Raw genomic sequence first — 230,686 nt, 5'->3', positions numbered from 1 at the left:
ACCGCACCACGGAGCACGGTAAGGCGGTCTGGTTCACGGTGCCGATGGTGCCCGCCCAGGCGGGTCCGACTCCTCGGAGCTGACCAGCCGCGAGCGGCTCCGGCTGTAGAAGGAGTACAGCAGGGACCCGGCGACGAGGAAGGCCGCGAACTCCGCCCACGCCTCCCATCCGGTTCCGTACATCAGGTACAGACAGAACGCGACGCCCAGGATCGGGCTGGCCGGGTAGAGCGGCACCCGGAAGGAACGCTTCAGCCCGGGGTTGTCGCGGCGCAACCGCATGACGGCGAGGTTGACGACGGCCATCGCACCCAGGGTCCCGATGGTCGTCAGGTTCACCACCGCGTCGAGCGAGGAGAAGGCGGCCGGGACGGCGAAGACGGCGGCGACGATCCAGGTGTTGGCGACCGGGGTGTGGGTCTTCGGCGAGACCCGTTCGAAGATCCTCGGCACCAGCCCGTCCCGGGCCATCGACATGAGGATGCGGGTCTGGCCGTACATCACGGCCAGCACCACGGAGGCGATGGCGACGACCGCGCCGAACGCGACGATGCCGCCGCCCACGGTCGAGTCGGTGACCTGGTTGACGACGGCCGAGAGCGCTGCGGGCGTGTCCGCCACCGCGTCCGGGCCGAGGGCCCCGATGGCGGCGATTGCGACCGCGCAGTAGAGCAGGGTGACCAGGCCGAGGCAGATCATGATCGCGACCGGGATGTTGCGCCGGGGGTTCTTGACCTCTTCGCCCGCGGTGGTGATCGCGTCGAAGCCGATGTACGAGAAGAACGCCAGCGAGGCCCCGGAGGTGATCCCGGAGATGCCGCTGCCCGCGAACGGCGACAGGTTGTCGTGGCGGAACGCCGTGAAGGCGATGGCACAGAACGCGACGAGGATGCCGATCTTGAGGACGACCATGGCGGCGGTCGCGCTCGCGCTCTCCCGGACACCGCGCACCAGGAGCGCGGCGGCCATGGCGATCACCAGAACCGCCGGCAGGTTGACGACACCACCGTCGGCGGGCCCGGCGGAGAGCGCTTCGGGCAGCTGCATGCCGAGGAGGCTGTGCAGCAGCTCGTTGACGTACTGGCTCCAGCCCACCGCGACCGCGGAGACCGAGACGCCGTACTCCAGCAGCAGACAGCCGCCGACGAGGAACGCGGTGCGCTCGCCGAAGGTGGCGTACGCGAAGGAGTACGAGCTGCCGGAGACGGGGATCGCCCCGCCCAGCTCGGCGAAGGAGAACGCCGTGAAGATGCAGGTGATCGCCGCCAGCACGAAGGAGATCACCACCGCGGGACCGGCTTCCGAGACGCTGTCCGAGAGCCCGACGAAGATGCCGGTACCGACGACGGCGCCGATGCCGAAGCAGACGAGCTGGAACAGGCCCATGGTGCGCTTGAGGCCGTGCCCCTCCAGGTCCGCCCCGGACTCGGCGACCAGCTGTTCGGGGCTCTTGCGGCGCGGACCGGAGCTGGGTGGGCCCGGCCGGACCGTGCGCTGCGCGCTCATGCGGCGTTTCTCTTCTCTGGTGGTGCGGTGGGGGGACCGGGCGCGGCGGGCCGTGGGGGGGCCGGTGCCGCACATGGCAAGGGGGCCCGAGCGTGCAAGCTCGGACCCCGACGGGACGGACCATGGTAGCCGCCGACGCGCATGTTCACCCCATTGGGCGCATGGGCATGCATACCGGGCGCGGGAGCGGAAAACCGGTCCGCTCGCCCCTGTCCTTCGGTGGCGGCGCACTACTCGGGCCTGGTGTGCGGGCGTGACGTGGCGTGAGGCCGTGGTGGGCGGCCGTGGCGTGCGGGCGGGCCGTTCAGGCGCCCGCGAGGGTCGCGACGAGAACCGCCTTGATGGTGTGCATCCGGTTCTCGGCCTCGTCGAAGACCACCGAGTGGGCGGACTCGAAGACCTCGTCGGTGACCTCCAGCTCGGTGAGCCCGTGCACGGCGTGGATGTCCCGGCCGACCGCGGTGCCCAGGTCGTGGTAGGCGGGCAGGCAGTGCAGGAACTTCACGCCGGGGTTCCCGGTGGCGCGCAGCACGTCCATCGTCACGGCGTACGGGGCGAGGGCGGCGATGCGCTCGGTCCAGACCTCCTTGGGCTCGCCCATGGAGACCCAGACGTCGGTGGCGACGAAGTCGCTGCCGGCCACGCCCTCGGCGACGTCCTCGGTGAGGGTGACCTTCGCGCCGCTGCCGGCGGCCAGCTCCCGGGCCCGCGCCACGATGTCCTGGTGCGGCCAGTACGCCTCGGGGGCCACGATCCGCACGTCCAGGCCGAGCAGCGCGCCGGTGATCAGGTAGGAGTTGCCCATGTTGAAGCGGGCGTCACCGAGGTAGGCGAAGGCGAAGCCGTCCTGGCGGATGTCCTTGGCGCTGTGCTCGACCATGGTGAGGACGTCGGCCAGCATCTGGGTGGGGTGCCAGTCGTCGGTGAGGCCGTTGAAGACCGGGACGCCCGCGTTGGCGGCGAGCTCCTCGACCGCCTGCTGGCTCTCGCCCCGGAACTCGATGCCGTCGAACATCCGCCCGAGTACCCGGGCCGTGTCCCGTACGGACTCCTTGTGCCCCATCTGCGAACCGGAGGGGTCCAGGTAGGTGGTGGAGGCGCCCTGGTCCGCGGCGGCCACCTCGAAGGCGCAGCGGGTACGGGTCGACGTCTTCTCGAAGATCAGCGCGATGTTCTTGCCGCGCAGCCGCTGGACCTCGCTCCCCGACTTCTTGGCGGCCTTGAGCTCCGCGGCCAGCTCGACCAACCCGAGGAACTCCTCGGCGGTGAAGTCGAGCTCCTTGAGGAAGTGACGACCTGCAAGGTCTATGGCCATGGTTCTTGCTCCTGGGTCGGACGGGGATCTTCGGCGTACCGTAACCCTGGAAGTGTATACGAGCCAATGCATCGCTATACAGAGCTAGGGGCCGGGATGCCCGCACGGAGACCCCGGGCGGAGAGCCCCGGCCGGAGCGCCCCGCTCAGACGGGATCGCGGACGACGGGGCAGCTCATGCAGCGGGGGCCGCCCCGGCCTCGGCCCAACTCGCTGCCCGGGATCTCCAGCACCTCGATGCCCTGCTTGCGCAGATGGGTGTTGGTGGTGGCGTTGCGCTCGTAGGCGACGACCACCCCGGGCTCGATGGCGAGGACGTTGCAACCGTCGTCCCACTGCTCCCGCTCCGCCGCGTGGACGTCCTGGGTGGCGGTGAGGACGCGGATCGCGTCGAGGCCCAGTGCGGCGGCGATCGCCCGGTGCATGTGCTCGGGCGGATGGTCGGTCACCTTGAGTTCGCGGGGTCCGTCGCCCGGTTCGATGGTGTACGAGCGGAGCATGCCGAGACCGGCGTACTGGGTGAAGGTGTCGCCGTCGACCATCGTCATCACGGTGTCCAAGTGCATGAACGCCCGCCGCTTCGGCATGTCCAGTGCCACGATCGTGTGCGCGGAGCCGGCGTCGAAGAGCCCGCGCGCCAGCATCTCCACCGCCTGCGGGGTGGTGCGTTCGCTCATCCCGACGAGGACCGCGCCCCTGCCGATCACCAGCACGTCCCCGCCCTCGATGGTCGACGGGTAGTCGTGCTGCCCCTGCGACCAGTGGTGGAAGGCGCCCGCTCCGGGACCGGTGAAGAGCGGGTGGTGGCGGTAGATCGCCTCGAAGTGGACGGTCTCGCGCTGCCGGGCCGGCCAGCGCATCGCGTTGATCGACACCCCGTCGTAGATCCAGGCGGAGGTGTCCCGGGTGAAGAGGTGGTTGGGCAGCGGGCCGAGCAGGAAGTCGTCCGGCTCCATGACGTGGAAGCGGACGGAGACCGGTTCGGTGTGCCGGTCGAGGAACTCCCGCTTGGTCATCCCGCCGACCAGCGCCTCGGCGAGTTCCGCCGGGGTCAGTTCCTCGAAGGCCGCCCGCAGGTGCTCGGTGGCGAGCGGGCCGTACTCCTTCTCGTCGAAGACCCGGTCCAGCACCAGTCTGCGGGCCACCGGGACGCTCAGGGCCTCCCGGAGCAGGTCACCGAAGAGGTGGACCTCGACGCCACGGGCGCGCAGCAGGTCCGCGAAGCCGTCGTGCTCCTGCTGGGCGCGGCGCACCCAGAGCACGTCGTCGAAGAGGAGCGCGTCCTTGTTGCTCGGTGTGAGCCGCTTCAGTTCCAGACCGGGGCGGTGCAGGATGACGCGGCGCAGCCGCCCGGCCTCGGAGTCGACATGGAATCCCATGTCCTCATCCTCACCGGGCGGCACCCGCTTCACCCCGCGAACCGGCCTCCGATCGCGGGGCGTGCGTCACAACGGCGCGTCACAGCGGCGCGTCACAACCGGGGGTCGACCGGCTCCGACTCCAGGGCGAGGACGGCGAAGACCGCCTCGTGGACCCGCCAGAGCGGCTCTCCCCCGGCCAGCCGGTCGAGCGCCTCCAGCCCGAGCGCGTACTCCCGCAGCGCCAGCGACCGCTTGTGGCCGAGGAAGCGGGAGCGCAGCCGCTCCAGATTGTCCGGGCGGGTGTACTCGGGGCCGTAGATGATCCGGAGGTACTCCCGGCCGCGCACCTTGATGCCGGGCTGCACGAGCCGTCCCTTCGCGTCCCGGACGAGAGCGCCGAGCGGTTTGACGACCATGCCCTCGCCACCGCTGCCGGTCATCTCCAGCCACCAGTCGACGCCCGCGCGGACGGACGCCTCGTCGCCGGTGTCCACGACGAGCCGCCGGGTGACCTGGAGCAGACCGGTGGGGTCGTGTTCGACCAGCCGGTCCAGCCAGCCGAGCTGCGCGTCGTGCGGTTCGGCCGCGAGCGAGCGCCCCCGCACCGCGAGGACCTGGAACGGCGCGAGCCGCACCCCGTCCAGCCCTTCGGTGTTCCAGCAGTAGCGCCGGTACGCCTCGGTGAACGCGGCGGCGTCCCCGGCGCGCTCCCGCTGGCGCCCGGCGAGAGCGGTCACCTCGATGCCCCGGTCCGCGGCGGCCTCCAGCGCGGCGAGTGCGGGCGGGAGGACGGCACCGGCGGCGGCGCCCACGGCGGCGTACTGCGAGCGCAGCAGTCCGGCCGCCTTCAGCGACCAGGGCAGCAGCTCCGCGTCGAGCAGCACCCAGTCGGTCTCCCACTCCTCCCAGAGCCCCGCGGCGGTGACGGCGGACCTGATCCGGCCGAGGAGCGTCTCGGTGAGCGCGGTGTCGTCCAGGAACGGCCGCCCGGTGCGGGTGTAGAGCGCGCCGGTCGGACCGTCCGTACCGAAGCGCTCACGGGCGGCGTCGGCGTCCCGGCAGACCAGGGCGACGGCCCGCGAACCCATGTGCTTCTCCTCGCACACGACCGCGGTGACACCGTCCGCCCGGTACTGCGCGAACGCCTCGGCCGGGTGCTCCAGGTACCCGTCCTCGTGGGAGGTGGCGGTGGGCGCCATGGTCGGCGGGAGGTACGGCAGCAGCCGCGGGTCGACCGCGAACCGGCTCATGACCTCGAGCGCGGCGGCGGCGTTCTCCTCGCGCACCGAGAGCCGGCCCATGTGCCGGGTCTCCACGATTCGCCGGCCCTGGACGTCCCCGAGGTCGAGCGGCCGGCCCTCCCTGCCTCCCGGCGCCTCGGAGGCGAGCGGCTTGACCGGCTCGTACCAGACCTTCTCGGCGGGTACGTCGACGATCTCGCGCTCCGGCCAGCGCAGCGCGGTCAGCTTGCCGCCGAAGACCGCGCCGGTGTCCAGGCAGAGGGTGTTGTTGACCCAGGAGGCGGTGGGGACCGGGGTGTGGCCGTAGACGACGGCCGCGCGGCCGCGGTAGTCCTCGGCCCACGGGTAGCGCACGGGCAGCCCGAACTCGTCGGTCTCGCCGGTGGTGTCGCCGTACAGGGCGTGCGAGCGGACCCGGCCGGAGGTGCGGCCGTGGTACTTCTCGGGGAGCCCGGCGTGGCACACCACCAGGTCGCCGCCGTCCAGGACGTAGTGGCTGACGAGTCCGGCGACGAACTCCTCGACCTGCTTGCGGAACTCGGGGGCCGTCTCGTCCTCGCGTTCGAGCTGCTCGATGGTCTCGGCCAGACCGTGGCTGTGCTGGACCTTGCGGCCCTTGAGGTAGCGGCCGAGCTTGTTCTCGTGGTTGCCGGGCACGCAGAGCGCGTCGCCCGAGGCGACCATGGACATCACGCGGCGCAGCACGCCGGGGCTGTCCGGTCCCCGGTCGACCAGGTCGCCGACGAAGACCGCCGTACGCCCCTCGGGGTGCGTGCCGTCCGCGTAACCGAGCTTGGCGAGCAGGGACTCCAGCTCGCTGCGGCACCCGTGGATGTCACCGATGATGTCGAAGGGCCCGGTGAGGTGGCGCAGGTCGTTGTACCGGCGCTCACGCTCGACGACCGCCCGGTCGGTCTCCTCCTCGGTGTGCAGCACGTGCACCTTGCGGAAGCCCTCACGCTCCAGCCCGCGCAGCGAACGGCGCAGCTCGCGCCGGTGACGCTGGACGACGTGGCGCGGCATGTCCGCACGGTCGGGCCGCTTCGCGTTGCGCGCCAGGCAGACCTCCTCGGGCAGGTCGAGTACGACGGCCACCGGCAGCACGTCGTACTCCCGGGCCAGCTGGACGAGCCTGCGTCGGGCCTCGGACTGCACGTTGGTGGCGTCCACGACGGTCAGACGGCCCGCTTCGAGGCGCTTGCCGACGATGTAGTGCAGAACGTCGAAGGCGTCGCCGCTCGCGCTCTGATCGTTCTCGTCGTCGGCGACGAGCCCGCGGCAGAAGTCCGAGGAGACGACCTCGGTGGGCTTGAAGTGGCGGCGCGCGAACGTCGACTTGCCGGAGCCGGTGGCCCCGATCAGCACGACGAGGGAGAGGTCGGGCACCGGGAGGGTCCGGGGCCGCACGGCCGACCGGTCGGTGGTGCCGATGTCGGTGCTGGTGCTGCCGCTGGTGCTGGTGCTGTCGGTGTCGTTCATGCCGCCTTCGCCTCCTTCTGGCTCTCGCTCTGCTTCTCGTTCTCGCCTTCGGCGAGGAGGGTGAACACCGCCATCTGGGTGGGCGGTCCGACCTCGGGGTCGTCCTCCCCGATGGGCGTGAACACGACCGTGTAGCCGTGGCGGCCGGCCACCTGGCCCGCCCAGTCGCGGAATTCGGCCCGGGTCCACTCGAACCGGTGGTCGCCGTGCCGGACATGCCCGGCCGGCAGGGTCTCCCAGCGCACGTTGTACTCGACGTTCGGCGTGGTGACGAGCACCGTCCGGGGCCTCGCCGAGCCGAACACCGCGTACTCCAGCGCGGGCAGCCTCGGCAGGTCCAGGTGCTCCACGACCTCGCTGAGCACGGCCGCGTCGTACCCCTTCAGCCCCTTGTCCGTGTACGTGAGCGCGCCCTGCCGCAACTCGACCCGGCGGGCCTGGCGTTCGCCCATCCGGTCGAGCTTGAGCCGGCGCGCGGCGATGGTGAGGGCGCGCATCGACACGTCGACACCGACGATCTCGGTGAACCGCACGTCCTTGAGCAGCGCCTGGACCAACTGCCCCTGTCCGCAGCCGAGGTCGAGCACGCGTGCCGCTCCGGCCGCGTGCAGCGCCGACAGGATCGCGTCGCGGCGGTGCTGCGCGAGCGGCACCGGACGCTCCGGGGTGTCGGTGGTCTCGTCCACCGCGTTGTCCACGCTCTCCACGTCGAGGTCGTCCGACTCGGCGAGGCGCACGAGTTCGAGCGCCTGCTCGGCCTGCCGGGTCAGCCCCCAGCGGCGGGAGAGGTAACGGCTGGTGATCAGCCGGTGCTCCGGGTGCGTGGCGAGCCATCCCTCACCGGCCCGCAGAAGCTTGTCCACCTCGTCCGGCGCCACCCAGTAGTGCTTGGCGTCGTCGAGCACCGGCAGCAGGACGTAGAGCTGGCGCAGCGCGTCGGAGAGCCTGAGCTCCCCCTCCAGCGTCAGCCGCACGTACCGCGACGCGCCCCACTCGGGGAACTCCTCGTCCAGCGGTACGGGCTCCGCGTCCACGCGCGCCCAGCCGAGCGGCCCGAACAGCTTCTGCACGAGCTCGGCACCGCCCCGCGCGGGCAGTACCGGTATCTCGATCCGCAGCGGCAGCGGCGCCGCGGCACGGTCGGGCAGCGCCCGGCATTCACCCCGCAGCGCGGACTTGAAGACGGTCGTCATGGCCACCGACATCAGCGAGGAGGCCGCGTAGGGGCGGTCGTTGACGTATTGCGCGAGCGCCGCGTCGGGAGCTCCGCCCCGGCCCTTTCCCTTGCCACGCCGGACCAGCGCCACCGGATCGACCTCCAGCAGCAGCGCGGCCGTGCACCGCTCGGGGGACGCCTCGGGGTAGAAGACGTGCGCCGTGCCGTGCGAGGTGGAGAACGTCTGCGCCTTGTCGGGGTGCTTGTGCAGCAGGAAGCCGAGGTCGGTCGCGGGGCGTTCCGGGATGCCGGTCGTACTGATCGTCATGAACACCTGACCGAGTATGGGCGCGACGGTCCGCCCTCACCAGGCATTTTCTCTGTGCTTCCGTGCTACCGGTCCTTTCCCCCCGGCAGGTCGCCCAGACCGGGGGCCGACAGGTGCAGCACCTCGTAGCGCTCGGTCGCGCTCTCGTCGGGCGCGGAGGCGTCCGCCCACAGCACGAACCGCAGCAGCTGCCAGTGGTGCGGATCGAAGGCCAACGCGGCGGTGTGCACGCCCTCGTGGCGGGAGAGCTGACGCAGTTGTTCGGCCTCCCGCTCGATCAGCGCGGAAAGTCCCGAGCCGGTGCCGTCCGGGTCCGCGTCCGCGGGCAGGGGTGCGAGGCGGCGCGAGGCTGCCCGGGGAGGCGCCGTACGGGCGGGGCCCGCGTGGCAGGCGATGCCTGCCCAGTGGTGGACCGCGGGGCGGCCGAAGTCCCGGACGATGTTCTGGAATCCGCCGCCACCGACGAGGAACCGGCTCATCGCGCCGGTGTCGTTCCACAGGTAGAAGGGGGCGTACTGGTTGACCGGCGAACCGCTGGTGCCGCGTTCGCGGATGACGTAGGCCTTCAGGCCCAGTCCGGCGCGGTCGTCGAGGGCGTGGCCGCCCGCTGCCACCCGCTTGCGGATGATCCCCATGTCGTAGTCGGCGGGCAGGGTGATCTCGTACTGCATGGCGTACACGAAGGGATCTGCCTCTCCTGGCGGACGGCGGACGGCGGACGGTCAGGGGGTCGGCGGGCCGGTGGGGTCCTCGGCCCCGGCGCCCTCGTGCGTGGTGGGTACGCGTGCGTTCAGCATGCCGAGCACCCCGGCGATCGCTTGGTCGAACGGCCCCACGGAGTCGGCGGCGCGCGCCAGGACGTAACCGCCCTGGAGGACCGCGACGACGGTCGTGGCGGTCGCCCGCGGGTCCAGCGCGGCATCCAGTTCGCCGCGCTCGCGCCCCTCGTCCAGGACGTCGGAGAGGCGCTCACGGAGCCAGGCCAGGGTCTCCTCGACCGGGGCCCGCAGCATCGGGTCGGTCATGACGTCCGGGTCCTGGGTGAGACGCCCGACGGGACAGCCCTTGAGGACGTCACGCTCTCGACGCAGATACGCGGTGACGCGCTCCATGGCGGTCCCCGGTACGGAGAACTGCTGCTCGGCCTTGGCGCGCATCTCCTCGGCGGTGCGGCGAATGGCGGCGAGCGCCAGATCCGGCTTGCCGGCGAAGTGGTGGTACATGCTGCCCTGCCCGGCCCCGGCCCGCTGCTGGATCGCCTTCGGACTGGTGCCGGTGTACCCGCGCTCCCACAGCAGTTCGCGGGTGCTCTCGATGAGGCGGTCGGCGGTGCTCATGCGGCGACTATACATACTAGTAGGTACAGCCGCGCCCCACTGTGCGGCACCACCGCTCCGGTGGAGGTGGAGGTGGAGCGGGAGGTGGAGCCGGGCCGCCGATCGCCGACTGCTCCATGCGGGCGCCGCCTTCGGCAGGTGGAACGGGCCGGAGTTCCGGCGCGACGGCCGGGTTCTCGGGGCCGCGGGGTTCTGCGTGCGCCTGCGCGCGCGGCGGATCGGTCAACCCTCTGGGTCTGCGCCACGCACATGGATGAATTCCGCCGTCCTGCGACCAGGGATTTCGGGGCGCATGAACAGAACCACCCCATTCGGTGGTGATTACTTTGCCGGTCTCCCGGCCGCGTGTGGAGCAGTCCCTGCCCCTTGTGCGGTAAGTAAGGGTTGTCCCGCAACTCAGGGTGGTCGGTAAGCGGCGTCGGATGCGGTGCACCGCAGAGCGGAGGGACGTCCGCGTACGGGTTGCAGCGGATACCCCGGCAACGCGGCGAGGTGCCGTGACGAGCGTCGCGCACCGCCGGGAATTGCGGGACAGCCCCTGGGTGTGCGTGGCACCGCCACCGGCTACCACTCCGCGCGCCCACCCGTAGCCATTCCGACGTTCGCGAGGATCGATGACGACGTCCACCACCGAACCGCCGACTCTCGTACCTTCCCCGACAAGAGGTCCGGGCAGTGTCGTGATCGCCTGGGCCACGACGACCGACCACAAGAAGATCGGGCATCTCTATCTCGTCGCCGCGTTCTTCTTCTTCGCCGCGGGCGGAGTGATGGCGCTCCTGCTCCGTGCGGAGCTGGCGCGGCCGGGTCTGCAGATCCTGTCGACCGAGCAATACAATCAGACGTTCACCCTGCACGGCACGATCATGCTGCTGCTCTTCGCCACTCCGACATTCGCCGGATTCGCCAACGCGATCATGCCGCTCCAGATCGGTTCGCCCGATGTGGCGTTCCCCCGCCTGAACATGCTGTCGTTCTGGCTCTTCCTCTTCGGCGGGCTCATCGTCCTCGGGAGCCTCCTCACCACCCAGGGGGCGGCGGACTTCGGCTGGACGGCCTACACGCCGCTCAGTGGCGAAGAGCGATCACCGTCCGTCGGCTCCGACCTGTGGGTCATGGGGCTGGCTCTGGCGGGCTTCGGGACCATCCTCGGAGCCGTCAACTTCATCACGACGATCATCTGCATGCGCGCCCCCGGCATGACGATGTTCCGCATGCCGATCTTCACCTGGAACATCCTGTTCACGTCGGTACTGGTCCTGCTCGCCTTTCCCGTGCTCGCAGCGAGCCTGCTCGTCCTGGAAGCCGACCGGCGGTTCAACGCGCAAGTGTTCAATCCGGAGAACGCGGGCGCCATTCTGTGGCAACACCTGTTCTGGTTCTTCGGCCACCCCGAGGTCTACATCATCGCTCTGCCCTTCTTCGGCATCATCACGGAGATCATTCCGGTATTCGCACGCAAACCGATCTTCGGTTACGTGGGGCTCGTCGCGGCGACCATCGCCATCACCGGCCTCTCCGTGACCGTATGGGCCCACCACATGTTCGCCACCGGTGCGGTGCTACTGCCGTTCTTCTCGTTCATGACGTTCCTCATCGCCGTACCGACCGGGGTGAAGTTCTTCAACTGGATCGGCACGATGTGGAGAGGTTCACTGTCGTTCGAGACACCGATGCTCTGGTCCATCGGATTTCTCGTCACGTTCCTCTTCGGCGGGCTGACCGGAATCATCCTCGCGTCTCCGCCGCTCGACTTCCACGTCACCGACAGCTATTTCGTGGTGGCACACTTCCATTACGTCGTCTTCGGGACGGTCGTCTTCGCCATGTTCGCCGGTTTCCATTTCTGGTGGCCCAAGATGACCGGAACCATGCTCGACGAGCGCCTCGGGAAAATTCACTTCTGGACGCTCTTCGTCGGATTCCACACGACCTTCCTCGTCCAGCACTGGCTGGGCGCCGAGGGAATGCCGCGGCGCTACGCGGACTACCTCGCCGCCGACGGGTTCACCGCGCTCAACACCCTGTCCACCATCGGCGCCTTCCTCCTGGGCGGCTCCACCCTCCCGTTCCTCTACAACGTGTGGAAGACGGCCAAAGCCGGCGAACGCGTCACGGTCGACGACCCGTGGGGCTACGGCCGGTCCCTGGAGTGGGCCACCTCCTGCCCGCCGCCGCGGCACAACTTCGTCACGCTGCCGCGCATCCGGTCGGAGTCGCCCGCGTTCGATCTGCACCACCCCGTGGTCGCCAAGCTGGACCACGCCCGCACCGCCGGTCGGCGCGACGCCTTCGAGCCCGGCGAGGGAGTCGCCTCACCGATGGGGGACGAGGGGAAGGGCGCATGAGCCTCCCGTCCGGCCTGGAACCCCGGCGCTTCCTCGTCAGGGAGAGCGACCGGCACCACGCCTGACGGGGAGATGACAGTGAGGCCGGTTCCCCGTGCCCTCGTACGGCACGGGGAACCGGCCTCGTTCCCGGAGATCCCAAAGGCTCAGTGCGGCGAGGCGCTCCGGCGGCTCCTGCCGCCCCTACGGGGCGTTTCCCGGCCCCTCTCGCTTCCGCAGCACCGCTCCCAGCATCAGGGAGGCCACCGCCAGCACGATCAGAACGGTCCCCGCCGCCACGTTGATGGTCTGCTGTGCGCTGTTGAACGTCTCCGCCTTCTGCAGGCCCAGGATCCAGGGTGATGCCACCAGCCATCCCCCTGCCGCCATCACGGTCCAATCGCTCCAGGGGCCCGCATGCCGGCTGAATCTGGCGAGGACGACCAGCAGCACGATGATGCCGATGGCCAGCTCATTGCGGTGGGCGTCCTTCGCCGCGTCGGGGGCATTGCCCCAGATCCACGGCGCGAAGCACAGAACGATCGCGGTCACCATCATGAGCCAGGTCACTATCTGTTCGCGCCACCCGTGCAGCAGGATCAACTGGGCCTGACGCGTTCTCTGTTCGTGCGAGGAAAGTGTGGGTACCGACATCGCGCTCCTCCGTGTCCCTGGTGCGGCCTGATCGTCGGTGCGGGCGCGGACGGTCACGCCGCTGCCCGTCGCCGCCGTCCCGCCGGGGGGCTCTGCCGGATGTTCTGCCAGGTGTTCTGCCACCTCGCGGCCGCCCCGCGCGCGGAACTGGTGACGGCGCGGCCGGAAGCGCGCCGCGTGCCCGCCCGCGGCCGGCAGGGTGGCACAGAGCCCGCTGATCCAGTATGTGACGACAGTCGCGACTCCGCGCTCTCACACGGTGGGGCCGCTCCGGGCCCGTGCGGGCCGGCTACCGGCCGAAGGAGGCATCGCGGGACACGGGGCCCACGTCGCCGTGCCGACCGGGCCGGCGAGCGGCGTGAAGCTGTCCGGGACCGGGTCCGCCCCGCGCCGCCAGCGCGTCGGCGACAAGGCCGGTGGCGAACGCGTACACGGTCTTGTGCACCACGTCCCACAGGAGTTCCCCGCGGGGCCAGGTGGCCGGTGGGGCGCCCACACCGGTGGCGTTCTCCAAAATCTGGTCGCAGGTGAGGCGGACCACGGTGAACTGGGCCGAGGCGACGGGCCCGCGCACTCCCGCGAGGGACATGGCCGAGCGCAGGACCCCGAGGAGGGCGGCCTGCCCGAAGTGCATGACCTGGTTCAACGGCAGCGACCGCCCACCGGAGCCTTCCGGCAAGCCGGTCAGGCGCTCCAGGACGCGCGCCGGGACGTGGGAATCCGGCCGCCCGGTGACGGTCTGCTCAGCCTTCTCACCGAGCGTCATCACGACGGCTCCCACACCACCGGCCACGAGTCCCTGCCACAGCGCGCGCTTCATCATGTCGGGGGCCTACCCGGTGGCGGGGCCGAATCGCCGACTGCGCCCAGCCACCACTCGCTCGCCACCGCGCTCACCCGGATGCCGGGGCCGGCCACACCCGGTCGGGGAAGACGGGCCCGCGGCGGCGCCCGCGTCCGCACGGCTACTCCCACGCACGGCTGAGGGCGGCGATCCGCGAAGGGCCGACCCTGCAGCATCCGCCGATCAGCCGTGCGCCGTCCCGTACCCAGGTGCGTACGTGTTCCGGGTCGCCGAAGGTGCTCGTCCCCGTCCACCGGCGCCCCCGCGCGTCCCACCGCTCCCCGCTGTCGGGGTAGACGACGACCGGCTTGCCGGTCGTCTCCGCCGCGCACCGGACGGCGTCCTCCGCGTCCGCCGGGTCGCAGCAGTTGATCCCGACCGCGATCACCTGGTCGTTCTCCACGGCCTCAGCGAACGCCGCCCGCAGCGGCTGCCCGGCCCGGGTCAGTCCGCCCGCGACGGTGTACGAGAGCCAGACGGGGATTCCGGTGCCCGCGACCGCCCGGAGCAGCGCCCGCGCCTCGTCCGCGTCCGGCACCGTCTCCAGCGCGAGTACGTCCGGCCCGGCCGCGGCGAGCGCCTCCACCCGAGGGCGGTGGAACCGCTCCAGCTCCGCGACGGAGAGGCCGTACCGGCCGCGGTACTCACTTCCGTCCGCGAGCATCGCCCCGTACGGCCCGACCGAGGCGGCGACCCAGGTCTCGCGTCCGGCGCGGTCGCCCGCGTGGCGGGCCAGCTCCACGCTCAGCGCCAGCAGCTCCGCCGCCCGGAGGTGTCCGATCCCCCGGCGGGCGAACCCCTCGAAGGTCGCCTGGTAGCCGGCCGTGATGAGCACCTGTGCGCCCGCCCGCGCGTACGCCGTGTGTGCGGCCTCGATCTGTTCCGGCGCGTCCGCCAGCAGACCGGCCGACCACAGTGCGTCGGACAGGTCGCACCCCTGGGCCTCCAACTGGTTGGAGAGCCCTCCGTCGAGTACCACCGGCCCCTCGGCGAGGGCGTCGGCGAGCGGTCTCGGGACGGTACGCACAGGGGCTCCTTCGCGTCACCCCGGCCGGCTCAGGCCGACAGGGACCGGATCACCGGCTCACCGGATCGCTGGATCACCTGCTCAGACCAGCTGGGTCTGGACCTGCGAGGAGATCAGCTCCAGGTGGTCCAGGTCGTCGAGATCGAGGATCTGGAGGTAGATCCTCGAGGAACCGACCGCCGCGAACTGCCCGATCCTGTCGACCACCTCGGCCGGCGAACCGGCGAGGCCGTTGGCCTTCAGCTCCTCCACCTCCCGGCCGATGGCGGCGGCCCGGCGGGCCACCTCCGCGTCGTCCTTGCCGACACAGACCACGAGGGCGTTGGAGTACACCAGGTCGTCGGGTGCGCGCCCCGCCGCCTTCGCCGCCTCCCGCACCCGGCCGAACTGCTTCTCCGTGTCCTCCAGCGAGGCGAACGGGATGTTGAACTCGTCCGCGTACCGCGCGGCCAGCCGGGGGGTACGGACCGCACCGTGGCCGCCGATCAGGACCGGCACCTTGGCCTGGGCCGGCTTGGGCAGCGCGGGCGAGTCGGTGAGCTGGTAGTAGGTGCCGTCGTAGGTGAAGGTCTTGCCGACCTCGGTGGCCCACAGACCGGTGACGATGGCGAGCTGCTCCTCCAGGCGGCCGAACTTCTCCTTCGGGAAGGGGATGCCGTACGCCTTGTGCTCCTCCTCGAACCAGCCCGCGCCCAGACCCAGCTCGACCCGTCCGCCGGACATCTGGTCGACCTGGGCGACCTGGATGGCGAGCACGCCGGGGAGGCGGAAGGTGCCCGCCGTCATGAGCGTGCCCAGGCGGATGCGCTTGGTCTCGCGGGCCAGACCGGCCAGCGTGATCCAGGCGTCGGTCGGGCCCGGCAGGCCGTCACCGGACCCCATGCGGAGATAGTGGTCCGACCGGTAGAAGGCGTCGAAGCCCAAGTCCTCGGTGGCCTTGGCGACGGTCAGCAGGGTGTCGTAGCTCGCCCCTTGCTGGGGCTCGGTGAAAATGCGCAGGTCCATGCCTCCATCCTGCCTCTTCCCGCCAGGCTCCCCTCGCACGGGCCCGCCCCCGACGGCGCTACCCCCGCCCCCGGACCGCGCCGTACGGGCCGTCCCGCTCCCTCGCTCGCTCCCGTGCCCGCTCCTGTGCCTGTTCGGCGAGACGGGCGAGCATGCCCCGCACCCGGTCCATGGACTCGTCGGCCGCGTCTATCGCCTCGATGCACAGCCAGTAGAGGGTGTCCTCGCCGGTGTCACAGGCGACCCCGACGAGAGCCATGCCGGCCTCGCCGAGCAGCAGTGCCAGCCCGGCGAGGGTGCGCGACACGTCGGCCACCTCGGTGAGGCGGGCAGCGCGCGCCTGTCCGGTCAGCAACACCGGCGAATCCGGTGCGGACCAGTCGCGTCCGCCGATCTCGCCGAGCCCGCGCGCGTCACCGCGTAACTCGGCGGGCCCGGTGGCGGCCAGCCGGTCGCCGATGGCCCGCGCCAGCGCCTGGGCCTGCCACGCCTCGGTCATGATGTCCGCCGCACCCCGGCTCTCCGCCAGCGCGCGTCGTCCGATCTCGACCAGTCGTTCCGCTTCCATTCGGTCCCCCGTCCCTACAAAAACCCGGTCACCCAGTCCATTACCCACAGTGAGGTAGGCGGTACCGAAAGGACAGAGGAATTCGGAAATCTGTGGATACACAGACGATTGTGGAAAAGCCGATCACTCCGAAGAGTGATGCTCCGGGGAACCAGAGCTCTCCGGAACCGGAAAGCGGGTCTCGTTCCGGTCGATCTTCGCCGACAGCGCCGCCAGCGCATCCACTCCGAGCACCGCGCAGAACTGGAGCAGATAGGCGAGGACATCGGCCACCTCGTCCTCCACCCGGTGCGCCGTCCCCGGGTCCGACATCACGGCCGCCGCCTCTTCCGGGGTCATCCACTGGAAGATCTCCAGCAGTTCGGAGGCTTCGACGCTCAGCGCCGCCGCCAGGTTCTTGGGCGTGTGGTACTGACCCCACTCCCTGGACTCGGCGAACGCGACGAGCCGCCGCTGGAGTTGTGTCACATCGAGTTCGGTCACCCGGACAGGTCTACCACCGTGGCGCCCTCCGTCCGGCCGGCCAGAGCGGCACCCGCCTCTCCCACCGTGCCGATCATCCGCAGGTGTCCGTCGGCGCAGATCCCGGCGGCGAGCCGGAGCAACTCCCCCGACTGGCGGCCGTCGAGTCCCCGGTCGAACCCGTCCGTCAGAACGGTGAGGGCGCGCATGGCCCAGGGAATCTCGTCCGGGGTGTTCACCTCCAGCACATGAGGGCCGGTGAGCAGTACCAGCGCGAGGGCGAGATAGCGCAGTTCACCGTCGCCGAGGCGCCCGATCGGGGTGGTGCGCCCCGCTCCGCGCCCCACCAGGGCCTCCACCGTGCCGTCCGCCAGATCCCGCGTGGTCAGCGCGGTCACGGGCCCCGCGCACCCGGCCGCCGCCGTGGCCACCAGCCGGGCGTGCCGTTGCGCACACTGCGTACGGGTCCGGGCGAGCACCGCGGCGAGGTTGTCGCAGCCGGGGCGCAGCCGCCCCGCCCCGGCGGGGACCGGTCCGCGCATCCCCCGGGGGAGCGGATCGCAGGGGAAGGCGGAGTGCAGGCCGACCACCACCTGCTCGGCGGCGGCGAGGACGCGCAACTGGCCCTCGGTGATGCCGGCGACCCGCAGCGGCAGGAGTGCTGTGGCCAGCCGTCCGTCCGGGAGGGGAGCCCGGGTCACCGGCACCTGCCCTGCCGTGTGCCAGGCGGCTTGCACCGTGGGGCGGCTCGGGTCGCGCAGCGCGGTGGTGAGCAGGGTCTGCCCGCCCGCCGTGAGCCGCTCGCCCACGATGCGCAGGGACGGCTCGGCCTGGACGGCCACATCGAGCCGGACCGGCCCGGCCGGGCCGTCCACGGTGCAGCCGACCCGGAACCCCCGCCGGCCCTCGGAGTCGGCCACCGCGCGCTCGGGCACGCAGGCGACGGGATCGGGGAACACCTCCTCCAGCGCGTCGCCCGCGCCGAGCCGGGCCAGCGCCTCGTAGGCCCGCAGGGCGGAGGACGCACCGCTGCCGCTGGGGCCGGTGAGCAGGGTCAGCGGCCCCAGCGGCAGGGTTCTGCGCCAGTGCGAGGCGAAGGCGGCCAGCCGCAGCTCGGTGACGACGGGGCGGACCGGCCGGGCCGGTGTGCCGGGAGCGGTACGGGGCGGACAGACACGGGTCGTACCCGGAGGAGGGGCGGTGGTGGTCATGACCGGACCGTACGCACGGCTCGGGTCGGCGAACCGTTACGCCCGGACAAGCTTCCTACGATTGAGGGATGCCCGCCGGGGTCACCCCCTCGACCTCCATGCCGAGGGGTGCGAGCAGGAAGACGTTCCGGTCCACCCGGTGCATGCCGCTGCCGAGCCCGAAGACGACCCCGCTGCTGAAGTCGAGAATGCGCTTGGCGACGTCGGCCTCGGCCGCCGTCAGGTCGAGCAGGACCGGGACCTGCGCGACGAGGTACTCGGCCACCTCGCGGGCGTCGGAGAAGACCTGGACCCGCAGCACCACCAATCGGCGCTGCTCCTCGGCACTCTCCTGCGGAACCGCGCCGTGATCGACCCGGGACGGCCACTCGTTGCGGCCCCGCAGCGGCACCACCTGGGCCAGGCCCTCCCACTGTGCGTCAGTGGCGTCGTACCTGTCGTACCTGCTCACAGGGTCACCTCGTCCGTGTGCCGGTCGACGGTGCGCCGGCCGCGCTCGCTGTTCATCGGGCAATCCTCTCGCCCCTCACCCGTTCGGCCCACCAGCGACACGGCCGGGAATCCGATCCTCCGGATCGGGCCCGCCCCCTGCCGGGTCGGCTCTGGACGCGGCATCAACGTAGCCCGAGACGACTCGGTCGTTCCACTCGCCCTGGGCTCCGGGGCGGGACGCCGCGCCTCCGGCCCCCCGCTGGGCGCGGCGTCAGGTGACGGCACCGGCCGACATGGACACGGTTCGCGCCCACTCCGCGTGGCTCGCGCGCCCAACCTTGCGCATGTCCGTCTCGTCAAAGGAACAGCGGTCATAGTTCAGGAATGCCGCGACATCACCGGCTGAAGCGGATAACGCCGATGATTGTCTGTTCTGGTGTGCAGCTACGCCTCGTAACGTTTTGCTCATGGCCAACCCCCATGCAAGCCCCGCGCTGCCCACACCGCCCGCGGCTCCCGCCGAAGCCGCCGCCGACTTCGCCGCACGCCTCACCTTCCAGGCGGATGTTTCCGACGTCCGCGCCTCACACGACTCCGCCGACCCGGGCTTCGTCCTGGTCGATTCACGCGGCATCGCCGGCTGGCAGCAGGGCCACGTACCGGGCGCGGTCCACCTGCCCACCGCCGACATCCCGGCACGAGCCGCAAGCCTGCTCCCGGTCGAATCCCTGGCCGGTATCGAGCAGAGCGAGGCGGACCGGTTGACCGCCCCGCTCGGCTCCATCACCTGCGCATGCTGACGGACGCCCCACGGCCGGGCGGCACGGTCCGCCGGGCCCTGTTGGCCGACCTGCCCAAGGTGGCGGAGATGTGCGCCGCGCACGCCGCGTTCGAGGGTGCTGGGCCTGTCCCTGCCGATCTCGCCACTCGCCTGGAGTCCGCCTTGCTGCCGGCGGATCCCAGGGCTTGGTGCTTCGTGGGCGATCACGAAGGAGAACTCACCGGTTATGCGACGTGCTCACTGGAATTCTCCACCTGGCAGGCGTCCGACTACATCCATCTGGATTGCCTGTTCGTCACCGAGACACACCGCGGAGAAGGCTGGGGACGCAGACTGCTCGACGCGGTGACCCGCACAGCAGCGGCCCGCAGCCTGGCTCAGGTGCAATGGCAGACGCCCGAGTGGAATGCCGATGCCATCCGCTTCTACACCCGCGCAGGAGCCCAGGCATCTCCCAAGGTCAGATTCTCACTCCCCGTACAGATTCCGTCCGGCAGACCGTGAGGGCGACCGGGTGGGCGACGGCCGGGCCGACTCCTCGCAAAAGCACCGCCGCCACGGGGTGAACGTGCAGGTCGTGACCGGCCCAGCCGCCCAGGCGCAGCGGTTCTCACCCGCGCCGCCCGGCCGGTGCCACGACGCGACCGCGGCCCGCGCGCACCGCGCCATCCGGATCTGTGCATGCCGGGGCATCCCCATCGCGGCCGACCGCGCCCGAGGGCTCCGGCCCCTTGGGTCACCACCGGACGCGGACGCCACCCGGCGGCCAGCTCTGAATGCCTCAATTACCTTCTCGCGCAATGGCGTTGACACTCTCACGAGAGTCTACCTAGGATCAAGGGAACTTCAGAGAGCGCTCTCCAGCCGCTGGCCTGCGAAATTGTCTTCTGCGAACGGGCCGCAGCGCGTGAGAAATGGGGATTCCCCGTCGACTCGGGCCAGTTCAGGTGCTCCGAGCCGATTTCCGACCGCGACAACCGCCCCGGAAGCCACGCGGAAGACAGGAATGTCCATGTCGATCACGCCGAACACGCTCATGCCGCCGGTGGGGCGTGCACCCCCGGGCCGCCCGACGACGTGGACCCCTGCCGGTCGTTCCGGCCGCTGTGCCGACGGTAACCGCCGACGGCAACTGTCGGCGGGTCCGGCGGTGGCGGCACCGCCGGCGGGGGAAGAACCAGCGTTCGGTGGCAGTGGCGCAGGGCCAGGGGATGGACGGAGATCGCCCGCGTGAAACGTGATCAGGTACGAAGCCGCGCTCTCCTCCGAGGACGCGCGGCCACGGCACTCTACTTCCTGCTCTTCGGTGCCACCCTGGGCTGCTGGACCAGCCGCATCCCCGCGATCAAGGCGGAACTCGGCCTGAGTGAAGGACTGCTCAGCCTCGCGCTCCTTGCGTTCGCCCTGGGAGCGATAGCGGGCATGCTGGGCCCGGGACGGCTCGTCGACCGTTGGGGAAGCTTCCGGGTCCTGGTGCCGACGGCGCTGCTGGAAGGCGTGCTGCTCGCTCCGGCAGCGTTCATGCCGTCGTTGGCCTGGCTCATGGCGGCACTCTTCGTCTTCGGCCTGGCGCACGGCACGTTGAACATCGCGATGAACGCGAACGCGATGGAGGTCCAGCGCGCGTGGGGCCGCCCCATCGTGACGTCGTTCCACGCCGTGTACAGCATCGGCGGCTTCCTGGGGTCCGCGGTCGGCGGCTTGTTCGCGCAGCAGGGCGTGAGTCCGGGGACGACCTTCGTCATGGTGGGTGCCGGAGTCCTGGTGCTGGCCCTCTGGGCGATCGCCTGGACTCTGCGGGGAGACGCGATCCGCCCGGCCGACGCGGAGTCCGAGCCGGCGCCCGGGAGCAAGCGCGTCGGACCGCGTTCGTTCGGTCTGCTGCTGCTCGGAGGGCTGGCCATGTGCACCCTGGTCGGGGAGGGAACGGCCGCGGACTGGAGCGCTGTCTACCTGCACGAGAGCCTCGGCAGCACGCCGGCCTTCGCCGCTGTGGCGTTCGCCGCGTTCTCGGTCGCGATGACGGCCGGACGACTGCTCGGTGACGGTCTGGCCCTGCGCCTCGGCCCCGTGCTGCTCGTCCGCGGATGCGGGGTGCTCGCCTCGGCCGGCATGATCGCCGCCCTGCTGATCGGACACCCCGTCGCCGCGGTCATCGGCTTCGCATGTCTGGGGGCCGGAATGTCGTGCATCGCTCCCCAGGTGTACGCGGCCGCGGCCCAACGCGACCCCTCCCGCGCCGGCGCGGCGCTGTCGCTCGTGGTCAGCCTCGGATACGTGGGGTTCCTCATCGGGCCCCTGGTGATCGGCGCGGTCAGCACCGTCACCGGGTTGCCGACCGCTCTCGGCGTGCCCGCAGTACTCATCCTTCTCGTCGTCCTCGGGGCCCCCATGTTGCGTCCGACGCCCCGGAGTGCCGCGGGGACCACCCCCGCAGAGCAGGTGCGGGAGACTTCCGGCAGCGGGAACGCCGGTGCTGCCGGTAGTTGACCGCCCGCCCGACAGCAGGTGTCTGCTGCCAGGGGTCGAGCCGTCTGTAGGCGGTGCGCGTTGGTGAGCACGGTTTGCTGGACCCCGCGCAAGGTTCCGGGCATGGGGGGGGGTCAGCCGACGTGGTGGATCGGGAGCTCCCCCTCGCCGTGGACGGCCTGCCCCGGGACGAAGGCGGGGACCAGCCCCTGCTCGATGTCCCGTGCCAGCGAAGCGACTTCAAACATCGCCTCGAACACACCCCCCTGTTCGGCGCCGTTCAGATGCCGGTACTCGGTGCCGACCGTCAACGCCAGTCGCTCGGGAAGGCCCAGGTCGGGGTGGCGGTTCTCGGCGACGATCCGGCGGGCCGCCTCCGGCGCGGAGATTCCGGCCTCGTGGAAGGTGTGGGCGCGCTCGCGCACGTGACCGAGGTAGTCGATGTGGTCCCGGACCCCGGACGGGCCGAGCAGCGGGCCGTGGCCCGGCACGATGGTCTCCGCCCCGGTCGCCAGGACGGTTTCGCACGCCTCGATCACCTGGGCGAGCGGTCCGGCCCAGTGGCACGGGTGGTCGCCGGGCCGCTCGGGGGTGGAGCCGAAGATCACGTCGCCGGTGAACACCGTGTCGTGGTCCGGAAGATGGACGATCAGGTCGCCGGTGGTGTGGGCGGGCGGCAACGCCGTGATCCGTACCGGGTGTCCGGCCAGAGTCAGTTCCAGCTCGCCGGTGAAGTAGGTGGTCGGTACGACGGGTTCGGTCTCCGACCAGTCGAACGGACCGAAGTGGCGTGACAGGTACGCCCCGAGTGGAGTGTCGGGATCGCCGGAGGCGATCAGGGCGTGCTGTTGCCGCGGCGTGGGCTCGAAGTGGATGTGCTCGCGGGCACCGCGTGTGACGATGATCTCGGCGTCCGGCACGACGCCGGCGCCCCAGAAGTGGTCACCGTTGGCGTGCGTGACGATCACCCGGTCGACCGAAACGCCCTCCGGCAGCAACTCCCGACTTGCCGCCAGGAACTGCCCGGCCAACGCCCGGTCGTAGGGGGTGTCGATCCACAGCGCCCCCTTCGGCGTGGCGAACAGACCGCAGTTGGCCAGCCCCCAACCCCTGTGCGGCGGCAGCCAGACGTACAGTCCCTGGCCCAGGTCGACGATGTCCCCACCCGTGATCGGCATGGGGCGATTATGCCGTGCCCGTCGGACATGGCAGGGGCCCTTGCCGGTGTCCGGCCGTTCCGGCCGATCCGACGCGCAGGGTCGGACATGGCCCAAGGGAAACCAGGCCCGCGCATGAGGGAGGGCCGGGTGGCGTCCGTGGCTTCCCGGCCCTCTTGGTGGTGGAATCAGGCGTTCCCGCGCGCGGGGCCGTGTCAGGACTCCTCGAAGTAGGCGTCCAGGACCACGTCGAGCTCCTCCGGCCACTCCTTGAGCCGCTTCCGGCTCTCCGCGACCACCTCGCCGTTGAACCAGCGGCGCGAGGAGACGTGGACGGTGAGGGTGAACCGGCGTGCCGTACGGGCCGTCTTCACCTCGACCGCGGAGACCTCGGACCAGTCGAAGTCGGCCTGCTGGTCGTCGAGGGTGAACCGGATTCCCGACTTGTCCACGCGGATGGACCCTCGCCGGTCGCTGACCTCGAAGACCGGCGCACCGGACTCGTCACCCTCACCGGACTGGTCACCGTCGTCGGATGCGTCACCTTCGTCGGATCCGCCGGCGGACTTCTCGCCGGTCCGCCCGCCTACGGCGCCCTCCGTGTCCTTCGTGTCCTCCGTCGCGACGTCGGCCGGCTTCGCAGCGTCCACCGGAACGGCGTCCTGGACGTCGTCGGCGCCTCCGGCGACACCGGCATCGCCGTCCGCCGCTTCCGCCGCTTCCACGTCTTCCGTCGGTGCTCCGGCCTTCTCGTCGTCCTCCGTCCGCGCCGGAACGGGGGCCGTGAGGCCGGGAATGTACGCCGGGTCTGTACCTGCGGCGAACTCGGGCGTCTTGTTTGAATCTATGCTCTGCTCCACGGCGGGCAGTATGGTCCACGAACCTGTACGAGAACCAGTCACGCCCGTCCCGCCCTGCTCGGAGCACCCCTTTGCCGGAGGTCGTCGGCAGAGGGAGACGTCGCTTCCGCGCGGAGGTGCGCGCGGAAGCGACGCTCGGGCACAGCCGCCGGGACTACAGGGAGCAGCTCTTCCCTCCCAGGGTGAAGGCGCTCGGCGCTCCGTTGCTCCCGGTCCAGCTGCCGGTGAACCCGAAGGACGCCGACGACCCGACCGCGAGCTTCCCGTTCCAGCCGACGTCGGTGGCCGTCACCGCCGTGCCGGACTGCTGGACGGTGGCGTTCCATGCCTGGGAGATCCGCTGCCCGCCGGGGTAGCTCCAGGCGAGTTTCCAGCCATCGATCGCCGTGGTACCGGTGTTGGTGAGGGTGACGTCGCCCTGGAAGCCGCCGGACCACTGGTTGGTGATCTTGTACGTCACCTTGCAGGCGGCGTCGGCCGGGGTGCCGGGGTCCGTGCCCGGGTCGGTGCCGGGGTCGGTGCCGGGGTCGGTGCCGGGGTCGGTGCCGGGGTCGGTGCCCGGGTCGGTGGTGCCGGTGTCACCGGACGCGGAGTCGCCGTACAGGATGCCGCGTCCGTTCGTGGCGACGTACACCCGGCCGAAGATCCGCGGGTCGCCGGTGATCGCGCCACCGGTCCACCCCCACTGGTGCGCGTCGTCGTTGATCCGGGTCCAGCTCGCGCCCGCGTCGGTGGACCGGAAGATGCCGCGCACCCCGCCGATCTTCGCGCTGGTGAACAGGGTCTGGTACGAAGCGCCCTGGGCCGCCTTGCCGAAGCCGATGGAGTCGGCCTGCGTGACGTTCGAGAGCTTGGTGAAGGTGGCGCCGGAGTCGGTGGAGTGCCAGAGCCCGTACGTGCCCGTCGCCGCGCCGCCGGCCAGCCAGACGTCGCCCTCGGTGCCGGGGACCGCCTTGAAACGGACGTTGCCCTCGGTGGGGAGGCCGGTGGAGGGCTTCGCCGTGAAGGTGGCGCCGGAGTCGGTGGAGACGTAGAAGACGCCCGACTTGTAGCCGTAGAACTTCTTCGGGTTCTTGCGGTCCGACTCGACGGTGGCGCCGGCCGGGATGCCCGTGGACGCCGTCCACGACGAGCCGAAGCCGGTGGTGCGGTAGACCCCGGTGCCCGCCGGGCTCCAGACGAACGAGCTGCCGTCCGCCGCGGCTGCGACCGTGCCGCCGCCGGTGACGCCCGAGGGGTCGGTGCCGCCGAACCAGTTGGCGCCGTTGTCGGTGGAGAAGGCGACGTGCGGGGCGGCGTCCGCGTCACCCACGCGCACCACCCTGCTGGGGGACGCCTCCGCGAAGTCGAGGCTGGTGGTGGAGGTGAAGTTGGGCGAGGTGTACATCATCGCCGGCACGGCGTCGAGGTTCGTGTGCCGGAAGCCGCCGACGTCGAGCAGACCGCTGAGCAGCGGGGCACCGGAGGGCGGGCTGGCCAGGTCGTTGACGGCCGTCTCCTCGATCCCCTTCACCATGGGCGTGATCGTGAACTTGCTGCCGCTGTCCCAGTTCTTGAGGTTCTCCGTACCGAAGAGTGTCGCGCCGGTGCCGTACATCATCCGGTTGGAGTCGAACGGGTCGATCTCCAGGGACTCCGTCATCCAGCCGAGCTTCGGACTGGTCTCGGGCGGCGAGGGGTTGGCGCCCCAGGTGAGCCAGGGAACGGAGGAGACGTCCTGGGTGTAGCGGGTGGAGCGGGTGGGGTAACTCGTGTACTCCCAGGCGGTGGTCCAGGTCGCACCGCTGTCGGTGGACCGGAAGATCTGGGTGTCCGGGAACCAGGAGCTGTAGGCGGTCGCCATCAGCGTTCCGGGCTTCTGCCGGTCCACGGTGAGTCCGCTGAAGCCGTAGTACGTGTCGGCCTCGGCGACGGGGCTGACGTCGGTCCAGGTGCCGGTGGCCGTGTCGTAGCGGGCGATCTTTCCCTTGCCCCCGTCGTACGGGCCGCCGGTGTCGCTCAGCGAGAGGTAGAGGTAGCCGGTGCCCTCGTCCAGTACGCCCTTGTGCGCCAGGTAACCGGTGGGCTGCCCGGCGATCCGGGACCAGGTGGCGCCGGCGTCGGTGGAGCGGTAGACGGTGTTCGCCTTGTCCGCCACCCCGACGTAGATGTTCTTCGTGGCCGTACCGGAACTGCCGCCGCGCCCGTCGAACGTCACCCAGGTGACGCCCTGGTTGTCGTTGCCGTAGCCGCTGGTGTCGGTCGGGTCCTGGGAGTAGTTCCCGGGGTTGGTGAAGGTGGTGACCTTCGACCAGGTGGCGCCCGAATCGGTGGAGCGCCAGAGGCCGTTGCCGCTCGGGGCGCCGAGGTAGAGGACCGAGTTCTTGTGCGGGTCGACGGCGAGCCGCTCACCCATCCCGCGCCCCGGCATGTTGCCGCCGAGCTTGAAGGGGAGCACCGAGGGCGTCCAGGTGGCACCCCGGTCCGAGGAGCGCAGCACTGCGCCGTGGGTGGGGTCCCAGTCGTTGGTGTACGTTCCGGCGGCGACGTACACGTTGTTCGGGGCGACCGGGTCGGAGGCGAGGCTGACCACGCCCGTCCAGCCCCAGTGGTCCCAGTCCACGGAGTCGAGCAGCGGCTTCCACTGCTTGCCCGACTGGTCCCAGCGGTAGGCGCCGCCGATGTCGGTACGGGCGTAGGCGAGGTTCTTCTCGCTCCGGTTGAAGACGATGCCCGGGACGAAGCCACCGCCGTCGACACGGACGTTCTTCCAGGTGTACGAGTCCGCCGCCAGGGTGGCGGCCGACGACAGATCGGATGCTTCCGCCGTGGTGGCGCCGCCTTGCGACGTCCGGGGCTGCGCCACCGAGGGGGTGGCGATGCCCGACAAGCCTGCTGCCAAGGTGAACGTCGCCAGCAGGGCGGCAAAGGGTCTGGCTCTCAAGCGCACGGAAAAGTCCTCTCCGAGCTGGACCGCCACACAGGTGGCAGTGGGCCGATGCGGGTGGTGGGAGCGCTCCCATCAGCAGCCGATGGTAGCGGCGCACGGCATCACGGAGAAGGGGTGCGACACGAGGTCATCGGATGAATTCAGGTGCGGCGTCGAGGAGTTGCCTACGGGACGGGCGCCACCCGGGGCGCAGGCGGGTGCGGCTCCCCGTATTCCGGTCCGGGGAGCCCCACCCGCCAAGCGGGCGCCTCCGGCAGCCCTCCGTCGGAGTCGCGCCGTCGGAGTCGAGCCGTCGAAGGTCGGGGATCGGGATCAGAGCGCCCGGGGCTGAGCCGCGGTCAGCCCTCCCGTGCCGGGGCGGTCTCGCGCCCGGAAGGGTCCCCCGGCCGGGCAGGCTCCCGGGGCGTGGGGGCGGCACCGGCGCGCGGCAGGCCGAGCAGGACACCCGCGACGATCAGCGCCATCCCGGCGAGCTGCCGGCCGGTGAGGCCCTCCGCGGCGAGGAGTGTGCCGAGCAGGACGCCGGTGACCGGGTTGAGGAGGCCGGCCAGGCCGACCGTGGCGGCGGGCAGCTTGCGCAGGGCCGCGAACCAGACGAGGAACGCGAGGGCGGTGGCGACCACGGCGAGGTACCCGTAAGCCAGGAGAGCACCGGTGTCCATGGGTGGCGGCGCCCCCTCGGACACGGCCGCCGCCGCCAGCAGGAGTACCCCGCCGAAGCTGAGCTGCCAGGCGGTGGTGGCGAGGACCCCGGCGCCCGAGTTCCAGCGCTGGGAGAGTACGAACCCCACGGAGGAGACGAGCATGGCGGCGACCGACGCGATCAGGCCACCGGTCCCGGTGCCGCCCGTACGGCCCCACATCATCAGCACCACCCCGGCGAGCCCGGTCACCCCTCCCGCCAGATGGGCGGCGCGGGGGCGTTGGGCGACCAGGGCCCAGGCGGTCACCGTCATGACCAGGGGGGTGAGCGCCATCACCATCGACGCGGTGCTGGTGGCCAGCCGCTGTGCGGCGATGTAGACGAGTACGAAGAACACGCTGGTGTTCAGCAGCCCCAGCACGGCGGACCGCCACCACCAGGCACCCCTGGGCCTGGTCCGGGCGAGCACGAGCAGCAGGCACCCCGCGGGCAGGGCGCGCAGTGCGGCTCCCCAGACCGGGTACCCGGCGGGAAGGTAGTGGCGGGTGACGTAGTAGGTGGTACCCCAGGCCACGGGTGCCACCGCGGCGGTCGCCACCCAACGCGCATTAGCTTCCATGGAAGGCATATTAGCTTCCCAGGAAGGGATTGGCTAGGGTGAGGTCATGCAGCAGCCCCTGGAGCACCAGGATCCGCCGCCCGACCACGTGGCCCGCATCCAGGCTGCCTGGCGCCGCGAGCGCCCCGACCTCGACGTCGGCCCGCAGGCCGTCATCGGCCGCCTGCACCGCCTCGCCGCCCTGCTCACCCGGGAGTTGTGCGTGGTGTACCAGCGGTACGGCCTCAGTGAGGGCGAGTTCGACGTCCTCGCCGCACTGCGCAGGGCGGGCGCCCCGTACGAGCGGGCCCCCGGGGAGCTGGCCGCGCACACCATGGTGACGACCGGCGCGATGACCAAGCGCATCGACCGGCTGGAGCGGTCGGGGCTGGTGAGCCGGCGCCGGGGGGACGGGGACGGCCGGAGCCGGGTCGTCGCCCTCACCGTGCCGGGGCGGGAACTCATCGACCGGGCGTTCACCGACCACATCCACAACGAGGAGCGCCTCCTCGCCGCGCTGGCACCGGTCCAGGCCGACGCGCTGGAAGGTCTCCTGACCACCTGGCTCGCCCGGCTGGAGGACCCGCGCGGCGACAGCACCGGCGCCCGGAGCTGAGACGCCGCGGGCGGACCGGGCGGACCGGCACGCTCACAACGCGCCCAGGCTGCGGACCACATGGGTCATGTGCTGGACGTTTCCGACCCGCAGCCAGGTGCCGGCGTTCCCCGTGCCGGGGCCGTCCGATCCGGCACGGACCGCGGGGTGCGTCAGGGCGCGGGCGCAGTCGCGCAGCCAGCACTCCCCCGAACTGGCCGCCGCACCGCGGAAGTCGGGCAGTCGCAGGATCTCGCGGGCGGCCCTGCGGTTGACCCTCGTCCGGTCCGGGCCGCGGTGCACCATCTTCACCAGCGCGTAGCTCCGGTCCGTGGTGTAGCGGAGATACCCCCACTCAGGCCCCCCGCCCTGGTCCGGGCGGTCCGGGCGGTAGGGGCGGGCGAGTGCGGTGACCCGCTGGACCCCGTAGTCCCCGAACCCGAGGGCCGGGAGCCGACCGTCCAGGTTCCGCCGTATCTCGTGCCAGACCTCCCAGTCCCGGCGGGGCTCCTCCCGGAGGCCCCGGTCCAGCATCGCAGCCGTGACCTGGGGGAAACCTCCGCCGATGGTGACGACGGAGCCCCAGTCGGCCAGCGGGACCAGCGCGTCGAGCGCCCGCAGCGCCTCCTTGTGGGCGCCGGGCCGGTCGCCGAGCACACTGCCGAGATCGATCAGCAGCTCGATCTCGGCGGACCGGCGGACCCGTGCCACCAGCCGGCCTACCGCCTCGGCGAGTTCGGGGTCCCACTCGCCGGGGACCTGTACCCGGATGCCGAGTGGTCGGCCGCACTGCACCGCCGTCGCCCGCGCCGCGTCCTGCTGCGCGGCGGGCCGCAGCGGTCCCGTCACCGGACGGAAGGACCCGAACTCCGCGTATTCGGCGAGCACTTCGGCGAGTACGGGCACCTGCGCACCGTCGGCGAAGGGGGCGTCGAGCCACGCCGGGCCCCGGGACTGGACCCGGCTCACCTCGGCGACCTCCCGCCGGACGGCGGCGGCCAGTCGTGCGCCCCCCGCCTCGGGGTGGGGCGGCAGGCTCCACAGGGGGGTGACGCCGTCCCGGATCGCGGGGCGCAGATCGCGGTAGGCCTCGGCCGCGTGGCGGCGTACCGGAAGCACGGGAACGTAAAGGTATTTCGGCATGGTGACCTCCCAAGGACGTCCCTGCGGTGCGGCGAGACTCCCCGGCTGTCGTCGCGCTCCCGCCGAGGAGCGGGGAAGCACCCTCGGGCGCTCCGGCGCGGTTCCCCTGCGGAGAGGGTCCTCGCGGTCCGGGAGCGCGCGAAAGGGCGCCGAATCGGACGCTCTGGCCGAATGGGTCCGGCTCCCCCCGGCCGCCGCCCCGCCCGCCTCGGGGGCGTCGTCCGGCGATGGGGTGACGAGGCGTCAGGTCCCGTGCGCGGCCCCCCGGAAAGCCGTTCCCACCAGGATCGGGGGGACCGCGCGCGAGGGGTGTGCCGGGAGGTACGGTCATGCCGTGCGGGCGACCGGTCACCTCCCGGCCAACCGCACCCGTTGACGCGCGAGTAGGAGATCCTGATGGCCCCTGACGACATTGAGTTCCGCGAGAAGATCCGTGCCGACATACCCCACTCCGCGCGGGTGTGGAACGCGTGGCTCGGCGGGAAGGACAACTACCCCGTCGACCGGGAGCTGGCGGACGCGGTCACCGAGGCATATCCGGCCATGGCCGCCATCGCGAAGGCCTCGCGCGCCTTCCAGGCCAGGGCGATCCGCCACCTCGGCGGCCTCGGTGTCCGCCAGTTCCTCGACGTCGGTACCGGCCTTCCGGTGGAGAACAGCACCCACCAGGTCGCGCAGGCCATCGATCCGGCCTCCCGGATCGTCTACGTGGACAATGACCCGATCGTGCTGGTGCACGCCGCCGCACTGCTGACCAGCTCGCCCGAGGGCGCCACGGCCTTCGTGGACGCGGACCTCACCGACACGGACGCCGTGGTGGACGAGGCGGCGAAGACCCTCGACCTCTCCCAGCCGGTGGCGGTGCTGCTGCTTTCGACCCTGGGACACCTGCTCCCGGAGGACGGGATCAAGGTCGTCCAGTCGTACATGTCCCGCATGCCGTCAGGCAGTTACCTGGTCATCTGCGACACCGTCAAGACGCCGGCGACCCTCGCGGCCCAGGACGCGTACGACTCGGGCGACAATCCGCCCTACCTGGTGCGCGAGCCGGAGGAGATCACCGGTTGTGCCGAGGGGCTGGAGCTGGTCGAGCCCGGCTTCCTCTCCATCACGTACTGGCGTCCCGAGGGCGAGCCCGAGGGCCCCGGCGTCGACCAGTGGGGCCTGGTCGCCCGTAAGCCCTGACGCACCCGGCGCCGCCCGGCCGTGACAGCGGCACACCGAGGGTCCCTCCGCACGGGCGGGGGGACCCTCGGTGCTTCCGGCCGGGGTCAGGGCCGCGGCCGGAGTCGGGGTCGGGCCGGGGTGTCGGGGTCAGGGCTGGAGGGGCATGCTCCAGCAGTTGGAGCCCGCGGACTTGCCGGCCAGCCGGTCGGTCAGCCAGGAGATGGCGTCGCCCTGGTCGGTGAGGAGCGGGACCAGGTGGTTCGTGACGATCTTGTCCCCCAGGTTGGGCAGGATGATGGCGTCGTAGGTGACGTTCGCGCCCTTCTTGCACCAGTCGACGGCGAGTTGGCGGGCCTGGGCGTGCGGCACGATGTCGTCCTGGATGCCGGTGGCGACCCGTACCGGGGTGGTGGGCTTGAGGAGCCCGATGCGCTGTGCGTCGAGCGTGGCCCGGAGGGCCGGAATGGTGTCGACGAGCTGGCTCAGGGACTTGCCGCTGGTCGTCCAGGAGCTGCTCTTCTTGAAGCCGTACCCGAAGAGCGCGTCGCCGGTGCACATCGTCGAGAGGTCGGCGAGGGCCGCCTTGCCGGCTGCGTTGATCTGGGCGTCCGCGATGGGCTGGAGGGACGGGTCGGTCTGCAGGAAGCCGTTCAGGGACCATCCCAGGGCGCCGGCCAGGGCGCTGCCGTCGATCCCCTTGATGGTGGCGGTCAGGTCGGCCGGGGGCGCTCCGACGTAGGCACCGGCCAGTTTGACGTCCGGGGCGTAGGCGGGCTGGAGTTCGGCGGCCGAGGCGCTGGCGCCACCGCCCTGGCTGTAGCCGTAGAGCCCCACCGGCGAGGCGGCGGTGACGGTCGCCCCGCTGACACCGCGTGCCGCGCGGGCGGCGTCGAGGAGCGCGTGACCGCCGTCGACCCGGCTGACGTAGGTGTGCAGCCGGTCGGTGGCGCCGAGGCCCGCGTAGTCGGTGACGACCACGGCGGTACCGGCGGCGAGGAGCCGGTAGATGGAGAGGTCCTCATAACCGACCGACACCGTGTCGCCGTTGAGCGTGATCGGGTTCTGGAGACCCAGCGAGGCCGCGCACTGGTCGCCCTGCCCCATCGTCCCGGGCGCCAGGGCGACGAGCGGACGCGGTCCGCTCCCCTTCCACGCGGCCGCCGGCTCGATGTAGGCGCCGGTCACGGCCATCGGGAGGCCGTTGGAGTCGGTGGACTTGTACATGAGCCGGGTCGCCTTGCCGGGGAGCGGACCGCCCAGGCTGGGCAGGCTCAGTGCCAGCGGGAGCGGCTCGGTACGGACGAGGGTGCCGTCCGCCGCGGGCAGGGTCTGGGGCGGGGTGTAGAAGGCCGGGATCTGAACGCCCCGGGAGACCACCGGGGTGGTGGCGGCCGACGCGGGAAGCGTCTGGGCGCCCAGGATTGCGGCTGCGGCGATCCCGGCCGCCAGCAGCCGTCCGGTGATCACCCCCGCGGTCCCGCGCCGGGTCGTACGGGCGCGGCTCGGCGCCCGGAGGGACGGACGGGGGAAGCGGGATCTTCTCGGTTGCTCCACGCGGCTCACTCCTTGGTTCGGGGGGAAGGGCGAGAGGTCGCTCGGCCCCCGGTGTCGGTGCCGCAGCCGGCGGTGTCCGCCCGTGCGGCACGGCGCACCGGGGCGCCGCGTCGAGCGGGAGTACGTGCCGGGAGGGCACCCGGAACCCTGATTCCGCACCGGGATGGGGGGTGGGTGAGGAAGAGGGACGGGGGCGGGGGGACGGGGGCGGGGGGACGGGGGTGTGCGGTGGGGGCGGGCCCGGCAGCCGACCGGGTGCGGTGCTGCTGTGCCGTGGCGTTCCCTGCCGTGCTGCCGTGCTGCCGTGCTGCCATGTCGTGCTGTGCCGTGCCGTGCTGCCGTGTCGTGCTGTGCTGTGCCGTTCCGTGCTGCCGTGCAGCCGTGCAGCCGTGCAGCACGCAGCGTGCAGCAGCCCATGATGGGACCCGACTGCCGCTGGGAAACGGTTGGTTACTGACCAGTCAGGATGGAGCGTAGGACCGGGTGTCACTCAGTGACAAGACGTCTGCGCACGCCGAATTCCGGCGCACCTCCCGCCGCACTGCCCGTCTCCCCCAGCCACTCCCGGGGCGACTCCCGGGGCCACTCCCGGCGCGACTCCCCGACCCCGGAAGCACGCCGGAAGGCGGCCGAACCGGCCGTCCCCTGGAGAGCACGTCCCGGACTCCGGCAGAACGAGTGCGACAAGTCACCCTTTCCGGAGCCTTATTGACGATCATTCTTCCGCTCTCCGCCTGGAATGGGGACCGGTTGGTCTAGGCTCTGCATGCCTTTGATCTCGCAAGGGAGTTCGACGTGTCCTGGAAGGGTCCATTCCTCGTGGCTGGCGCTGTGTTCTGCAAGGCCGTCGGGGCGAGGCCGTCGTGGTGAGCCCGCAGAATGACGGAGTGAACCGCCGCACGGGGCGGACGGGCCGCTCGGGGAAGAGGACGGCGCTCGCTCCCGCCGTGATCTGGTCGGCCTCCGTCGTCCTCGCGGCCGGATGCGCGGCGGCGGTCCTGGCCCTCACCGACGACGGCGCACAGCGCTTCGCGGCGGCCGTCGGTGTCGCGGTCGCCGTTCTGCTGCTCGCTCCCGTGGTGCTGCTCGCCCGGAAGCTCGGCGCCGAACGCGCGGACCGCGCCGAGGTGGCAGCGCTCGCGCTCGCGCGGGACGCGGAAGTGGCGCACCTCGCGCGGGTGCGCGTACCTGTCATCGCCGAACTGCTGCGCACCGGGCAGCGGGTGGACGGGGCGCCGGGTCCGCTGCGCGAGCCGCGTGAGACCGGTGAGGCGTTCGCCCGGTCGCTGGAGTCCGTGGTGGAGGTGCTCGGGTCGGACGAGGCGGTGCACCGCGAACGCGTGCTGCGCGATTCGGTGATGGCCGCCTTCGAGTCGGTCGCGCGCACCATGCACGTGATGGCCACCGTGCAGCAGCAGGTGCTGGACCAGGTCGAACGCTCGCTGGACGATCCCCGTCTCATGGCCGAGGTGATGAAGGCCGACCACGCTGCCTCCCAGATGACCCGCAAGGCACAGACCCTCCTGGTGATGTGCGGCATCTGGCCCGCACGCCGGGAGACCCGGCCGGTCTCGCTGTACGACTGTGTACGCGGCGCGCAGTCGCGGATCGTGGAGTTCGGGCGGATCGAGGTGCACGGCGGGCAGACCCTGTACGCGGCGCCGCCGGCGGCGGAGGGGCTCATGCACGCCATCGCCGAACTCCTGGAGAACGCCACGGTGTTCTCGCCCTCCCGCTCCCAGGTCATCGTCAATGTCCGGGAGGTGGGTGCCGGTGCGGTGGTGGAGATCGACGACGCCGGGCTCGGCATGCCGCCGGACGTCCTGGAGCAGGCCCGGGGTCAGCTGCACGACGATCTGGACCTGACCCGGCTCGGTGCGGTGCCCCGCCTCGGTCTGGCCTGTGTCGGCCGGTGGAGCCGTGAGCTCGGCTTCAACGTGGAGCTGAGCGGGACCTCCGCCTACGGCGGGACCCGGGCCGTGATGTTCGTCCCGTTCCGGCTGCTCACCGAGCCGGCGCCGCGGGTCCCGGCTCACCGCCGCCCGGAGGCATGGCCGGCGGAGGCCCCGCAGCGGGGCCGGCAAGGACAGCAGGAGCAGACGTGGTCGGGCGCCCCGCCGGACCAGTCGCAGCAACCGGTGCAGCCGCAGCCGGCCGGATACGCCGAACTCGCCGAGCACACACGCCCCGAGGACCGGGCCGACGACGGCCTCGGCCGGGCGGAAGCGTCCCCGGAGAGCACCCCGCAGACCGCGGGCCTTCCCCGCCGCCGCAACCGGCGGAGCCCGGCCCGCCCCCCGTACGCGACGGATGCCGCGTCAGCGCCGACGGCCCGGCACTCGGCACCCCCGGCGCGGCATTCCCCCGAGCCCGCGCCGTGGACGCCGGAGGCGGCCCGCGCGTCGATCTCCAGCGTGGTCTCCGGCACCCTGCGCGGACGTGCCGCCCTCGGCGACGAGGCGCGGTCCCGGTCGGCCACCACTCCGCCCGAGCCGGCGCCGCCCGGCGTACAGCCCCTGCCCAGTACCCCGAACCAGCAGCACGGAGGCCGGTCGTGACCGGAACCATCACTCGACTTCCCGACTTGGGCTGGATGCTCCGCCCGCTCACCGAGATACCCGGCGTCCGGCACGCCGTCGTCGTCTCGGAGGACGGGCTGCGTCTCGGTCACGCGTCGGCGGATAACCTCTCGGGCCCCGTCTCCGGCCTCAGCGTCGCCGAGGCGGAGTCGCTCTCGGCGGCCTGCGCGGCGATGACCATGACGGGCCGCTCCACCACGACGCTGCTCTTCGGCTCGGGTGTCGGGCTGCGCCAGCTGATGCTCGAGTCCGACCACGGGTTCGTCCTGTTCACCCACGCCGGGGTGGGCGCGCACCTGGGTGTCGCGACGGACCTGGAGGCGGACGTCGGCCTCGTCGCGCAGCAAATGCAGCTGCTGGTGGCGAAGATCGGCGCGCACCTGAGCAGTCTGCCGCGGGATCAGGCCACCGCGTCGTCATGACGGACCCGTCGGGGGAGCCGAGGGCCTCGGCCGTACGCCCGTACGTCATCACCCGCGGCCGTGCGGAGTCCGGCGCCGAGCCGCTGTCCTGGGAGTCGCTGGTGATGGCCACGGAGGCGGCGTTCCCCGCCTCCCTCCAGCCCGAGCACCTCGCGATCCTGACGCACTGCGAGGGCCTCATCTCGGTCGCGGAGGTCGCCGCACACCTGCACCAGCCGCCTTCGGTCGTGCAGGTGCTGCTCGCCGATCTCGTCCAGTGGGGGCTGATCGTGACCCGCCCTCCCATTCCCGCGGCCGAACGCGCCGATGTGACCATGCTCAGAAAGGTCCTCGATGGTCTCGAAAGCCGTATCTGAAGCCTTCGTCGAGGCCGGTCCGGCACCCTCCCCGGGCCGCACAGCACCCGTCGGACCCTCCTCCGGGAAGTACGTCGCGTCCAGTGTGGCGGGGGCGGCGAAGATCCTGGTCGTCGGCCCGCTGGGGGTGGGCAAGACCACGCTGATCGGTACCGTCTCGGAGATCGAACCGCTCTTCACCGAGGCCGCGATGACGCAGGCGGGGGCCAGGGTCGACACCGTCGTGGACAGCACCAAGACGACCACCACGGTCGCCCTGGACTTCGGGCGGCTGACCATCGACGGTGATCTGGTGCTCTACCTGTTCGGTACGCCCGGGCAGCAGCGGTTCCTGCCGGCCTGGCGGGATCTCGCCAAGGGCGCGCTGGGAGCGCTCGCCCTGGTGGACACCCGGGACCTGACGGCGTCGTTCGACGCCCTCGGGAACCTGGAGGATCTCGATCTGCCGTTCGCCGTCGCCGTGAACGTCTTCCCCGGCAGTCCGCTGCACGACCCGGACGAGCTGCGCGCGGCTCTCGACCTGCTCCCGGGGACGCCGCTCGTCCTGTGCGACGCGCGCGACCAGGAGTCGTCGATCCGGGCCCTGATCGCCCTCGTCAGCCACCTCATCCATGTCGCCACGGAGCCCTCATGAGCACGCCGCACCCCCCGGCCGGGTCCGCCGCCCGGTGCCCCTGGTCCGCGGGCCCGTCCGCCTCGTCGACCACCCCGCTGTACGGGCCGGAACTCGACGGCGACCGGATGACCCTGCTGTACGAGGAGATGCGCGCCGAGCACGGACCGGTGGCCCCGGTGTCCATGGCCCCGGGCATCGACGCCTGGCTGGTGATGGGCCACCGCGAGCTGCTGCGGCTGACGCGCGAGGAAGGCGACTTCTCGCACGATCCGCGTCACTGGGGTCTGCTGCGCGAGGGCCGGGTGCCCGCCGACTCGCCGATCCTTCCGATGGTCGGCTGGCGTCCCGCGCTGCTCTTCGCGGACGGACAGCAGCACCGCAGGATGCGCGCCGCCGTCTCGGACGCCCTGGCCCGGATCAACGGCCACGAGTTGCGCCGTAGCGTCCGGGCCGCCGCCGAGGGACTGATCGCCTCGTTCGCCGGGCGGGGCGAGGCGGACCTGGTCGCCGACTACGCCCGGACGCTGCCGATGCGGGTGATCTCCGGACTGCTCGGGGTGGACGACAGGACGGGGCGGGAGCTGGTGGAGGCCGTGGCGGGCACCGTGTCCGCCACCAGCGGCTCGGCGGACGCCAGCCGCCGGATGGGCGCCATCCTGTACGGCCTGATCAAGGAGAAGCGGAGTGAGCCGGGCGAGGACATCACCTCCGCACTGCTGAAGCACCCGGCGGAGCTCACCGACGAGGAAGTGCTGCACAACCTGGTGGTGATGTTCGTCGCGGGCAACCAGACCACGGTGAACTGGATCGCCACCACGCTGCGCATCCTCCTCACCGACCCGGCGTTCCGCTCCTCGCTGGCCGGCGGCCACCTGAGCGTGGACGACGCGCTCGACCTGGTCCTGTGGCGTTTCCCGCCCACCCAGAACTTCCCGGCCCGCTACGCCACCCGCGACATGCGGTTCGGCGGACAGGACGTCCGCGCCGGCGACATGCTGGTCCTGGGTCTCGCGGCGGCCAACGCGGACCCCGAGATCCTGCCGGCCGACGGGGTGCCGGTGGTCGGCAACCGCTCCCATCTGGCGTTCGGCGCCGGACCGCACACCTGCCCCGCGCAGGATCCGGCCCGGCTGATCACCCGGACCGCGGTGGACACCATCCGGCACCGGCTGCCGGACCTGGAACTCGGCGTACCCGAAACCGAGTTGGAGTGGATCAAGTCTCCCTGGAGCAAGGGCCTGGGGGCGCTCCCCGTGCGCTTCGGGAGGCCGCAACTGCCGCAGGGGGCGGTGCCGCCGCAGTCGGCGGGGGACCTCGCCCCGCCGGGAACGGCGCCCTGGAGCGCGTCCACGTTCCGGCCCTCCTCGACCGTGCCGTACTGATCCCGCCCCGGGGCCCACCGCACAGCGCCGGCCCGAGGTCTCCGCACCGCACGGAGTACCGCTCCGCGACCCCGCAACCCCGAACCTGGAGAGCCCTGTTGAACACGTCACCGGTGAACCCCGCGGCCGACGGGCCGCACCGCCTCGACCCGGCGGGCGGCTGCCCGCACGCGGCCAACGCCCGGCTGCTCGCGCGCTCCGCGGTCGCTCCGGTGATCCTGCCCGGCGAGGTCGAGGGCATGGCGGTGCTGGGACACGACGCGCTCAAGGAGTTCCTCTCGCACCCCGACGTCGCCAAGAACGCCGCGCACTTCGCGGCGCTCCAGGCCGGTGGGATCCCGGACGGCTGGCCGCTGAAGACCTTCGCCACCGTGCAGGGGATGACGACCGCCGACGGTGCCGACCACCGCAGGCTCCGGTCCCTGATGAGCAAGGCGTTCACCCCGCGCCGGGTGGAGGAACTGAGGCCGCGCATCGAGGCGTTGACCGCATCGCTGCTGGACGGCCTGGAGGCCGCCGCGGTGGCCGGGGACGGGGTCGCCGATCTGCGGACCCACTTCGCGCTGCCGCTTCCGATGGGCGTCATCTGCGAACTGCTGGGCGTGGAGGCCGAGCACCACGACCGGCTGCACCGGCTGTCCAACCAGATCGTCGCCACGGACATCGGCCCGGCGGAGGCGATGGCCGCCAACCGGGAGATGGTGGAGGTGCTGAGCGCGGTCGCCGCCGCCCGCACGGAGGAGCCGGGGGACGACCTCACCAGCGCGCTGATCGCGGCACGCGAGGAGAACGGTGACCGGCTGGGCCCGCAGGAGCTGATCGGCACCCTGATGCTCACGATCATCGCCGGGCACGAGACGACCCTCAACCTGATCACCAACGCGGTACGGGCGCTCTGCACCCACCGCGACCAGCTCGCCCTGGTCCTCGCGGGCGAGGCGAGCTGGGAGGACGTGGTGGAGGAGACGCTGCGCTGGGACAGCCCGGTGAGCTACTTCCCGTTCCGCTACCCGACGCGCGACCTGGAGCTCGACGGTACCGTGATCCCCAAGGGGACGCCGGTGCTGGCCGGTTACTCGGCGGCCGGCCGGGACACGAAGGCCCACGGCCCCGACGCCGCGCGCTTCGACATCACGCGCGACAACAAGGCCCGCCACCTCTCCCTCGGCCACGGCGCCCACTTCTGCATGGGCGCCCCCCTCGCCCGGATGGAGGGAACCGCGGCGCTGGAGCAGTTGTTCACCCGCTTCCCCGGTCTCGATCTCGCCGTTCCCGACCCCGAACTGCCGCGACACGCCTCCTTCGTGGGCAACAGCGTGCAGAAGCTGCCGGTGCGTCTGCACGGCTGACGAGGCGGGGGTGACTGATCGCTTGCGTTCTGTCACCCGCGCACGGGGTGATCTTCGCGGGTGGGACGTCCGCGAAGATCACCCACAGGAAGAGGGGCGGGCGGTCCGTCGGGCCGGGAGACCGTCGAGCCCCACCGCCCGACCGCGCCACCGCCCCACCGGAACCGATGCGGCCCGGCGCCTCACCGGTGGCCTCGGCCACCGGTGGTCAACCAGTCACCCGGCACTCTCTGCGGCAATGTCCTCGACGACTGCCTGCGCCCGGCGCTCCGGCACACCGGCCGTGATGAGGATGGCGACTGCCCCCCTGGTCCTGTCGTCCTCCATCACCCCGGTGTTGACCGCTTCCAGGATGGTGATGGTGAGCGCCTCCAGGCCGGCGCTCAGCACGGCGGGCGGCAGCTGTGTGTGGAAGACACCCTCGTGCCGGCCGCGCTCCAGGATGGCCGTGATCCTGTCGCGGGCCGGTGCCAGGATCGCGGCCACTCGCTCCTCGCCGAGATCGCGCCGGGCCAGCGCCAGCAGCATCCGGTAGCGGTCCCCCACGGGTTGCAGCGACAACCAGAAGCGCGCGAGCGCCCGCTCGGCCGGATCGGCCGCCGTCCCCCCGGCCGCCGCCACCGCGTCCCGGAGCGTCTCGGCGGCTTCCTCCGCCAGTGCCTCCAGCAGAGCGCCACGTCCGGGGAAGTGGCCGAAGAGGGTGCGACGGACGACGCCCGAAGCCCGTGCCAACTCCTCCAGCGTGATGTCGGGGTTCCGGCCGAGCTCCTTGCGGGCCGTGGCCAGGATGCGGGCCCGGTTGGACCGCGCATTGCTTCGCTGCGGCACGCGTGCTGCGGGCTTGGACACGAGGAACCTCAGGGGATCGGCGCGGGGAGCGTGGAGGAGGGCCAACAGCGCGTTCCATTCTGGCACGCGGACGTCGCGGGAGCCCGTCGCGGGACCCGTCGCGGCCCAGGGAGAGGGGTGCCGCCCGGCGGGACGAAACGGAGCCATGCGTGATCCGGCGGCCGAGGACAGTATTTGCACACACGTGAGCAATAATTTAATCTGCACATCAATGGGCAATTAATGCCCCTGAGAAGCCAGGGCCTTGGCCCGCACCGCTCCAGCCGAACAGAAGCTGCTGCGCTTCACCCCTAGGTGGTTTCCGATGCCGCTCGTCACGCGTACCCCTCTCGAAAAGAACGCCGGCCCGTATCCGAGGCGCTGGTTCGCACTGATCGTGCTGTGCCTGAGCCTGCTGATCGTGGTCATGGCCAATACCTCCCTGATCGTCGCCGCACCAGACATGACCAGGGATCTACGGCTGAGCAGCAGCGACCTGCAGTGGGTCATCGACGGTTACACCGTCCCCTACGCCGCACTGATGCTGGTGCTCGGCGCGATCGGCGACAAGTACAGCCGCCGTGGCGCGCTCATCGCGGGCCTGCTGATCTTCGCGGGCGGCTCGGTGCTGGGCAGCCAGGCCGACCAGACGAACCTGGTCATCACCGCCCGCGCCATCATGGGTCTCGGCGCCGCGGTGGTCATGCCGGCCACGCTGTCCCTGCTGGTGGCGACGTTCCCGCGGCGCGAGCGCGCCAAGGCCATCACGGCGTGGACCGCCACATCGGGTCTCGCCATCGCCGTCGGTCCCCTGGTGGCCGGCTGGCTCATGGAAGACCATGCGTGGGGTTCCACGTTCCTGATCAACATTCCCATCGCACTCCTCGCCGTCGTCGGCGCGCTCGCCCTCGTGCCGCCGTCCAGGGCGGAGGCCATGGGACGGATCGACTACGTCGGTGGGTTGTTGTCCATCGTCTCCGTGGGCTCACTCGTCTACGCCATCATCGAAGGCCCGCACTTCGGCTGGGGCGCCGGCCCCGTCGCCGCCGCCGTGGTCGCGGGCGTGGGTTTCGTCGCCTTCACCGTGTGGGAGCTCAGGCACCCGCACCCCATGCTCGACGTCCGCAAGTTCACCCTGCGCCCCTTCAGCGGCTCCATGATCGCGGTGCTGTTCTTCTTCTTCGGCGCCTTCGGCTCGATCTACTACTCCACCCAGTTCCTGCAGTTCGTCCTGGGCTACGACCCGCTGGAGACGGGCATACGTTTGCTGCCGCTGGCCGGAGCCGTGTTCGTCGGCGCCGCGGTGACCGCGCGGCTGGCCCCGAGGCTCGGCGTGAAGGCCATGGTCGTGCCCGGAATGGCCCTCGGCGCCTTGGGGGTCCTCCTGCTCACGCAGATCGACGAGGGATCCGCGTACACCGCCTTCCTGCCGACGCTGCTGCTGCTCGGCTTCGCGATCGGGCTCAGCGTGTCCCCCGCCACCGACACGATCATGGGCTCCTTTCCCGAGTCGGAACTGGGCGTCGGCGGCGGTGCCAACGACACCGCTCTGGAGCTCGGCGGCTCGCTGGGCATCGCCGTCCTGGGCTCCCTGCTGGCCACCGCGTACAAGGACAAACTGGGAGCCCTGGCCGGCGGACACGTCCCGGCAGAGGTGCTGGACCCCGCCAGGGAATCCGTGGGCGGCGGTCTCGCGGTCGCCGGGCAGGTGGCGAAGTCTCCGTCCGGCGGCCCCGAGCAGGCTCAGGCACTGGTGGACGCGGTGAACGAGTCCTTCGCCCATGCCGTCGCGCACACCAGCCTCGTCGGCGGCGTCATCATGGCGGTCGGCGCCCTGACCGTCCTGGCCGTCCTGCCCGGCCGCCGCACGGGCCGGCTTCAGGAGGGGGCGGCGGAGGACCGGTAGGAACGCGTGGGGGTCCACCACGCCGAGCCCGCTCGTGGAGGCGCGGACGCGACCACCTCCACAACTCCTTGCCATAACCGCAGGTTTGGTCGCCACAAGAAACCAACTCTTGGACTTCTGACTCCTCGCTCGCCAGCATGAACGACAGGACGGACGCGCCGCCGGAAACCCTTCCGGCGGCGCGCGGTCGTCCGTCCACGAGCAGAGGCGACAGACATGCAGAAGAAGTGGTGGACGCTCCTGGGGGTGTGCGGCGGGACGTTCATGCTCCTGCTGGACACCACCATCGTCTACGTCGTCATGCCCGACGTGCAGGCCGACCTGAACGCCGGGTTCGCGGACCTCCAGTGGGTGATCGACGGCTACGCCCTCGCGCTCGCCGCGCTGCTCCTGACGAGCGGGACGCTCGCGGACCGGTTCGGCCGCAGGCGCCTCTACACCGTGGGCGTCGTCCTCTTCACCCTCGCCTCCCTGCTGTGCGGCCTGGCACAGTCCCCGCTGATGCTGGTCCTCGCCCGGATCTTCCAGGGCGTGGGCGGTTCGGTGATGTTCGCGACCGGCCTCGCGCTGCTCGCGGGCAGCTTCCAGGGCAAGGAACGCGGCACGGCGTTCGGTGTGTGGGGCATGGTCACCGGTCTCGCCTCGGCGATCGGCCCGGTGGCCGGCGGCCTGATCTCCAGTGGCATCAGCTGGCGGGGAATCTTCCTGATCAACGTGCCGATCGGCATCCTCGTCGCACTGATCGTCGCACTGCGCGTGGACGAGGCCAAGTCGCCCTTCCCCCGCCGACTCGACCTTCCCGGCTTCGCCCTGCTCACCTCGGGTCTCGTCACCCTCGTCCACGGCCTGATCCGGGCGGGCGAGAACGGCTGGGGCGAGAGTCGCGCGCTCACCTTCCTGATCGTGGGCGGTGTGCTGCTGGCCGCCTTCCTCGTCGTCGAGGCCCGGGTGGAGCAGCCGATGTTCGAGCTGAGGCTGTTCCGCATCCCGACCTTCGTCGGCGGGTCCGTCGCGGCGTTCGCGATGAACGGCTCGCTCTTCGCGATGTTCCTCTTCCTGGCCATCTACTTCCAGGAGGTGCTCCAGTACTCGTCGCTGGAGACCGGGGTGCGGCTGCTGGCCTCCTCGCTGGCGATGCTCCTCGCCTCGCTGGTCGCGGGCCGTATCAGCGCCAGGGTCCAGCCGCGCTTCCTGATCGGGGCCGGCCTGCTCCTGGTCGGAGCGGCCCTGCTGCTGATGGGCGGGGTGGACGCGCGTTCCGGCTGGGAGCACTTCCTGCCCGGTCTCGTGCTGGGCGGTCTGGGTGCCGGTCTGGTGAATCCGCCGCTCGCCTCGACCGCGGTGGGCGTCGTGGACCTCTCCCGTTCCGGGATGGCCTCGGGCGTCAGCGGCACGTTCCGGCAGCTCGGGGTGAGCGCCGGGGTCGCGGTGCTCGGTTCCACCTTCGCGGTCGTCATCGGCGACCGTCTGCGCGACGGCCTGGCAGGGGTTCCGGGCGTGGGTGACCGTACGGACCGACTCGTCGCCCTGGTAAGGGGAGGCGAGATCGACCGGGCTGCCGCGCTGGTGCCCGAGGCGCAGCGGGGAACGGTGGAACGGCTCGCCGTCGAGGGGTACGTCGACGGACTGAACACGCTCCTCCACCTCTCGGCCGGACTCGCGCTGGCGGGGGGTCTGGCGTCGCTGCTGCTGATCCGGGCGGCCGACTTCCAGGGCGCGCAGCAGCCGAAGACCCCTGACGCGGCGGCTTCCCCCGCCGCAGTGACCGCCGAGAACTGACCGGCCCTCACCACCCCCCTTCGTACGAGGAGCTCAGCACATGACCACCGGTACCACCGACACGGACACCGACTCCCGCACGCACCCGAGCGCGTCCGACCCGGGCCGCACCACCCGGGTCGACCTCTGGTTCGACCCGGCCTGCCCCTTCGCGTGGATCACTTCCCGCTGGATCCGGGAGGTCGCCCTCCACCGCCGTCTGGACGTGCGGTTCCGCCTGATGAGCCTGTACGTGCTCAACGAGGAGCGCGAACTTCCCGACTGGTACCGCACGCTGGTGGACAACTCGCTCGCCCTGAACCGGATCTGTGCCGCCGCGGCCCAGGAGCACGGCGAGGAGATACTGGCCGGTCTCTACACCGAGCTCGGCCACCGCATCCACGACGGCGGCGACAAGGAGTACCGGGCGGTGGCCCGGCAGGCGCTGGCGGCGCTGGATCTGCCGGCCGGGCTGCTGGCCGCCGCCGACACGGAGGCGCACGACGCGTGGCTGCGCGGGAGTCACGCGTCGTGCGCGGATGCCGTCGGCGACGACGTGGGCACCCCCGCCCTCCGCATCGACGGTGTCGCCTACTTCGGGCCCGTCCTCCAGTCGATCCCCCGTGGCGAGGAGGCCGCCCGCCTCTTCGACGCGGTGAGGACGCTGGCCGGCTTCCCGGACTTCTTCGAACTGAAGCGGCCCCGGTCGGGCCGGCTCCGCTTCGACTGAGCCTCTCCCGCGCCGAATCGGGTGTCGCTCCCGCCGCGACACGTGCAGACTCGCGGTTGGCCCCCACGGACAAGGCGGCCGTACGGACGGGGGCTGCCGTACGGACACGGACGGAGAAGGAACCACATGCCGGTGAGCCGGATCATTCCCCCCGGGGGCGCGCCGAGGAAGCTGGCTCTGGCCCAGCTGACGAACTCGGTGGGCGACGGGGCGTATTACGTGTGCTCGGCGCTCTACTTCAGCCGGATCGTCGGGCTCTCGCCCACCGCCATCGGCGCGGCGCTCACGCTCGGCTGGGCGCTCGGGGCGGTCGCCGGGGTGCCGCTGGGGCACCTCGCCGACCGGCGCGGTCCGCGCGGGACGGCGGTGCTGATGTCCCTGGTCACCGGGGCCGCCGTCGCCTCGTTCCTCTTCGTACGGTCCTACCCGGCGTTTCTGGTGGCGGTGTGCGTGTACGCCTGCGCGCAGTGCGGTCTCGCGGCGGCCCGGCAGGCCCTGCTGGCGGCGCTGGTCGAGCCCGGCCGGCGTACCGAGACCCGCGCCCACCTCCAGTCCACGGTGAACGCGGGGCTCGCCCTCGGTGCGGCGCTCGGCGGGGTGGCACTGCAACTCGACACGGAGGCTGCGTACTTGGCGGCATTCGCGCTGGACGCGCTCAGTTTCGTCGCCGCCGGGTGGCTGCTGCTCCGGCTGCCGGCCCCCGCCAGGACCGCCGCGGCGGCGGAACTCCTCCCCGGCGGGCGGAGGCTGGCGGTCCTGCGGGACCGGCCGTACGCCGTGGTGTCCCTGCTCAACATGGTCATGCTGCTCTACATGCCCCTGCTCAGCGTGGTGTTGCCGCTGTGGATCGTGCAGCGCACGGAGGCGCCCGGATGGACCGTCTCCGCGCTGCTGGTGGTCAACACCGTGAGCGTCGTCCTCTTCCAGGTGCGGATCGCTTCCCGGGTACGCGGCCTGGGCTCCGCATCGCGGTCGGTGCGGCAGGCCGGACTCGTCCTGCTGCTGGCCTGCCTCGTCTTCGCGTCCTCGTCCCTGGGTACGTCGGCGTGGGCGGCTGGTGCGCTGCTGCTGGCGGCGGCCGTGGTCCAGGTGCTCGGGGAGATGCTGCTCGGCGCCGGTTCCTGGGAGATCGGCTTCGACCTCGCCCCGGCCGACAAGCAGGGCCAGTACCAGGGCTTCTACGGTGCCGGGACCGCCGTCGCACGGCTGGTCGGGCCGCTGCTGCTCACCACGCTGATCCTGTCGTGGGGCTTCTCCGGCTGGCTGGTGCTCGGAGGACTCTTCCTGACGGCGGGTACGGCCATGGGCCCGGCCGTCCGCCGGGCCTCCGCCCGGCGCGGCGGGGACCCGGCGGCCCCCGGGGCGGTCCCCCGCCCTGCCCCGGGCGCCGGAGCCGGGGCGGCCGCCCACTGACGAGCGGTTGCCCCGGCTCCGGGACTTCTCAGCCGGTCGGCGGACGGAACTCCGGCTGGTCGATGATGCGCAGCCAACTGCCGTCCGCCTGACGGCGGACCACCTGGGCGCGGGCCCCCGAACCGTCCTTCGGCGGCGTGGAGGTCAGTGCGATGTCACCGAGGACGAGGGTCGGGAGCGGCTCTTCCGCCTCGAACTTCGGTGCGCGGGTGAGCACCTGCTCCCACAGCCGGCGAATCGCCTCCCGGCCGACGGTGGTGCTGCCGGGCGGGAAGGCCATCACCGCGTCCTCCTCGTACAGCGCCGCGAGTCCGGCGGCGTCGCCCGCGTTGGCGCGCTCGACGAACAGACGGGTGAGGTCCTCCGGCTTCAGAGCCTTCTCCTTCTCGGACACGACGTTCCCTTTCCTGGCTGGAATGCGTGGACTTCGACGACCTGTCCATCGTCGTTCGCGGACGCGTAAGAAGTCCAATCAATGACACCAACTACCGCTATAATCAGAGGTTATGGAACTCAGGCAGCTGAAGTACTTCCTCGCCGTGGCCGAAGAGTCCAACTTCACCCGGGCGGCCGAGCGCGTGCACATCAGCCAGCCCGGGATCAGCGCCCAGATCCGGCAGCTGGAGCACGATCTCGGGGCCACCCTCATCGACCGGTCCGGCCGCAGCGCGGCGCTGACGGCGGTGGGCGAGGTGGCCTACGACCACGCGCGCGCGGTGCTCGACGCGGTCCGGGGTCTGCGGCAGGCGGTGGACGAGATGAACGGACTGGTCCGGGGCCGGCTGGTGGTCGGCATGGTGACGGCGTGCACCGTGGCCCCGCTCTTCGAGGCGCTGTCGAGTTTCCATCTGGCGCATCCGGGCGTCGGGATCAGCCTCGTCGAGGACGATTCCGCACGGCTGGTCGAGCGCGTCCGGGAGGGGGCCGTCGATCTGGCGCTGATCGGCGCGGCGGGCCGGGCGCCGGAGGACCTGGACGGGCACGAGGTGATCAGCGAGGCGCTCGTGGCGGCCGTACCGCCCGGTCATCCCCTCGCCACCCGGGCGGCCGACGGGGTCACCGTCGCGGAGCTGAGCGCCCACCCCCTCATCTGCCTGCCGCCGGGCACCGGCATCCGCGCCGTGCTGGACCAGGTCATGGCCGCCCGGGGGCTCGCGCCCTCCGTGGCCCTGCAGGCCGCCGCGCCGGCCGCGGTGATGCAGCTCGCGGAGCGGGGGCTGGGGGTGGCGGTGCTCTCCGCGTCCATGCTCGCCCGGCGGCCGGGCCTGCTGACCGTCCCCCTCACCGACGCGGAGACCGCCGCTGTCCTGGCCCTGGTCTCCGCGCCCACCAAGAGCCCGGCGTTGCGGGAACTGCTCGCGCACTGCCGGGAGTCGTTCGCCGCACCGGACGCCGGTACACCGGATCCCGGCACTCCGGCCGACACCTCCCCGACCGACGCCGCACCGGTGCCGGCCCATCGGGCCCCGACCGGGTAGCGGCGCCGGCCGACCGCGGCCCCCGGGCGGCCTCGGATCAGTCCGCGTCCACGTCGTGCACGGACACCCGGATGGTCCCGATCGTGCTGTCGGCCGCGTCGGGGACGAGCATCCCGGCGCGCGTGCCGTCACGCAGATAGTCCACCACCGCCTGGTCGAGCACCTCCCCGGGGAGCGCGGCAGGAACTCCGGGCGGGTAGGGCGTGAGCATCTCGGCGCAGACCCGGCCGACCGCCCGCTCCGCGGGAACCTCCTCGACCTCGCCGAAGAAGGCGTCCCGGGGAAGCGTGGCCTGCCGGAGCCGGAGCTCCCCCGGGTCCGGCACCCGGATGTCCGGTGCGGGCGGCAGTTCGTCGGCGTGGGCGACGAGGTCCCGCAGGCCGTCGAGGAGGCGTGCCGTCGTCGTGTCGTCGTCGGCGTGGGTGAGCTGGGCGTTGACGCGCCGGTGGTCGGAGGTGTGCAGGTTGATGCGGTGGTTCCGGCGCATCCAGTCGGCGGCTGCGTACCCGTTGAAGGGGAGGGCGCTCAGGTCGATGAAGATCTGCAGGGGGTCCATGTCGACGGCCCGCCCGTCGCCGCAGAAGTCGGCGCGACCGTTGACGTGCAGGCCCTTGATGTCATCGATGGCCGCACGCACCCGGTGGGCGCGGGAGAGGGCGTCGCCCAGGAGTTCGCGGCCGTGCTCCACCATCTGCCGGCGCCAGCCGTCGAGGGCGGCATGGACGAGCACCGAGGGGCTGGTGGTGTCCAGCAGGTCGGCTCGGGCGGCGAGGGTGTCCGGGGTGATGAGGTCTCCTTGCAGATGGAAGACCGAGCCTTGTTCCAGCCCGGAGCCCATCTTGTGGACCGAGGTCACGCAGACGTCGGCGCCGGCGTCCATGGCCCAGGTGGGCAGGTCGGGGTGGAAGGGCAGATGGGCTCCCCACGCCTCGTCCACGATCAGCGGCACACCCCGTTCGTGGCAGAGCTCCGCGATGGCCCCGATGTCGGCGCAGGCGCCGTAGGGGGTCGGGCTGGTGACCAGGGCTCCCCGCGCGTCGGGGTGCTCCTCGAACGCGGCCCGGAAGGCGTCGGGGGCCGGGGGGTGGGCGAGGTGGAGTTCGGAGTCCCACTGCGGATCGGCCCAGACGGGGCGGATGCCCGCGAGGATCAGCCCGGAGATCACCGACTTGTGGACGTCACGTCCCACCACCAGCTTCTGGTGCGGGCCCGCGACGGAGAGCATGGCCGCCTTCACCGAGAGGGAACTGCCGCAGGTGGAGAAGAAGGTGTGGTCGGCGCCGACCGCGTCGGCCATCAACTCCTCGGCCCGCTCCAAGACTTTCCGCGACATCGTCCGGTCGTCCAGACCGGACACCGCGAGCATGTCCGCCCGGAAGAGGGAGTCGCCCAGCACCGCCCGGACCCTCGGGTCGGCCCCCCGCCCCTGTTTGTGGCCCGGGGGCGTGAACGGCAGCTGGTCCTGTGCCTGGTACGCCGTCAGGGCGTCGAGAACGGGAGCTTCGGAATGGTCCATGAGGTGCGGCTTTCCGGTCCGGGAGGGACGAAACAATCGCGAGGCCCGCATCGCGAACGCCGGGGAGGCGTGCGGGAGTACGCAGAATCCGCGGCGGGGCCCCAGGACCGACCGCGCCCACGGACCGACCGGGCCCCGGGGGCCGCCGGTCCCGGAGGCCCCACAGGGCGCCGGAAGCGGCGGCCCGGGCGTCGTACGGCTGACGCGGGCCGCCGCTCCCGGCGTGTTCCCGGCGGGCGCTCTCCGGCGGGCGTTCCCGGCGGGTGCTCTCCGGCGGGTGTTCTCAGCCGGACTCAGAGAGCGGGCGTGAACCGGTCCCAGGCGCGGTGCGCTCCCAGGAGGCCGGTGACGGTCTCCAGCACCTCCGGCGCGGCCTCGCCGGTCACCACGCCGACGGAGCCGGCGGGGAGGCCCGCAGCAGCGAGGGCGTCGGCTCCGCCGCCCCAGGCGCCGATGGCCTTGCCGTGGCGGTACGCCTCGCCGACCATCAGCAGCAGCCGGGGATCGATGGCGGTGACGGCGGCGGTGGCGTCGTCCGCCTTGGCGTCGCGGGCGCCGTAGCTGTCGGCGGCCGGTCCGGGCGCCCCTGCCAGCAGGATCGCGTCGAACTCGATGGAGCGGGCCGTGGCGAAGGTGCGCTGCACGGTGACGGCGTCGTCGCCCTGGCCCAGCTTGCCGCCGGCCGGGGCGATCACCAGCGGGACCATGCCGGCGTCGAGGATCGTGCGGCGTACCGCGCGTACCCCGTCCAGGTCGTCCGTTCCGTCGGTGACGATGCCGATGATCCGGCCGTCGACCGGCCAGTTCTGGCCGAGCTGGGAGAGCGCGGGGCTCAGCTCGGGTGTCGCCAGCGGGACGCTCGGCCCGGGTGCGGGAAGGCCCAGGCCGGTCGCGACCTCCGCACAGAGGTCGGGGTCGATGTTGGCGAGGACCTGGAGTCCGCGCACCTTGATGGACTCCTCCCAGCACTTGCCGAGCTCGAAGGTGTAGGCGGCGGCGATGTGCTCGCGCTCGGTGGGGGTCATGCTGAGGTAGAACAGCCGCGCCTGGCTGAAGTGGTCGTCGAAGGAGGCCGGCGCGTCACGCACCTTCCGAGCCGCGGGGAGCTCGACGGGCACCTCGAAGAAGGCTCCGGTGTCCTGGCCCGCGAGGAACGGGCAGCCGCCGTCCAGGGAGTGCGGGCGGTAGGGCGCCACTCCGCGGTGCACGGCGGTCTGGTGCATGCCGTCCCGCAGCATGTCGTTGACCGGCGCGTGGGTGCGGTTGATCGGCAGCTGGCCGAAGTTGGGACCGCCCAGCCGGCTGATCTGCGTGTCGAGGTAGGAGAAGAGCCGGCCCTGGAACAGCGGGTCGTCGGTGACGTCGATGCCGGGAACCAGGTGGCCGAGGTGGAAGGCGACCTGCTCGGTCTCGGCGAAGAAGTTCGACGGGTTGGCGTTGAGCGTCATCAGGCCGATCGGCTGGACCGGTGCCAGCTCCTCGGGCACGATCTTCGTCGGGTCCAGCAGGTCGATGCCCTCGAACATCTGGTCATCGGTGTCCGGGAAGGTCTGAACGCCCAGCTCCCACTGCGGGAAGGCGCCCGCCTCGATGGCGTCGGCGAGGTCGCGGCGGTGGAAGTCGGGGTCGACGCCTGCGGCGATCTGCGCCTCCTCCCAGACCAGGGAGTGCACGCCCAGCTTCGGCTTCCAGTGGAACTTCACCAGGGTGGTGGCGCCCTCCGCGTTGACCAGCCGGAAGGTGTGGACTCCGAAGCCCTCCATCATCCGGTAGGAGCGCGGGATGCCCCGGTCCGACATGTTCCACAGCGTGTGGTGGGTCGCCTCCGTGTGGAGGGTGACGAAGTCCCAGAACGTGTCGTGGGCGCTCTGCGCCTGCGGGATCTCCCGGTCCGGGTGCGGCTTGCCCGCGTGGATGATGTCGGGGAACTTGATCGCGTCCTGGATGAAGAACACCGGGATGTTGTTGCCGACCAGGTCGAAGACACCTTCGTCGGTGTAGAACTTCGTTGCGAATCCCCGGGTGTCCCGGACGGTGTCGGCCGAACCGCGTGAGCCGAGCACGGTCGAGAAGCGGACGAACACCGGTGTCTCGACGCCCTCGGCGAGGAACGCGGCCTTGGTGATCCCCGTAGCCGCGCCGTAGCCGCGGAAGACGCCGTGCGCGGCGGCGCCGCGGGCGTGCACCACCCGCTCGGGGATGCGCTCGTGGTCGAAGTGGGTGATCTTCTCCCGCATGTGGTGGTCCTGGAGCAGCACCGGGCCGCGGGGTCCCGCCTTCAGGGAGTGGTCCGTGTCGTACAGCCGGGCGCCCTGGGCGGTGGTGAGGTACGCGCCGTCCTGCGCGACCTTGCCCTGCCGGACCCCGGTCTCCTGGCCGGTCGGGCTGTAGGTGTCCGGGCCGCGCTGGTCGTTCTTGGCGAGGAGCGGCTCGCGTACCTCCGTCGGCTCCTCGACCGGCACGGCCTCGGGGCCCGGGGAACCGGGAATCTCATTTCCCGGGTGAATGACCTCCTGTGCTTTCTTCGCGACTTTTTCGGCGGCGGCGGACACCGGGTTCTTCTTCTCGCTCACTGGCTTCCGATCCTTTGTGCCGGGCAGGGCCACACACATGCGGTCAGCGCACCGACAGGGGCGACATCGACGGTGTACGGGTTCCCCCGACCTGGGAACCCGACACCTGCGCTGCACCATCCGGCGCTGCGCCGAAAGGGGGAAGTCGAATGCCGTACGGCTTCCGAGGGCTGTCCCGCGATTTTTCCTGGTGGATCAGTGCGCGGCGCCGGATGCGGTGCGTCCCACGGCGGAGGAGCCTCCGCATACGGGATGTATACGGAGGTTCCGACAGCGCGGCGAGGTGCCGGAGCTGTCCTCGCGCACCCGCCCGGAATTGCGGGAACAGCCCTCAGGCGCGACGTCCACCGAAATTGGGCGGGCCTCCGGGAAATCCCACTGCGGCGCACATGGATCAGCGTGCGGACCGCGCGGATTCGATCGCGGGGTTTCGGGGAGCTTTTCGGGAACAGGTGGATCTGTACTCAGGGTCTACTTTTCCCCACAGCAGGAGACAGCGAATGCCGAACGACGAACAGCGCCCCGGTGACCCCGTGACCAAGCACCCCCAGCCGGATTTCCCGCAGCAGGAGCAGGCGCATCCGGGCTGGACGGGACCGATGGATCCCCCGCCGGACCACGGGGAGGAGTCCTACCGCGGGCACGGTCTCCTCGCCGACCGCAAGGCGGTGGTGACGGGTGGGGACTCCGGTATCGGGCGGGCCGTGGCGCTCGCCTTCGCCCGGGAGGGTGCCGACGTGCTCTTCACCCATCTGGCGTCCGAGGAGAAGGACGCCGCCGAGACGGTGCGGCTCGTCGAGGACGCGGGTCGGCGGGCCGTGGCGGTCGCGTGCGACATCCGCGAGGAGGAGCAGTGCCGGGGCCTGATCGAGCGGGCCGTCACCGAGTTCGGGCGCGTCGACATCCTGGTGAACAACGCCGCGTACCAGATGTCCCAGCCCGACGGTATCGGCGCGATCACCACGGAGCAGTTCGACCGGGTGGTGCGGACGAACCTGTACGGCATGTTCTGGCTCTCCAAGATGGTGCTGCCCCACATGCCGAAGGGCGGCAGCATCATCAACTCCGCCTCGGTCCAGGCGTACAAGCCGAGCCCGCACCTGCTCGACTACGCCATGACCAAGGGAGCGATCGTCACCTTCACCCAGGGACTCGCGCAGATGGTGGCGCCGGACGGCATCCGGGTCAACGCGGTGGCGCCGGGACCGGTGTGGACTCCCCTGATCCCGGCGACGATGCCGGACACGACGGAGTTCGGCAAGCAGTCTCCGCTGGGCCGGCCCGCCCAGCCCGCCGAGATGGCTCCGGCGTACGTCTTCCTGGCTTCGCCGCAGGCGAGTTACATCACCGCCGAGATCGTCAACGCCACGGGCGGCACCCCGCTGCCGTAGGACCGCGCGGTACCGGAACGCCGACGGCCACGCCCCCTCGACCGGGGCGTGGCCGTTCGCTGCCGTCCCGCGCCACGTGTCAGGCTGCGGACGGCGAGGGCGCCGGCGTGTTGCTGTGCCGTACGAAGACGGCGGTGGGGATGGCGACGACGAGCAGGGTGAGGCCTCCGATGAGCAGCCCGAGGTGGACTGCGTCGGTGAAGGCGCGCGCCGCGGAGTCGGTGACGGTCTGCGCGAGGGCGGTCGGGAGGGAGGCCGCGCCGTCGCCGCGGACGGCGCCGTCGGTGATGCGGGAGGCGTCGACGACCGGCACCCCGGAGGAGATCAGCCGCTCGTCCAGGTAGCGGGGGAATCGGGTGGTGACGATGGTCCCGAGGATGCTGGGGCCGAGTACGGAGCCGATCTGCCGGAACATGTTGACGGTCGCGCTGGCCATGCCGGCTTGCGTCCTCGGCACGCTGTTGACGGCGGCGGCCGTCGAGGGCGCGGTCAGCAGCGCCGAACCGACGCCTGCGACCAGCAGGCCGGGCCACAGGGCGCCGTATCCGGTGAAGGGGCCGACAAGCAACAGCGCCAGTGCGCCGCCGCCCAGGACGACGAGGCCCGCGGTCAGCGTGAGGGTGAAGCCGATCTTCTGGACGAGGCGTCCGGCGAGCGCGCTGACGACGATGTAGGTGGCGAACATGGCCAGCAGCCGCACGCCGGTGGCCAGTGCGGACAGGTGCTGGACGCGCTCCATGTACAGGACCGCGAGCAGCGAGGTGCCGACGAAGCCGAACATGGACGCTGCGGCGACGCCCATGACCGCGGTGTACGACGAGTTGCGGAAGAGGCGCAGGTCCAGCATCGGGTCGTGATGGCGGGCTTCGACGGTCAGGAACAGGACGAGGGAGACGGCGAAGACGCCGTAGACGGTGACGATGCGGCCAGAGGTGTAGCCGGAGGAGCCGCCCTCGATGATGGCGTAGGTCGCGGAAGCGATCATGACCGTACCCAGCAGCACGCCGGCGAGGTCCAGGCGCCGGGTCGGGTGCTTCGTCTCGGTCACCATGAACGGGGTCAGGACGACGGTGACCGCACCGATCACGACATCGATCAGGTACACCGCGTGCCAGGTAAAGCTTCCCAGGAGCAGCCCGGCCCCGAGCGGACCGATCGCCAGACCGAGGCCGGAGCAGCTGGCCCAGGCACCGATGGCCTTGGTCCGCAGGTGCGGGTCGGCGAAGGAGTGGCTGACGATCGAGAGGCTGGCAGGCAGGACGGCCGCACCGCCGATGCCCATGACCGCCTGCGCGGTGATCAGCAGCCCGGTGGTGTCGGCGGCGAAGGCCAGCAGGCTGCCGGCGGTGAACACCACCGCCCCGCCGAGGAAGACCGCGCGGCGTCCCACCAGGTCGGCGAGGGTGCCGGCGAACATCACCAGGGTGGCGACGACCAGGGAGTAGGCGCTGGTCACCCAGACCAGGGTGCTCGCGGACGGGTGCAGGTCCTGCTGGATGGCGCCGAGTGCGCCGATGGTCGAAGAGACGTTGACGAAGGCCATCATCACGCCGAGGCACACGGTGAGAACTCCGCGCCAGGGGTGGGCGGGTATGCCGGCGTGGGCTGCGGGGGCGGGCGCGATCGGGGGCACGGTTGCGGGCGCGGTGCTCACACCGGACGGCTGGCTGCTGTTTTGCATAGCCAGGAAAGTAGCAGGCTAACTTCTCAAAAAGCTAGCCAGGTTAGGATGGGCTCATGGAACGCGTTGACCTGCATGACGAAGAGACGGTGTTCACGCGCACGGGCGAGTTCGCCGACCGGGACGCCTTCACAGCGGCCGGTTGGTGCGCCATGGAGCGGTCTCTGGATGTGATGGGCACCCGCTCGGCGATGATGCTGGTCAGAGAGGCGTTCTACGGCGGACGGCGCTTCGACGACCTGGTCCGACGCACCGGCCTCGCGGAGACGGCCGCCTCCAAGCGCCTGCGCCAGCTGGTGGACGACGGCCTCATGGAACGGCAGCCCTACCGGGTGCCGGGCGCGCGCACCCGGCACGAGTACGTGCTGACCGACCGCGGTCGCGCCCTCTTTCCGCTGTTCGTCGCGCTGATGGAGTGGGGACACGCGGCGGACGGCGGGCGGGGCGGGGTCGAACTCGTCCACGCGGGCTGCGGGCAGCCGCTCGTCCCGGCCGTGCGGTGCGAGGGCGGACACGAGGTGGCCATCGGAGAGACCGAGGCGCGGCTGACGTCCCCCGGTCCGTCGGCCGGACGGCAGTCCCGGTAGACCATGCGGAGGGACGGCGCACGTCCGTCCGCTCGCCGCGAGCCCCGGGCATTCCCGGCCGTGCCGCGCGTACCGCTCGCGGATTCTCACCTTCCGCCGCGATCCCGCCCTTCCGGGCGCGGTACGGACACGAGGTCCAGCTCGGCCACGACGGTCTTGCCGACGGACGGGCGGTCGAGGACGTCCCACCGGTCGGCGAGCGCCTCCACCAGGATCATCCCCCGGCCGCTCTCCGCGAGCGGGCGCATCGCGGGGCGCGGTGCGCCCGGCGCGGGTGGGCGGGCTTCGCCCCGGGCGTCCGAGACCGCGAGGCGCAGGGTCCCGTCCAGGATCTCCGCGGTGACCTCGAAGTCCCGGCCGGAGACGCGGCCGTGCGTGGCGGCGTTGGCGGCGAGTTCGGCGACGAGCTGGGCGGCGGTGTCGGACGCTTCGCTGCCGTACGGCACGCCCCAGGTGGCGAGTTGGTGCAGCACGAGCCTGCGGGCGAGGCGCGCCCCGCGCGGGGTGGAGCTGAAGCGCTGGACGAACCCGGCTGCCGGAGTGGGCGCTTGACCGGCCCCGGTCCCGGTGTCGGTCCCGGTCGCGAACGAGGTCGCGGACGGGGAGGTGGAGGGGGACGCGGAGGGGGACGCGGACGGAGGTGTCATGCGCTCACGATGGCGGCGCCCAGCCCCTCTCACCAGCGCCGACGCGCGTACACCCCACCGCCGTACGCTCGCCCCGGACGATCGGTACGCAACCCCGGCGCGCGACGGTCACGGGGTACGCATCAGGTTGCGGAGGTTGGCGACGAGGGCCGGAACATCGCGTACGCACTCCTCCGGGGCCGCGTCCGGGTCGGTCGTTTCCGGCGCCTGATGGGCTGTACGGCACGGGGCGCAGAGGCCGTCCGGCAGCGCTTCGGCCCTGCCGGGACGGCCGCAGTCGGTGCACTCGACCAGCAGGCCGCGCACCGGGGCGCCGGGGACGCCCGGTGCCGGGCCCGGCGGCGGGGTGGGCGCCTCGGGAAGCTGGGGCGGCATCTTGTCGGTGAGGCGTCGGCGCACCAGCCCGACAGGTGAGCCGACCTGCTCGGGAAGCCCGGCGGTGAGCGCCGACGTCAGGTACCCGGCACTGACACCCCGCGCGAACCAGGCGGCGGCCAGCGGCTCCAGGACCTCGCAGTCGGCTGCGGAGAGCGTCAGGCGGGGCTCGCGCCGGCCGAGTTCGGCGAGGGCGAGGTACGCGGGGGAAGGACCGGCGGCGGCAGCGGGAGGAGCCGTTCCTGCGGGCGCGTTTACTGCTGCCGCTGCGTCAGGGGCGGTCTCCGGGGCCGGAGACTGGTCCGGGGACGGTGACTGGTCGGGGGCCGACTCTGCGGTGCGCTGCCGGGGAACCACCGGCTCGGACTCCGGCCCGCCGAAGGGTGCACCGGGCGTCTCCGACGCGGCGGCATCGACACCGGGCGTCTCCGACGCGGGGGCTCCTGCGCCGGGCTCCTCCGACGCGGGGGCTTCGGCGCAGGGCTCCTGCGCCGCGGCGGCCTCCGCTTCGAGCCGGGCGATCCACCACTCGTTGTCCCGGGCAGTGCGGGACCAGAAGGTGCGCGTCACCCACCGGCAGGGGCCGCCGCCCGCCACCTGCCTGCGTACGCGCCGCAGGTGCCCGGCCAGGGCGAGCGCCCGCAGGGCGGTACCGATGGCCATCTGGCCGTACAGGGGCAGGTCCTTGGCCAACGACTTGATGTCCATGGCGGCGCCGTCCGGCAAGTTGTCGACATAGGCGGCGACATACCGTTCGCACTCCGGCAGAAACGCGAAGTCACTTACGCCCGGCGGGCCTTGACCCGGGACGGACTGCTTGCCGTAGCCGGCCTGGGCCCTGCGGTACGGGCGGGAAGCTGCGGGAGCGGGCAGGGCGGAGCTAAAGTGCTGGGTAGCCACGAGATCGGTCTTTCTTGGTAGTCGATCTTTGGTGAGACCCCGACCTGGTGCTCGTTACACCGCGTCGGGGTCGTTTCGTTGGGGGCACCGTAAACATCCGCGACTCTCCGCCGCAACTCGCTCACAATTAGTCATACTTGCTGGCCGTGACAGGGGTGGGAGGGAGGGGTGGTTTTCTCAAATGCCCCTACCTACCCCCCGGATGTACAACATCGCTCGAATCCCGGACCTCGCATCCCGACCCCCGAATCCCGAAGCTCAAGCGTCGACCCGAGCGCCTTTTCCAGTCCCTCGAACGAGTGACAGGGCGGAGTGCGAACCCCGTGGAGCGAACCCGAAGCTCGAACCCCGAATCTTGAACCCCGAATCTTGAACCCCGAGACCCGTGAACCGAGTTCCGGGGCGCCCCGCGATCCTGGAGCACACATCCCTGACGACGCAGACTTTCCCGGTCCCCGGTGCGGCATCACCGGCCCAGGGAAGGGGGTTCTCCAAGACGCCTGCCACGTTGTGATCGCACCAGAGGCTGCGAGAGACTCAGCCGGTGGGAGCGCTCCGGAGACGGTATGTGAAGGAATCACAGCCAGGGCGCCCGCTCGGTACGATCGCCCTCGCCATCGCCCTCCACCACGTAACCCAGCGCCTCCGCGAAGCTGGTCCCCAGCTGCCACAGGAAGCCCGGCCCCACTGCGATGACACGCCCGCTCGCCGCCACGTAGGACCTGTACTGGATTGACCACATGCCCAGAGGACTGTAGTTCTCCCCGTATCGGCGCCTCAGTCTCTGCGCCTCCGCAGACGCGTCGATACAGGCGTCAACAGGATCCAGGTGCAGCGACGAGGAAGGTACGCGAGCCGGAGAACCCTCGATCACCAGTTCGCCGAACTCTGCCCAAACCGCCGTCGCCACGTCATTGCACTCGAACCCCGCTGCCACGAGTTGTCGCTTCCAGGGCTCACTGTCGATCCGTCGCCCCGCTCTCCACCCGGCAGCCCCGAGCGCTTCCCACACCGAGGGCCCGCAACCCGTCAACAATCCATCGATGCGCTCTATGCGCCCACCCCGTCTCCTGAGCGAACCTGTTTCACGTAAGCCTGTCAGGTGGAGATCAATTGCGGGAAAGCCCTGGGAGCGGCCCCCACCTCCCCCTTCCAGCGAACGCCGCGATGCACCACCCCGCGCCACGTACCCTGTGCAGTCACACGCGTACGCTCGGTGGCGACTCAGCGCGTGGAACGGCACGGTCGGAAGCGGTACGGCGGGGCGGGTACGCGCGAAAGGTGGCCAACGGTGGGCTACGACACCATGGATGACGGCACCGGAGGAACGGCGGCCGGAGGAGCGGACGCGGCAAGAGCGGGCGGCGGCTCGGGGCCGGGCCCCACAGGTACGGGCGCCGAGCCCGGCGCATCGGACAGCATGCGCACGTTCGGTGCGTTCGTGCAGGCGTTGCGGGAGCACGCGGGCCTCTCCCGCGAGGAGTTCGCCGACAAGGTGGGCTTCTCCAAGCACACGGTCGCCTCGATCGAACAGGGCCGCCGGATGCCGGACCGCGACTTCGTGGAGCGCGCCGAGCCGGTACTCGGAGGCACCGGAGCCCTGCGCAGGGCCGCGCCGCATCTCTCGCGGCAGGCAGGGCTGGCGAGTTGGTTCCGGCAGTGGGCGCGCGTCGAGACGACGGCGATCAGCCTGTACACGTACGAGTGCCGGGTGCTGCCGGGCCTGTTGCAGACGGAGGCGTACGCGCGCGCGGTGTCACTGGACGTGCCGCCGCTTCCCGACCAGGACGAGTTGGAGGAGCGGATCGCGGCCCGGCTGGCACGACAGGAACTGCTGGCGGTGAACCGGAAGCCGCCCACGGCATTCAGCTTCATCGTGGAGCAGGCGGTGCTGGAGCGGTGGACGGGCGGCGAGACCGTGACGCGCGAACAGTTCGACCGGCTACTGGAGTTGATCGAGCGGAACTGGAACGTGGAGTTTCAGGTGATGCCACTGCGGCAGCCGTCCCACGCGGGGATGGACGGACCGATCATGCTGGCCGAGACACCGGAGAACCGGTGGTTCGCCTACTCCGAAGGACAACAGAACGGACGGCTGATCGCCCACGCGAAAGAGATCAGCCTGCTCCAACAGCGGTATGCGAAACTGCGCTCACAGGCTCTACCCCCCAGGGAATCCCTGAGCCTGTTGAAGCGATTGCGAGGAGCGCTATGAGCACGTCCGAACTGACCTGGTTCAAGAGCAGCTACAGCGGCTCCCAAGGGGACGCCTGTATCGAGGTGGCCAAGGGCACGCAGGCGATCCATGTCCGGGACTCCAAGGACCAGCTGAGCCCCGAGCTCGCCCTCTCCCCCACCGCCTGGCACGACTTCGTCACCTACGCAGCCCAGAACTGAGCCGCGCAGGCGCCCCGCACCGGAACCGTCCACCCGGTGCGGGGCTGCCTGCGCGTCCACCCGCCCCCCGTTGGCCGTTGGCCGGGGTGGGGCCGTTACGGCGCCGCGACCCACTCGCCGTCGCGCATGATGACTCTGCCGCGCTGTTCCGGCTCGCCGCGCCAAGCGCGCACGGTCGTCGGGATCACGCGCACGTACAAGAACGCTTCCTCTTCCGCGCGTGGATCCCACCCGAACTTCTCGGCGAACGCTTCCGCGGCTCCCCCGGGCACCTCCTGATCGGGGAAGCACTCCGCCTCGCCCCGGAGGAGCACCACGTCGGAGGTGTCCGGCAGCGAGAGGCGCACGCGCGGCTCTTCCCGGACGTTGCGCGCGGTCACGGAGGCGGCGGCGGTGCACATCCACACGGCTCGCCCGTCCCACAGGAACCACAACGGCACCTGGTGCGGCCCGTGGTCGGGGTGGGCCGTCGCCACCCATACGTCCCGCTCGGTGGCGAGGCGCGCCAGAGTGTCGCGTACCCGCTCCGTCGTCCGGCGCCGAACGACGCCCGTGGTCTCCATGACGCCCGACCCTAGATGATTGAGTCCAAGGGCTCGTAGCCGTGGGCCGCCGGAGAGCGGTGTCGCCTATCGCTGCCCTCGCTCGCCCAGCACGTGCGAGACGTGCCCGTTTCGTCCTGGCGGTCGGCGGAGAGCGCACGATGCATGCTTCAGCAACTCGGAGGACGTCTCGTGGTCGGGGCCCTGCTCGGGAATGCGGGAATGGTCTTGAGTCTCCAGTGGCTGGAGACAGCAGAGTGGGGGACATGGACGTTACGACCCTCTACTCCATCGGGGAGCTTTCCCGGCGGACCGGCTTGTCCGTGAGGACCATCCGGTTCTACTCCGATTCGGGGGTGGTGGCGCCGACCACCCGCAGTCCCGCCGGCTATCGGCTCTACGACCTCGACGCACTGCTTCGTCTGGAACTCCTGCGCACCCTGCGCGAGCTGGGCATGGACCTGGCCACGATTCAACGGGTACTGGACCGCGAGCTCTCGGTGGCGGAAGTCGCCGCGGCGCACGCCGACGCCATCGACGTCCGGATCCGGGTGCTGCAACGGCGTCGGAGCGTTCTGCGAGTCGTGGCCGGACGCGGGGCCAGTCCCGAGGAGACCACGCTCATGCACCGGCTCACCCAGTTGTCCGGCGAGGAACGCCGACGCTTGATCGACGATTTCGTGGAGGGCACCTTCGGCACAGTGGATGCCAACCCGACCGTGGTGGCCATGGTCCGCGCTGCCACTCCCGACCTCCCCGATGATCCGACCAGCGAGCAGGTCACCGCGTGGGTGGAGCTCGCCGAACTGGTCGGCGAAGAGGATTTCCGTGCCCGGATGCGCCGGACGGCCGTACGTCAGGCCGCCGGGCGCCCGCTCGGCATCGAATGCGATGCCGGCGAGGAACTGATGGAATTCACCCGTCAGAAGGTGGCCGAGGCCATGGAGTCGGGCATCGACCCGCTCAGCGACAGGGGCGCATCCGTCATCGACGACCTCGTGCACCGCTTCGCCGAGGTGCTCGCGCGCACCCCCGACACGGACTTCCGGGAGTGGATGGCCCAGCAGTTCGAAGAGGCGCACGATCCCCAGGTGGACCGGTACTGGCGGCTGGTGTGGATCGTCAACGGCTGGCAGGTAGTGCCGAACCTGATCCCGGTGTACCCCTGGCTCATCCAGGCCCTGCGAAAGGACCGTGACGCATAGTCACCGCATTGGACCGCCGGCCCGGCGGTGGCCGGGCCGGCGGGTGCTCCCTGTCCGATACCCGCCGGGCCTGGGCCGCCGGGGGTTGCGGCGGGGCGACTGCGGGGCGCAGTTGATGTCGGTTGCGGGACAGCGGCTGTGGTCAGGCTGTGGTGCAGGTCTTGCCGTTGAGGGTGAAGGTGGTCGGGGCAGTGTTCGTGGCGCCCCTGCTGGCGGTGAAACCGAGAGTGACGGAACCGCCGACGGTGATGGTGTCGGTGTAGGAAGCGGGGATAACGCTCACGGAGCCGCCTGTCTGGGTGGGGGTACCGCCCCACATGTTGTTGATGGTCTGGCCGTTGCTGAAGGTGAAGCCGAGCTTCCAGCTGCTGACAGCGGCGGCGCCGGTGTTGCGGATGGTGATCTCGCTCTGGAAGCCGCTTCCCCAGTCCCCCACCACGCGGTAGCCGACGGAGCAGGTGCCCGCCGGGGTGCCGGTGGTGGTGACGGTGACGGCGGCCGAGCGGGTGGAGCGGTTGCCGGCCGCGTCCTTGGCGTAAACGGCGAAGGTGTAGGCCGTGTTGCCGGACAGCCCTGTGACCGTGGCCCGGTTGGACGCGGAGCCGGCCACCTGCGTCTCGGTGCCGCCGGTGACACGGACGACGTCGTAGCCGGTGACACCCACGTTGTCCGAGGAGGCCGCCCAGCTCAAGGTCGCGGAGGTGGCCGTCACCTCGGAGGCGGTGGGAGTCCCCGGAGTGGTGGGCGCAGCGGTGTCGCCGCCCGGGTCACCGGGGGTCTGGCTGAGCAGGTGCGCCTTGAACCCTTCACCGTAGGTGCTGGTCGGTGTGCCGTTCCAGTCCTCGATGAGCACATTGCCACCACTGCAACCCCAAGGGTTCCAGGTCCAGGCCGTGTACCCGACCTTGTTGGCGTCCGCCCAGGCCATCACCTGGTCGATGTAGTCATGGGCGCAGGTGTCCTGACCGATCTCGCCGGCCTGGACCGGCACCTGGGCGGCGACCGCTCCGATGTTGCTGTCCCAGCACGAGGTGGTCACGCAGCCGTTGAAGTTGTAGGAGTGCCATGAGGCCATCAGATTGCCGGTGGGGTCGGCCGGCTTGAATTCCAGCCAACGGCTCAGGTTGTTCGTCCACTCCAGACCGCCCGTCATGACCACGTTGGTGGCACCGGTGGCGCGTACCGCGTCGACGAGGGTCTGCATGCCGGCGACCGGGTAGGTGATCCCGGCGCAGGTGCCGCCGTCACGCAGACAGGTCCATGCGGCCGTGGCGTCGGTCCAGTTGTTGGCCGCGTCCGGGTACGGCTCGTTGAACAGGTCGAAGATCACCGCTCCGTTCCCCTTGAACATCGTGGCCACCTCGGACCAGAACGTGGGGGTGTAGCGCGCGTCCGGCATCGGCTTCTGACAGGTGGCCGCGACGTCCGTGCAGCCTCCGCCGGGGCCGGTGTACTCGCCCCACGTCCAGTGCAGGTCGAGGATCACGTTGATGCCGTTGGCCACCAGGAGGTCCGCGTAGGTCTTGACCGCCTGCTGGTATGCCGCCGCGCTGGGCGCTGTCGGAGGTAAGTCCGCAGTGCCCAGCCAGCACTCTTCGTTCAGCGGGATCCGGACAGTGTTGATCTTCCATGCCTTCATCGCGTCAACGGCCGCCTGGTCCGTCGGCCCGTCGAAGATCTCCTTGCCCTGGACACAGCCGAACTCCCCGCCGGACCGGTTGACGCCCAGGGGGCGGAACGTGGAACTGGACCCGGTGACCAGGCGGTTGCCCGATACGTGCAGTGCCGGCGCCGCGGCGACCGCCGATGCCTTACCGTCTGCGGCGGACTGACCGGCCGCCGACGAGGCGACCGCCGAGGCCGGGCCGGCGAATCCGGCCACCGAACCCGCCACTAGCACTCCGACAACGCCGAGAGCCCGAAGGGCTCTTCGCATGCTCATCGCAATCTCCCTCAACGCACGTATAGGACCGATCACTCTCCATGTGGGACCGCCCGGCGAGAGGCCGGCCGCAAAGCGGGTTCCACATGGGGCAATGCGCCTCTCCCTGGCTGGATGACCTTAGATTCTGCGCGTCACGCTGTTCCGACAACCATGGGAGCGCTCCCATGCGTAGTGAGCGTAGAGGCGCCGGGCAACCGGACGGAAGCTCCGTGCAGGACTTGTTTCTGACGTCGAACCCCGAGGTTTCGGAAGCGGGCAGTGGAGGGTGGTCGACGACAGCGGGATGGGGCAACTCATTTGCACGACAACAGTCCGCCTGGCTCAGCCCCCGCGCGGAGCCCAGAGCGGTCGGTGGCTTCTGGACACCGCAGGCCCCCGGCATGCCCTCCGAGGGCACGACGCACCACCGCACCGCCGCCGTCGTCGGCTTCCTGGACGACTCACCGAAGGCGGACGCCGCGAGGTATCGACACCATCGACACCAGCCGGGAACGCCTGGAAGAAAAGGCCCTGGAGCACTCACCACCGGCCCGCGCGTCGGCGATACCGGCCGACCCCACTCGGGGCGCAGGGGCCCGCGGGCGGCCCCGCCCCTGCTGCCGGAGCGGGGCGGCAGCGATCAGGCCAGGGTGAGGAAGAGCTTTTCCAATTCTGCCTCGTTCATGGCGGGGGTGCCGCCATCTTCGGGAGCGGTCAGGCATTCACGCATGCGACCGGCGATGATTTTGAAGCCGGCACGGTCCAGTGCGCGGCTGACGGCGGCGAGCTGGGTCACCACGTCCCGGCAGTCGCGGCCTTCCTCGACCATGGTGATCACTCCCGCCAGTTGCCCCTGTGCGCGGCGCAGGCGGTTGAGTACCGCCCGGGCGGAGGCTTCACCCTCGGCGGTGGGGGCCCCGGCGGCTTCCGGGGCCGGGTTCGGCAGGGTCGGGTTCATCCGTTGAGCTCCTTGGCGAGTTGGGCCAGCATGCTGTCCAGTCTGCGGGACGCCTCGTTCGCGACCGGGGTCATGGCGTCCAGGCCGGTCAGAGTGACCATGGCGATTGGGTCCAACACCTGCACCACTGTCTGCGATTCCTCGGTCCGGATCACCACGTTGCAGGGCAACAGGAGTCCAATGCTCCGGTCGGTGTCGAGGGCCTGCTCCGCCAGCTGCGGGTTGCAGGCTCCCAGGATCAGATAGTCCTCCATGTCCCGGCCGAGCTTGGCCTTGAGGGTTGCGGCCATGTCGATCTCGGTGAGCACCCCGAAACCCTGTGCGGCGAGGGCCTGCCTGGCGGCGGCCACGGTACGGGTGAAGGCGGCATGGACGCGGATGGTCCGGTCGTATCCCATGATCTTCCCTCCCAGTCGGGGGTGAATGGGGCGATTCTCCTCCGAATATACCCCCGGGGGTAATCTGTTACGGTGGATTTAGTACCCCGGGGGGTATCTATCTGAGGAAGTGAGCGGCACATGTTCTTCGTCGACACCATCGAGATCGAGGGCCTTGGCAACCGGCACTACCTGGCCGGAGGTGCCCGGGCCGCGGTGGCGGTGGACCCGCCGCGTGACATCGACCAGGTCATCGGCGCGGCGGCGCGTCGCGGGGTGCGCATCACCCACGTGGTGGAGACACACATCCACAACGACTATGTGACGGGCGGCCTGGAACTGGCCCGGGTGACCGGCGCCGCCTATCTGGTGCCGGCCGCCGCCCGGGTCTCCTTCGCCCGCGTCCCGGTCAGCGACGGCGACGTGATCGAGGTCGACCAGGAACTGTCCGTGCGGGCCCTGGCCACCCCCGGTCACACCCCGCACCACACCGCCTACGTCCTGGAGGAGAGCGGGACGCCGGTCGCCGCGTTCACCGGCGGGTCCTTGCTCATCGGCACCGTGGGCCGCCCCGACCTGGTCGAGCCCCGCCTCACCGAACACCTCGCCCGGGCCCAGCACGCCTCAGCGCACCGGCTCGCCGCGGAGCTCCCCGACGACACCTCGGTCCTGCCCACCCATGGGTTCGGCAGCTTCTGCTCCTCCGGACAGGCCGAGGGTGACGCGAGCACCATCGGCCGGGAGAAGACCGTGAACGCCGCCCTGGCCCAGGACGTCGACTCCTTCGTTGCCGACCTGCTGGCCGGCTTGGAGGACGTCCCCGCCTATTACGCACATATGGGCCCGGCCAACTCCACCGGCCCGGACCCCGTCGACCTGACCGCCCCCCGGCGTGCCGACGCCGAGGAGATCGCCACCCGGCTCGCAGCCGGCGAGTGGGTCGTGGACCTGCGCAACCGCGTCGCGTTCGCCCAGGGCCACGTCGCCGGATCGTTCAACTTCGAGGCCGACGGCAAGATCGCCACCTACCTGGCGTGGATGATCCCCTGGGGCAAGCCCGTCACCCTGCTCGCCGAAACACCCCAGCAGCTTGCCGAAGCCCAGCGCGAACTGGTCCGGGTAGGAATCGACCGCCCCGCAGCCGCCGCGACAGGCGCCCCGTCCCACTGGCTGCGCCCCGGTGATGCCGCAGCCTCGTTCCGCCGTGCGGTCTTCGCCGACCTGGCAGCCGAGCTTTCTCAGGCGGAGGAATTGCCGGTGGTCCTGGATGTGCGCCGCGATTCCGAGCGTGACGGCGGGTACATCGAGGGCTCGGTCCACATTCCCGTGCACGCGCTGCACCAGCGGATCGACGAGGTGCCCGCCGGAGAAGTGTGGGTGCACTGCGCCGGCGGCATGCGGGCCGGGATCGCAGCCTCACTGCTGGACGCGGCCGGGCGCGACGTGGTCGCTGTCGACGACGGCTTCGACCAGGCCGCAAACGCCGGCCTGACCGTCCGCACCGCCGTCTGAACCCCTGTCCCCACCGAGAGGAGTCCCACCATGCCCATCTTCCGTACCGGTCCCGGCCCCGGTCGCCTCGGCGTCGTGGAGGCCCACCACTTGCTCCAGGCACCCACCGCTGTCCTGCTGGACGTACGCGAGACCGAGGAATGGCAGGCCGGGCACATCCCCGGCGCCCAGCACCTGCCGCTGTCCCTGCTGACGGCCGGAGGAGAGGTGCCCGGCGTCCCGGCCGGCTCACGCCTCGTGCTGATCTGCCGCTCCGGGCAGCGTTCGCAGCATGCCGCCCGCCTGCTGTGTGACCGGGGCTTGGACGCGGTCGACGTCACCGGCGGCCTGAAAGCGTGGGTCCGCCAGGGACTGCCGATCCAGGACACCGCCGGGGCGGCGGGAACCGTCATATGAGCGTGCTCATTCTCGCCCTCGTGGCGGGAGCGGTGGTCGGCCTGGCCCTGGGCGGACTCGGCGGAGGCGGCAGCGTCCTGGCCGTGCCCGCGCTGATCTACCTGCTCGGCTTCAGTCCCGTCGCCGCCACCACCGCCAGCCTGATCATCGTCGCCGCGACATCCATCAGTTCTCTGGTCGCCCATGCCCGTGACGGTAACGTCCGCTGGCGGGCCGGACTGCTGTTCGCCGCCGCGGGCGTCGGTCCCGCCATGCTCGGCGGCCTCGCCGCCGGACGCGTCCCCGCCCCCGTACTGACCGTCGCGTTCTCGGTGATCGCCGCACTCGCGGCCTGGCGCATGCTCCGCCCCAGCCGCCCCGCACCGGACCGACCCGTGCGGCCGGTCAGGGCCGCAGGAACAGGAGCCGGCCTCGGCGCCGTCACCGGCGTACTCGGCGTCGGCGGAGGATTCCTCGCCGTGCCCGCCCTCGTCGGCGCCCTCGGCCTGCGCATGAAGTCCGCCGTCGGTACCAGCCTGCTGGTCATCATCGTCAACTCGCTCGCCGCGCTCGCCACCCGCACCGGCACCGCCGACGGCCTCGACTGGGCCGTCATCGCACCCTTCACCGGAGCCGCGATACTCGGCGCCTGGGACGGCAAACGCCTCGCCGCGAAGATCACCGGCAACCGCCTGCAGCACGTCTTCGCCTACGTCCTGCTCGCCGTGGTCGCCCTCATGCTCCTCGACACCTTCATCTGACCCCGCCGCACCCGAACCGAAGGACACGACAGATCCATGCACTCGACTCTCACCGCCAGCGCCGTCCGCGAACGCCTGCACACCCTCGTCGTCATCGACGTACGCACCCCCGGCGAATACGCCGGCGGACACCTGCCCCACGCACACAACATCCCCCTCGACGACCTCGCAGACGCCCTGCCCGCCCTCCGCGAGGCGGCCGACCGCGGCGACCTCCTCTTGGTCTGCGCCTCCGGCGCCCGCTCGCAGAACGCCGGCACCACACTGTCCTCCCACGGCATACCCGCCGCCAGCCTCGAAGGCGGAACCGTCGCCTGGACCTCGGCAGGGGGAGAACTGCACCGTCCGGCCACCAGCACAGCGCCCACATGGGCCATGGACCGCCAAGTCCGGCTCACCGCCGGCTCCCTCGTCCTGTTCGGGCTGCTCCTCGGCCAAGTGGTCCACCCCGCCTTCCAGCTGATCGCCGCCGGCATCGCCGCCGGCCTCGTCTACTCCGCCCTCTCCAACAGCTGCGCCATGGCCTCCCTGCTCGGGAAACTCCCCCACAACCGCACCAACCGCACCGACCTCAACAACACCCTCGCCGCCCTGCGACACAACTGACCGCGACGCGCGCAAGGGCAGCTGAGGGTTGCCCTCGCGGGCTGTTCGGCGCCAGGGTGCCCGGCCCCGGTGTTACGCCGAGGCTGCGACGGCTCCCCCTGCGGGGTGCGTGGGCCGGGTACCGCAGCCCGGATGGACAAATCCAGATCGAGACGGCTGTTCATGTCCAGCTCGAACCGGCCGTACGGATTCACACGGGTCCAGAACAGTGGCGACAGCGCCCTCATGTCCGCGTCGGTGAGCTTGTCCGCCCCTTTGTCGTCGGTCGGGGCTTCCCGCATCCGCAGTGTGTTGACGTAGACGACGACCGCCGCTTCGGCGAGCTGCGTCGGCTGCCTACGACGAGGTACCGCCCCGCGTGGAGTACTCACTGACCGAGGAAGGCAAGCACCCCAACGACGCACTCCAGCAGCCGGCCGCCTGAGGTCGCGAGCGGCGGCCAGTCGTGGGCCGGAGGAGAAGGCAGGCCGGCGCCGGCAGTGAACGTGCCGCCGAAAGGCCCTCGTTGACGGCCTCGACCGAGCACAGTGGTCTCGTTGGGGACGTCTGGTTCGTCCTATCGCCCGGCTGCCGCCTTCGCATCGCTCTTGGTACGAGCGCGCCGCCTCGCGAGGACTACCGGCTCGTTCACGGGCCGTGGAGTTCGGTCTCCCACGCCTGGAACGGCGGCTCGACCTCGTAAGTCGGGTCGCAGAAGCGGCGAATCCACTGTGCGGCACGGTACTGCGCGTCCCCGTCGTTCAGCACCTGGCCGTCTGCGTCGACTTCCAGCACATTGCCATAGATGGCGAAGACCTGCTCCAACGGCGAACCGAACTGGAAGAGAGCCGGCCGGTAGTCGAAACCGTCGAGCAGGTCGACGTCGAGGGTGCCGTTTGCCAGGAAGAAGGCGAAGAAGCGCAGCGACGCACGCACGTCGACAGAAAGGTGTCCCACGCCCACATCATGCCCGGTGTCCCCGTCGCCGGGGCACGACTTCTGACGACAGCGGGAGGGCGGCCCCTCCTGCGGACAGGAAGGGCCGCCCTCATCGGGCAGGCGAAGGGACAGGCGCGGGTGCATGGGCAGGCACAGGGGCAGGCCAAAGACGCAGCCGCAGGGAAACGGCCCTTACGCCGGATTCAGCGCGGGCCGAGCAGGGAGCCCGCCGTTCCCCTCGCAGTGCAGCTCCCTGGCCATGGCCAGGGAGAAGGAGTGGGCCACGGTCGCGTAGGCGTCCTTCAGCGCCCCGTTCTCGTCATCGGGCTTCTTGGGCATGCCCCAGCGCTGCACCTCGATCTCCACGTGCGCCGCTTCTGCGGAGTTCCCCAACTTCTCGCTCTTGCAACCGAACTGGAGATACGCGCTCTCCGGGGAGGCCGTGGCCCACTCCCCCATCTTCAGCGCGACGAACTCCTCGCCCGGGACGCCTGTCGCCACCTCGTCGGCCAGCTGCCAGCTGATCTTGAGCTCGACCTCCGGCGTGCCGATGGGCGTGAAGACGAGGCAGGCGTCCTCGGTACCGTCGGTGGGGGTGGTCGGATACGCCGCGACCAGGTTCTCCGCAGCCTGGGCGACGGTGTACTTCTCCGCCGACGCTTCGAACCGCGAGGAGCCCGTCATCACCTTCAGGGCCTTCGCCGCCTCGGCGGACATCGCGTTCCCGCCGCAGAGATGCGTCCCTGCCACGGCCTCGTCGGCCGCCTTCGAGGTCTTGTCCTCGTCGCCCCCACATCCGGTGGCCCCCATGAACAACGAGCCGGCCATGGCCGCAGCCAGAAGCCCTCGACGTACTGGCCAACGACTGATCACTGTCCGCACCCTTCTGTTCCTTCGGTCGCCGGTCGCCGGTCGCCGGTCGCCGGTCGCCAGCGATATGAGCACCGCGGCCGCGGTCAGGAAGGCGGCGGCTGCCACGGCCCGACATCGACCCACCGTGACCTCCCCGGGTACACCACTTCTTCCGTTCGCCTGCAGGAGAGCCAGGTTGAGCCGGTGGGCTCATCCTCTCCCCACGGGCTCGCCGGCCTACTTCGTCGTGAGGACGGGAGTCTCAGGCAGCCCCGCGTTGTTCTCGCAGTCGAGCTTCTTCACCACGGACAGGGCGCCGGCGTGGAGGATCTCCATGTTGATCTCTTGATCGTCGCCCGTGCCCTTGGCGGCACCGGTCTTGTTCGAGAAACCCCCATAAATGCGAAGGGGATTGGTACTCGATCCCTTCAACTGCGAACTCACACATTCCAGGTAGATCGACGCTCCGGCGCCTCTCGCTTCGGATCTCTTTCCCATCGTGTACGTCACCGTCCCGGGCGCGGTGCGGAGATCCTCGATGTCCTGGGGTGCGTACATGAAGAAGCTGAGCTCAGCGGTTTCAGTGACTTTCTCCCTTTCCTTCGGGCTGAGCTCGCACAGCGTCGCGCTTTTTCCCCAGCTGTGTCCCGACCCGTATCCGGCTTTGAGCGCCTTCGCGACCTTCTCCAGGCCCTCGTCACCGTTGTCGGAGAACTCAGTTGTCGCCGTGATCCGCTCGACCTTCTTGGCCAGTGGACCTTCGAACAGGCCGTCACAGACCTTGTCAGCACTCATGTAGGAGTCCCCCGCATCTTCGTCCGAGCCGCACGCCCCCGCCCCCGCCCCCAGCACGACGACCAACCCCACAGCGGCAGTAACGCGCCCCGCCCGCCCCAGTCCCACGATCTTCATCCCTTCACCGGTACCCATATACCCATCAGTCTGTTTCAGGCGCTCTGCCCTGCTGATTCTCCCGGTCGTTTCCGGTCGAATAGCCGAGCCTCATGGATTCCTTCATGTCCTGGCGGAATTCGCTGTCCTGGTCCGAGGTGTGGTGCACGAGGAATCCTTCCATCGGCGCCTCGGCCATGGACTCTCCGGCTCGATAGATTCTGTTCCAGTCCTGCTCCGTCAGCTCCTCGGCCTTCTCCTTGCTCTTGTCGACCGAGTTGTCCGACAAATCGCCGATGAACTGTCCGAGAACCTGCTCGGTCGCGCCGCTGGCCGTGTCGGTGGCCAGGGGAATCAGGACAGCGGCCGTGCCGACCGCCGCCGTGGCGGGCAGGAAGGCGACACCTGCGGCTACCCCTGCCGCAGCACCGAATTCCACCCACCCCGAGCGTTTCGCGACGGCCTTCTCGTAGTCCTCATGGGTTTTCATGTGCTCGGCCTGCACCTGGTCGGCCCGGGACTGGTCGAGCATCCCCTGGACTTCCGCGCCGACGTGCACGGTCGACCGGGCGCCACCCTTGTCGATCACCCCGTCCGGACCGACCTGGTCCTCCAGCACACTTCGGGTGTAGACCTGTTCCGCGGTCGAGAGCGTCGCGTAGGCATCCGGGTGCTGACCGAGAGCGCTGAGGAATCCACGCGCGACACCCCGGCCCTCAGTGTCGTCTTCGAAGTCGATGTGGCCCTCTGTGCTGTCAGGTGCGAACACGCTGTCCGTGTTGCCCTTGTCCAGCGCCCAGTTGATGTCATCGATGTAGCCGGCACCCATGGTTCCCAGGCTGTCGGCCATCGCACTCTGATGCTTGAGCAGGCCCGCGTCCGCCCCGTACTTCTCCATGACCTGCTGCATGACACCCGCGTTGCCGGCGTCCCGGACCACGTCGGCGTCCGGGTGCCCGGCCGGGTAGCCGAGGGTCGCCGCCTCCAGCGCGTGGCCGAGGGCGTCGGGCATCTGATCGAGCGACGCCTTGAGCTCCTTGTCGTCCAGCGAGTTGACGTCGGGGAAGGACTCCCACTTCTCGTTGCCGAAGAAGTCGAGGTAGTTGTCGATCCCCTTGCCGAGGTTGGCCTTGGCTCCGGTGTTGACCGTGCCGTCCTCGTTGTACGCGGTCGGCGGGTCGGAGAAGAACTTCTTCGCCGCCTCCGGACTGTTGCCCAGCGCTTCCAGCATGGCGGTGGCCGGGTCGTAGCCCGCCCCGTCCACCCCGGAGGGGTTGAACGGGTTCTTGAACGGGCTGTTCACCACCTTGTTGTCGGCGAACATGTACGGGTCCTTCTGGTGGAGCTGCGCCACGTGTTCGGCGATCGGGTTGAGGAACTTGGGGTCGTAGTTCCCGTACCGCATGATCCCGCCGAGCAGCTGGTACCCGTACGGGCCGCCGTAGTCGTTCTTGGCCAGCGGAATGCGCTCCGTACCCAACTTGCGGAGCTCCGGGCCCCACTTGTCGGTGAACTCCTGGTCCTTGGAGGCGCTCGCCAGGTTGAGGCCGAGGTTCTTCTGGAGCTCCTGGACGTCCTTGAGGCGCTCCGGGTCGACCTTGCCGTACTCGTACGTGTCCGTGGAGAGCTGGCCGAAGAACGCGAGCGACTTCTCGGGGCCGAGCTTGTTGTAGAAGTCTTTGGAGAACTCGACCGACGAACTGTTGTCCTTCAGAAGCTCGTTGAGCTGCTGGAGTTCGGTGTGGGTGAGGTCCCGGCCCTTGGCTGCCAGGGCGGCCGCCCGTGCGGCCTCCTCCTGGTCCAGCTTCGTGTACGTCGGGGCGCTGAAGTCCTTGCGGCCGGTGACGTTGGCCTCGAGGGAGTTCTTGAAGGAGAGGTCGGCGTCGTTGCAGTTGTCGACGATGAGGTCGATCCTCTTCTGCCACGACTCGATGTTCGCCTTCTCCTGCCGCAGGAGGTCGCTGTAGTCGGGGTCGTGCCGCGCCGCGTTGTTCTCGGACAGCGGGCTCCGCGCGGTGACGTGACCCCGACCGTCGACGCGCACACCCGCGGCGGGACCTTCGTGGTCGCGGATGCTGACCAGGTCGTCCTTGGCCTTCTTGAAGAGCGCGTACCCGTCGTCGAAGATCGACTTCACGCCCTTGGCCTCGGCGGCGGCGTCCGTGAACTCCTTGGCCGTCTTGCCGATGAACGACTTGGTGACCCCCGCGTTGACGCCCTCCCAGGCAGCCCCGTCCGCCTTGGCCTTCATCCCGTTGGCGGCGTCGGTGGCGAGCTTCTCCAGCTTCCCCGCCATCTCCGACCAGTCGTCGGCGGCGGCCTTGAGCTTCGCCACCGGGGCATCGACTATGTCCTCGAACTTCAGCATGCGCGTGCTCCCCCGAGCCCTAGTTCATGTATTCAGTGAGCACGGATATCTTCGTCAGATCTCCGTCGATCTTCGCCTCGTCCTTGGCGTTCTGCGCCTTGGTGTAATCGAGGTGATTCGAGATCTGCGCGCAGGAGTCCAGCAGCGTCCGCATATGGGTCTGCCAGAAGTCGTGCACCTTCAGCACGGCTGCGCCGCTCGTGAAGTTCGCGCCGGTCAGCGCCGTCGCCGCGTCGGCCGTCGAGACGCGGGCGATGTCGCCCTCCTTCGCCAGCCGAACCCGCAGGTCGTAGGCGGCATTACCGATGGCGCCGAGGTCGTCCCGATTGACCACCAGGTCCCCGCCGCCACCACCCCCGCCGCCGTCGGCCGGAACATGGTCGATCTGCATGGCTGTCCGCTGGGCCGCCGCCGCGCGCAGCTCGGCCCATTCTTGCTCGAACGTCACGAATTCCCCCAAGTCCCTCCGTGCAGGCCGCTCCACCGTATGCACGCGGCCACCGACCCGATCACCGTATCGCCTGTGCCACCGGCGGTGCCCGGATGGCCGGTGAGGATTCCGCGACCCGAATTCCGGGCGAAAGCGAGCGAAACGGTGAGTGGGGCAGTGGGGGTGCGACCGTCCGGCCTGCGGGGACCCCTCAGCGGGGCAAGAATGTGAACACTGTCCTGAAGTACGATTCCACGCTTGGTCCGCCCTACATCATCCTCACGTCCCTGCCCGCCCGTGACCGCCCGGCCGGAGGCCGATTGAAGCCCGTCGACATCGACAAGACGGCTTGGGACGCCGCGCTGGAGCGACTCCTCAACGACGTGTACACCTTCGCGCTGACCGGGCTCCGGCGGCACGAGGACTGGGCCAGGGACGCCCTGGCCGTCATGGACCGGTCGGTCACCGACCCCCGGGGCTGTCGGACGCAGGAGTGGCAGATCGACGAGGAGGGGCGTGCGCACATCCGTCCGTCCTTCCCGTTCCTGCCGCCCACCGCCGAGCAGGTGCGCGCGTGGACTCACCCCGTCACGGAGTCCGCCGCCGCTGAGCTGCTCGCTTCGCTGACCCAGGAATGGTTCTTCGAGAGGCAGGGCCTGAGCGCCGCCTGATGCCCGTGCTGCCGGTCAAGGGCTGCGCATCAGGTTGCGGAGACCTGCGACGAGCGCCGGAACATCGCGTTCGAGCGGGGCGGGTGCCGGTGCCGCCGCCGGGTCGGGTGACTGCGCCGTCTGGTGCGCGGTACGGCACGGGGCGCAGAGGCCGTCCGGGAGCGCCTCCGGCCTGCCGGGGCGCCCGCATTCGGTGCACTCGACCAGAAGCCCTCGTACGGGAGCGCCGGGGGAACCCGGTCCCGGGGCCGGCGGCGGGGTGGGCACCTCGGGAAGCTGGGGCGGCATCTTGTCGGTGAGGCGTCGGCGCACCAGCCCGACAGGTGAGCCGACCTGCTCGGGGAGCCCGGCGGTGAGCGCCGAGGTCAGGTACTCGGCGCTGACACCGCGCGCGAACCAGGCGGTGGCGAAGGGCTCCAGGGCCGCACAGTCGGCGGCGGAGAGCGCCAAGCGGGGTTCGCGGCGCCCGAGTTCGGCGAGGGCGCGGTACGCGGGAGAGGGACCTCCGGTCGTCGGCGGGGTCCCAGGGGCCCGTGGAGCGCCAGGGGCAGGTGGTGCCGCAGAGGCCGAAGCGATGGACGCGCGCTCCTCCGCCGGGGGTCCCGTCGGGCTCGTGCCGGGGGCAGGGCCGGGGTTGGGGCCGGAACTGGGGCCGGGGCCTTGGTCGGCCACGGCGGCTGCTTCCGCGGACCGGTCCGGGGACCGGTCCGGGGACTCCGGGGACTCCGGGGACTCCGAGGACTCCGAGGACTCCGAGGACGGAGGCTCGTCCGGGGCCGATTCTGCGGTGCGCTGCCGGGGGACGACCGGTTCGGTCCCGTGCCCCGACGTGGTGCCCGGCTCGGCAGAGGGTGCGCAGGACTGCTCCTGCGCGGCGGCATCGCCTTCGAGCCGGGCGGTCCACCACTCGTTGTCATGGGCGGTGCGGGACCAGAAGGTGCGCGTCACCCACCGGCAGGCGCCCTCGCCCTGTGCCCGCCTGCGGACCCGCCGCAGGTGCCCGGCCACGCCAAGAGCACGCAGGGCGGTACCGATGGCCATCTGGCCGTACAGGGGCAGGTCCTTGGCCAGCGACTTGATGTCCATCGCGGCACCGTCGGGCAAGTGGTCGACATATCGGGCGACATACCGCTCGCGCTCCGGCAGGAAGGCGAAGTCGCTTGCGACGGGCGGTCCTTGACCGGGAACGGACTGCTTGCCGTAGCCGGAATTGGCCCTGCGGTACGGGCGGGAAGCTGCGGGGGCGGGCAGGGCGGAGCTAAAGTGCTGGGTAGCCACGAGATCGTCTTTCTGGGTTGTCGATCTTTGGTGAGACCCCGGCCTGGTGCGACAACACCGCGTCGGGGTCGATTCGTTGAGGGCACCGTAAGCAGCCGCCACTCTCCGCTGCAACTTGATCACCATTAGTCATACTTGCTGGCCGTGACGGGGTGGGAGGGAGGTGGGGTGGTTTCCTCAAATCCCCCTAACTACCCACCTACCTACCTCCCGGGTGAAGAACACCGCTCGAATACCGAACCCCGGATCTCGACCCATGAAGCCCGAAGCTCAAGCGCCGACCCGGGCACCCTTGCCACCCCTCGAACGAGTGACAAGAGGGCAATCGATGCTCGAACCCCGAGACTCGGGACCCGAGTTCCGGAGCCCGTACACCCCTAGGGATGAGCAGCTACGGAGGCAGCGTCGAGCGTCCCGCGGATGAGGGGAACACCCGGGCGCCCCGCACTCCCCACGCGTACGCTGTGAGGTCACGCGCGCACGCACGGTGCCTGGTTCGCGTGACGGTGCGACAAGGTCAGAAGCAGGACGCCGGGGTGGGTTCGCGCGAAGGGTGGCCGACGGTGGGCTACGGGAACACGGAAGACGGTGCCGCAGAAGCTGCGGCAGGAGGCACGGGCGCGGGAGCCGGCGCCGAGCCCGGGGTGTCGGACAGCATGCGCACGTTCGGCGCGGTCGTCCAGGCATTGCGGGAGCACGCGGGCCTCACCCGCGAGGAGTTCGCCGACAAGGTGGGCTACTCCAAGCACACGGTCGCCTCGATCGAGCAGGGCCGCCGGATGCCGGACCGCGACTTCGTGGAACGCGCCGAGCCGGTACTCGGAGGCACCGGAGCCCTGCGCAAAGCCGCGCCACATCTCTCGCGGCAGGCGGGGCTGGCGAGTTGGTTCCGGCAGTGGGCTCGGCTGGAGACGCAAGCGGTGACCTTGTGGACCTACGAGTGCAGGGTCATCCCGGGGCTGCTCCAGACCGAGCGGTACGCCCAAGCCGTGACGGTCAGCGTTCCGCCGGTGAAAGACGAGGAGCAGGTAGCCAAGCAGGTCGCCGCCCGCTTGGAGCGCCACCAACTGTTCGAGCGTCGGCCGCCGATCGCCTTCAGCTTCATCATCGAACAGGCACTCATCGAGCGCGGCACAGGTGGGCCGGACGTGATGCGGGAGATGCTCGACGGCCTCATGGAGCGGTCGTCGCAGTTCAACGTGGAGTTGCAGATCATGCCGCGCTATCAGCCGGACCACGCGGGGTTCGACGGCCCGTTGATGCTCCTGGAATCACAGGAACACAAGTGGTTCGGTTACGCAGAAGGACAACGCGGCGGCATGCTGATCTCAGACCCGAAAGAGGTCAGCATCACGCTTCAGCGGTATGCGAAACTGCGCTCACAGGCTCTCAACTCCGAGGACTCCAGGAGCCTGCTGAAGCAACTGCGAGGAGCGGTATGAGCAGCATCGCCGAACTGGCCTGGTTCAAGAGCAGCTACAGCGGCTCCGACGGTGACGCCTGCATCGAGGTGGCTCACGGGACGACGGCGATCCACGTCCGGGACTCCAAGGACCAGCGGAGCCCCGAACTCGCCCTCTCCCCCGCCGCGTGGGACGCCTTCGTCTCCTACGCCACCCAGAGCTGACTAAGGGCGACCGAGGTTAGGCGTCATCTCAGGCGACGTGCAGTTGGGCGGCTCGGCCACCAGTAGAGCTTTCTTGCACCTCAAATGAAGGCACGCACGGTGACCTACGCGGCTGCGAGGTAGAGGGAGAAGTCGACCACTCGGCCATCGCGTTCGAAGCAGTGGCGGATCTAGCCGTAGCCGTTCATCCAGGATTGGGTGCGTTCAACCACCCAGCGCATGCCGAATTAGATCGGAGCGGGCACGCCCTTGCGGGCGATCTCGCCGATGAGGCCGTGGTCGGCGAGGACCCGGCGGCTGGGCTCGCCGTCATAGGCCGAATCGAGATGCACGGTGGCGTTGGTGGGCAGGTTCCCGACCGGTGCTTGGCGGCTTCGATGGTCGGTTCGAGCAGGACCGAGTCGTGCCGATTGGCGTCGGCTGAGGCGAGGCCGAGCGGTATCCCGCCGCCGTCGACCAGGGTGGAGCGCTTGAGCCCTTGCTTGGCCCGGTCCACTGGCAACGGCCCTGCCTTGTCGCCCTTGCACGGGGCCATGGTGTGACAGCCGTCGGCGGAGAGCTCGGACAGCTTTAGGCCGATTATCGTGTCGTATGCGTTCAGCGCGATGCGGTGCGGTTCGTGTGCCGGTCCCAGGTTGCTCCACTCTCGGAGCCTGTTGCGGATGGTCCAGTCCGAGCAGTCAGCGGTGGCGACTCGTTCGTATCCGGAGCCGTGTACCAGGGCTTCGAGGACCAGTCCGAACACCATCCTGTCGGGAACGCTTCGACGCTGGCAGGTGGCAGCCCAGCGGATGCGTGGGGTGGAACTCGCGTCGTTCGGGCAGGAGAGCCGAGAACTGTTCCCAAGAAGGCTCAAAGAGGGATGACGGCACGGAGGACAAGAAATCTCCTCGGCTTGCTCAGCGAACAGGGCGGCGAGAACGGCAGAGCCGCGCCTGTTCGCCACGTTCCCGGGCCGGGTCAGGGCAGCAGGTGTACTGCGAGTTGCTTCCACTGCTGTGTGGGCGGGGTGTGGGGTGTGGTGGTGAGGAGGTGGAGGCTGACGTGGTCGGCCCCGGCGTCAAGGTGCTCATGGACGCGGCGGGCGATGTCCTTGGCGGTGCCGTGGGCCACGAGTGCGTCGACGAGTCGGTCGTCGAGCGCGTCCACGTTCTCGTATCCCAGGGCGGGGAGCAGGGTGCGGCGGTTGGGCAGGGCGGCTGCTGCCGTGGTGCGAGCCAGGGCAGCGGTGTGCGGGCGGTCCGGGCCCAGCACGCACAACTGGGTGACGGCCAGGAGTCCGGTGGGGCCGAGTGCCGCTCTGGAGGTGCGGGTGTGTTCGACCGGCATGCCCAACGGGGTTGCGCCCCAGGCTCGTTCGGCGGCGAGTGCGAGCATGCCGGGGTCCAGGGCCGTGAGTACGCGGTGGGGTGAGGGGCCCGTGGCTGGCGGCCCGAACGGGGCGGCGTCCAGTGCGTCGAGGTAGGCGCGCATGGTGGGCAGTGGGGGGCCGTAGCGGTGGCCTCGGATGTCTTCGGCGAGGCTGGGGTGGCTGTCCCACAGGCCGAGCAGGAAGCGTCCGGGGAATGCCTCCTCAAGGGTGCGCTGTGCGGCGGCGGTCGTCACGGGGTCGCGCGCGTATATATCCGTGCCGCCGGCCGCCACCACGATCCGGCGGGTCTCTGACAGCAGGATCCCGGCCTGTGCCATCGCTTCCCGCCCTGCCGTCTCGGGGAACCACAAGGTGCCGAAGCCGAGCTCCTCGATGGTGGTCGCGGCCTCTCGGACACCGGCTGCCGAACAGGTGTCGAGTTCGCCGGCCCAGATGCCGATTCGCCCGAGGTGGGGCCTCTGATCGCTCACGCGTCTTGTCCCTCCACGTCCTGGGCGTCCAGGAATGCCGTGATCTGGGCCGCACCGGTTCGCTCCAACCAGGTGCGGAAGTCCATCGCGGCGGGGTGGATCCGCCGTGTGGCGGAGATGTCGGCGCGGTAGCCGCGTTCGTTCAACCACTCGTGGGCGAACGCGAACTGCTCGTTGACGGCACGGATGGTTTCCATTGGGATCTGGGCGTACGGAAGAGGGCGCCCGATTGCCGTCTCGATGTGCGCGGCGATCTGGACCGGGGTCAGTTCGTCGCCGGCCAGGGTCGTCGATCGCCCGATCCACTCCTGGGGCCGGGAGAAGGCCAGCTCGGTGACGAAACCGAGGTCGTCCACGGCCATGATCTGCAGCGGAGCTTCGGGGGCGATACCGGAGATCAGGTTGCCTCCTTGCAGGGCGTATTCACCGGTGTAGTTCTCCATGAAGGACACCGGCCGCAGAATCGTGGCGGGCAGGCCGAGCTTCGCGAGGTGCTGCTCGATCTGCCACTTGCTGATCAGGTTCTGCGGCAGCGCCTCACTGTCGTGGCGGTCCGCGCCGGCGACCGAGCTGAAGACAAGGTGTTTGATGCCGGCGGTGTGGGTGGCCTCGGCGATGTTCATTCCCCAGCGGACCTCGTCCTCGGCGGAGAAGTCCGCCGCCGTGCCGGGTGAGCCCACCGTGGGCTGGACGCTGAACAGCCCGTAGGCGCCTTCGGCAGCGTCGACGAGAGAGGAGATGTCCTCCATCTGCGCGCGTACGATCTGCGCCCCGGCTCCCGCCAGGGCTTTGGCCGGAGCGCCCTCCGGATTGCGCGTGAGGGCGCGCACTTGCCAGCCACCGTCAAGCAGATGCCTGGTGACTGCCCGGCCCTGCGGGCCGGTCGCCCCCGTCACGACGATGGTCTTGTCCGTTGGTTCCACTGTCTCTCCTGGATCTCACACACACCGGGGAGGGGCACACCCATAAATGGGGTGACCCTCCGGTTAATGCTCGATACGATATGGAGGACCACCCCGGTTAGCAAGCCGTCAGGAGCTCCCGTGTCCCATGACGCCACCATGCCGTCCTCGCCCAGGCGTCCCATGCGCGCCGACGCGCGGCGCAACCATGAACGGATCCTGGCCGCCGCCGGGGCTGCCATTGCCCAGCACGGCGTTGAAGCCTCCCTGGAGGAGATCGCGCGCCATGCCGAGGTCGGATCAGCCACACTGCACCGGCACTTCCCCTCCCGGCAGGCGCTGCTGGAGGCCGTCTTCAAAGACCGGGTGGAGACCCTCTGTGCCAAGGCGCGCGACCTCGCGACCGAGCCTGACCGGGAAACCGCGCTCGTCACCTGGCTACGCGCCGTCGGGGCACACGCCGTAACCAACAAGGGCCTGGGGGCAGCTCTGATGCCTGGTGCCGGCGATCCGACGCTCGGGGACACATGCCACACACTCATCGTGAACGCCGGCAGCGAACTACTCGCGCGTGCTCACCAAGCGCACGCCGTACGCCCCGAAGTCACCATCGCCCAGCTGCTCAAACTCGTCGGGGCCATTGCGCTTGCCACCGAACACGACAGTGACGGCGCGGCCGAAACCGACCGCCTGCTGACACTCGTCATCGACGGGGTGCGCCAGCACTGACGGCGCATAGAAGATCGTCCGACATGACACGCGAGGACCAGTAGAGCCTTGCCATCGCCCTGAGATCCCTGGGCTCCCGCCACCCTCGGGCCTGTCCTAGGTCGCTCCAACTCCCGCCTCGCGCCCCGCCCTGCCCTGCCCCACCCCGCCCGCCCCGGAACCGTCCGGCGTGGTGATCTACCTGGGGGAAGGGCGGCAAGGCACCCTTGGTACGGTGCCCCGATGCCAACGATCAAGCAGTTCCAAGTGACCTTCGACTGCGCGGAACCTGCGCGCCTCGCCGCCTTCTGGTGTGAAGTGCTGGGGTACGTCGTACTGGCGGTCCCGGAGGGTTTCGCCACGTGGGAGGAGTACCACCGCTCGCTGCCGCCCGCGGAGCAGGTGACCTACTTCGCGTGCAGTGATCCCTCGGGTGCGGGTCCGCGGCTGCTCTTCCAGCGAGTTCCCGAAGGCAAGGTCGTCAAGAACCGGCTGCATCTCGATGTGCGGGCCGGTACCGGGCTCGTGGGCGCGGAGCGCCTTGCCGCCCTCGAGGCCGAGTGCGCACGACTGGTCGCGCTCGGCGCGGTACATGTGCGAACGATGCACGCTGACGGCGAGAACGAGTCCTGCATCGTCATGCAGGACGTTGAGGGCAACGAGTTCTGCCTCGACTGAGTCTCCTCCGAGCGGTAGCCGCCGAAACGTCTCCGTAGGACCTCTGATACCACCACGGCGTGGCGGTGGCAGACCACACACCGATCAGGGACAGCATCGGCGGGGACCGGTCTCGGTTCCGTCGCCCAGGATGATCCCCGGCACCCCTCCGCGCGCCTCACCGAGTTCATCACTCTCTGCCCGACGAGTTGCTGACGCAGCACCGCCGGATCTTTCTTCGCCGGAGCCATGTCGACGGGGGCCGGCGCTTCAAGGCGGTCGCCACAACTCGGTTGTTCCGCACCTCGGGGGAACCTCATATCACTGGGCAACAGCGTCCAACATCGGCGCAAGCCATACGTAAGTGGCTCTCATGGGAGGCCGCATGGCGGCCGGTGGTGACTATGGAAATAGGAACAGCAGTGGGGGTCATGGGGGCGATTGCGCTCCCACTCCTGACGCAACTCAAATCGCTCAGCAGCTCCCTCAAGACTACTTGCGTAGCGATCTCCATCGCGGCTGCGGTCGGGGAGCCGCTCCACAGTGAAGCTGCTATCGGCCCGACAGTATTCGCCTTCTTCATCTCTTCGGGGATCGTCCTGCAATCGTGGAGGACGGATGCCGTCGTCGACAGCCTGGAACGCGAAGAACGAGGAATCCCGGCCCTACTGGAGGGCAACGCTGCCACACGCGGGCTTTTTGACATCGTGTGGCTGGTCCGCTACACGTTCCGCGTGAAGAAACATCCGCTCGAGGAGAGGGGCAGGAGGCCGAGCGAAAGCTGAGAGTACGCATCCTTCGCCTCGTGGATGCGGACGCTGCAACGACTAGCCCTGTGCCCGAACCGCGAGGTCCGAGCACACCTGCATCTTGCCTCGGCGAGGCTCTGGAATCCGACAGAGACAGAGTCGTGTGCGGTTTGCGCGGTGCTCCTGAAGAGCCGCATCAGCTTGAGGGGATCACCGGGGCCTCGTCCGCTCGAACGCCCCACCGGAACCCGTAATCGAGAAGCCTCTCGACCTGGTAGCGGGCGACGGCGTCGAACCGCCGCTCGCGGGCCAAACACCGTACTCGACGGAATCGTCTGCGTGGTCGTAGTCGTCGCCCCGCAAGTAGTAGGGCTTGCCGTCGACGTCTGCGAGGCCGACGCGAGGTGCGTCGTACCACTCCGACCCGACGTACACACGCTTGAAGCCGTCCGCGATCAGCTGCTCTTCGATCCCCCTCCCCTGGGCGCAGTAACCGCACGGCTCCTCGTCAGCCACCTCTTGCCGGCAAGGGGCCTACGGCGGGGCAAAGGCGCAATGACCGCGCCCTCAACAGGCCGACGGGACGACCCCGGACAGAGGACTCGGAGGACTCAGAGGACTCGGAGGACTCGGAGGACTCGGAGGACTCGGAGGACTCGGAGGACTCAGAGCGCAAGCGTTTCGGCGACGAGCCGCTTGCGGCGCTCGTGGGCCCGGACGAGGTCGGCGAGGAGCCACTCGGCGGTCCTGGCGGGCGCACGATCGACGTCGGCCATCGCGGTCTCCAGGGCAGGGTGGCCGGCGGCCCTGATCCGCTCGTACACGGTTTCGTGCAGGGGGGTTCTGCAGTGGAAGGGGCGCAGCAGGGCGGTTTCGGCGGTTGCGCGCCACTCGTCGATTCCGGTGCGGGCGTCGCCCACCGCGACGACGTAGGCGTGGTGGGCGGCGTGCCAGGCCGGAGCGCTGCTCAGTGCCTCCCACCGTCGGTCGACCCGTCGCAGCAGGCGGCCCCGCTCGGCACGGGCGGCCTGCTCATGTGCCAGGCGGTCGCGGACGTCGACGTACCGGGCGGTGGTGTCCATCAGGGCGACGAGTCGCGTCCCCTCGTCGTAGAACTCGGCGGCAGTCGCATGGGGACGGCTCGCTTTCCAGCGGGCCAACGCCCTGTCGAACTCCGCTTCCGCGGTTTCGTCCCGACCGGTAAAGCCCTCGATGTCCAGCGGACCGACATCGAGCACCGCGGGCCCCTTCTGTCGGTGGTTGGGGCCGATCCCCTGCGAGCGCAGGGCCGCGTAGACGGTCGGACGGCTGACGCGGGCGGCCTCGGCGAGTACGGAGACGCTGGTCTCACCCGCCTGCCACGCCGCGACGATCAGCATGTCGCGGCGGGCGGTCCGGAAGTTCGCGGCCCAGTCGCGCAACGCTTCCGTCGCCGCCACTCGTGTCCTGCTCACGCCGCGACCTCCAGTAGAGCAAGTTGACTTGTCAAGTCATTTTACAGAGGCCATATATGCAGGTCGCCGCGCCCTCACCGTTCCGGATGCGACTCTGGCGTCGCGGTACGTGCCCCCGATGCGGCGCCGTGGTGACCGGGCCCAGGACCGGCGGCGGGCGACTCGCGTCCACGCCAAGCATGGCCCGCCCGCGCACGTCATCGAGCCTCGCGGAGGAACTCCCTTGCGCCGCGCAGCCGGACGCTCAGCCGACGCTGGGTGGCGTCGCTGTCCAGGCGCACGTCCAAGGCCCCCAGGAGCTCCGTGTCCGCCCGGCGCCCGGTGGACAGCCGGGAGGGCTCGATGCCGTCGCGCCGGGCGATGAGCAGACCGAGTTCGTGGCGACTGACGGCATCGGCTCCGCCGAGGTGAAAGACGCCGGCCGCGTCGGAGACCGCGAGCTCCCAGAGGGCGGCTGCCAGATCGGCAACGTGCACAGGGCAGCGGATGTCGTCCGTGAACAGGGACCCTTGCCGCGTTCCGGCCGCCAGTTCGTGCACCGTTCGCTCGTGGGCGGATCCGCCGTCGCCGATGATCAACGAGGTCCGGGCGACGACCGCGGCAGGGTGGAGGAGACGCACAGCGGTCTCGGCGGCGGCCTTCGCGGCACCGTAGGGAGTCACCGGATCCGGAAGGGCCGTCTCGTCGTAGCGGGCACGGCGCCTGCCGGAGAAGACGGCGTCGCTGGATACATGCACGAGGCGGATGCCACGCTGCGCGGTGGTCCGGGCAAGGTGGCCGGGGCCGTCGGCGGTCACGGCCCAGTCGGCTTCTCCGCTGGACGCGTTGACCACCACGCCGGGCCCCACCACGTCGATGACCTCGTCAAGGGCTCGGGGATCGCGGAGGTCCAGGCGGTGCCACGAGGTGGTGGGGGCGCTGCCTGGGCGGGAGTGGTACGTCGCGGCCGTGACGCGACCGGCGACAGCCGCCTGTCGCACCAGCTCGTCACCCAGGAACCCGCTCCCGCCGATGATCAGCACTCTCATGCGGATACACGCTAGGGGCTGTCCCGCGATTCGTGGTGGATCAGTGCGCGGCGGCGGATGCGGTGCATCGCAAGGCGGAGGGGCGTCCGCATACTGGATGTATGGGGACGTTCCCGACAATGCGGCGAGGTGCCGTAGCTGTCGTCGCGCACCCGCCAGGAAGTGCGGGACAGCTCTTAGCTGATCGGCTTCTCCCAGACCGAGACGTGCTGGGTGCTGTTCTCGGTGAAGGGCTGGCGGTTCCAGCCGTCCCAGCGGTCACGCAAGCGCAGGCCGGCGAGCTGAGCCATGAGGTCCAGCTCGGCAGGCCAGACATAGCGGAAGGGGACTGAGCGGGCCTCGCCGCGGCCATCCTTCGCGATCTCGATGTAATGGCAGGTCGCGTCCTGGGTGACGGTGTCGTAGACGGTATAAGCCCACCCTGCCGGACTCGTGTGGAACGGGACGATGTTCTGCCCGGGCGGGATCTTGCGAAGTTCCGGGACCATAACCTCGATAACAAAACATCCTCCAGGAGCAAGGTGCTGGGCGACGTTACGGAAGCAGGCAACCTGAGCTTCCTGGCTGGCCAGGTTCATGATGGTGTTGTAGACCAGATAGGCCAGCGAGAAAGGCCCCTCCGTCTTCGTGTCCACCGTCGTGGTGGCGAAGTCGCCGATCGCGACATCGATTCCCTCAGCCCCGGGCTTGGCACGCATACGGGCCACCATCGCCCGGGACAGCTCAATGCCGTGCACCGATACGCCTCGACGCGCGAGCGGCAGCGCGATGCGCCCCGTGCCGATCGCCAGCTCCAGGGCTCGCCCGCCGTCGGCGAGCTCTGCCAGAACCTCCACAGTCTGCTCGATAACGCCCGGCTGGAACTCCGAACTTGAGGACTGGTCGTAGTGCTCTGCTACACGTTCTCCGAAGTGTCCATCTTCATCTATCACCGGCGGACCGTACCCCCGCACCAGGCCGGGGCGCAGACATTTTCGGGCCGGTCAATTAGCATCACGCTCTCGCGAAGCCTGGTGTCCGACGGGTGGTCAGGCAAACGAAAAACGCCTCTGACCAGCAAGAATAAGGATTGTTGAGGCCCTTGTTCCTGCCACCGTCGGAGGCACTTCCCAGGTGAAAAAGCGTATCGGTTTGTATCCTCGTGTTCGCCTCGGGGGCGGTGGCCGCACGGTGGTCTCGCAAGCGGGAGGCGTCCTGCTGGGGGAGACGGTCCGCAAGTCCGGTCTGGATCAGGCGATATCGACGGTACTGACACCGTGGCGCAAGCCGCGGACGGTGCACGAGCCGGGTAAGATCTTGCTGGATGTGGCCCTCGCGGTCGCGCTCGGTGGGAACTGTCTGGCGGACGCGGGCATGGTGCGGGCCGAACCGGCCGTGTTCGGTTCGGCCGCATCGGATCCCAGCATCTCCCGACTCATCGATGCCCTCGCCGCTGCCGGGCCGAGAGCACTGGACGCGATCCGAACCGCACGGGCCCAAGCCCGCGTACACGTCTGGAAACTCGCCGGCCCATCGGCTCCCGACGCCGGCGGGCAGGTGATCGTGGACATCGACGGGGTGCTCGTACTGGCGCACTCCGAGAAACAGGACACCACCGCGACCTGGAAGAAGTCCTTCGGGCACCATCCCCTGACGGCGTTCGTCGACCACGGGAAAGGCGGGACCGGGGAACCGGTGGCCGCGCTATTGCGGCCCGGGAACGCGGGCTCCAACACCGCCACCGACCACATCACCACCGCCCGGCTCGCCCTGGCCCAGCTCCCGAAGAAGTACCGGCGAGGACACCGGACGCTGATCCGCACCGACTCCGCAGGCGGCACCCACGAGTTCACCGCCTGGCTCGCCCAGCGCGGCAGGTGGCCGTCGTACTCGGTCGACATGACCATCACCGACCACATCCACCAGGCCGCCCTCACCGTCTCGCCCACCGCTTGGACACCAGCCGCCGAACCCCCCGCCGCCTGCGGCTCCGCCTCTTCTCCGCCGCCGCCCAGATCGTCACAACTGCCCGCCGCCAGCACCTGAGATTCGCACGCCACTGGCCCTGGACAGACGTCATCACGGACGCGATCGAACGTCTCGACGTGCTCCTGAACCCCGGCTGAGCAGCAGATCCGCCCATACCTGCAAGAGAACGTTCCATCCCGGAGCAGGGGAACCCGGCGTCCACCCGACACGACACTCGGGTCCCCGGCCTGCCCAACTGCGGCCACCGGCAACGAAATGGGCCACCGACTCCGTCGGCGGCCCATCATGAAAGATCGAGGTTAGTGGCACCCCACGCCACCCGTGGGGGAAAGGGGAAGTGCCAGTGGGCGGCGGTTCCGTCCGGATTACGGCACGCGTGGACCCCGCCGTCGTGGGCACGACGGCGGGGTGCGCAGGCGTCACCGGACTGCGCGGACTTCAACGGGGTGCGCAAGCTTCACGGTCCTCTCGACGAGCGGCCCGCGAACGAACGCGCCGTCTCAGCCGCGCACCCTCCGCGTAACGGGCCGCCTCTCCGCTTCCGGTCGGAGAGCCCTCGGCAGTCGGTCACTTGGCGAGGAAGGTGAGGAGCGCCTCGGTGACCTCCTGGGCGTGGGTCCACAGCAGGCCGTGGGGCGCGCCGTCGATGACGACGTAGTCGGCCTGCGGGACTGCCTGGTGGAAGAGGTCGCCGGTGGACTCGATGGGCAGGATGCGGTCAGCGGTGCCGTGCAGGATCAGGGCAGGGACGTCGATCTTGGGAAGGTCGGCACGGAAGTCGGTGGACCAGGTCGCCACGCAGGCCAGGGATGCGTACGCGGAGGCTCCGGCGGCAACGTTCCAGCTGTTGCGGACGGCCTCCTCGCTGATGCGGGAGCCGAGGTTCTCGTCGAGGTTGTAGAAGTCCTCGTAGAACGCGGTGAAGTAGGCGTAGCGGTCGGCGGTGACGGCCCCCTCGATGTCCTTGAAGATGGTGCCGTCGACGCCGCCGGGGTTGTCGTCCGTCTTGAGCAGGAAGGGTTCGAGGGAGGCGAGGAAGGCCGCCTTGGCGATCCGGGCGGAGCCGTAGGTGCCCAGGTAGCGGCCGACTTCGCCGGTCCCCATGGAGAAGCCGACCAGGACGGCGTCGTGGAGGTCGAGGGTTTCCAGGAGTGTGTTCAGGTCGGCGGCGAAGGTGTCGTAGTCGTAGCCGGTGGTGGGCCGGCCGGACCGGCCGAAGCCGCGCCGGTCGTACGTGATCACGCGGTAGCCGGCCGACAGCAGGGCGGCGGACTGCTTCTCCCAGGAGTGGCCGTCGAGCGGGTAGCCGTGGATCAGTACGACGGGCTGCCCGGTGCCGTGGTCCTCGTAGTACAGCTCGATCGGGGCGGAATTCTCCTGGCCGACGGTGATGAACGCCATGATGGGTGGTGCCTTTCGGTGAGTACGCGACGGGTGGTGACGGGCGCGGATGACAGTGCCGTCACGGTTGCGGCTTACGGCTTACGGGTTACGAGTTACGGAACACGGCTGGCTGCTGGTCACACCGGTCAGCGGACCGTCTGGGCCGCCTTCTCCACCACGCGGGTCACGGCATCGGGGCGCGAGACGGACACCGCGTGCGAGGCGTCGATCTCGGTCGTGTGCGCGTGCGCCCGAACCGCCATGAAGCGCTGTGCGGCCACCGGGATGTTGAGGTCCTCGGTGGTGACCAGCGACCAGGAGGGGATCGTCTTCCAGGCAGCCTGTGTGGAGGGCTCCTCCAGGGCGGCGGCAGCGACGGGGCGCTGCCCGGCTGCCATGAGCCTGGCCTTGGCGGCCGGCACGTCGGCTGCGAACTGGTGGCGGAAGTTCTCCGGCTTGATGTACACGTCGGCGCCCTGACTTCCGTCGGGCAGCGTGTAGTTGACCGACTCGATCGCGTCGCCGAGGGTGCTGCCGGGGAACTTGTTCGTCAGGCCCAGCGAGCTCTCGCCCGCATCCGGCAGGAACGCCGCGATGTAGACCAGCGCCTTCACCTTGCCTTCCAGCCCGACGGCGGCCTGGCTGATGACGGTGCCGCCGTAGGAGTGACCGACCAGGACGACGGGCCCGTCGATGTTCTCCAGGACGCTGCGCAGGTACGCGGCGTCAGTCGCGGGACCACGCAGCGGGTTGGCTGCGGCCACCACGGGGTAGCCCGCACGCTCCAGCCGGGTGACCACGCCGTCCCAACTCGCGGCGTCGGCGAACGCCCCGTGCTCCAGCACGATCGTCGGACGCTCCTGGGGGCGGGGCGCGGCACCGGCCACACCGGGAAGGGTGACCGCGGCGACGGACAGGCCTACGGCCGCTGTGACGCCGAGCAGGGCGGATCTGCGACTCGGACGGGCCAGGTGGGTGATGCGCATGCGTGTATCCATTTCCTTGGGTGTCGGCCCGCTTGGGGCCGGGGTTGTCCACCGGGCAGGTGCGTTCGAGAGACGAAGCACCGAGTGCCCTGGTGCGTGGATGAGTGGGGGTGCGCGATCGAGCTGCGCCGCCGAGAGGGGCTGCGCTGCCGGGTGGGGGTGCGCTGCCGGGTGGGGCACGCCCGTCGGCGCCACATGGCCTGCGCGGATCGGATGAGGGGCGCCTCGCCGCAACGGCCTCGTGTACGGGCCGCCGGGCTGTGACCCCGTTCGGTCCCGGAGTAACGCCTGGGCCCCACTGCCGGTGGAACGTCTTGCGTTCCCTACCTACGAGGGGAGAGCGGGATCGGTTCACGCCGAGAACAAGCTGATCTTCGCGGGCGCCGGACGCGACCGTGCAGGGACGTCGCCCGGCCGTCTCCGGATGTGTCGAGCCCTTGGCCGTGCGCGTCCCGCGGGCATCACGCGCCGTGGTGAGGGTCGTCTTTCGTCCTGGGTGCGGACCCCTCCACGACGGGGCCCGTACTCCTCAGACAGTGGCGTTCATGACTTCGTAGACGTGCCGGATGTAGCTGTGGGTGCGCTCCGAGCCGAGGAGTCCGTCGCCCAGCCGGTTCATCGTGTACGAGAACGTGAGGCGTCGATCGAGGTCCATCATGACGAGGGAACCGCCCCGGCCGACCCAGAAGCAGATTCTTCCGGTGGGCATGTGCGGCATCGTCCTCGTGTCGGCGAGCGCGAAGCCGACACCCCAGCGCACGGGGACGCCCAGGAACAGGTCGACTCCGTCGGCCTGTACGTCGAAGACCTTCTCCACCGTTTCCTCGGAGAGGACGCGGACGCCGTTCACCTCTCCGCGCCGCGAGATCATGGAGAGGGCACGGGCCATGCCTCGTGCGTTGCCGTGCCCGTTGACGGCTCCGAGTTCGGCACGGCGCCACTCCGGGGTGTCGACGTGCTCGTCCCGGGCGGGGCTTCCGAGCAACGTCCTGACGAAGATGCCGTCGGGATCGAGGCCGGCGGGCATACCGGAGAGCGGCGCCGGAGCGACCAACTCGGCGATACGCGGCCAGTCGGCCTCTCGCGCACCGATCTGGACGTCGGCCCGCGACGGTGTGGCGATCTCGGTGTCGACGAACTCCGTCAGCGTACGGCCGCTGACCCGCCGGACAAGCTCTCCCACGAGCTGACCCTGCGTCTGCACGTGGTATCCCGAGGCACTGCCCGGCTTCCACCAGGGCGCCTGCGCGGCCAGCCGGGCGCTCGCGGCCTGCCGGTCGTACAGCTGGTCCATGGTGAAGGGCTGCTGCCAGCCGGAGAGCCCGGAGGTATGTGCCAGGACATGCCGCACCTCGATGTCCTGCTTGCCCTCAGCGGCGAATTCGGGCCAGTAGTGCGCGACCGGACGGTGAAGGTCCAGTACCCCCCGGTCGACGAGGACGAGGGCCGCCAGATTGGTGAGGGTCTTGGTGGTCGACCACAGGTTGACCACCGTGTCCTCACGCCACGGAACGGTCCGCGCCTCGTCGGTGTGCCCGCCCCACAGATCCACTTCCATGACTCCGTCGACATCGACGGCGATCGATGCCCCCAGCTCCTCGCCCGAATCCAGGTGCGCCGCCAGCGCAGCTCGGACCGGCTCGAACCGGGCGGTACTCGTTCCTTCGACGTTGGCCATGTCTTTCCCTCGCTCCTTACGACGACCGTTCTCCCCCTGAACGCCGTGGAGATCACGCCGGTTCACGCCGGATCGCGCCGGATCGCAGGTGAGGGGCGTACGCGGATGCCCTGCGGGCAGGGGGTCGCCCCGCTCCACCCCCGCTCCGCACCACAGGCTGGGTACGAATGGCCACCGGTCACGCGGTCGCGAGGGCGCCCCCGCCAACGCGGCCCGTGCCCGCCGACGGCGTCGATCGCGCCGGGTGGCCTCCTGCTAATGTCCTGTTTGATACGCGGGAAGCGGACGACGAGGTCCTCGCCCCTTTCACCTACGCCGGCCCCTCACCCCGGCGGACAGGTCACCGCGGCGGAGAGTCGCGGCGGTCCGGGTGTCCCGGGGCCCGATTGTCGTCACCGCGGCAGTGGATCACCTCCTACAGGCCCGCGGGGTCATGGCCATGTGGGTGCCCCGACGGTGGCGCCGTCGAGCGGAATCCTTGGTGGGTACGGTGACAGCTGCGGGACAGGGTCTCGACTTCGGACTGCTGGGTCCGCTGGTGGTACGACGGGCGGGCACGGTACTCGATCCGGGGCGGCGCAGGCAGCGGCTCCTCATGATCCGCCTGCTGCTCGCCGACGGCCGGGCGGTCGCCCCGCAGACGCTGTGCGAGGAGCTGTGGCCGCAGCAGCCGGGACGGAAACCGGACGGAGCGATGGGCTCCCTGCACGCCCATGTCAGCAAGGTACGAGCGGTCCTGGAACCCCGGCACCTGCGCCGGCAGAGCACCTACGAGGTGCTGGTCACCGAACCCCTGGGGTACGCCCTGCGGGTACCGCCCGAGAGCCGCGACACCGTGCGCTTCGAGCACGCCCTCGCCCAGGCACACCGGTTCATGGACCAGGGCCGACCCGAACGCGTAGTGGAGGAAACCCGGAAAGCCCTGGAGATGTGGCGCGGCACCGCGTTCGCCGACGCCGCGCACCACCTGTTCGCCGCCCACGAGACAGCACGCCTGGAAGAACTGCGGCAGACCACCCGCGAGATCCGCACGACGGCCCTGCTTCTGCAAGGCCGGGTCACCGAAGCCCTGGACACCGCCCAGGAGCTGACCACGGAGCACCCTCTGCGGGAGACCGGATGGGCCCTGCTGCTGCGCGCCCTCTACCTCGCAGGCCGGCACCCCGAAGCGCTTCTGCGCTACACGGACCTGCGTCGGCACCTCGCCGACGAACTCGGCCTTGAACCGGGCCCGCCTCTGCGCGCCCTGCACCACGGCATCCTCCACCACGACCTGCCGCCCCTCCTTCCCTCCGTCGGGCTGCACCGATTCGGCGCCGCGTCCGCCCCGGGCGGGCCCGCCGGAGACAACAGCGATCCGGCCGGGTCCGGGGGGCGGGACCAAGACGGGGCGACCGCACCCGTCGACCCGGCCCCCGACGAACCGGCCGGGGCAGCCGATCCCTCCGACACGCGTCACGCCCCGGTCACGGACGACGGGGGAGCCGCCTCGCCGCCCCCGGTTCCTCCGGCACAACTGCCGCGCACTCTTCCGGTGTACGTGGGGCGGGCGGCCGAGGGCGCGTGGCTGTCGGCCGTGAGCGGCGCGTCGGGCACACCCGACCCGGTCGCTGCCCCTGTCGTCGTCATCAGCGGTGCTCCCGGTGTCGGCAAGACCACCTTCGCCGTCCACCACGCCCACCGCATCGCCTCCGCCTTCCCCGACGGGCAGCTCTTCGTCAACCTGTGCGGATTCCATCCCCACGCCCCCGCCGTCGAACCCGGCGACGCCCTGCACGGGTTCCTCACCGCCCTCGGGGTTCCCGCCCAGCGCATCCCCGAGGACACCCCCGGCCGCAGCACGCTCTTCCGCAGCCTTCTCGCCGACCGGCAGGTGCTCCTCGTCCTGGACAACGCCCGCGACGAGCAACAGATCCGCCCTCTGCTCCCCGGGGGAGCGGGCTGCCTGACGCTGATCACCAGTCGCAACCAGCTTCCCGGCCTGATCACCACCGACGGCGCCAAACCCCTCACCCTTCCGCTGCCCTCACAGACGGAGGCCCTCCAAGCCCTCGCGCGACGTTTGGGAACCGAGCGTGTGGCGGACGAGCCCACCGCCGCAGCCGACATCATCCGCCTGTGCGGACGACTCCCCCTGGCCCTGGCCGTGGTCGCCGCCCGCGCCGAACTCGACCCCTCCTTCCCCCTGGGCGCCATCGCCGACGACCTGCGACAGAGTCACAGCGGCCTCGACGCGTTCAGCGGGTTCGACACCAGCACCGATGTACGCGCCGTCTTCTCCTGGTCCTACCGGTCCCTGGACGAGTCCAGTGCCCGGCTCTTCCGCCTGCTCGCCCTGCACCCCGGCCCCGACCTCAGCGCCCCCGCCGCCGCCGGCCTCGCCGGCCTCCCTCTCGCCCGGACGCGCCGCGCACTCGCCTCCCTGATCAGTTCCTGCCTCGTGGAACAACCGCTGCCCGGCCGCTACAGCCTGCACGACCTCCTGCGCGGCTACGCGACCGAGCTCGCTCAGACCCACGACACCCCCGAGGAACGCCAGGACGCCACTCTCCGGTCCCTGGACCACTACATGTTCACCGCGTACGAGGCCAACCAGCTCCTCAAGCAGGACACGTCGTCCGACCTCGACCTCGGTGCCCCCGCCCCGGGAGTCACTCCGGAGGAACTCCCCACCGTCGAGCAGGCGACCCGATGGCTCACCGCCGAACACCGGGTGCTGACGGGCCTTCTCCACACCGCCGTCAGCCAGAAGCTGGACCGCCACACCACCGGGCTGGCCTGGGCGCTCAAGGAGTACCTCAACCGCCAGGAGTTCTGGCCCGAAGCCATCACCGCGCTGACTCCCGCCCTCGAAGTGGCCCGACGCCAGAACAACCGCCTCGAAGAGGGCCGTTGCCGACGCCACCTCGGCGGCATCCACGGCTATCTCGGCCATCGGGAGGAGGCCCTCCACCACCTGCGACGCGCCACCACGATCTTCGAGGAGCTCGGCGCGACCGGTGAGCAGGCCCGGGCCCACTACGTCACGGCGTGTGCGCTGTTCCTGTTCGGCCGGACGCAGGAGGCCGTCGCGGCCTCCGAGCGGGGGCTGGAGCTGTCCCGGGAGACAGGTGAGGAGTTGTGGCTGGCCGAGTGCCTCATCGAACTCGCCTGGTTCCAATCCAACCTGGGGCATCTCGAGAAGAGCCTTCGCTACAGCGAGGAGGGCATCGCTCTGTTCCAACGCCTGGACGCGCCGTGGCAGCTGGCCCAGGCCTGGGACGTAACGGGCTACAACCTCCGCATGCTCGGCCGTTACGAGGAATCGGCGGCCACCTACCAGCGCGCGACACGGGCGTTCGAAGAACTGGGCGACCACAGGAACGCGATCGGCACGTTGATGCGGCTCGGCGACACCCGGCTGGCCCTGGGCGACCATGAAGGCGCCCGGGCGGACTGGGTCCACGCCCTCGACAGCGCCGAGGAGCGCGCCATGTCCTACAGCGCCCAGCAGGTCCGTGACCGGCTCACCGCCCTGGACATGGATGCCGATCCCACTCCCCCCGTGCCGGAAAGAGCGGCGGGGAACCACCGGCTCCCGGTTCCGAGGAGTGGCCCGGCCCGTCCGGACCCGACGCGGGACGGTTCGGCGGAGGGCCACTCGTCCGCGATCCGCTGAGCTCCAGCGGCAGGGGAAGCGGTACGAGGTCTCTCCCACCGCCCCGGACGGTTCCGGCTGCTGAGCCGGGCCACGCCCCGGGATTCCGGACCGCACTCCTCCGGGCAGCAGGCCCCGGCGAAGCCGTGAACCGATCACAGACGTTCTCCTCGCCGTATCGGCCCCGGCGACAACGCCGGGGCGCACGGGAATGGTGGGTGAGGGATACACGCCCGGCGGGCGTTCCCGGAATCACCCGCCGCGAAATCGTGCACCGTGGTCTCCGAGCGCGTGTCCCTCCTGTGAACGCTCGGGACGAGAGGGCGGTTCACCCTGCGGTGCTGATGATGAGCGGCGGTCCGTACTCGGCCGGGACAACCCCGCTCGCTCCGGCCGGCGGCCCCCCGACAAGGCCGGTGGACCGATACGAAAGGTCGGGGTCAGGGAGCGACAAGGTTCGGTTAAGGGCTCCCCACGAGTGTTGAGCCGCTCACCCGCGCACGGGGAAGAGCACGCCACAGCACTCGACCAAGAAATGGGCACCACCCATGAACGGCATCTTGGAAGCGGGAACCACCACCCTCGCTCCGGCCCGGGCGCATGCCCGGCACGCCACATCGGACGCCGGCTGCGACGCCTTCGTCCAAGACATCTACGACCGGCACAGGCCCATGCTCGTCAGGTACGCCACGCGCCTGCTCGACGGCGACTGGCACAAGGCGGAGGACATCCTCCAGGAGACCGCCGCCCGGGCCTGGAAGCACGCCCCGTACCTGAGCACCCGCGGGGTCCACATCCGGCGGTGGCTGTTCACCGTGACGAGGAACCTCGTCATCGACCACTATCGGGCCCGGCGGCTCAGGCCGCTGGAGCTCGTGCCGGTCGAGGACCTGGACGCCTCCTGGGACAGCACGGATTCCACGATCACCTCCCATGCGGTGTTGATGGCTCTCCGGGAGCTGACTGAGCAGCAGCAAACCGTCATCCGCCTCATGTACGTCCTGGAGTGCGGCGTGGCCCAGACGGCGGCGCACCTCGGCATACCGCCCGGTACCGTCAAGAGCCGCTCCTATTACGCCGTGCGGGCACTGCGGAAAGCACTGGAGAAGCAGGGTGTTCTCGGGGAGTGACCACGGCCGGACGGATGCCGCCCGCCTCGGCCGGCAGAGTGCCCGACCGGGTGACGGACCTTCTCCGACGCGCCCCTTGTGGCTCTCGCGCATCGGCCCGGCCGAGTGCGGGGAGAAGTCCAGCGGCGAGGGCCGTACGCCCCGCGCGACGTCCCACGCCGGAGGAACTGAACCTCGAGCGGGCCGTGACCGTTCATAGCCTGGAAGCCGCCGTTGGCCCAGCCGGTACGGGCATCTGGCGCCCATTCTCACGAACGGCCCGACGGCTCCTCCCTGTGCAGGACACCAACAACACAGACGAAAGGCCGACTCCTATGCCGGTCATCACCAGCCCCCTTCGGCAGAGCGACCGCGAGACCGCGGGCAGGGCTCTGCAGGCGACCCTGGTCGACCTCCTCGACCTGTCCCTGGTCGCCAAACAGGCTCACTGGAACCTGTACGGGCCGCGTTTCCGCTCCGTACACGTCCAGCTCGACGAAGCTGCCGTCCTCGCGCGCGACTACGCCGACACCGTGGCCGAGCGTGCGGCCACTCTGGGCGTCAGCCCGGACGGACGGGCCGCCACGATAGCGGAACGTAGCGGTGTGCCCGCTTTCCCGTCGGGCTGGGCGAAGGACAGCGAGGCCGTCGCGGCCCTGAGCGCCGCCTTCTCCGCAGTGATCGACAGGGTCCGTCGGCGCATCGACGAGACGGGCCCCGTGGATGTCGTGACCCAGGATCTCCTCATCGGACTCACTGCCGAACTGGAGAAACACGCCTGGATGTTCCATGCGGAGAACCGGGCCTGATACACGGCTCACCGGCACCGGAAGTGCCGACCCCACCCGAGGGGGTCGCGCGTACCCCTCGTCCCGTACGACTCACCCCGCGAGGTCCGCCGACAGCGCTTCCCACACCGCCTCCTCCTCCACGCGCACCCCGTGCTCCGCGAGGGCGCGCGCCAGGTCGGGGTCCCACGGCGACGAGGCCGGGACCCCGGTCAGCGGGCGGCGATGGGGGCCGGCGGCAGTGATCGCCGCGCGGTAGTCGTCGGCCGAGTAGCGCCACGGTCGCCACGGCACCTGCCCGCGCCGCGTCGAGCTCGTGCCGACCGGCACTCGACCTACCGCTGGCGTCAGGACTCCCCTCCGCCGTGCGATCGCACGGACCGGACATCGGCGGCCCCGCGCTTCCTCGGACGGACGGCACGCACGGCACGCACGGACGGGCGGCACGGGCGGCACGTCGCGATCGCTCAGGAAACGGGGAACCAGGCCGAGAGCCGCTTGGCGATGACCGGGACATCGATGGTGTCCTGCGCGACGTCCTCCACGAACGGTCCGGCGATGGAGACAGGCGGTGGAGCGGTACCAGCGCCGAGGCCGTTGAGCCGCAGGAAGACGCGCATGGCGAGCCAGGCGGTGCGCTTGTTGCCATCGATCAGCGCATGATTGCGGGCGACGGAGTGCAGCAGCGCGGCCGCCTTCTCGTGCAGCGTGGGATACAGCTCGGACCCGAACACGTTGGTCCGCGGCCGCTCGACCGCTGACACCATGAGCCCCATGTCACGCACGCTGTGCTCGGTACCGTTGACCGCGCGGGCGATGGTCAGGATCTCGTCGATCTGGAGGTAGCGCACCTCGGTCACTTCAGGTAATCCAGGATCTCCGCATCGCTGTCCATGAGCTCGGCGAGGACGTCATCGACCTTCAGTTCGGCCCGGTTCTGGGCTTCGCGGATCGCCTCGATGGCGAGTTCCTGCTTGCTGCGGTGCTCGCGACGAGCACGCTCGGTGAGCTTCGCGTCGAGGTCGTCGGGGAGTCGGAGTGTCATTGCCATGGAGCCGATGATACCGGACTGGTATCGCGGCGGCGCGGGAAAACCAGCCACTCCGGGCCCGCCCCATAGCCGTCGCGCCCAAGGCGGCGGGGCGGCGGGGCGGCGGGGCGGCGGGGCGAAACGCAGCTCTCCCGTCCAGGGGTCCGCCGCACGGATCGGGGTCAGGCGCGGGCGGCGACGAACCAACGGGCGGGAAGTTCCACCGTGGAGCCGTCGGAGCGGGTCTCGCTCATGGTGAGGGCGGTGGCGCCTTCGCCGAGGACGGTGAGCCCCGCCGCCCGCAGCAGGGCGGCGATTTCGCCCTCGGCGACCTCGCCGGGGCGCAGGTCGTTCTCCTCGACACGGCGCAGCTTGGGGGAAGGGCCGCCGGGCTGAGCGGCGACGGCGGCGATGACCGCCTTGGCCTGACCGGTCGGCTCCATGATCAGGGCCCTGCCTCGCGCGCCGAGCAACTGGGCGACGGCGGCGGCTACCGCAGGACGGTCCTCGCGGTCGCTCTGGTGCAGGACGGCCCGCATGTAGACGTTGCTGTCGCCGAGGCGCTCGTGCAGCGCGCCGGTCTGCGCCGGATCGGCGAGGTTGAGCTGCTCGTACGTCGCGGCTCCGCTCGGATCGGACCGGCGCGCGTGGGCGACGGCGGCGGCGGAGAGGTCGACGCCGACGGCGGGGGTGAAACGCGTGGCGAGGAACCGGGTCTGGGTGCCGTTGCCGCACCCGAGGTCGGCGACCGGCAGGGAGTGGTCGGCGTACGGGGTGAGGTGCTCGAGGTCGCGCCGCGCCGTCACGGCCGGATCCGCGTCCCAGAACGGTTCGCCCTGCTCGCCGGAACCACTCTGCCAAAAGCCTTCCCACGCGGTGCGGTAGCGGTCGGACACGGTCATGGCGTTTCCTCACGGTGTGCGGGCGGTTCGGTGCGCGGGCGGTTTGGCGTGCGTGCGGTTTGGCGTGCGGGCGGTTTGGCGTGCGGGCGGTTCGGTGTGCGGGCGGTTCGGTGTGCGGGCGGTTCGGTGTGCGGGCGGTTCGGTGTGCGGGCGGTTCGGTGTGCCGGTGGCCGGCACACCCGATGGCTACCCCACCCTTCGTCCCCGACCCGCGCGGCGAGGATTCCGTCCCCTGCTGACGGGCGACGGCGGCAGCGGCACCAGCACGGAGCTTGCCCTCCCGCACGCCGACGCCCCCCCTGGTCGGTATCACGCTCCCGGACGGACGGCACCTGTACGCCATAGTGAAGAGCGGGCGAAGAGGGCGACGGAACATGGTGGTACGACCTCCACATCCACCTGCCCCACCAGAGCAACGTGCGGGGGCAGCTCCGGGTCCAGCCTGCCGCCGTGATCTCCCGGGCACCCACCGCTCTCCGTGAGCCGGTCGACGCACAGCCCTGCGAAGAGGTATCCACCGAGGGGCACGTGCTCGCGCGGGTTCCCCATCGTCCTGACTCGGCGGTGATTTCCCAGGCGCTCGAACAGTTGTCTCGGTGTCGCCAGGATGCTGCCAATGATCATGGCCGACCGTCAAGAGGTGAACCCGTGCCGCCTTCGGCCCGACACCGTGTCACACCGCACTCCGTCGGCCCTCGACTTCCCTGCACAGAAGGCGAGTTGCAACTGCGAACCGGCTACGTGCGCACCAGCTCCGGGAGTAATTTCTTTAACCAATCTTCACGTTGGTCAGAGCACCGGTGGAGACTGATGCGCGATTCCGGACACTCCGCGCATTTGCGTCCAACGTTTCTTACCGGATCACGGCCGCCCACCTTCTGGACTTTGCTTGACAGCCGCAAAACCCATTGGCATAGTCCTCAAATTGTGAATCGCCGAACAGTCGCCCACCCCCAACCGCCGGACAGCCGGGGGCATTTACGCATCCTGATGTTCTTGGAACTCGCATCAGAATCTGCTTGAATCGCTGACCAGACGAGCCGCATACTCTTATCCGGCCGAACCACTGAGAAGTTTCACCGGGAGCCCGACCCGGTCGGCTTCCCAGCCACTGTCACGTGCCACCAGGAGCCCGGGGCCCCCACCGGGTTGCGCAGAAGGGCTGTTCGGGGCAGTCACGCGCCGCCGGCCCGAAGCACCGTGCGGCCGAGGCGGCACCGTGTCGCATCCGACCAGTTCTCACGGCTGGACGCAACAAAGGAGCGGAAAGACGCCCCGCTCGCACCGGACTCCGCAGGAAATCCCGTGAAACGTGTTCCGCACAGAACGCCAAGATTTAATTTTCCCGCAAGAATCACGGGGGCCCCTTCGGCAAGTGCATCCAGGTTTTCGCAGAGCGGGACAGCGAACCGGAAACCGCGCGTCCGGTCATCTCCATTATCTCTCGGGCAGAAATAACAACAGATTCCTCCGGTTCCTGCCGGGCTTGCGGCTGCCCGGAAATCGGGGTGCGCACCACAACTGCAGGCACGTAGGCAATCCATGGACTGCACACCAGGTCCACCGTCGGTGCGTGGAGCCCGGCGGGGCGAAGACACCCGCTCCGGGGCACGGCTTGCGCGGCCTCTTGGCGCCCGGGGCGAAACCTTGACGGCCCTTCCGTAATCACGACCACTCACGCTCAGCACCGACGCGGCCCCCTCAATGCTGTCCGGCCGACCCCGGACACCGACCAGCCGTGACGCCCCCATTTGGAGTACGTATGCGGTTCCTCGTCCTCAACCGGACCCCCCTGGCCCAGCGGCGCTACGACCGCTTCCTCGGGGACGCCCACGACGTCGTCCTGATCACCGACGCAGCAGCTGTGCCGGCGGATCCGGACGAGCGGGACGCCGTACTCGCCGGCTATGCGCACGTCGAGATCGTGAAGGACTTCCACTTCGACGCGAAGGTGGAGCTCCGGGCTCTGGAACTGCACGAGAAGTGGGGTTTCCAACGGCTGCTCGCCGTCTCCGAGTTCGACCTGCTGCGCGGAGCCCGGCTCCGGGCCGCCATGGGTATCCCCGGCCAGTCGGCCCAGAGCGTCATCGCGTTCCGCGACAAGTTCGCCATGAAGTCCGTCCTTGCGGAAGCGGGGGTCCCGCTCCTCCCCTTCGCCGCCGTCACCCACACCACGGATCTCCTGGACTTCGTCGCCGCGCACGGATATCCCGTGGTGGTGAAACCGCGCCGCGGCGGGGGCTCGATGGACATCGACGTGCTGCGCTCTCCCGACGACCTGCCGGACCTGCTGTCCCGCCACCCCGAACTGGGCACGGACGACGGTGCTCACCTGCTGGCCGAGACCTACCTCGACCACGAGCTCTTCCACATCGACGGTGTGCTACGGGGTGGCGAGGTCCAGTTGATATGGCCGTCCAGTCAGGGCGACACCACCTGCCTGGACATCCGCAGGGGTCGTTCGATCCGCAGCGCGATGATGGACCCCGCGGACCCGCTCGCCGAACAGCTGCGCGCCATGACCCTCGATGCGCTGGCGGCCCTCCCCTCCCCGGATGACTGCGTGTTCCACGCGGAGATCTTCCGGGGGCAGGACGGGGAGACCGGCCTCGTCTTCAACGAGATCGCCGCGCGGATGGGGGGCGGCCTCATCGAGGAAATGCTCGAACTCGGCTTCGGAGTCAGGCTTCCCGAGTACCACCTGAGGTCCCTCACCGCCAACGACCCGCCCCGACTCCCGCGGCAGCCGCTGCGGATGGCCGGACTGACTCTCTTTCCGCCCCGCCCCGGCACGCTGACCGAGATTCCGGAGCAGTGCCCGGTTCCGGGTGTCAGCGTCTACAACCGGCACGCGCAGCCCGGGACCGTCCTCGCGGGCGCCCTGCTCAGCACGGAGAAGATCGCCTCCGTCCTGGTGACGGGTGCCTCGCGCCAGGAAGTCGAGCGGGTACTCACCGAGGTCCACGACTGGTTCCACGAGAACACGGTCATCACCGACCCCGCTTGAGTGGGGTCCGGCGGTCGTGACCGGGGCGCTGTGCCGGACACGACACCGGACCACGTCCCGCGCCCGGCCACGATCCGCCGGACACCGCCCGCCGGTCCGCCGTCGCGGGCCGACGCGCGCCCTCGTCCCCATTCCTCCTGCCCTGTACCGGCAGACCACAGCCACCTTCCAGGGGCACACCTGCCACCAGGCTGCCTTCCACGACGACCGGAGAGCGAACCCGAATGATCATCACGTCCGTCAACATCACGCCCATCGCGGTCAAGGACCCCCCGCTGCTGAACTCCGAGGGAGTGCACCAGACCCACGCACTGCGGTCGGTGATCCAGGTGCACACCGACGACGGTTTCACCGGGCTCGGTGAGACGTACGGCGACGACCAGATGCTCACCTGGCTGCGGGCGGTGGCCCCCCGGCTGATCGGTACCGACCCCTTCGCCACCAACGTCCTGGCGAAGACCGTCGCCGAGGTGCTGTCCGCCTTCGAACGCGAGGGGTCTCGCGAACTCCCGGTGGGCGCGGGGTACCCCATGGCCAACGCGGCCTCCAGCAAGACCCGCGCGGCGGTCTTCTCCGCCTTCGAGGTCGCCTGCCTGGACATCCAGGGCAAGGCCCTCGGCCGCCCGGTCCACGAACTTCTCGGCGGCAAGATCCGGGACGCCGTCCCCTACAGCGCGTACCTGTTCTACAAGTGGGCCGAACACCCCACGCGGCCGTACGAGGCCGACTCCTGGGGCGAGGTCCTCACCCCCGAGGCGATGGTGGAGCAGGCCCGCCGCATGGTCTCCGAGTACGGGTTCACCTCGCTGAAGGTCAAGGGCGGCGTCCTGCCTCCCGGCACCGAGGTCGACACCGTGCTGGCGCTCCGTGAGGCGTTCCCGAACCACCCCGTGCGCATCGACCCCAACGCCGCCTGGACCGTGGACGTGGCCGTGGAGGTGGGCAAGCGGCTGGAAGGGGAGCTGGAGTACCTGGAGGACCCGGTCGACGGCACGCCGGCCATGGCCGAGGTGGCGCGCCGCGTCTCCATGCCGCTGGCCACCAACATGTGCGTCACCGCGTTCGAGGACATCCCCGAGGCCGTGCGCGAGGGTGCTCCGCAGATCATCCTCTCCGACCACCACTTCTGGGGCGGCCTGCGCCAGTCGGTCGCACTGGACGTCCTCTGCGACACCTTCGGCCTGTCGCTCTCCATGCACTCCAACACCCACCTGGGCGTCAGCCTCGCGGCGATGACCCACTTCGGCGCGGTGTCCCGCAGCCTGGCCTACGCCTGCGACACGCACACGCCGTGGCAGACGGAGGAGATCGTGGTCCCCGGCGCACTCTCCTTCGTCGACGGCGAGGTCAGGGTGCCCGACGCGCCGGGTCTCGGGGTCGAGCTCGACCTCGACGCCGTGGCACGGCTGCACGAGCAGTGGGAGAAGTGCGGGGTCCGCACCCGTGACGACGTGACCCCCATGCAGGCCGTGAACCCGGACTGGACCGGGGCGGTGCCCCGCTTCACCTCCCTCTGACCAAGGGGCCGGTGCGGTCGGCCCGCGGACCATCCGTCCCCGGGCCGACCGTCCGAGGGCCGCCCGGCAACGCGCGTCGGCCCGACGGGAATTGCCGGACTCGCCCGAACCCTTCCGATCCATCCGAGCGGTGAGCGCAGGAGAACGCACATGCAGGTATCAGAGAGCATCGCCGATTTCAGCGAACCGGAGCTGGAAGCCCTGGGCGACTGCCTCTTCGGCAAACCCTTCCTCTCCTTCGTGGAGGAGGAGCACCGGGGCCGGGCCCGTGCGCTGTACTTCCACGACCGGGCCGCCGACGGCACGCTCACCGCTTTCGCACCGGCCTATGTCTACCGTCAACACGTTCCTGTGACCTTCCGGTTCGGCGACTTCACCGGCGATCCGGCGATGACGGCCCGGATGCCGTCCCACCTGATCGTCGGGGTGCCGATCCGCCTGCGCTCCCGCGTGTACGCGGCGGGGCCCGAGGCGCTGCGCGGTTTCGTCGAAGAGATCACGGAGTGGGCCGCGGCCAACGCGCTCGACGCGGTCGTCCTGCCGTTCGTCCTCGGATCGGACGGACCGCTCCGGGAGGCGCTGGAGCCGGCCGGTTTCGCCTCGGCCTTCTACGAGGGCGACTTCTATCTTCCGGTGGCGGGCAACAACATCGACGAGTTCCTCTCGTCGCTGCCGCGCGGGCCGCGCAAGCGGTTCCGCAACGACATGAACCACTTTCTCCGCAGCGGCATCGAACTGACGCGCCCGGAGAAGGCGGGAGATCTGGCCGTCGTGATGGCGGAACAGCACCGTGCCCTGATGGACAAGTACCGCAGGCCGGAAGTGGAGTTCACCGAGGAGTCGTTCAGGCGCTTCGATCGTCTCGTCACCTCCGCGACGTGGTGCGGAGCCGAGTCGCCGGACGGACTCGCAGGGTATTCCATGGGTTTCCACGGGCACGGCGTTCTCAACGTGCTTCGATACGGCAACAGCGGCTCCGTACAGGACGACGCCCGCGTCTACATCAACGTGGGATACGTGGAGCCGGTCCGCGTCGCCATCGAACTGGGCCTCGAACGAGTCCACTTCGGGAAGGCGGCGCATCACATCAAGGTGCTGCGCGGCTGTCTGCACGAAGAAGGGCTCGTCTACGCGCGCTTCCTGAACCCTGACGCGCACGACGAGGTCTCCCGGGTCCTCGCCCGTCTCGACCCCGTGAACCGGCACCGGTTCGCGGCGCTGAGCAAGGGCGAGCAGCCCTAGGCCGTGTCTGGTAGTTCGCGTCGGATCAGCGGGTGGTGTCCGGCGCGGTGCATCACAAGGCGGAGGATCGCCCGTGTACCGGATGTACTCGGGTAATCCGACAACGCCGCGAGGTGCCGTGCCGGGCGCCGCCCGCCCGGCGGGAATGGTCAGACACGGCCTAGGTGGTGTCCGGCGGATCGCGGCCGGATCCCGATGTCCGCACGGCGCCTCGCGGCGTCGCGGAACCGCCCGCACGGTTTCCGCGGCGTGGACGATCCGGCGCCCTGCGGTGCACCGCACCGGCCGCCGCGCTCCGTCCGGCCCCGGTCCGCCGGGCCCCACCCAGTCCGTACCCACCGGTCGCGCCGGCTCACGCCGGATGCCGCTCTCCCGCACGCCGCCCGGCCCATCCTTCATCGCCTCCACCTCACCTACGGGGACACCATGACATCCGACAACAGCGACGCCCTGCCCGGCCCGATCCGCGTGGGCGTCATCGGCCTGGGCTACACCGGCCTGCCTCTCGCGCTCGGCCTGGCCAACGCCGGTCATGAGGTGACCGGTTACGACATCGACGAGGTGAAGCTCGCCTCGCTGCGCGGCGGCCACTCCTACCTGGCCGACGTGCGCGACGAGGATCTCGCCGTCACCGGTGGCTCGCTGGACGTCACGAGCGACAGCCGGGTACTCGGGGAAGTGAACGCGGTGATCGTCTGCGTGCCCACGCCGACTGCCTCGGAGGGAGTGCCCGACCTGCGCGCTTTCCACAGCGTCTTCGGGGTGCTGGCGGAGCGGATCAAGCCGGGTGCGCTCATCATCGTGCAGTCGACCGTCCCTCCGGGCACCACCGCCCGGGCGGCCGCCGAGCTCGGCCGACGGCTCGGTCTCACGCCCGGCGAGGGCTTCTTCGTGGCCAACGCCCCGGAGCGGATCAACCCCGCCAACACCGAGGGCTGGAACCTGGAGAACACCCCGAAGCTGGTCGGCGGGATCAACGAGGAGAGCGGCCTGCGTGCCCGGCGGCTGCTGGCCTCGGTCTGCAAGGTCGTCGTACCGGTCAACAGCCTGGAGGTCGCGGAGACCGCCAAGGTCTTCGAGAACACCTTCCGCCTGGTCAACATCACGCTCACCTATGAACTGGAGGCGCTGTGCAACGGCATCGGCATCTCCGTCCATGACGTGATCGACGCGGCGGAGACCAAGCCGTACGGGTTCCTCGCGCATCGCCCGGGGCCCGGCATCGGGGGAGAGTGCATCCCCGTGGACCCGCACTTCCTCAGGTCGGTGGCCACCGACCTGAACGTGGCCCTGCCCCTGGTGGACCAGGCGTGCGAGGCCGCGAAGCGGCGCCCGATGCAGGTGGTCGACCGGCTGGCGGAGCTTCTCACCGACTCGGACAAGGACGTCTCCACCGCCCGGGTGCTCGTGGTCGGGGCCACCTACAAGGCCGGTGTCGCCGACATGCGCAACTCACCTTCCCTGGAGGTGATATCGGAGCTCCACCGGCGGGGTGCCAAGGTCTCCTACGTCGATCCGCTCGTGGAGGAGATCCTCGTGGACGGCGAGCTCCTGGAGAGGGCGACGTGGGACCGCTCCACCGTCACCGCCCACGACTGCGTGGTCCTCATGACCGCGAGCCGTCAGGTCGTCGACCGCCCGTTGTGGTACGCGGCCCCTCTGGTGCTCGACACCTGGAACCTCGCCGCCGCGGGTGACGGGATCCACCACCTGTGACCGCGCCGACGCCGGTTCGCGCGCTTCCCCGCAGCGAGCCCACGGACCACCCGGTCGAGTCGGTGATCGTCGGGTACGGGCACGCGGGGCGGGATCTCCACCACCGTATCCTCATCGCCCTGGCCGGGCGCGGGGCGGTGCCACGGGGCGAGGCGCTGGTGGTGGACCCGGTGCGTCCGGTGGACCCGCTGCCGGGCAGCCGCTGGCTCAGCTCCTTGCCGCAGGCGCTGGCTGCTCTCGGCTCGCCGGCGTCGGCCGTGGTCCACGTCGCGACCCCGGTACGCGACCGGGCGAGGACGATCCGGGACCTGGCCGCCGCGGGAATCCGCAGGGTGATCATGGAGAAGCCGTTCGCGGAGAGCCCGGCCGCCGCGCGTGAGCTGACGGACCTGATCCGCGACTGCGGCGTGGACGTGCTGCCCGTCGCGGTCTGGCCCTCCAGCACGATCACCCGCCGCGTCGTGGAGCTGCTCGCCGCCGGCCGCATCGGGCGGCCGGTCTCGTTGCACGTGGAGCAGAGCAAACCACGCTTCCGGCGCAGCTTCGAGAACTCGGCGCACTCCAGCGCCTTCGAGGTCGAACTGCCTCATCAGATGCTGCTCGCCCTGCACTTGTTCGGGGACGCCGAGAGCGTCGAGGCGGTCTCGTGGCCGTTGCGGAATCCGGCCGGCCAGGACCGGATGCTGGGAGGGGCCACAGTGTGTCTGCGCCACAGGGACGGTCTCGTCACCACGCTGACGAGCGATCTCACCTCACCCGTGCGCATACGCCGGCTGCGGCTGCGCGGGACCGAGGGAGAGATCGTGGCCCACTACCCCATCGGCGGGGACGATCCGTTCGGCCAGATCCAGGTGACCGGCGAGCGCGACCGGACCCTGCTTCCCGACGCCCCGCTGACCACGTTCGTCGAGGACTGCTACCGGTACTTCACCGGCAGTGAGGAGCGGCCGGCGGGAACCGACCTGCGGCTGCACGCACGCGTGACCGAACTGCTCGCCGCCGCCTCCGCCGCGGCCGTCCCCGGTGACGCACCGTCGCTTCTGGGGCGCCCCGATTCTCATGCTTTCGAGGAGTGAAAGGCTCTCCATGACCAGCAATCCACCGGTGCCGTTCTTCAGCGGCGCCGCCTCCGTCCGCCGTCAGTGGCCCGAGGTGTCCGGACTCGTCCGGCAGGCCGCCGCACGCGGCACCTTCGTCCAGGGCCCTCTGGTCGGCGAACTGGAGGAGCGCATCGCGCAGTACACGGGGGCTCGCAACGCCATCGCCTGCGGCAACGGCACGGACGCACTGATCCTGATGCTCCAAGCCGCGGGCATCGGCCCCGGCGACGAGGTCGTGGTCCCCGCGTACACCTTCTTCGCGACGGCGTCCTGCGTGGTCCACGTGGGCGCCGAACCGGTCTTCGTGGACGTGGACCCGAGGTCGTACGCCCTTGATCCGGCGGCGGTCAGGGCTGCCATCGGGCCTCGTACCAAGGCCATCATGGCGGTTCACCTCTTTCACCGGACGGCGGACATCGCCGTCCTGCGCGACATCGCGGACGAGCACGGGCTGGAGCTCTTCGAGGACAGCGCGGAAGCCATCGGCATGCGGGTGGCCGGGCGGCACGCGGGCCTGTGGGGCCGCGGCGGAGTGCTCTCCTTCTTCCCCACGAAGACCCTGGGCGCGTGGGGCGACGCGGGCATGGTCCTCACCGACGACGACGAACTGGCCCAGCGGGTGCGCCGGTTGAGGTCGGCCGAGGAGTCCGTCGGGGATGGGGACCCGGCGGAGGCCGCCCACAGCGTCTGTGACGAGATCCAGGCGGCCGTGCTGCTGACCCGGCTGTCCGTACTGGACCAGGACATCGACCGCAGGGCGCGACTGGCGGCGCACTACACACGCCGGCTCGAACCGCTCGCGCCGGTGGTGACCACCCCGGTCGTCGCACCGGCCAAGGAGCAGGGCTCTACCGTCTGGTACGTCTATCTCATCGAGACGGACCGCCGGACCGAGCTGATCGAGTACCTGACCGCCCACGAGGTCGGCACGGAGATCTACTACCCCCGGCCGCTGACCGAACAGCCCTGCTTCCGCGACCTGCCCGGCGCACGCCATCCCGTCCCCGTGGCGAAGGCCGCCGCCGAGCGGGCCGTCGGGCTGCCCCTCTACCCGGACCTCACCGACGAGCAGGTCGACCGCGTGTGCGACCTGATCCACGCCTTCCACGGGGGCCCCCGATGACCGAGGACACCACGATGCGCATTTCGCTCCGCGGCGACACCGCCCGCTACGCCGGACTCACCGACCAGATCCTCGAATCGGTCCTGGAGGCAGCGGAGGCCGACGAGTTCATCCTCAAGTCGCGCACGGCGCTGTTCGAAACCGCCTTCGGCACCGAACTGGGTGCCGCGCACGTCGTGGGCTGCGCCTCCACGGCGGGCGGCCTGCTGCTGGTCCTCGGCGCTCTGGGATGCGGGCCGGGCGACGAGGTCGTCGTCCCCGCCTGGGGTCCCCAGACCCTGTCGGGCGCGGTGAGGCGGGTGGGGGCGCTGCCGGTCCCGGTGGACGTCTCCCCCGAGGACGGGGCGCCGGACGCCGACGCGGTCGCCGCCGCGGTGGGCCCCGCCACCCGCGCGGTGCTGCTCGGCCCTGCGGGCTCCGCCGGAACGCGGGCCCGGCTCCACGGGACCGCTCTCCGGCTCGGCGTGCCGGTCGTCGAGGTGAACACGCCTGCGCCGGGCCACTCTTGGCCAGAAGGTGTGACGACGGTGGTGCCGCTGGGTCCGGACGACCTCCTGGGAGGCATCGGCGACGCCGCGGCCGTGGTCACCGACGACGAGGCCGTGGCCCGGGGCAGCCGCATGCTGCGCAATCACGGCCAGGACCTGAACGTGCGCTTCCACCACCTGCGTGTCGGCTACAACTGCCGCATGGACGAGTCGGTGGCCGCCTTCCTGCTGCGGCAGCTCCCTTCGTACGGAGTCCGCAGCACGGCGATGCGGGAACTCGCCGATCGTTACGCCCGCGGTCTGCTCTCCGTGGGGCCCGACGCGTGCGTGTTCCCTGCCGAGGCGTGTTCCTCGCCCGGTGCCGGCCTGACCCTGCGCACCGCGTACCGGGAACAGGTACGTACCCGGCTCGCCGCCCTGGGGGTGGAGGCGGTCGTGCCGCCGTCGGCGCCGTCCGACGACCCGGCGGTCCCGCCCGGGTCCGCCCCGTTCCCGGGCGCGCGACGCCTCGGGGAGCAGGCGCTCCGGCTTCCGCTGTACCCCGGTCTCGCGCCGGCCGACGTCGACCTCATCACCGGTGCGGTCGCCGAGTGCGTCGCCGCACAGCGGGGCGTGACCCGATGAGTACGGCCGCGGCAGGTGTGGGGAAGCCGCGACTGTGCGGCATCGGCGACGAGGCGGCGGCCGGGCTCCCGGAGCAGATCCGCATCCACCGCGACATCGGCTTTCCCGCCGTCGAGTTGAGGACGGTCGACGGCGTCGGGCTTCACGATCTGCCCGAGGACAGGGTGCGGGCGTTCGCCGACACGCTGGCCGGGGCCGGGCTGTCCGTGCCAGTGGTGGACACGCCCGTGGGGTCGTGGGCCGTCTCGGTGACGGGCGACTTCGAGCTGGAGACCGACATCCTGCGGCGCGCCGTCGTGCGGGCCCGGATTCTGGGCTGCCGGAGCCTGCGCGTGATGTCCTATCCCAACGACGGGCTGCCCGAGGGCGAGTGGCGGGCCGAGGTGTTCCGCCGCATGCGCCGTCTCACCGAGCTGGCCGAGGACGCCGGCGTGGTGCTGCTGCACGAGAACTGCCACGGATGGGCGGGCCAGGGTTTCAGGCAGACGCTCGAACTCGTGACGGACATCGACAGCCCGGCGCTGAGGCTGCTCTTCGACGTCGGCAACGGCCTCGCCTACGGCTACGACGCGTTGCCGTTCCTGCGGGAGACGCTGCCCTGGGTCGATCACGTCCACGTCAAGGACGGAGTCCGCAACGCCGACGGCTCGGCGGTGTTCGGCCTGCCGGGCGAGGGAGAGGCCCGGGTACGGGCCTGCATGGAGCTGCTGGAGGGCTCCGGTTACCAGGGCTGGTACAGCATCGAGCCGCACGTGGCGCTCATTCCCCACCTCGGGATCAGTGCGGGCGGCCCCGAGATGGAGAAGGCGTACACCGAGTACGGCCACCGCTTCTCGGAGTTGGCCTCCACCGTGGCGGTCGCCCCGTCCGGCCGAGGGGCGCGTACCGATGCGTGAACATGTCCGGCCGGCGCCGGACCGCGAGGTCGAAACACTGGTGGCCTTCGGCGCGGACGACGTGGCATGGCTGGTGGACCTGATGGAGCAGGACACCGTCTCGCCGCTGGAGGGCGGTGATCCCGCCGGACTCGCCCGTGCGCAGGCGCGGTTCGTCGAGGGCGCCGCGGAACGCGGTTTCGCCCTGCGGGAGTCGAGCGCGCCGCCCGCCTCCTTCCTGGAACGGCCGGGCGTTCCCGCGCAGGTCCTGGACGCGGTGGGCGCGCACGGCGAATCCTTCCTCCGGGACCAGCCGTCGGCGGTGGTGGCGCTGGGCGCACCGCAGCCCCCCGGGCGCAGGCTGGTCTTCAACTTCCACATGGACACGGTGGGTCCGCACCTGCCGCCCCTGGTCGAGAACGGTGTGCTGCACGGGCGGGGGGCCGTGGACGACAAGGGCCCGGGGGTCGCGGCCCTGCTCGGCGCCGCCGCCGCCTTCGCCGAAGACCCCTCCCTGGCCGAAGAGATCGAGGTGCTGGTCACTTCCGTACCCGGTGAGGAGGGCGGCGCCATGGGGGTGTACGGCACGAGGTGGGTCGTGGAGTCGGGTTGGGTCGGGCGCCTCATGGTCTTCGCCGAGCCGACGGGCGCCCGCGTGTTCGACGCGTGCAGCGCCGCGATGACGCCGCGCGTCACCGTCCGGGGCCTGGACTCCACCGACGACCACCCCTACGACGGTCACAACGCGACGTTGGCGCTCAGCATGGCCGCCTGCCGCTTGACGGAGGTACTGGGGCCGATGGCGGAGCGGCTCGGTGCGAAGATCTGCCTGTCGGGCCTGCACACCGGGACGTCCCACAACCGGGTCTACGGTTCCGGAGAGCTGCGCCTGAACATCGCCTACTACGACGTCGCCGCCGCCGACGAGTTGGCGGCGGCGGTCGAACGCGTGCTGCCGATGGTGGCGGACGAGGTTGCGCGGCGGTTCGGCTCCAACCCCGTCGCCAGGCAGCTCGTCCGGGACTGGAGCCAGGTCGTCCGCCTGGACTGGCTGAAGAGGGGCCTGCCGCCGCTCGCCAACCGGGACGAGACCATGGAACGCCTGCTGAAGGACGCGGGGCTTCCCCGGCACGACGCGATCGGGGACGGCTCCGCCTTCACCTGCGACGCCATCTGGGCCGCCGGCCCCGGCCGTTACGTGGTCGCCTGCGGCCCGGGCGGGCTGGACACCAACGGCGCCCACACCGCTCAGGAGTTCGTGGCACTGCGCGATCTGGAGGAGTACGCGGGTCGCTGCCGTGACCTGGTCCGGCGCTTCGGCGCCTGGGCCAGGGGCACGGCCGGACCCGCGTGAGCCCCGGCTCCGGCCGGACGGAGCGACCCGAAGTCATGAGGACGAGAGAGAAGGAACCACCCACATGAGGTACGGAATCATCGGGCTCGGGGCAATAGCGCCCTTCTTCCTGGAGGCCGTCGAACGGTGCCCGGATTCGACGCTGGCCGCCGTCTGCGATCTGGACTCCGCCAAGACGGAGGCGCTGGCCGAACAGGGCACGCCCGCCTTCACCGACTACCGCGAGCTGCTCGCGGCGGGTGTGTGCGACGCGGTGATCATCACGCTGCCCAACCACGCCCACGCGGATGCCGCCGTCGCCGCCCTGGAGGCGGGGGTCGCGGTCTGCTGCGAGAAGCCTCTGGCGGTCACCTCGGCGGATGCGGCCCGGATGGCCGAAGCCGCCGAGCGCGCCGGGAAGACTCTCTTCACCGCCTTCCACCGGCGTTACAACAGCCACCTGGCCGCCCTGCGCGAGGCGCTTCCTGCGGACCGGTCGCAGATCAGCCGGATCACCGTCCGTTACCACGAGAACATTCTCGAACACATGGGCGGCGACCGCTGGTACCTCGACGCCGAGCGCTGCGGGGGCGGTTGCCTCATCGACAACGGTCCCAACGCGCTGGACATGGCACACGTCCTCGTCGGCAGCCTCACCCTCACCGGCGCCCTGCTGGCCGACGTCCGGTCCGGCATCGAGTACGTCGCGCATCTCGATCTGGTGAGCGCGGACGGGATCACGGTCCGCGTCGAGCTGGACTGGGCGCTGACGACCGGCGAGACGAAGGACGTCGTCGTCGAGCTGGTCGACGGCACCGTCCTGCGCGCCGACATGCTGGAGGGCTTCAGCGCGTTCAAGTCCTCGCTGCGCCACGAGTACGACGGCATTCTGGCGGACTTCCGCCGCCAGGTCGCCGCGGGTCGCTCGTCGTGCGGCACGGGCGTGGAGATCGTCGGCCTCGTGGAGGAGGCCTACGCACTCGGTCGCGAGAACGCGGGACACCGGCGGTCCAAGCTGCCTGCCCGTAGCCGTCTGGTGCGCCTGCTCTTCCACACCAGCGAGAGCCGGGGCATGGCCCTGTCGGAGTGGTTCACCCGCTGTATCGCCAAGGGCGAGATCCATGAGCTGGTGACCACGACGGACCGCCCGCGCGTGGCCGGCGACCCCGTCGACGCCGTGGGCTTCCTCGGGTTCGTCGAGTTCCAGGAAGGCACCGTCGTCGCGCTGGGCGACGAGGTACGACTGGCCGACGACCGGCTGATCGGCACCGTGGCCGGCTTCGACGAGTGCCACTTCCCGAATCACTACAACATCGTCATCGAGTCCGACCGGCTCTGGACGGCGGACGTCGCAGGGGTCGAACCCCTCGACGAGATCCGCTTCGTCGAGCGCTGAGGGCGCTCCGCGCTCCGGCCGCGGCCGCGTGCACCTGAACTCCCCTCGGCCCCACCGGTCGTCCGGCAGGAAAGGCGGTACTGATGCGTATGGCGATGCCACGCGGTCCGGTCGGCATGGTGATCCTCGCCAACATTTTCAACGCTCTGGGGACCGGCCTCCACCAGACGGTGAGCGTTCTCCACCTCACCCGGTCCGTAGGGCTGACGGCCGGCCAGGTGACGCTGGGAATCAGTCTGGGGGGCAGCTGCCGCGGTCGTCGCCGGTGTGCCGCTGGGACACCTCGCGGACCGCAGGGGGCCACGCAACCTCCTCGTGCCGACCTTCCTGGTGCAGTGCCTGGGGTCGGTGTGATTCACCCAGGTCCACTCGGTGCCGTTCTTCCTGGCGGTCTCGCTCCTGACCGGTGTCTCTCTCGCCGGCACCAGGGGGCCCAGGGGGGCGCTGATCGCCCAGCTCGTCCCGGCGGACCGGCGGACCGGCGGACCGGCGGACCGGCGTGTGCTGACGCGCGCCGTCAGGCGTCAGACCGCTTATGTCGGCCTGGCTGTGGGGTCGTTGATCGCGGGACTCGGCCGGGTCGCCGACAGCAGGCCCTGGTACGTCGGCCTGATCCTGGGGGACGCGGCGACCTTTGTACTGGCCCACTGGCGACAACGCGGATACCGGCCCCGGCCCCCCGGGCACGGTGCACCGGTCCGGCTTCTGCTGGCCGCCCTGTTCGTCGCGGTCGGCCCGCTGATCTCGCCCGTCGTTCGATGGGCGGACCGGACCCGGGAGGCCGTCCGGGCAGGGAGTACGGTGGCCGGGGTCCGGGCCCCGGCCACTCGCGTGAGGACCGACGACGAGCGGGCCACCGAGCCCCGAAGAGAAGCCAGGACTCCATGACCGTGCGTACCCCCGTCGTGCCAGATTCCCCGCGCGGACACGACAGGGAGATCCTCGCGCTCGCCCTGCCGGCCTTCGGTGCCCTGCTGGCCCAGCCGCTCTTCGTCATGGTGGACACGGCCGTCGTCGGCCGTCTGGGAACGCAGCAGCTCGCGGGTCTCGGGGTGGCCACGGCGCTGCTGATGTCCGGCGTGAACATCTTCGTGTTCCTGGCCTACGCGACGACCGCAGCGGTCGCCCGCCGCATCGGGGCGGACGATGTCCCGGGGGCAGTCCGCCAAGGGGTGGACGGCATCTGGCTGGCGCTGGCGCTCGGCGGCACCGTCCTCCTCGCGGGTTTCCCGGCGGCCGGACGACTCGTCGACGCCTTCGGGGCATCGGTCCCGGCCGCCCCGTACGCGACGTCCTACCTCCGGGTAGCGGTCTTCGGTATCCCCGCGATGCTGGTGGTACTGGCATCCACCGGGGTGCTCCGGGGGCTGCAGGACACACGGACCCCTCTCCGGGTCGCCGTCGGCGGGTTCGGCGCGAACGCCGTCCTCAACGTCGCGCTGGTCCACGGTGCGGGGCTGGGAGTCTCCGGTTCCGCCTGGGGCACGGTCATTGCCCAGTGGGGCATGGCCGCCGCCTATCTCCTCGTGGTCGTGCGGGGTGCCCGTCGGCACGGCGTCTCCCTGCGGCCGGACCTCGCGGGCGTCGGCCGGGGTGCCCGGGCCGGTGTCCCTCTGCTCGTCCGGACGCTCTCCCTGCGCGCGATGGCGGTCGTCACCACCGCGGTGGCGGCCCGGCTGGGCGACACCGACCTGGCCGCCCATCAGATCGCGCTCTCCTTCTGGAGTCTGCTCGCATTCGGCCTGGACGCCATCGCGATCGCGGGGCAGGCGATCATCGGCCGCCACCTGGGGTCGGGCGACCGGAACGCCGCCCGTGAGGCATGCCGGCGCATGGTCCGCTGGGGCGTGTCGTCCGGCGTCGTCCTGGGTCTGCTGCTGGTGGCCGCAGGCCCCCTGCTGCTCCCGCTGTTCACCTCCGATCCCGAGGTGCGGCGGACGCTGTTCCCCGTGCTGCTGGTGATCGCGTGCTGCCAGCCGCTCTCGGGCGTCGTCTTCGTGCTGGACGGCGTCCTCATGGGGGCGGGCGACGGACCGTACCTCGCGGGCGCGATGCTCGTGACGCTCGTGGTCTTCGTCTCGGCCGCCCTCGCGGTACTCGCGCACGACGGCGGACTGGTCGCCCTGTGGTGGGCGATGACCCTGATGATCGGTGTGCGGCTGGTGACCCTGTGGTTCCGTGCGCGCTCGGGCCGTTGGATCGTCACGGGCGGCACCCGCTGAGCGCCGGTCGGCGGGGCCGGTCCCGGAGAACCGCCGAGGGCGCGGGGCGCCGCCCGTCGGATCAGTCCGCCACCTCGACCGTACGTCCGACGGGCTTGGCGGGTTCGGTGGGTTCGGCGGGTTCGGCGGGTTCGGTGGGGCGACCCGGGAGAGGCACGGGGGGCCCGGCCGCGTGCCGCCGGGCGAGGACCCAGGTGGCGATGCCACCGAGCAGGAAGAGCGTGCCCAGGGCCACCCAGCCCCACGAGCGGAACGCGAGGATCAGCGCGGCGAGTGCGACCGGACCGAGAATGCGCTCGACCGTCCCCCCGAGGTAGAACGTGGCGATGTACTGCGTCCTGTTGTCCTCGGGCGCGAGGTCGACCGAGAACTGCCAGGAAGCGGCGGACTGCAACATCTCGGCGGCGGTGAGGGCCAGCACACCGCACAGGAGGAGGGGGATCGCCGCGCCGGCGTTGGCCGGCCAGGCCGCTCCGGCGATGAAGAGCGTCGCTGCGGCCAGCCCGGCTCCGGCGCCCAGCGTGGCCTTGCCTGCCGCCACCACCGAGATCACGTGCCTGGTCGCGGGAATCTGGCAGAGCGAGACCACCACTGTGTTGATGGTCAGCGGGATCGCCGCGAAGCTGTTGGGGATGCCCGGCGCGGACAGGATCCACAGCGGGAGCAGGACGTTCAACGTGGTGATGTGCAGGCTCATCAGGGTGTTCAGCCCCGTGAAGGCCATGTACTCACGGTCTTTGAACGCCCAGCGCCGCCTCTCGCGCTGCCGACGGTCCGTTGCCCGGCGCTCCGGAAGCCGCTGGAGGAGGGCGGCGCAGAGCACGAAGAAGAGGGAGACCCCGAGGATCATGCCCCGGTAGAGCCAGTCGTTCGCGAAGGCGATGGCAATGCTGGCGGCGAGCCCGCCGACGGCGTATCCGACGTTGCGCACCGACCGGATCAGAGCCATCAGCTGAGGGCGCTCCTCCTTGTCCGTGGAGTCGGCGACGAGTGCCTGGCTGATCGCACCGGCCGTACGGTCGGCCACCGCGGTGACGAGCACGATGACCACGTAGGTGGCGAAGGACGAGACGAAGACGTACGTGCTGATACCGACCGCACGCCAGAGGTTGATGGCGATGAGGGTGCGGCGCGTACCGAACCGGTCGCCGATCAGCCCCATGGGGATGGTGAAGACGAAGCCGACCAGACCTGCCAGCGAGAGCCCGAGGGCGAACTGGGTCGGTTCGAGGTTCGCCGTCCGGGTGAAGTAGGTGGCGGCCATGGCCATGAAGAGGCCGGTGCCCAGGGAGTCGGACAGACAACTCGCGACCAGGGCCCGTTCCTTGGCCGAGCTGTGGCGCAGGCGGCTGACGAAGGAGCGCAGCGCTGCCGTTCCGATCACAGCGACTCGTCCAGCTCTTCCATGACGAAGCTCAGCTTCGAGATGCCGCTCCGCGCGGCGTCGAGCGCCAGTTCCGGGGTCGCGCCGACAGCCCAGCAGTAGGCAGGACGGTCGTCGGAGCACGTCACGGCTGTGAGGGTGTCTCCGGCGGTACGGCGGAGCACGACGTCGCGCACCCCTGCTACTGCCCGCGCCTCGGACTCGCCCCGGACCTCGGCGATGCGACCGGGCCGGTCCGGCACCGCGTACCAGATCGCGGCGAACGGGGCTTCACCGAGGGGCTGTTCGATCTCCGCCCTGAGCTGCCCCATCGCGGACAGGCCGGCACTCTGGCGTGCCAGCGCCTCCACCATGTCGACGTCACGCGCCGCCCGCAGCAGATAGGGGATGCGGTCCCCGCCCTGTCGCAGGTGCGTCTCGATGACGCGGACCTGCTGGCCGTCGACGATCACCTCGGTGTGCGTGGCACCGTTCCGGACGCCGAGGGCGTCGAGGGCCGCCGCGACCGTGCGGAAGATCTGCTGTTCTGCGCCGGGGGGAAGCGGGGCCGGCAACTGGTGGCCCAGCTCGACGAAGCCGCCGGGTATCACGAACTTCTGGGTGACGCACAGCGGGAGGTGCTGTCCGTCCTCACTGACCGCCTCGACGCTGAACTCCTGGCCCCGGTGGAACTTCTCGGCCATGACATCGGCCGGCGTCCCGTCCGGCGCGGGCGCGAGGGCGCGGGCCAGCCCTTCCGCCAGGTCATCGGCCGAGTCGATGCGTACGACACCCTGACTGCCCACCCCGCCGGTGGGCTTGCATATGACGGGGTACCCCACGCGCGCGGCGAAGGAGGCCAGCTCTCCGGGCGAGGTGACGCGGACGGCAAGCGTGTCGTCAACGCCGGCGGCAGCCAGCCGATCGCGCATCAGCCGCTTGCTGTTGACGGCGAGCACGGTCTCCCTCGCATGCCCGGACAGGGACAGGGCCTCGCACACCGCTGCCGCGGGTTCCTGGCCGTCCTCGCCGTAGCAGAGCACCCGGTCCACGGGTCGCAGGGCATGTATGTACGCGGCGGCGCCGGACCAGTCCGCCAGGGACGCGTCGCCGGGGAGCACGACGACGCGGAAGTGGTCCGCGAGTCGGGGAAGCGCCTTCGCCTCGTCGGCGGTGCAGAGTACCGAGGTGGTCAGCGAGGGAACGAGCTCGCTCGCCCGAGCGACGATGTCCCTCAGTACGCCGATGACGAGCAGGTGTCCGCCTTCGAGCGGGTCACCAGGACGAGAGCCGGTGGATGACATGTCTCTCCAGGTCGCGCAGAGGCGAAGCGGGGTGCTTCAACCGTGGGTCGGCCCCGGCTGTTCAGCCTCTTCGGGGACGGCAGTGAATCGTAGGCACGTCCCCCCGGCCCTGTCACGGCGGTGGATCAACTTCCCCGGACCATGACTCCCTGGTCATGGCGGGTGCCGCAACGAGATGGCGGCGGAACGGTGGCCGCTCCGGTGACGGCTGCGGACCGGAGCGGGAGGCCCGGACCGCCCGACCGTCCGCGGAGGATCCGCGGGCCCGCGGGCGCTCCAACGGGACCTTCCGGAACGTTGGTTGGGCAACGTCCTCTCTGCCTTCCGGCGGTTCACCGGCATACGGCTGACCTCCTTCCCGCAGTGGGCAGCCGGGAAGTGGCTTCCCGGGCCCGGCGGGCTGGAGATGATCTCCGGCTGCCGGCCGGCCAGGGGGTTCGAGCCAAGGGCTGTCCCGCGTCCGAAATGAGGCGGTGAAGTCTTCTACGGTTTCCGGAGGCTGGGCAGCGCGCTCTTTGTGAGGCAGTCGGCCGGTGAGCTGAGGATCTCGTCGGCGCTCTTGGTCCAGGTGAAGGGTTCCGGGCTTTCGTTCCAGGTCCTGATCCACGCGCGGATGTCGTCCTCCAGGGCCTGAATGGAGGTGTGGACGCCGCGGCGGACCACCGGACGAGGCGAGCATTCCCGGTCCTCGCACCGGCGCCACCGACGAAAGGGCATCGCCACGCACCCCCTGCGGGGACGCTCAACCCAGCCTCGGGCTGCAAGGATCGAGACCTGACGGCTCGCCAGTCACCGGTACCAATGAGCGTCAAGATGCTTGCGGGAGCATCATTCCAGCGTCAAGATATCGCCCGTAGCGCCCACACCGCACATATCGCGCGCCACCTGAACCCGCAGATCAGACGCCCTTCGCAGCAGGCTCCAGGATCGCCACGCACTCCACGTGGTGCGTCATCGGAATAGCATCGACCTACACCATTCGCATAAAATCCCAGGTCAGAGGCACTTTCTAGTCGCACCGTCATGGGCGCGGACACCCAAAGTGTCAAATGAGCGTCATGGCTCCCAGCCTCTGCTTCGCGCTCGGAGCGGAAAGGCTGCCACGACCAGCTCCGCTTGCATGGTCCGCCCACGCTCGTTCCGGACACGCCCCTGTGCGCGTCAGCGGAGCGTCGCCGGCTCCCCATCCATCAGGCGTGGGACCAGCTCAGGGGCCTGATCCATAGCCTTGGCTAGGATGGTGAGGACCATCTCAGCGGCCCGACGGGCTTCCGCTCCACTTCTATGTGGGACCGAAGGACATGCCCCCACCCGCACGAGCTACTTCGTGCTGCCTGGGGGCACTTCCTTGCTGTTCCGTGAGTCCGCGGCGTCACTGGCCAACCGCACCCGCCTTGAAGGACAGCTGGCCGAGCTCCTGCGCGAGAATTTCCTCCACAAACACCGCCACCAGCCCCACTCTGCGGAGGTGCGCTCATGGGAACGGAGCATCCCGGCACTCACCTACGCGCTCGTCGAAGCCGGGCTCGGTGAGATCGAGGTGATGTTGGAGTACGCACTTCCCCTGACCAGCAAGCGCGCGGACGTGATACTTGCCGGTATTCATCCAGGTACCGGAGAGCCCTCGTACGTGGTGGTCGAGCTGAAGCAGTGGAGCGAGGCCTACCCCGAGGATGACGATCCGCTGCTTTGCCGCATCAACGCCTACCCGGATCCGGTTCTCAACCCGATCGAGCAGGTGCGCGGCTACTGCGACTACCTCATCTCGTTCAACGGAGCGTTGGAGCGGATCCCCGACTCGGTCGCGGGCGTCGCGTATCTGCATAACGCGACCGAACACGGGGTGGCGGGGCTCCGCGCAGTCACCGAGGACGATCGGGGCCGAATGTTCACCGGCGACCAGCGCGGCGCCTTCCTCGGCTACCTCCGCTCCAGGCTGGCGGCGAAACCGGGCGCCGAGGCAGCCGATGCCTTGTTGCAGGGCAAAGTGCGGCCGTCGAGACAGTTGATGACCGTTGCTGCCGAAGAGGTACGCAACCGGGAACAGTTTGTTCTGCTGGACGAACAGCGACTCGCCTACGAGACGGTCATGTCGGCAGTCCGGCAGGCCCGGCGGTCCAACCACAAGCAGGTCGTCGTCGTAGCCGGCGGGCCAGGCTCCGGCAAGAGCGTGATCGCGCTCTCGCTGTTGGGTGACCTCTACCGGCGCGGGGTGCCTGCCCTGCATGCCACCGGATCGCAGTCCTTCACCAAGACGATGCGCAAGGTCGCCGGTGCCCGCAAGCCGGAGGTCCAACGGCTCTTCCGTTACTTCAACAGCTTCATGGAGGCTGAGCCGAACGACCTCGACGTGCTGATCTGCGACGAAGCGCACCGGCTACGCAAGACGTCCGCTAACCGCTACACGACGGCGGCTCTGCGAACCGGCCGACCGCAGGTGGCGGAGCTGATGGACGCTGCGCGGGTGCCGGTGTTCCTGCTGGACCAGCACCAGGTAGTACGTCCGGGCGAAATGGGAACGGTGGAACAGATTCAGGTAGCTGCGGCAGAACAAGGGCTGGACTGTACGGTGGTGAATCTCGACGGCCAGTTCCGGTGCGGCGGAAGCGACGCCTACCTGCGCTGGGTGGTCGACCTGCTGGGACTCGAAGGAAGCGCGCCCACTCTGTGGGAGCCGGACGGCAAGGTACAGCTCCTGACAGCAGACACGCCTCAGGAACTGGAGGGCTTTCTGGCTACCCGAAGGGCCCAGGACTACGGTGCGCGCATGTCCGCCGGGTACTGCTGGAAGTGGACGACAAAGATCACCCCCCGCATGCACGCCCTTCCCCCAGACGTGGTCATCGGCAACTGGACAAGGCCGTGGAACCTTTACGGCGACCGCGCCCTGCTCGGTGCCCCGCCGGCACCCCTCTGGGCCACCGACCCGGCAGGATTCGGACAGGTCGGGTGCGTCTACACCGCGCAAGGCTTCGAGTACGACTGGTCCGGCGTGATCATGGGTCCGGACCTCGTCTGGCGTACGGATCGATGGGTGGTGGACCGAGGCGCTTCGAAGGACCCGTCTTTCACCAAGGCCACCGCCGACGAAGATGTCAGCCGCCTCATCCGCAACACGTACAAAGTGCTGCTGACACGGGGCATGATCGGCACGGTTATCTACTCGACGGACCAGGAAACCCGCGAGAAGCTCCGCTCACTGATCCCCACGACGCTGTGACCGTCGAAGGCACCCGGAGCACGCCGGGTGCGCGCATGGGACGCTATCGCGCAATCAGTACCCGGGGGCATGGACGCAGGAGATAGCATGATCACGCTGCGCACCTTCCCGGAGGGTACGAGGCTGCGGGTCCTAAGCGCGCTTCAATGAGCCGCAGGTGAGGAATGGTTGTGCCCGTCGTGTGGTGACATGCGACGCGAGCGTGGATGCCCGGCAGGGCGTCCCCCTGCCATTCCGATCTCACTGCTCTGGAGTGGCCATGACCTCAGTCAAGTGCAAGCCTGCGCGTCGTGCACGGATCCGCAAGATCCTGATCGAGTTCGCCGCCGCCGTCGTCACCAATCTTTTGGTGACGGCCTTGGTGGCGATGGCAGGCCTGCTCTTCTAGTGCAGGCCGGTGGCGGACCCGGTGAGTCCGCCACCTCACTCATATGACTAATCTGTTCAGAACAGCCTCGACTCAGGGATTTGCAGCATCCCATCCTTCTGACGTTTCCCCCTGCTCCTTCCTCTTCCCCGTGCTCGGCCAGGCCTGGGCAGATGCGGTATACGTGCTTCCACCGGCAGGTTCTCCCAGGTGGGGCGCAGCCCGTGAATCTCGACTTCGCCGACGAGGCTCTTGAGATAGTCTCGGGTCTCCTGGTCCGTGGAGTAGAGCACCGTGGCACGACTGGCCCGGGTCATCAACACGTGGTAGGCGTTTCGGACGAGACGCGCGAACGCGCCGTCATCGACACTGCCGGCCTTCACTTTGGGATCGAACGAACCGGGTTCCGCGACTCGCTTGATACTCGGATCTGCTGTCTTGAGTTCTTTCCCCCGCCGAAAGACCCATCGATTACCGCGACGTATCATGTCGTCCCCCATGATCACACCGCACCAGTCCCATTCGAGTCCCTGCGCCGTGTAGACACAGCCGATCTGATCCAGTCCATTCTCGTGCACCGACCAGATCTTCGACGGCGGCGTCTCGTTCTCGCAGAAGCTTTCGCTGTCCGCGTTCCATGGCCGGTGCCACTCACCGATACGGACGTCGGCCTCCAGCCGTCGCTCTTCGCCGAGCGGCTTCGTCCATGGCCAGCAGTAGCCTGCGACCAAGCGTCCGGACGCACCGGCCAGAGCCTCTGTGCGAATGATTTTTTCGAGTTCTTCCGGGGTGTCAGCCACCTCAACGTGCATCAGTCCATCAGGACGCCATTTGCCAGGTTCCCCGCCCGTCACGCCGAGCAGTGCCTTGACCCAACGGACGTAGGCGTCGCTCCCCCCGCATCGAAACTGTTCTCGCAACTTGTAAGGAACAACAAGAGCGTCGTGGCGATCGGCCGCATCCTGGATCAGATCGACGGTTCCGACTTCGTTCGGTCTCACCGACTGCCCCTCGTCCAAAAAGAACACTGTCAAGCGGGATGCAGCCAGGAGTTCGTCGACCTGCGGGCCTGTGCCCTGCTCTTCGGGCTTCCAGAACCGGCTGGTCGACCGATCCCGGAGCCGGTGTGCTTCGTCGCAGATCAGCACGTCCAGGGGGGGGTCGGGTGGAGCGACGAAGTTACTGAAGTAGGTGAACGTCTCCCTGAACTGCCGATCTCCGTAACCCACATGTTCTTGAAGGGCACCGTTGAAAGCCCGGCTGCCGCTTGCGTATTTGACCGTACGACCTTGGCCCTCCAGCTCGGCTTTGATCTGCAGACCGATGGCACTCTTTCCGGTGCCCGCCCCTCCCGTCACGAGGAAGATCACACGCCGCTCGTCCGGCACCAAGGCGGGACGGCGAGGATCCGGCAGGACCCTTGAAGCGGTCTCCAGGATCTGCTCCGCGACCTCCTTCTGCCGCCCTCGCAGAGTGAAGACGGTGTCGGCTCCGCGAGACCAGATCATGGCATCCAGGAGCGGAGTGTTGCGCAGGCCCATGCTCTGCAGCATCCTCTCGGCCGTGGAGGCCGCGCCGTCCTTCGCGAAGTTCATCCTGAGATCGACCAGCAGCTGAGCGCGTCGGTCATTTGTGTAGACCCGGGCGTAGGCCCCTGTCGGCGCGTCCACGTCGATCAGCGCTCTTACGGATTCATCAGTGGCGTTGTGCAAGTAGGCGAAACCGCCGCATTCGAAGTCAGCACCCTGAAACGGACCTCGGGAGCTCGTGAAAGCCTCGTAATTGGCTTCCAGTTGCAGCGCCGGATGCTTCTTCGCGTGCTTGATGCCAGGCACCTGCAAGAGACCCGCGACTGCCCGTTCAACCCGACTCGCCGTTGACCAGCGTTTCAACTCGACCAGCTGCACGGAAGGCACGTGTCGCTCTGGATGGCGCCCCACCAGAACGACGTCAATAAGGCGTGGATCTCCGGGGCGAACCTCCTCGTCGAGGGTGGCCGCACACTCGACGATCATCTCCACGTTGCCCCGTCCAGCCGCGACGAGGTCGTTCGCGAGACTCACGAGGCTCTCCGCCCAGGCGGAACGCTCAGACTCCGAGGCGTTCGCCCCCCGGAAGTACTGCCACCGGGCAGCAAGATGCGGCACCATCCGGTCCCGCGAGTTGAGAGTGAGCAGATCCTGAGCCGACAGTCTCAGAAGGAGCATGGACACGAGGTGGTTCCCCCAGGGCACGAGTGACTCGTGCGGGTGGGGGCGTGTCCTGTCCAGGAAGCCCGTCGGGCCGCATTCCGATTGTGGTGATCTTAAGTAGGGCCCGGGCCGCCGATGACATCGCCCTGCTTGTCGGCCGGAACTGTGGCGATCATGGCTGGATCACGCGGTGCAGGTGACCCGATATCCCTAACACTCGGCAGCCCAAGATTGCCGTCCCGTCCCGGGTTGTCTCAGTGAGCAACGATCGAGACGAAGCGTACGGATTCGGACAACACGGCAGCCGCAGCCTCCAGGTCGGCCAGACGTGTGGAAAGCGTCGCTTCCGCCAGCCTCGGCGGCAGCGCCTCGGCGAACTTCAGCCCCCGTACGGCCCGCTCATCGACTGCGGGTAGACAGAGCCGCTCGGCTGCACCTTCGATGTGCCTCCTCCAGGACGCGTACGTCACATCCTCCCGCAGTCGGATCCAGTGATCGTTGATGCGCTGGCTCGGCACCGCCACCTCATCGAGTGTGGCAGCCAGTGTGGCGTTCGCCCGGTGCCCCGCCCATGTCCACCAGTGGACGCGACCATCGGCATCCCGGATGACGAGCGTGCCTCCTGGATGCACTCGTTGCAGGAAGTCGTCACGGGCTTCACTCAGAGACAGGACAGCTCGCCGGGTGAGCTGGACTGGCGGGTCTACGCCCAGTAGCACATCGCGTACCGCCCGCGATACTTCGAACGATGCGCCCAAGCCGAATCCCGCGCTGCTCCACTTCGCCTTCCCTCCCCCATCCACGGGTTCCACGAAGCAACGCTTTCGCCGCCAGTCGATGTACGTGACCACCCAACTCCGGCCGCCGAGCAGCAGTCGGCGTGGCCCGTCCACGCGCTCGGTGAGCAGACTGGGGTCAGTCCGTCCGATCTCCGACCGGCCGTGCAACACGGTGAACTGCGGAGGTGCGGTGAAGACCGCCGTGAGGTTCATGAAGTGGCGTTGCCCGAAACGTCGTTCTGCTTCGGGGCCGATGAAGATAAATCCCCCGTCGCGGTCCAGGTATCCCTCTTCGACCAGATGCCGTGCGATCGGTTCGGCGGCCTTGCCAAATGGGCCGAGACCGTTCCACCACTCCTGCCACAGATTCTCGCCGACCTGGTGTTCCTGAAGGCGGAGAGCGAGTAGCTGCTGCGCGACAATGTGCCTGGGCTCGGGAGGCGCGATGACGGGTTCTACCCAACCCCGCGACCACTGGAGCAGCAGTCCCGCCGCGTCCAACAGCCCGGATTCGTCCAGTGCCAGGAAGAGGCAGTTCCTCGTGGTGCCCGGCCTGCGGCCGGTGCGGCCCAGCCGCTGGAGGAACGAGGCGACCGAGGACGGGGCGTCGACCTGGATCACCCGGTCCAAGTCGCCCACATCAATGCCGAGTTCCAGAGTGCTGGTCGAGATGATGACGCAATCGCGCTCTTCCGCGAAGGCGGTCTCCGCCCGCTTTCGCTCATCGAGCGAAAGCGAGGCGTGGGACAGGAAGGCCGTGATTCCCTTCGCCCGGAGTTTCTCCCCGAGTTCTTCCACGAGCCTTCGGGACTCGCGAAAGACCAGACGCTTCTCACCCCTGTGGAGCGAGGCGATGACCGTGGCCGCGTTATCGAGGGAACCCACGAAATCGAGCTCGATGTCACCTGACGGCGGGGTGCTGACTGCCCCTTCCGCCGAAGGCCGTGGTCCGGCCAGGTGCGGGGCCACGGCCCGGGCCAGCCGCTTCCCGACGCCCGATCCCTGAAGCCACGTCAGCAAGTCCTCGGGGTTGCCGACCGTCGCCGAGAGTCCGATCCGCTGGAGAGGACGGCCCACCACCCGTTGCATCCGCTCCAGAACCGCCAGGAGGTGCCACCCACGGTCGTCGCCGGCGAAGGCATGCACCTCGTCGACGACTACTGCCCTGAGCCCCGAGAAGAAGGAGGTGCGGTCCACGTTCGCGCTGACCAGCATGGCCTCCAGCGACTCCGGAGTGGTCAACAGGACGTCCGGGCGCGCGGCCAGGATCCGCTTCCTGGCCCCGGCGCTGGTGTCACCGTGCCACAGCGCGGCTGTACGCCCCAGCCAGGACGTGTAGTTCTCCAGCCGCGGCAGCAAGTTGTTGAGGAGCGCCTTGAGCGGACAGACGTAGAGCACCGAGGTGCCGGTCCACCGGTTCTTCGCCATGCGGGAGAGAAGAGGGAAGCATGCCGCCTCCGTCTTCCCTCCCGCCGTCGGCGCCAACAGCAGGGCGTCGTCTCCTGCGAGAACCGGAGCTACCGACTCTTCCTGGAGGGGGCGCAGGCTGCCCCAGCCGAGCGTGTTGACGAGGTGGTGGACGAGTGCCGGGTCCAATTCCCCGAAGACACTCACGGCAGCTCCAGCTCGATGTCGTCCGCGCTTCCCGCCGCAGCGTTGCGTTCTGTTTCGGTGAGTTCGGACGAGACCACGGTGAAAGCGTAGTGCTGCCGTGGGTCGAAGTCCGCGAACTGGTCGACGCGGTCCAGAACGTCGGCGACGAGCTTGCGCAGGAACACCCGCGGTGCGACGCCGACTTTGCCTCCGAACCTGCCGGTGACGGCCACGGCCAAGTCATTGATGTACGCGTCGTCGACACGCTCGCCGACCCGACCGGGATGACGTGCGTCCTCTTTGTACAGGTCTCGCACGGCACGGCCGAGTTCGCCGAGCTGTGGGAGATCGAAGCCTGCCAGGCGCAGCTGGACCGCACGGGGGGAGTCGAAGCGCGGGTCAGTGGTGAAGTCGGTGGCCAGCCGTTGCGCGAGGGGTGCCAGACGCTGAGCGCCCTGTTGGCCGTCGTAGAACGCCGGGGTGCCCGTGATGACGAGGAAGAGTCCAGGGAAGCGTCCCGCGTCGATCTCGTCGAGGAGTTGCCGCAGTGCGTTGAGCCCTTTTTCCCGGACATCGCCTCGCACGCGTTGCACGGTTTCGATCTCATCGAGGACGAGAAGCAGCCCGGGGTGTCCACAGTCGCGCAGCAGCGTGAGGAGTCCCTGAAGGAACCCGAGCGCCGCGAAGTGGTCGAGGTCGCCACACACACCGGCCGTCCGGCGCGCGGAGGCTGCGACGGACTTCTGTCCGCCCAGCCAGGCGATGAGAGCTTCGGCAGTGGCTCCGTCACCGGCCGCGACGGCCCGCCGGTAGCCACGCAACGCTGCGGCGAACGCCGGCGTGGTGCGGGCGACTTCCGCCAGCCGTCGTTCCATCAGCGTGTCGACGGCCTCGGCGAGTCCGGCTTCGTCGTCCTCGTCCACCTGGCCGCCATCGAGGACTTCCTCCTCCAGGGTGTAGAACCACGAATCCACCACCGCTCGCAGCGCACTGGCCTGATGTGTCGCGGTGGTCAGCCGTTCCGTCAGTCTGCGGTAAACCGTCTCCAGACGGTGCAGAGGTGTCTCCGTCTCGGAGATCTGCACCCCGGCCGTGGCGAGGCCCGCCCTCTTGGCACGTTCGGCGAGCCACCGGGCGAAGAAGGTCTTGCCGGAACCGTAGTCGCCACGAATCGCGTGAAAGGCGGCCCCGCCCCGCGCCGCTGTGGCGAGATCATCGTCGACCGCCTCCTCGAAGCGGCCGAGACCGACCGCGAGGAGGTCGAGACCTGCTTGGGGCACCGTTCCGCGCCGGAGCGCGTCGATGACCTCGTGGCGCCGGACCGCGCTGGCGTGAGCCGACGAACTCGTCATCGTGCCTCCCGGTCCGGCAGGAACTGCCCGCGCAGGAGTGTCTCGTCGAGCTTCACCGTGTGACCGCCGTCGATGAATCCGAGGACGGGGTAACCCTCGACGTTCAGCAGCCGCTGGACAGTGGCGACGAAGCCGTCGATGTTGCGCCGTACGCGTCCGCTCGCCGAAATGGCGGCCGCCAACGCTGCCGGGGACATGGTGCCGGCCGCCGCGACCAGTTCGTCGATCACGGCTGCGACGATCTTCGTCTCGCGAGCCTTGCGCACGTACGCCCTCTGCGCCTCGTAGACCTCGCTCGACACCACACGGTCCCCCAGGCCGACCGGTGCGGCCGAAGGTTCTTCCTCGGGCGTCACCATGTCCGCGTCGGTGAACAGTCCCTCGGGCTGCCTCGGAGTCCTGCTCGGCCTGGGTTTCGGAGGCATGCCGACGGTCGGCGAAGCATGCTCCACGACCACCGCCGCCGGGGTGACGGCGGGCCGCCACCAGGGCGGTGCGGCTTGCTCCCGGGGCAGCGGGTCCCAACCCTGCGGGGCCATGTCCGCCGAGCGCACGAGCACCAGCACGGGCACGGTCACTTCCGCCAGCGCCGCACCACCGTGGTAGCCGGCCCTGCGACCCGTGTAGCGGACGTTCTCGCGCCGAGGCATGACGATCGTCCCGTCCCCGTCCAGCACACGGGGGCCGCTGAGGTTCACTTCTCCCTCGCCGGCGTCGGCGCCGGCGCCGGGCCTCCAGGGGCAGCCCCGGCCGGGCCGGCCACCTCGACGGGTCCGCGGCCCGGTTCCCGTTCCAGGACGTGTCCGTGGTCGGACGTCAGGACGACGGGCCGTCCGTAACTGCGGGCCGCGGCCAGCAGTTCGCGCAGGTAGGTGACGTCGTGCAGCGACCACGCGATCCGCTGGCCCTGTTGCCCCGAATCGAGTGCGTCGTCGATCGTGTTGAGGACTACTCCGACCACGGCGTCCGAGGCGAGGGCGAGCAGCAGTTCCGGGGCGAGAAAGTGCCCGGCCGCTGACATCCCCGAGAACCAGCTGCTGCGCACCGCCTGCGAACGACTGCTCCGTCTCCCGGACGGACTGTCCGCAGACATCCGCACCAGGCTGCTACGACTGCGCGTCCGGCTGGCCGACGCCACCCCTCGGACACGGACACGCGGTGCCCCGGTGGCGGCCCACCCGCCTCAATGTCCGGTACCAACCCGCCCTGCGCCTGGCCGAGCTGGTGCTCCGAAGCGCTTCGGTGGAACACCTGCCGGGCGGCGTCACCGTCAGTGGATTCCTCTTCCACATGCCGAAGGTGTTCGAAGACTTCGTCACCGTGGCACTGCGGGAGGCGCTGGCCGACGCGGACGGATACTGCAGGCTCCAGGCTGGCCATCACCTCGACGAGCAGGACAGCATCCGCATCGTCCCCGACCTCGTGCACTACACCAGCAACGGCACACCCGTCGGGGTCGCCGATGCCAAGTACAAGGCCGAGAAACAGGGCGGGTTCCCCGAAGCCGACCTGTACCAGATGCTTGCGTACTGCACAGCTCTCGGCCTCCCCGTAGGACACCTCACCTACGCCAAGGGCAACGCCCCGCGCGTAACCCTCCAGGTCCGGCATGCGGGCATCACCATTCATCAGCATGCACTCGATCTGAATCAGCAGCCCACGAGTCTCCTCGCGGAGGTCCGGTAGCTGGCCAGAGCCCTTGTAGCGCCCACGCGCGGGGAAGCGAAAAGGGTCCCGGCACCCCGTTGAATCCCCGACCCGGGCGTTGACCTTGATCTTGAACAAAAGAGACAGTGGAGGAGAAGTTGGCTGCCGAAGTGGGTCACCCGATGGTGATGCCCCTCCTGCGGGCGTCATTGCCCGCTTCATGACAGGCGGGGAAACAGCGGCCCGACTCTGACGGCGCCTCGCTGCGTCGACACTTCGGAACCCTGAGTCCGTTTCCGCTCGCGCGGAAACAGACCCAGAATTCCGGATCTCTGTGGACGGCTGCACCGAGCTCTCCGCGAGCGGAGGTGTGGCTCGACGGCCTTGCCCGACCACCGCCCCCGACGGGCACTGCTCAGGTCAACGAACCGGCGAACGGTGGGGCTTCCGGCGGCACGTGGCGATCAGATCTCAAGTAGTACACACTGCCGGAACCGCAGGTCAGTCGTCCTCCTTCACCGGCTCCAGGATCGCCACGCACTACACGTGGTGCGTCATCGAAAAGACGTCACCGATTGCCGATGCGAGAGAAACTGCAGGTCAGATAGGCTTTACCGGCTCTGCAGGCGGGCTTTCAGGGCTCGGAGCGTCAAATGAGCGTCACGGCCGGCGTGTCGTGGAGCCCCCGTCCACGGCGGTGCTCGCCCACCGGCGACCGGACCGGGCCACCCGCGCGCAACACGGCATCGGCAAGCTCGAACAACGCCTCGCAAGCCTGCGGCCGACCGTCAACGGCTCCCGTACTCCTCGACCAGTTCGCCGATCAGAGCGAGGAGCGCGTCGGCCCGGTTCCGGTCCTCACGCTGGTCACGCAGCCTACGGTCCAGCTCCCGCAGGTCGAGCACGGCGGCCGGCTCACGGCGCCGCACCGCGTCCAGCCACGGTGTGGTGACCAGGTCCATGCACACGGTGAACAGAGCCCGGGTCGACGGGGCGGGAGGAGCCGGGTCGGGGGCGGCGAAACCGGTGGTCACGTACCGGACCGGATCGGTCAGGCTCCAGCCGACGACGCCTCCCCCCTGAACGAGGAGTGCCACGTCCGGGGCGATTCCGATGCGCGCCTCCAGCGGCTCGTCAAGGACATCGAGGTCACGCAGACAGGTCAGTGCGGTGTCCTCCGGAGCACGGCAGAGCTCGGTGGTCATCTCCAGGCGGAAGTCCCGTACCTCTTCGGCGCGAAGTCCGCCCGGACGGACGGCGGGCGCGGCGGGAACGCGGGCACAGTCCTCAGTGTCGGCAGCCTCGTGGGGGAGGCGGAACCCGGCACCGACCAGTTCCCGGCTGTCCGGGTCGAACCGGAGCTCGTCGGGGTCGTCCCACAGCCACTCCCGGCTGCCGAAGGTGTCTCCGAGGGACTGTTGCCATTCCTTCACGTCCGCGTACTCCGCGACGCGCACACACTGGTCCCGGAAGTCGAAGCGCGGGGAGATACGCAGGGCGTTGTCCGTCACCATCGCCCTCCAGTCGCCGTCGAGGGTAAGTCTCATGATGAACGCCGCCTCATCGAATCTGTACCGCGGGAGCCATGTAGCCGTTCTTGGCTGGAATCCTGCCTTCCACCACATCGGCGTGGGTAACCGGTCCCCCGGGATCGGTGGGCAAGCCGCCGAGTGCCCTCGCACCGGAATCTCCTCTGATGCCGGAGGGGCCGTATGCCGTGATGGCATTGCCCGCCCCGGCGCCGCCGCCCTCCGTCACCACGATGTCCTCCCCTTGCCGGAAAATCAGCCTTCCGCTGCCCGCCGTCGAGTGGTACACGGCGTCCGGGCTCTTGAGAATCTCCAGGACACGTTCATCGCTGAAACTGTGCATGGTATCCGCGTGGTAGTTTCCGGCCTTCTTCATCCGGCCGCCCTGGGCTCTCTCGACGACCTCGTCCGCGGTCTCTATGGCCTTTTCCCTGGCCTGCTGGGCCTTCTCCTCCTTCGTGTACTTGGGCATCAGGCCCAGCGGGTCCGACGTGGTGCTGGGGTTGTCCACGTAGCCGACGGGGTTCGGGGCGGGGGCGAGGCCGAGGGGGTCGGGGGAGGTGTAGCGGCCGGTCTCCGGGTCGTAGTGCCGGAGGTAGTTGTAGTGGGGGCCGGTCTCGGGGTCGTAGTACTGGCCCGGGAAGCGGAGAGGGGTATAGGTGCTGCCGTCGCGGGCCCATGCCGTGGCGCCCCACAGCGTGGCTCGGGAGCGCCAGGCGATGTCGCCGGATTCGTCGATCAGTTCGGTGGGGTGCCGATGAGGTCGGTGGCGATGGCGAAGAAGCGGCGGTCGATCTCGTTCTGCCGGTCGTCGGCGGTGAGGATGCGCTCGGTCTGGGCCAGAGGGGTGTGGCCGCGGTGGTCCCAGGTCAGGGCGACCGTGTTCAGCTGGTCGGGTCCGTGGCTGGTCTGTTCGCACAGGGTCAGGCCGTCCCAGGTGAACCGGACCTCCTCGACCACGCTCTCGCCGTCGTCCGCCATTCGCTGCTTCGCGGTGCGTCGGCCCAGCGGGTCGTAGCGGTACCTCCAGCGGGTCCCGTCGGGGGTGGTCACGGAGGTGAGGCGGTTCTCCGTGTCCCATGTGTAGCGCCAGATGTCGGGCTTGCGGGAGAGACGGGTTTTCCGACGCAGGATCACCCGGCCGAGGGCGTCGTGCTCGAAGCGCACATCGCCGGCCCGGGTGACGGTGGTGCCGATGTAGTTGCGTGGCCCGGTGGCTTCATGGCCGGGGTGGCCGGACGGCCAGGACGCCGAGGTCTGGTTGCCGGCGTCGTCGTAGGCGTACCGCTCCGTCCAGCCTTTGGCGTGGACGGCGGTGACCCGGCCAGCCCGGTCCAGGTCGAAGGTGCGAGTGCCCGTCAGCCGGTCAGCGGCGGAGGTCGGCTGACCGTCGGCGCGGTAGGAGTAGGCGCGGCTGTTGACGGTACGCCCTGACGCGGTGACCTGCTGCTCGGCCAGCCTTCCGGCCGTGTCCCAGGCAGAGGTCACGGTGACCCCGTCGCTGAAGACGCGGGCGAGTTCCCGGCCGGCCGCGTCGTGCGTGAAGTCGATCCGCCGATCGCCGCTGGTCAGGCGGTTGGGCATTCCGTCGGCGCCGTAGGCGTACGTGGTGGGGCGGCCGTCGACGAGTTCCGTCTTCGTGAGCCCGCGCCGGTCGTACTGGTACCGAAGTTCGCTGTCCGGTCCAGCGGCCTCCAGGAGACGTCCGGCAAGGTCGTGGCCGTAGGTCGTCACACGACCGTCGACGTCCTTGCTGATCACTTGGCCCAGTTGGTCACGCTCGAACGAGATGGTCCCGCCGAGCGCGTCAGTACGGACGGCGAGCCGTCCCGCCGCGTCCACCTCGTAGCTGGGTGTGCGGCCGTCGAAGTCGGTCTCGGAGAGGACGTTTCCGGCTGCGTCGTGGCGGTTCCGTCGCCCCCCGGTTCGCTGCCGGACGGCGCGGTGAAGGAGAGGCACAGACAACGTTTCTGCTGGTCAGCGCAGCATAATCTCCGTACTGCCAGCAGGCGAAGAACCTGCTGGCACTCTGCGCAGGCGGCTGAGTGGGATCGCTCAGCACCACGAAATTCCCGGCGCCTTGCCACACCCGCGCAGTCAGGAGGCCGCCTGATCAGCGGGGCAACGCGCCTGATGACCCATCAGAACGAGCGTCAAGACACCGCCGCGAGCGTCATTTCAGCGTCAAGATATCGCCCGTAACGCCCACACCGCACATCACGCACACCACCCAAACCCGCAGGTCAGGCGCCCTTCGCGACCGGCTCCAGAATCGCCACGCACTCCACGTGGTGCGTCATCGGGAACAGGTCGAACGCCCGCAGGGTCCGCACCTTGTAACCGCCCTCCCGGAAGTACGCGATGTCCCGCGCGAGGGCCGCCGGGTCGCAGGCGACGTAGGCGATCTTGCGGGCGCCGAGGCCCGAGAGGTGCTTGACGACCTGCTTGCCGGCGCCGGCGCGGGGCGGGTCGAGGACGATGAGGTCGCACTCGGTGATGCCGGTGCGGGGCAGGATCTGGTCGACCTTGCCGTGCTCGATGCGGACCCGGTCGAGGTCCTTCAGGTTGTGGCGGGCGTCCTCGACGGCGCGCTTGCCGGACTCGATGCCGAGCACCGCGCCCTTCTCGCCGATGCGCTGGCCGATGGCGCCGGCGAAGAGGCCGACGCCGCAGTAGAGGTCGAGGGCGGTGTCGCTCTTGCGGGGCAGGAGGCCCTGCATGACGGCGCGGACGAGGGTGTTCGCGGCCTGCGGGTGGACCTGCCAGAAGCCGCCGGAGCCGACGCGGTAGGTGCGGTCGTCGGCGACCTCGCGGACGAAGGCACGGCCGTGGACGCGGTGGACGCCGCCGTCGTGCTCCTCGACGCGCAGGACGGAGACCGGCTTGTCGAGCTCGACCAGGGGCAGCCTGCCGCCGGGCTTCGGGGTGAGGACGACCTGGCGGTCGTGGGAACCGGTGGCGGAGATGGCCTCGACGCCGGCCAGCGTGGGCCAGGTGCGCTTCTCGACGCCCAGCTCGGTGACACCGGGGGCGGCGATCATGCAGTGGTCGATCGGCTGGACATCGTGGGAGCGGTGCTTGCGCAGGCCCGCGCGGCCCTCGTCGTCGACGGCGTACTGGACGCGGGTGCGCCAGGCGGGCACCTCGCCGGGGGGCAGCTTGTCGCCCTCGGCGGGCATGACGGTGCCGTCCCAGCCGGCCTCTTCCGGCGTGAGGCCCGCGAGGCGCTGGAGCTGCTCGGCGATGACCTCGCCCTTGAGCCGGCGCTGGGCGCCCGGCTTGGCGTGCTGCCAGTCGCAGCCGCCGCACATGCCGGGACCGGCGTACGGGCAGGGCGCCGGCACGCGGTCCTTGGACGGCTCGATGACGGTGACGGCGTCGGCGCGCAGGAAGCGGGAGTCGGTGTCGCCGTCGGTGACGCGGGCGATGATCTTCTCGCCCGGCAGCGTGTGGCGCACGAAGAGCACGCGGCCCGCGTCCGTACGGGCGATGCAGTGGCCTCCGTGCGCGACGGGGCCGACCTCGACCTCGTACTCCTCCCCGACCAGCGACAACGTGGATTCGTTCTGCATGAGGGGAGGCTCCAGTGATCGGGGAGGGCAAAGAGAGGGCCGGAGGTCGCGGACGGTACTCCCGCGGCCATAGCCGGACGGCGGTCCGACGCACGCGGCCGGACAACAGCCCACCAGTCTACGTGGGTGTCGTCCGGCCGTTCACCACCGAAGGGCAGGCGGGCGACGCGCGGGCAGGAAGCCCGCCCGCGTCGCCCGTCCTCACGGCTTCTTCGCGGGCTCCTTCGAGCGGCGCTCGACCGGTCCGCGCCGGACGGAGCCGGGGGCGGTCCACTCGGCGCGCCTGCGGGCCCGCTTCTTCGCGACCTCGGAGGACTCCAGCTGGTACGGCACCGAGGTGACCATGACCCCCGGGGTGAAGAGGAGGCGCCCCTTCAGCCGGAGCGCGCTCTGGTTGTGCAGCAGGTGCTCGTACCAGTGCCCGACGACGTACTCGGGGATGTACACACTCACCACGTCGCGCGGGCTCTCCCGACGCAGCCCCTTGACGTACTCGATGACCGGGCGGGTCACCTCGCGGTACGGGGAGTCGAGGATCTTCAGCGGGACGTTGATGCCGTGTCGCTCCCAGTCCTCGCGCAGCGCCTTGGTCTCCTCCGCGTCGACGCTGATGGAGAGCGCCTCCAACTGGTCCGTGCGGATCAGCTTGGCGTAGGCGAGGGCGCGCAGGGTGGGGCGGTGGAGCTTGGAGACCAGGACGATGGCGTGGACGCGCGAGGGCCGGACGGTTTCGTCGGACGGGGTCTCGTCGGCGGCGATCTCGCGGGCGACGCGGTCGTAGTGCTTGCGGATCGCGGTCATCGTTCCGTAGAAGATCACCATGCCGAGCAGCGCGACCCAGGCGCCGTGGGTGAACTTGGTGGCGAGGACGACGACCAGCACCAGGCCGGTGAAGAAGGCGCCGAAGGTGTTGATGGCGCGCGAGCGGACCATGTGGCGGCGCTTGGCCTGGTCCGTCTCGGTGCGCAGGTGGCGGTTCCAGTGCCGGACCATGCCGGTCTGGCTCAGGGTGAACGAGACGAAGACGCCGACGATGTAGAGCTGGATCAGGCGGGTGGAGTCCGCGCCGTAGACCCAGACCAGCAGGATGGCCGCGCCGGCGAGCAGCACGATGCCGTTGGAGAAGGCGAGGCGGTCGCCGCGGGTGTGCAGCTGGCGCGGCAGGTAGCGGTCCTGGGCGAGGATCGAGCCGAGCAGCGGGAAGCCGTTGTACGCGGTGTTGGCCGCGAGGAAGAGCACCAGGGCGGTGGCCGCCGCGAGGATGATGAAGAGGAACGAACCGTCCCCGAACACGGCGGCGGCGACCTGCGAGATCACCGGGTCCTGGACGAAGCCGGAGCCGACCGAGGAGCCGTTGTGGAACAGGTCCTTGGCCGGGTTCTCGGCCATCTTCACGTCAGTGACCATGGCGAGCGCGATGATGCCGCAGAACATGGTGACGGCCAGCAGGCCCATCATCGCGAGGGTGGTCGCGGCGTTCTTGCTCTTCGGTTTGCGGAAGGCGGGGACGCCGTTGCTGATCGCCTCGACGCCGGTGAGCGCGGCACAGCCGGAGGAGAAGGCGCGCAGCAGCAGGAAGACGAGGGCGAACCCGGCCAGCCCGCCGTGTTCCGGCTTGATGGTGAAGTCCGCGGTGGGGGCGTGCATGGAGTCGCCGAGGACGAGCCCGCGGAAGGCCCCCCAGAGGATCATGACGAAGACGCCCACGACGAAGAGGTACGTCGGGATGGCGAAGAGCTTCCCCGACTCCTTCACGCCGCGCAGGTTCATCAGTGTCAGCAGCACGATCGCGGCGATCGCGCAGAGGGTCTTGTGCTCCACCACGAAGGGGACCGCGGAGCCGAGGTTCTCCACACCGGAGGCGATCGACACGGCGACGGTGAGGACGTAGTCGACGAGCAGCGCGCTGGCGACGGTGAGTCCGGCCTTGGGGCCCAGGTTGGTGGTGGCGACCTCGTAGTCGCCGCCGCCGCTCGGGTAGGCGTGGACGTTCTGCCGGTACGAGGCGACGACCGTGAACATCAGGACCACGACGGCGACCGCGATCCACGGGCTGAAGTGGTACGCCGACACGCCCGCGATGGAGAGCACCAGGAGGACTTCTCCCGGGGCGTACGCCACCGAGGACAGCGGGTCGGAGGCGAAGACGGGGAGGGCGATGCGCTTGGGGAGGAGTGTTTCTCCCAGCTTGTCGCTGCGCAGCGCCCGTCCGATCAGGATCCGCTTGGGCACGTCGGTCAGTTTGGACACGGGGAGGATCGTAAGCGTTGGCCGGAGGCCCGGCGCCACCCGCTACCCCGTGGCACCCCAATCTCCTGCGATCAGGGGAAAAGCCGCCAGGAACCTTAACGAAATCCTTGCGCTTCGGGGACCCGGGGTGACACGGCGCTTCCCTTCCGCCACGATCGGTCATCGGCGGGGGCGTCGGCCCCCGTCCTCCGCCGGGCTCGTGATGCTCTCCGGTCCCTGCCGCCCTTCCGTCCCTCCTCTCTTTACTCCACCTTTGCCGCCGCTTTCGCTCGTCTTGCACCGGCACGCGCTCCCCCTTTGCCGAGGCGCCCGGCCGAACGCAGACTCGGGTGAGGCGGGCGCGGGGTTGCCGCTTAAGCTCATCCCCGGGCAGCGACGGACGTGGTTGCCCCGTTTCTTTGCCCGGTAAGCCGAGAGAGAGTTGTGAGCACGGTGTTTTCGCAGGTCAGCCGGACGACCAGGACTGCGAGGTAGGCACAGGGTGCATATCGTCATCATGGGCTGCGGGCGAGTCGGAGCCGCTCTCGCGCAGACCTTGGAACAGCAGGGGCACACGGTCGCGGTGATCGATCAGGACCCCACGGCGTTCCGACGCCTCGGTTCCGGGTTCGGTGGCCGCCGCGTCACCGGGGTCGGCTTCGACCAGGACACCCTCCGCGAGGCGGGTATCGAGGAAGCCGGTGCCTTCGCCGCCGTCAGCAGCGGCGACAACTCCAACATCATCGCCGCCCGGGTGGCCCGCGAGATGTTCAGCATCGAGAACGTCGCGGCCCGCATCTACGACCCCCGCCGTGCGGAGGTCTACCAGCGCCTCGGCATCCCCACCGTGGCGACGGTCCGCTGGACGGCGGACCAGATGCTGCGGCGGCTGCTGCCGTCGGGCGCGGAGCCGCTGTGGCGCGACCCGAGCGGTGGTGTGCAGCTCGCCGAGGTGCACACCACCCCCTCGTGGATCGGTCACAAGATCAGCACGCTCCAGGAGGAGACGGGGGTGCGGGTGGCGTTCCTCACCCGACTGGGCGAAGCGATCCTGCCCTCGTCCCAGACGGTGCTGCAGGAGGGTGACCTGGTCCACGTGATGATGCGTACGGACGAGGTCGCGAAGGTCGAGGCGGCCTTCGCCGAGGGCCCCGAGGAAGGCGGTCACTGATGCGCGTGGCGATTGCCGGCGCCGGCGCGGTGGGCCGTTCCATCGCGGCCGAGCTGCTGGAGAACGGGCACGAGGTACTGCTCGTCGACAAGGCCCCCACCGCCATCTCGGTGGAGCGGGTCCCGATGGCCGAGTGGCTGCTCGCGGACGCCTGCGAGATCACCTCGCTGGACGAGGCGGCGCTCCAGCGCTGCAACGTTGTGATCGCGGCGACCGGTGACGACAAGGTCAATCTGGTCGTCTCGCTGCTCGCGAAGACCGAGTACGGGGTGCCGAGGGTCGTGGCCCGCGTCAACAACCCGAAGAACGAGTGGCTCTTCAACGAGTCCTGGGGCGTCGATGTCGCCGTCTCCACGCCGCGTCTGATGTCGGCGCTGGTGGAAGAGGCGGTGAGCGTCGGCGACCTGGTCCGGCTGCTGCGCTTCAGCCACGGTGACGCCAACCTGGTCGAGCTGACCCTCCCCCCGGAGTCGGCCCTGGCCGGTACGCAGGTGGGCGAGGTGGAGTGGCCCGAGGACACCTCCCTGGTCACCATCATCCGCGGCACCCGGGTGCTCACCCCGAGCTCCGAGGAGACGCTGGAGGCCGGCGACGAGCTGCTGTTCGTGGCCGCACAGGCCCGCGAGGAGCAGCTGGAAGACCTGCTGTCGGTGCGCCGGGAGGTACCGGCCGAGGACTGAGCCCCGAGGGTGCCGCGTACGGCAGCCGTACGCGGCAGCCGCACGGGGTGGCTGGACGGGGGCTGCCGTGACCACGGCGGAGAGGGCCGGGACCGAGTGCGTACCCCACTCGGTCCCGGCCCTCTCCGCCGTGGCGAGCAGGTCGTCGAGCGCTCACGCCCCGGGGTCGCTGCTCCCCCGGACGATGAGCCGGTGCGGGATCGTCAGGTCGTGGGCGGGCAGCTCGTTGCGGGGGCTGTAGATCCGGTCGGCCAGGCACTGGAGGGCCCGCGCGGCGATCTGGTGCTTGTCGGGCGAAACCGTGGTGAGGCCGGGGAAGCTGAACCGGCCGTCCTCGATGTCGTCGAATCCCACGATCGCCAAGTCCTCCGGCACCCGTACCCCCCGCGCACGGGCCGTGTGCAGGGCGCCCAGGGCCAGTTCGTCGCTGAACGCGAAGACCGCGTCCGGCAGGGCAGCACCGCCTCCCGCGCCGTCACCGCCTCCCACGCGGTCACCGTCACCGTCGCGGTCACCGTCACCGTCGAGCAGGTCCGCCATGGCGCGGGCTCCGTCGCCGCGGTGCAGGGAGGCCACGGAGCGCTCCCAGGCGGGGCGGGGTTCGATGCCGGCTCGCCGCAGCGCCCGGCGGTAGCCTGCCGCGCGCTGCTCCGCCGTGCCGTTCTCCAGGTGCGGTTGGAGGCCGATGGCGGCGATGCGGCGGCGGCCGCGCTCCAGCAGATGGGTGGTGGCCTCGTCGGCGGCGGCGACGTTGTCCACCGCCACCCGGTCCGCCAGCCCCTCGGTGCTCCGCTCGCCGAGCAGGACGACCGGCAGCGCGTGGGCGGTGGCCGTCAGGTCCCGGGCGCGCAGCGCCCAGGGGCTGATGACGAGCCCGTCCATCACGCGGCCCCCGTCCCCGGTCAGCAGGCGCCGCTCCGCCTCGGCGTCCCCGAGGGTCTGGTCGATGATCACGGTCCACGAGCGGCGGCGGGCCTCGTCCACCAGCAGTCCGGCGAGTTCGGAGAAGTAGGGCGAGCGCAGTTCCGGGATGGCGAGGCCGATGATGCCGGTGCGGCCGGCCCGCAGGCTGCGGGCCGCGAGGTTGGGCCGGTACCCCAGCTCCTCGATCGCCTCCTGCACCCGCAGGCGGGTCTGCTCCGCGACCGGCGCGGAGCCGTTGACCACGTTCGACACCGTGCGCGGGGAAACCCCCGCGCGGAGGGCCACGTCCTTCAGGCTGCTGCTCACCCCCCCATCGTGGCACACGGGCACGCGCACCATTGCCACGTTGCAATCAACGATGTAAAACTACCGGCAGCCCACTCCGCCCAGCCCTCAGGAGGCACCCGTGAGCCGGAACGCCTACCCCCGAACCACCCTGACCGATCTCGACGTCGACGTGACGCCGGACGTGGAGGCCCTCTACACGGACGGCATCACCGCCCGGCGGGGAGCGTTCACCCCGGAGTGGACCGACCGGCTCCGCGAGGACATCGAGGTGGCCTTCCACGAGGCCCTCGGGCGGCCCGGCGGCGCGGTCGGACGCGGCCCGCACCGGTACTACGTGGAGATCCACCCCGAGCAGCTGCGCGGCTTCGTCGAGCTCGTCGAACACCCGTGGGTCCGCTCCGTCTGCGCCGCCGTGCTCGGCCCCGACTACCGCATCGTCGAACTGGGCTTCGACGTGCCGCTCGAGGGCGCGGTCAACCAGCCGTGGCACCGGGACTTCCCCATGCCGGAGGAGACCCGCGCCGAACGACGGCTCACCTCGCTCGCCTTCAACGTGACGGCCGTCGACACCGAGGAGGACATGGGGCCCTTCGAGATAGCGCCGGGTACGCAGTGGGACGACAGCCCGGAGTTCGGCCACGGCATGTTCCCGCCCCGGACGCACTACCCGCGTTACGAGGAGCGGGCCGTACGCAAGTACCCCAGGCGCGGGGACATCTCGGCCCGCAGCGCGCTGACCGTCCACCGCGGCACCACGAACCACTCGGCCAAGCCCCGGCCCGTGCTGGTCCTGGGGGTCGACGGCCCCGAGGCCGCGAACGGCGACCGGCACGACACCGCCGCGACCCGGCCGTACTGGGAGAGCCTGCCCGAGCGGGTGCGGCGGCACCTCGACTGCGCCGTCGTCGACGTGCTGGTGCCCGTGACGCAGAAGCACACCATCGAGGGCCTGGTCATGGGCGACGCCTGAGCGGTCCATGGCCGCCACGCAGCGGCGGCAGGCACGTCATGTGCCTGCCGCCGAGGGGGAAACGCGGAGTGGTGAGGTGGGAAAACGGGGGGAGGCGGGGGGTGGAGCGTCAGGCGTCGTAGTTCCGCGCCGCCGCGGTCTCCGCGGCCCGGGCCTCCCGGGCCTCCGCCTCGCGCTCGGCCGCCCGCTCCGCCTCGCGGTCCTTCTCCGCCTTCTCGGCGGCTTCCATCTCGGCGAAGACGTCGATCGGGGCCGGCGCCTTGGCCAGGAAGACCCAGGTGAGGTAGACGGCGAGCAGGAACGGCGGGATCTTCAGTCCGACGAGCACCCAGCCGAGCTGCGCGGTGTCGGCCCACCAGTAGAGCGGGAAGAGGATCGCGCACTTGGCGAGCAGGATGAGGCCCCAGGCGTAGCTCGCCTTGGCGTAGGCGCGCTTGCGGCCGGGGTTCCTGGTGCGCCAGGAGAGGTTCTCCTTGAAGACCGGGCCGAGGATCAGCCCGATCAGCGGGACGCCCGCCAGGGTGGTGACCAAGTAGGCCAGCGCCAGGCCGAGCGTGTAGAGCATGCCCGGGAGGTAGAAGTCCTTGGCGTTGCCCGTGATCATCGCGAAGACCACACCGAAGGCCACGCCGAAGACGCCGCTGAAGGCGTGCTTGACGGTGTCCCGGCGGACCAGCCGGACGACGACCAGCAGCAGCGAGACCGCCAGGGCGGCGATGGCCGAGACGTGCAGGTTCTTGTTGACGGTGAAGATGGTGACGAAGAGCAGTCCGGGCAGGACGGTCTCCACCATCCCCCGGACCCCGCCGAACGCCTCGAAGAGGGCGGCCTCGGTGACCGCCCGGTTCGTCGCGTCCTGCTGATCCGTGTGCGGGGTACGGTCCCCGTCGTGCGTCGGCTTGTCGTCAGACGACACCGGCTACTCCTTGCCCAGCGGTCGCAACTCGTATGTGGGGTTGAACAGCACCCGGCGCCCGTGGCTCATGGCGACGCGGCCCGAGACGATGAGCCTCCGGCCGGGCTCGATGCCGACGATGGAGCGGCGGCCGAGCCAGACCACGTCCAGCGGCGCGGTGCCGTCGAAGAGCTCCGCTTCCAGAGCGGGCACTCCAGCACGCGGTCGCAGGGTGACGGTCCGCAAGGTACCAGCCACCTTGACGATCTGGCGGTCCGAGCATTCGGAGATGCGGGTACAACCCGACGCGTGCGCGTCCTCCCGGAGCTCCTCGGACTCCAGGTCCTCCTGGGAGCTGGACAGCCGGTCGAGCATGCGGCGGAAGCGCCCGGTGGACCGCTCCGCCTTCCCGGCCCTATCGAATCGAGGAACAGCACTCATACCCGAAGAGTACCGGTCTCGCGAGCCGGTCGCGGGCTCCGGAAAACTCACCCGAACGAGTGCATGGCTATGCCCCCGCGACGGGAGCGCGAAGGGCGTGCGACGGACCCGCGACGGACCTGGGACGACTCAGCCGCGCTCGAAGCGGTAGCCCATTCCCGGCTCGGTGATGAAGTGCCGGGGGTGCGAGGGATCGGCCTCCAGCTTGCGGCGGAGCTGGGCCATGTAGACGCGGAGATAGTTGGTCTCGGTGCCGTAGGAGGGGCCCCAGACCTCCTGGAGGAGCTGCTTCTGGCTGACCAGCCGACCGCTGTTGCGGACCAGGACCTCCAGCAGGTGCCACTCGGTCGGGGTGAGGCGGACGTCACGGCCGTCGCGGTGGACCTTCTTGGCCGCCAGATCGACGGTGAACCCCTCGGTCTCGACGATCACCACGTCGTCGGCGCCGTCCTGGCCGACCGGCTCGGCCCGCCGGACCGAGGCCCGCAGCCGGGCCAGCAGCTCGTCCATGCCGAAGGGCTTGGTCACGTAGTCGTCGGCGCCGGCGTCCAGCGCCTCCACCTTCTCGTCCGAGGTGTGCCGGGCGGAGAGGACCAGGATCGGCACCCGGGTCCAGCCCCGGAGCCCCTTGATGACCTCGACCCCGTCCATGTCGGGCAGCCCGAGGTCCAGCACCACCACGTCGGGGTGGCGGGCGGCGGCGAGCTGGAGGGCGGTGGCCCCGTCGGGCGCCGCGTCGACCTCGTACTTCCGAGCCTTCAGGTTGATCACGAGGGCGCGTACGATCTGCGGCTCGTCGTCGACCACAAGCACCCGGGTCATCGCGGTCCTGCCTTTCTGCTGCTGTACGGGGGAAGGATTCTGCTGCACGCGGATGTCAGGGGTGTGACGGGCCGGTGTGACGGACGGTGCGACGGGCCCCCGGGCTCCACCAGGCCCCCGGGGCTCCACGGAGGCCCCAGGCTCAATAAAGACCCCGGAGCGACGGAGCCACGGCACCGCGTCACGAGGTGACCTGCGGAGACAGGTCCGGGCTGGCGGGTACGTAGCCGGCCGCCGTCTTGAGCGTGAGCACCATGGTCATGCCACCGCCGGGGGTGTCCTCGGCGTCGAGGGTGCCGCCCATCGACTCGGCGAATCCCCGGGCGACGGCGAGGCCGAGGCCGACCCCGGCGCCGCGCGGGGCGTCGCCGTACCGCTGGAAGGGTTCGAAGATCCGCCGCTTGCCCTCGTCCGGGACGCCGGGCCCCCGGTCGGAGACCCTGAGCTCGACGCGGTCGCCGAGCGTGCTGGCGGCCACGACGACGGGCATGCCGTCCGGACTGTACTTGACGGCGTTCTCCACGACGTTGGCCACGGTCCGCTCCAGCAGGCCGGGGTCGACGGCGACCATCGGCAGGATCTCCGGGATGTCGAGTTCGACGCTGCCCTCGGGTACGCCTCCGAGCGCCATCGGGACCACCTCGTCGAGGTCGATCTCCCGGATCAGCGGGGTGACGGTCCCGGTCTGGAGGCGCGACATGTCGAGCAGGTTGCCGACGAGGTGGTCGAGTCGGTCGGCGCCGTCCTCGATGCCTTCGAGGAGTTCCGCCTCGTCCTCCTCGGACCAGGCGACGTCGGCGGAGCGCAGCGAGCTGACGGCGGCCTTGATGGCGGCGAGCGGGGTGCGCAGGTCGTGGCTGACGGCGGCCAGCAGGGCGGTCCGGATGCGGTTGCCCTCGGCGAGCCTGCGGGCCTTCTCTGCCTCGCCGACGAGGCGTCGGCGGTCCAGCACGACGGCCGCCTGGGCGGCGAACGCGCCGAGCACCCGGCGGTCCTCGGCGGGCAGCACCCGGCCGGAGAGCGCGAGCGCCATGTGGTCGCCGACCGGCATGTCCACGTCGGCGTCCTCGGGCCGGGTCACCGGGCTGGGGCCGACCGATCCGGCGCAGGTCCACGGTTCGACGTCGCTCTGCCGTTCGAGCAGCGCGACGGACTCCATGGCAAAGGTTTCCCGGACCCGTTCCAGCAGGGCGTCGAGGGTGGTCTCGCCGCGCAGCACGCTGCCGGCCAGGAAGGAGAGGATCTCCGACTCCGCGCGCAGTCGGGCGGCTTGGTGGGTGCGTCTCGCCGCGAGGTCCACCACGGAGGCGACCGACACGGCGACCGCGAAGAAGATCACGATGGCGACGATGTTCTCCGGGTCCTGCACGGTCAGGGTGTGGGTGGGTGGGGTGAACCAGTAGTTGAGCAGCAGGGACGAGGCGGCCGCTGACGCGAGCGCCGGGAGCAGGCCGCCCAGCAGGGCGGCGGCCACCGTCAGGAAGAGGAAGAGCAGGACGTCGTTGGCGAGCCCGGGGCCGTTCTCCATGCTGCGCAGCAGTACGGAGAGGAGGGCGGGCCCCCCGACGCCGACGAGCCAGCCCCAGATGATCCGGGCCCGGCCGAGCCGGGCGCCCCGGGCGATGGGCAGCCCTCTGCCCTTGGCCACCTCGTCGTGGGTGACGATGTGGACGTCGAGGTCGGGGCTGGACTCGCGGGCGACGGTGGCGCCCACGCCCGGGCCGTAGATGTACTGCCAGGTCTTGCGACGGCTGGAGCCGAGGACGATCTGGGTGGCGTTGACCCCGCGCGCGAAGGCGAGCAGGGCGGCCGGGATGTCGTCGCCGATGACGTGGTGGAAGGTCCCGCCCAGGTCCTCGACGAGGGTCCGCTGGACGGTGAGTTCCTTCGGCGAGGCCGAGGTGAGGCCGTCGCTGCGGGCGATGTAGACGGCGAGGATCTCGCTGCCGGAGCCCTTCGCGGCCATCCGGGAGGCGCGGCGTATGAGGGTGCGGCCCTCGGGTCCGCCGGTGAGTCCCACGACGATGCGCTCGCGGGCCTGCCAGGTGGAGCTGATGTTGTGCTCGCCCCGGTACTGCTGGAGGTACTCGTCCACCCGGTCGGCGACCCAGAGCAGGGCCAGCTCGCGCAGGGCGGTGAGGTTGCCGGGGCGGAAGTAGTGGGAGAGCGCCGCGTCGAGCTTGTCGGACGTGTAGATGTTGCCGTGGGCCATGCGGCGGCGCAGCGCCTGTGGCGACATGTCGACCAGTTCGATCTGGTCGGCGCGGCGGACCACCTCGTCGGGGACGGTCTCACGCTGCCGTACGCCGGTTATCGACTCGACCACGTCGCCGAGCGACTCCAGGTGCTGGATGTTGACGGTCGAGACGACGTCGATGCCGGCCTGGAGGAGTTCCTCGACGTCCTGCCAGCGCTTGGCGTTGCGGGCGCCGGGGACGTTGGTGTGGGCGAGTTCGTCGACGAGGGCGACTGCCGGGGCCCGTTCGAGCACGGCGTCCACGTCCATCTCGGTGAAGACCGCCGAGCGGTACTCGATCTCGCGGCGCCGGACCTGTTCGAGACCGTGGAGCATGACCTCGGTACGCGGACGGTCGTGGTGCTCGACGAAGGCGACGACGCAGTCGGTGCCCCGTTCGATGCGCCGGTGGGCCTCCGAGAGCATGGCGTAGGTCTTGCCGACGCCGGGTGCCGCCCCCAGGTAGATACGAAGCTTGCCGCGTGCCATGGCCCCATTGTCCTTCTTGCCCTGGCTGCGGCCCGTGCGGCAGCCCTGGGCCGTTTCGCCCATCACGACGCTACTCCCGGAGATCCGGGCATTTCGGATGACGGTCGGCCCGGGTGTCCGTTTTGACGGAACTCTGATGCCGCGGCGCCGGTGCCGGACCGGTCGGCCCGGAAGCACCGCTTACGGCCGCGGCGCCGTGTGTCCGCCCGGCCCGGGGAGACGGGCCGGGCGGACACGACACGTGGCGGCTCCGGGACGCCGGTCCCCGGAGCGCCGGCGGGGTCAGCCGGCGTCGACCAGTTCCTTCAGCGCGACGTTCAGCCGGAGGACGTTGACGCGGGGTTCGCCGATGAAGCCGAGGACGCGACCGTCGGTGTTCTCGTCGACGAGCCGGGTCACCCGGTCGACCGGGAGGTGGTTCTCCTTTGCGACACGGCGGATCTGGAGTTCCGCGTACCGGGGGGAGATGTCCGGGTCGAGACCGGAGCCGGAGGAGGTGACGGCGTCGGCCGGCACGTCGTCGGGGTCGACCGGGTGGCCGGGGACGGAGTTGTCCTCGACCACGGCCGCCTTGGCCGCGGTGACCCAGTCGATCAGGTCCTCGTTGTCGCCGGAGCGGTTGGTCGCCCCGGAGAGGATGATCTTGTACTGGGTGTTGACGCTGTTGCTGCCGAGCCCGTTCGACGGGCGGGGCTGGAACCACTTGAGGTCCGGGTCGGCGGTCTCCTGGCCGTCCTTCAGGGGCAGGTCGTAGCGCTGGCCGATCAATTCGGAGCCGACGACCTCGCCGTCGCTGGAGACCTCGGAACCGTTGGCCTTGCCGGGGAAGAGCGCCTGGGCGACACCGGTGACCGCGAGCGGGTAGAGGACGCCGCAGACCAGGGTGAGGACGAGCAGGGCCCTCAGACCGGCCAGCAGCAGCCGGATCGTGTTTCCTACGGAGGTGTTCATGCTGATCAGCCGATTCCGGGGATGAGGGAGATGATCAGGTCGATGATCTTGATGCCGATGAACGGGGCGATCAGCCCGCCGAGGCCGTACACCCCGAGGTTGCGCCGGAGCATGCTGTCCGCACCCGCGGGCCGGTAGCGGACGCCCTTGAGGGCGAGCGGCACCAGCGCGACGATGATCAGCGCGTTGAAGACGACGGCGGAGAGGATCGCGGTCTGCGGGGAGTCGAGCCGCATGATGTTGAGCTTGTCGAGGCCCGGGTAGGCCACCGCGAACATGGCCGGGATGATCGCGAAGTACTTCGCGACGTCGTTGGCGATGGAGAACGTGGTGAGCGCGCCGCGGGTGATGAGCAGCTGCTTGCCGATCGCGACGATCTCGATCAGCTTGGTGGGGTTGGAGTCCAGGTCCACCATGTTCCCGGCCTCCTTGGCGGCCGAGGTGCCCGTGTTCATCGCCACGCCGACATCGGCCTGGGCGAGGGCCGGGGCGTCGTTCGTACCGTCACCGGTCATCGCGACGAGCTTGCCGCCCGCCTGCTCCCGCTTGATGAGCGCCATCTTGTCCTCGGGCGTCGCCTCGGCGAGGAAGTCGTCGACCCCCGCCTCCTCGGCGATCGCCTTGGCGGTCAGCGGGTTGTCCCCGGTGATCATCACCGTCCGGATGCCCATCCGGCGCAGCTCCTCGAACCGCTCCCGCATGCCCTCCTTGACGACGTCCTTGAGGTGGACGACACCCAGGATCCGGGCCCCGTCGGCGTCGTCGACCGCCACCAGCAGCGGGGTGCCGCCGGCCTCGGAGATCCGGTCGGTCAGCGCCTCGGCGTCGTCCGCGACGGTGCCCCCGCGCTCCTTCACCCAGGCCACCACCGAGCCGGTGGCGCCCTTGCGGACGCGGCGCGTGGCGCCGGTCCCGGTGAGGTCCACGCCCGACATGCGGGTCTGCGCGGTGAACTCGACCCAGACGGCGTGCGCCAGCTGGCCGCGGTGGCGCTCGCGCAGCCCGTACCGCTCCTTGGCGAGGACCACGATCGAGCGGCCCTCGGGGGTCTCGTCGGCGAGCGAGGAGAGCTGGGCGGCGTCGGCGAGTTCCGCCTCGGTCACCCCGCCGACCGGGAGGAACTCGGCGGCCTGTCGGTTGCCGAGGGTGATGGTGCCGGTCTTGTCGAGCAGCAGGGTGGAGACGTCGCCCGCGGCCTCGACGGCCCGGCCGGACATGGCGAGGACGTTGCGCTGCACCAGCCGGTCCATACCGGCGATGCCGATCGCGGAGAGCAGCGCGCCGATCGTGGTCGGTATCAGGCAGACGAGGAGCGCGGCCAGCACGATCATCGACTGCTTGTTCCCCGCGTAGATCGCGAAGGGCTGGAGGGTCACGACGGCGAGCAGGAAGACGATCGTGAGCGACGCCAGCAGGATGTTGAGGGCGATCTCGTTGGGCGTCTTCTGCCGGGCGGCGCCCTCGACCAGGTTGATCATCCGGTCGATGAAGGTCTCGCCGGGCTTGGTGGTGATCTTGACGACGATGCGGTCGGAGAGGACCTTCGTCCCACCGGTGACGGCGCTGCGGTCGCCGCCGGACTCGCGGATCACCGGGGCCGACTCGCCCGTGATCGCGGACTCGTCGACCGAGGCCACGCCCTCGACCACGTCGCCGTCGCCCGGGATGACGTCTCCGGCCTCGCAGACGACCAGGTCGCCGATGCGCAGCTCGGTGCCGGGGACGCTCTCCTCGCGCGGGCCGTTCAGCCGGCGGGCGACCGTGTCGGTCTTGGCCTTGCGCAGGGTGTCCGCCTGCGCCTTGCCGCGGCCCTCGGCGACCGCTTCGGCGAGGTTGGCGAAGATCGTCGTCAGCCACAGCCAGCCGGCGATGGCCCAGCCGAACCAGTCGGTGGGGTCGGTGGCCGCGAGGACCGTGGTGAAGACCGAACCGATCAGGACGACGAACATCACCGGGGACGTGACCATCACCCGGGGGTCGAGCTTCCGTACGGCCTGGGGGAAGGAGGTGAGCAGCTGCTTCGGGTCGAAGAATCCTCCGCCGACGCGGGTGGCGGCCGGCGCGGTGCCGGCCGGTCCGTCCGCGTGCGGCGCGGGGGCCTGACTGAGGGTGGACATCGTGTCCTCTTGCGTGGTTCGGGTGGTCATGACGCCAGCCCCTCGGCGAGCGGGCCCAGGGCGAGGGCGGGGAAGTAGGTCAGACCGGTGACGATGAGGATGGCGCCGGCCAGCAGCCCGCTGAAGAGCGGTTTATGGGTGCTGAGGGTGCCGGCGGTCTCCGGTACGGGTTTCTGCTCGGCCAGCGAGCCGGCCAGGGCCAGCACGAAGACCATCGGGACGAACCGGCCGAGGAGCATCGCGAGCCCGATGGTGGTGTTGAACCACTGGGTGTCGGCGTTGAGGCCCGCGAAGGCGGAGCCGTTGTTGTTGGCTCCGGAGGTGTAGGCGTAGAGGATCTCGGAGAAGCCGTGCGCGCCGGTGTTGGTCATGGAGTCGCCCGGGGTGGGCAGTGCCATCGCCACGGCGGTGAAGCCGAGCGCCAGGGCCGGGGTGACGAGGATGTAGCAGGCCGCGAGCTTGATCTCGCGGGTGCCGATCTTCTTGCCGAGGTACTCCGGCGTACGCCCGACCATCAGACCGGCCAGGAAGACCGCGATGACCGCCATGATCAGCATGCCGTAGAGGCCGGAGCCGACTCCGCCGGGCGCGATCTCGCCGAGCTGCATCCCCAGCAGGGTGAGGCCGCCGCCGAAGCCGGTGAACGAGGAGTGGAACGAGTCCACCGCACCGGTGGAGGTGAGGGTGGTGGCGACCGCGAAGATCGAGGAGCCGCCGACGCCGAACCGGTTCTCCTTGCCTTCCATCGCCCCGCCGGCGATGTCGAAGGCGGGGCCGTGGTGGGCGAACTCCGTCCACATCATCAGAGCGGTGAAGCCGATCCAGATGACGGCCATCGTGCCGAGGATCGCGTACCCCTGCTTCAGGGAGCCGACCATCCGCCCGAAGGTGCGGGTGATCGCGAAGGGGATGACGAGGATCAGGAAGACCTCGAAGAGGTTGGTGAAGCCGTCGGGGTTCTCGAAGGGATGGGCGGAGTTGGCGTTGAAGTAACCGCCGCCGTTCGTACCCAGCTCCTTGATGGCCTCCTGCGAGGCGACCGCACCACCGTTCCACTGCTGCGATCCGCCCATGAACTGGCCGACCCCGTGGATGCCGGAGAAGTTCTGGATCGCCCCGCAGGCGACGAGCACCAGCGCGCCGAGCACCGCGACGGGCAGCAGGATGCGGACGGTGCCGCGCACCAGGTCGGCCCAGAAGTTGCCGAGCTCACCGGTGCGGGACCGGGCGAAGCCGCGGACCAGCGCCACCGCGACGGCCATGCCGACGGCGGCGGAGAGGAAGTTCTGCACCGCGAGGCCGCCGGTCTGCACGACGTGGCCCATGGCCTGCTCGCCGTAGTACGACTGCCAGTTGGTGTTGGCGACGAAGGACGCCGCCGTGTTGAACGCCTGGTCCGGGTCGATCGGGACGAAGCCGAGGGAGCCGGGGAGGATGCCCTGCACCCGCTGGAGCAGGTAGAGGAAGAGCAGGCTCACCGCGGAGAAGGCGAGGACGCCGCGCAGGTAGGCGGGCCAGCGCATCCGGGTGCCGGGGTCGGCGCCGATGGCGCGGTACATCCACTTCTCGACGCGGAGGTGCTTGTCGGAGGAGTAGACGCGGGCCATGTGGTCGCCGAGCGGACGGTAGGCCAGGCCCAGCGCGACGATCAGCGCGAGCATCTGGAGCACACCGGCGAGGAGGGGACTCATGTCGGGCTAGAACCTCTCCGGGTACAGAAGGGCGAGGACGAGGTAGCCCAGCAGGGCGACGGCCACGACGAGGCCGACGATGTTCTCGGCAGTCACAGCTTCGCCACCCCCCTGGCGATGAGGGCCACCAGCGCGAAGACCGCGATCGTGGTGACGACGAAGGCCACGTCGGCCATCGTGTGCTCCTAGATGAGGTTCGGTTTCTCGGACCCCCAGAGCAAACCTCCGGCCAGCGCCCTTCCGGCCTGCGTTGATGTCTTCCATACGGGCGCGGGCGTTCCCTTGACGGTGCCCATACGGCGCCGATACGCGCCCCTGACACCGGCCGGACACGGTGCGGGCGACACGAGTGACGCCGGACGGAGGAGCACGTGCACGCGCACCCGCAGCCGCGTGCGGCCCCGCATCCGGCACCGCGCCCGACCCGCACGCGAAAAGGCCGGTGGGCCGCACCCCGGGTGAGGGGGTGCGGCCCACCGGCCTGAGAGAACCGTGTCCCCGTACGAACCCGTACGGGGACAGCCCTCAGCGGATCTCGCTGATCTCCGGTCCGCGCTGGAGCTGGCCCATGCCGCCGGAGAACTTCGAGCTCTCCTGATCCTCCTGCTGGACGCCCTCGGGCACCATCTGCGCGTCGTTGGGGAGCTTGAGGACGATCGGGTCACGGGGGGCCATCGGGCCCTCGCCGCGGACGACCACGGTGTCCCGGAAGATCTGCTCCAGGAGCCCGGCGGCCTGCGGCTGCACGGCACCCTGGCCCGAGATCACACCACGCAGGAACCAGCGGGGTCCGTCGACGCCGACGAAGCGCACCAGCTGGACACCGTTCTTCCCGTCGGGAAGCTGTACGGGGACCTGGGCGCGCAGCTCCCAGCCGAGCGGGCCCTCGACCTCGTCGATGATCCCGCCCTGCTTGGTGATGCCGGAGGCGATCTCCTCGCGGACCTCACCCCAGATGCCCTCCTTCTTGGGGGCGGCGAATGCCTGCAGCTGGATCGCGCTGTCCCGCAGCACCACGGTGGCGGCGACGATCGCGTCCCCGGCCACCTCCACCCGCAGCTCCATGCCCTCGACTCCGGGCACGAAGACGCCGCCCAGGTCGACCCGGCCCTCACCGGGCCTGGAGACCTCGGAGATGTCCCAGGGTCCGTCCGGCCGAGGGGCCGGCGGGAGGTTCGTCCGACGGGCGCTCACCGCGCCGTCGGCGTCATCGAGCTCGTCGGCGACCTGCTCGGTCTCGCGCGCTTCGTCCACCGTGTCATCGGCGGAACCACTCTTCTTGCGACGTCCGAACACGTCACTGTCCTTCCCGGTCGGATACGACCGAAGCGTAGTTGTTCCCACCCGGGGTGATACCGCCCCCGACACCGCCCACCGAGGCATGACCGCCGGTGGACCCGAAGCCCCCCTCGGCCCGTGCCGAGCCGGGAAGTTCCGCGACCTCGTGGAAGCGCACCTTCTCGACCTGCTGGACGATCAACTGGGCAATCCGGTCGAAACGCTCGAACCGCACGGTCTCCCGCGGGTCGAGGTTGACGACGATCACCTTGATCTCTCCACGGTACCCGGCATCCACCGTCCCGGGGGCATTCACGAGGGCTACTCCGCAGCGGGCCGCGAGGCCGGAGCGGGGGTGCACGAAGGCCGCGTAGCCGTCCGGCAGGGCGATCGACACGCCGGTGGGGAGTACCGCACGCTCTCCCGGGGCGAGTTCCGCCGCCTCGGTGGTCACCAGGTCGGCGCCGGCGTCGCCGGGGTGGCCGTACGCGGGAACCGGGACCTCCGGATCCAGGCGCCGGAGAAGGATGTCGACGGGAGGACGGGTCACGGGTTCACCTCGAAGGCTCGGGCACGCTTGATCTGGTCGGGGTCCGCCATCGCCGCGCTGATCTCGTCCGGGCGGCCGTTGTCGATGAAGTGGTCGACCTTCACCTCGACGAAGAGGGCGTCGGCCCGCACCGCGACGGGGCCGTCGGGGCCGCCGATCCGGCCGGTGGCGGTGGAGTAGATCTTCCTGCCGTGCACGGCGACGACCCGTGCGTCCAGGTGCAGCGCCGTCCCGACCGGGACGGGCAGCGAGAAGTCGGTCTCCAGCCGGCCGGTGACCGCGATGACCCGCAGCAGCCAGCTCAGCGAGCCGAGCGTCTCGTCCAGCGCCGTGGCGAGCACTCCGCCGTGGGCCAGACCGGGTGCGCCCTGGTGTTCGGGGCGCACGGTGAACTTGGCGGTCACGCTCACGCCCTCACCGGCCCGGGCCGCGAGGTGCAGACCATGGGGCTGCTCGCCGCCGCACCCGAAACACTGTTCGTAATGCGAGCCGAGAAGCTCCCCGGGCGCGGGCGCCTCGGGGTGCCGCACGGGTGCCACCGCGTCGGCCGGGGGTGTCAGAGCTGCAGATGTTCCACTCACAGGCGCAGACCTTACCCGCGAGCCCGACCGTGGGCCCCGCCGTGCCAAGCTTGTTCCCATGCAGCCTTCCGTACCGCCCTACGACGAACGCCTCACCGCCCCCCGCACCTGGTGGCTGATCGCCTTCGGAGTGGGGGTGGCCTTCGCCCTGATGCTCCTGCCGCTCGGCGGCCTGTTCCTGCTCGCGGGGCTGGTCGGCGGCACGGCCGCGACGGCGGTCGTGGTCAGTTCGTACGGCTCCGTCCGCATCCGGGTGGTCGCGGACTCCCTGGTCGCCGGGGACGCGCGGATTCCGCTCTCGGCGCTCGGCGACGCCGAGGCGCTGGACGCGGAGGAGGCGCGGGCCTGGCGGACGTACAAGGCGGACGCCCGTGCCTTCATGCTGCTGCGCGGTTACATCCCGACGGCGGTGCGGGTGAAGGTGACCGACCCGGCGGACCCCACCCCCTACCTCTACCTCTCGACGCGCGAGCCGCAGGCGCTGATCGCCGCGCTCTCCACGGCGCCGGTGGCCGCACAGGACTGAAGGGCTGTCCCGCCGGGGCGGGACAGCCCTTCAGCGGCTCCGGGGCTCCGCGGGAGGGGAAGCGGGCGGTTCGCGCGGGCCCGCCCGTCAGCGGCCTTCCGCCTCCGGGGGGATGTCGGTGGGGTCGGGGGGCTGCTCCAGCGCCGGGAGGGCGGCGAGCCGGTCCCAGGCGACCTGCTGTTTCCGCAGGTCCTTCCTGACGTGTCCGGCCAGCTTCCGGGTGTCGCGGCGGTTCATCGCCGCGCCCACTGCGGCGCCGATCATGAAGGGGATGAGATTGGGCAGATCGCGCGCCATGCGCTTCATGATCTGCTGGCGCAGCTCGCGTTTCATCTGGCCGCCCAGGGCCGCGTTGAGCGAGACGGGGCGGGTGACGTCGATGCCGCGCTCCTCCGTCCAGGACGTGAGGTACGCGGTGGTGCGCTGGGTGAGGTTGCCCGGGGGGCGCCGGCCGTAGATCTCGTGGAGTTCGGCGACGAGCTTCAGTTCGATCGCGGCGACCCCGGTGATCTCCGCGGCCAGCTCGGCGAGCATGGCGGGGGGTACGGGCAGCATGGCCGCTGCCCCGATGCCCGCGCCCACGGCCGCCGTGGCCTTGCTCGCGCCCGAGATCAGACGGTCCGCGATCTCCTCGGGACCGAGTCCCGGAAAGTGGCGGCGGAGGGTGGCGAGGTCGCGCACAGGGACACGGGGAGCCGTGTCGATGATCCGGTCGGCCAGATGCCCGGCGACCGCTCTGACGCTCTCCCCGCCCTTGTGTACGCCCCGTCTCACTGCCTTCAGCCGCCCGGTCGGGGCCGCCTCGGACGCCGGAGTCCCGTGGTCACCGGTCTCCCCGGCATGTCCGGCCCCGTCCTGCGGGCCGGCCGCCGAGGCCACTTCGAGCGAGGCCGGGTGGCCCCGCTCGTCGTCGGTCGTGCCGGAGGGGTCGTGCGGGGCGTTGGAGCGCCCGTCAGGGGCTTGCTGACCCTCTGCCGGGCGGGCACCGCCCTCATTCGCCTCCGGCCCTTCACTGCGCCGTGAGCGCCGCTTCCGGAACGGGTTGTCGCCTGTCACGGCAGGCCTGCCTCAGTCGCAGTCGCGGCAGATCGGCTGGCCGTTCTTCTCACGAGCCAGCTGGCTGCGGTGGTGCACGAGGAAACAGCTCATGCAGGTGAACTCGTCGGCCTGCTTGGGCAGGACGCGAACGGCGAGTTCCTCATTGGACAGGTCCGCGCCGGGCAGTTCCAGGCCCTCCGCGGCGTCGAACTCGTCGACGTCGACGGCGGACGCGTTCTTGTCGCTCCGCCGCGCCTTCAGCTCTTCCAGGCTGTCCTGATCGACGTCTTCGTCGGTCTTGCGTGGGGTGTCGTAATCCGTTGCCATGTCGCTCTCCCCCTCTTGGGTGTCTTGCGGGTGTCTCAGCGCACGTAACGCGTGAGAGGCCGGACTTGTGCCCGACCTGAGGCGGAGATTTTGCCTCACATCAAGGTCTGTTACTCAATCGACACCCGAACCGGCCACTGCTGAGCGGTCGCCTTGGGTGGCGAAGGGGACCGTACACGGTCCGGTCGTCGTGATCCACGGGTGCCACCCCGTGTACTTCCCGTGATACCACCCCTCGAAAACCCGGACGTTTCCCGGCTTTACGCCCGAAGGGGGTTCACGGAGAGTAGACGCGTCCACTGTGGCCCCTGTGATCGATCACACAGGGGCAAACCGGTGACGCAGTACGAAAATTCCGCTCAAAGCGAAAGCGATGAGCCCTCCCCGTTCACGCCGTGACGCTTGTCAGACCGGCAAGGTGACGCGCATCACGAGGCCGCCCCCCTCTCGGGGCTCCGCGATGATACGGCCTCCATGGGCCCGCGCCACGGATCTCGCGATCGACAGGCCGAGACCGACACCCTTGTCGCTCCCCGTGCGCTCCGTGCGGAGCCTCCGGAACGGCTCGAAGAGGTTGTCGATCTCGTACGCGGGAACCACCGGCCCCGTGTTCGAGACCACCAGCAGGGCCTGTCCGGGCCCGACCTGTGTGGTGACCTCCACCCACCCCGCCTCCGGGGTGTTGTAGCGCACCGCGTTCTGTACGAGGTTCAACGCGATCCGCTCCAGCAGTACGCCGTTGCCCTGGACCACGGCGGGCGCGCGCTCACCGCGGATCTCCACGCCCTTCTGGGCGGCCTCCGCGCGCGCCTGGTCGATGGCGCGCTCGGCGACCTCGGCCAGGTCGACCGGTTTCCGCTCGACGATCTGGTTCTCGCTCCTGGCGAGCAGCAGCAGGCCCTCCACCAGCTGCTCACTGCGCTCGTTGGTGGCGAGCAGCGTCTTGCCCAGCTGTTGGAGCTCGGGCGGAGCCGCGGGGTCCGAGAGGTGGACCTCCAGCAGGGTGCGGTTGATCGCCAGCGGGGTCCGCAGCTCGTGCGAGGCGTTGCCGACGAACCGCTGCTGCGCGGTGAAGGCGCGCTCCAGGCGGTCCAGCATCTCGTCGAAGGTGTCCGAAAGCTCCTTGAGCTCGTCGTCCGGCCCGTCCAGCTCGATCCGGCGCGACAGGTCCGTTCCGGCCACCCTGCGGGCGGTGCGGGTGATCTTGCCGAGCGGCGACAGGACGCGGCCCGCCATCGCGTACCCGAAGGCGAAGGCGATGATGGTGAGCCCGACGAGTGCCAGCAGGGCCCGGTTCAGCAGGCTGTCCAGGGCGTGCTGGCGCTGGGAGGCCGTGCATGCCTTGATGGCGTCGTTGAGCTGGTCGTTGTTCTGCGAGGCCGCCAGCTGCGGGCACGTCGTGCTGGAGATCCGGACATTGGTACCGGACACCTGGAAGGCGGGGCCTCCCGCGTCGTGCAGCGCCTGCGCGGCCAGCATGTAGATGATCGCGAGCAGCAGGATGCCGGCGATCAGGAACATCCCGCCGTAGAGGAGCGTCAGCCGTATCCGGATGGTGGGACGCAGCCAGGGCGAGGTGGGGTCCTGCTTCGGGTCCCAGGTGGGTTTCGGAGGCGCCGGCAGCGGCGCCGAGAACGTGGCCATCGAGTCGCTCAGATCCGGTAACCGGAACCGGGGACGGTGACGATGACCGGGGGCTCACCGAGTTTGCGGCGGAGCGTCATGACGGTCACCCGCACGACGTTGGTGAAGGGGTCGGTGTTCTCGTCCCACGCCTTCTCCAGCAGCTGTTCCGCCGAGACCACCGCACCCTCGCTCCGCATCAGGACCTCCAGCACGGCGAACTCCTTCGGCGCGAGCTGGATCTCCTGCTCGCCCCGGAAGACCTCGCGGCGGTTGGGGTCGAGTTTGATGCCGGCCCGCTCCAGGACCGGCGGCAGCGCCACCGTCGTACGGCGGCCCAGCGCGCGGACCCGAGCGGTCAGCTCGCTGAAGGCGAAGGGCTTGGGAAGGTAGTCGTCGGCTCCCAGTTCCAGCCCTTCGACCCGGTCGGAGACGTCACCGGACGCGGTGAGCATGAGCACCCGGGTGGGCATGCCCAGTTCGACGATCTTGCGGCAGACGTCGTCCCCGTGGACGAGCGGGAGGTCCCGGTCGAGCACCACGACGTCGTAGTCGTTCACCCCGACCCGTTCCAGGGCCGCCGCTCCGTCGTAGACCACGTCGACGGCCATCGCCTCTCGGCGGAGCCCGGTGGCCACCGCGTCGGCGAGCAGTTGCTCGTCCTCGACGACGAGTACGCGCACGGCACTGTCCCTTCTCTGGTGCGGTTCACGCGGACGTTCCGCACGTCCGGGAGGTGGCCCGCCGCCCCTCCCCGGGGCGTGTCGGGCCGACTGTTCGCGACCATCCTGCCCGCAACACCCATAAACCGGCGGTAAGGCGGACCCCGGCGACCTGCGGGTTCGGGGTGGAACGAGGAAGGGGGCATATTCACGGGCGAGTTGAGGTTTCTCCCCCTGCGGGCCCGGGGAGACCGGTTCTACACCCGCGATCACGCCACGTACGTGGCTCGCCACTGCTGTTCCTTTTCCCGGAGGAACCGCGTGACCGACGGCACTCGGGACCAGGCCCGAGACATCCCCGGCACACCCCCGTGCCACCGACCCACGCCGAGGGGGCGCTTCATGGACGCTTTCACCGCAGGGCTGCTTCACCGCATCAGAACGACCGAGTCCGACCTCACCCGTGCCCGCGAGACGGGCGACGACTTCCTCGCGGACGTCGAGCAGAGTGAGCTGGACGACCTGCTGCGCCTCGCCGCCGAACACGGCGTCGAGACCGGCGTCACCACCGTCTGACCCGGTACCGACCCGCACACCGCACCCACCGCACGGCGCCACCCGCACCACTGAGCCGCACCGCACGACCGAGCCGCACCATCGAGCCCGAGCCGCACCGCACCACTGAGCCGCGGCACCACGCGTCACCAGCGTCTGCACCACCCGCACTGCGCGTCACCCGCACACGCGTCACCGCACAGCAGGAACCCGCGCCACGCATTCATCCGCACAGCACGGACCCGCAGCACACGGAACGCCCGCCGGAGCCCCTTCAGGAGTCACGACGGGCGTTTTCGCGTACTGCGGGTCCGTCCGGACGGGTGAGGGGGTCAGTCGTGCCAGGCACCCAGCTCTTCCAGGATCGCCCGGAGGGGCTCGAAGACACCCGGCGAGGCGGCCACCGTCAGATTCCCGTCGGCGGGCAGTCCCGGGCGTCCGCCGGTGAGCGCACCGGCCTCGCGGGCGATGAGGTCGCCGGCCGCCAGGTCCCACGGGTGGAGTCCGCGCTCGTAGTAGCCGTCGAGCCGGCCGGCGGCCACGTCGCACAGGTCGATGGCGGCCGAACCCCCGCGCCGGATGTCCCGCAGCCGCGGGATCAGCTGCCGGGCCACCTCGGCCTGGTGGGTGCGGACGGTGGCGACATAGTTGAAGCCGGTCGACACGAGCGCCTGGTCCAGCGGCGGGGCGGGGCGGCAGCGGAGGGCGGTGCCGTTCACGAACGCGCCTCCCCCCAGCACCGCGTGGAAGGTCTCGCCGCGCATCGGCGCCTCGACCACGCCCACGACCCGCTCCCCGTCGAGCTCGGCGGCGATCGAGACGGCCCAGGTCGGCAGGGAGTAGAGGTAGTTCACCGTCCCGTCCAGCGGGTCGATGACCCAGCGGACACCGCTGGTGCCCTCGCGGCTCGCGCCCTCCTCACCGAGGAAGCCGTCGCCCGGGCGGTGTTCGGCGAGGTAGCCGGTGATCAGCTTCTCGGCCGCGATGTCCATCTCGGTGACGACGTCGATGGGGCTCGACTTGGTGGCGGCCACCCCCAGATCGGCGGGGCGGCCGTCGCGCAGCAGGGCGCCGGCGCGCGCGGCGGCGGTCGTGGCGAGTTCGAGGAGTTCGGCGAGCAGGGGGTCGGTCACGGTGCTCCCAGGAAGTCGGGGCGGGCGGGCACGGATTCGGGCAGAGCGGTCCGGGCAAGGCGGTTCGGGCACGCGGGCATCGGCGGCGGGACGGCTCCCGCCGGGCGGCCCGGTCCCTGCGGCGAGGTGCGGGGCGGAGCCCGGCGGGGCGACACGGCGCGGGCCGCAGTGCGGTCAGGAGAACGGGCTGTCGGCGCCCGCGGCGGCCGGCTTCGGCGCTCTGGCCGGGCAGCAGCCGACCGGGCAGAGGTCGTGCGAGGGCCCGAGTGCGCCGAGCGCACAGCGGTCCACCGGGTACCCCTGTTCGGTGGCGGCGCGCTCCAGCACGAGGTCACGGACGGCGGCGGCGAAGCGCGGGTCGGCTCCGACGGTGGCGGACCTGCGGACGGGCAGACCGAGTTCGGCGGCCTTCGCGGTGGCCTCGGTGTCGAGGTCGTAGAGGACCTCCATGTGGTCGGAGACGAACCCGATGGGGACCATCACGACAGCGGGGACACCGTCGCCGTGCAGTGTCTCCAGGTGGTCGCAGATGTCGGGTTCCAGCCACGGGATGTGCGGGGCACCGCTGCGCGACTGGTAGACGAGCTGCCAGGGGTGCTCGACCCCGGTCTCCGCGCGCACCGCCTCGACGATCACCCGGGCGACGTCGAGGTGCTCGGCGACGTAGGCGCCGCCGTCGCCGTGGGCCTCCTGCGGCCCGGAGGTGTCGGCCGCCGACAGGGGGATGGAGTGCGTGGTGAACGCCAGGTGGGCTCCCGCGCGCTCCTCGTCGGTGAGGCTCGCGAGGGAGGCGAGCACGCCGTCGGTCATGGGCCGGACGAAGCCGGGGTGGTTGAAGTAGTGGCGCAGCTTGTCCACGTGCGGCACCGTCAGGCCCTCGGCCCGCAGCGTCTCCAGCGCGTCGGCGAGGTTCTCGCGGTACTGCCGGCACCCCGAGTAGGAGGCGTAGGCGCTGGTGGCGAGGACCAGGATCCGGCGGTGGCCCGCTCCGCTCATCTCGCGCAGGGTGTCGGTCAGGTACGGGGCCCAGTTCCGGTTGCCCCAGTACACCGGGAGGTCCAGCCCGTGGCCGGCGAAGTCCTTGCGCAGGGCTTCCAGGAGGTCCCGGTTCTGGCCGTTGATCGGGCTGACGCCGTCGAAGAGGAAGTAGTGCTTGCCGACCTCCTTCAGCCGCTCCTCGGGGATGCCGCGGCCGCGGGTGACGTTCTGGAGGAACGGAACCACGTCGTCCGGGCCTTCGGGGCCACCGAAGGAGAGCAGCAGCAGGGCGTCGTAGGGGGCGGGATCGCGCAGATCGGACATGGTCCGATCCTGCCACCCGCCGACGGGGGCACCGCCACCGACATCCGTCCCGGCCACCGGGCGGCTCGTACCGGGCGCCTCGTACGGACGTACGAGGCGGCCGTACCGGCCGGGCTTGGGGGGACGGGGCCCGCACGCCGGGGAACGACCGCGCCGGAGCCGTGCCGGGCCGTTCCACTCCGAGGTGGGGCGGCCGGGCGGGGAGGGGCGCCGCGGCCGTGAGTATGATCCCCCTCCAACTGGCCGGGAGCCCGCTGTTCCTGGCCGTGGCGCTCTTCGGCGACGCGCGTCCGCCGCCGGGCGGGGAACGCGGTGGTGGGAGCGCTCGCGGCCGTTACGGCGTTCCCGGGGTATCGGCGGCTCGCGAGGCCGGCGCAGACGGGAAAGCGTGGGGAAGATGACCAGCACCGACGCAGGGACGGCGCGCGCGTGGCGCAACTGGGCGGGGAACGTCACCGCCCGGCCCGTACGGGAGGTCTCGCCGGCCTCCGTGGACGAACTCGCCGACGCGGTGCGCCGGGCCGCCGAGGACGGACTGCGGGTGAAGCCGGTCGGCACGGGTCACTCGTTCACGGCGGCGGCGGCCACCGACGGCGTGCTCGTCCGTCCCGACCTGCTCACCGGCATCCGCGGGATCGACCGCGAGGCGATGACGGTCACCGTCGAGGCGGGCACTCCGCTCAAGAGGCTCAACGCCGCCCTCGCCCGGGAGGGCCTCTCGCTCACCAACATGGGCGACATCATGGAGCAGACCGTCGCGGGGGCCACCTCCACCGGTACCCACGGCACCGGCCGTGACTCGGCGTCCATAGCCGCGCAGATCCGGGCCCTGGAGCTGGTCACGGCGGACGGCACGGTGCTGCGCTGCTCCGCGCAGGAGAACCCGGAGATCTTCGCGGTGGCGCGGATCGGGCTCGGCGCGCTGGGCGTGATCACCGCGATCACCTTCGCGGTGGAGCCCGTCTTCCTGCTGACCGCCCGCGAGGAGCCGATGACCTTCGACGCGGTCACCTCCGCCTTCGGCGAACTGGTCATCGAGAACGAGCACTTCGAGTTCTACTGGTTCCCGCACACCGGCAACTGCAACACCAAGCGCAACAACCGCAGCGCGGGCCCCTCCGCGCCACCCGGCCGGATCAGCGGCTGGATCGAGGACGAGCTCCTCTCCAACGGGATCTTCCAGGTGGCCTGTTCCGTGGGCCGCGCCTTCCCGGCAGCGATCCCCTCGATCGCCCGGATATCCAGCCGGGCCCTGTCGGCCCGCACGTACACCGACATCCCCTACAAGGTGTTCACCAGTCCGCGCCGGGTGCGCTTCGTGGAGATGGAGTACGCCCTTCCGCGCGAGGCGGCCGTGGCGGCGCTGCGGGAGCTCAAGGCGATGGTGGACCGGTCGCCGCTGCGGATCAGCTTCCCGGTGGAGGTCCGCACCGCCCCCGCGGACGACATCGCCCTCTCCACGGCGTCCGGCCGCGAGAGCGCCTACATCGCCGTCCACCTCTACCGGGGCACTCCCCACCAGGCGTACTTCACGGCGGTCGAACGGATCATGACGGCGCACGGGGGCCGTCCGCACTGGGGGAAGGTGCATACCAGGGACGCCGGGTACCTCCAGGAGGTCTACCCGCGGTTCGGCGAGTTCACGGCGGTGCGCGACCGGCTCGACCCGGACCGATTGTTCGGCAACGACTATCTGCGGCGCGTGCTGGGCGACTGATCCGCCGCACTCGGGCGGCCGGTCCGCACCTGACGGACAGGGCCCCGGCCGCCCCCCTCGTGGGGTGGCGGCCGGGGCCCTGTCGGCGCCTCCGGTGGTGCCGGTACCGGCGGATATGCGTGCGGGTCACTCCCCGCCGGGGGCGCCACCGGGGAGCGGGTCCTGGGTGGCCGCGCCGCCGCCGTCCGCGGTCGGCTCCGGCGCGGCGCTCGGGCCGTCACCGGCCGTCGAGGACGACGGGGTCGGCGAGGGCGCCGGGGTGGTGGCGCCGTCGGTCGGCGTGGGGGCGGGGGTGGTGGCCGTGCCGTCGTCGGTGGTCGCCGGGGCGGACGGCCCGTCGTCCCCCTGACCGGTGCCGGTGCCGGGAGTGGCACTGGATCCGGAGCCGGTCCGCTCGTCGTCGCCGGTGCCGGAGTCGGTACCGGTCGACGGCTTGGGGTCGGCCGTGCCCGGGTCGCTCCCCCGCACGACGGAGCCCACGGTCGTACCGTTGCCGCCGCTGAGGTCGTTGCCCGAGAGCAGCTCGAACCCGGTGATGCCGAGCATCGACACGACGAAGACCACGACGGCCGCCACGACGGGCTTCCGCCGGCGGCGGGCGGAGCCGTGGGTGGTCGCCTCCGAGAACCCCTCGCCCGGTGTGCTCTCCCCCGCAGGCGGGACGGGGCCGGTGATCCGCAGCAGCCGGGTGGCGTCGTCCGGCCCGTCCGGCCCGACGACCGGGGCGGGGACGGCGCGCAGCAACCGGGTCCGGTCCCGGTCCGGGCGGAGCAGCCGGGTCCGGTCCGCGTCGGTCTCCTCCCTCCCGGCGAGGGCGGCACCGACGCCCTCCGGCACGAATACGGCACCTTCCGGGACGTCCTCGGCGCCCCCGCCGCGGCGGGTGGTCTCGCGGGTCCGTAAGGCGACCTGACGGCCCCCCGGGTGCGTCACCTGGACGGTGACTTCACGGATCTGCTCGCCCGTGCGGCGGAAGAAGTGCTGGAAGACGGAGCCTCCGCAGGTGGCGACCACGCTCATCACGCCGGCGCCCACGATCGTTCCGTAGACCCCCAGCTGCGAGGCGGCCACCGCCGCCGCGACCGCGGCCACGGCGCTGCCGGCGACCTGCGGCACATTCAGATCTATGCGCCTTTCCTTCTGTTCCGTGTCGCTTTCCGGCTTCTGAACCATTACCAGCCCTTGCTTGACATCTCACCCACCATGCAACAGGAAGAGACCTTTGGGCGAAGCGGATAGTTCCGTTTCTGGTGATTCTGTGAACAGGGACACGCGGCAGGGGCAAACGGGCGGGGAACGGGTATCCCCACTCTCATGCCCGTCGTCAACCACCGTCACCGAGGACACCCGTCGACAACTCTGACGGCGTGCCGGTCCACCCCGGTGGCCCGAATGGAGTACTGTGACGAGCCCTGGGACCGGACTCCCGCAAGGGCGATCCGGGTCCTGCGGGAGGGGGCCGAAGGCGGCACTCGAACCGGCGGCACCGACGTATCGCACGGGGACTCGTTGCACAGGGTGACCGCACCGGTCAGTCTGCGCCACCATGGGTAACCGTGTCACGACGGCGTACCAGGGCCAAGGCCCGACACCCGCCGGGCAACTTGGCAAGGTTGTGGCAGGCTGCACCCGGGCAGGCCACACTCGACTAGCGGAAGCAGCGACGCACGTGACGTCGGCAGGCACCACCCGGGAGGTCCCCATGCCCGAACTGCGTGTCGTGGCCGTCTCAAACGACGGCACACGACTGGTGCTCAAGGCTGCGGACAGCACGGAGTACACGCTTCCGATCGACGAGCGTCTCCGTGCCGCGGTGCGCAACGACCGGGCGCGGCTCGGACAGATCGAGATCGAGGTGGAGAGCCACCTCCGCCCGCGGGACATCCAGGCCCGGATACGAGCCGGTGCCTCCGCCGAGGAGGTCGCCCAGTTCGCCGGGATTCCCGTCGACCGTGTCCGCCGCTTCGAGGGCCCCGTGCTCGCGGAGCGCGCCTTCATGGCCGAACGCGCCCGGAAGACTCCCGTCCGCCGTCCCGGTGAGAACACCGGCCCCCAGCTCGGCGACGCCGTGCAGGAACGTCTTCTGCTGCGCGGCGCGGACAAGGAAACGGTTCAGTGGGACTCCTGGCGCCGCGACGACGGCACCTGGGAAGTCCTGCTGGTCTACCGCGTCGCGGGCGAACCCCACTCGGCGAGCTGGACCTACGACCCGCCCAGGCGGCTGGTCCAGGCCGTGGACGACGAGGCACGCTCCCTCATCGGCGAGTCGGACACCCCTGCTCCGGAGCCGAGTTTCCCGTTCGTACCGAGGATCGCCCGGCTGCCCAGGGACCGTCCGCTGGACCGGGCCCTGGACCGGCAGATGGAACGGCACACCGAGCCGGAGGAGTACTCCGGCCCGACGGCCGCCGAACGCGACTCGCTGACCAGCCTGCTGGAAGCGGTACCGAGCTTCCGGGGCGACATGGTCGTGCCCGAGCGGCCCTCGCAGCCCGAACCGGCGGCGATCGAGCCGGCCGTCGAGGAACCGGCGGTGGACGAGCCGCCGGCCGCCGCCGCGTCGGCGAGCGCCGGTTCCGCCTACGCCGACGTACTGATGCCGCGCGCCGTCGCGGGTCACCGCGACCGGCTGACCGGGACCACCGACCGTCAGGCCGAGGCGGACGGCGTCCGGCCGGGCCGCCGGGCGGCGGTGCCCAGCTGGGACGAGATCGTCTTCGGGACCCGGCGCAAGAAGCAGGACTGATCAGAACCGGTTCATCAGACTGGTACGACACCGCAGGGGCCGCGCGCGACGCGTGCGGCCCCTGCGGTGTCTCGTGGGCCGTCCGGCCCGGGTGCCTACTGGGGCTCCGGTCCGGTCGCGACCGGGCGCGACGCGTCGGAGGTCCATTCCGACCAGGAGCCCGGGTACAGAGCCGCCCGCAGACCCGCGATCTCCAGGGCGAGCACTTCGTGGGCGCCGGAGACCCCCGATCCGCAGTAGACGCCGACTTCTGTGTCCCCCGAGGCGCCGAGGGCGGCGAAGCGGTCGGCGAGCCGTGCGGCGGGCAGGTAGCGTCCGTCCTCGCCGACGTTCTCCCCGGTCGGGGCGGAGAGTGCGCCCGGGATGTGGCCGCCCACCCGGTCGATCGGTTCGACATCACCCCGGTAGCGCTCGCCGGCCCGCGCGTCGAGCAGCACTCCGGTGCGGGCCAGGGCCGCCGCGCCGTCGGCATCGAGCACCGGCAGCTCTCCGGGCTTCGGCCGGAAATCGCCCTCGTGGGGGCGCGGGACGTCGGTGGACAGCTCACCGTCCCAAGCCGCGAGACCCCCGTCCAGCACCCGGACATCCCCGTGCCCCGCCCAGCGCAACAGCCACCAGGCCCGGGCTGCGGCCCAGCCCTGTCCACCGTCGTAGACCACCACCGACCGGTCCGAGGAGACGCCTGCCCTGCGCATCGCGGCGCCGAAGCTCTCCGGGTCGGGCAGCGGATGGCGACCGCCACCGCTTCCGGGCGGGCCGGCCAGTTCGGTGTCGAGGTCGACGTAGACGGCGCCGGGGAGGTGCCCGGCCTCGTAGGCGGTCCGGCCGTTCGGGCCGCCCAGCTGCCAGCGGACGTCGAGGACCACGGGCGGGCGGGGCCCTGCCGACTCGCCCGCGTATTCGGATGCGGTGATGATGGGCTTCATGAGGGCCATCCTCGCGCAGCGACCGGCCCCGGAGTGTGGCGTGCACATGAACACGGGCGACAAAAGTGGCGCACCGGATAAATAGGTCCGGTTTCGTCGGGACGGCGCGCCGCGCGGCGCGGCCGGTGCGTCCCCGGGCCCCGGTGGTGCGAGCATCGGGGCGGGACGCACGAGCCGTACCGCACCCCTGGACGGCGGACCGCCCCCGATCCACCGCACGGCCACCACGATGGTCCGAGGAGAGAGAAAGACGATGACCGAGGCTGTCTCCCGGCGCACACCCGGAACGCCCTGCTGGGTGAGCCTGATCGTGCACGGCCTGAGCGCCACCCAGGACTTCTACGGCGCCCTCTTCGGATGGGAGTTCAAGCCCGGCCCCGAGCAGCTCGGCCCGTACGTGCGCGGCCGGCTCCGGGGGGAGGAGATCGCGGGAATCGGCCAGCTCCCCCCGGACCGCCATCTGCCGATCGCCTGGACGACCTACCTCGCCACCGACGACGCGGACGCCACCGCGGAGACCATCCGTTCCTGCGGCGGCACGGTGGCGGTCGGCCCGCTCGACGCGGGTCCGGCCGGCCGACTGGCCATCGCCTCCGACCCGAACGGAGCGGTCTTCGGCATCTGGCAGGCCGCCCGGCACGTGGGGACGCGGCTGTGGGGCGCGCCTGGCACCCCGGTGTGGAACGAGCTGATCACCCGGGAGACGTCCTCGGTCGCCAAGTTCTACCAGGCGGTCTTCGGTTACGACGTCCAGGCGGTCGTCTCCGCCGACTTCGACTACCAGACGCTGCACCTGGACGGTCGTCCGGTGGCGGCCCTGCACGGAGTCGGCCACGCCCTGCCGCGCGACCGGGGGCCGCACTGGATGACGTACTTCGAGGTCGAGGACACCGACGTGGCGGCTGCCCGTGTGGTGGAGCTGGGCGGGCACATCCTGCAGCCGCCGCGCGAGGGCACGAGCGGCAGGCTGGCGACGGTCTCGGACCCGGAGGGCGCGGCCTTCACCATCGTGCGGAGCAGCGGGCGCTGACCGACGGCGGGGCGGCCCCACCGGACGGGCGCGGAGTCGGCGCCGCGTCTCGGCGCCGAGGGTCGTACGTCGCCTCGGGGCGCGTCCCAGCGCCGGGGGTTACGGCAGCGCCGAGGGGCTCACGTCAGCGCCGGGGGTCGTACGTCAGCACTTTCACCTGACGCAGGGTCAACAGGGTTTCGGCGTTCTGGACTCCGGGGGTCGCGCCGATACGGTCCGTCAGATACGCGTACAACTCCTGGGTGGTCCGGCACTGAACGGCGGCGACGACGTTCGCGCGGCCACTGACCGCCGCCGCGAACCGCACCTCGGAGTGGGCCGCCAGCGTTTTTCCCACCGTCCCCAGACCGGCGGGCGCCACCGTGAGCCAGAGCATGGCTCCCACGCCGTGGCCGAGCGGTTCGTGGTCGTACTCGACGTCGAAGTAGAGGGCGCCGGTGCGGCGCAGCCGGTCCAGTCGCCGTTTGACCACGGCCTCGGACTGGCCCGTCCTGCTCTGCAGTTCGGCCATCGGCGCCCGGCCGTCCCGGCGCAGCACGCCGATCAGCGCCTCGTCCACGGCGTCCAGGGTCACGGGCCCGGCGGGAGGTTCGCCGAGCCGGGGCCGCAACGCTTCCTCCTGCTCGGGGGTGAGGGCGCTGATCTTGCTGAGCCAGCCCAGGGTGCCGCCGTAGAACTGGTTCAGTACGCAGTGGGCGCTGACCGAGACGACGCGCGGGGTGCGCGGGAGCCGTCCGAGCAGGAGTTCGTCGCGCTCCTGCTGCGTACGCGGCCGCATGGCGCACATGACCTCGGTGCCGCCGGACATCAGACTGACGTAGAAGGTGTCGGCGCGGCGCGCGAGCGCGGTGGCGAGCGGTTCTGCGGCATCGGGGGTGCAGCGCAGTCTGACGATCCAGCTCGGCCGCCCGAGCCTGGTCTCGTCGGTCATCCCGATCACCCGGAATCCGGTGTCACGGCGCAGTCCCGTGAAGCGGCGCGCGACGGTCTTGTCGGAGACGCCGAGGACCTCGGCGATCTGCACGAAGGAGGCCCGCCCGTCCAGTTGCAGGGCCTGCATCACCTTCAGGTCCAGGGCGTCGGGCAGGGCCACGAGGTTCTCCGATCCGTTCGTCCGTCCGTCCGCCCCCAGCATGCGGGGGCGCGCTGCCCGGTGTGTCAGGCGCGGTCCGACCGGGTGCCCGACGCAGCGGGCGCGCTCTCGTGCGCCTCGCCGCCGGCGGCAGGAGCCCGGCCCGCGTCTCCGTGGGCGTTTCCGGCCGTGGTTCCCGTCGCGCTGCCCGCCGTGGGCACGGACGGGGCGGGACGGCGGGGGCGCAGGGTGACGGCCGCGACGATCGCGCCGCACAGCATGAGGACCGCCGAGACGACGAGGCAGAGGTGGAGGCCGTCCACGAAGGAGAGCGACAGCGCGTGGAGGGCGCGCCCCGCGTCGGCGCCCAGGGGCATCCCGGCGACTGCTTCGAGGCCCCCGCGGTCGACAGCCTGGGTGATCCGCTCGCCGGTCGCCCCCGTGAGCCCCTGGTCGGTCAGGTGGCCGGGGAGGGCTCCCACGGCCTTCGTGGTCAGCAGCGCTCCCAGGATGGCGGGGCCGAGAGCGGCGCCGACCTGGCGGAAGGCGTTGTTGCCGGCCGCCGCCATGCCTGCCTGGTGGGGCGGTACGGAGCCCACCGCGGTGGCGGTGATGCAGGGGAAGGCGATGCCGAGGCCGATGCCGAGCAGGGCGAGGCGCCAGCCCAGCGAGGCGAAGGAGGTGTCGATGCCGATGGTGGTCAACGTGCAGAGCGCCGCGGTGGCGATGAACAGCCCGGCGGTGATCAGCAGTCGGGCCGACAGCCGCTGGGCCAGTCGGCCGAAGACGGCGCCCAGCAGGATCGGCATGATCGTGACCATGAGGAGACGCAGCCCCGCCTCCAGGGTGGTGAGCTGCTGCACCATGCCGAAGTAGAGGCTGAGCACGAAGAAGAAGCCGATCAGGCCCAGGAAGCTGATCATGACCACGAGCGTGGAGCCGGTGAAGGCCGGGCTGCGGAAGATGCGCAGGTCCAGCATCGGGCTCTCGCTGCGGCGCTCGGCCAGCACGAAGACGATCCCGCCGATGACCGCGAGCGCCAGGGCCACGAGGACCTGGGGCTCGGTGAAGGAGGACGCTCCGCCTTCGATGACCCCGTAGACCAGGGCCGTGATGGCCACGGCCGCGGTGATCTGGCCGGGCCAGTCGAGCTTGCGGGGGTACGGCGACCGGGAGTCGTCGAGCAGCCGGGCACCGGCGGCCATCGCGGCGAGGGAGAGCGGGATGGGCAGGAGGAAGATCCACCGCCACTCCGCGTGGGCGGTGATCGTGCCGGCGATCAGTGGGCCGACGGCGAGCGCACCCATGAGGAAGGTCGTCCAGAGGCCGATGAACTTGCCGCGTTCCCGGTGGTCGGGGACGACATGGCTGATCAGTGCGAGGGTCATCGGCAGCAGCGCGGCGGCCCCGGCGCCGGAGAGGGCCTGTCCGATCCAGATCATGGTGATCGACTGCGCGCAGAGCGAGACGGCGGCACCGGCGGCGCAGAGGGCGAGCCCTGCCTGGAAGACCTTCTTGCGGCCGTGCACGTCGCCGAAGACCCCGGCCGTCAGGATCAGGGCGGCCACGGGCAGGACGAAGGCGTCCGAGACCCACGAGAGGTCCGAGGTGGAGGCACCGAGCGCGTTCTGGATGACGGGCAGGCTCACCGACACCGTCGTGACCGGGAAGTAGGCCACGAACACGCCTATGCAGGCCATGACCAGGGTGGCCGCGCGCCGGTCGGCGGCGCGGCCGACGGTGGGGGGTGTGCTGTTCACTGAAAGCTCCTCCGCGGCCGGGCGTCCGCCGCTGTCTGTCGATGCCAGACGGAACTATGCGGACAAGAACCGCATCGGAGCCAGCCGGCGGGCTCCTTTGCCGGATCCTCGACACCGCGCGGCCCCGAACACCGGATTCTCGACACGCGGAGAGGTGCGGGACCGGGGGCGGGAGACTAGGGAGGGGCGGGACTCGGGTGGGGCGGGACGCCGGGGGTGCGGGGCGCGGGGGCGCGAGGGAGGGGTGGGGCGAGAGGGGTGCGGGAAGGCGGCCCGTCGGGTGCGCGCGCCCCGGCCTTCAGGAGCAGGCGGGTGCGCGCCCCGGCCTTCAGGTGCAGTACGTGGGCGCCTCGTCCACGTTCGCCCGGGTGACCAGGAGGATCGGAGCGGAGGCGACCTTCTCGACCCGGCCTCCCGCCATCAGCCCGAGACTGTTCCGTACCGCCAGCCGCCCCAGGTTCGAGGCGGAGTTGCCACGGGGGCGGAGAGGCGCCCGTCCCTCACCGCCTGGAGCCCCTCGTCGATGCCGTTGACGGTGACGATCCTGACGTCGGCTCCGGCGGCGTCGAAGACCTGCCGGGCGCCCAGGGCCATCTCCTCGTTCGCCACGAAGACGTAGTCGAGGTCGGGGTGGGCCTCGATCATGTCCGCCGCGGACTCCCGGGCCTTGGCCGGATCGAACAGCCCCGGAAGGTCCGCGACCATGGTCGCGTTCGCCGGAAGAGCCTGCTCGAACCCGGCAACCAACGGTGCCGGCTCCGTTGACGAAGCCGATCGTCGTCGAGCCGTCGTCCCCGCCGGCGCTTTCGCCGGTGGGGGAACACCCCGCGAACAGGGAGACCAGGGCAGCTGCGGCGGCCAGCCGCCCGGGAACTGCGCGGCGATGAAGTCATGAATCGGCCTTGTCTGCGGTGGGCGGATCACACCAGGACGAGTGCTTCGCGCGGCCGGCCGGGTCGGGTCACGGCCGTCCGGGGTGCCGGAACGCACCCGGGCGGAGGCGTGCCGGGTCGCCGTGCGGTCATGCCCGGGGAAGCGGTGCGGTGGCTCGACGCCCCGGACGTCCTGCGGCGGCGCACCACGTAACGCGTGTCCGGCCCGGTCCACCCCCGCGCGCGGCGCGCAAGGTGTGCTTGCAGGGAACGGGATCAGGGAACGGGCGCCGGACGAGCGAGCCGGCGCGGGACGGCGGCGGTGGCCGACGCGGCACTCCGCGCGGACGGTGCGGTGGCTGGGGGCGCCGACGCGTCCACCTGGAGGGGCGGCGGCCGCGCGGGGCAGCCCACGGGCGCCCGTGACGAACCGTCAGACCTGGTTCACGGGAAGGACGTCCGGCGACAGAGCACCCGCGTGGGCGGTGGCGGACGTGGTGCGGCGCTGGTGGTGGCGGCGGCAGAGCACCTCGTAACCGACTTCCTTGGCGGGGCGGTTGACGTCACCGACCACGACCTGCTCGCCCTCGACGACCATCTCGCCGTCCACCGTGCGGGCGTTGTGGGTGGCGCGGGCGCCGCACCAGCACAGGGCCTCCACCTGGAGTTGCTCGAGTCGGTCGGCCAGTTCGATCAGGCGCTGTGAACCGGGGAAGAGTTTCGTACGGAAGTCGGTGGTGATCCCGAAGGCGAAGACGTCCATCCCGAGGTCGTCGACGATCCGGGCGAGCTGGTCGATCTGCCGCGGGGCCAGGAACTGCGCCTCGTCCACGATCACGTAGTCCGCCTTGCCGCCCTGGGACAGCTGGTTCACCACGTACGCGTAGAGGTCCATCCCGTCGGCGGCCTCGACGGCTTCCGTCACCAGCCCCAGCCGGGACGAGAGCTTGCCCTCCCCCGCCCGGTCGTCACGGGTGAAGATCACGCCCTGGAGCCCGCGCGCGGACCTGTTGTGGCCGATCTGCAGGGCAAGCGTGCTCTTTCCGCAGTCCATCGTTCCGGAGAAGAACACAAGCTCGGGCATGAGAGGTCGGACGCCTTTCGAGATGGGGGGCCGGGGGACGCGGCGAGGGTGCGGCAGCGTCAGGTGCGCACTTCGAGGAGGGGGACGAGCTGCTCGACGGGGGTCAGCGAACCGTGCATCCCCACCATCGCGGACTCGTGCGGCTCGTTGGACGAGGCGGTGATCACCACGTCATCGTGGGCGGCGGCGACCACGTCACCGATGCGGCCGTACACGCGCTCGTCCACCTCGGGGCCGAACCAGCCGGCGGCGATCGCCTCGTCCCGGCTCGCCACCCAGAACTGTTCGCCGAGCACCTCCCGCCAGACGGTCAGCACGTCGGCCTCGGCGCCGGGCACGGCGTAGACGTGACGGGCACGGCCCTCACCGCCCAGCAGGGCGACGCCCGCGCGCAGCTCCCAGTCCTCGTCGAAGTCGATGCGGGACTGCTCGTCGAACGGGATGTCGATCATGCCGTGGTCGGCGGTGATGTAGAGCGCCGAGCGGGGCGGCAGCTGCTCGGCGAGACGCCGGGCGAGACCGTCGACGTACATCAACTGCCCGCGCCAGGCGTCGGAGTCGGTGCCGAAGCGGTGGCCCGCGCCGTCCACCTCGCTGTAGTACGTGTAGACCAGCGAGCGGTCCCCGGCTGCCAGCCGCTGGGCCGCGACGTCCATGCGTTCCTCACCGGCGAGGCGGCCGAGGAAGGAGCCGCCGCTGAGCGCGACCTTGGTCAGCGGCGTCTGCTCGAACGCGGGCGCCGAGACCTGGGCCGTACGCACTCCCGCCGCGTCGGCGAGGCCGAAGACGGTGGGGTACGGCTGCCAGACCTTCGGCGAGGTCCAGGGCTTCCAGCGGAGCTGGTTCATCAGCCTGCCGGTGGCCGGGTCGCGCACGGTGTACCCGGGCAGTCCGTGCTTCCCCGGCGGCAGGCCCGTGCCGACCGAGGCGAGGGAGGTCGCCGTCGTCGCGGGGAAGCCGGCGGTGAGGGGGCGTCCGGTGCCGCCGCGCGAGGTGGGCAGCAGGGAGTGCAGGAACGGGGCTTCGTCCGGATGCGCCGTGACCTGCTCCCAGCCGAGACCGTCGATCAGGAAGACGCAGTTGCGGTCGGCCGGGGTGAGTTCCGGGATCGACGCGGTGAAGCCGGGCACCTCCTGCCCGGCAGCCAGGGTCGGCAGCAGATCCGCGAGGGAACCGGTGCCGTACTCGGGGACGGGAGCGGTGTCGAGCGGGAGCAGTACGGGATCCTGCCAGGCGGGCTGGACCATCAGCGCTTGGTCGCCGTATTGGCTGTATTGGCCGCAGTGGCCGCGTTGGCCGCCGTGGCCGCGGTCGCCTCACTGAGCGCCTGGGCGAAGGCGAGGGTCTGCCGCACGGTGTCCGGGCCGTCGCCGGCCTCGCTGACCCGCAGGCTGAGGTCGTCGGCGGTGGAGCTGCCGGTGTAGCCGTGGTCGGCGTCGCAGTCGGGGTCGCCGCAGGCGGCCGGCTCCAGGTCGATGCGGGAGACCGCGCCCCAGCCGATGGTGAGGACGACCTCGCGGGGCAGCGAGCCGGGCACGTACTTCTCGGGGTCCGCCACGACCCGGCTCACCACGACGGACGAGATCCGGCCCAGGTGCACGGACTCCGTCGAGGTGGTCGCGTACGGCGTCGGGGACTCCGTCTCGGAGGTCTGCTCGTCGGTGTGGCTGACGATGAAGCGGGTGTCCGTCAGGACCAGGACCGTGGCATGGCGCCGGACCTCGTTGGAGTCGAAGGTCGTCTCCTGGTGCACGAGGTACGAGGCGACCGGCTCCCCGCCGACGGCGGCCTCCACCGCCTCGGCCACGAGGGCCGGGTAGTAGCCGCTGCGCTCGATCGCCGCGCGCAGCCCCTGGGTCGTCGTACCGGTCTTTGCCATGACCCCCATCTTACGGGCCCCGGTGAGCGCCGGGGACTCCACCGGGAGGGGCGGGCCGGGTCAGTAGTTCGGCAGCCGGCGGGGCCCGAGGTCGGTCCGCGCGGGCGGCGGTGCGAGCCGGACGCTCGCGCCGAGGACGGTCAGCCCGTGGGTGGCCACCACGACCGGTTCCAGGGTGACCGAGACCACCTCGGGGTGGTCGTCGACCAGGCGGGAGACCCGGAGCAGCAACTCTTCGAGCGCCCGGGTGTCGACGGGCGAGGAGCCGCGCCAGCCGAAGAGGACGGGAGCCGCGCGGATGGAGCGGATGAGTTCGGCGGCGTCCCGGTCGGTGGCCGGAACCAGCCGGTGGGCGACGTCTCCGAGGAGTTCGGAGGGGGTGCCCGCGAGACCGAAGGAGAGCACGGCCCCCGCGGCGGCGTCGATCGTGGCCCGCACCACGGTGTCGACACCCCGGGGCGCCATGGACTGCACGACGGGCTGGAGTTCGGCGGGCTTGCCGAGGAGTTCGGTGAGTTCGCCGTACGCCCGTCGCAGCGCGTCCTCCCCCGCGAGGTCGAGGCGGACGCCACCCAGGTCGGCGCGGTGACGGAGATGGGGCGCCGTGGTCTTGAGGGCGACCGGCCAGCCGAGCCGCACGGCGGCGGCAACGGCGGCGTCCGGGTCGGGGGCGGGGAGCGTCGCCCGTACGCCGATGCCGTATCCACGGAGCAACTCGCGGGCCTCGTCGTGTCCGAGCGGCCGGCCGCGCGGATCGGGGGCGGGGCCGAGCAGCGCGTCGATGAGCGCGGCGGTGCCGGGTTCGTCGATCGTGTCGTCCAGGAACTCGGGCACCCGGCCCGGGGCCGCCGCCTGGCGGCGCCACTGGGCGTACTTGACCGACTCGCTCAGCGCGCGGACGGCCCGTTCGGCGGCCGGGTAGGCGGGGATGCGGCCGGTGGGGGCCGGGGTGTGGGCCCCGGGTTCCGCGGCCGCCCCGGCGGGGGGCGACGGTACGGGGGCGGGGGCGGCCGCCTGGGCCGGGCCCGCCTCGGGGACGTCGCCCCCCGCCGGGCGCGTACCCGCCGTGGCCGCCAGGGCCTGGGCGAGTCCGCCGATCTCCAGGTGGACAACGGCCACCGGCTTGGCGGGGCCGGCGGTCCGCTCCGCCACCGCCTCGTGCAGGGCTGCCGCCAGTACCTCGCCGTCACCGCTCTGCACCTCCCCCTCGGTCCCGACCAGCGGGATCGCGGTCACGATCACCGCGTCGCATCCCGGGTCGGCGAGCGCCTCGGCGAGGGCCGCGCGGAAGTCCGCGGGCCCGGCCGCGGTGGTCAGGTCGCGGGGCGGCCTGGGGCGGAGCCCTTCCGTGAGGCAGGCGTCGTACGTGAGGAGGCCGAGCGACTCCGAGTTGCCGAGGATCGCCACCCGGGGGCCGGCGGGCAGCGGCTGGTCGGCGAGGAGGAGGGCCGCGTCGATCATCTCGGTCACCGTGTCCACCCTGATGACGCCGGCCTGCCGCATCAGCGCGGAGACCGTGGCGTCGGGGATGCGGCTGACGGGCACGGCGTGACCGGGCGGGGTGGCGCCGCTGTGCCGGGCGCCCTTGACCACCACGACCGGTTTGACGGCGGCGGTGCGGCGGGCGAGCCGGGTGAACTTGCGGGGGTTGCCGAGCGATTCCAGGTAGAGCAGGGCGACATCGGTCTCGGGGTCGTCGAACCAGTACTGGAGGAAGTCGTTGCCGGAGATGTCGGCGCGGTTCCCGGCCGAGATGAAGGTGGAGAGCCCCGCGCCGCGCCGGTGGATGCCGGAGAGGAGGGCGATGCCGATGGCACCGGACTGGGTGAAGAGGCCGATGCGGCCCGGCGCGGGGGACGCGGGGGCGAGCGAGGCGTTCATCCGGACGGCACCGGAGGTGTTGATGACGCCGAAGGCGTTCGGGCCGATGATCCGCATCCCGTGGGAGCGGGCCTGGCGGAGGAGCGCGCGCTGTCGGTCGCGGCCCTCGGCCCCCCGCTCGGCGTAGTCCGCGGAGAGGACGACCAGGCCCCGCACCCCGTGCTCCCCGCAGTCGGCGACGGCTTGGGGGACCCGTTCGGCGGGTACGGCGATGACCGCGAGGTCGACCGGCTCGCCGATACCGCCCACGGAGCGGTGCGCGGGGACCCCGTCGAGGCTGTCCTGATCGGCGGCGAAGGCGTGGTTGACGGCGTACAGGCGGCCGGTGAAACCGGAGTTCAGGAGGTTGCGGAGGACGGTCCGCCCCACCCCGCCCGGAGCGCGGCCGGTGCCGACGACGGCCACCGACGCGGGGGCCAGGAGCCGCTGGACGGAACGGGCCTCGGCGCGCTGTTCGCGGGCGCGCTGCACGGCGAGCGACTCGGCGGTCGGTTCGATGTCGAGGGTGAGGTGGACCGACCCGTCCTCGAAGCTCCGCTGCTGGGTGTAGCCGGCGTCCCGGAAGACTTTGATCATCTTGGTGTTGGCGGGCAGCACCTCGGCGGCGAAGCGCCGGATGCCGCGCTCCCGGGCGACCGCTGCGATGTGTTCGAGCAGCACCGAGGCGACACCGCGGCCCTGGTGGGAGTCCTGGACGAGGAAGGCGACCTCGGCCTCGTCGGCGGGCGCGGAGGCGGGCCGGCCCCGGTCGTCGATCCGGTCGTACCGGACGGTGGCGATGAACTCCCCTCCCACCGTGGCCGCCAGCCCCACCCGGTCGACGTAGTCGTGGTGGGTGAAGCGGTGGACGTCCCGGTCGGAGAGCCGGGGGTAGGGCGCGAAGAAGCGGTAGTACTTCGACTCGTCCGAGACCTGCTCGAAGAAGCTGACCAGCCGTCCGGCGTCGTCCGGGGTGATGGGCCCGATCCGGGCGGTGCCACCGTCCCGCAGCACCACGTCTGCCTCCCAGTGGTCGGGGTACGCGTGATGCGGACTCTGCTCCGGCGTGGGCTGCATGGGGAAAGCGTACGACCGACCCGCGCTCCGGGTCGGGTTCGCGGGGTGTCCCGGGCGCCCGGGACGTGCGGACGGCGGGTCCGGATGCGTCGGGCCTGACGCGCCGGCCGGCCCACGGGTGGCCGGGCCCGGCGGGACCGGGCCGTACGGGCACCGAATCCGCCGGACACGGGTCGCGGCGGATTCGGTGCCGGGGCAGGCTGGGAAGCCCACCGGCAGGTCCGCCGGCGGGAGGGTACGCAGGTCCACGCCCCCGTGCCACAATGGTCTAGACAAATCAATTACCGGTCAGGACATCGCAGATCCACGAAGGGCAGAACCATGGTTGAGCGCCGTGTCAACGTCGGATGGGCCGAAGGCCTGCACGCCCGCCCCGCTTCCATCTTCGTCCGCGCCGCCACGGCCTCCGGGGTTCCGGTGACGATCGCCAAGGCCGACGGCAACCCGGTCAACGCCGCGTCGATGCTCGCGGTTCTCGGGCTGGGCGCGGAGGGCGGCGAGGAGATCGTGCTCGCCTCCGGGGCGGAGGGTGCGGACGCCGCGCTCGACCGGCTGGCGAAGCTGGTCTCCGAGGGGCTCGACGAGCTCCCGGAAACGGTCTGACACGAATCCCGAAACCCCTTCCGTCGGACTTCCTGACGGAATTCTCGCTCGACCGGGCCGCACCGTCCCTCACGGACGGCGCGGCTCAGTCATTTCTCGGGCCGATCGCGCACACGTGAATTCCGGCAGCACGGAGAAGGCTCCGGATATTCGCTCCCCCATTTGTATACGGCGAGTTTGTTAATGACGGGCACCCGAGGTGTTTACGGGATGTTGCGAAGTGCTCACCCGGGACTGTTTCACCGCTCTGAGGGGCCTGCGCGGCCGGTGCGCGGCGAGCGAACGCTCCGCGTGCTGCGCGGCCAGCCCCCTCGCGCGTTCCGCGTCGCCCCGGGCGACCGCGTCCACGAGGGCGCCGTGTTCGGCCCACGACTCGACGGGGCGGACCGGCTGCTCGACGGCGTACATCCAGGCGACCTTGTGCCGGAGCTGGGTCAGCAGCGCGATGAGGCCGGGGCTGCCCGACGCCTGGGCGAGCGTCTCGTGGAACCAGCCGCCGAGGGAGCGCAGGTCCTCCCCCTCCCCCCGGCGGGCCCGCTCCTGCCCCAGCTTGACCAGCCCGCGCAGGACCTTGAGGTGCGCCTCGGTGCGGCGCTGTGCAGCCCGGGCCGCACCCAGCGGCTCCAGCAGGAGCTTCATCTCCAGGAGGTCGGCCGCCTCCTGCTCCGTGGGCTCGGCGACGCAGGCGCCGGCGTGCCTGCGGGTGACCACGAACCCCTCGGACTCCAGGGTCCGCAGCGCTTCGCGCACCGGCACGCGTGAGACGCCGTAGCGCCGCGCCAGGAGTTCCTCGGTGAGGCGACTGCCGCGTTCGTAGACGCCCGAGACGATGTCCTCACGGATTGCCGTGCATACCGAGTGCGCGGGAATGCGCATGTCCGAACCTCCGCCTTAATCCCCGCGAAACGCGGCCGATCGAAGCCTGCACCGTGACTCTATTGCAATCTGCGTGAATTTCCGATGGCGTACCGGAATTCGCACATATCTTTTGCCTGCGGTGTCTGCCTGCGGGAGGGGTTTCGGGTGATATGCCGAAGCCGCGATATGCCGGAGCCCCGGCGCGGGGCCGGGGCTCGGGGGCGATCGGCACGGGTCCGGGCCGGCCTCCATCGGTCGTCGGTCAGGGGTGTCCGGCGGCGGTCGCGCCGGACGGCGGGCGACCCGGGCGGGGTCGGGCGCCGTGGGCCCCGGCAGCGGCGGGTGGGGCCGCGGGGTCAGGCGGTGAGGCCGTGGGCCCGCAGATACGCCACGGGGTCCATGTCGGAGCCGTACTCCGGTCCGGTGCGTGCCTCGAAGTGCAGGTGCGGGCCGGTCGCGTTGCCGGTGGCGCCGGAGAGGCCGATCCGCTCCCCGGAGGAGACGCTCTGGCCGGCGAGGACACCGATCGAGGAGAGGTGGCCGTACTGGGTGTACGTGCCGTCGGTCATCCGCAGCACGATGTTGTTGCCGTACGCGCCGCCCCAGCCGGCCTCGACGACCGTGCCCGCGCCCACGGCGAGGACGGGGGTCCCGGTGGCGGCGTGGAAGTCGACGCCGGAGTGGCTGCCGGAGGACCAGAGGGAGCCGCTCGACTGGTAGCCGGTGCTGATGTAGGAGCCCGCGATGGGCAGGTGGAAGGAGTTCAGCCGGACGCGCTCGGCGGCGCGCGCGGCGCGGGCCTTCGCCTCACGGGCTTCCCTGACCCGTACGGCGGCCTCGGCCCTGGCCTTGGCTTCCGCCTTCGCCCTGACTTCCGCCCCGCGCTGCTGGGCCTCCGCCTGGTCGGCTATCCGGTCCGCGATGGAGTCGCCGAGCGTGACGGCCCCGATGAGGCCGGTCGAACCGGGTGACGGGGTGGTGGGGCCGACGGCGAGTGCCGGGGAAGCCATCGAGCCGACGACGCCGGTCGCGGCGAGGGCGCAGGCACCGGCGAACCGGGCGGTGGTACGCGTCAGACGGCCCGGGGCACGATGGGTCCCGGTGGCACGGGTGAACGCCATGGAGGAGCGGATCCTTTCCTTCCTTCTCGCCTACCGGGTTAGCTGACGGGTTCGGAGCAGGAAGGTCTCCTACGGGCGTTCGCGTCTCTCACGAGACGCGGGTGCCCGATTCACCCCAGGGACTTCACGGGTCCCCGGCTCCCCAGGCTCGCGCCTGACGGGGACTCGGCGATGACTGTCCGGCACCGCGAGTGCGGTACACAGTCGACGGACAGCCGGACCGACGCTAGGCCGCGGCGCTTTCGATCACCAAACGGACAGCGGGTTTTGTAGCACATCCCACAGGGCAGACGGGCATGCTCCCGGCAAAGGGGACAAACAGCGCGACCCCGGCGAGAGATCTCCCGCCGGGGTCGCGCTGCCGGGGCGTACCCGGTCGTCGTGCGAAGGACGGCCGGTCAGCCGTTCACGACCGTCACCTCGCCGATGCCCAGCGCGCGGACGGGCTCGGCGATCTGCGACGCGTCGCCCACCAGGACCGTCACCAGCCGGTCCACCGGGAAGGCGTTGACCACCGCGGCGGTCGCCTCGACCGTGCCGGTCTCGGCGAGTCGTGCGTACAGGTGGGCCTGGAAGTCGTCGGGCAACTGCTGCTCGACCTGGTCGGCGAGGGTCGCCGCGACCGAGGCCGCCGTCTCGAACTTGAGCGGGGCGACCCCCACGAGGTTCTGGACGGCGGTCTCGCGCTCGGCGTCCGTCAGCCCGTCCGCCGCGAGGGTCCGCAGGACCTTCCAGAGGTCGTCGAGCGCGGGGCCCGTCGACTCGGTGTCCACCGAGCCGCTGATGGCCAGCATCGCCGCACCGGCCGGCCCGGAGTCCGGGCCGCCGGCGGTGGAGCGGAGCACCTGGGCGAAGGCGCGTACGCCGTAGGTGTAGCCCTTCTCCTCGCGCAGCACCCGGTCGAGCCGCGAGGTGAGCGTGCCACCCAGGCAGTACGTACCGAGGACTTGGGCGGGCCAGACACTGTCGTGCCGGTCCGCGCCGATGCGGCCGATGAGCAGCTGCGTCTGCACGGCTCCGGGGCGGTTGACGATGACCACGCGGCCGGTGTCGTCCGCGGTGATCGGCGCCACCGGGCGGGGGGTGCCGGCGTTGCCCGACCAGTCGCCGAGGGTGTCGGCGAGGAGGGCGTCCAGGTCGATGCCGGTGAGGTCGCCGACGACGACCGCGACCGCCGTGGCGGGGCGGACGTGGGCGTCGTAGAAGGCGCGGACGGCGGCGGCGTCGATCCGCCGCACGGTGTCCTCGGTGCCCAGACGCGGGCGCGACATCCGGGCGGTGGCCGGGAACAGCTCCTTGGAGAGCTGCTTGGCCGCGCGGCGCGCGGGGTTGGCCTGCTCGTGCGGGATCTCGTCCAGGCGGTTGCCCACCAGGCGCTCGATCTCGCTGTCGGCGAAGGCGGGGGCCCGCAGCGCCTCGGCGACCAGGCCGAGCGCCTTGGCCAGCCGGGAGGCGGGCACCTCCAGCGAGACCCGGACGCCGGGGTGGTCGGCGTGCGCGTCGAGGGTGGCGCCGCAGCGCTCCAGCTCGGCGGCGAACTCCTCGGCGCTGTGCTTGTCGGTTCCCTCCGAGAGGGCGCGCGCCATGATGGTGGCGACGCCGTCCAGTCCCTCGGGTTCGGCGTCGAGCGGCGCTTCGAGGTGGATCTCGACCGCGACGACCTGCTGGCCGGGGCGGTGGCTGCGGAGCACGGTCAGCCCGTTGGGCAGGGTGCCGCGTTCGGGCGCGGGGAAGGCCCAGGGACGGGCGGTTCCCGGGGTGGGCTGCGGGTGGAAGTCCATGGCTACTCCAGTCACGGCGGCGTCGCTCACTTGCCGTCCTCCTCGTCGGCGTCGGTCTCCGCGCCGTCCTCGGCAGCGGTCCCGTCGTCCGGCTCGGCCGGTTCGACCGGCTCGTAGACCAGCACGGCACGGTTGTCGGGGCGCAGTGTGGCGGCCGCGACCTCCCGCACCTCGTCGGCGGTGATGTCGAGGACGCGCCCGACGGCCGTCAGCGCGAGCTGCGGGTCGCCGAAGAGCACGGCGAAGCGGCAGAGTTCGTCGGCACGGCCGGAGACCGTGCCGAGACGGTCGAGCCACTCGCGCTCCAACTGGGCCTGCGCGCGTTCCATCTCCTCGGGCGTCGGGCCCTCGGTGGCGAACCGCGCCAGCTCCTCGTCGACCGCGCTCTCGATGCTCTCGACTTCCACGCCGCCGGACGTCTTGACGTCCAGCCAGCCCAGCGAGGGCGCTCCGGCCAGCCGCAGCAGCCCGAATCCGGCGGCCACCGCCGTGCGGTCGCGGCGCACCAGCCGGTTGTGGAGCCGGGACGACTCGCCGCCGCCCAGGACGGTCAGGGCCAGGTCGGCGGCGTCCGCCTCACGGGTGCCATCGTGCGGCAGCCGGTAGGCGGCCATCAGCGCGCGGGCCGGGACCTCCTCGTGAACCACTTCGCGCAGCTGCCCGCCGATGGTGCCGGGGAGTGTGCCGTCGCGCGGGGGCTTCTTGCCGTCGTGGGACGGGATGGAGCCGAAGTACTTCTCGATCCAGGCGAGGGTCTCGTCGGGGTCGATGTCGCCGACGACCGAGAGCACCGCGTTGTTGGGCGCGTAGTACGTACGGAAGAACGCCTGGGCGTCCTCCAGCGTCGCCGCGTCCAGGTCCGCCATGGAGCCGATCGGCGTGTGGTGGTACGGGTGGCCCTCCGGGTAGGCGAGCGCGGTGAGCCGCTCGAACGCGGTGCCGTAGGGGACGTTGTCGTACCGCTGGCGGCGCTCGTTCTTGACGACGTCCCGCTGGTTCTCCATGGACTCTTCGTCGAGCGCGGCGAGCAACGAGCCCATCCGGTCGGCTTCCAGCCAGAGCGCGAGCTCCAGCTGGTGGGTCGGCATGGTCTCGAAGTAGTTGGTGCGCTCGAAACTCGTGGTGCCGTTGAGCGACCCGCCCGCGCCCTGGACGAGTTCGAAGTGACCGTTCCCCTTGACCTGCTTCGAGCCCTGGAACATCAGGTGCTCGAAGAGGTGCGCGAGACCGGTGCGCCCCTCCACCTCGTGACGGGAGCCGACGTCGTACCAGAGGCAGACGGCGGCGACCGGGGTCAGGTGGTCCTCGGAGAGCACCACGCGCAGGCCATTGGCCAGACGGTGCTCGGTCGCTGTCAGGCCGCCGGAGCCGGCCTGTGCGGTGGCCGTGTGACCCATGGGCATGTACGTCCCTTCGATCGCGGTACTGGACTTTCTGCCAGACCTGCCACTGTAAGCAAGCGCACGGGTACCTGGCGAAGTTCCCGTTCCTTCGATGTTGTGCTCGTTGGTAGTTCTTGACGACTGATGTTGACGCGTGGTGTCGACGCCCGCGCACAGGGGGTCGACCGGGGCGTCGGATCCGTGTCCGGAACGGCGCCGCATCCGCGTCGGGTAAGGCGTCCGGTACGGCCGGAGAACCGTGGGGAACGGGCGTCCCGGCGGGTCCCGGCAGGGCCCTTGGGACGGGTCGAGGTCGGCGCTGTCGGCGAGGCGGTCCACAATGGTCCGCGTCAGAACCTCAGGTTGCCCGACAGAATCTGTGAAGGAGTCGCAGCCGCGATGGCCCGCCGCAGCACGAAAACCCCGCCGCCGGACGACTTCGAGGAGAAGATCCTCGACATCGACGTCGTCGACGAAATGCAGGGCTCCTTCCTCGAGTACGCGTACTCGGTGATCTACTCCCGGGCCCTGCCCGACGCGCGCGACGGCATGAAGCCCGTACACCGCCGCATCGTGTCCCAGATGAACGAGATGGGACTGCGCCCCGACCGCGGGTACGTCAAGTGCGCCCGAGTGGTCGGCGAAGTCATGGGCAAGCTGCATCCCCACGGCGACGCGTCGATCTACGACGCCCTGGTGCGCATGGCGCAGCCGTTCTCCATGCGCCTCCCGCTCGTGGACGGACACGGCAACTTCGGCTCCCTCGGCAATGACGACCCGCCGGCCGCCATGCGGTACACCGAGTGCCGCATGGCCGATGCCACGTCCCTCATGACGGAGTCGATCGACGAGGACACCGTCGACTACCAGTCGAACTACGACGGGCAGGAGCAGGAGCCCGTCGTCCTCCCGGCCGCCTACCCGAACCTGCTGGTCAACGGCGCGTCCGGGATCGCGGTCGGTATGGCGACCAACATGCCGCCGCACAACCTCGGTGAGGTCGTCGCCGCCGCGCGCCACCTCATCCGGTACCCCAACGCCGACCTCGAAGCGCTGATGCGGTTCGTCCCCGGTCCCGACCTGCCGACCGGTGGCCGGATCGTGGGCCTGAGCGGCATCAAGGACGCCTACGCCGCCGGGCGTGGCACGTTCAAGATCCGGGCCACGGTCGCCGTGGAGAACGTCACCCCGAGGCGCAAGGGCCTGGTCGTCACCGAACTGCCCTTCACGGTCGGTCCGGAGAAGGTCATCTCCAAGATCAAGGACCTGGTCTCGTCGAAGAAGCTCCAGGGCATCGCCGACGTCAAGGACCTCACCGACCGCTCGCACGGGCTGCGCCTGGTCATCGAGGTGAAGAACGGCTTCGTACCGGAGGCCGTCCTGGAGCAGCTCTACAAGCTGACGCCGATGGAGGAGTCCTTCGGCATCAACAACGTCGCGCTCGTCGACGGTCAGCCGCTCACCCTGGGCCTCAAGGAGCTCCTGGAGGTCTACCTCGACCACCGCTTCGAGGTCGTGCGCCGGCGCAGCGAGTTCCGCCGCACCAAGCGGCGCGACCGGCTGCACCTGGTGGAGGGGCTGCTCGTCGCCCTCCTCGACATCGACGAGGTCATCCGGCTCATCCGGGACAGCGACAACTCCTCGGCCGCGAAGGAGCGCCTCATGGAGCGCTTCTCGCTGAGCGAGATCCAGACGCAGTACATCCTCGACACCCCGCTGCGCCGACTGACCCGGTTCGACCGGATCGAGTTGGAGAGCGAGCGCGACCGGCTCAGTGCCGAGATCGACGCTCTGACCGTGATCCTGGAGTCCGACGCCGAGCTGCGCAAGCTGGTCTCCTCCGAACTGGCCGCGGTGGCCAAGAAGTTCGGCACCGACCGGCGCACGGTGCTGCTGGAGTCGGCGGGTTCGCAGGTCTCGGCCGTACCGCTGCAGGTGGCGGACGACCCGTGCCGGGTGCTGCTCTCCTCGACCGGTCTGCTCGCCCGGACGGCCAACGCCGACCCGGTGGCCGAGGACGAGGACGCCAAGCGCGTGAAGCACGACGTGATCGTGTCCGCCGTACCGGCGACGGCGCGCGGCGAGGTGGGGGCGGTGACCTCCACCGGACGGCTGCTGCGCGTCCCGGTGATCGATCTGCCCCGGTTGCCGGACACCCACGCGGCGCCCAACCTCTCCGGCGGGGCCCCGGTGGCGGAGTTCCTCACGCTGGAGGAGGGCGAGGAGCTGATCTGCCTGACCACGCTCGACGAGGCGTCGCAGGGCCTGGCGATCGGCACTCTCCAGGGGGTGGTGAAGCGCGTCGTGCCGGACTATCCGGCCAACAAGGACGAGCTGGAGGTCATCTCCCTCAAGGAGGGCGACCGGATCGTCGGAGCCGTGGAACTGCGTACGGGTGAGGAGGACCTGGTCTTCATCTCGACCGACGCGCAGTTGCTGCGGTACCCGGCGGCCCAGGTACGCCCACAGGGGCGTGCGGCGGGCGGCATGGCCGGGATCAAGCTCTCGGACGGCGCCGAGGTGCTCTCCTTCGCCGCGGTCGAACCCGCCGCGGACGCCGCGGTGTTCACGGTGGCCGGCTCGCACGGCACGCTGGACGATTCGGTGCTCACGTCGAAGCTGACACCGTTCGACCAGTACCCGCGCAAGGGGCGGGCCACCGGCGGGGTGCGGTGCCAGCGGTTCCTCAAGGGTGAGGACGTGCTGGTCTTCGCCTGGGCCGGTCCCCTGCCCGCGCGGGCCGCGCAGCAGAACGGCACACCCGCGCGGCTCCCGGAACCCGACCCGCGCCGCGACGGTTCCGGTATCCCGCTGACCGACCCGGTGGCCTCGATCGCGGGGCCTGTGTAGGCGCCGGGCATACGGAGGACGGGTGCGGCGGGCGGGCCCCGCCCCGTCTTCCGGCGGCCCGGCGGCACGGGTGAGCCTGACGCGGCACCGCCACTACGGCAGGTCCGGTTCGGCGGGTGCGCGGCTTCCGTCGCCGGGCGGGTCCTCGCCGGGCGGGTCTTCGCCAGGCCGGTCTTCGCCAGGCCGGTCCTCGCCGGGCCGGTCGGCGGCGGGCCGGTCGGCGGCGGGCCGGTCGGCGGCGGGCCGGTCGGCGGCGACGTACCGCAGGACCCCCCACATGGCGCGCTCCAGCTCGTCCGCGTCGCGCGGCTCGGCCTCCGGCACGCCGCCGGGACCGGTGGCCCCGGGGCTCGTACCGTCCGGGCTCGTGCTGTCCGGCCCGGGCTTCCGGCAGTCCTCCAGTTCCCGCAGGAGTGACTCCCCGTCAAAACCTGACCCGATCAGTACGAGCTGGGTGAGCCTCGGCTCGTCGCGGGCCCACGGACGCGGGACGAACCGGAGGAACCGGCCCACCGCGTGGAGCAGGTAGGCGTTGCGTGGATCGGCCGCGCCGAAGTCCACGAAGCCCTTGATCCGGTACAGCCCCTCGGGCCGCGAGTCGAGGAACCTCATGAACCTGCGCGGGTCCAGGGCGATCGCGGTGGAGAGTTCGACGCTCTGGTACGAGGCGTGGGGATGGTCTCCGTGGGCTCCGCCGCGGCTCCCCGCTCCTTCGTGGTCCGCCGCTCCTTCGTGGTCCGCCTCCTCCGCCAGCAGGTCCTCGAAGGTGAGCTGGCGGGCCGCGGTCCGTTCGCTGTCGGGACGGAGCGCGGCGTCGAAGAGCAGCGAAGGATCGATCCGTCCGTGTGCGGTGGAGACGACGGCGGCGCGGTCGGTCAGTGAGGCGATCGAGGTGCGCAGCCGCGCGTGCTCCGCCGCGTCGATCCGGTCGGTCTTGTTGAGGACGACCAGATCGGCGACGGCGAGGTGCCGGTCGGTCTCCGGGTGCCGCTCGCGGGTGCGCTCGAACTCGGCCGCGTCGACGACCTCGACCAGCCCTCCGTAGACGATCCGCGGGTTCTCGCTCGCCAGCAGCATCCGTACGAGTTCCTGCGGCTCGGCGAGTCCGCTGGCCTCGATGACGATCAGATCGAGGCGGACGGCGGGCCGGGTCAGGGTGTGCAGGTAGGAGTCCAGCTCGCTGGTGTCCACCGCGCAGCACAGACAGCCATTGCCCAGCGAGACCGTCGAGCCGACCTGCCCGGCGACCGTCATGGCGTCGATCTCGATGGCCCCGAAGTCGTTCACGATCACGCCGATCCGGTTGCCGGCGCGGTTGTGAAGCAGGTGGTTGAGGAGTGTGGTCTTGCCCGAGCCGAGGAAGCCCGCGAGCACGATGACCGGGATCTGCGGGATACGGGCATCACCCGGTGGGACCGAAGGGGGCAAGACGGACCATCCTCGTGGAGCGGAGAAGCAGTGGGGGCGCCGCGGTCAGGGCGCCGGGACCGGCTGCGGCGGAGGCGTCCCGACATAGCGGGCCGCCGGTCGGATGATCTTCGAGTCCGCCGCCTGCTCCAGGATATTGGCACTCCAGCCGACCACCCGCGCCGCACAGAAGGTGGGCGTGAACATCGTCCGCGGCAGACCGCAGAGTTCCATCACGACCCCGGCGTAGAACTCGACGTTGGTGTGCAGCTCACGGCCCGGCTTGAGCTCGGCGAGGATGGCCTCCACCTGACGCTCCACCTCGACGGCGAAGTCGACGAGCGGACCGCCGAAGTCCTCGGCGATCCCCCTCAGCATGCGCGAACGCGGATCCTCGGTGCGGTAGACGGGGTGACCGAAGCCCATGATCCGTCCGCCGGAGAGGACCTGTTCGCGGATCCAGCCGTCGATGCGGTCGGGGGTGCCGATCGCATCCAGGGTGTCCAGTGCGCGGCTCGGCGCACCGCCGTGCAGGGGCCCGGAGAGGGCGCCGACCGCCGCGACCAGGCAGGCGGCCATGTCGGCACCGGTGGAGGCGACGACCCTCGCGGTGAAGGTGGACGCGTTGAACCCGTGGTCGACGGTGGAGATGAGATAGCGCTCGACGGCCCGCGCGCGGATGCCGTCGGGCACCTCACCGGTGAGCATGTACAGGTAGTTGGCGGCGTGCGGCAGATCGTCGCGCGGTTCGACGGGTTCGAGTCCCTCGCCCAGCCGGTGCAGCGCGGTCAACAGGGTGGGCACCGCCGCGCAGACGGCGAGTGCGTCCTCGCGGCGGCGTCCCCGTTCGATGTCGTACAGCGGGCGGTACCCGGCGGAGGCGCCGAGCAGGGAGAGCGCGGTACGCAACCCCGCCAGCGGGCCGGACACCGCTCCGGCGCCGGCGATGGCGGGCAGCGCCGCGCGGACCTCGTCCGGGAGGTGGCGCAGCTCGGCGGTGCGTGCGGTGAATGCGGCGCGGGCCGGTGCGTCGGGCAGCTCGCCGTGGAACATCAGGTACCAGACGTCTTCAAAGCTCCGGGTCTCCGCCAGCTCGATCGCGGAGTACTGGCGGTAGTGGTAGAAGCCCTCGGTCCCCCGGACGTCGCCCAGGGCGGTGTCGGTGACGACGACACCCGCGAGGCCGCGGGGAACGCCGGTGGGGGCGGGGCTGTGGGTCTTGGTCGGCATCGCCGGCTCCTCTTCGCGCGGTCTGGCCATGGTCTTCCGTGGCTATTGATTCGACTATCCATGCTTGACTGTATATGCGTCAACATTGATTGAATCAATATGCGATCGGAGTGGATACGGTGAGCACATGACGGATCAGGGAGCCCACGGCTTCGACACCGGGACGACCGGAATCACGGGGAGCGCCGGGACCGCGGCGGGCACCGAGCGGCTCACCACCCGTGAGACGGCCGCCCTGCTCGGCGTCAAGCCGGAGACGGTGTACGCCTATGTCAGCCGCGGCCAGCTCAGCAGCGTGCGCGCGCCCGGGGGCCGGGGCAGCACCTTCGACGCCGACGAGGTCCGGGTTCTGGCCCGGCGTACGGGCCGGCGCGAGCCCCTGCCGGCGGGCGGGGCGGATCTGGTCTTCCGTACCGGCATCACCCTCATCGACCAGGACCGCTACTACTACCGGGGCGTCGACGCGGGCGAACTCGCCCTGCGGCACGGTTACGAGGAAGTCGCCGAATGGCTCTGGACCGGCGAACTCAGGCCTGGCGTCCGCTTCTCCGCGCCGGCGCAGGCTCTGGTCGCGGCACGACGGGCCGTCGAAGCGCTTCCCGCCCACAGCGGAACGACGGACCGGCTGCGGGTCGCCGTCATCGCGGCGGCGGCCGCAGACCCCCTGCGGTTCGACCTCTCCCCCGCCTCGGTCCTGGACGCGGCGCGGGGCATGATCCCGACCCTGGTGGGTGCACTGCGACCGGCGGCCGGCGCACCCGACGGGCCGGTCACGGGCTCCGGGGCCGCCCCGGGCGACGGCCCCGACGGTGCCGGGCGCGCCGGAACGGGCCCCGACCCCGCCGATCCCGACCCCACCGACCCCGGCATCGCGGCCCGGTTGTGGCCCGCGCTCACCCCGCGCCCCGCCGACGCCGCATCACTCGCCGTGCTGGACACCGCACTCGCCCTGCTGATCGACCATGACCTCGCGGCGTCCACCCTGGCCGTGCGGGTGGCCGCCTCCGCGCACGCACACCCGTACGCCGTCGTCTCGGCGGGGCTCGGGGCCTTGGAGGGACCGCTGCACGGCGCGGCCAGCGGGCTCGCCCACCGGATGCTCCGCGAGGTCGTCGAGAGGGGCGGTGCCGCACCGGTCGTCGCCGACCACCTGCGCGCCGGAAGACGGGTCCCCGGACTGGGTCACCGGCTCTACCAGGGCGAAGACCCTCGGGCGCGGGTCCTGTTCACCCTGCTGGAGGGCGTGCCCGAGGCCGCGTCGGCGCTCGCCGCAGCGCATGACGTGGTGTCGACCGCAGCCCGGCACGTACCTCTGCACGCCAACGTCGATCTGGCGCTGGCCGTGCTGTCGGTCTCCGCGGGCATGCCCGCAGAGGCGGGCGAGACCGTGTTCGCGGTGGCCCGTACGGCGGGCTGGATCGCGCACGCGCTGGAGGAGTACGCGGAACGGCCCCTGCGCCTGCGCCCCCGCGGCCAGTACACCGGACCGCCCCCGCCGCAGGCAATGCCCGCACCGGCCACCCCTCCGGCCTCCGGGAGCGGCTCCACCCACGCAAGATAGCGACAGATCAACGCGAATTATCGCGCGGCGGCGGGGCGGTCGAGCCGCGCACCACCAGTTCCGGCTCGAAGAGCAGTTCGTCGGAGGGCACCGTCTTGCCCCCGATCTGCACGGACAGCAACTCGACGGCCGCCCGGCCCATGGCCTCGATGGGCTGACGGACCGTTGTCAGGGGCGGTTCGGTGCAGTTCATGAAGGCGGAGTCGTCGTATCCGACCACCGACACGTCGCGCGGCACGGAGAGCCCCCGGCGGCGGACCGCGCGCACCGCGCCGAGCGCGAGCGGGTCGCTGCCGCAGATGATGCCGGTGACCTCCCGGTCGAGCAGCCGGGAGGCCGCCGCCTGGCCGCCCTCCAGCGAGAACATGGCCCGCGCCACGTGTTCGTCCGGGATCGTCGACCCGTACTCACGGGCCAGCTGCCGTGCAGCGTCGAGCTTGCGCTGGGAGGGGACGTGGTCGGTGGGGCCGAGCACCAGACCGATCCGCTCGTGACCCAGCGAGGCGAGGTGCCGCCACGCCTGCTCGACCGCGACGGAGTCGTCGCAGGAGACGCCCGGGAAGCCGAGTTCGGCGATGGCCGCGTTGATCAGGACGACGGGGATGCGACGGTCGGCGAGCACCTTGTAATGGTCGTGGGCGGCGTCCGCCTGGTGGTAGAGGCCGCCGGCGAAGACCACGCCGGACACCTGCTGCTGGAGCAGCAGGTCCACGTAGTCCGCCTCGGAGACTCCGCCCTTGGTCTGCGTGCAGAGCACGGGCGTGAGCCCCTGCTGGGCAAGGGCGCCGCCGACCACTTCGGCGAAGGCGGGGAAGATGGGGTTCTGGAGCTCGGGGAGAACGAGTCCGACCAGCCTGGCCCGTTCGCCCCGCAGCTGGGTCGGGCGCTCATAGCCGAGCACGTCGAGTGCGGAGAGCACCGCCTGCCGGGTGGCGTCCGAGACGCCTGGCTTACCGTTCAGGACCCGGCTGACCGTGGCCTCACTGACCCCAACCTTCTGTGCCACCTGAGCAAGTCGTCGCGTCATGCGCGCAAGATTAGCGCAAGGCACGCAAACCGATTGCGTGCCCGCGAAATCCGCCGCTCACCCCACCCCGGCTGCTGTCACACGCGTCGTCGGCCGTCACACCCCTGCGGACTGCTGTATGACCGTCCCCCCTCCCGGCGGACCGCCCGGCTGCTCCCTGTCACCCCGCTCCTCCGGGTGTCAGACAGCCCCGGCCCCGGTCAGCGACCGGACCTCCGGCTCGGCGTGCTTGTCCTCGTCGGCCGACTCGTCCGAGGTCACCGTGCCGATCCACCCCGCGAGGAACCCGAGCGGAATGGAGACGAGACCGGGATTCTCCAGCGGGAAGATCTGGAAGTCGACCCCGGGGAAGAGGGAGGTGGGCGCCCCGGAGACGACCGGCGAGAGGAGTACGAGAAGCAGAGCCGGGACCAGCCCCCCATAGACGGCCCAGACCGCACCACGCGTCGTGAAGCTCTTCCAGAAGAGCGAGTAGAGGAGCGCGGGGACGTTCGCCGAGGTGGCCACCGCGAAGGCCAGCCCGACGAGGAAGGCCACGTTGAGGTCCTGGGCGAGCAGGCCCAGCCCGATGGCGACCGCCCCGATCCCGACGGCAGCCACCCTGGCCACCGCGACCTCGCCGAACGGCTTGCCGCCCAGGCGGCGGAGGGAGGCGTAGAGGTCGTGGGCGACCGAGGCCGAGGAGGCGAGGGTGATCCCGGCGACCACGGCCAGGATCGTGGCGAAGGCGATGGCGGCGACCACGGCGAAGAGAATCGTTCCGCCCGTGGTCCCCTCCCCGCCGCCGAGCGCCAGCGCCAGCAGCGGAACGGCGGTGTTCCCGGCCTCGCTGGAGGACCGGACCTCGGCCGGCCCGACGAGCGCTGCCGCGCCGAAACCGAGCACGATCGTCATCAGGTAGAAGCTGCCGATCAGCCCGATCGACCAGACGACGGACCGCCGGGCCGCACGGGCCGTCGGCACCGTGTAGAAGCGGGACAGCATGTGCGGCAGCCCGGCCGTACCGAGGACCAGCGCCAGTCCGAGGCTGATGAAGTCGAAGCGCGCCTTCGGACTGCCGCCGTACCTGAGGCCCGGCACGAGGAAGTCCGCGCCGTGGCCGCTGCGTTGGGCGGCGGTGTTGAGCAACGCGTTGACATCACCGTGGAACCGGACCAGGACGGCCACGGTGAGGGCGATGGTGCCCGCCATGAGGAGGACCGCCTTGACGATCTGGATCCATGTGGTGGCCCGCATACCGCCGAAGGAGACGTAGACCACCATGAGCGCGCCGACCCCGACCACGGTCCAGGAGCGGGTGGCACCGCTGGCGCCGCCCAGGAGAAGGGCGACCAGGCTGCCGGCGCCGACCATCTGCGCGACGAGGTACAGCACGGAAACGGTCACCGACGACGCGCCGACGGCGGTGCGTACGGGGCGCTCCGCCATACGGGCGGCCACCACGTCGGCGAGGGTGAAGCGCCCGCAGTTGCGCACGAGTTCGGCCACCAGGAGCAGAACGACCAGCCAGGCGACGAAGAACCCGACCGAGTACAGCATGCCGTCGTAACCGAAGGGCGATGAGCCCGGAGATGCCGAGGAACGAGGCGGCCGACATGTAGTCACCGGCTAGGGCGAAGCCGTTCTCGATGGGGGAGAACAGCCGGCCCCCGGCATAGAACTCCTCGGCGGAGCCCTGGCGGGTGCGGCCGGCCCAGGTGGTGATACCGAGGGTGAGGGCGATGAACGCGCTGAACAACACCAGTGCGAGCGTCTGGTGGTCCCCGCTCAACGCTCGACACCCCGCGTCAACTCCTGGGTGTCCCAGCGCAGTTCCAGCGCCGCCCGGTCCCGGCGCAGCCGCGCGTGCCGCGCGTACGCCCAGGTCAACAGGAAGGTGGTGAGGAACTGGCCGAGCCCGGCGACCATGGCGACGTTCACCGCTCCGGCCACCGGCCGCGCCATCAACCCAGGTGCCCCGGTGGCCGCCACCACGTACGCGAGGTACCAGAGGAGGAACGCGACGGTCGCCGGAACGACGAATCTCCGGTACCGACGGCGCACTTCGCGGAACGCCTCGCTCCGCTGGACCTCTCGGTAGATGTCGGCGGCGCTGAGGTCGCTCCGCGGAGCCCCGGGGACGGGCGACGCGTCGGGAACCACTGCCTCCGCACCGTCCTGCTCGCCCCGTCCGGTCGCCGGTGCGCCGCACCACGGGTCGTCGAGCCGCGTCACCGCGGCCTTGCGCCCTGCTTCCTCGTCCACCGAAGCACTCCCTTGTCCGCGAACCTTTTCGGCCACTCGGCCAAGAGTGTCCGGACAGGGTGGACCGCGGATGCGGCATGCGTCGCATTCACCTGTTCAGGTGACATCCGCAGGAGGTGCCCCGGCGAGCCCTCGTACGTATGCCTGACCCTGCGGCCGACGGATCGGCCCGGGATCCGCTCCGGGATGGAGAACGCCTCTCCACCCGCGGGTGGAGAGGCGCAGAGGGACGGAGAGTGACGAGAGGGCTCAGGCGTCGATGCGTGAGCGGTCCAGAGTGGCCGCCGAGTTCGTGATGAACTCCTTGCGGGGTGCGACCTCGTTGCCCATCAGCAGGTCGAAGACGCCCTCCGCCGACTCCAGGTCGCCGATGTTGATCCGCCGCAGGGTCCGGAACCGGGGGTCCATCGTGGTCTCGGCCAGCTGGTCGGCGTCCATCTCGCCCAGCCCCTTGTAGCGCTGGATGGAGTCCTTGAAGCGGACGTTCTTGCGCCGCAGGTCCACCAGCGTCTGGCGCAGTTCGCCGTCCGAGTACGTGTAGATGTACTTGTCCTGGCCCTTCTTCGGCTGGACCAGCTCGATGCGGTGCAGCGGGGGCACCGCGGCGAAGACCCGGCCCGCTTCCACCATCGGCCGCATGTACCGCTGGAAGAGCGTGAGCAGCAGGATGCGGATGTGCGCGCCGTCGACATCGGCGTCCACCAGCAGCACGATCTTGCCGTAGCGGGCGGCGTCGATGTCGAAGGTCCGGCCGGACCCCGCCCCTATGACCTGGATGATCGCTCCGCATTCGGCGTTCTTCAGCATGTCCGACACGGACGCCTTCTGCACGTTCAGGATCTTGCCGCGGATGGGCAGCAGTGCCTGGAACTCGCTGTTGCGCGCGAGCTTGGCCGTGCCGAGGGCGGAGTCCCCCTCGACGATGAAGAGCTCGCTGCGCTCCACGTCGTCGCTGCGGCAGTCGGCCAGCTTCGCCGGCAGGGACGAGGACTCCAGGGCGGTCTTGCGCCGCTGGGCGTCCTTGTGCTGCCGCGCGGCGATGCGCGTGCGGGCGGCGGCAACGGCCTTGTCGAGCACCGCCCGGGCCTGCGCCTTCGCGTCCCGCCTGGTCGACGTCAGGAATGCCTTGAGCTCCTTGGCCACCACGTTGGCGACGATGCGGTTGGCGGCCGAGGTGCCGAGCACCTCCTTGGTCTGCCCCTCGAACTGGGGCTCGGCGAGCCGGACGGTGACGACCGCCGTGAGGCCCTCCAGGGCGTCGTCCTTGACGACGTCGTCCTCGGCGACACGGAGCAGCTTGGCCGCCCGTAGCGACTCATTGACCGTACGGGTCAGCGAGCGCTCGAATCCGGCCACATGGGTGCCGCCCTTGGGGGTGGCGATGATGTTCACGAAGGACTTGACCACGGTGTCGTACCCGGTGCCCCAGCGCAGTGCGATGTCGACGGCCAGCTCGCGGGTGACCTCGGTGGGGGTCATGTGTCCGCGCTCGTCCAGGACCGGGACGGTCTCCTTGAAGGTGCCCTGTCCGGTCAGCCGCTGCACGTCGCAGACGGCCTTGTCCTGGGCGAGGAACTCGCAGAATTCGCTGATGCCGCCGTCGAAGCGGAAGGTCTCCTCCGTCTTGCCCTCGCCGGCCAGGCCACGCTCGTCGCGTACGACGATGGTGAGTCCGTTCACGAGGAAGGCCGTCTGGCGGGCGCGCTGGTACAGCGTCTCGAGGTCGAGCTTGGCGTCCTTGAGGAAGATCTGCCGGTCCGCCCAGTACCTGATCCTGGTGCCGGTGCGCGCCTTGGGCACCCGCTTGGTCCTGCGAAGCCCGTTCGCCGGGTCGAACGGGCTGTCCGGCCCCTGCTCGGCGAACGCGCCCGGCACTCCCCGGCGGAAGCTGATGGAGTGGGTGGAGCTGTTCCGGTCGACCTCCACGTCGAGCCGCGCGGAGAGCGCGTTGACGACCGAGGCACCCACGCCGTGGAGGCCGCCGGAGGCCGCGTACGAGCCGCCGCCGAACTTGCCGCCCGCGTGGAGCTTGGTCATGACGACCTCCACGCCGGAGAGCCCGGTCTTGGGCTCGACGTCGACGGGGATGCCACGGCCGTTGTCGCGGACCTCGACCGAGGAGTCTTCGTGGAGGATCACTTCGATGTGGTCGCAGTACCCACCGAGGGCCTCGTCGACCGAGTTGTCGATGATCTCCCAGAGGCAGTGCATGAGGCCGCGGCTGTCCGTCGACCCGATGTACATGCCGGGGCGTTTGCGGACGGCCTCCAGCCCTTCGAGGACGAGAAGGTGCCGCGCGGTGTAGTTGGAGCTGTCCCTGTCGACGACGCCGCCGGCTCCGGTCAGCAGCGCAGTGGACGGCACGGACGTATCGGCGGTCACGCGGTTCGCTCCTCGCTGAATTTCAATGTGGGCCCGTTTGGGTATCAGGCACGGCCGTGGTGGCCGCTGAAAGCCTACCGAGGCCTGGTAGAGCGGTTGTCACGCCACCCTCGGGGGAATCATCATGCTAGTCGAGCCTCCCAACGGATCGCATGGATGTTCGATCAAGTCTCCGAGTGACATGCACATCACGTTCCCTTTGAGGCATGAACCATTTAGGCTCCGGGCACGTCCTCATGAACAACCGGCAAGCCAGCCGGAGGACCGACCCGACACCAGCAACGCGAAACCGTAGCGCTCCGCGACGGCACTTCGCCCAAACCGTCGGCACTCCAGCCACCTGAAAAGAAGTTTTCGAAGAAATGCCACGAGCGGGAACGTTTTCGGCCTGGTTGGATGTTGACCCTGGTACGACAGCTCGTCGAGCTAGAGAAGAGGCGACGTGACTACTGTTCTGACCCCCGTGAGCCCGCTGACCGCAGCAGACCGCTGCGACCGTTGCGGCGCCCAGGCCTATCTGCGCGTCGTCCTCACCAGCGGCGGTGAACTGCTCTTCTGTGCCCACCACGGGCGCAAGTTCGAGCCGGAACTCAAGAAGATCGCCGCGGAAATACAGGATGAGACGGATCGGCTCACCGCCGTACAGGCCGGTGCCGCCGACGAGGCACAACACTGACACCTCGCATCCACGACGAGCCATGGGCCGGTCCCTGACCGTCCGACGGGCGGCTTCCCCGGTGTGGGGGAGGCCGCCCGTTCTCATGTGCTCCGTTCCGCGTTCGTTCCGCGTTCGTCCCGCCTGGAGCGAGGCGGGGGGCGAGGAGAGGCCGGGCGAGGGGCTGCCGCCCCTCAGATCCTGCCCGCCGCCCAGGCGACCGCGGCGGAGACCCGGGTGTAGACCCCCGGGCTGTCGGCCCGCGCGCAGCCGTTGCCCCAGGAGACGAGACCGATGAGGCGTCCGTCGACCACCAGTGGCCCCCCGCTGTCACCCTGGCACGCGTCGTAACCACCTTCGGGGTTGCCGGCGCAGACCATCGAGGAAGCGTCGTACGTACCGCGGGAGCCGCCGGGATACGCGGTGGCGCACGCCTCGTCCGACAGCACCTGCACCGGGGCCGCCCGCAGCGTCGACGCGTACGTCCCGTACCCCGTCGTGTCCCCCCACCCGTAGACGAGCCCCTGCCCGCCCGCGAGGTAGGCGCTGTCACCGTCCCGGGCGACCGGGATCGGACTTCCCTCCGGAAGCGCTTCGGCCAGCGTCAGCACGGCGGCGTCGCCCACGTTGGTGGAGGGGTTGTACGAGGGGTTGATCCATGCCTCCTCGACCGGGATCTCCCGCCCCCCGGCATCGCGCAGATCGTCCCGCCCCGCGATGATCCGCAGGTCCGGCACATCGGCCACCTCCCCCCCGAGCACGTCGGAGCCGAGACAGTGGGCCGCGGTCAGCACCTTGGTGGGAGCGACCACCACCGCCCCGCAGAACTGCCCGCCGCGTGACTCCCCGAACAGGGCGCGGCTGGAGAGAGCCACCACCCACGGGCTGTCCGCCACGCTGACGGGCTCTCCTCCGATGATGATGCTGTCGATCGCGGCGGACGCCGGGGACCCGGCCGCCAGAGCGGCGGCCGCCGTCAGCGCCGCCGCTCCGGTCAAGGCACGAGCGAACCTGTGGGACATGGACACTCCTGACTCCGAGGTGGATATCACCTACTCAGAGTCATTCAGTCCGAAGCTGCCCGCACCCCCAAAGGGAACGGCCGGGGGCCCGGAACCGACTGGTCCGGGCCCCCGGCCGTTCTCGACGCGGTCGGCTCAGTCGAGGTAGTCGCGCAGAACCTGCGAACGCGACGGGTGGCGGAGCTTCGACATCGTCTTCGACTCGATCTGCCGAATACGCTCGCGCGTCACGCCGTAGACCTTGCCGATCTCGTCCAGCGTCTTCGGCTGACCGTCGGTGAGGCCGAAGCGCATGGAGACCACGCCCGCCTCACGCTCGGAGAGGGTGTCGAGCACCGAGTGCAGCTGCTCCTGGAGGAGGGTGAAACTCACCGCGTCGGCCGGAACGACCGCCTCGGAGTCCTCGATCAGGTCACCGAACTCGCTGTCCCCGTCCTCACCCAGCGGGGTGTGCAGGGAGATCGGCTCGCGCCCGTACTTCTGGACCTCGATGACCTTCTCGGGGGTCATGTCGAGTTCCTTGGCGAGTTCCTCCGGCGTGGGCTCGCGGCCCAGGTCCTGGAGCATCTGCCGCTGCACACGCGCCAGCTTGTTGATGACCTCGACCATGTGCACCGGGATACGGATGGTGCGGGCCTGGTCGGCCATGGCGCGGGTGATGGCCTGACGGATCCACCAGGTGGCGTACGTGGAGAACTTGTAGCCCTTGGTGTAGTCGAACTTCTCGACCGCACGGATCAGACCGAGGTTGCCCTCCTGGATCAGGTCCAGGAAGAGCATGCCGCGGCCGGTGTAGCGCTTGGCGAGCGAGACCACGAGACGGAGGTTGGCCTCCAGCAGGTGGTTCTTGGCCCGCCGGCCGTCCTCGGCGATGATCTCCAGCTCGCGCTTGAGCTTCGGCGCGAGCTTGTCGGCGTTCGCCAGCTTGTCCTCGGCGAAGAGACCCGCCTCGATCCGCTTGGCGAGCTCCACCTCCTGCTCGGCGTTGAGGAGGGGGACCTTGCCGATCTGCTTCAGGTAGTCCTTGACCGGGTCGGCGGTGGCACCGGCGACGGCGACCTGCTGTGCGGGCGCGTCGTCCTCGTCGTCGTCGGAGAGGACGAAGCCCTTGTTCTCGCCCTCGCCCTCCTCGTCGTCGCCCTTGCCGGCCTTGACGTCCTCGACCGCCTCGTCACCGTCGAGAAGGTCGTCGTCCTGCTTGCCGGACTTCTTGGCGGCGGTCTTCTTGGCCACCGTCTTCTTCACGGCGGTCTTCTTCACGGCGGCCTTCTTGGCCACCGCCTTCTTCGCGGGGACCGCACCGGACTCACCGGACGCGTCGGCGCTGTCGACGGCCGGAGCGGCGGATGCCGCGACGGTCCTGGTCACGGTCGTCTTCGCCGCGACGGTCTTGGTGGCGGTGCGCTTGACCGGGCTCTTCGCTGCGACGCTCTTGCGGGCGCGCTTCGGCGACTCCGCGGCACTGACCATCAGCGTCACACCCTCTTCCTCGAGGATCTGATTGAGGCTGCGCAGAACATTCTTCCACTGGGTTGGCGGAATCTGGTCAGCCTCGAAGGCCCGACGCACGTCGTCGCCGGCGATCTGCCCATCAGCCTTTCCCCGCTCGATGAGCGCCGTGACGGACTCGGATTCGGCAATCTCCGGCGGGAGCGTACGGGATGTGCTGGCCGACACGAACAACCTCTCGGAACGATGGAAACGGCTTCCGGTCCCGCCCAGGAGGGCTGGAACCGACGTCCGTCGACTGGAGTGTCGCCGACGGCGCGGGCTTGGCCTGGGAACTGCACAGCGCACCCAATGGCTGCTGTATTCCTTCCGCGGCGGTCACCTCTTAGGTCATCGCACTGTTTCGAGGAGTGTTACGCCCAATCCGCGTGGCCCGAGTCACACCTCATTTGCGACGAACAGTGCCAGGGATGACATCCCCCCACAATTGTGCCGCCGGACCGCACGGTCCGGCGGCACAGGGTGCGTGTACCCCGGCCGTACCGCTCTCAGTGCTCGCGCGGAGCCGGAACCACTCGCTCCACCTCGGGGTGGACCACGACGAGGAGCTGGCGCATGGCCGACTCGGCGCCCGCCTGGTCCCCCGCCGCGAGGGCATCGGCGATCCTGGCGTGCTGGTCCACCGAAGCCTCGCTCGGGCGGTCACACCCGGTGACCGGACTGCCGGAGACGTGCAGAGCGGCGGAGACGATGCCGGAGAGGTGGTCCAGCATGCGATTGCCGGCGGCCTGGATCAGCAGGGCGTGGAACTCCGCGTCGGCGCGGGAGAAGGTGACACCGTCCCCCTGCCCCAGGGCGTGCCCCATGATCTCGACCATGTCGCCGAGCCGCTGCTGCACGTCCTCCCGGCCGTGACCGGCGGCGAGCCGCGCCGCGAGCGGCTCGATCGTCCACCGCAGCTCCGCCAGCTCGCGGCGCTGGTCGTCGCGCTGAGGGCCGAAGGCGCGCCATTCGATGATGTCGGCGTCGAGCAGATTCCAGTCGCTCACCGGGCGCACCCGGGTCCCCACGTTCGGCCGGGCGCTGACCAGGCCCTTGGCCTCCAGGACGCGCAGAGACTCGCGCACGACGGTGCGGGAGACTTCGAAGCGCTGCCCGATCTCTTCGGGTACGAGCGGGCGGTCCGCGCCGAGGTCACCTGAAACGATCATCTGACCGAGCTGCTGGACGAGTTGGCCGTGCAGGCCTCGGCCGCGACTGGCCGACCCCCGCCGGCCGGTGCGCCCCAGCTCGGATTCGGAGCCGCCCCAGGAACGCAGCGGGGCGCGGTCGCCGGCCGACTCCGCGTAGGGGTAACGGTCGAGATCGCCCGGACCGGCGAGACCGGAATCGGCGGAGCGGGCGGTGGTCATCATGGTGTGCGCAAGGGTACTCACGCATCATTTGTCGGCGTGGCTCGCGCACCCCTTGAGGTCTTTGCTGAAAAGCACACGAAAGGGTGATCGTCGCTGGCGCCACAATTGACGCTTTATCGTCTCAATCCGGGCGAGCGAAGCCGAGCTTGGGGTCCGTCACTCGGCCTTCGGCTCCCCCGTGATCACCAACGCGCCCTGTTCCGCAGGGCGGTGCCCACGTAGGCGCAGATCAGAGCCGCCAGCGAGACGAGGAGTGCCAGGCCGACGGGCTGGGCCAGGATCCGGCCGACCGCCAGCAGCCACCGGTCCGGTCCCGGCGGGATGTCGAGCCAGGCCAGTCCTCGCAGTCGGGCGGGGAGGCCGGTCAGCGCGTGCGCGGCGGGGCCGGCGAACGCCTTCTGCAACAACGGAACGACGAGCACCGGGACGGCGAGTACCGCCGCCACTCCCGCGCCGGCCACCCGGAAGGTTCCCGCGGCGAGCAGCCCCGCCCAGGTGCAGCCGACCGCCAGAGCGACCCAACTCACGGCCAGCAGAGTCGCGTTACCGGGAATCGCGGCCGCCCCCTCCCCATAGAAGAGGCGGAGCAACTGGAGGTCGCAGAGCGCGACGAGGAGTGAAAGAACCGTCGCCGCTGCCCCCGTGACGAGCAGTTTCGCCACGAGCAGACCGAGCCGCCTCGGTACCGTCCCTCTGCTCGCCGCGAGAGCGGGGTAGCGGAATTCGTCGCCGTAGGAGAGTGCCCCCAACAAGCCTGCCCCGAGCGCCGCAGGAGGAAGGGGCAGCAGCACCGGCCAGCCGCCGAGCAGATGTGACTGCGAGACTCCTCCGGTCCGCGCCATCAGTACCGAAGTGGCCGCCGACGCGATCACGACCACTGCCATGATCAACGGCGTGGTCGTCACCCCCAGCATGCGCCGCACCTCGTACCGCATCGGGCGCAGCGGGCCTCGCGGAGGGCGCACGGTGATCGGCGGCGGCAGTTCCGAGAGCGCGGCCGCGGAGGCGGGCGCCGGTGCGGGAGGCGCGGGAGGGCCGGCGTCCCCGAGCTCGTCGGCAAGCCGGTGCAGAGGGATGTCGTACCGGAAAGCGGTGTCCCCGATCTCCGCGCAGTTGCTCCCGTACACCGAGAGGCGGGTCCCCTCCTCGGCGACGATCTCCACCGACCGGCGCGCGTCCCTGGCTTCCCTGCCGACCACTGCCGCGAGACGGGCAGCGTGCGGGGACTGCACGACGACGCGCGGGCGGAGTCTGGTGCGGGCGAAGTCGGCGACCTCCTGGTCGGCCACGAGCCTGCCGCCGTCGATGGTGACGACGCGGTCCGCCGAGCGGATGGCCTCCTTGGGATCGCCGGTGGTCCACAGCACGGTGCCGCCCTGGGCCGCGTGCGCGCGCATCAGCCCGTAGAGCCAGGCGCTCTCGCGGGAGGAGAGACCATCGGTGGGATCGTCGAGCAGCAGGGTGTGCGGGTCGCCCAACAGGGCCGCCGCGAGCCCCAGTCTGCGGTCCATCCCGACGGAGAGCCCGCCGATGCGCTGGTCACCGAGCCCGGAGAGACCGACGACGTCGAGCATCTCGTCGGCGCGCGACAGGGGCGCACCGGCAGCGGCGCAGAGCATGCGCAGCTGCCCCCGCGCGGTCCGGGCCGGATGCCCCGGTACGTCTCCGAGAAGCACACCCACTTCCCGTGGGGGGTGCCCGATCCGGTGCAGGGGACGCCCCCTGAAGTAGGTGACGCCGCGCCCGGGGTCCAGTTCGAGCATGAGGCGCAGGGCCGCCGTCTTTCCGGCGCCGGAAACGCCGAGGAGTGCGGTGACACGGCCCGAGCGGGCCTCGAAGGTGAGATCGTCCACCGCGGGTGGCAGGTCGCGGCGGCGGGCACTGGTCAGTCCGATGGCCTGGAGCATCGCTTCTCTCGCGGAAGATGTGACCGCTCGGCGGCAAAGAGCGTGCGTACCTCAGCAACATAACGCGACATTTGCGACTTTTGGTGCAGCGGGAAGTCTACGAGTGTTCCGCGCTCGCGGACTGACGAAATCGCAGGCCAACGCGGACACCGCGGCTCCGCCGCCTGGTCAACGCGGGGTACTGACCCGCCGTACGGTCCCCGCAGCCCACCGCGGATCCACCGCACGCCACCTCGCCGTACGGTCACCTCGCCGTACGGTCACCTCGCCGTACGGTCACCCCGCCGTACGGTCACCCCGCCGTACGGTCACCCCGCCGTACGGTCACCCCGCCGTACGGTCACCCCGCCGTACGGACCCGCCGCCGTACGGACCCGCCGCCGCACGGTCACCGCTCGCGATACGGCTCGTCGTCGGGGCGGGCCGCGGGACCGGCGACCGGTTTCAGACCTCCGGCCTCAGCATGGGCGGGTTGAGGACGGTGGCGGAACCCGCACGGAACAACTGGGCGGGCCGGCCGCCCTGGCGCGTGGTCGTGCCTCCGGAGGGCACCAGAAATCCCGGTGTGCCGGTGACTTTGCGGTGGAAGTTCCTGGGGTCCAGGACCACCCCCCACACAGCCTCGTAGACGCGGCGAAGCTCTCCGACCGTGAACTCCGGCGGGCAGAAGGCCGTGGCGAGCGAGGAATACTCGATCTTGGACCGTGCCCGCTCCACGCCGTCCGCGAGGATACGGGCGTGGTCGAACGCCAGCGGGGCGGGCGACTCCTCCTCCCCCACCGTGTCCCCGCCCGTGGCGAGCAGGTCGTCCACCGGTGCCCAGCGCGCACCGTTGGCGTCCCCGCCCGCGCGGGGGGCGGGGAGGTCGGGCGAGAGCGCCAGGTGGGCCACGCTGACGACGCGCATGCGCGGGTCTCGGGACGGGGCACCGTACGTGGCGAGCTGTTCGAGGTGGGCACCGTTCCCAGCGGCGGGAACGGCCGGATCGTGCGCGCAGAGCCCGGTCTCCTCGACCAACTCGCGCGCTGCCGCGGCGGCCAGGTCCTCGTCCGCACGGACGAATCCGCCGGGCAGCGCCCAACAGCCCTGGAAGGGCGATTCCCCACGGCGTACGACCAGCGCGCACAAGGCGTGGCGCCGCACCGTCAGCACGACCAGGTCGACCGTGACGGCGAAGGGCGGGAAAGTCGACGGGTCGTAGGACGGCATGCGGCGATCATAGTCGTCTCCCTGACGATAAACACTCCATTCCGTCGTGCCTGAGGGCTGCGGATTCCGCAGATCCGCAAGCACTCCGCGTGATCACGGGTAGCGGCAACCCTTGATGATCTTCAGGTTGAGGGAGGCGTACTCGCTTCGCGCCGTTCCCGTACGGTCGCGCGAGCCGACGAACGCCCGGGCGCTGGCGTGCCCGGTCTGGGGCGCGAAGGTGGGGCGCGAAGGTGGGGCGCGAAGGTCTCCTCGTACGGCCCTGCCCCTGGTGCCACTGCACCGGGAGGCGTTCGGCGCGGCCGATCAGGCGCCCGGCGGCCCCCACGCCTGGGCGGCGGGACGCGTAGGAGTAGCGGCCCGCGCCGGGATACACATCGACATCGATCTCCGTAAATCCGGTTGGGCGCCGCCGGCGGCCAGGACGAGGTCGTGGGCGAGGGCGGCCTCTCAGGTCACTAAAGCAGGGCGCCGCCGGAAACCTCGACGCGCTGGGCGGTGACCCAGCGCAGCCCGTCGGAGGCGAGCGTGGCGATGGCGTCGCCGATCTCGGCGGGCTCGCCGACACGGCCCAGAGCGGTCTGCGCCGCCAGCCCCGCTCGCATGTCGCCGTCGTCGCGCATGGCGCCGCTGTTGAAGTCGGTGGCGGTCGGCCCCGGGGCGATGGCGTTGACCCGGATACCGCGTGGGCCCAGTTCCAGGGCCAGGGTGCGGCTGAGCGCTTCGACGGCGGCCTTGGACGCCGAGTAGACGGCGGTGGCGGGGCTGGTGTGGCGGGTCAGGGAGCTGGAGACGTTGATGACACTGGCGGGGTCGGCCATCAGCGGCACCAGTGCCTGGATGAGGAAGAACGTCCCACGGACGTTGGTGCCCATCATCGCGTCGAAGTCCGCTACACCGACCTGCTCCAGGGGGCTGAAGATGCCCACACCGGCGTTGTTGACCAGGACGTCCAACCGCGTGGCGCCCCAGGGGTGGAGATGCTCGCCGAGCTCCGCCACGAAGGGCGGGAACGAGGCGACATCGGCGATGTCCAGACGCAGCGCGAGGGCATCGGATCCGGCCGCCCGCACGACCTCGACCGTCTCCCGCGCCCCGACCTCATCGCCCCGGTGGGTGACGACGACCCTGATGCCCCGCCGTGCCAGGGCGAGCGCCGTGCTACGGCCCAGCCCCCGGTTGGCACCGGTCACCAGCGCGATCTTCTTGCTGTCCATGGAACTGCTCCTGAAAGGGGGAAGGGAAACGCCGCAGGGCTCACTACCCGACGCAAGAGGCGAGTCAATCGACTCGCCTCTTCCACCGTATGCCCGCCCCCAGAGGCGAGTCAAGTGACTCGCCTCGCGCGGCGGGCATACTGGATCCATGGCAGAAGGACTCTCCGACCACCACCGACGGCTGGCCCAGCAGAAGCGGGAGGCGATCACCTCGTCCGCCACCGCCCTGTTCCTCGACCACGGCTACGCAGGGACATCACTGGCCCGGATCGCCGAGGGGGCCGGAGTCTCGAAGTCCACGCTGTTCAAGCAGTTCCCCACGAAGGCGGCCCTGTTCGAGGCCATCGTGAGCGAGTCGTGGGAGCAGGGGTCCGGTCACGCTCCGATCCCGCCCCCGGCCGGCGACCTGCGTGCGGGACTGACGGACATCGGCCGTCGCTACGCACAACTGGTCGGCCGGCCCGGGATGACGGCTCTGTTCAGGATCGTCATCGCCGAACTGCCGCGCCTGCCCGAACTGGGCAGGATGCAGTTCCAGTTGGGCAAGCTGCCTTATTTCGACTCCGTGCGGCTCTACCTGCAAGCCGAGCACGAAGTCGGCACCGCGCGCGTGCCCGACGCGGAGAGCGCCGCCAACCAGTTCCTCGGCATGATCGCCAACTTCGCCCTGTGGCCCCGGATGCTGCTCACCGACTGGAATCCGGACGCCGGCGAGACCGACCATGCCGTCGACGAGGCCGTGGAAACGATGCTCGCCCGCTACGCCACCGGTGACCGGAAGTAGTCGCCCTTGCTCGCGCACCCGACGCCTCCCGACGCCTCCACGGGCGGGAGCGCGAGTCGCGACGTCCGGTCGGTGCCGCGTGGGGCACGTTCCCGCGCCCCTGCACGGGCACGGGCCCCCGGGGGACGGGGCCGAGGAGGCCCACCGATACCGGTTTCTGCCCGAAGGGTGGTGCGGTGCGGTGGTGCGGTCTCCCCCGCGGGACCACACCGCACCACCGCGGCGGCTCGCGCCTCGTCGGCAAGCACCGAAGGCCCGGGACCGGAAGCGGGTGGGCCGAGCCGTGCAGGCCGATACTGGCAGCCGGAGCAGTCCGGAACCGGGCAGGGCCCGGGAAGGCCCGTTCGTGAGCACCCCCGTACGGACCCACGGCTCGGCTCAGTCGCTCAGCCGCTGGTTCCGTCCCTGTCCCCCTGCCGGCCGCGCGGCAGCCGCTCCCGGCGCCGGGTTCGCGCCGTCCCCGGGTTGACCGGGGTGACGGGGCGGGTGCGGCCGCCGGCCTTCCCGCTCCGGATGGGGGCGGAAGGCCCTGCCTGCGCACCGGACCTCACCCGGCCCGCCCCGCGGGAAGGCGTGGCCTCCTGCGGAGGGATACCCTCTCCCGCTGTGGACTTCAGCGCTTCCTCCTCCTCTTCCCGCAGGCAGCGGCGCAGCTTCTCCGGATCCACGCCTTCGTTGCACGCCTCGTGGAGAAGCTGGGCGAAGGTGTAGTCCGGGTCCGCCCGGAGAGCGAGCGAGAGAGCCACTCGGGCGCCGGGCTCGTCCCCGGTCGACCACGAGACCCAGGCGGCCAGCGCCAGCGGGGCGGCGGCGTGCTCCACGTACGGACCCACACAGCGCCGGGCGAGGGCACGCCAGAGGCGCAGTGCCGCGGGAGCCTCCGGGCCCTCCATCCACCGGGCGGCGCGGTCCCGGGTCTCGCGGTCCTGAAGTCCCAGGATCACGGCGGCAGCCTCGTCATGGCTGATCAGTCCGTCGTCACGGAAGTCGGCGGCGCCCGCGGCAGGGGGCACGGGCGTCTTGCCCACGCGCTCCAGCAGGCCCCGCGCCAGGCTCAGGGTCTCCCTGGCCACCTGGCTGCGGCCGTGGGTGTCGAGGATGCGGGCCACCATCGCCGCGCCCACCTCGTCCAGGGCGCGGAGCTGCTCCGGTGCGTGTGCGCCGGACCAGGGAACGAGCCGTTGCTCCAGCTCCCGGAGCGAGCCCTTGACCTGGATCCCTGCGTAGGCCGCGGCGGCGGCCATCACCGTGGTGCCCGGCAGGGCGAGTGGGTTGCCGTCCTCCGGGCAGCACCGGCCGTCCGGGCAACAGTACGACCAGTACCTGCCGTTGGAGATGCAGAGCGCCTCCAGCACGGGGACGTCGAGCGCGCCGCAAGCGGTGCGCAGGAGTTGGGCGAACGGCCGCATCCTCTCCATGACTTCATGGGCGGCCTCTCCCGGTCCCGGGTCCTGGCAGAGGAAGAGGACGATCGCGTCGGGTCGGTCACCTCGGCGCTCGCTTCCCGAGATCAGACAGTCCGCCAGTTGGTCTGCGACCGGGCCCCATTCCGTCTCGGCAGGCGGGATTCCGTGCCGCAGCCGCCCCCCGAATCGGCCGCGGCCGCCGTGCAGGGCCACGAGGACGACGCTGTCGGTCGGATGGAATCCCAGCAGGTAGGGCAGGGCGTCGGCGAGATCTGCGGGGCCACGCAGAGTGACTTGCTGGGTGTCGGCGGAACCGGTGGATTCATGGTGCTTGTTCATGGGATGACCGTCCCGCACGACGCACATTTCCGCGACCCCTGTGGATAACTCCCTTTATCCACAGATACCCAGCGTCACTGGCGCATTGTCAGAGCTCGGGTTTCTCATGGGGACATGACCACGCGAAAGCACGTCGAGGCGCTCGGCGCCCGACACCACGACCCGCTCTCCGCACCTGCCCACCACCAGGACGGCCGCCGGTTCCGCCACTCCGCCTCCCCACGGCCCCGCCATCACCGGGGCGATGACGTCGCGCCGCTGACGGCGGCCTTCACGCGCGCCCGGCCGGTCCACCCCGGGCGGGCGCGCGGAGACCGGGTCCACGGACACCGGGTGTGGGGAGATCCGGTACGCGGTGACGGGCCGCACGGCGACTCAGCCCGAGGCGGCCAGCACCAGCGGCAGGACCTGCTCGGCGCCGGCCCTGCGCAGCAGCCGTGCGGCGACCGCGAGGGTCCAGCCGGAATCGGTGGAGTCGTCCACGAGCAGGACGGGACCGGGCGACGCGGCCAGGGCGGCCGCCAGCTCGCCGGAGACGGCGAAGGCGCCCGACAATGCTCTGACGCGCTGCGCGGAGTTGCTGCGCCGTGCGGTGTGCTCCCCCTCCGGTCCGGTGTATGTCAGGGTGCCCAGGAAGGGCATTCGGCCGACCGTCGCGATTCCCTGGGCGAGGGAGCCGACCAGTCGCGGACGCGAGAGGGAGGGCACCGCGACGACACCCACCGGCCGGGCGGGGGCGTCCGGGGCGTTCGTCGCCCACCCTCCCGCGGAGCGCGCCCAGTCCGCGAGCACGTCGACCGCCGCGCGCAGAACGTCGTCGGGAACGGGTCCGTCCGGTGCGTTCTCGGCCAGCAGCGGACGCAACCGGTTGCCCCAGCCGATGTCCGAAAGCCGGCCCAGGGCCCGCCCGCCGGAGCACAGTTCCTTGGCCGGAATGCGCCCCTTGAGGTCGATGCCCAGGGCGGCCAGGCCGGTCGGCCACATCCGGCGCGGTTCGATCTCCACCCCGGGGCGATCCAGTTCCTTCGCCGCGCCCGTGAGGGTCTCCGCCGACACGGAGGAGTCGGCCCAGCTGCCCGCGCAGTTGTCGCAGCGGCCGCACGGGGCCGCGCCCTCGTCGTCCAGCTGTCGGCGCAGAAACTCCATCCGGCATCCGGACGTGCTCACGTAGTCGCGCATGGCCTGCTGCTCGGTCGCCCGCTGCCGCGCCACCCACGCGTAGCGCTCGGCGTCGTACACCCACGGGGCACCGGTGGCCGTCCAGCCGCCCTTCACCCGCTTCACCGCGCCGTCGACGTCCAGCACCTTCAGCATCGTCTCCAGCCTGCTGCGCCGGAGCTCGACCGACGTCTCCAGCGCGGGCACCGACAGCGGCCGCCCCGCATTCTCGAGTGCAGCGAGGGTCTGCCGCACCTGCGTCTCGGGCGGGAAGGCCGTGTCGGCGAAGTAGCGCCAGATGGCCTCGTCCTCCTTGCCAGGCAGCAGCAGCACGTCGGCGTGGGCCACTCCGCGGCCGGCTCGTCCCACCTGCTGGTAGTAGGCGATGGGCGAGGAGGGCGATCCCAGGTGCACGACGAAACCCAGGTCCGGCTTGTCGAAGCCCATGCCGAGGGCCGAGGTGGCGACCAGCGCCTTGACCCGGTTCTCCTGAAGGTCGGTCTCCGCCTGGAGCCGGTCGGCGTTCTCGGTGCGCCCGGTGTAGGAGGCGACCGGGAAGCCGCGCTGCCGCAGGAAGGCGGTGGCCTCCTCGGCGGCGGCGACGGTGAGTGCGTAGATGATCCCGGAACCGGGCAGCTCGTCCAAGTGCTCGGCGAGCCAGCCCAGCCGGTGCGCTGCGTCCGGCAGCCGTACGACTCCGAGGCGCAGGCTCTCCCGCTCCAGGGGCCCGCGCAGGACGAGCGCCTCGCCCGCACCCGTGCCGAGCTGGTCGGCGACGTCCGCGGTGACGCGCGCGTTGGCGGTCGCGGTGGTGGCCAGGACCGGTACCCCGGGGGCGAGCTCGGCGAGCATCGCCCGCAGGCGACGGTAGTCCGGCCGGAAGTCGTGACCCCAGTCGGAGATGCAGTGCGCCTCGTCGACCACCAGCAGACCGGTCGTGGCCGCGAGACGAGGCAGGACCTGGTCACGGAAGTCGACGGAGTTGAGGCGTTCCGGGCTGACGAGGAGGACGTCCGTCTCGCCGCGCTCGACCTCGCCGTAGATGGTTTCCCACTCCTCCGGGTTCGCCGAGTTGATGGTGCGTGCCTGGATCCCCGCGCGCGCCGCCGAGTCGACCTGATTGCGCATCAGGGCGAGCAACGGCGAGACGATCACCGTGGGGCCGGCGCCGCGGCGGCGCAGCAGGGCGGTGGCGACGAAGTACACCGCCGACTTGCCCCAGCCGGTGCGCTGCACCACCAACGCCCGACGACGGTCCTCCACCAGGGCCGACACCGCCTGCCACTGGTCCTCCCGCAGCCGCGCCGAGCCGCCGGGGTCACCGACCAGTTCGGCGAGAATGGCGTCTGCTTCGTGGCGGAGCTCCAGGGTGTCCATACCCCCCATGCAACCCGATGGCCGGGCCGCACGGCCACCTCACGCAGGGTGACGGCCCGCGGGAGGGAAGACTCCGGCATCCGATGCCGGGGCGGGTTGTTCTCTCCGCGCCTGGCTGTTCGGAGGAGGCGGGAGGCGTCGCGGGGGCCCGTGACGGGCAGGGATATCCGGGTCTTTACGGTGGATATCCGTCAGGTGTTCCAATTGCTCGTTGCCGCCCGCCGGTACGCCAGGGAGAATTGGAGTTGCCTCCCGCACGGTCACTTCACGGCCCGTATGGGCGTGCCCTCTGTCATCCTGCCCGCACCGTGGGCGCGTAGCGAAGGGAGAACCGTGACCTTCGGATTCGCACCGTCCGCAGACACTTCACCGTGGGGGGCGTCCTCGATGCCGGCCGATTCCACCAGTCGGCTCGCCCGGATGCTGGAGCCCACCGAGTGGGCATCGGCGGGCATACCCCTGCTGCGCAACCCCCGCGAGGTGGTCGGCGGGCTGCACGCACGCCACCGTCCCACTCCGGCCACTGCCGTCGTGGCCGTTCTCGACCACGAGGAACGTCTGAATGCGAGCGCCTCGTTCGTCCGGCGAGGTTCCGCCGTCGCTGACGGCTGGGAGTTCCGCAACGCGCTCCTGTCCCACCTGCGCCGGGTCATCCCGCACGACCTGCGCCGCCGAACCCCGGCGCGAACCGCCGTGCTGCTCTACTGCCGCGAGGGCGACGAGCGCTGGACGGAGGAGGACGGCGCCTGGATGTGGGGGCTGCGGGACGCCTGCACCCTGCACGGGTTGCGCTGCGGTGCGTACATCACGCTGACCCGCGGCGGATGGCAGGTCCTGGGCGAGGGCAGAGGAGGCAGGCAGCCGAATTCGCTGTCCACGCCCGCGTCGCTCGCGGAGTCCTTCGCCGCCGCGCCGGTCCCTCTCCGTACGGGTGGCGGAGTGGCCGAGGCGATGCTTCGCACAGCTGCCCGCTGAACCCGGCGGGCCGGGGTCCGGCCGCCCCGTGCGGGACGGCCGGACCCCGTGTGCCAGGACGGTCGGGGCTGCCGGTCGGATCAGACGCTCGTGCCGAGAGCGGCGTTGATCGCCTGCGGGTCGCCACACACGATCAGCAGGGTGCCGGCCCGCTCCCGTGCGACGGACAGCTGCTGGGCCGCGTCGCCGGTCACTTCGCCGTTGACGGCGACGACCACGACCGGACGACCGGTGGCACGGCCGACCATCGACAGGTCCGCGAAGAACACGTCGTCACCGGCTTCGTGCTGTGCCCAGTAGGAGGCCTCGCCGAAGGAGAGTTCGTGCGTGGCCCACGGGTGCTGCTCACCTGTGGTGAACACGAGGACGTCGCCCGGGGCGCGGCCGTTGTCGAGCAGCAGGTCGACGGCCTCTTCGGCAGCGTCGAGCGCCCCGGCGGAGGGGGCCGGGATCACCTGCAGCTGCGGCACGGAACGATTCTCCGCGCGCGCCAACGGGCCGGAGGCCGGACGGGGGCGCTGCGCCGGCGGCGCAGGCCGTGCGGGTCCCGGGTGTCCGGGACGCGGTGTGGCCGCGGAACGCGGCCCAGGGACGGGACGGGGGGTCGACGCGGTACGGCCGGAGGCCGGAACCGCAAGGGGACCCTGAGCGCTCTCGTGAATCTGAGACTCCTCGGGGATGAGAGGCATGGATGATTGTCTTTCGAACGCCGATACGCCTGGTGTCGGCGGGTGGGTGCGCAAGCGCGATCAGAAATCGAAGCCGAGCTGGCCCCCGCTTTCGAGTGCTGCCGCCTCGGCTGACGAGCGGACCTTCTTCAGGTGCTGCCACCGCGGCAGCGCGTCGAGGTACGACCAGGACAGGCGGTGGTGGGGGGTGGGCCCCAGCTCCTCCAGCGCCGCCCGGTGCGTCGGTGACGGGTATCCGGCATTGGCTCCGAAGGCGAACTCCTCGAACTCTCCGGTGGCCGCGCCGAGTTCCGCCATCATGGTGTCGCGGTACACCTTGGCGATGACCGAGGCTGCGGCGACCGCGATGCAGGACTGGTCGCCCTTGATGACGGTGCGTACCCGCCAGGGGCTTCCGAGGTAGTCGTGCTTGCCGTCGAGGATCACTGCGTCGGGGCGGACCGGCAATTCGGCAAGGGCGCGGACGGCGGCGAGCCGCAGCGCTGCGGTCATTCCGAGTTCGTCGATTTCCTCGGGGGAAGCGTGGCCGAGTCCGAAGGCCGTGACCCAGTCCCGCAGGACGGGCGCCAGTTCGGCCCGGCGCCGGGGCGTGATCAGCTTGGAGTCGGTGAGTCCGTCGGGGGCTCTGCGCAGACCGGTGACCGCCGCGCAGACGGTGACGGGACCTGCCCACGCTCCGCGTCCGACTTCGTCGACACCGGCGACGGTCCGGGCACCGGTGGTGGCACGGAGCGAGCGCTCGACAGTGTGCGTGGGTGGTTCGTACGGCATGGCGCCAGACAGCGTACGCCGATGGGCGCGGTGGCGACACCCCGGGGGACCGGGTATTCCGTGAACTGCCCGGCCGGCACGCACGGCCCGGTATGCGTCCGGACCCGGGCGGCTGCGCTCTCGGACGTGCCCGCCCCTCCCCGGCCGGCCCCCCACCCGTCCCGCCGGCCCGGCCCACCCGCCCGCGACGGCCCCTCCGACTGCACCTCCTACCGGCCCACCACCCCGCCCGACCCCGGCCAGGGCGGGGCCACCCGCCTCGCCGCCCGCCTCCACGACCTCAGGTTCTGTACAGCCAGCGGTGCAACCAGGGGTGCAGCCGGCGGTGCAATCGACACGCCGCCGGCATCGGGGCCCGTCAGTACGGGTCGTACTCCGAATCGGCCGGCCCGGGTTCGGCAGGGTCGAGGTCGCCGTAGTCACCGCCACCGTCCCGCCCGGGGCACGGGAACTCCGCCGGGTCGACCGGACGTTCGGCGAGGATGTCCCGCGCCCTCGCCTCGCTCCAGCTCGTGGCGTACCACGGTGCGTCCGAACCCAGGAGCGCGCTCTGGATCTCCCGGAGCGCACAGGCTCGCACTCTCTCGTCGGGGATGGCGTTCAGAGCGGGCACGGCGTCGGCCGACAGCTGCTGGAGGTAGGTGATGTCGATCGCCTTGCCGTCGCGGTAGCGCTGGACGTTCTGTTCGGCGATCATCCGGTCGGGTGAGACCAGCCCGAAGGCGAGCACTCCCACGGCGGCACTGACGACGACCGCCCGGGGCAGGTGCCTGGCGCCGAACACTCCGGCGGCGATGATCAGCACCAGGACGACGCCGAGCCACAACTCGACCGCCGCCACCGAGATGCGCAGCCGAGTGAGGCCGAACGCGTCGACGTAGAGGTCCATGCGGCGCAGCGCGGAGGCGACTACGACGAGGGTGAGAACGCAGAGGGTGCCGAGCACGCCCTTGACCAGCAAATGGTCCTTCGCTCCCCCGCGCGGGGCACTCCGCAGGGCCAGGGCGATGACCACCAACGTCAGCAGAGTCGCCCAGAGAAGCTGCCAGAAGCCCTCACGGGCGTACTCCGCGGGGTTGAGTCCGGTCTCCTTCAAGACCTTGTCGTAGCCACCTAGCAGCACGACGAGCTGGAGGGTGATGAAAGCGGCGAACAACACGTCGAGCACGATGAGCGGAAGTGCCCACTCCACCCTCCCCCGCGCCCGTCCGGGACGGACGGAGATCCCGTCCCAGCGTGTGGGGGCGGCGGCGGTGTGCGCGGCCGCGAGGGCGCCGGCCAGGCCGAGCGCGAGGAGGAAGAACCTCCAGGGCCCTTCACCCAGCGAGACGTCCGGCAGGACGTCGCCGAGGAGATCCGCGAAGGCCGCGTCGGCGCTCGCGAAGAGTGTCCCGAACACCAGCAGCAGTACCGCGGCGACGACGGCCGTCCGGAGCACGGTGCCCCAGCGCGCCCGCGAGCCGGAGGCCCGTGTCCTGATGCCGCGCCATCCCCATCCGATGCCCGGAACCACCGCGTCCAGCACCCCCAGCGAGCCCGCGAGCACGCCGAACCAGCTCCGGCTGCCGTGCAGGGCGAGCGAGCCCAGGGCGGCGGCGGACACGACAGCGAGGAAGGTCGGCCAGCCCGCGTCCAGAAGAGCCGGGACCGTCAGGAGAGCCAGCCCGCCGACTCCCCAGGCCGGCGTCCACGCGTGCGCCCGACGCCCTGCCCTGCGCGCCTCCAGCCAGGCACCGGCCGCGGCGGGCAGCGCCACCAGGAGAAGGTTGATCCCGAGTCCGTCACCGAGCAGCAACGCGCTGAGGACGCCGGTGGCGAGGACCGCCAGGAGGGTCGTCCCCGCGATGGGCGGCGGAGCTGCGGGGCGGACCCGGGCGAAGGCCCCCGGCGGTGCGGGCCGCGGCTGCCAGGGGTTGGCGGGCTCGGCCGGTGCGGCGGGCGGGGCCGGTTCCGTAGCGGATGGCGCCGCATCCGCAGGAGAGTGCACGCCGCCGGAGGGCTTTCCGGCCGGCGGGGACACGGACGCCGGGGAGATAGCCTCCGTGAGCACGGACGCCGGGGACACCGACTCCATGAGCCCAGGCGTCAGGGACTTCGACTCCGCCCCCGACTCCGCCTCCGACTCCGAGGACATGGGCGTCGGCCTGCCCGGCCCACCACCATCAGAAGCGCCGGACCCACCGGCCCCGCCGGACCCACCGGCCCCGCCGGACCCACCGGCCCCGCCGGACCCACCGGCCCCGCCGGACCTACCGGTCCCACCCGCCCTGCCGGTCCCACCCGCCCTGCCGGACCCAGCAGTGGCGCCGGACCCGGTCGCCCCGGCGCTCGCGCCGGACCGGCCGGACCCACCTGGCGTCGACGGCGTGTCCTCCGGGTCCGGTATTCCGGACGGCTGGTCGGACGTGGTCATGGGACCCCTCCCCCGCGCGGGTCCGCCGTACGGCCGAGCGTCGGCGCGTCCCCCGCTGTCTCGTTCCTCGCGCCCCGGCGGAAACCGCCGGGCGACGCGTGGCCGAAACAGTAGCGGCGCGCAGCCCGGGCGCCGGGCCCCCGGCACCCCTGTGGCAGGACCGTGACACGGCACAGACACGGCTCCGTGACACGGGGGGCGGTACGGCCACCCTCCGCCACCGAAGACACGCGGTCCGTACGAGGAGAGAAGCGGCGCCGCCACCCCCGGCGCCCGGACGCGCGCGGTCCGTATCGGTTCGGTCCCGCGCGCCGGGAGGTCATATGGGTGCGGTCAGACGCGGGGCCCGGCGGGGACCCAGGAAGGCGCTTTCTCGGTCTGCTCCAGCCACGACGCGGGCGGGGCGCCCGCCGGGGCCGCCGCGACGATCCCGCCGACGATGGCGCAGGTGGTGTCGACGTCGCCGCCCGCCTGGGCGGTCACCCAGAACGCGTCCTCGTACGAGCCGAGGGCGCGGGCCGCCGACCAGAGGGCGAAGGGAACCGTGTCCTGTGCGCTGGTGCGGCGGCCGTTGCCGAGGACGGCGGCGACCGTCGTGGGGTCGTCGTAGTCGAGCATGTCCTTCGCGCGCCGTAGCCCGGCCACCACCGCGCTGCGCGGCAGCAGGGCGATCACCGTGTCGAGCAGCGCCTCCGGCCGGGGCGGCCCGCCGGGAGACGCGGCGAGCGCTGCCGCGGCGGCCACGGCCATCGCTCCGGCCACGGCCTCGTGGTGCTGGTGCGTGGTGTAGGAGGAGATCTCGGCCTGGTGGGTGGCCTGCTCCGGGTCGTCGGCGTACCAGGCTCCGAGCGGGGCGATGCGCATGGCGGAACCGTTGCCCCAGGACCCCTGGCCCTGGAAGAGCCCGGCGGCGAGTTCCTGCCAGTCGCCGCCCTCACGTACCAGCCGGAGCATCCTGTTCACGGCGGGGCCGTAGCCGCGGTCGAAGTCGTGGTGTTCGGCGAAGGAGTGGGCCAGCGCGTCCTGGTCGACGCGGCCGTGCTCGGCCAGCACGGCAACCACGGAGCAGGCCATCTCGGTGTCGTCGGTCCACTGCCAGGGCCCCGGCGGCAGGATGCGGCTGCGCAGCAGCGGATAGTTCACGGGGACGAAGAACTGGGAGCCCAGGGCGTCACCGACGGAGAGCCCGCGCAGGCTGGCGAGAGTGCGTTCGTAGCGACGTTCGAAGGTTTCGGAGGAGTAAGAGGTCATCTTGCTGCCACCCTATCCAGTGATGCCGTACGGCTCGGGGGTCCGCCAGCGTGCGAACGGGCGGTCGAGGGTGTACCGGCCGTCGGGTCCGAGCAGCAGCGTCCGGCTCTCGCCGTTGCCCGGGTTGGACAGCGACTCGAACTCGGCTACGGACCAGTGCAGCCAGCGCATGCAGAACAGTCTCATCGTGAGCCCGTGCGTCACGAGCAGCACGTTCGGCGGGTGGTCGGGGTCCTGGAAACTGCGGTGGAGGCTCTCCAGGAAGGCGCCGACCCGGTCGTAGACGTCGGCTCCGGACTCGCCCTGCGCGAAGCGGTAGAAGAAGTGGCCATAGGCGTCCCGGTACGCCTTCTGGAGCCGCACGTCGTCCCGGTCCTGCCAGTTCCCCCAGTCCTGCTCACGCAACCGGGGCTCCTCGCGCACCCGCACGCGGGTGAGATCGAGTCCGAGCGCACGGAAGGTCTCGTGGGTGCGGCGGTAGGGGGAGACGTACACGCTGACCCCTTCCTCGCCGAACACCTCGCGCAACCGGAAGCCGGCCGCCTCCGCCTGCTGGAGCCCGGTGTGCGTCAGCCGCAGGGCATGGTCGGGCTCGCGCTCGTACACCGTGTCGTCCACATTGCCCTCGGACTCTCCGTGCCGTACGAGGACGATGCGCTGCGGTCGTGCCATGGGTCGACCCTAAATGCTGCGCACCGATACGCCTCGTTCGAACGAAGAGCACGGACCCCGGCAACGCCGACGGCACGGACCCCAGGCACCCCCACAGGCCCACCACTGCGGGCCGCAGGCCTGGCCGGCCCCCGCGGCCCGGTCGGGCGACCGGTCAGGCGACCGTCCAGGACGGTTCAAGCTGGACGACGTCCCCGGTCAGCGCCAGTACGTCCGTCTCGGTCTCGGCGCGCTCCGACAGCCGCTCAGCGCTCTGGATGCGGTACTTTCCGCGCTCCGCGCTCGACTGCCACATCGACAGCACCAGGAACTCGTGGCCCGGCGCTTCGCCGAAGACGCCCCGCAGCATGCCCGGCGAACCCGCCATGGCCGGGTTCCAGACCCGGTACTGCATGAGCGCGAAGTGTTCCACCCGGTCCTCGCGGACCTTGCTGTGGGCCACCCGGACGACATCGGCGTCGGTGAAATCCGGTTCAAAGCCCGTCTTCACGTCGAAGCGGTACTCGAACAGCTTGACCTGCGCGTCCCGGCACGCCCCCGGCCGCCCGGCGGTCGCGCCGTCTCCCGCACGCGCCATGTAGGCGTCGTAGAAGACCCGGTTCTCCCAGAAAGCGAAGACGTGGGCGACGTCCGGGCGCCCCCGGCTCCACCCGCCGCCCTGACCTCGGAACCCCGGCTCATCGAGCAGCCCCGCCCCCTGCCGCTGCCCCTGCTCGAACCCATGACGGTCCACTACGGCGCAGCGCATCCACTTGACCAGCACGGCGCCATCGTACGGCTCCGGGCGTAGCGCGCGTCACCTCCCGGTGGAGAACGTCCGAACTCCTTCCGTACCCGGGTGCGGGGTGCCCAGAATGATCTCCATGAACGGTCTGCACGCCCATCCCCTCTTCTCCCGGCTGGAATCCGCCCGGCACGTACTCGTCGCCGGCGCCGGCGGCGGCTTCGACGTCTACGCAGGCCTGCCGATCGCTCTGTCCCTCCTGCACCGGGGGAAGAACGTCACGCTGGCCAACCTCACCTTCAGCTCGATCGAGGGCCTCCCCCTGGACGACTGGCTCGCGCCGGACGTCGCGGCCGTCACCCCCGACAGCTCCTTGCACCAGACGTACTTCCCGGAACGCACCCTCGCCCAGTGGCTCGCCCTGCACGGGTACCCCAGTACCGTCCACGCCCTCACCCGCGTGGGGGTCCAGCCGCTGCGCGAGGCGTACCGGGCGCTGATCGAGCGGTACGACATCGACGCGGTCGTCCTCGTCGACGGCGGTACGGACATCCTCATGCGGGGCGACGAATCCGGTCTCGGCACTCCGGAGGAGGACCTCGCCTCCGTCGCCGCACTCGCCGGGATCGACGTGCCGGAGCGGCTGATCGTCTCCGTCGGGTTCGGGGTCGACGCGTACCACGGGGTCAGCCACGGGCTCGTGCTGGAGAACATCGCCGCCCTGGAGCGGGACGGCGCCTATCTGGGCGCGTTCTCCCTCTCCCGCTCGACGCGCGAGGGCGCGCTCTATCTCGACGCGGTCGCCCACGCGCAGGAGAACACCCCGGACCATCCCAGCATCGTCAACGGGTCGATCGCCGCGGCGGTCCGCGGCTCGTTCGGGGACGTACGGTTCACCTCTCGCACCCGGGGCAGTGAACTCTTCATCAACCCCCTGATGTCGCTCTGCTTCGCCTTCGAGCTGGAGGGCGTGGCCCGCAACTGCCTCTATCTCGACCGCATCGAGGACACGCACCTCCTGCGCCAGGTCAGCACCCGGATCGAACTGTTCCGCGAGGAGACCGTCCAGCGCCCGCCCCTCCGCATCCCGCACTAGAGGTGGTGTCCGGCGGCCGCCGCTCGGGCCACATCACCAGGAGGAACCAGTGTCATACCCGCGACCGCTCACCCCGGAGGAGAAAATCACCGATGCGAAGAAGCTGCTCTGCCTCCCGCGCATCGTCGTGATCTGCGGCTCCACCCGCTTCATGACCGAGATGAACGAGGCCGACCTGCGGGAGACCACAGCCGGACATATTGTCGTCAAGCCGGGCTTCGACATGAAGTCGCCGCACGGACTCCGGTCCGATCCTGCCGACGCCGACGCGCTGAGGGTTCGACTCGGCGATCTGCACCGGGCGAAGATCAGGCTTGCCGACGAGGTACTCGTGGTCGGCGACCACATCGGAGACAGCACCCGAGCCGAGATCGCCTACGCGAGGTCGCTGGGCAAGCCCGTGCAGTTCACCCACCCCGGAGCCCACCCCGGGGTCGACTCCGGAGCCGCCCCCGACGCCTGACCGCCCGCCGCCACCTCGACAACCAGGGCGGGCGGCCCGCCGCCCGGCCTTCCCCCCGCCCACACCCACGCCGACCGACACACGGCCGCTTCGCGCCAGTTCGGGCCCGACGTGGCCCGATCCGGCCGCCCGGGGCCAACGCGGTTGGATCCGAAGAGAGTTATAGCCATCATCGGGTTGTAGGACCGGACTGATGGCGCAGCGGCATGAAGGGACGTCTGATGAGCACCCCCAGCAGCAATCCCAACAAGGACATCGAGAAGGTCGAAGTACGGCTCAAGTGGGACCCCAGCGAGTTCGGTGAATCGCCCAATGACCTGGACATCATCGCGGGCACGTACGTCGCCGACGCCCCGTTCGGCGCTCCCGACTATCTCGTGCACTTCGACAGCCGCTCCCCCGACGGCACGATCACCCTCAACCGGGACAGCCGTACCGGCCAGGGGCTCGGGTACGACGAGGTCATGACCCTGGAACTCGACCGGCTCGCGGAGCGGTACGTACGGGTCCTCGTGGGTGTGGCGATCCAGCAGCGCGACGGCCGCAAGACGTTCGGTGGGGTGGTCGGCACCGGCGTTCAGATCCGCGAGGGTTACACCGAACTGGGCAGGGACGACTTCTCGGGTGTCGCCTCGGCGACGGCGGCGGTCGTGGCCGAGTTCACCCGGGACGGCTCGGGCATCTGGACCTTCCACCCCGGGCTGCGGGGGTTCGAAGGCGACCCTGGCACCTTCGCCGCCGAGATGGGCGGCGAAGGGCCTTCCGGCCGACTGACCTGAACGCCTGTGCCGTCTCGCTCCGGCGAGGGCGAGGGCGAGAGACGAGGGCGAGGGACGAGGGGCCGGGGCACCGGTGGCACCGCCCCGGCAGCGCTACGGCGAAGGGGACCGGCCGATGGCCGGTCCCCTTCGTGGGCTGTTGATCAGCTAGGTGCGCGGATCACGCCGGATGCCGATCCGGCGTGATCCCGCCCGGTATCAGCTGCAACCGCTGGTCGAGCCGCAGCCCTCGCAGATGTAGCAGGACCCGGCACGCTGCATCTTCGTCCCGCAGGAGAAGCAGAGCGGGGCGTCGGCACTGATGCCGAGCTGCATCTCGACCAGTTCGGCCGAGGTGTGCGCGGTCCGCGGCGCCGGCTTCTCGGCGGCCTGCACCGGGGCGGCGACGGCCTTCAGCGGCTCCACGTGCAGCGGGGCGGACTGGGCCAGCGCCTCGGTGTCGACATCGTCGTCCTCGGTCGGCTCGTACGAGCCGGTGTCCAGGTGACGCTGACGCTCCTCGGCGGAGTGGATGCCGAGGGCCGAGCGGGTCTCGAAGGGCAGGAAGTCGAGCGCCAGACGACGGAAGATGTAGTCGACGATCGACTGCGCCATCCGCACGTCCGGGTCGTCCGTCATGCCGGCCGGCTCGAAGCGCATGTTGGTGAACTTCGAGACGTACGTCTCCAGCGGGACGCCGTACTGCAGACCGACCGAGACGGCGATGGAGAAGGCGTCCATCATGCCGGCGAGGGTGGAGCCCTGCTTCGACATCTTCAGGAAGACCTCGCCGAGACCGTCGTCCGGGTAGGAGTTGGCGGTCATGTAACCCTCGGCGCCACCGACCGTGAAGGAGGTGGTGATCCCCGGGCGGCCCTTGGGCAGACGCTTGCGGACCGGGCGGTACTCGACGACCTTCTCGACCGCGGTGCGGATGGTCTCCTCGGCCTTGGCGGTGACCGCCACCTTCTCCTTCTCCTTGGTCTTCGCGGAGAGGGGCTGGCCGACCTTGCAGTTGTCGCGGTAGATGGCGAGCGCCTTGACGCCCATCTTCCACGCCTCGAAGTAGACCTCTTCGACGTCCTCGACCGTGGCCGTCTCCGGCAGGTTCACGGTCTTGGAGAGCGCGCCGGAGATCCACGGCTGGATGGCCGCCATCATCCGGACGTGGCCCATGGCCGAGATGGAACGCTCACCCATGGCGCAGTCGAAGACCTCGTAGTGCTCGGTCTTCAGGGCCGGGGCGTCGATGACGTTCCCGTTCTCCGCGATGTGGGCGACGATCGCCTCGATCTGCTCCGGCTGGTAACCGAGGCGGCGCAGCGCCTGCGGCACGGTGCCGTTGACGATCTGCATCGAGCCGCCGCCGACCAGCTTCTTGAACTTGACCAGGGCGAGGTCGGGCTCCAGGCCGGTGGTGTCGCAGGACATCGCCAGGCCGATGGTGCCGGTCGGGGCGATGACGGACGCCTGGGCGTTGCGGAATCCGTTCTTCGCACCGAGGCGGATCACGTCCTGCCAGGCCTCCGTGGCGGCGGCCCAGATCGGCGCGTCCAGGTCGTCCACGTGGACGGCCTTGGTGTTGGCGTCGGCGTGCTGCTGCATGACGCGCTGGTGGGGCTCGGCGTTACGGGCGTAACCGTCGTACGGGCCGACGACCGCGGCGAGTTCGGCGGAACGACGGTAGGAGGTACCGGTCATCAGCGAGGTGATGGCGCCGGCGAGCGCGCGGCCACCGTCGCTGTCGTACGCGTGGCCGGTCGCCATCAGCAGGGCGCCGAGGTTGGCGTAGCCGATGCCGAGCTGGCGGAAGGCGCGGGTGTTCTCGCCGATCTTCTCCGTGGGGAAGTCCGCGAAGCAGATGGAGATGTCCATCGCGGTGATGACCAGCTCGACGACCTTGGCGAAGCGCTCGGACTCGAAGGACTGGTGCCCTTCGCCGTCGTCCTTGAGGAACTTCATGAGGTTCAGCGAGGCGAGGTTGCACGAGGTGTTGTCCAGGTGCATGTACTCGCTGCACGGGTTCGAGCCGTTGATGCGGCCGGACTCCGGGCAGGTGTGCCAGGCGTTGATGGTGTCGTCGTACTGGATACCCGGGTCGGCGCAGGCCCAGGCGGCCTCGGCCATCTTGCGGAAGAGCGACTTCGCCTCGACCTCTTCGATGACCTCGCCGGTCATGCGGGCGCGCAGACCGAACTTTCCGCCGGACTCCACGGCCTTCATGAACTCGTCGTTCACGCGGACGGAGTTGTTGGCGTTCTGGTACTGGACGGACGTGATGTCGTCGCCGCCCAGGTCCATGTCGAAGCCCGCGTCGCGCAGGGCGCGGATCTTCTCCTCTTCCTTCACCTTGGTCTCGATGAAGTTCTCGATGTCGGGGTGGTCGACGTCGAGGATGACCATCTTGGCCGCGCGGCGGGTGGCGCCGCCGGACTTGATGGTTCCGGCGGAGGCGTCGGCACCGCGCATGAAGGAGACCGGGCCGGAGGCGTTGCCGCCGGAGGAGAGGAGTTCCTTGGAGGAACGGATGCGGGACAGGTTCAGGCCGGCGCCGGAACCGCCCTTGAAGATCATTCCCTCTTCCTTGTACCAGTCGAGGATCGACTCCATGGAGTCGTCGACGGAGAGGATGAAGCAGGCGGAGACCTGCTGCGGCTGGGGGGTGCCGACGTTGAACCAGACCGGGGAGTTGAAGCTGAAGATCTGGTGCAGGAGGGCGTACGCCAGCTCGTGCTCGAAGATCTCGGCGTCCGCGGGGGAGGCGAAGTACTGGTGCTCCTCGCCGGCCCTGCGGTAGGTCGTCACGATCCGGTCGATCAGCTGACGCAGACCGGTCTCGCGCTGCGGCGTGCCGACAGCTCCGCGGAAGTACTTGCTGGTGACGATGTTGACCGCGTTCACCGACCAGAAGTCGGGGAACTCGACGCCACGCTGCTCGAAGTTGATCGAGCCGTCGCGCCAGTTGGTCATGACGACGTCACGGGACTCCCACGCCACCTCGTCGTACGGATGCACGCCGGGGGTGGTGTGGATGCGCTCGATACGCAGACCCTTGCTCGGCTTGGTCCCCTTGATGCGGGGACTGCGTGCCGGGCCGCTCGTCGTCTCTGTCATTGCCGCCTCCCATATGTGGGCAAAAACGCCCTGAAGTGCCCAGTTCTTCCCGGGGCACGGTGCTGTGTCTGGTGCTTCGAGCGCCGTCCTCGGCGCCGGAAGCAGGTCTGTGGACCACCCTTTCGCCGTCCGGCAGACCTCGGCCGGACGGCGTGTACCACTCAGTGGGCGGGAACGGAGGGAGCGGGGACCTCGGGGGTCTCCCCGCCCTCTCCGGCGGGAAGCCGTCGTTCGCGCAGTTCCGCGATGGCGGCTTCGAAGTCTTCGAGCGAGTCGAACGCCCGGTACACGGACGCGAAACGCAGGTACGCGACGAGGTCGAGTTCCCGCAGGGGGCCGAGTATGGCGAGCCCCACGTCGTGGGTGGTCAGCTCGGCACTCCCGGTGGCGCGCACCGCCTCCTCGACCCGCTGGCCGAGTTTGGCGAGGGCGTCCTCGGTGACCGGCCGCCCCTGGCACGCCTTGCGGACGCCCGAGATGACCTTGGTACGACTGAAGGGCTCGGTCACCCCGCTGCGCTTCACGACCATGAGCGAGCAGGTCTCCACCGTGGTGAACCGGCGGGAGCAGTCGGGGCACTGGCGGCGGCGCCGGATCGAGGTGCCGTCGTCCGTCGTGCGACTGTCGACGACCCTGCTGTCGGGGTGCCTGCAGAAGGGGCAGTGCATGGTTCCCAAGCCTCCTTCATGGCACGAGTAATGAGCCTCACAGGGCCCCACCGGGGCCCTGTCGAAGCAGTCACCAGCATAGGCGATCCCCGGCGCTCACCGGACCGGGGACCACAACCTCTGGGTGACCCGGGCAATCCAACCACTAGATCTAGGGTTTCGATCGGTTTCTGCCCCAGGCGTGTCGGACCGGCCCGGGGCGCCCGGGCCGCGCACGGCCAAGGCACGAGGGTACGGGAAACAGCCGCGCGCCGGGACGCCGGGTGGCGCCCTCACGGTCACCCTTCCCCGGGCCGGCGGGGGCCCGCGGGCGCCCCCGCCGCACCCTCCCCGGGCGCGCCGGGGATTGGCCCCGGGGGGCCGCCGCCACGATGCGGAAAGAGCGGCGGTACCGTGACGAGCCGCATTCACGAGCCCGTCCGCACCCCGCGCATACACCCGGGCATAAAGGCATGGCATGCCTTTATGCGTTTTTCACTCGAACGTGTGTTTGGCGCAACCTTTCGAAAGCTACTACCGTTGTCCAGCCAGGGAGAACATTTCGAGAGGGGCCGATGTGACCACCAGCGCCGACAGTGCCACGATCACTGCCCGGGACCACCGCTCTCCGAGCCGACCTGAGCCGGTGCATGCAATGAATGACTCTGTCACGAACCCGGACGGGCCGGAGCCCCCCAGGGCCGCGCGCTCCTTGCCCGGGCGTCCCCCTGGCATCCGGGCCGACAGTTCGGGCCTCACCGACCGGCAGCGGCGGGTCATCGAGGTGATCCGTGACTCGGTGCAGCGCCGGGGGTATCCACCGTCGATGCGCGAGATCGGACAGGCCGTCGGCCTGTCCAGCACCTCGTCGGTGGCCCACCAGCTCATGGCCCTGGAACGCAAGGGTTTCCTCCGCAGGGACCCGCACCGCCCGCGGGCGTACGAAGTCCGGGGTTCCGACCAGCCCATGTCGACGCAGACGGACACGACGGGCAAGCCCGCCGCCTCGTACGTCCCCCTGGTCGGCCGGATCGCGGCCGGAGGTCCGATCCTCGCCGAGGAATCGGTGGAGGACGTCTTCCCGCTCCCCCGCCAATTGGTGGGTGACGGCGAGCTGTTCGTCCTCAAGGTAGTCGGCGACTCCATGATCGAAGCCGCCATCTGCGACGGCGACTGGGTCACTGTACGCCGCCAGCCCGTCGCCGAGAACGGCGACATCGTCGCGGCCATGCTGGAGGGCGAAGCCACCGTCAAGCGGTTCCGCCGCGAGGACGGCCATGTATGGCTGCTCCCGCACAACTCCGCCTACCAGCCGATCCCCGGTGACGAGGCGACCATTCTCGGCAAGGTCGTGGCCGTACTGCGGCGCGTCTGACCCCGGTGGATCGCATCCGGTAGCCCCACCCCGGAAGACCAGCCCTGGCGCACGGAACCCCGGCGAACGCCCCGTAGAGGTACGAGCGGTCCCCGGGGCTCCGTGCTGCGCGCTGTCCCGCGCAAGGGCCTCACGCGGACCCGTGCGTGGACCGGCACAGGAGCCGCGCGGTTCAGCGGCCCTCGGCCCGCGCCGCCGCGTCGATCGCCGACAGGGAACGCCGGACCTGGTTGCGGTCGGTGGTGTACCAGAAGTCGGGCATCGAGGCCCGCAGGTAGCTGCCGTACCGGGCGTTGGCGAGACGGGGGTCCAGGACCGCCACCACGCCCTTGTCGCCGGTGGCCCGGACGAGCCGGCCCGCCCCCTGGGCCATCAGCAGTGCGGCGTGGGTGGCGGCGACCGCCATGAAGCCGTTCCCGCCCGCCTGCTCGACCGCCTTCTGCCGGGCGCTCATCAGCGGGTCGTCGGGCCGGGGGAAGGGGATGCGGTCCATGACCACGAGCTGGCAGCTCGCGCCCGGCACGTCGACGCCCTGCCAGAGCGACAGGGTGCCGAAGAGGCAGGTGTCCGGGTCGGCCGCGAAGTTCTTGATCAGCTCGCCGAGGGTCTCCTCCCCCTGGAGCAGGATCGGCTTCTCCAGCCGCTCGCGCAGCACCTCCGCCGCCGCCCGCGCCGCGCGCATCGAGGAGAACAGTCCGAGGGTGCGCCCGCCGGCGGCCTCCATCAGCTCGGCCAGCTCGTCGAGCATGTCGGTGCGGGCGCCCTCCCGGCCGGGGGTGGCCAGATGGCGGGCGACGTAGAGGATGCCCTGCTTCGGGTAGTCGAAGGGGGAGCCGACGTCGAGCCCCTTCCACTGCGGTAGGTCCTCCCCCGCGGTGCCCTCGGGGGCGAGCCCCAGGGAGGCACCGACTCCGTTGAAGTCCCCGCCGAGCTTCAGGGTCGCCGAGGTGAGCACCACCGAGCGCTCGGCGAAGAGCTTCTCGCGCAGCAGCCCGGAGACGGAGAGCGGGGCCACCCGCACGGACGCGCCGAACCGGTCGTGGCGTTCGTACCAGACGACGTCCCATTCGGAGCCCTGGGTGATCCGCTCGGCCACCGCGTGGACCGACTCCACCGAGGCCATCGCCTGCTTGCGCACGGCGTCCTCGTCCTGGACGGACTTGTCCCGGGTGGAGCCGAGTGCGGAGATCACCGTGCGGGCGGCGTCACGCAGCGCCATCAACGCGTAGCTGAGATCTTCGGGGACCTCTTCGAGTCGGCCGGGCAGTGCCAGCTCCATGACCCGCTCGAAGCCCTCCGAAGCGGTCTGGAGCGCGTCGGCCGCCTTCTCGTTGACCAGTTTGGCGGCGCGGCGCACCGCGCGGGCGACCTGGCCGGGGGTGAGTTCGCCGGTCGCCACTCCGGTGACGCGGGAGACCAGCTCGTGGGCCTCGTCGACGATCAGCACCTCGTGCGACGGGAGTACCGGTGCGCCCTCGATGGCGTCGATGGCGAGCAGCGCGTGGTTGGTGACCACGACGTCGGCCAGCTTGGCCCGCTCCCGGGCGGCCTCCGCGAAGCACTCGGCGCCGTACGCGCACTTCGAGGCGCCGAGGCACTCCCGGGAGGTGACGGAGACCTGGGCCCAGGCGCGGTCCGAGACGCCTGGGGTCAGGTCGTCCCGGTCACCGGACTCGGTCTCGTCCGACCAGTCCCGCAGCCGCAGCAGGTCCTGCCCCAGCTTGCTCGACGGCGCCGCCGCCTCGAACTGGTCGAAGAGACCCTCCTCCTCGTCCTGCGGGACGCCCTCGTGCAGACGGTGCAGGCAGAGGTAGTTGGAGCGGCCCTTGAGCATCGCGTACTGGGGACGACGGCGCAGCAGCGGGTGGAGCGCCTCCACGGTGCGCGGCAGGTCCCGCTCCACGAGCTGACGCTGGAGGGCGAGCGTGGCCGTGGCGACCACGACCCGCTCCCCGTGCGCCAGCGCGGGGACGAGGTAGCCGAGGGACTTGCCCGTGCCGGTGCCGGCCTGGACGAGAAGGTGGGCGTTGTCGTCCACGGCCCCGGCGACGGCCTCGGCCATCGCGGCCTGGCCGGGCCGTTCCGAACCGCCGACGGCGGCGACGGCGGCATGGAGGAGCTCGGTGAGGGATGGCTTCGTCATAGCCGCACCAGCCTACGGCGCGGCAGTGACAGGGGCGATCACTCCAGGACGGATGCGGCGAAGTGCAGCGGGTTCGGGACGACGCCGTGGACGGCCGCGTGCGGGCGGTCCGGGCGGTCCCGGTAACCGTCCACGAGCAGACGGTTCCGGTTGAGACAGAGCCGCTCGATCTCCGGCGTCAGCATGTCGAACATCTCGAACCGGTCCTTCAGCTCAGGGAACCGGGCGTGGTGGCGCAGGATCTCCGCCCTGACAAGTGACCAGAATTCACCCTCCGGGACGCCCAGCTGTTCTTCGCAGAGCGGTGAGAGATAGCGGAAGACACCGACGAAGAGCCCGGAGTGGATGAACTGGGTGAGGAAGGAGGGCGCCTCGGTCAGCAGCACGGCGCGCACGTCCGCGGGCATGGTGTCGTGCTCGGGCAGCGGGTGTGCGCTGACATTGACGTCGTCGACGAAATCCTTGATCGCGAGCCGCACGGGCACGTCCCGTTCGTCGAAGACCACGATGGCGTTCTCGCCGTGCGGCGAGAAGACGGTTCCGTACCGGTAGAGGAAGTGCAGGAGCGGAGGGAGCAGGGCGGCGAAGAGCCGGACCAGCCAGTCACGGGGTGCCAGTCCGGATCGTCCGACCAGTTCCGCGGTGAAGGCGCGGCCCTCCGGGTCGGTGTGCAGGAGGGAGGCCAGGGTGCGCGCCCGCTCACCCGCCGCCAGCCTCGGCGGCAGCGGCTCGCGCCAGATCGCGCCGAGGATCTCCTTGAACTGGTAGGGCACCTCGGGCAGCCGGTCGTAGAGCGGATGTTCCACCGTCACGGACGCGACCTCGCCGAGCAGGATCACCGCGCAGGTGTCGCGCAGGAACGGGTCGGTGGCGCACAGCCCCTGCACCCAGCCGGTGACGGCGGGCGCGGCGAGGGTGCGCTCGGTCGGCAGTCCGCGCCAGACGAGGGTGTTGAGGATCGACAGCGGGAGCTTCACCGTGAAGCGGTCGGGACGGCCCACGTTGGCGAAGGTCCGGATGGACTGCTGCGCCAGCCGCAGATCACCGTCGGCGTAGAGGGGGACGATGTCGTTCCCGGCGATGGCGGGGGCGTAGAGAGGCACGATCCACTCGTCCCACTGCCAGGGGTGGACGGGCAGGTAGACGTACTCCCGCGCGTCGAGCCCGCGGTCGGCGAGCCGGGCCGCGAAGGCCTCCCGCACGGCGGGGTCGAGTTCGCGGGCGTACAGCTCGTCGGGGGTGGCGAGCCCGGGTCCGCCGCGGTAGCCGGCGATCCGGGTGCTGACGGCGATCCACGGCAGGGTGGTGGCGGCGCGCGCCTCGGGGGTGAAGCGGGCGGCGTCGGTGGCCGAGAAGCCGAGGCGCCCCTTGTTGGCGACCAGCCAGGGGTGGCCGGTCTGGTGGCCCTCGAGCTCGGCGTAGCCGAGGTCGGCGAGTTCGGCCGCGCCGAGGGCGGTGTGGGCGAGGTGTGCGTCGGCGGCCAGGGTGCGGGTGAGTTCGCGCACGAGGTGGCCGAGGGTGGCGCCGTCCAGCCCGAGGAGGCGGCGGGCGCGGGTGAGGAAGAGCAGCGGATCGCGGAACGGCCGCCCCTGCGGGGAACCGTTCCCGTCCCCGTTGCCCCCCCCGTTCCCGTTCCCATTCGCGTACTCGTCCCCGTTCCCGGGTGCGGTGGTCTCGCGGACCGAGGAGGGGTCGACGCGCCAGCTTCCGTACACCCCTCGGCGGGCCCGGAAGGCGAGCGTGGCCCCGTCGTCGAGGAGGAGCGCGTACGGTTCGCCGGTGCCGTCCGTGGTGACGGGCGGCTGCTGCGGGAGCGGCAGGAGGATCTCCTCGTACGCGAACTCGCCGAGCATCTTCGCGAGCAGTTGGGCCGTGACCCGGTCCCAGACGGCTCTGTTCAGCTCCGGGCGGTCCGGAAGCTGCTGGCGCCCCGCCGGTTCAGGGCTCACGGGATATTTCTGCACGGGGACTCCTCGGGACGGAACCGATGGGGTTCGAGCGGTGTGCGCGCTTCGGCGTGTTCTTCACAGGTGGTCTCGGTGGGCTCGGTCGCGGATCATCAGGGCGGCCCTCTTCTCGGGCAGTTCGACTTCGGCGGAGAAACGGAATCCCGCGCTCAGAAAGGCCGAGACGGAGGGGGTGTTGCGCAGGTCGGGTTCCGCGACGACGCGTGCGCAGGAGGGACGGTGGTCGAGCACGAGGTCGGCCACCGCGCGCAGCAGCGTGGTGCCGACCCGCCGGCCCCGGTCGGTGACCCCGCCGATCAGCAGGTGCACCCCGGTGTCGTGGGGGCGGGCCGGATAGTGGCGGGCGAGCGGATCGAGATCGGCGCGGTAGATCTCCCAGTAGCTCATCGCCCTGCCGTCGAGGACACCGAGGCACGGGACGCTCCTCCCGTCGCCTTCGAGCTGCGCCGCGAGGTGGCGGGCGGTGACCTCTTCGGGCCCCGCGAGTTCCCAGAAGGCGGCGACAGCCGGATCGTTCATCCAGCGGGTGATGACGGCGAGGTCGCGTCCGAGCCGTACGGGCACCAGTCGGAAGATTCCGGCGGCCGTGGTGGCGGGGTGCCAGGCGCCGGGCGCGTCCAGCAGCGTGGACGCCCCGGGGCCGCCGGCAGGCGTCCGCCGGAGTGCGGGTGGGAGGTCCGAGGCGTCCGCGGTATCCGAGACGTCCGAGGCGTCCGAGGCGTCCGAGGCGTCCGAGGCGTCCGAGGCGAACACCGCCAGGAGTTCCTCGGTCAGACGGAGGTCCAGGGTGTCCTCGACAGCGGTCACCGGGCGGTGCGGGGGCGGTCCTGCGGCCGCCCCGCCGGTCGCCCAGGGGTCTTCTGCTCGCGTCATCCTGGCATCTTGTCCGCCCGCGGCCTTCCGTGAAACCGGTCCGGCCGCCGGGTTCCCGGGCGTGTCGACAGGTGGCACAACGACGTTCTCCTCTCCTGGGTACCGGCGGTCCCGGCGCCCTGTATCTCCCGCGCGCCGACGGCACCGGCGCCCCCGGTTCTCCCGCGCACCGGCGGCCCGGTCTCCGGCGGGCACGACGGCCCGTGCCCCCGGCCGAGAGCCGGTGGAGACCCAGCCCCGGCGCCTCGCCGGGGGCCCGTGCGGGGCCGGTGCGGGCCCCGGGCGGGTGCGGCGTTCCGCGCCAGGGGGCCGCGGCGGAGGCGGGAGGCCGGGCCGAAGCCTCGACGGCGGCCGGTTACGCCGCCGAGGCACGGCGCCCGGCCTCGCGCCCGGTTCCCGGCACGATCCGGACGGAGGGCCGTCGACGCGTACCGGGGACGTAAGCACTTCGGCGGGTGGGTGCTTCAGAAATTCAGCGGGTTGGTGATGGTCACGTACACGGACTGGGTGTCGACGGGTCCGACGAGTTCGTCCATGCCGTTCAGCCGGGTCAGCAGGTTGGCCTTGCAGCGCAGCCGGTCGGTCTCCAGGAGGTACGCCGGAAGGGGCGAGCCCATGGGGGCGGCGGAACGCAGGAAGCGGCGGAACGCGTCGATCAGGAGGTGTTCGTCGGCGAGGTGCTGGGAACCGAAGGCGCCGATCAACCCGAAGACGTTGTTGATGCCCAGGTAGTAGGCGAACCGCTCGTCGGTGACGGTGTCGGAGACGAAGGTGTCGCTCTCGGCGCCGATGCCGGGCAGCCGCTGGTCGAGCGCGCCCCGGTGGGACTCGCGGAAGTAGTACCCCTGGTTGTCGCGGTACCGGCCGCCCACGGGCCAGCCGTCCGCGTCGAGCAGCACGAGGGTGTTCTGCTGATGCGCCTCCAGGGCCACCCCGGCGTGGGCGTCGAGCCAGAGGACGGGGCGTACGACGCGGTCGAGGTAGCGCAGGAACCACTCGGCGGAGACGGCGCCGACGGTGCGTCCGGTCCGCTCGGCGAGGCGGGACACGGCCTCCGCCAGCCGTGAGCGCATCGCGGTACGCCCGCGGCGGGGGCGTACCGCAGTGAGGCCGGCGACGCAGAGGGCGTCGTCGTGCGGGCCGAACGGGTTGTTCCGCAGGACCACGTCGAGCCCCTGGACCGGGGTGCCGTCCTTGGTGTCGACGGCGAGCCAGGCCGGGTCGCGGACGATGTCGAACCCGGGGTGGGCCCGGCGCCACTCGGCGGAGAGGCCGCCGCCGAGGAGCCGGTGCACCTCCACTCCCCGGTGGAGTTCCTTGCGGAGGTTCTCCCGGCGGGAGTTGGTGATGCGTACGCCCAGCGAGAGCTTGAGCATCACGCCCGCGCCCGGCCGGTACACGGTCCGTACCGAGGAGGTGGGGTGCCAGCGGCCTCCCGCGGGGCCGAGGTCGTGGAGGAGTCCCGCGTCCAGGAGTTCGGTGACCTCGGTGCGCCGCCGAAGCTCTTCGGCCTGCCAGGGGTGGACCGGCAGGGCGACCGTGCCCTCGGGCAGGCGCAGCCCTCCGGTGTGCGGAGCGAGCAGTTCCTCGGCGGTGACCGGACGGCCGTCGCGCGTCCAGGCGGAGTCGGTGGCGAGGACACAGCGGTCGACGGCCATCCAGTGGAGCGGGAAGCTGCCGTGGAGTTCGGGCGAGTAGAGCCGGGCCTCCGATTCCGAGAGCCCTTCGCGGCTCTTGGGTGTCGGGTGGAGCGGGTGTCCGTGCAACAGGGACTGCTCGGCGGCGAGGAAGGGGTCGGTGCCGGGGGGCTCCTCGGGCGTGCGGCGCCATTGGGTGAGGAACCCGGTGGTGTGGCGTACGGAGTCGGCGACCCGGCCCACGAGTTCGGCGGCGGCGTGCGGGTCGCCCTCGCGGCAGAGCAGGGCGGCGACGGTGACCGCGTCGGCGCACGGGGATCCCGCGGGGGCACCTTCGAGGGCGGCCGGGCCGAAGCGGTGGTGGCCGGTCGGCGACCAGTACAGCACCGGCACGAGGAGGGCGGTGCCGCTGGCGGGGAGCGGGATGCGCAGGGTGTCCCTCTCTGGGCGCGGCAGGTCGTTCTCCCGCGCCCAGCAGCGCAGCAGGCTCTCGGCGCCCGCGACGTCGGCCGCGCGGTACGGGTCAGGATCGTCCAGCGGGTCCGCGTGCGGGACCGGGGCGCCCTCGTCGCCCTCGTCCTCGTAGCGGCCGGCCTTCTGGCGTGGAACGGTCGTCGCCTCGGCCGTACGCGGACCGAGCGGCGCGTGCTGCCCTCGGAGCTGGCTGGGGAGGGGGGTGTCGGCCTCGGGCGCGGGGGTGGGGTTCACGGCTTCTTCCTTGTGAGGGGTTGCGGGGTCAGCGGAGCGACCCGGCGGCGGCCCGCCGGTGCGGCGAGCCCTCTGCGGCTTGCAGTGCGTCGGCGAGGCGGTCGAGTACCGCCGTCGCCTGTTCGTCGGTGAGGGTGAGGGGCGGCAGGAGCCGGACGACGGCGTCGTGGCGCCCGCCGAGTTCGACGATGAGGCCGCGGCGCAGGCATTCCTGCTGCACGGCGGCGGCGAAGGCCGGATCGGCCGGGGGCGCGCCGCCGTCATGTGCGGGAGCGGCCTCGGGGTCGACGAGTTCGACCCCGATCATCAGGCCGCGGCCCCGGACGTCGCCGATGGAGGGGTGGTGTGCGGCCAGCTCGCGGAGCCGGCCGAGCATGCGCTCCCCGAGCGCGGCGGCGCGTTCGGCCAGGCGGTTCTCGCGGACGTACGCCAGGGTGGCCGCGCCGGCCGCCATGGCGAGCTGGTTGCCGCGGAAGGTGCCGGCGTGGGCGCCGGGCCGCCAGAGGTCGAGCGAGGAGCGGTAGACGATCACGGCGAGCGGCAGCGAACCGCCGATGGCCTTGGACAGCACCATCACGTCGGGCACCACCCCGCTGTGCTCGACGGCCCAGAAGCGGCCGGTCCTGCCGACGCCGGTCTGCACCTCGTCGGCGATCAGGGGGATGGACCGGTCGGCGGTGATCTCGCGCATCCGGCGCAGCCATGCGTCGGGCGCGGGGTTGACCCCGCCCTCGCCCTGCACGGGTTCGAGGATCATCCCGGCCGGCGCGGTGACCCCGCCCTTGGGGTCGTCCAGCAGGTGCTGGGTCCAGTGGGCGGCGATCTCGGCTCCCCGCTCCCCGCCGGTCCCGAAGGGGCAGCGGTAGTCCTGCGGGAAGGGCAGACGCGTCACGCGGACCTCCCTCGCGCCGCCGGACGCGTCCAGCGCCCCGGAGGTCATGCCGTGGTAGGCGCCGGTGAAGGCGAGCAGGCCGGTACGGCCGGTGGCCGCGCGCACCAACTTGAACGCGGCCTCGACGGCGTCCGTCCCGGCGGGCCCGCAGAACTGGATGCGGGCGTCGCGGGCCAGTTCGCCGGGGAGCGTGGCGAACAGCTCGGTGGTGAAGGCGTCCTTCACGGGGGTGGCGAGGTCGAGCACGTGCAGCGGCGCACCGGAGTCGATCACCTTGCGGATGGCCTCCAGCACCACGGGGTGGTTGTGGCCGAGCGCCAGAGTGCCCGCACCGGAGAGACAGTCGAGGTATCTGCGGCCGTCCGCGCCCTCGATGGTCAGGCCGCGCGCCCGCACGGGCACGATCGGCAGGGAGCGCGCGTAGGTGCGCGCCGCCGATTCGCGCAGCGACTGGCGGCGGAGAATGCCCTCGTGCGCCGCGGGCAGGGCCGCCGGTGCTGTTTCGGTCACGGCCACGGCTGTTGATCCTCCTGCGGTCACGGTTGCGTTGCACGTCGTCATGTCGTCACGTAGTCATGTCGTCACGTAGTCATGTGGGGGCCTCCCGGAGTACGTTCTCCCGGCAGCGGAGTGCGCGGGCGAACTCCGGACGTGTGTCCCCCGTACGGACCAACGAGCCAACGGGCCGGGGATCACGGGTGCACCGGAAGATCCTTGCGGCGGCCGAACCTGAGCGGCTGCTCGCAGTACCTGAGGGCGCCCGGACGGAAGCTGACGGAGCGGAACCATGGCCCTGCCCGGCACGGTCTCCGACAGCAACGGCATAGTAGAGGCCGCTCAGCACAGGGCCGTTGCTCAACCGGGCACGGGGTACGAGGCATTCGGGCTCCGTCCCGCGTCCGGCGGCACGGGACCGCGGACGC

191 protein-coding genes, 6 pseudogenes and 1 riboswitch (1 of these 198 running past the window's edge) are annotated in these 230,686 nt (G+C 70.8%); of the genes and pseudogenes, 72 read left to right on the top strand and 125 right to left on the bottom strand.

The genetic code is table 11. From position 1 onward, the window contains the following. Window positions 1-83 carry the 3' end of an ATP-binding protein gene (locus ACFYPN_RS07470; protein WP_358763172.1) on the top strand. The gene continues 367 nt to the left of window position 1, outside the view, so the window shows 83 of its 450 coding nt (coding positions 368-450); its start codon lies off the left edge, out of view; it ends in the stop codon at window positions 81-83. Here ACFYPN_RS07470 and ACFYPN_RS07465 read toward each other — a convergent pair. The 7 genes from ACFYPN_RS07465 to ACFYPN_RS07435 all read right to left on the bottom strand — a co-directional run bounded on the left by ACFYPN_RS07465 (window position 34) and on the right by ACFYPN_RS07435 (window position 9,722). After that, window positions 34-1,506, bottom strand: a complete 1,473-nt coding sequence (locus ACFYPN_RS07465; RefSeq protein WP_358763174.1) for an amino acid permease — start codon at window positions 1,504-1,506, stop codon at window positions 34-36. The genes ACFYPN_RS07470 and ACFYPN_RS07465 overlap by 50 nt on opposite strands. A gap of 304 nt (window positions 1,507-1,810) precedes the next feature. Further along, window positions 1,811-2,821, bottom strand: a complete 1,011-nt coding sequence (gene argF / locus ACFYPN_RS07460; RefSeq protein ID WP_358763176.1) for an ornithine carbamoyltransferase — start codon at window positions 2,819-2,821, stop codon at window positions 1,811-1,813. A gap of 145 nt (window positions 2,822-2,966) precedes the next feature. Next, window positions 2,967-4,199: an arginine deiminase gene (locus tag ACFYPN_RS07455; protein WP_358763178.1), complete on the bottom strand. Its 1,233-nt coding sequence runs from the start codon at window positions 4,197-4,199 to the stop codon at window positions 2,967-2,969. Window positions 4,200-4,291: 92 nt separating this feature from the next. Continuing rightward, complete coding sequence (locus ACFYPN_RS07450) at window positions 4,292-6,901, bottom strand: polynucleotide kinase-phosphatase (protein ID WP_358763180.1); 2,610 nt, start codon at window positions 6,899-6,901, stop codon at window positions 4,292-4,294. After that, on the bottom strand, window positions 6,898-8,391 hold the full coding sequence (locus ACFYPN_RS07445; RefSeq protein ID WP_358763182.1) for a 3' terminal RNA ribose 2'-O-methyltransferase Hen1: 1,494 nt from the start codon (window positions 8,389-8,391) through the stop codon (window positions 6,898-6,900). Before ACFYPN_RS07445 ends, ACFYPN_RS07450 begins: the two co-directional genes overlap by 4 nt. A gap of 59 nt (window positions 8,392-8,450) precedes the next feature. Next, window positions 8,451-9,065, bottom strand: a complete 615-nt coding sequence (locus tag ACFYPN_RS07440) for a DUF4865 family protein (protein WP_358763184.1) — start codon at window positions 9,063-9,065, stop codon at window positions 8,451-8,453. A gap of 42 nt (window positions 9,066-9,107) precedes the next feature. Beyond that, window positions 9,108-9,722, bottom strand: coding sequence for a TetR/AcrR family transcriptional regulator (locus ACFYPN_RS07435; RefSeq protein ID WP_358763186.1), 615 nt, complete (start codon window positions 9,720-9,722; stop codon window positions 9,108-9,110). A gap of 614 nt (window positions 9,723-10,336) precedes the next feature. On the opposite strand from ACFYPN_RS07435, the gene ctaD reads away from it, so the two are divergent. Further along, window positions 10,337-12,070, top strand: a complete 1,734-nt coding sequence (ctaD, locus tag ACFYPN_RS07430; RefSeq protein ID WP_358763188.1) for a cytochrome c oxidase subunit I — start codon at window positions 10,337-10,339, stop codon at window positions 12,068-12,070. A gap of 183 nt (window positions 12,071-12,253) precedes the next feature. On the opposite strand, the gene ACFYPN_RS07425 is transcribed toward ctaD, so the two are convergent. The 8 genes from ACFYPN_RS07425 to ACFYPN_RS07390 form a co-directional block, all read right to left on the bottom strand. Further along, the gene (locus tag ACFYPN_RS07425; RefSeq protein ID WP_358763190.1) at window positions 12,254-12,703 is read right to left on the bottom strand and encodes an SPW repeat protein; all 450 of its coding nucleotides are present in this window, start codon (window positions 12,701-12,703) and stop codon (window positions 12,254-12,256) included. 289 nt (window positions 12,704-12,992) lie between these two features. After that, window positions 12,993-13,526, bottom strand: a complete 534-nt coding sequence (locus tag ACFYPN_RS07420; protein WP_389297208.1) for a hypothetical protein — start codon at window positions 13,524-13,526, stop codon at window positions 12,993-12,995. A gap of 142 nt (window positions 13,527-13,668) precedes the next feature. After that, window positions 13,669-14,574, bottom strand: a complete 906-nt coding sequence (gene mmuM / locus ACFYPN_RS07415) for a homocysteine S-methyltransferase (protein ID WP_389297207.1) — start codon at window positions 14,572-14,574, stop codon at window positions 13,669-13,671. Window positions 14,575-14,655: 81 nt separating this feature from the next. Further along, a complete protein-coding gene (locus ACFYPN_RS07410; protein ID WP_389297205.1) occupies window positions 14,656-15,579 on the bottom strand; it encodes an LLM class F420-dependent oxidoreductase in 924 nt (307 codons plus the stop codon). A 58-nt stretch (window positions 15,580-15,637) separates the two neighbouring features. Beyond that, entirely contained in the window at window positions 15,638-16,147 is a 510-nt protein-coding gene (locus ACFYPN_RS07405; protein ID WP_389297203.1) for a DUF6099 family protein, read from the bottom strand. A gap of 123 nt (window positions 16,148-16,270) precedes the next feature. Continuing rightward, window positions 16,271-16,630 carry a nucleotide pyrophosphohydrolase gene (locus ACFYPN_RS07400; RefSeq protein ID WP_358763199.1) on the bottom strand — a complete coding sequence of 120 codons (360 nt, stop codon included), beginning with the start codon at window positions 16,628-16,630 and terminating at the stop codon, window positions 16,271-16,273. After that, a complete protein-coding gene (locus tag ACFYPN_RS07395) occupies window positions 16,627-17,820 on the bottom strand; it encodes an ATP-binding protein (RefSeq protein WP_358763201.1) in 1,194 nt (397 codons plus the stop codon). Before ACFYPN_RS07395 ends, ACFYPN_RS07400 begins: the two co-directional genes overlap by 4 nt. 55 nt (window positions 17,821-17,875) lie before the next feature. Beyond that, on the bottom strand, window positions 17,876-18,271 hold the full coding sequence (locus ACFYPN_RS07390; protein WP_358763203.1) for a cell division protein SepF: 396 nt from the start codon (window positions 18,269-18,271) through the stop codon (window positions 17,876-17,878). 448 nt (window positions 18,272-18,719) lie between these two features. Between ACFYPN_RS07390 and ACFYPN_RS07385 the strand changes: the two genes are divergently transcribed. The 3 genes and pseudogenes from ACFYPN_RS07385 to ACFYPN_RS07375 form a co-directional block, all read left to right on the top strand. Next, complete coding sequence (locus tag ACFYPN_RS07385) at window positions 18,720-19,052, top strand: rhodanese-like domain-containing protein (protein ID WP_389297200.1); 333 nt, start codon at window positions 18,720-18,722, stop codon at window positions 19,050-19,052. Then, window positions 19,046-19,537 (top strand): GNAT family N-acetyltransferase, encoded by a 492-nt coding sequence (locus tag ACFYPN_RS07380; protein WP_389297198.1) that lies wholly within the window; start codon window positions 19,046-19,048, stop codon window positions 19,535-19,537. Before ACFYPN_RS07385 ends, ACFYPN_RS07380 begins: the two co-directional genes overlap by 7 nt. Continuing rightward, window positions 19,536-19,806 (top strand): annotated as a pseudogene (locus ACFYPN_RS07375) (IS5/IS1182 family transposase); the annotation flags it as partial. The gene ACFYPN_RS07380 and the pseudogene ACFYPN_RS07375, both read left to right, overlap by 2 nt. Before the next feature lie 73 nt (window positions 19,807-19,879). Here the strand turns inward: ACFYPN_RS07375 and ACFYPN_RS07370 are convergent. After that, a complete protein-coding gene (locus ACFYPN_RS07370) occupies window positions 19,880-20,071 on the bottom strand; it encodes a hypothetical protein (RefSeq protein WP_389297196.1) in 192 nt (63 codons plus the stop codon). A gap of 192 nt (window positions 20,072-20,263) precedes the next feature. Between ACFYPN_RS07370 and ACFYPN_RS07365 the strand changes: the two genes are divergently transcribed. Beyond that, complete coding sequence (locus tag ACFYPN_RS07365) at window positions 20,264-21,523, top strand: MFS transporter (RefSeq protein ID WP_389297194.1); 1,260 nt, start codon at window positions 20,264-20,266, stop codon at window positions 21,521-21,523. Window positions 21,524-21,636: 113 nt separating this feature from the next. Here ACFYPN_RS07365 and ACFYPN_RS07360 read toward each other — a convergent pair whose 3' ends face one another. From ACFYPN_RS07360 to ACFYPN_RS07345, 4 genes are all read right to left on the bottom strand, one after another. After that, window positions 21,637-22,680 (bottom strand): MBL fold metallo-hydrolase, encoded by a 1,044-nt coding sequence (locus ACFYPN_RS07360; RefSeq protein ID WP_389297192.1) that lies wholly within the window; start codon window positions 22,678-22,680, stop codon window positions 21,637-21,639. A 194-nt stretch (window positions 22,681-22,874) separates the two neighbouring features. After that, window positions 22,875-23,519 (bottom strand): hypothetical protein, encoded by a 645-nt coding sequence (locus tag ACFYPN_RS07355; protein WP_389297190.1) that lies wholly within the window; start codon window positions 23,517-23,519, stop codon window positions 22,875-22,877. A 154-nt stretch (window positions 23,520-23,673) separates the two neighbouring features. Beyond that, window positions 23,674-26,448, bottom strand: a complete 2,775-nt coding sequence (locus ACFYPN_RS07350) for a cellulose binding domain-containing protein (protein WP_389297188.1) — start codon at window positions 26,446-26,448, stop codon at window positions 23,674-23,676. Between the two features lie 338 nt (window positions 26,449-26,786). Beyond that, window positions 26,787-27,710, bottom strand: coding sequence for an EamA family transporter (locus tag ACFYPN_RS07345; RefSeq protein ID WP_389297187.1), 924 nt, complete (start codon window positions 27,708-27,710; stop codon window positions 26,787-26,789). Between the two features lie 46 nt (window positions 27,711-27,756). Here ACFYPN_RS07345 and ACFYPN_RS07340 point away from each other — a divergent pair, with 46 nt between their 5' ends. Then, window positions 27,757-28,305, top strand: a complete 549-nt coding sequence (locus ACFYPN_RS07340) for a MarR family winged helix-turn-helix transcriptional regulator (protein ID WP_389297185.1) — start codon at window positions 27,757-27,759, stop codon at window positions 28,303-28,305. A gap of 33 nt (window positions 28,306-28,338) precedes the next feature. Here ACFYPN_RS07340 and ACFYPN_RS07335 read toward each other — a convergent pair whose 3' ends face one another. Continuing rightward, a complete protein-coding gene (locus tag ACFYPN_RS07335; RefSeq protein WP_389297183.1) occupies window positions 28,339-29,427 on the bottom strand; it encodes a beta family protein in 1,089 nt (362 codons plus the stop codon). Between the two features lie 396 nt (window positions 29,428-29,823). On the opposite strand from ACFYPN_RS07335, the gene ACFYPN_RS07330 reads away from it, so the two are divergent. Further along, the gene (locus ACFYPN_RS07330; protein ID WP_358759693.1) at window positions 29,824-30,612 is read left to right on the top strand and encodes an SAM-dependent methyltransferase; all 789 of its coding nucleotides are present in this window, start codon (window positions 29,824-29,826) and stop codon (window positions 30,610-30,612) included. Between the two features lie 129 nt (window positions 30,613-30,741). Here ACFYPN_RS07330 and ACFYPN_RS07325 read toward each other — a convergent pair whose 3' ends face one another. Next, complete coding sequence (locus ACFYPN_RS07325) at window positions 30,742-32,157, bottom strand: alpha/beta fold hydrolase (RefSeq protein ID WP_389297181.1); 1,416 nt, start codon at window positions 32,155-32,157, stop codon at window positions 30,742-30,744. Window positions 32,158-33,035: 878 nt separating this feature from the next. Here ACFYPN_RS07325 and ACFYPN_RS07320 point away from each other — a divergent pair. The 6 genes from ACFYPN_RS07320 (at window position 33,036) to ACFYPN_RS07295 (ending at window position 38,852) form a co-directional block, all read left to right on the top strand. Next, window positions 33,036-34,706, top strand: a complete 1,671-nt coding sequence (locus tag ACFYPN_RS07320; protein ID WP_389297179.1) for an ATP-binding protein — start codon at window positions 33,036-33,038, stop codon at window positions 34,704-34,706. After that, window positions 34,703-35,149 (top strand): roadblock/LC7 domain-containing protein, encoded by a 447-nt coding sequence (locus tag ACFYPN_RS07315; protein ID WP_358759695.1) that lies wholly within the window; start codon window positions 34,703-34,705, stop codon window positions 35,147-35,149. The genes ACFYPN_RS07320 and ACFYPN_RS07315 overlap by 4 nt, the downstream gene beginning before the upstream one ends. Beyond that, a complete protein-coding gene (locus ACFYPN_RS07310) occupies window positions 35,146-35,505 on the top strand; it encodes a DUF742 domain-containing protein (RefSeq protein ID WP_389297177.1) in 360 nt (119 codons plus the stop codon). The genes ACFYPN_RS07315 and ACFYPN_RS07310 overlap by 4 nt, the downstream gene beginning before the upstream one ends. A gap of 85 nt (window positions 35,506-35,590) precedes the next feature. Then, window positions 35,591-36,139 carry an ATP/GTP-binding protein gene (locus ACFYPN_RS07305; protein WP_358759848.1) on the top strand — a complete coding sequence of 183 codons (549 nt, stop codon included), beginning with the start codon at window positions 35,591-35,593 and terminating at the stop codon, window positions 36,137-36,139. Then, on the top strand, window positions 36,136-37,503 hold the full coding sequence (locus ACFYPN_RS07300; RefSeq protein ID WP_389297175.1) for a cytochrome P450: 1,368 nt from the start codon (window positions 36,136-36,138) through the stop codon (window positions 37,501-37,503). The genes ACFYPN_RS07305 and ACFYPN_RS07300 overlap by 4 nt, the downstream gene beginning before the upstream one ends. A gap of 98 nt (window positions 37,504-37,601) precedes the next feature. Next, window positions 37,602-38,852 carry a cytochrome P450 gene (locus ACFYPN_RS07295; RefSeq protein ID WP_389297173.1) on the top strand — a complete coding sequence of 417 codons (1,251 nt, stop codon included), beginning with the start codon at window positions 37,602-37,604 and terminating at the stop codon, window positions 38,850-38,852. A 216-nt stretch (window positions 38,853-39,068) separates the two neighbouring features. Here ACFYPN_RS07295 and ACFYPN_RS07290 read toward each other — a convergent pair whose 3' ends face one another. Continuing rightward, window positions 39,069-39,701, bottom strand: a complete 633-nt coding sequence (locus tag ACFYPN_RS07290; protein WP_358759702.1) for a TetR family transcriptional regulator — start codon at window positions 39,699-39,701, stop codon at window positions 39,069-39,071. 304 nt (window positions 39,702-40,005) lie between these two features. Here ACFYPN_RS07290 and ACFYPN_RS07285 point away from each other — a divergent pair, with 304 nt between their 5' ends. The 4 genes from ACFYPN_RS07285 to ACFYPN_RS07270 all read left to right on the top strand — a co-directional run bounded on the left by ACFYPN_RS07285 (window position 40,006) and on the right by ACFYPN_RS07270 (window position 45,487). Next, window positions 40,006-41,586 carry an MFS transporter gene (locus ACFYPN_RS07285; protein ID WP_389297171.1) on the top strand — a complete coding sequence of 527 codons (1,581 nt, stop codon included), beginning with the start codon at window positions 40,006-40,008 and terminating at the stop codon, window positions 41,584-41,586. Between the two features lie 216 nt (window positions 41,587-41,802). After that, entirely contained in the window at window positions 41,803-43,365 is a 1,563-nt protein-coding gene (locus ACFYPN_RS07280) for an MFS transporter (protein ID WP_389297169.1), read from the top strand. Window positions 43,366-43,405: 40 nt separating this feature from the next. After that, window positions 43,406-44,074, top strand: a complete 669-nt coding sequence (locus tag ACFYPN_RS07275; RefSeq protein ID WP_389297167.1) for a disulfide bond formation protein DsbA — start codon at window positions 43,406-43,408, stop codon at window positions 44,072-44,074. Between the two features lie 132 nt (window positions 44,075-44,206). Next, window positions 44,207-45,487: an MFS transporter gene (locus tag ACFYPN_RS07270; RefSeq protein WP_389297165.1), complete on the top strand. Its 1,281-nt coding sequence runs from the start codon at window positions 44,207-44,209 to the stop codon at window positions 45,485-45,487. A gap of 28 nt (window positions 45,488-45,515) precedes the next feature. Here ACFYPN_RS07270 and ACFYPN_RS07265 read toward each other — a convergent pair whose 3' ends face one another. Then, the gene (locus tag ACFYPN_RS07265; protein WP_358759712.1) at window positions 45,516-45,881 is read right to left on the bottom strand and encodes a nuclear transport factor 2 family protein; all 366 of its coding nucleotides are present in this window, start codon (window positions 45,879-45,881) and stop codon (window positions 45,516-45,518) included. Between the two features lie 112 nt (window positions 45,882-45,993). Here ACFYPN_RS07265 and ACFYPN_RS07260 point away from each other — a divergent pair, with 112 nt between their 5' ends. Continuing rightward, on the top strand, window positions 45,994-46,965 hold the full coding sequence (locus ACFYPN_RS07260) for a LysR family transcriptional regulator (RefSeq protein ID WP_389297163.1): 972 nt from the start codon (window positions 45,994-45,996) through the stop codon (window positions 46,963-46,965). Between the two features lie 37 nt (window positions 46,966-47,002). On the opposite strand, the gene ACFYPN_RS07255 is transcribed toward ACFYPN_RS07260, so the two are convergent. Both ACFYPN_RS07255 and ACFYPN_RS07250 read right to left on the bottom strand, forming a co-directional pair. After that, window positions 47,003-48,481 (bottom strand): aminoacid decarboxylase, encoded by a 1,479-nt coding sequence (locus ACFYPN_RS07255; RefSeq protein ID WP_358759715.1) that lies wholly within the window; start codon window positions 48,479-48,481, stop codon window positions 47,003-47,005. A gap of 293 nt (window positions 48,482-48,774) precedes the next feature. Continuing rightward, entirely contained in the window at window positions 48,775-51,093 is a 2,319-nt protein-coding gene (locus tag ACFYPN_RS07250) for a catalase (RefSeq protein ID WP_389297161.1), read from the bottom strand. 461 nt (window positions 51,094-51,554) lie between these two features. Between ACFYPN_RS07250 and ACFYPN_RS07245 the strand changes: the two genes are divergently transcribed. Next, complete coding sequence (locus ACFYPN_RS07245) at window positions 51,555-52,445, top strand: SDR family oxidoreductase (RefSeq protein WP_389297159.1); 891 nt, start codon at window positions 51,555-51,557, stop codon at window positions 52,443-52,445. A gap of 79 nt (window positions 52,446-52,524) precedes the next feature. Here ACFYPN_RS07245 and ACFYPN_RS07240 read toward each other — a convergent pair whose 3' ends face one another. Next, on the bottom strand, window positions 52,525-54,126 hold the full coding sequence (locus ACFYPN_RS07240) for an MFS transporter (protein ID WP_389297157.1): 1,602 nt from the start codon (window positions 54,124-54,126) through the stop codon (window positions 52,525-52,527). 56 nt (window positions 54,127-54,182) lie between these two features. Here ACFYPN_RS07240 and ACFYPN_RS07235 point away from each other — a divergent pair, with 56 nt between their 5' ends. Continuing rightward, a complete protein-coding gene (locus ACFYPN_RS07235) occupies window positions 54,183-54,713 on the top strand; it encodes a helix-turn-helix domain-containing protein (RefSeq protein WP_358759721.1) in 531 nt (176 codons plus the stop codon). Between the two features lie 86 nt (window positions 54,714-54,799). On the opposite strand, the gene ACFYPN_RS07230 is transcribed toward ACFYPN_RS07235, so the two are convergent. From ACFYPN_RS07230 to ACFYPN_RS07220, 3 genes are all read right to left on the bottom strand, one after another. Then, window positions 54,800-55,360, bottom strand: a complete 561-nt coding sequence (locus tag ACFYPN_RS07230; protein WP_358759723.1) for an ATP-binding protein — start codon at window positions 55,358-55,360, stop codon at window positions 54,800-54,802. A 108-nt stretch (window positions 55,361-55,468) separates the two neighbouring features. After that, window positions 55,469-56,635 (bottom strand): MarR family transcriptional regulator, encoded by a 1,167-nt coding sequence (locus ACFYPN_RS07225; protein ID WP_389297154.1) that lies wholly within the window; start codon window positions 56,633-56,635, stop codon window positions 55,469-55,471. 577 nt (window positions 56,636-57,212) lie between these two features. Continuing rightward, window positions 57,213-57,647 (bottom strand): SUKH-3 domain-containing protein, encoded by a 435-nt coding sequence (locus tag ACFYPN_RS07220; protein ID WP_389297152.1) that lies wholly within the window; start codon window positions 57,645-57,647, stop codon window positions 57,213-57,215. 408 nt (window positions 57,648-58,055) lie between these two features. Between ACFYPN_RS07220 and ACFYPN_RS07215 the strand changes: the two genes are divergently transcribed. Then, window positions 58,056-58,850 carry a Scr1 family TA system antitoxin-like transcriptional regulator gene (locus tag ACFYPN_RS07215; protein WP_389297323.1) on the top strand — a complete coding sequence of 265 codons (795 nt, stop codon included), beginning with the start codon at window positions 58,056-58,058 and terminating at the stop codon, window positions 58,848-58,850. After that, window positions 58,847-59,032 (top strand): DUF397 domain-containing protein, encoded by a 186-nt coding sequence (locus ACFYPN_RS07210; protein ID WP_389297150.1) that lies wholly within the window; start codon window positions 58,847-58,849, stop codon window positions 59,030-59,032. Before ACFYPN_RS07215 ends, ACFYPN_RS07210 begins: the two co-directional genes overlap by 4 nt. A 95-nt stretch (window positions 59,033-59,127) precedes the next feature. Here ACFYPN_RS07210 and ACFYPN_RS07205 read toward each other — a convergent pair whose 3' ends face one another. Further along, window positions 59,128-59,595, bottom strand: coding sequence for a pyridoxamine 5'-phosphate oxidase family protein (locus ACFYPN_RS07205; RefSeq protein WP_389297148.1), 468 nt, complete (start codon window positions 59,593-59,595; stop codon window positions 59,128-59,130). 245 nt (window positions 59,596-59,840) lie between these two features. Between ACFYPN_RS07205 and ACFYPN_RS07200 the strand changes: the two genes are divergently transcribed. Then, the gene (locus ACFYPN_RS07200) at window positions 59,841-60,779 is read left to right on the top strand and encodes a MerR family transcriptional regulator (RefSeq protein WP_389297146.1); all 939 of its coding nucleotides are present in this window, start codon (window positions 59,841-59,843) and stop codon (window positions 60,777-60,779) included. A 142-nt stretch (window positions 60,780-60,921) separates the two neighbouring features. On the opposite strand, the gene ACFYPN_RS07195 is transcribed toward ACFYPN_RS07200, so the two are convergent. The 3 genes from ACFYPN_RS07195 to ACFYPN_RS07185 form a co-directional block, all read right to left on the bottom strand. Beyond that, complete coding sequence (locus tag ACFYPN_RS07195; RefSeq protein WP_389297144.1) at window positions 60,922-62,721, bottom strand: cellulase family glycosylhydrolase; 1,800 nt, start codon at window positions 62,719-62,721, stop codon at window positions 60,922-60,924. 622 nt (window positions 62,722-63,343) lie between these two features. After that, window positions 63,344-63,661, bottom strand: a complete 318-nt coding sequence (locus ACFYPN_RS07190) for a metal-sensitive transcriptional regulator (RefSeq protein ID WP_358759736.1) — start codon at window positions 63,659-63,661, stop codon at window positions 63,344-63,346. Next, window positions 63,658-64,059: a DUF302 domain-containing protein gene (locus tag ACFYPN_RS07185; RefSeq protein WP_358759737.1), complete on the bottom strand. Its 402-nt coding sequence runs from the start codon at window positions 64,057-64,059 to the stop codon at window positions 63,658-63,660. Before ACFYPN_RS07185 ends, ACFYPN_RS07190 begins: the two co-directional genes overlap by 4 nt. Before the next feature lie 120 nt (window positions 64,060-64,179). Here ACFYPN_RS07185 and ACFYPN_RS07180 point away from each other — a divergent pair, with 120 nt between their 5' ends. The 4 genes from ACFYPN_RS07180 to ACFYPN_RS07165 are packed head-to-tail and all read left to right on the top strand — an operon-like array spanning window position 64,180 to window position 67,292. After that, window positions 64,180-65,550, top strand: a complete 1,371-nt coding sequence (locus ACFYPN_RS07180) for an MBL fold metallo-hydrolase (protein WP_358759738.1) — start codon at window positions 64,180-64,182, stop codon at window positions 65,548-65,550. A 30-nt stretch (window positions 65,551-65,580) separates the two neighbouring features. After that, entirely contained in the window at window positions 65,581-65,946 is a 366-nt protein-coding gene (locus ACFYPN_RS07175; RefSeq protein WP_358759740.1) for a rhodanese-like domain-containing protein, read from the top strand. Further along, entirely contained in the window at window positions 65,943-66,686 is a 744-nt protein-coding gene (locus ACFYPN_RS07170) for a sulfite exporter TauE/SafE family protein (protein WP_358759742.1), read from the top strand. The genes ACFYPN_RS07175 and ACFYPN_RS07170 overlap by 4 nt, the downstream gene beginning before the upstream one ends. A gap of 36 nt (window positions 66,687-66,722) precedes the next feature. Continuing rightward, complete coding sequence (locus tag ACFYPN_RS07165) at window positions 66,723-67,292, top strand: rhodanese-like domain-containing protein (RefSeq protein ID WP_389297141.1); 570 nt, start codon at window positions 66,723-66,725, stop codon at window positions 67,290-67,292. On the opposite strand, the gene ACFYPN_RS07160 is transcribed toward ACFYPN_RS07165, so the two are convergent. Next, the gene (locus ACFYPN_RS07160; protein ID WP_389297139.1) at window positions 67,178-67,663 is read right to left on the bottom strand and encodes a Tn3 family transposase; all 486 of its coding nucleotides are present in this window, start codon (window positions 67,661-67,663) and stop codon (window positions 67,178-67,180) included. The genes ACFYPN_RS07165 and ACFYPN_RS07160 overlap by 115 nt on opposite strands. Between ACFYPN_RS07160 and ACFYPN_RS07155 the strand changes: the two genes are divergently transcribed. Continuing rightward, the gene (locus ACFYPN_RS07155) at window positions 67,651-67,716 is read left to right on the top strand and encodes a hypothetical protein (protein ID WP_389297321.1); all 66 of its coding nucleotides are present in this window, start codon (window positions 67,651-67,653) and stop codon (window positions 67,714-67,716) included. The two genes, ACFYPN_RS07160 and ACFYPN_RS07155, sit on opposite strands and share 13 nt — an antisense overlap. A 203-nt stretch (window positions 67,717-67,919) precedes the next feature. On the opposite strand, the gene ACFYPN_RS07150 is transcribed toward ACFYPN_RS07155, so the two are convergent. From ACFYPN_RS07150 to ACFYPN_RS07130, 5 genes are all read right to left on the bottom strand, one after another. Then, window positions 67,920-68,228 (bottom strand): hypothetical protein, encoded by a 309-nt coding sequence (locus tag ACFYPN_RS07150; protein WP_358759748.1) that lies wholly within the window; start codon window positions 68,226-68,228, stop codon window positions 67,920-67,922. Window positions 68,229-68,402: 174 nt separating this feature from the next. Continuing rightward, complete coding sequence (locus tag ACFYPN_RS07145; RefSeq protein WP_358759750.1) at window positions 68,403-69,038, bottom strand: hypothetical protein; 636 nt, start codon at window positions 69,036-69,038, stop codon at window positions 68,403-68,405. 261 nt (window positions 69,039-69,299) lie between these two features. Continuing rightward, window positions 69,300-69,974: a hypothetical protein gene (locus tag ACFYPN_RS07140; protein ID WP_389297137.1), complete on the bottom strand. Its 675-nt coding sequence runs from the start codon at window positions 69,972-69,974 to the stop codon at window positions 69,300-69,302. Window positions 69,975-69,999: 25 nt separating this feature from the next. After that, window positions 70,000-72,321 carry a hypothetical protein gene (locus ACFYPN_RS07135; protein WP_389297135.1) on the bottom strand — a complete coding sequence of 774 codons (2,322 nt, stop codon included), beginning with the start codon at window positions 72,319-72,321 and terminating at the stop codon, window positions 70,000-70,002. Window positions 72,322-72,340: 19 nt separating this feature from the next. Continuing rightward, a complete protein-coding gene (locus ACFYPN_RS07130; protein ID WP_358759756.1) occupies window positions 72,341-72,769 on the bottom strand; it encodes a hypothetical protein in 429 nt (142 codons plus the stop codon). A gap of 209 nt (window positions 72,770-72,978) precedes the next feature. Here ACFYPN_RS07130 and ACFYPN_RS07125 point away from each other — a divergent pair, with 209 nt between their 5' ends. Then, window positions 72,979-73,422 carry a hypothetical protein gene (locus ACFYPN_RS07125; protein ID WP_389297133.1) on the top strand — a complete coding sequence of 148 codons (444 nt, stop codon included), beginning with the start codon at window positions 72,979-72,981 and terminating at the stop codon, window positions 73,420-73,422. A gap of 15 nt (window positions 73,423-73,437) precedes the next feature. Here ACFYPN_RS07125 and ACFYPN_RS07120 read toward each other — a convergent pair whose 3' ends face one another. Further along, window positions 73,438-74,700, bottom strand: a complete 1,263-nt coding sequence (locus ACFYPN_RS07120; RefSeq protein ID WP_389297131.1) for a MarR family transcriptional regulator — start codon at window positions 74,698-74,700, stop codon at window positions 73,438-73,440. Between the two features lie 563 nt (window positions 74,701-75,263). Here ACFYPN_RS07120 and ACFYPN_RS07115 point away from each other — a divergent pair. Further along, the gene (locus ACFYPN_RS07115) at window positions 75,264-76,142 is read left to right on the top strand and encodes a Scr1 family TA system antitoxin-like transcriptional regulator (RefSeq protein ID WP_389297319.1); all 879 of its coding nucleotides are present in this window, start codon (window positions 75,264-75,266) and stop codon (window positions 76,140-76,142) included. Beyond that, window positions 76,139-76,327: a DUF397 domain-containing protein gene (locus tag ACFYPN_RS07110; RefSeq protein WP_389297129.1), complete on the top strand. Its 189-nt coding sequence runs from the start codon at window positions 76,139-76,141 to the stop codon at window positions 76,325-76,327. The genes ACFYPN_RS07115 and ACFYPN_RS07110 overlap by 4 nt, the downstream gene beginning before the upstream one ends. 80 nt (window positions 76,328-76,407) lie before the next feature. Here ACFYPN_RS07110 and ACFYPN_RS07105 read toward each other — a convergent pair. From ACFYPN_RS07105 to ACFYPN_RS07095, 3 genes and pseudogenes are all read right to left on the bottom strand, one after another. Beyond that, window positions 76,408-77,208, bottom strand: a pseudogene (locus ACFYPN_RS07105) (transposase). A 79-nt stretch (window positions 77,209-77,287) separates the two neighbouring features. Continuing rightward, window positions 77,288-78,169, bottom strand: a complete 882-nt coding sequence (locus ACFYPN_RS07100; protein ID WP_389297127.1) for a TIGR03620 family F420-dependent LLM class oxidoreductase — start codon at window positions 78,167-78,169, stop codon at window positions 77,288-77,290. Continuing rightward, complete coding sequence (locus ACFYPN_RS07095; RefSeq protein WP_389297125.1) at window positions 78,166-79,092, bottom strand: NmrA/HSCARG family protein; 927 nt, start codon at window positions 79,090-79,092, stop codon at window positions 78,166-78,168. Before ACFYPN_RS07095 ends, ACFYPN_RS07100 begins: the two co-directional genes overlap by 4 nt. 120 nt (window positions 79,093-79,212) lie before the next feature. Between ACFYPN_RS07095 and ACFYPN_RS07090 the strand changes: the two genes are divergently transcribed. The 3 genes from ACFYPN_RS07090 to ACFYPN_RS07080 all read left to right on the top strand — a co-directional run bounded on the left by ACFYPN_RS07090 (window position 79,213) and on the right by ACFYPN_RS07080 (window position 81,221). Beyond that, window positions 79,213-79,800: a TetR/AcrR family transcriptional regulator gene (locus ACFYPN_RS07090; RefSeq protein WP_389297123.1), complete on the top strand. Its 588-nt coding sequence runs from the start codon at window positions 79,213-79,215 to the stop codon at window positions 79,798-79,800. A 222-nt stretch (window positions 79,801-80,022) separates the two neighbouring features. Further along, complete coding sequence (locus ACFYPN_RS07085; RefSeq protein ID WP_389297121.1) at window positions 80,023-80,457, top strand: VOC family protein; 435 nt, start codon at window positions 80,023-80,025, stop codon at window positions 80,455-80,457. A gap of 383 nt (window positions 80,458-80,840) precedes the next feature. Beyond that, window positions 80,841-81,221: a hypothetical protein gene (locus tag ACFYPN_RS07080; RefSeq protein WP_389297119.1), complete on the top strand. Its 381-nt coding sequence runs from the start codon at window positions 80,841-80,843 to the stop codon at window positions 81,219-81,221. A gap of 174 nt (window positions 81,222-81,395) precedes the next feature. On the opposite strand, the gene ACFYPN_RS07075 is transcribed toward ACFYPN_RS07080, so the two are convergent. The 4 genes from ACFYPN_RS07075 to ACFYPN_RS07060 all read right to left on the bottom strand — a co-directional run bounded on the left by ACFYPN_RS07075 (window position 81,396) and on the right by ACFYPN_RS07060 (window position 84,599). After that, window positions 81,396-81,701 (bottom strand): hypothetical protein, encoded by a 306-nt coding sequence (locus tag ACFYPN_RS07075; protein ID WP_389297117.1) that lies wholly within the window; start codon window positions 81,699-81,701, stop codon window positions 81,396-81,398. Between the two features lie 149 nt (window positions 81,702-81,850). After that, window positions 81,851-82,639, bottom strand: a complete 789-nt coding sequence (locus tag ACFYPN_RS07070) for a hypothetical protein (RefSeq protein WP_358759774.1) — start codon at window positions 82,637-82,639, stop codon at window positions 81,851-81,853. 197 nt (window positions 82,640-82,836) lie between these two features. Further along, window positions 82,837-83,667, bottom strand: coding sequence for a sugar nucleotide-binding protein (locus ACFYPN_RS07065; protein WP_358759776.1), 831 nt, complete (start codon window positions 83,665-83,667; stop codon window positions 82,837-82,839). 176 nt (window positions 83,668-83,843) lie between these two features. Then, on the bottom strand, window positions 83,844-84,599 hold the full coding sequence (locus tag ACFYPN_RS07060; RefSeq protein ID WP_358759778.1) for a class I SAM-dependent methyltransferase: 756 nt from the start codon (window positions 84,597-84,599) through the stop codon (window positions 83,844-83,846). Between the two features lie 181 nt (window positions 84,600-84,780). Between ACFYPN_RS07060 and ACFYPN_RS07055 the strand changes: the two are divergent. After that, window positions 84,781-85,772, top strand: a pseudogene (locus ACFYPN_RS07055) (IS1380 family transposase). A gap of 430 nt (window positions 85,773-86,202) precedes the next feature. Here ACFYPN_RS07055 and ACFYPN_RS07050 read toward each other — a convergent pair. The 3 genes from ACFYPN_RS07050 to ACFYPN_RS07040 all read right to left on the bottom strand — a co-directional run bounded on the left by ACFYPN_RS07050 (window position 86,203) and on the right by ACFYPN_RS07040 (window position 89,682). Continuing rightward, the gene (locus ACFYPN_RS07050; RefSeq protein WP_358759780.1) at window positions 86,203-87,036 is read right to left on the bottom strand and encodes an alpha/beta hydrolase; all 834 of its coding nucleotides are present in this window, start codon (window positions 87,034-87,036) and stop codon (window positions 86,203-86,205) included. A gap of 128 nt (window positions 87,037-87,164) precedes the next feature. After that, on the bottom strand, window positions 87,165-88,004 hold the full coding sequence (locus ACFYPN_RS07045; protein WP_358759782.1) for an alpha/beta hydrolase: 840 nt from the start codon (window positions 88,002-88,004) through the stop codon (window positions 87,165-87,167). A 529-nt stretch (window positions 88,005-88,533) separates the two neighbouring features. After that, window positions 88,534-89,682, bottom strand: a complete 1,149-nt coding sequence (locus ACFYPN_RS07040; protein WP_389297114.1) for a serine hydrolase domain-containing protein — start codon at window positions 89,680-89,682, stop codon at window positions 88,534-88,536. Window positions 89,683-90,172: 490 nt separating this feature from the next. On the opposite strand from ACFYPN_RS07040, the gene ACFYPN_RS07035 reads away from it, so the two are divergent. The 3 genes from ACFYPN_RS07035 (at window position 90,173) to ACFYPN_RS07025 (ending at window position 95,237) form a co-directional block, all read left to right on the top strand. Continuing rightward, window positions 90,173-93,340 (top strand): BTAD domain-containing putative transcriptional regulator, encoded by a 3,168-nt coding sequence (locus ACFYPN_RS07035; RefSeq protein WP_389297113.1) that lies wholly within the window; start codon window positions 90,173-90,175, stop codon window positions 93,338-93,340. Window positions 93,341-93,867: 527 nt separating this feature from the next. Next, a complete protein-coding gene (locus ACFYPN_RS07030) occupies window positions 93,868-94,449 on the top strand; it encodes a sigma-70 family RNA polymerase sigma factor (protein ID WP_389297111.1) in 582 nt (193 codons plus the stop codon). 314 nt (window positions 94,450-94,763) lie between these two features. After that, a complete protein-coding gene (locus ACFYPN_RS07025; RefSeq protein ID WP_389297109.1) occupies window positions 94,764-95,237 on the top strand; it encodes a DNA starvation/stationary phase protection protein in 474 nt (157 codons plus the stop codon). A gap of 72 nt (window positions 95,238-95,309) precedes the next feature. Here the strand turns inward: ACFYPN_RS07025 and ACFYPN_RS07020 are convergent, their stop codons facing one another. The 4 genes from ACFYPN_RS07020 to ACFYPN_RS07005 all read right to left on the bottom strand — a co-directional run bounded on the left by ACFYPN_RS07020 (window position 95,310) and on the right by ACFYPN_RS07005 (window position 97,148). Further along, window positions 95,310-95,510: a DUF2399 domain-containing protein gene (locus tag ACFYPN_RS07020; protein WP_389297107.1), complete on the bottom strand. Its 201-nt coding sequence runs from the start codon at window positions 95,508-95,510 to the stop codon at window positions 95,310-95,312. A gap of 173 nt (window positions 95,511-95,683) precedes the next feature. Beyond that, window positions 95,684-96,076, bottom strand: a complete 393-nt coding sequence (locus tag ACFYPN_RS07015) for a type II toxin-antitoxin system death-on-curing family toxin (RefSeq protein WP_358759791.1) — start codon at window positions 96,074-96,076, stop codon at window positions 95,684-95,686. Next, window positions 96,073-96,267 (bottom strand): ribbon-helix-helix protein, CopG family, encoded by a 195-nt coding sequence (locus ACFYPN_RS07010; protein ID WP_145766086.1) that lies wholly within the window; start codon window positions 96,265-96,267, stop codon window positions 96,073-96,075. Before ACFYPN_RS07010 ends, ACFYPN_RS07015 begins: the two co-directional genes overlap by 4 nt. Window positions 96,268-96,428: 161 nt before the next feature. After that, window positions 96,429-97,148 carry a methyltransferase domain-containing protein gene (locus ACFYPN_RS07005; protein ID WP_358759793.1) on the bottom strand — a complete coding sequence of 240 codons (720 nt, stop codon included), beginning with the start codon at window positions 97,146-97,148 and terminating at the stop codon, window positions 96,429-96,431. Between the two features lie 1,762 nt (window positions 97,149-98,910). Here ACFYPN_RS07005 and ACFYPN_RS07000 point away from each other — a divergent pair. From ACFYPN_RS07000 to ACFYPN_RS06945, 12 genes are all read left to right on the top strand, one after another. Further along, entirely contained in the window at window positions 98,911-100,155 is a 1,245-nt protein-coding gene (locus tag ACFYPN_RS07000; protein WP_389297105.1) for a hypothetical protein, read from the top strand. Between the two features lie 224 nt (window positions 100,156-100,379). Beyond that, entirely contained in the window at window positions 100,380-101,672 is a 1,293-nt protein-coding gene (locus ACFYPN_RS06995) for a glucarate dehydratase family protein (RefSeq protein ID WP_358759797.1), read from the top strand. A gap of 150 nt (window positions 101,673-101,822) precedes the next feature. Next, window positions 101,823-102,914 carry a hypothetical protein gene (locus tag ACFYPN_RS06990; protein ID WP_389297103.1) on the top strand — a complete coding sequence of 364 codons (1,092 nt, stop codon included), beginning with the start codon at window positions 101,823-101,825 and terminating at the stop codon, window positions 102,912-102,914. A 426-nt stretch (window positions 102,915-103,340) separates the two neighbouring features. Then, window positions 103,341-104,630, top strand: a complete 1,290-nt coding sequence (locus ACFYPN_RS06985; protein ID WP_389297101.1) for a nucleotide sugar dehydrogenase — start codon at window positions 103,341-103,343, stop codon at window positions 104,628-104,630. Further along, the gene (locus ACFYPN_RS06980; protein ID WP_389297099.1) at window positions 104,627-105,706 is read left to right on the top strand and encodes a Gfo/Idh/MocA family oxidoreductase; all 1,080 of its coding nucleotides are present in this window, start codon (window positions 104,627-104,629) and stop codon (window positions 105,704-105,706) included. Before ACFYPN_RS06985 ends, ACFYPN_RS06980 begins: the two co-directional genes overlap by 4 nt. A gap of 10 nt (window positions 105,707-105,716) precedes the next feature. Beyond that, window positions 105,717-106,853, top strand: coding sequence for a DegT/DnrJ/EryC1/StrS family aminotransferase (locus ACFYPN_RS06975; RefSeq protein WP_389297098.1), 1,137 nt, complete (start codon window positions 105,717-105,719; stop codon window positions 106,851-106,853). Continuing rightward, window positions 106,850-107,965, top strand: a complete 1,116-nt coding sequence (locus ACFYPN_RS06970; protein ID WP_389297096.1) for a DegT/DnrJ/EryC1/StrS family aminotransferase — start codon at window positions 106,850-106,852, stop codon at window positions 107,963-107,965. Before ACFYPN_RS06975 ends, ACFYPN_RS06970 begins: the two co-directional genes overlap by 4 nt. Next, window positions 107,962-108,861, top strand: coding sequence for a sugar phosphate isomerase/epimerase family protein (locus ACFYPN_RS06965; protein WP_389297094.1), 900 nt, complete (start codon window positions 107,962-107,964; stop codon window positions 108,859-108,861). The genes ACFYPN_RS06970 and ACFYPN_RS06965 overlap by 4 nt, the downstream gene beginning before the upstream one ends. Further along, window positions 108,854-110,194, top strand: a complete 1,341-nt coding sequence (locus ACFYPN_RS06960) for a M20/M25/M40 family metallo-hydrolase (RefSeq protein WP_389297092.1) — start codon at window positions 108,854-108,856, stop codon at window positions 110,192-110,194. Before ACFYPN_RS06965 ends, ACFYPN_RS06960 begins: the two co-directional genes overlap by 8 nt. 64 nt (window positions 110,195-110,258) lie before the next feature. Next, a complete protein-coding gene (locus ACFYPN_RS06955; RefSeq protein ID WP_358759812.1) occupies window positions 110,259-111,569 on the top strand; it encodes a Gfo/Idh/MocA family oxidoreductase in 1,311 nt (436 codons plus the stop codon). Between the two features lie 372 nt (window positions 111,570-111,941). After that, window positions 111,942-112,457, top strand: a complete 516-nt coding sequence (locus ACFYPN_RS06950; protein WP_389297090.1) for a hypothetical protein — start codon at window positions 111,942-111,944, stop codon at window positions 112,455-112,457. After that, the gene (locus tag ACFYPN_RS06945) at window positions 112,454-113,791 is read left to right on the top strand and encodes an MATE family efflux transporter (protein ID WP_389297089.1); all 1,338 of its coding nucleotides are present in this window, start codon (window positions 112,454-112,456) and stop codon (window positions 113,789-113,791) included. Before ACFYPN_RS06950 ends, ACFYPN_RS06945 begins: the two co-directional genes overlap by 4 nt. 61 nt (window positions 113,792-113,852) lie before the next feature. Here ACFYPN_RS06945 and ACFYPN_RS06940 read toward each other — a convergent pair whose 3' ends face one another. The 3 genes and pseudogenes from ACFYPN_RS06940 to ACFYPN_RS06930 form a co-directional block, all read right to left on the bottom strand. Next, window positions 113,853-115,175, bottom strand: coding sequence for an MFS transporter (locus ACFYPN_RS06940; RefSeq protein WP_358759818.1), 1,323 nt, complete (start codon window positions 115,173-115,175; stop codon window positions 113,853-113,855). Next, entirely contained in the window at window positions 115,172-116,458 is a 1,287-nt protein-coding gene (locus ACFYPN_RS06935; protein ID WP_358759820.1) for an ATP-grasp domain-containing protein, read from the bottom strand. Before ACFYPN_RS06935 ends, ACFYPN_RS06940 begins: the two co-directional genes overlap by 4 nt. 483 nt (window positions 116,459-116,941) lie before the next feature. Then, window positions 116,942-117,127, bottom strand: a pseudogene (locus tag ACFYPN_RS06930) (IS630 family transposase); the annotation flags it as partial. 679 nt (window positions 117,128-117,806) lie between these two features. Here ACFYPN_RS06930 and ACFYPN_RS06925 point away from each other — a divergent pair. Continuing rightward, on the top strand, window positions 117,807-119,678 hold the full coding sequence (locus ACFYPN_RS06925; protein ID WP_358759822.1) for a DUF2075 domain-containing protein: 1,872 nt from the start codon (window positions 117,807-117,809) through the stop codon (window positions 119,676-119,678). A 259-nt stretch (window positions 119,679-119,937) separates the two neighbouring features. Then, window positions 119,938-120,066 (top strand): DUF6408 family protein, encoded by a 129-nt coding sequence (locus ACFYPN_RS06920; RefSeq protein ID WP_358759824.1) that lies wholly within the window; start codon window positions 119,938-119,940, stop codon window positions 120,064-120,066. A gap of 56 nt (window positions 120,067-120,122) precedes the next feature. Here ACFYPN_RS06920 and ACFYPN_RS06915 read toward each other — a convergent pair whose 3' ends face one another. From ACFYPN_RS06915 to ACFYPN_RS06895, 5 genes are all read right to left on the bottom strand, one after another. Next, entirely contained in the window at window positions 120,123-122,252 is a 2,130-nt protein-coding gene (locus ACFYPN_RS06915) for a DUF2075 domain-containing protein (RefSeq protein ID WP_358759849.1), read from the bottom strand. Window positions 122,253-122,491: 239 nt separating this feature from the next. Beyond that, window positions 122,492-124,630, bottom strand: coding sequence for a DEAD/DEAH box helicase (locus tag ACFYPN_RS06910; RefSeq protein ID WP_358759826.1), 2,139 nt, complete (start codon window positions 124,628-124,630; stop codon window positions 122,492-122,494). Beyond that, complete coding sequence (gene brxD, locus ACFYPN_RS06905; RefSeq protein WP_358759828.1) at window positions 124,627-125,961, bottom strand: BREX system ATP-binding protein BrxD; 1,335 nt, start codon at window positions 125,959-125,961, stop codon at window positions 124,627-124,629. The genes ACFYPN_RS06910 and brxD overlap by 4 nt, the downstream gene beginning before the upstream one ends. Then, a complete protein-coding gene (locus ACFYPN_RS06900; RefSeq protein WP_358759830.1) occupies window positions 125,958-126,659 on the bottom strand; it encodes a hypothetical protein in 702 nt (233 codons plus the stop codon). The genes brxD and ACFYPN_RS06900 overlap by 4 nt, the downstream gene beginning before the upstream one ends. After that, complete coding sequence (locus ACFYPN_RS06895; protein WP_389297085.1) at window positions 126,656-126,982, bottom strand: hypothetical protein; 327 nt, start codon at window positions 126,980-126,982, stop codon at window positions 126,656-126,658. The genes ACFYPN_RS06900 and ACFYPN_RS06895 overlap by 4 nt, the downstream gene beginning before the upstream one ends. A 137-nt stretch (window positions 126,983-127,119) precedes the next feature. Here ACFYPN_RS06895 and ACFYPN_RS06890 point away from each other — a divergent pair, with 137 nt between their 5' ends. After that, a complete protein-coding gene (locus ACFYPN_RS06890; RefSeq protein WP_358759834.1) occupies window positions 127,120-127,647 on the top strand; it encodes a hypothetical protein in 528 nt (175 codons plus the stop codon). Between the two features lie 749 nt (window positions 127,648-128,396). On the opposite strand, the gene ACFYPN_RS06885 is transcribed toward ACFYPN_RS06890, so the two are convergent. The 4 genes and pseudogenes from ACFYPN_RS06885 to ACFYPN_RS06870 form a co-directional block, all read right to left on the bottom strand. Beyond that, window positions 128,397-129,155: a hypothetical protein gene (locus ACFYPN_RS06885; protein ID WP_358759836.1), complete on the bottom strand. Its 759-nt coding sequence runs from the start codon at window positions 129,153-129,155 to the stop codon at window positions 128,397-128,399. A gap of 13 nt (window positions 129,156-129,168) precedes the next feature. Beyond that, window positions 129,169-131,042: pseudogene (locus tag ACFYPN_RS06880) on the bottom strand (RHS repeat-associated core domain-containing protein); the annotation flags it as partial. A 338-nt stretch (window positions 131,043-131,380) separates the two neighbouring features. Then, complete coding sequence (locus ACFYPN_RS06875; RefSeq protein WP_358759838.1) at window positions 131,381-132,709, bottom strand: TRAM domain-containing protein; 1,329 nt, start codon at window positions 132,707-132,709, stop codon at window positions 131,381-131,383. Between the two features lie 201 nt (window positions 132,710-132,910). After that, on the bottom strand, window positions 132,911-134,959 hold the full coding sequence (locus ACFYPN_RS06870) for an APC family permease (protein WP_358759839.1): 2,049 nt from the start codon (window positions 134,957-134,959) through the stop codon (window positions 132,911-132,913). Between the two features lie 481 nt (window positions 134,960-135,440). On the opposite strand from ACFYPN_RS06870, the gene ACFYPN_RS06865 reads away from it, so the two are divergent. Both ACFYPN_RS06865 and ACFYPN_RS06860 read left to right on the top strand, forming a co-directional pair. Further along, window positions 135,441-136,109, top strand: a complete 669-nt coding sequence (locus ACFYPN_RS06865) for a TrkA family potassium uptake protein (protein WP_358759841.1) — start codon at window positions 135,441-135,443, stop codon at window positions 136,107-136,109. Continuing rightward, complete coding sequence (locus ACFYPN_RS06860; RefSeq protein WP_358759843.1) at window positions 136,109-136,789, top strand: TrkA family potassium uptake protein; 681 nt, start codon at window positions 136,109-136,111, stop codon at window positions 136,787-136,789. Before ACFYPN_RS06865 ends, ACFYPN_RS06860 begins: the two co-directional genes overlap by 1 nt. Before the next feature lie 153 nt (window positions 136,790-136,942). Here the strand turns inward: ACFYPN_RS06860 and ACFYPN_RS06855 are convergent, their stop codons facing one another. Further along, window positions 136,943-138,019: a LacI family DNA-binding transcriptional regulator gene (locus ACFYPN_RS06855; RefSeq protein WP_358763290.1), complete on the bottom strand. Its 1,077-nt coding sequence runs from the start codon at window positions 138,017-138,019 to the stop codon at window positions 136,943-136,945. Window positions 138,020-138,149: 130 nt separating this feature from the next. Between ACFYPN_RS06855 and ACFYPN_RS06850 the strand changes: the two genes are divergently transcribed. Beyond that, entirely contained in the window at window positions 138,150-138,971 is an 822-nt protein-coding gene (locus tag ACFYPN_RS06850; protein ID WP_358763297.1) for a phytanoyl-CoA dioxygenase family protein, read from the top strand. Window positions 138,972-139,080: 109 nt separating this feature from the next. Here the strand turns inward: ACFYPN_RS06850 and ACFYPN_RS06845 are convergent, their stop codons facing one another. The 11 genes from ACFYPN_RS06845 to ACFYPN_RS06795 all read right to left on the bottom strand — a co-directional run bounded on the left by ACFYPN_RS06845 (window position 139,081) and on the right by ACFYPN_RS06795 (window position 151,022). Beyond that, a complete protein-coding gene (locus ACFYPN_RS06845; protein ID WP_358763288.1) occupies window positions 139,081-139,887 on the bottom strand; it encodes a DUF3159 domain-containing protein in 807 nt (268 codons plus the stop codon). A gap of 3 nt (window positions 139,888-139,890) precedes the next feature. Continuing rightward, window positions 139,891-140,241 carry an OB-fold nucleic acid binding domain-containing protein gene (locus ACFYPN_RS06840; protein WP_389297316.1) on the bottom strand — a complete coding sequence of 117 codons (351 nt, stop codon included), beginning with the start codon at window positions 140,239-140,241 and terminating at the stop codon, window positions 139,891-139,893. 195 nt (window positions 140,242-140,436) lie between these two features. Beyond that, window positions 140,437-141,129 carry a response regulator gene (locus ACFYPN_RS06835; protein WP_358763284.1) on the bottom strand — a complete coding sequence of 231 codons (693 nt, stop codon included), beginning with the start codon at window positions 141,127-141,129 and terminating at the stop codon, window positions 140,437-140,439. A gap of 181 nt (window positions 141,130-141,310) precedes the next feature. Next, complete coding sequence (locus ACFYPN_RS06830; protein ID WP_358763282.1) at window positions 141,311-143,854, bottom strand: DUF4118 domain-containing protein; 2,544 nt, start codon at window positions 143,852-143,854, stop codon at window positions 141,311-141,313. A gap of 282 nt (window positions 143,855-144,136) precedes the next feature. After that, window positions 144,137-144,805: a potassium-transporting ATPase subunit C gene (locus tag ACFYPN_RS06825; protein WP_358763280.1), complete on the bottom strand. Its 669-nt coding sequence runs from the start codon at window positions 144,803-144,805 to the stop codon at window positions 144,137-144,139. 5 nt (window positions 144,806-144,810) lie between these two features. Beyond that, entirely contained in the window at window positions 144,811-146,952 is a 2,142-nt protein-coding gene (kdpB, locus tag ACFYPN_RS06820; protein ID WP_389297080.1) for a potassium-transporting ATPase subunit KdpB, read from the bottom strand. Continuing rightward, complete coding sequence (gene kdpA / locus ACFYPN_RS06815; RefSeq protein ID WP_358763278.1) at window positions 146,949-148,613, bottom strand: potassium-transporting ATPase subunit KdpA; 1,665 nt, start codon at window positions 148,611-148,613, stop codon at window positions 146,949-146,951. Before kdpA ends, kdpB begins: the two co-directional genes overlap by 4 nt. Window positions 148,614-148,619: 6 nt before the next feature. Beyond that, window positions 148,620-148,709 carry a K(+)-transporting ATPase subunit F gene (kdpF, locus tag ACFYPN_RS06810; protein WP_078075662.1) on the bottom strand — a complete coding sequence of 30 codons (90 nt, stop codon included), beginning with the start codon at window positions 148,707-148,709 and terminating at the stop codon, window positions 148,620-148,622. A 429-nt stretch (window positions 148,710-149,138) separates the two neighbouring features. After that, a complete protein-coding gene (locus ACFYPN_RS06805; RefSeq protein ID WP_358763276.1) occupies window positions 149,139-149,909 on the bottom strand; it encodes a DUF3710 domain-containing protein in 771 nt (256 codons plus the stop codon). Between the two features lies 1 nt (window position 149,910). Then, on the bottom strand, window positions 149,911-150,441 hold the full coding sequence (gene dut / locus ACFYPN_RS06800; RefSeq protein WP_358763274.1) for a dUTP diphosphatase: 531 nt from the start codon (window positions 150,439-150,441) through the stop codon (window positions 149,911-149,913). Beyond that, window positions 150,438-151,022 (bottom strand): PaaI family thioesterase, encoded by a 585-nt coding sequence (locus ACFYPN_RS06795; protein WP_358763272.1) that lies wholly within the window; start codon window positions 151,020-151,022, stop codon window positions 150,438-150,440. Before ACFYPN_RS06795 ends, dut begins: the two co-directional genes overlap by 4 nt. A gap of 58 nt (window positions 151,023-151,080) precedes the next feature. Between ACFYPN_RS06795 and ACFYPN_RS06790 the strand changes: the two genes are divergently transcribed. Continuing rightward, window positions 151,081-151,548 carry a DUF3093 domain-containing protein gene (locus ACFYPN_RS06790; RefSeq protein WP_358763270.1) on the top strand — a complete coding sequence of 156 codons (468 nt, stop codon included), beginning with the start codon at window positions 151,081-151,083 and terminating at the stop codon, window positions 151,546-151,548. A gap of 87 nt (window positions 151,549-151,635) precedes the next feature. Here ACFYPN_RS06790 and ACFYPN_RS06785 read toward each other — a convergent pair whose 3' ends face one another. The 4 genes from ACFYPN_RS06785 to ACFYPN_RS06770 all read right to left on the bottom strand — a co-directional run bounded on the left by ACFYPN_RS06785 (window position 151,636) and on the right by ACFYPN_RS06770 (window position 155,219). Further along, a complete protein-coding gene (locus ACFYPN_RS06785) occupies window positions 151,636-152,604 on the bottom strand; it encodes a hypothetical protein (protein WP_358763268.1) in 969 nt (322 codons plus the stop codon). 12 nt (window positions 152,605-152,616) lie between these two features. Then, window positions 152,617-152,913 carry a DUF4193 domain-containing protein gene (locus ACFYPN_RS06780; protein WP_275491681.1) on the bottom strand — a complete coding sequence of 99 codons (297 nt, stop codon included), beginning with the start codon at window positions 152,911-152,913 and terminating at the stop codon, window positions 152,617-152,619. Between the two features lie 405 nt (window positions 152,914-153,318). Next, window positions 153,319-154,557: a HAMP domain-containing sensor histidine kinase gene (locus ACFYPN_RS06775; protein ID WP_358763266.1), complete on the bottom strand. Its 1,239-nt coding sequence runs from the start codon at window positions 154,555-154,557 to the stop codon at window positions 153,319-153,321. Between the two features lie 8 nt (window positions 154,558-154,565). Continuing rightward, window positions 154,566-155,219 (bottom strand): response regulator transcription factor, encoded by a 654-nt coding sequence (locus tag ACFYPN_RS06770; protein ID WP_145808652.1) that lies wholly within the window; start codon window positions 155,217-155,219, stop codon window positions 154,566-154,568. A gap of 381 nt (window positions 155,220-155,600) precedes the next feature. Between ACFYPN_RS06770 and ACFYPN_RS06765 the strand changes: the two genes are divergently transcribed. After that, window positions 155,601-155,774: a hypothetical protein gene (locus ACFYPN_RS06765; RefSeq protein ID WP_266709942.1), complete on the top strand. Its 174-nt coding sequence runs from the start codon at window positions 155,601-155,603 to the stop codon at window positions 155,772-155,774. 311 nt (window positions 155,775-156,085) lie between these two features. Here ACFYPN_RS06765 and ACFYPN_RS06760 read toward each other — a convergent pair whose 3' ends face one another. After that, on the bottom strand, window positions 156,086-156,886 hold the full coding sequence (locus tag ACFYPN_RS06760; RefSeq protein WP_358763263.1) for an inositol monophosphatase family protein: 801 nt from the start codon (window positions 156,884-156,886) through the stop codon (window positions 156,086-156,088). Between the two features lie 174 nt (window positions 156,887-157,060). Next, on the bottom strand, window positions 157,061-158,188 hold the full coding sequence (locus tag ACFYPN_RS06755; protein ID WP_358763261.1) for a ferrochelatase: 1,128 nt from the start codon (window positions 158,186-158,188) through the stop codon (window positions 157,061-157,063). A gap of 397 nt (window positions 158,189-158,585) precedes the next feature. Here ACFYPN_RS06755 and ACFYPN_RS06750 point away from each other — a divergent pair, with 397 nt between their 5' ends. Next, entirely contained in the window at window positions 158,586-159,905 is a 1,320-nt protein-coding gene (locus tag ACFYPN_RS06750) for a D-arabinono-1,4-lactone oxidase (RefSeq protein ID WP_358763259.1), read from the top strand. Window positions 159,906-160,031: 126 nt separating this feature from the next. Here ACFYPN_RS06750 and ACFYPN_RS06745 read toward each other — a convergent pair whose 3' ends face one another. Continuing rightward, window positions 160,032-161,078 (bottom strand): hypothetical protein, encoded by a 1,047-nt coding sequence (locus tag ACFYPN_RS06745; RefSeq protein WP_389297075.1) that lies wholly within the window; start codon window positions 161,076-161,078, stop codon window positions 160,032-160,034. Between the two features lie 529 nt (window positions 161,079-161,607). Here ACFYPN_RS06745 and sepH point away from each other — a divergent pair. Beyond that, the gene (gene sepH / locus ACFYPN_RS06740) at window positions 161,608-162,651 is read left to right on the top strand and encodes a septation protein SepH (RefSeq protein ID WP_358763257.1); all 1,044 of its coding nucleotides are present in this window, start codon (window positions 161,608-161,610) and stop codon (window positions 162,649-162,651) included. A 95-nt stretch (window positions 162,652-162,746) separates the two neighbouring features. On the opposite strand, the gene ACFYPN_RS06735 is transcribed toward sepH, so the two are convergent. Further along, window positions 162,747-163,577 carry a sulfurtransferase gene (locus ACFYPN_RS06735; RefSeq protein WP_358763255.1) on the bottom strand — a complete coding sequence of 277 codons (831 nt, stop codon included), beginning with the start codon at window positions 163,575-163,577 and terminating at the stop codon, window positions 162,747-162,749. Between the two features lie 253 nt (window positions 163,578-163,830). Between ACFYPN_RS06735 and ACFYPN_RS06730 the strand changes: the two genes are divergently transcribed. Further along, the gene (locus tag ACFYPN_RS06730; RefSeq protein ID WP_358763253.1) at window positions 163,831-164,607 is read left to right on the top strand and encodes a VOC family protein; all 777 of its coding nucleotides are present in this window, start codon (window positions 163,831-163,833) and stop codon (window positions 164,605-164,607) included. Window positions 164,608-164,731: 124 nt separating this feature from the next. Here the strand turns inward: ACFYPN_RS06730 and ACFYPN_RS06725 are convergent, their stop codons facing one another. The 7 genes from ACFYPN_RS06725 to ACFYPN_RS06695 form a co-directional block, all read right to left on the bottom strand. Then, window positions 164,732-165,700, bottom strand: a complete 969-nt coding sequence (locus tag ACFYPN_RS06725) for an Lrp/AsnC family transcriptional regulator (protein ID WP_389297072.1) — start codon at window positions 165,698-165,700, stop codon at window positions 164,732-164,734. Window positions 165,701-165,765: 65 nt separating this feature from the next. Then, a complete protein-coding gene (locus tag ACFYPN_RS06720; protein WP_389297314.1) occupies window positions 165,766-167,379 on the bottom strand; it encodes an MFS transporter in 1,614 nt (537 codons plus the stop codon). A gap of 480 nt (window positions 167,380-167,859) precedes the next feature. Then, window positions 167,860-168,186 carry a sugar ABC transporter substrate-binding protein gene (locus ACFYPN_RS06715; protein ID WP_389297070.1) on the bottom strand — a complete coding sequence of 109 codons (327 nt, stop codon included), beginning with the start codon at window positions 168,184-168,186 and terminating at the stop codon, window positions 167,860-167,862. 558 nt (window positions 168,187-168,744) lie between these two features. Next, window positions 168,745-169,395 (bottom strand): thymidine kinase, encoded by a 651-nt coding sequence (locus ACFYPN_RS06710; RefSeq protein ID WP_358763247.1) that lies wholly within the window; start codon window positions 169,393-169,395, stop codon window positions 168,745-168,747. Window positions 169,396-169,454: 59 nt separating this feature from the next. Next, window positions 169,455-170,642 (bottom strand): nucleotide pyrophosphatase/phosphodiesterase family protein, encoded by a 1,188-nt coding sequence (locus ACFYPN_RS06705; protein ID WP_358763245.1) that lies wholly within the window; start codon window positions 170,640-170,642, stop codon window positions 169,455-169,457. Further along, window positions 170,642-171,274, bottom strand: coding sequence for a DUF5998 family protein (locus ACFYPN_RS06700; RefSeq protein ID WP_358763243.1), 633 nt, complete (start codon window positions 171,272-171,274; stop codon window positions 170,642-170,644). The genes ACFYPN_RS06705 and ACFYPN_RS06700 overlap by 1 nt, the downstream gene beginning before the upstream one ends. Window positions 171,275-171,334: 60 nt before the next feature. Next, a complete protein-coding gene (locus ACFYPN_RS06695) occupies window positions 171,335-174,211 on the bottom strand; it encodes a GNAT family N-acetyltransferase (RefSeq protein WP_389297067.1) in 2,877 nt (958 codons plus the stop codon). Between the two features lie 321 nt (window positions 174,212-174,532). Here ACFYPN_RS06695 and ACFYPN_RS06690 point away from each other — a divergent pair, with 321 nt between their 5' ends. Beyond that, entirely contained in the window at window positions 174,533-174,814 is a 282-nt protein-coding gene (locus ACFYPN_RS06690; RefSeq protein ID WP_358763239.1) for an HPr family phosphocarrier protein, read from the top strand. A 180-nt stretch (window positions 174,815-174,994) separates the two neighbouring features. On the opposite strand, the gene ACFYPN_RS06685 is transcribed toward ACFYPN_RS06690, so the two are convergent. The 4 genes from ACFYPN_RS06685 to ACFYPN_RS06670 all read right to left on the bottom strand — a co-directional run bounded on the left by ACFYPN_RS06685 (window position 174,995) and on the right by ACFYPN_RS06670 (window position 179,977). Further along, complete coding sequence (locus tag ACFYPN_RS06685; RefSeq protein ID WP_358763237.1) at window positions 174,995-175,690, bottom strand: GntR family transcriptional regulator; 696 nt, start codon at window positions 175,688-175,690, stop codon at window positions 174,995-174,997. A gap of 338 nt (window positions 175,691-176,028) precedes the next feature. Beyond that, window positions 176,029-176,793 carry a M23 family metallopeptidase gene (locus tag ACFYPN_RS06680; protein WP_389297064.1) on the bottom strand — a complete coding sequence of 255 codons (765 nt, stop codon included), beginning with the start codon at window positions 176,791-176,793 and terminating at the stop codon, window positions 176,029-176,031. A gap of 12 nt (window positions 176,794-176,805) precedes the next feature. After that, window positions 176,806-176,974, bottom strand: a riboswitch (cyclic di-AMP (ydaO/yuaA leader). A gap of 217 nt (window positions 176,975-177,191) precedes the next feature. Further along, window positions 177,192-178,574 (bottom strand): pitrilysin family protein, encoded by a 1,383-nt coding sequence (locus ACFYPN_RS06675; protein ID WP_358763291.1) that lies wholly within the window; start codon window positions 178,572-178,574, stop codon window positions 177,192-177,194. Window positions 178,575-178,600: 26 nt separating this feature from the next. Then, a complete protein-coding gene (locus ACFYPN_RS06670; RefSeq protein WP_358763233.1) occupies window positions 178,601-179,977 on the bottom strand; it encodes a pitrilysin family protein in 1,377 nt (458 codons plus the stop codon). A 378-nt stretch (window positions 179,978-180,355) separates the two neighbouring features. Between ACFYPN_RS06670 and ACFYPN_RS06665 the strand changes: the two genes are divergently transcribed. Continuing rightward, window positions 180,356-182,806, top strand: coding sequence for a DNA topoisomerase IV subunit A (locus tag ACFYPN_RS06665; protein WP_358763231.1), 2,451 nt, complete (start codon window positions 180,356-180,358; stop codon window positions 182,804-182,806). 93 nt (window positions 182,807-182,899) lie between these two features. Here ACFYPN_RS06665 and ACFYPN_RS06660 read toward each other — a convergent pair whose 3' ends face one another. Together ACFYPN_RS06660 and ACFYPN_RS06655 are read right to left on the bottom strand one after the other, a co-directional pair. Beyond that, window positions 182,900-184,234, bottom strand: a complete 1,335-nt coding sequence (locus tag ACFYPN_RS06660) for a GTP-binding protein (RefSeq protein ID WP_389297061.1) — start codon at window positions 184,232-184,234, stop codon at window positions 182,900-182,902. Window positions 184,235-184,279: 45 nt separating this feature from the next. Next, on the bottom strand, window positions 184,280-185,443 hold the full coding sequence (locus tag ACFYPN_RS06655; RefSeq protein WP_358763227.1) for a citrate synthase/methylcitrate synthase: 1,164 nt from the start codon (window positions 185,441-185,443) through the stop codon (window positions 184,280-184,282). A gap of 127 nt (window positions 185,444-185,570) precedes the next feature. Here ACFYPN_RS06655 and ACFYPN_RS06650 point away from each other — a divergent pair, with 127 nt between their 5' ends. Continuing rightward, entirely contained in the window at window positions 185,571-187,004 is a 1,434-nt protein-coding gene (locus ACFYPN_RS06650; RefSeq protein ID WP_389297059.1) for a citrate/2-methylcitrate synthase, read from the top strand. Between the two features lie 7 nt (window positions 187,005-187,011). Here ACFYPN_RS06650 and ACFYPN_RS06645 read toward each other — a convergent pair whose 3' ends face one another. The 4 genes and pseudogenes from ACFYPN_RS06645 to ACFYPN_RS06630 all read right to left on the bottom strand — a co-directional run bounded on the left by ACFYPN_RS06645 (window position 187,012) and on the right by ACFYPN_RS06630 (window position 192,657). Beyond that, window positions 187,012-188,031, bottom strand: coding sequence for a LacI family DNA-binding transcriptional regulator (locus tag ACFYPN_RS06645; RefSeq protein WP_358763223.1), 1,020 nt, complete (start codon window positions 188,029-188,031; stop codon window positions 187,012-187,014). A gap of 180 nt (window positions 188,032-188,211) precedes the next feature. Then, window positions 188,212-189,802: pseudogene (locus ACFYPN_RS06640) on the bottom strand (cation acetate symporter). Next, complete coding sequence (locus ACFYPN_RS06635; RefSeq protein ID WP_358763221.1) at window positions 189,799-190,275, bottom strand: DUF485 domain-containing protein; 477 nt, start codon at window positions 190,273-190,275, stop codon at window positions 189,799-189,801. The pseudogene ACFYPN_RS06640 and the gene ACFYPN_RS06635 overlap by 4 nt, the downstream one beginning before the upstream one ends. 249 nt (window positions 190,276-190,524) lie before the next feature. Then, complete coding sequence (locus tag ACFYPN_RS06630) at window positions 190,525-192,657, bottom strand: DNA topoisomerase IV subunit B (protein ID WP_358763219.1); 2,133 nt, start codon at window positions 192,655-192,657, stop codon at window positions 190,525-190,527. A gap of 442 nt (window positions 192,658-193,099) precedes the next feature. Between ACFYPN_RS06630 and ACFYPN_RS06625 the strand changes: the two genes are divergently transcribed. After that, a complete protein-coding gene (locus tag ACFYPN_RS06625) occupies window positions 193,100-193,333 on the top strand; it encodes a hypothetical protein (protein ID WP_358763218.1) in 234 nt (77 codons plus the stop codon). Window positions 193,334-193,506: 173 nt separating this feature from the next. Here ACFYPN_RS06625 and ACFYPN_RS06620 read toward each other — a convergent pair whose 3' ends face one another. From ACFYPN_RS06620 to ACFYPN_RS06595, 6 genes are all read right to left on the bottom strand, one after another. Beyond that, window positions 193,507-194,334: a S1 family peptidase gene (locus tag ACFYPN_RS06620; RefSeq protein ID WP_389297055.1), complete on the bottom strand. Its 828-nt coding sequence runs from the start codon at window positions 194,332-194,334 to the stop codon at window positions 193,507-193,509. A gap of 135 nt (window positions 194,335-194,469) precedes the next feature. Beyond that, complete coding sequence (locus ACFYPN_RS06615; protein ID WP_358760808.1) at window positions 194,470-196,011, bottom strand: RNA polymerase sigma factor; 1,542 nt, start codon at window positions 196,009-196,011, stop codon at window positions 194,470-194,472. Window positions 196,012-196,331: 320 nt separating this feature from the next. Continuing rightward, entirely contained in the window at window positions 196,332-197,219 is an 888-nt protein-coding gene (locus ACFYPN_RS06610; RefSeq protein ID WP_389297053.1) for a FadR/GntR family transcriptional regulator, read from the bottom strand. 161 nt (window positions 197,220-197,380) lie between these two features. Then, window positions 197,381-199,105 carry an ATP-binding cassette domain-containing protein gene (locus ACFYPN_RS06605; RefSeq protein WP_389297051.1) on the bottom strand — a complete coding sequence of 575 codons (1,725 nt, stop codon included), beginning with the start codon at window positions 199,103-199,105 and terminating at the stop codon, window positions 197,381-197,383. A gap of 444 nt (window positions 199,106-199,549) precedes the next feature. After that, window positions 199,550-200,314: an NUDIX domain-containing protein gene (locus tag ACFYPN_RS06600; RefSeq protein WP_358760805.1), complete on the bottom strand. Its 765-nt coding sequence runs from the start codon at window positions 200,312-200,314 to the stop codon at window positions 199,550-199,552. Window positions 200,315-200,772: 458 nt separating this feature from the next. Then, a complete protein-coding gene (locus ACFYPN_RS06595; protein WP_389297048.1) occupies window positions 200,773-201,531 on the bottom strand; it encodes an SDR family NAD(P)-dependent oxidoreductase in 759 nt (252 codons plus the stop codon). Window positions 201,532-201,679: 148 nt separating this feature from the next. Here ACFYPN_RS06595 and ACFYPN_RS06590 point away from each other — a divergent pair, with 148 nt between their 5' ends. Continuing rightward, window positions 201,680-202,315, top strand: coding sequence for a TetR/AcrR family transcriptional regulator (locus ACFYPN_RS06590; protein ID WP_389297046.1), 636 nt, complete (start codon window positions 201,680-201,682; stop codon window positions 202,313-202,315). A gap of 386 nt (window positions 202,316-202,701) precedes the next feature. Here the strand turns inward: ACFYPN_RS06590 and ACFYPN_RS06585 are convergent, their stop codons facing one another. Next, window positions 202,702-204,060, bottom strand: coding sequence for a DUF4192 domain-containing protein (locus ACFYPN_RS06585; RefSeq protein WP_358760802.1), 1,359 nt, complete (start codon window positions 204,058-204,060; stop codon window positions 202,702-202,704). A gap of 375 nt (window positions 204,061-204,435) precedes the next feature. Next, complete coding sequence (locus ACFYPN_RS06580) at window positions 204,436-206,595, bottom strand: RecQ family ATP-dependent DNA helicase (RefSeq protein WP_358760801.1); 2,160 nt, start codon at window positions 206,593-206,595, stop codon at window positions 204,436-204,438. A gap of 333 nt (window positions 206,596-206,928) precedes the next feature. On the opposite strand from ACFYPN_RS06580, the gene ACFYPN_RS06575 reads away from it, so the two are divergent. Further along, window positions 206,929-207,570 carry a hypothetical protein gene (locus ACFYPN_RS06575; protein WP_358760800.1) on the top strand — a complete coding sequence of 214 codons (642 nt, stop codon included), beginning with the start codon at window positions 206,929-206,931 and terminating at the stop codon, window positions 207,568-207,570. Between the two features lie 80 nt (window positions 207,571-207,650). On the opposite strand, the gene ACFYPN_RS06570 is transcribed toward ACFYPN_RS06575, so the two are convergent. From ACFYPN_RS06570 to ACFYPN_RS06545, 6 genes are all read right to left on the bottom strand, one after another. Further along, window positions 207,651-208,259 (bottom strand): hypothetical protein, encoded by a 609-nt coding sequence (locus tag ACFYPN_RS06570; RefSeq protein ID WP_389297043.1) that lies wholly within the window; start codon window positions 208,257-208,259, stop codon window positions 207,651-207,653. A gap of 60 nt (window positions 208,260-208,319) precedes the next feature. Further along, complete coding sequence (locus tag ACFYPN_RS06565) at window positions 208,320-209,030, bottom strand: ribonuclease HII (RefSeq protein ID WP_358760798.1); 711 nt, start codon at window positions 209,028-209,030, stop codon at window positions 208,320-208,322. A gap of 358 nt (window positions 209,031-209,388) precedes the next feature. After that, window positions 209,389-211,164 (bottom strand): DUF4153 domain-containing protein, encoded by a 1,776-nt coding sequence (locus tag ACFYPN_RS06560; protein ID WP_389297041.1) that lies wholly within the window; start codon window positions 211,162-211,164, stop codon window positions 209,389-209,391. 612 nt (window positions 211,165-211,776) lie between these two features. Next, on the bottom strand, window positions 211,777-212,694 hold the full coding sequence (locus tag ACFYPN_RS06555; RefSeq protein ID WP_389297039.1) for an ADP-ribosylglycohydrolase family protein: 918 nt from the start codon (window positions 212,692-212,694) through the stop codon (window positions 211,777-211,779). A 12-nt stretch (window positions 212,695-212,706) separates the two neighbouring features. Next, a complete protein-coding gene (locus ACFYPN_RS06550; RefSeq protein WP_358760795.1) occupies window positions 212,707-213,366 on the bottom strand; it encodes a histidine phosphatase family protein in 660 nt (219 codons plus the stop codon). A 154-nt stretch (window positions 213,367-213,520) separates the two neighbouring features. Next, window positions 213,521-214,129, bottom strand: coding sequence for a DUF4937 domain-containing protein (locus tag ACFYPN_RS06545; protein WP_389297036.1), 609 nt, complete (start codon window positions 214,127-214,129; stop codon window positions 213,521-213,523). 100 nt (window positions 214,130-214,229) lie between these two features. On the opposite strand from ACFYPN_RS06545, the gene ACFYPN_RS06540 reads away from it, so the two are divergent. The 3 genes from ACFYPN_RS06540 to ACFYPN_RS06530 all read left to right on the top strand — a co-directional run bounded on the left by ACFYPN_RS06540 (window position 214,230) and on the right by ACFYPN_RS06530 (window position 216,428). Continuing rightward, window positions 214,230-215,186: a DUF1152 domain-containing protein gene (locus ACFYPN_RS06540; RefSeq protein ID WP_389297034.1), complete on the top strand. Its 957-nt coding sequence runs from the start codon at window positions 214,230-214,232 to the stop codon at window positions 215,184-215,186. A gap of 49 nt (window positions 215,187-215,235) precedes the next feature. After that, window positions 215,236-215,649, top strand: coding sequence for a hypothetical protein (locus tag ACFYPN_RS06535; RefSeq protein ID WP_389297032.1), 414 nt, complete (start codon window positions 215,236-215,238; stop codon window positions 215,647-215,649). 221 nt (window positions 215,650-215,870) lie between these two features. Further along, window positions 215,871-216,428 (top strand): TerD family protein, encoded by a 558-nt coding sequence (locus tag ACFYPN_RS06530; protein ID WP_389297030.1) that lies wholly within the window; start codon window positions 215,871-215,873, stop codon window positions 216,426-216,428. 198 nt (window positions 216,429-216,626) lie between these two features. Here ACFYPN_RS06530 and ACFYPN_RS06525 read toward each other — a convergent pair whose 3' ends face one another. Further along, window positions 216,627-219,521 (bottom strand): vitamin B12-dependent ribonucleotide reductase, encoded by a 2,895-nt coding sequence (locus tag ACFYPN_RS06525; protein ID WP_358760790.1) that lies wholly within the window; start codon window positions 219,519-219,521, stop codon window positions 216,627-216,629. 161 nt (window positions 219,522-219,682) lie between these two features. Further along, entirely contained in the window at window positions 219,683-220,189 is a 507-nt protein-coding gene (gene nrdR / locus ACFYPN_RS06520) for a transcriptional regulator NrdR (RefSeq protein ID WP_327178357.1), read from the bottom strand. Window positions 220,190-220,745: 556 nt separating this feature from the next. On the opposite strand from nrdR, the gene lexA reads away from it, so the two are divergent. After that, window positions 220,746-221,543 carry a transcriptional repressor LexA gene (gene lexA / locus ACFYPN_RS06515; RefSeq protein ID WP_358760789.1) on the top strand — a complete coding sequence of 266 codons (798 nt, stop codon included), beginning with the start codon at window positions 220,746-220,748 and terminating at the stop codon, window positions 221,541-221,543. A gap of 172 nt (window positions 221,544-221,715) precedes the next feature. Here lexA and ACFYPN_RS06510 read toward each other — a convergent pair whose 3' ends face one another. From ACFYPN_RS06510 to ACFYPN_RS06490, 5 genes are all read right to left on the bottom strand, one after another. Then, window positions 221,716-223,686, bottom strand: coding sequence for an ATP-dependent DNA helicase (locus ACFYPN_RS06510; RefSeq protein ID WP_358760788.1), 1,971 nt, complete (start codon window positions 223,684-223,686; stop codon window positions 221,716-221,718). A 38-nt stretch (window positions 223,687-223,724) separates the two neighbouring features. Continuing rightward, entirely contained in the window at window positions 223,725-225,650 is a 1,926-nt protein-coding gene (locus ACFYPN_RS06505) for an IucA/IucC family protein (protein WP_389297026.1), read from the bottom strand. A gap of 60 nt (window positions 225,651-225,710) precedes the next feature. Beyond that, complete coding sequence (locus ACFYPN_RS06500) at window positions 225,711-226,604, bottom strand: GNAT family N-acetyltransferase (protein ID WP_389297024.1); 894 nt, start codon at window positions 226,602-226,604, stop codon at window positions 225,711-225,713. Between the two features lie 386 nt (window positions 226,605-226,990). Then, the gene (locus ACFYPN_RS06495) at window positions 226,991-228,871 is read right to left on the bottom strand and encodes an IucA/IucC family protein (protein ID WP_389297022.1); all 1,881 of its coding nucleotides are present in this window, start codon (window positions 228,869-228,871) and stop codon (window positions 226,991-226,993) included. Window positions 228,872-228,899: 28 nt separating this feature from the next. Next, entirely contained in the window at window positions 228,900-230,279 is a 1,380-nt protein-coding gene (locus ACFYPN_RS06490; RefSeq protein ID WP_358760784.1) for a diaminobutyrate--2-oxoglutarate transaminase family protein, read from the bottom strand. Window positions 230,280-230,686 lie beyond the last annotated feature (407 nt).

The sequence above is a fragment of the Streptomyces sp. NPDC005576 genome, assembly GCF_042871745.1.
Taxonomy (GTDB): domain Bacteria; phylum Actinomycetota; class Actinomycetes; order Streptomycetales; family Streptomycetaceae; genus Streptomyces.
The sequence above is the reverse complement of the archived record's forward strand: the minus strand, read 5'-3'. Positions and strand labels throughout refer to the sequence as shown.

Excerpts from the sequence above, each read along its gene's own strand:
- ACFYPN_RS07310 (WP_389297177.1), top strand. The coding sequence starts at position 35,146 with ATGACGGACCCGTCGGGGGAGCCGAGGGCCTCGGCCGTACGCCCGTAC.
- ACFYPN_RS06600 (WP_358760805.1), bottom strand. The coding sequence starts at position 200,314 with ATGCCGTCCTACGACCCGTCGACTTTCCCGCCCTTCGCCGTCACGGTC.
- ACFYPN_RS07380 (WP_389297198.1), top strand. The coding sequence starts at position 19,046 with ATGCTGACGGACGCCCCACGGCCGGGCGGCACGGTCCGCCGGGCCCTG.
- ACFYPN_RS07385 (WP_389297200.1), top strand. The coding sequence starts at position 18,720 with ATGGCCAACCCCCATGCAAGCCCCGCGCTGCCCACACCGCCCGCGGCT.
- ACFYPN_RS07065 (WP_358759776.1), bottom strand. The coding sequence starts at position 83,667 with ATGAGAGTGCTGATCATCGGCGGGAGCGGGTTCCTGGGTGACGAGCTG.
- ACFYPN_RS06550 (WP_358760795.1), bottom strand. The coding sequence starts at position 213,366 with ATGGCACGACCGCAGCGCATCGTCCTCGTACGGCACGGAGAGTCCGAG.
- ACFYPN_RS06945 (WP_389297089.1), top strand. The coding sequence starts at position 112,454 with ATGACCGTGCGTACCCCCGTCGTGCCAGATTCCCCGCGCGGACACGAC.
- ACFYPN_RS07215 (WP_389297323.1), top strand. The coding sequence starts at position 58,056 with ATGCGCACGTTCGGTGCGTTCGTGCAGGCGTTGCGGGAGCACGCGGGC.
- ACFYPN_RS06835 (WP_358763284.1), bottom strand. The coding sequence starts at position 141,129 with ATGACCCGGGTGCTTGTGGTCGACGACGAGCCGCAGATCGTACGCGCC.
- ACFYPN_RS07135 (WP_389297135.1), bottom strand. The coding sequence starts at position 72,321 with ATGCTGAAGTTCGAGGACATAGTCGATGCCCCGGTGGCGAAGCTCAAG.
- ACFYPN_RS07085 (WP_389297121.1), top strand. The coding sequence starts at position 80,023 with ATGCCAACGATCAAGCAGTTCCAAGTGACCTTCGACTGCGCGGAACCT.
- ACFYPN_RS06670 (WP_358763233.1), bottom strand. The coding sequence starts at position 179,977 with ATGCCCATGGGTCACACGGCCACCGCACAGGCCGGCTCCGGCGGCCTG.
- ACFYPN_RS06555 (WP_389297039.1), bottom strand. The coding sequence starts at position 212,694 with ATGACCTCTTACTCCTCCGAAACCTTCGAACGTCGCTACGAACGCACT.
- ACFYPN_RS06650 (WP_389297059.1), top strand. The coding sequence starts at position 185,571 with ATGACGGATCAGGGAGCCCACGGCTTCGACACCGGGACGACCGGAATC.
- ACFYPN_RS06655 (WP_358763227.1), bottom strand. The coding sequence starts at position 185,443 with ATGCCGACCAAGACCCACAGCCCCGCCCCCACCGGCGTTCCCCGCGGC.
- ACFYPN_RS06710 (WP_358763247.1), bottom strand. The coding sequence starts at position 169,395 with ATGCCCGAGCTTGTGTTCTTCTCCGGAACGATGGACTGCGGAAAGAGC.
- ACFYPN_RS07275 (WP_389297167.1), top strand. The coding sequence starts at position 43,406 with ATGACCACCGGTACCACCGACACGGACACCGACTCCCGCACGCACCCG.
- ACFYPN_RS06755 (WP_358763261.1), bottom strand. The coding sequence starts at position 158,188 with ATGTCCGATCTGCGCGATCCCGCCCCCTACGACGCCCTGCTGCTGCTC.
- ACFYPN_RS07255 (WP_358759715.1), bottom strand. The coding sequence starts at position 48,481 with ATGGACCATTCCGAAGCTCCCGTTCTCGACGCCCTGACGGCGTACCAG.
- ACFYPN_RS06675 (WP_358763291.1), bottom strand. The coding sequence starts at position 178,574 with ATGGACTTCCACCCGCAGCCCACCCCGGGAACCGCCCGTCCCTGGGCC.
- ACFYPN_RS07010 (WP_145766086.1), bottom strand. The coding sequence starts at position 96,267 with ATGGCAATGACACTCCGACTCCCCGACGACCTCGACGCGAAGCTCACC.
- ACFYPN_RS07425 (WP_358763190.1), bottom strand. The coding sequence starts at position 12,703 with ATGTCGGTACCCACACTTTCCTCGCACGAACAGAGAACGCGTCAGGCC.
- ACFYPN_RS06560 (WP_389297041.1), bottom strand. The coding sequence starts at position 211,164 with ATGTCCTCGGAGTCGGAGGCGGAGTCGGGGGCGGAGTCGAAGTCCCTG.
- ACFYPN_RS07210 (WP_389297150.1), top strand. The coding sequence starts at position 58,847 with ATGAGCACGTCCGAACTGACCTGGTTCAAGAGCAGCTACAGCGGCTCC.
- ACFYPN_RS07465 (WP_358763174.1), bottom strand. The coding sequence starts at position 1,506 with ATGAGCGCGCAGCGCACGGTCCGGCCGGGCCCACCCAGCTCCGGTCCG.
- ACFYPN_RS07240 (WP_389297157.1), bottom strand. The coding sequence starts at position 54,126 with ATGCAAAACAGCAGCCAGCCGTCCGGTGTGAGCACCGCGCCCGCAACC.
- ACFYPN_RS06840 (WP_389297316.1), bottom strand. The coding sequence starts at position 140,241 with ATGCTCGACCGGCTGTCCAGCTCCCAGGAGGACCTGGAGTCCGAGGAG.
- kdpB (WP_389297080.1), bottom strand. The coding sequence starts at position 146,952 with ATGACCACCCGAACCACGCAAGAGGACACGATGTCCACCCTCAGTCAG.
- ACFYPN_RS07185 (WP_358759737.1), bottom strand. The coding sequence starts at position 64,059 with ATGGGATACGACCGGACCATCCGCGTCCATGCCGCCTTCACCCGTACC.
- ACFYPN_RS07140 (WP_389297137.1), bottom strand. The coding sequence starts at position 69,974 with ATGAAGATCGTGGGACTGGGGCGGGCGGGGCGCGTTACTGCCGCTGTG.
- ctaD (WP_358763188.1), top strand. The coding sequence starts at position 10,337 with ATGACGACGTCCACCACCGAACCGCCGACTCTCGTACCTTCCCCGACA.
- ACFYPN_RS06525 (WP_358760790.1), bottom strand. The coding sequence starts at position 219,521 with ATGACAGAGACGACGAGCGGCCCGGCACGCAGTCCCCGCATCAAGGGG.
- ACFYPN_RS07330 (WP_358759693.1), top strand. The coding sequence starts at position 29,824 with ATGGCCCCTGACGACATTGAGTTCCGCGAGAAGATCCGTGCCGACATA.
- ACFYPN_RS07080 (WP_389297119.1), top strand. The coding sequence starts at position 80,841 with ATGGAAATAGGAACAGCAGTGGGGGTCATGGGGGCGATTGCGCTCCCA.
- ACFYPN_RS06645 (WP_358763223.1), bottom strand. The coding sequence starts at position 188,031 with ATGACGCGACGACTTGCTCAGGTGGCACAGAAGGTTGGGGTCAGTGAG.
- ACFYPN_RS07000 (WP_389297105.1), top strand. The coding sequence starts at position 98,911 with ATGCGGTTCCTCGTCCTCAACCGGACCCCCCTGGCCCAGCGGCGCTAC.
- ACFYPN_RS06690 (WP_358763239.1), top strand. The coding sequence starts at position 174,533 with ATGGTTGAGCGCCGTGTCAACGTCGGATGGGCCGAAGGCCTGCACGCC.
- ACFYPN_RS07360 (WP_389297192.1), bottom strand. The coding sequence starts at position 22,680 with ATGCCGATCACGGGTGGGGACATCGTCGACCTGGGCCAGGGACTGTAC.
- ACFYPN_RS06825 (WP_358763280.1), bottom strand. The coding sequence starts at position 144,805 with ATGAACACCTCCGTAGGAAACACGATCCGGCTGCTGCTGGCCGGTCTG.
- ACFYPN_RS07345 (WP_389297187.1), bottom strand. The coding sequence starts at position 27,710 with ATGGAAGCTAATGCGCGTTGGGTGGCGACCGCCGCGGTGGCACCCGTG.
- ACFYPN_RS06985 (WP_389297101.1), top strand. The coding sequence starts at position 103,341 with ATGACATCCGACAACAGCGACGCCCTGCCCGGCCCGATCCGCGTGGGC.
- ACFYPN_RS07245 (WP_389297159.1), top strand. The coding sequence starts at position 51,555 with ATGCCGAACGACGAACAGCGCCCCGGTGACCCCGTGACCAAGCACCCC.
- ACFYPN_RS07175 (WP_358759740.1), top strand. The coding sequence starts at position 65,581 with ATGCCCATCTTCCGTACCGGTCCCGGCCCCGGTCGCCTCGGCGTCGTG.
- ACFYPN_RS07165 (WP_389297141.1), top strand. The coding sequence starts at position 66,723 with ATGCACTCGACTCTCACCGCCAGCGCCGTCCGCGAACGCCTGCACACC.
- ACFYPN_RS07030 (WP_389297111.1), top strand. The coding sequence starts at position 93,868 with ATGAACGGCATCTTGGAAGCGGGAACCACCACCCTCGCTCCGGCCCGG.
- ACFYPN_RS06775 (WP_358763266.1), bottom strand. The coding sequence starts at position 154,557 with ATGGCCACGTTCTCGGCGCCGCTGCCGGCGCCTCCGAAACCCACCTGG.
- ACFYPN_RS07230 (WP_358759723.1), bottom strand. The coding sequence starts at position 55,360 with ATGACACCTCCGTCCGCGTCCCCCTCCGCGTCCCCCTCCACCTCCCCG.
- ACFYPN_RS07300 (WP_389297175.1), top strand. The coding sequence starts at position 36,136 with ATGAGCACGCCGCACCCCCCGGCCGGGTCCGCCGCCCGGTGCCCCTGG.
- ACFYPN_RS06960 (WP_389297092.1), top strand. The coding sequence starts at position 108,854 with ATGCGTGAACATGTCCGGCCGGCGCCGGACCGCGAGGTCGAAACACTG.
- ACFYPN_RS06595 (WP_389297048.1), bottom strand. The coding sequence starts at position 201,531 with ATGGACAGCAAGAAGATCGCGCTGGTGACCGGTGCCAACCGGGGGCTG.
- sepH (WP_358763257.1), top strand. The coding sequence starts at position 161,608 with ATGCCCGAACTGCGTGTCGTGGCCGTCTCAAACGACGGCACACGACTG.
- ACFYPN_RS06750 (WP_358763259.1), top strand. The coding sequence starts at position 158,586 with ATGACCAGCACCGACGCAGGGACGGCGCGCGCGTGGCGCAACTGGGCG.
- ACFYPN_RS07405 (WP_389297203.1), bottom strand. The coding sequence starts at position 16,147 with ATGGAAGCGGAACGACTGGTCGAGATCGGACGACGCGCGCTGGCGGAG.
- ACFYPN_RS06885 (WP_358759836.1), bottom strand. The coding sequence starts at position 129,155 with ATGAGACTTACCCTCGACGGCGACTGGAGGGCGATGGTGACGGACAAC.
- ACFYPN_RS06970 (WP_389297096.1), top strand. The coding sequence starts at position 106,850 with ATGACCGAGGACACCACGATGCGCATTTCGCTCCGCGGCGACACCGCC.
- ACFYPN_RS07410 (WP_389297205.1), bottom strand. The coding sequence starts at position 15,579 with ATGGACCTGCGCATTTTCACCGAGCCCCAGCAAGGGGCGAGCTACGAC.
- ACFYPN_RS07280 (WP_389297169.1), top strand. The coding sequence starts at position 41,803 with ATGCAGAAGAAGTGGTGGACGCTCCTGGGGGTGTGCGGCGGGACGTTC.
- ACFYPN_RS07025 (WP_389297109.1), top strand. The coding sequence starts at position 94,764 with ATGCCGGTCATCACCAGCCCCCTTCGGCAGAGCGACCGCGAGACCGCG.
- ACFYPN_RS07110 (WP_389297129.1), top strand. The coding sequence starts at position 76,139 with ATGAGCAGCATCGCCGAACTGGCCTGGTTCAAGAGCAGCTACAGCGGC.
- ACFYPN_RS06735 (WP_358763255.1), bottom strand. The coding sequence starts at position 163,577 with ATGAAGCCCATCATCACCGCATCCGAATACGCGGGCGAGTCGGCAGGG.
- ACFYPN_RS06620 (WP_389297055.1), bottom strand. The coding sequence starts at position 194,334 with ATGTCCCACAGGTTCGCTCGTGCCTTGACCGGAGCGGCGGCGCTGACG.
- ACFYPN_RS06605 (WP_389297051.1), bottom strand. The coding sequence starts at position 199,105 with ATGCTCCAGGCCATCGGACTGACCAGTGCCCGCCGCCGCGACCTGCCA.
- ACFYPN_RS06915 (WP_358759849.1), bottom strand. The coding sequence starts at position 122,252 with ATGCTCCTTCTGAGACTGTCGGCTCAGGATCTGCTCACTCTCAACTCG.
- ACFYPN_RS06695 (WP_389297067.1), bottom strand. The coding sequence starts at position 174,211 with ATGCAGCCCACGCCGGAGCAGAGTCCGCATCACGCGTACCCCGACCAC.
- ACFYPN_RS06965 (WP_389297094.1), top strand. The coding sequence starts at position 107,962 with ATGAGTACGGCCGCGGCAGGTGTGGGGAAGCCGCGACTGTGCGGCATC.
- ACFYPN_RS06540 (WP_389297034.1), top strand. The coding sequence starts at position 214,230 with ATGAACGGTCTGCACGCCCATCCCCTCTTCTCCCGGCTGGAATCCGCC.
- ACFYPN_RS06895 (WP_389297085.1), bottom strand. The coding sequence starts at position 126,982 with ATGTCAGCGGCCGGGCACTTTCTCGCCCCGGAACTGCTGCTCGCCCTC.
- ACFYPN_RS07435 (WP_358763186.1), bottom strand. The coding sequence starts at position 9,722 with ATGAGCACCGCCGACCGCCTCATCGAGAGCACCCGCGAACTGCTGTGG.
- ACFYPN_RS07040 (WP_389297114.1), bottom strand. The coding sequence starts at position 89,682 with ATGGCCAACGTCGAAGGAACGAGTACCGCCCGGTTCGAGCCGGTCCGA.
- ACFYPN_RS07450 (WP_358763180.1), bottom strand. The coding sequence starts at position 6,901 with ATGAACGACACCGACAGCACCAGCACCAGCGGCAGCACCAGCACCGAC.
- ACFYPN_RS07145 (WP_358759750.1), bottom strand. The coding sequence starts at position 69,038 with ATGGCCGGCTCGTTGTTCATGGGGGCCACCGGATGTGGGGGCGACGAG.
- ACFYPN_RS07005 (WP_358759793.1), bottom strand. The coding sequence starts at position 97,148 with ATGACCGTGTCCGACCGCTACCGCACCGCGTGGGAAGGCTTTTGGCAG.
- brxD (WP_358759828.1), bottom strand. The coding sequence starts at position 125,961 with ATGACGAGTTCGTCGGCTCACGCCAGCGCGGTCCGGCGCCACGAGGTC.
- ACFYPN_RS07340 (WP_389297185.1), top strand. The coding sequence starts at position 27,757 with ATGCAGCAGCCCCTGGAGCACCAGGATCCGCCGCCCGACCACGTGGCC.
- ACFYPN_RS06995 (WP_358759797.1), top strand. The coding sequence starts at position 100,380 with ATGATCATCACGTCCGTCAACATCACGCCCATCGCGGTCAAGGACCCC.
- ACFYPN_RS06685 (WP_358763237.1), bottom strand. The coding sequence starts at position 175,690 with ATGCGCATTCCCGCGCACTCGGTATGCACGGCAATCCGTGAGGACATC.
- ACFYPN_RS07180 (WP_358759738.1), top strand. The coding sequence starts at position 64,180 with ATGTTCTTCGTCGACACCATCGAGATCGAGGGCCTTGGCAACCGGCAC.
- ACFYPN_RS07045 (WP_358759782.1), bottom strand. The coding sequence starts at position 88,004 with ATGCGCATCACCCACCTGGCCCGTCCGAGTCGCAGATCCGCCCTGCTC.
- ACFYPN_RS06565 (WP_358760798.1), bottom strand. The coding sequence starts at position 209,030 with ATGCCGTACGAACCACCCACGCACACTGTCGAGCGCTCGCTCCGTGCC.
- argF (WP_358763176.1), bottom strand. The coding sequence starts at position 2,821 with ATGGCCATAGACCTTGCAGGTCGTCACTTCCTCAAGGAGCTCGACTTC.
- ACFYPN_RS07370 (WP_389297196.1), bottom strand. The coding sequence starts at position 20,071 with ATGAGCGTGTTCGGCGTGATCGACATGGACATTCCTGTCTTCCGCGTG.
- ACFYPN_RS06665 (WP_358763231.1), top strand. The coding sequence starts at position 180,356 with ATGGCCCGCCGCAGCACGAAAACCCCGCCGCCGGACGACTTCGAGGAG.
- ACFYPN_RS06990 (WP_389297103.1), top strand. The coding sequence starts at position 101,823 with ATGCAGGTATCAGAGAGCATCGCCGATTTCAGCGAACCGGAGCTGGAA.
- ACFYPN_RS06830 (WP_358763282.1), bottom strand. The coding sequence starts at position 143,854 with ATGGCACGCGGCAAGCTTCGTATCTACCTGGGGGCGGCACCCGGCGTC.
- ACFYPN_RS06530 (WP_389297030.1), top strand. The coding sequence starts at position 215,871 with ATGAGCACCCCCAGCAGCAATCCCAACAAGGACATCGAGAAGGTCGAA.
- ACFYPN_RS07050 (WP_358759780.1), bottom strand. The coding sequence starts at position 87,036 with ATGGCGTTCATCACCGTCGGCCAGGAGAATTCCGCCCCGATCGAGCTG.
- ACFYPN_RS07455 (WP_358763178.1), bottom strand. The coding sequence starts at position 4,199 with ATGGGATTCCATGTCGACTCCGAGGCCGGGCGGCTGCGCCGCGTCATC.
- ACFYPN_RS06730 (WP_358763253.1), top strand. The coding sequence starts at position 163,831 with ATGACCGAGGCTGTCTCCCGGCGCACACCCGGAACGCCCTGCTGGGTG.
- kdpA (WP_358763278.1), bottom strand. The coding sequence starts at position 148,613 with ATGAGTCCCCTCCTCGCCGGTGTGCTCCAGATGCTCGCGCTGATCGTC.
- ACFYPN_RS07170 (WP_358759742.1), top strand. The coding sequence starts at position 65,943 with ATGAGCGTGCTCATTCTCGCCCTCGTGGCGGGAGCGGTGGTCGGCCTG.
- ACFYPN_RS06920 (WP_358759824.1), top strand. The coding sequence starts at position 119,938 with ATGACCTCAGTCAAGTGCAAGCCTGCGCGTCGTGCACGGATCCGCAAG.
- ACFYPN_RS07200 (WP_389297146.1), top strand. The coding sequence starts at position 59,841 with ATGGACGTTACGACCCTCTACTCCATCGGGGAGCTTTCCCGGCGGACC.
- ACFYPN_RS06590 (WP_389297046.1), top strand. The coding sequence starts at position 201,680 with ATGGCAGAAGGACTCTCCGACCACCACCGACGGCTGGCCCAGCAGAAG.
- ACFYPN_RS06700 (WP_358763243.1), bottom strand. The coding sequence starts at position 171,274 with ATGGCAAAGACCGGTACGACGACCCAGGGGCTGCGCGCGGCGATCGAG.
- ACFYPN_RS06790 (WP_358763270.1), top strand. The coding sequence starts at position 151,081 with ATGCAGCCTTCCGTACCGCCCTACGACGAACGCCTCACCGCCCCCCGC.
- ACFYPN_RS07260 (WP_389297163.1), top strand. The coding sequence starts at position 45,994 with ATGGAACTCAGGCAGCTGAAGTACTTCCTCGCCGTGGCCGAAGAGTCC.
- ACFYPN_RS06860 (WP_358759843.1), top strand. The coding sequence starts at position 136,109 with ATGCGCGTGGCGATTGCCGGCGCCGGCGCGGTGGGCCGTTCCATCGCG.
- ACFYPN_RS06705 (WP_358763245.1), bottom strand. The coding sequence starts at position 170,642 with ATGGTCCAGCCCGCCTGGCAGGATCCCGTACTGCTCCCGCTCGACACC.
- ACFYPN_RS06955 (WP_358759812.1), top strand. The coding sequence starts at position 110,259 with ATGAGGTACGGAATCATCGGGCTCGGGGCAATAGCGCCCTTCTTCCTG.
- ACFYPN_RS06580 (WP_358760801.1), bottom strand. The coding sequence starts at position 206,595 with ATGGACACCCTGGAGCTCCGCCACGAAGCAGACGCCATTCTCGCCGAA.
- ACFYPN_RS07235 (WP_358759721.1), top strand. The coding sequence starts at position 54,183 with ATGGAACGCGTTGACCTGCATGACGAAGAGACGGTGTTCACGCGCACG.
- ACFYPN_RS06585 (WP_358760802.1), bottom strand. The coding sequence starts at position 204,060 with ATGAACAAGCACCATGAATCCACCGGTTCCGCCGACACCCAGCAAGTC.
- ACFYPN_RS07395 (WP_358763201.1), bottom strand. The coding sequence starts at position 17,820 with ATGACCACCACCGCCCCTCCTCCGGGTACGACCCGTGTCTGTCCGCCC.
- ACFYPN_RS07195 (WP_389297144.1), bottom strand. The coding sequence starts at position 62,721 with ATGAGCATGCGAAGAGCCCTTCGGGCTCTCGGCGTTGTCGGAGTGCTA.
- ACFYPN_RS06975 (WP_389297098.1), top strand. The coding sequence starts at position 105,717 with ATGACCAGCAATCCACCGGTGCCGTTCTTCAGCGGCGCCGCCTCCGTC.
- ACFYPN_RS07205 (WP_389297148.1), bottom strand. The coding sequence starts at position 59,595 with ATGGAGACCACGGGCGTCGTTCGGCGCCGGACGACGGAGCGGGTACGC.
- ACFYPN_RS06720 (WP_389297314.1), bottom strand. The coding sequence starts at position 167,379 with ATGGCCTGCATAGGCGTGTTCGTGGCCTACTTCCCGGTCACGACGGTG.
- ACFYPN_RS06745 (WP_389297075.1), bottom strand. The coding sequence starts at position 161,078 with ATGGTTCAGAAGCCGGAAAGCGACACGGAACAGAAGGAAAGGCGCATA.
- ACFYPN_RS07420 (WP_389297208.1), bottom strand. The coding sequence starts at position 13,526 with ATGATGAAGCGCGCGCTGTGGCAGGGACTCGTGGCCGGTGGTGTGGGA.
- ACFYPN_RS06765 (WP_266709942.1), top strand. The coding sequence starts at position 155,601 with ATGGACGCTTTCACCGCAGGGCTGCTTCACCGCATCAGAACGACCGAG.
- ACFYPN_RS07285 (WP_389297171.1), top strand. The coding sequence starts at position 40,006 with ATGCCGCTCGTCACGCGTACCCCTCTCGAAAAGAACGCCGGCCCGTAT.
- ACFYPN_RS06680 (WP_389297064.1), bottom strand. The coding sequence starts at position 176,793 with ATGGCGTTCACCCGTGCCACCGGGACCCATCGTGCCCCGGGCCGTCTG.
- ACFYPN_RS06570 (WP_389297043.1), bottom strand. The coding sequence starts at position 208,259 with ATGCCTCTCATCCCCGAGGAGTCTCAGATTCACGAGAGCGCTCAGGGT.
- ACFYPN_RS06875 (WP_358759838.1), bottom strand. The coding sequence starts at position 132,709 with ATGCAGAACGAATCCACGTTGTCGCTGGTCGGGGAGGAGTACGAGGTC.
- ACFYPN_RS07250 (WP_389297161.1), bottom strand. The coding sequence starts at position 51,093 with ATGTGTGTGGCCCTGCCCGGCACAAAGGATCGGAAGCCAGTGAGCGAG.
- nrdR (WP_327178357.1), bottom strand. The coding sequence starts at position 220,189 with ATGCACTGCCCCTTCTGCAGGCACCCCGACAGCAGGGTCGTCGACAGT.
- ACFYPN_RS07335 (WP_389297183.1), bottom strand. The coding sequence starts at position 29,427 with ATGCCGAAATACCTTTACGTTCCCGTGCTTCCGGTACGCCGCCACGCG.
- ACFYPN_RS06510 (WP_358760788.1), bottom strand. The coding sequence starts at position 223,686 with ATGACGAAGCCATCCCTCACCGAGCTCCTCCATGCCGCCGTCGCCGCC.
- ACFYPN_RS07190 (WP_358759736.1), bottom strand. The coding sequence starts at position 63,661 with ATGAACCCGACCCTGCCGAACCCGGCCCCGGAAGCCGCCGGGGCCCCC.
- ACFYPN_RS06780 (WP_275491681.1), bottom strand. The coding sequence starts at position 152,913 with ATGGCAACGGATTACGACACCCCACGCAAGACCGACGAAGACGTCGAT.
- ACFYPN_RS06935 (WP_358759820.1), bottom strand. The coding sequence starts at position 116,458 with ATGTCATCCACCGGCTCTCGTCCTGGTGACCCGCTCGAAGGCGGACAC.